Source organism: Bradyrhizobium sp. TM233 (genome assembly GCF_036247965.1).
GTDB classification, from domain to species: domain Bacteria; phylum Pseudomonadota; class Alphaproteobacteria; order Rhizobiales; family Xanthobacteraceae; genus Bradyrhizobium; species Bradyrhizobium ottawaense.
Window position 1 is genome coordinate 570399 of the sequence record NZ_BTIG01000001.1, and the last position, 230686, is coordinate 801084.

Consider the following 230686-nt stretch of genomic DNA (forward strand, 5'->3'; position numbering starts at 1 on the left):
TTCTTGCGGTCGAATTTCAGCGCCGGGTTGGTCTCGAAGAAATGATAGTGCGAGCCGACCTGGATCGGGCGGTCGCCGGTGTTGGCGACCGTCAGCGTCACCGTCTTACGGCCGGCATTGAGTTCGATCTCGCCGTCCTGGATGAAGAGTTCACCGGGGATCATGCTTCTCGCTCCTACCTGATCGGCTCATGGACGGTGACGAGCTTGGTGCCGTCCGGAAAAGTCGCCTCGACCTGGATGTCGTGGATCATCTCAGGGATTCCCGGCATCACCTGATCGCGGGTCAAAACCTGAGCGCCGGATTGCATCAGCTCGGCGACGGTGCGGCCGTCGCGCGCGCCTTCGAGGATGAAATCGGAGATGATCGCGATCGCCTCGGGATGGTTGAGCTTGACGCCGCGGTCCAGCCTGCGGCGGGCCACGATGGCCGCCATCGAGATCAGAAGCTTGTCCTTTTCGCGGGGAGACAGGTTCATGAAGAATCTCTTCCGTTCAACACGTCAATTCGGCCGGTCAGTTCAGCCAGAGTCGCGGCAGCGCCGCACCAGTGCGCGCCAGCACAGCCATCATGTCGGCGCGCAAGCGCGCCGCATCTTGGGCACAGAACCGCGCCATTGCAAAGCCATTCCACGCCGAGATTCCGACCTCGCCGGAGAATGAGTCCGAGGCTTCGCGGATGCGCTCGACCAGGGCCTCGTCGCCGGGCACGATCAGCGCCGTGCCGATCGCGGCACCGTCTTTGGCGACGGCGGATCGCCCAAGTTTTGCGCCGATATTGCCGTCGAGCCTGATGGTCTCGGCGAACACCAGCCTGCCACCACGCCGTAGCCGCCAGCGGTCGACAAACTCGCCCTGCTCCATCCGCTCGCCCATGGCCGTGCGGCCGAACACCACGATTTCGCAAAGCAAAAGCGAGGCCGCATCATCGAGCGCGATATCGAAGCGGCGATGGACCCGGGCGCGATCGAACAGGATCGTCTCCTGGGGCAGCCAGGACAGGTGCGCGCCTGCGGCGACGTTCAAGGAAATACTGAGCTGCGCTGCCGCCCCGGGCGCACGATAGACCTTCTCGGCCGCAGCCGTGGTCATCGTCAGGCGCGAGCTTTGGCCCGCCGCGATGTCGATCTCGAAACTGTCGCCGCCGGCGACGCCGCCTGCCGTGTTGACGAACACGCCGGAGAGCCCCTCGCCTTCCGGCGAGGGAAAGCGCACGCGCAGCGAGCCGGATTCATGCAGGACGCCGCGCCGTGTCACGCCGTCACGCGCATGGACGTCGAAGCGCACCGCGCCGCGGGCACGGTTCGCCTCGAAAACCCCTGACGTGACCGAAACGTCGCTGCGCATCCGCCTCCCCCAGCCGGTCGCGGCAGAACGGCTTACAGCGCCATCTGGCGGCTAATCTCGCTCGCGTCCAAATTGGCGCGATCGCAGGTGAATTTCACCGCGCCGCGATCCATCACGGCAAAACTGTCGCCGAGTTCGCAGGCAAAGTCGAGATATTGTTCGACCAGCACGATGGCGATGTTGCCGAGGTTGCGCAAATAGGAGATGGCGCGGCCGATGTCCTTGATGATCGAAGGCTGGATGCCCTCGGTCGGCTCGTCAAGGAGCAGCAATTTCGGCCGCATCACCAGCGCGCGACCGATCGCGAGTTGCTGCTGCTGGCCGCCGGAGAGATCGCCACCGCGCCGGCCGAGCATGGATTGCAGCACCGGAAACAGCGAGAACACGTCGTCCGGAATATGCTTGTCCTCGCGCTTGAGCGGGCCGAAGCCGGTCTTGAGGTTCTCCTCGACCGTCAGCAGCGGGAAGATCTCGCGGCCCTGCGGCACGAAGCCGATGCCCTTGCGCGCCCGCTCATAGGGCTTCAGGCCGGTGATGTCGCTGCCGTCGAGCACGATCGCGCCCGACGAAATCGGATATTGCCCGACCATGGCGCGCAAGAGCGAGGTCTTGCCGACGCCGTTGCGCCCGAGCACGCAGGTCACCTTGCCCGGCTCGGCCGAGATCGAGACGCCGCGCAGCGCCTGCGCCGCGCCGTAGAACAGATTGATATCCTTGACCTCAAGCATCGCTCAGCGTCCCAGATAGACTTCAATGACCCGCTCGTTGGACGAGACCTGGTCGATGGTTCCTTCGGCCAGCACGGTGCCTTCGTGCAGACAGGTGACCTTGACGCCGAGCTCGCGCACGAAGGTCATGTCGTGCTCGACCACCATCACCGTGTGCGTCTTGTTGATCTCTTTCAGCAGCTCGGCAGTCAGATGCGTCTCGACGTCGGTCATGCCTGCGACGGGCTCGTCGACGAGGAGCAGTTTTGGGTCCTGCGCCAGCAGCATGCCGATCTCCAGCCACTGCTTCTGGCCGTGACTGAGGCTGCCGGCAAGGCGGTTGCGGGCCTCGGTGAGACGGATCGTCTCCAGCACCTTGTCGATGCGCTCGGACTCCGCCCTGCTGCCACGCCAGAACAGCGTACCCTTGACGCTGTGGTCGACATTGAGCGCGAGCAGGAGATTGTCCTGCACGGTCTGGCTCTCGAACACGGTCGGTTTCTGGAACTTGCGACCGATGCCGAGCTCGGCGATGCGGGTCTCGTCGAGCCGCGTCAAATCGGTGACGCCGTCGAACAGAACCGTGCCCTCGTCGGGCTTGGTCTTGCCGGTGATGATATCCATCATCGTGGTCTTGCCGGCGCCGTTGGGGCCGATGATGGCGCGCATCTCACCGGGCTCGAGCGTCAGCGACAGATTGTTGATGGCATGGAAGCCGTCGAACGAGACGTGCACGCCGTCGAGATAAAGCATCGCGGAGGTTGCGCGGTTGTCCATGACGTTCATTTGCGCCTACTCCGCCATCTTGGGTTCGGTGACGCCGTCCTCGGCCGCAGCGCTCACGGTGGTCGCGGCGTTGCGTTTTTCCTTCGACTGGTCCCACCAGGCGTTGAAGGTGCCGACAATGCCCTTCGGCAGCAGCAGCGTCACCAGGATGAACAATGCGCCCAGCATGAACAGCCAGTACGGCGCCAGCACGCCCGAGGTGAAAAACGTCTTGGCGTAGTTGACGACGACGGCCCCGAGCGCGGCTCCGACCAGCGTGCCGCGGCCGCCGACCGCGACCCAGATCACCGCCTCGATCGAATTGCCGGGCGCGAATTCGCTGGGATTGATGATGCCGACCTGCGGCACGTAGAGCGCGCCGGCGACGCCGGCCATGCAGGCCGACACCGTGAACACGAACAGCTTGTAGGATTCGACGCGGTAGCCGAGGAAGCGCGTGCGCGACTCCGCGTCACGCACCGCGATCAGCACCTTGCCGAGCTTGGAGGAGACGATCGCACGGCAAATCAGGAAGCCTGCGATCAGTGCCAGACAGCTCAGCGCGAACAGCGCCGCGCGGGTGCCCTCCGCCTGCACGTTGAAGCCCAGGATGTCCTTGAAGTCGGTCAGGCCGTTATTGCCGCCGAAGCCGAAGTCGTTGCGGAAGAAGGCGAGCAGCAGCGCATAGGTCATCGCCTGCGTGATGATCGACAGATAGACGCCGGTGACGCGGGAGCGGAACGCGAGCCACCCGAAGCAGAAGGCCAGCAGGCCGGGCACGAGCAGCACCATCAGCGCCGCGAACCAGAACATGTCGAAGCCGTACCAGGTCCAGGGCAGCTTCGAATAGTTCAGGAACACCATGAAGTCGGGCAGGATCGGATTGCCGTAGACGCCGCGGGTGCCGATCTGCCGCATCAGATACATCCCCATCGCGTAGCCGCCGAGCGCGAAGAAGGCGCCGTGGCCGAGCGAGAGAATGCCGCAATAGCCCCAGATCAAATCGATCGAAAGCGCCAGGATCGCGTAGCAGACATATTTGCCCCAGAGTGCGACCAGATAGGTCGGCACCTGCAGGAACGAGCCCGCGGGCAGCAGCAAATTGGAGAGCGGGATGAGGATGCCGCAGGCCGCGACGACGGCAAGGAAGATCGTCGCGCTGCGGTCCAACGATCGCGTCAGCATGTGAGGGGTCATGCTTCCACCGCACGGCCCTTGAGCGCGAACAGGCCGCGCGGGCGCTTTTGAATGAACAGGATGATGAGGACGAGGATGGCGATCTTGCCGAGCACAGCGCCGGCCACCGGCTCCAGGAACTTATTGGCGATGCCGAGCGTGAAGGCGCCGACCAGCGTGCCCCAGAGATTGCCGACGCCGCCGAACACCACGACCATGAAGCTGTCGATGATGTAGCTCTGGCCGAGATTGGGGCTGACATTGTCGATCTGCGACAGTGCCACGCCGGCGATGCCGGCAATGCCCGAGCCGAGCCCGAAGGTCAGCGCGTCGACGCGCGAGGTGGCGATGCCCATCGAGGCCGCCATGCGGCGGTTCTGTGTCACCGCGCGCATCTCGAGGCCGAGCGCGGTGTAGCGCAGCATCGCGAGCAGGATCGCGAACACAGCGAGCGTGAAGACCAGGATCCAGAGCCGATTGTAGGTGATGGTGATCTGGCCGAGCTCGAAGGCGCCGCTCATCCAGGAGGGATTGCCGACCTCGCGGTTGGTCGGGCCGAACATGGTGCGCACCGCCTGCTGCAGCACCAGCGACAGGCCCCAGGTCGCGAGCAAGGTCTCCAGCGGACGCCCGTAAAGGAAACGGATGATGCTGCGCTCGATCAGCACGCCGATCGCGCCGGCGACGACAAAGGCCAGCGGCACGGCGATCAGCAGCGAATAGTCGAACAGGCCGGGATAGCGGGTGCGGATCACCTCCTGCACCACGAAGGTGGTGTAGGCCCCGATCATCACCATCTCGCCATGCGCCATGTTGATCACGCCCATCACACCGAAGGTGATGGCGAGCCCGATCGCGGCGAGCAGCAGCACCGAGCCGAGCGAGAGGCCGTACCAGGCATTCTGCACCATGGACCAGACCGCGAGCGAATTCTGGATCGAGCCGATCGCGCTCGCGGCGGCCTTGGTCACCGAGGCCGGCTGATCGCCCATGCCGGTGAACAGGGCCAGTGCCTCCTGATCGCCGCGCCCCTTGAGGGTGGCGACCGCCTCCAGCTTCTCGACCTCGGTGGCATCAGGCTTGAACAGCAGGATGGCCGCGCGGGCGTCGCCGAGCGCAGCCTTGACGGATCTGTTGGTTTCCTTGGCGAGCGCGCCGTCGACCGCCTCGAGCGCGGTCTCCTCATGCGACTTGAAGACGGATTGCGCCGCCTGGAGCCGCGTCCCGATGTCCGGCGACTGGAGCGTCAGGCTGCCGAGCGCGGCGTCGACGCTGCGGCGGAGGCGGTTGTTGAGGCGGACCGCGCTCGCGCTGTCGGGAACGCTGGCCACCGCCTGGCCTGTCGCGGCGTCGATCGACTTGCCGTCGGCGCCGGTGACGTAAACCTTCTTGCTGTCGAGGTCGACCATCAGGCGGCCGTCCTGAAGCGCACTGATGATGGGGAAAGCCAGCGGATTGCCGCTGCTTGCGACCACGCCGATCGCCTCGTCCGTATCGGAATAATCATCGTTGGCGAATTTGGCGACCGCATCCTCGAACGGACCGGCGAGGGCCGGCAGCGCGAACGCGATCAGGAACAACGAGAGCGCAAGCGAGCAGAGGCGCGCGGACAAATGGGCTGGCACTGTGAATGACCCCGGCAGAAATGAGTGGAGAAGGCGGCGGGATCGCCGCCTTCTCCGGGCGTGCAATGGCGTGTCAGATCCGGATCAGGAGCCCGAACCGAGGCACTTGTTGGTCTTGGTGTTGAAGTTGCCGCACTTCTTGCCGACCCAGTCGCCGACCAGGTCCTTGGAGCCGTCGAGCTCCTTCGACCAGGCATCGCCCGCGACGAGACCCGGGGTCTTCCAGACCACGTCGAACTGGCCGTTGCCCTTGATCTCGCCGATGAACACCGGCTTGGTGATGTGGTGGTTCGGCAGCATCTTCGACACGCCGCCGGTCAGGTTCTTGGCTTCGATGCCCGGGAGAGCGTCGATCACCTTGTCCGGATCGGTCGACTTCACCTTCTCGACCGCCTTGACCCACATGTCGAAGCCGATCACGTGCGCTTCCATCGGATCGTTGGTCACGCGCTTCGGATTCTTGGTGTAGGCCTGCCATGCCTTGATGAACTTCTCGTTCTCCGGCGACTTGATCGACTGGAAGTAGTTCCAGGCGGCAAGATGGCCGACCAGCGGCTTGGTGTCGATGCCGGCGAGCTCTTCTTCACCCACCGAGAACGCGACGACCGGAATGTCCTTCGCCTTGATGCCCTGGTTGCCGAGCTCCTTGTAGAAGGGAACGTTGGCGTCGCCGTTGATGGTCGAGACCACCGCGGTCTTCTTGCCGGCCGAGCCGAACTTCTTGATGTCGGCCACGATCGTCTGCCAGTCGGAGTGACCGAACGGCGTGTAGTTGATCATGATGTCTTCCTGGGCGACACCCTTCGACTTCAGATAGGCTTCCAGGATCTTGTTGGTGGTGCGCGGATAGACGTAGTCGGTGCCCGCAAGCACCCAGCGCTTCACCTTCTCGTCCTTCATCAGGTAATCGACGGCGGGGATCGCCTGCTGGTTCGGCGCCGCACCCGTGTAGAACACGTTGCGCTCGCTCTCCTCACCCTCGTACTGCACGGGGTAGAACAGGATGTTGTTCAGCTCCTTGAAGACGGGAAGCACGGACTTCCGCGACACCGAGGTCCAGCAGCCGAACACGACCGAGACCTTGTCCTTGGTGATCAGCTCGCGCGCCTTTTCGGCGAACAGCGGCCAGTTCGACGCGGGGTCGACGACGACGGCCTCGAGCTTCTTGCCGAGAACGCCGCCCTTCTTGTTCTGCTCGTCGATCAGGAAAAGGATGGTGTCCTTCAGCGTGGTTTCGCTGATGGCCATGGTGCCGGAAAGGGAGTGCAGCACGCCGACCTTGATGGTGTCGTCCGCGGCCTTCGCGCCAGTCAATGAAGCCAGACCCAGCACCAGTCCGGCGGTCGCGGCGAGCACGCCGCGGCGGCTAAATGACGCCGCTATATCGTGAGTGGATTTGCTAAACATGAGTGTCTCATCTCCCTGACGCAGACGTGAAAAACGCTGCGAAACGGCCCCACGGCCGCCTGCGATTAACGGATTCGCAAGAACCATGCCATGGACTGAGCACCCACCAACTAATTGGTTTTGCTGACAAAACCGCTCGAAATCAAAGTGTCCCGACCGGGAACCAGCTCAAATCTTGAGCAATCCAAATGTATGCCAAAGCGGCAGGCTGATTATTTTCTGAGCAAAATAGTCGTTCTGGCTAAATTTCCGGCATAACTATTTCTGCACCGCAATCGCCATTTCGGCAGAGCTTGCCTTGAAAGCGCCCCCTGAATGTTCCATATAAGCAGCCGAGACCTCTTGCGAATCAAGGGGTCGTTGCGAGCCGCGTGTTCTTAAGCCCTTACGGGCCTCTGGCTTGCCCCATATCTCCCAAGCCATCCGACACCCCAAACACGCAGGTGTCTTCTCGACACCCTTTTGCGTGCGCCGCGCTGAATGCGCCGGGCGCCCGCTTTTGACATGGAAAGAACCCCTCTTTTGACTTCGTTTCAGGACTTCGGCCTCGCCGAACCCATCGCGCGCGCTCTTCACGAAGAGAACTACGTCACCCCCACCCCCATCCAGGCCCAGACCATTCCCACGGCGCTGACCGGCCGCGACGTCGTCGGCATCGCCCAGACCGGCACCGGCAAGACCGCGTCCTTCGCGCTGCCGATCCTGCACCGCCTGCTCGAGCATCGTATCAAGCCGCAACCCAAGACCACCCGCGTCCTGGTGTTGTCGCCGACCCGCGAGCTGTCCGGCCAGATCCTCGACAGCTTCAACGCCTATGGCCGCCACATCCGCCTGTCCTCGACGCTCGCCATCGGCGGCGTTCCGATGGGCCGTCAGGTCCGCTCGCTGATGCAGGGCGTCGAAGTGCTGGTCGCCACCCCCGGCCGCCTGCTCGACCTCGTGCAGAGCAACGGGCTGAAACTGTCGAGCGTCGAGTTCCTCGTGCTCGATGAAGCCGACCGCATGCTCGACATGGGCTTCATCAACGACATCCGCAAAATCGTCGCCAAGCTGCCGATCAAGCGGCAGACGCTGTTCTTCTCGGCCACCATGCCGAAGGACATCGCCGAGCTGGCGAACGCGATGCTGCGGGATCCCGCCCGCGTCGCGGTGACCCCGGTCTCCTCGACCGCCGAGCGCATCAATCAACGCATCGTCCAGGTCGATTTCTCCGCCAAGCCCGCCTTCCTGAGCAAGCTTCTGAAGGACGAGCCGGTCAACCGCGCCCTGGTCTTCACCCGCACCAAGCACGGCGCGGACAAGGTGGTGAAGTCGCTCGAGAAGGCCGGCATCCCCGCCAGCGCCATTCACGGCAACAAGTCGCAGAACCATCGCGAACGGACGCTGGCCCAGTTCCGCTCGGGCGAGATCCGCACCCTGGTCGCCACCGACATCGCCGCTCGCGGCATCGACGTCGACGGCATCAGCCACGTCATCAATTTCGACCTGCCCAACGTGCCGGAAACCTACGTCCACCGCATCGGCCGCACCGCGCGCGCCGGCGCCGACGGCACCGCGATCTCGCTGGTCGCAGGCGGCGAGGAACTCGCCTATCTCCGCGACATCGAACGGCTGATCAAGGTGGCACTGCCGCGCGAGGATCTCCGCACCGACGCCGGCCGCCGCGACGCAGGTCCTCCCCCGCCGCAGCAGCGACAGGGCCGGGGCGGCCGCCCAGGCCAGCGTCCGCAGGGCGCTCGGCATGGTGAGGGACGCCACGGTGACGGACGCCGTAGCGACGAACGGCATGCCGACGGCCGCCATCATAGCGCCGGCAAGCAGGGCGATGGACGCCCCGGTGAAGGCCGACATGGCGGCGAAGCGCGACATGCCGACGGGCGGCCCGGCAATGGCCCGAAAGCCTCAAAGGGGTCTCGTCGTCCTCGCTCTGGCGGGAAGACGCATTCTTCTGCAGGCAGTCGTCCCGAACAGCGTTCCGCGCATGGCGCCGGGGCGCCTGATGGGATACAAGGCGTGGCCTTTTTGCGCCGTGAGAGTCGGCCGAATGGCCAACCGAACCGCAAACCCTATTCGCACTAGCCGTCCACGACCTGGAGAAATTCATGGCTAAGGAAGAGCTGATCCAGTTCGAAGGACTGGTCACCGAAATCCTCCCCGACGCACGCTACCGCGTGCAACTCGACGCCGGACACGAGATCGTCGCCTATACCGCCGGCAAGATGAAGAAGAACCGCATCAAGACGCTGGCGGGCGACCGCGTGACGGTGGAGATGTCGCCCTATGACCTCGAGAAGGGCCGGCTGATTTTCCGCCACAAGGACGAGCGTCCCAGCGGGATGGGTGGACCGCCTCGTCCGGGCCAGCGCGGCGGCCAGTTCCGCCGTCGCTAGGCGCCTGCCGGCGCCCGAGCGCGGAAGTAAGATTCCGGCCTTTATGTGGATCCGCCGCGGACGTCGCGGCGGATCAAAAAATCGTGCATGCCCGGATTGTTTTGGGGCCCCAATTCCGATAAAATGAATTTATCGATTTTCGGCCGGACGACATTAGCATCCACCGGTACAGCCGGTTCAGACACGCTGACGACCCTTCCAAAAATTCGATCTAACCGGCCTGCGCAAGCAGGCTCCAACATTGTGTTATCTGAGAAGGGACTATCCCCGTGAGCATGGGAACCGTGAAGTGGTTTAACGCGACCAAAGGCTTCGGCTTCATTCAGCCCGACGATGGCGGCCAGGACGTGTTCGTCCACATCAGCGCTGTGGAGCGTGCGGGCCTCGGCACGCTGCGTGAAGGCCAGAAGCTCTCCTACGAGATCGTGGCCGACCGCCGTTCCGGCAAGTCGGCAGCGGACAACCTCCGCTCCGAAGGCTGAGCCCGCCGGGCGCTTGGCCCGATCGGCTCGCGCAGCCAAAGAAAACAAGAAGGCCGTGCGCAACGCACGGCCTTTTTCATTCTAGCGCCTGCGCACGGATATCAGCACGTCGACGGTACGCCGTTGTAGGGAACGCAGGTGACCTGGCGCGGCCGCGTGTAGGACAGATCGCTCAAGGGGATGCTCGACTTCAACACATGGCCTACGGAAGGCGTGTACGTGTAATTCGCCTCGCTGAGTATGAGGTAGGTCGACGGAATCAAGAGCGTCGAGGGAATCATGGTGGTGACCTTGTCGCCGGCCTTGCGAGCCGAGGTCGCCAGCGTCGCTTGCGTCGCGCCGCTCGCAATGGTGCCGGCCTTGCTCCACTGGACCGTGGCAATGCTGTTGGCATCGATATAGATCTGGGAGACCGTGCCCTTCACCAGACTGGCGTTGTAGGGCATGATGACCGAGATGCTTGCCGTGAACGTATCCTTCATGTCGGCGTCGGCGAGCGTCGTCGACTGCGATGTCAAATCGGACAGAGCCCGCGCGATCAATGTGACTTTGCGATCGATCGCCACGGCCGACGAGAATTCGACGGTGCCGAAGAACATCACCAGCATCAGCGGGACGATGACCGCGAATTCGGTCGCCGCGAGCGCGCGCTTGTCGGCGACGAAGTCGCGCACGGAGCAGCGTGCATTCCGCCAGATATTTGCTATCGCCTGCATCGGTCCGCTCGGATCCATCTGTCTCAGAAGGGTTCGTTCTTGAAGGCCGTGGTCGCCACCATCAGCCGTTTGTTGCTGCACCCGATATTGTAACCGAGGCCGGTGACGATGAGCGGCCACTGATAGAACAGCCGCACCACGACGACCTGGCCGGAGGTCCCGGCACTGTACTGCATGCCGGTCGGGTTGAAATTGCAGGAATCGCCGTAGTTCGTCAGGCTTAGCGCCCCGAACGAGCTGGTGCTCACGACGTCGACGTAGAGCTTGCTGCAATCAAACAGTGCCGGGATCTGCGTGCACACATAGGCCTTGAACGTCGTCTGGTCGCACGCCATGACCACGTTGGGTGTGGTCTGACAGGCCGCCACCGAACCGCCCTGCGCTTGCGCCTGGCCGGTCAGAATCGCGCGCGCGGAATTTTGCGAGATGGTCTCGAGCACCTGGCTCGCGAAGAACATGAGCGCCGTTTCGATGATGGCGAACAGCAGCCCGAAGAACATCGGCGCGACCAGGGCGAACTCGACGGCCGCGGAACCGCGGCGGTTGCCGCAAAACCGGCCCAGCGCTTTCCGGAGTGTGAACCTCGTAGGTGCAGGCGATGGCATCACGTCAAATTCCCCAGCAACGGGCGATCAACTGTCCCGTTCAATAGCGGAAACTGATTGTTTAAGTGTTTCAGGCGATCCGCAGCCGGCGGACCGCGCCATTAAGAACGCGTTAACCAGCCCCGACCCAAGCCCAGGGAAAGCACGGCGCGCGCGCCGAGAGTTCTGCCTGATATCCGCAAAGCGGCGTGGCGGGATGCTGCCGGGGCAGCCCCGCCGATCGGTCCTGCTAGTTGGACTTGGCCGGACCACCGCCGCCGCCACCGCTGGCGCTGGCGCTCAGCGAGCCGGCCTGGCTCATCGTGTTGTTGAAGTAGGTGTCGCTGTCGCCGAGCGTCACGCGACGCTGGCAGAGCGGCACGCAGCTGTAGGACTCGCGCTCGATCCCGCGATAGACGGTGACGAGCCGGTCGCTCGGACCTTCGACCTGGATCTGGCGGTCGACCAGGATCTCGCCGGCCCGGTCGAGCGCGATGAAATTGGTCGCACCATAGCCCTTGCCGGTCACGACGATCATGCCGCCGGGCTGGAGCGTGACGTCGGCGATCAGGGGATTGCCGACCACGATGGTCGCCACCTTGCCGGGCAGCCGCACCAGCTTGGCCTGGTCGACATTGACGGCGATGGTGTCGGCGGTTGGGTCGGCAAGGCCGGCAGCCGGCGATGCCAGCACCGCGGCCGCAACCAGAAGACAGACGCGCGCACGACGGCGCAGCAGTTCTTTACGCATACTCTTACCCCCGGGACGTCACAAACCGGCAGAAGCGAACAGATAACAGCGGAGCCGGTGCCCGACCCCGCTAACCTGCCCTTAATTTGTGAACGTTCCGCAAACTCGCCGACTATTGTTTGAACAGACTGGCGTTTTACCGCCTTCGAGGCTAGCGGCGGAACGGATAGGCGAACTGACCCGCGATCTCCTTCGGCATGGTCGCTTCGTCCTTGCCGTAATCCTGCGGCAGTTCACCCTCGGGCATGCGGAAGGTGCCGAACAGAACATCCCAGATCGGGAACGTGCCGGCAAAATTGGTGTCGCCGCCCTGCTCGAGCGAGGTGTGGTGCCAGCGGTGGAACACCGGCGTCGCCAGCAAATATCTGAACGGCCCGAAGCTCCAGTTCAGGTTGGCGTGCACGAAGGCCGAATGGAAGGTCGTGAACGGGGCGAGCCAGACCATCGCGTTCGGGGAAATGCCGGCCATCAGCAGCACGACGTCGACGCCGATCGAGCCGAGCACGAGATTGACGGGATGGAAGCGGGCCGCCGAAATCCAGCTTATCTCCTCCGAGGAGTGATGGATCGCGTGGTACTTCCAGAACCCGCCGCCGTGGAACAGCCGGTGCAGCCAGTACAGCATGAAGTCGGACAGGACCAGGAACAGCACGGCCTGGACCCAGAGCGGCATTAACGACAGCGGACCGTGGCCGTTGTCGTAGAAGGCGATGAGTTCGTCTGCGTCGTGGATGTTGAAGACGAGGCTCGCGCCGACGATCAGAAGTCCGATCCGCATGGTGCGGGCGAACACCGGAACGAAGAACCAGTAGCAGATGTCGGTGACGATCTCGCGCTTGCGCCACCACGGCGCGCCGGCATTGCAGGCCCAGAAATGTTCGAGCACGGTGAAGACCGCCGCGAGCGCGAAGGTGATGGGGATCACCTTGACGATGGTCTCGCCGAGCATCAGGGCGACTTGCATGGGCAGGCTCGACATCGTCGCCTCTCTTGCGAATTCCAGTCTGTTACGCCTACGCCGCGAAATTTAAGGGAGCGTGAAGCCGGCGCCGCGCTGACGGTACTTCCGGGACCGGAATGAATTACGGGCGCCGCCTTAAGACGAAATTCACTCTGGGCCAAAGCATCGCGCCGCAAGCGGGTTTGCCCGATCGAATTAACTCTACCGAAAGAGCTCGGCTCTCATGGTCATCGCGTCAAAGACGGCGCCGAACGAGGCGATCCCACCCCAGATGGAGTTATGTTCATGAAGAACTTGATTGCACGTTTCGCGAAGGATGAATCCGGCGCCACCGCTATCGAATACGGTCTGATCGCCGCCGGCATCGCGCTGGCCATCATCACCGTCGTCAACAATCTCGGCACCACGCTGAACACCAAGTTCACCGCGATCTCGACCGGCCTCAAGTAAAGCCGGACGAACGACGGCAAAAGCCCCGGACCTCCGGGGCCTTTGTTTATCTGAAGACGGCGAGTTCCAGTGGCGTTGCGTAAGTACAGAACCGATGCCGCGATCGCGGCGAATGACACAGCGGCGGCACAAGCCGGCTCGCCGGTCTATTGGGTCTGCCTTGCGCTGCTGCTTGCGACGGCCGCGCTCGCCGTGCGCATTGCCAGCCTCTGGTGACGACGCGGTCTGCGGCTTCAGCCTCCCGCGCCCCTTGCTGCCGTTGTCGGTTTGTTTAGCACTGCCGGCTAGCATCGCCCGACGCCAGCTCCCGCGGCAAACCCAGGCCTCAAGACGCAGCCCATGATCCTCGACCTTGCGCGCCTTCTGCTCTTCCCGGCCTTGATGGCGTTCGCTGCCGCGAGCGATCTCTTCACGATGACGATCTCGAACCGCGTGTCGCTGGCGCTGGTCGCCGGCTTCTTCGCGCTTGCCTTCGCCGGTGGCATGGCACCTTACGAGATGCTCAGTCATGTCGGCGCCGGCGCGCTTCTCCTAGTCATCGCCTTCACCTGCTTTGCGTTGGGCTGGGTCGGCGGCGGCGACGCCAAGGTCGCGGCCTCCGTCGCGCTCTGGTTCGGCTTCGCTCAGCTGATGAACTTCCTGCTCTACGCTTCGCTGTTCGGCGGGGCGCTGACGCTGCTCCTGCTCCAGTTCCGGCAATGGCCGCTGCCCTACGGGCTGGCGGGTCAGGCCTGGCTCGCCCGGCTGCACGCCAAGGAGAGCGGCATCCCCTACGGCATCGCGCTCGCACTGAGTGCGCTGATGGTCTACCCGGAGACCGAATGGGTGAAGGCGATTGATCTCGCTCACCTCGCGCTGCGCTGAACGCATTGGGTCAACCCGGCGTTAAGGCGATTTAGATACGCCTCATTAACCATGCTTTGACGAATAGCTGGTCAACTGCCGATCAAGGCGGCGGCAGCGTCGCGGCGTTTTGTTTGGAAAGTGAAGCGTATGAATAGGGCACGCATTGTCGTCCTGACGGTCGCCATCTGCGCCGGCGGTGTCGCCGCGTACCTGGCGAGCGGCTCGGACAATTCTGCGCCGCCCCCGGCCCCGGTCGCGCAGCTTCCGACCGTCGACGTCCTCGTGGCCAAGAACGACATCGGCCTCGGCCAGACCGTGAAGCCGGAAGATTTGCAATGGCAGACCTGGCCGGCCGCGACAGCCAGCGCCACCTTCATCCGCCGCAACGAGCGTCCCGAGGGCGTGACCCAGGTGACCGGTTCGATCGCGCGCGCGCCTTTCATTCAGGGTGAGCCGATCCGCGACCAGAAGCTGGTCAAGGCCGAGGGCTCCGGATTCATGGCGGCCATCCTGCCCAGCGGCATGCGGGCCATCTCGACCGAAATCTCGCCGGAGACCGGCGCAGGCGGCTTCATCCTGCCCAATGATCGCGTCGACGTCCTCCTCACGCGCCGCCTCAAGAACCCGGACCAGGCCGCCGGGGGCCAGGACGTCGTCACATCCGAGATCATCCTGGTCAATGTGCGCGTCCTCGCCATCGACCAGGCTCCGAAGGAGAAGGACGGCCAGAACGCCGTGGTCGGCAAGACCGTGACGTTAGAACTCACTTCCGCACAGACCCAGGCGCTTTCCTCTGCCCGTCAGGCCGGAACGCTCTCGCTGGCGCTGCGCAGCATTGCCGACGTCAAGATGAGCGAGATCACGCTCGACGAATCCGCCCAGAAGCGCGACGGCATCTCGATCATTCGCTACGGCATTCCGAGCTCGACGGCGAAAGCACGATGAGGACAGGCGACATGAAATGCAGGGCAGACCTGGCGACGATGCGAACCTCCATGGTCCGCGCCCTGTCGTTTTCGGCCGCCTTCGCGCTGGCATTCAACCCGGTGCTGACCCCCGTGGTTGCCGCCGACTATCGCCCCGCCGCGCCGGTGGCTGCCGACGGTCAGATGAACGCCCGCTTCCTCTCGCTCGGTGTCGGCAAGTCCATCGTGATCGACCTGCCGCGCGACATCAAGGACGTGCTGGTCGCTGACCCCAAGATCGCCAATGCGGTGGTCCGCTCGGCGCAGCGCGCCTACATCATCGGCGCCGCGATCGGCCAGACCAACATCGTGTTCTTCGATTCTGCAGGCCAGCAGATCGCGGCCTATGACATCGCGGTCAAGCGCGACCTCAACGGTGTACGGGCCGCGCTGAAGCAGGTCCTGCCCAATTCAGACATCCAGATCGACGGGCTCGGCGACGGCATCGTCCTGACCGGCACCGCGGCGAACCCGATGGAGGCGCAGCAGGCCAACGATCTCGCCGCGCGCCTGGCCGGCGGCGCCGACAAGGTGGTGAACTCGATCGTGGTGCGCGGCCGCGACCAGGTCATGCTCAAGGTGACGGTGGCGGAAGTCCAGCGCACCATCGTCAAGCAGCTCGGCATCGACCTGAGCGCCAACCTCAACTATGGCACGTCGGTGGTGAGCTTCACCAACTCCAATCCGTTCACGGCTCTCGGCAAGAACCTCGTGGACGGCAACAACCTGACGACGAAGTTCGGCGGCGCGACGTCGGTGCAGGCCACCCTGCGCGCGATGGAAACCGCGGGCGTGATCCGCACGCTGGCCGAACCGAACCTGACCGCGATCTCCGGTGAATCGGCGACGTTCATCGCCGGCGGCGAATTCCCGGTCCCGGCAGGCTATGCGTGCGACCCCACCACGCATGTCTGTACCACCCAGATCAGCTTCAAGAAGTTCGGCATCTCGCTCAACTTTACCCCCGTGGTGCTGAGCGAAGGCAAGATCAGCCTGCGCGTGATGACCGAAGTCTCCGAGCTCTCGAACGAGAATGCGATCACCCTGTCGCAGGCCGTGACATCGACGTCGGTGAACTCGCTGACGGTGCCCTCGATCAGAACCCGCCGCGCCGAGACCTCGCTGGAAATTCCCTCCGGCGGCGCGATGGCGATGGCCGGCCTGATTCAGCAGCAGACCAAGCAGGCCATCAGCGGACTGCCGGGACTGATGCAGCTTCCGATCCTCGGCACGCTGTTCCGCAGCCGCGACTTCGTCAACAACGCGACCGAGCTGGTCGTGATCGTGACCCCCTATGTCGTTCGCGCGGTGGCGCCCAAGGACCTGTCGCGGCCGGATGACGGCTTCGCCCCGCCTGCGGATCCACAGGCCCAGCTGCTCGGCAACATCAACCGTATCTACGGCGTGCCCGGCCGGACCGAACCGGCCAAGAACTACCGCGGCACCTACGGCTTCATCACCGACTGAGGCGGAACGGGGACTTCACGATGATCACAAGACCACCCCAGCTTCGCAAACGCGCCATCCTGCTCGGTGGTGCGCTCGTCGCCATGGCGCTCGCGCTCGGCGGCTGCCAGCATGACCAGGCCGTCACGGCCTCCATTCCGGACGACTACAAGCAGCGCCATCCGATCGCGATCGAAGAGCAGAATCGTTCGATCGTCGTTTTCGTCGGCCATGCCCGCGGCGGATTGACCGCTGCCCAGCGCGCGGACGTGATGGGTGTCGCATCGGCATGGTTGCACGAAGGCACGGGCGCCATCCGTATCGACGTGCCGTCCGGCACGCCGAATGCGCGTCCGGTCGCGGACACGATGCGTGAAATCCAGGCAATGCTGGCGGGAGCAGGCGTTCCGCCGCGCGGCGTCAACGTTCGCCCCTACCAGCCGGACGACAAGCGGTTCCTGCCGCCGATCCGGCTGACTTATTCCAAGATCGCCGCGGTCGCCGGTCCCTGCGGCCTGTGGCCGGACGACATCGGCCCTTCGATGAAGAACAAGAGCTGGTTCGAGAACAAAGACTACTACAATTACGGCTGCGCCTATCAACGCAACCTCGCGGCGATGGTCGACAATCCGTCGGACCTCGAGCAGCCGCGGCCAGAAACTCCATCCTACACGCAGCGGCGCATCAACTCTCTCGAGAAGTACCGCAAGGGTCTCACGACGGCGACCGCCTATCCCGAGGCCGACAAGGCCAAACTCAGCGACACCGGCAAATGATCAGCTACGCTCGCCAGACACACGAAGAGCAGCAGGACGCAGTTCCTCCGCCGGTCGAGGAACATATTGCGCCCGCGCCGCGCGTCTCGGTCCAGGCCTTCTGCGAGACCGTGGAGACTGCTGCCGCGGTCCAGGCGGCCGGCGAAGACCGCCGTCTCGGCAAGGCCCACCTGAAGATCCAGATGGGCGGCATGGCCGCTGCAACCGAGGCCTACCGCTCGGCGCCGACGCCGAACGTCATCGTGCTCGAAAGCGACGGACGCAACGACCTGCTGGGCGGGCTCGACCAGCTCGCCACCGTCTGCGACGCCGGCACCCGCGTGGTCGTGATCGGCCGCATCAACGACGTCACACTCTATCGTGAGCTGGTGCGCCGCGGTGTCAGCGACTACGTGCTCGCGCCGGTCGGCGCGATCGACGTCGTGCGCTCGATCTGCAACCTGTTCTCCGCGCCGGAAGCCAAGGCGGTCGGCCGCATCATCGCCGTGGTCGGCGCCAAGGGCGGCGTCGGGGCCTCCACCATCTCCCACAACGTCGCCTGGGCGATCGCGCGCGACCTCGCAATGGACGCCGTCGTCGCCGATCTCGACCTCGCCTTCGGTACCGCAGGGCTCGACTACAACCAGGACCCGCCGCAGGGCATTGCCGACGCCGTGTTCTCGCCCGATCGCGTCGACACCGCCTTCATCGACCGTCTGCTGTCGAAATGCACCGACCATCTCAGCCTGCTGGCGGCGCCGGCGACGCTCGACCGGGTCTATGATTTCGGTACCGACGCCTTCGACGCCGTGTTCGACACGCTGCGCTCCACCATGCCCTGCATCGTGCTCGACATTCCGCACCAATGGTCGGGCTGGACCAAGCGCGCCCTGATCGGAGCGGACGACATCCTGATCGTGGCTGCGCCCGACCTCGCCAATTTGCGCAATGCCAAGAACCTGTTCGATCTGTTGAAGGCCGCGCGCCCCAACGACCGGCCACCGCTCTACTGCCTGAACCAGGTCGGCGTGCCGAAACGCCCCGAAATCGCCGCCGCGGAGTTCGCCAAGGCGATCGAGAGCCAGCCGATCGTCTCGATCCCGTTCGAGCCGCAGATTTTCGGCTCGGCTGCGAACAACGGCCAGATGATCGCGGAGATCTCCGGCAACCACAAGTCGATCGAGATGTTCCTCCAGATCGCCCAGCGCCTGACCGGCCGCAGCGAGACCAAGAAGCAAAAGTCGTCCCTGCTTTCACCCCTGATTGACAAGTTGCGGGGAAAATAAGCCGCCGCATGGAGTTGTTAAGTGTTCGGTAAGCGTAGCGGAACAGACACCGACCTTCGGGCGCCCAAGCCCGGCGCCGTGTCGCCCGAGCCTGCCCAGGCTCCGGCGCCGACGGTGTCGCGCGCCCCGCCTCCGCCGGCCATCGCCTCGCCGCCGCTCGCTCCAGCCAAGGCGCCGCCGCCTCCGGCCATGGAGAGCCGGCGGTCGGACAACTATTACGAGGTCAAGGCGACCATCTTCGGCGCGCTGATCGAGGCGATCGACCTCGCCCAGCTCGCCAAGCTCGATTCGGAGTCCGCGCGCGAGGAAATCCGCGACATCGTCAACGAGATCATCGCGATCAAGAACATCGTGATGTCGATCGCCGAGCAGGAGGAACTGCTCGACGACATCTGCAACGACGTTCTCGGCTACGGCCCGCTCGAGCCGCTGCTGTCGCGCGACGACATCGCCGACATCATGGTGAACGGCGCCAACACCGTCTACATCGAAGTCGCCGGCAAGATCCAGCGCACGGGAATTCGCTTCCGCGACAACCAGCAGCTCCTCAACATCTGCCAGCGCATCGTCAGCCAGGTCGGCCGGCGAGTCGACGAATCCTCGCCGATCTGCGACGCGCGCCTTGCCGACGGCTCCCGCGTCAACGCCATCGTGCCGCCGCTGTCGATCGACGGCCCCACGCTCACCATCCGCAAATTCAAGAAGGACAAGCTGACGCTCGATCAGCTGGTCAAGTTCGGCGCGATCTCGCCGGAGGGCGCTGAGATCCTCCAGATCATCGGCCGCGTCCGCTGCAACGTGCTGATCTCAGGCGGTACCGGCTCCGGTAAGACCACGCTGCTCAACTGCCTGACCAATTACATCGAGCATGACGAGCGCGTCATCACCTGCGAGGACGCCGCCGAGCTCCAGCTCCAGCAGCCTCACGTGGTGCGGCTGGAAACCCGACCGCCCAACATCGAGGGCGAGGGCCAGATCACCATGCGCGAGCTGGTGCGCAACTGCCTTCGTATGCGCCCCGAGCGCATCATCGTCGGCGAGGTTCGCGGACCCGAGGCGTTCGACCTGCTCCAGGCCATGAACACCGGCCATGACGGCTCGATGGGCACGCTGCACGCCAACAACCCGCGCGAAGCGCTGTCGCGCTGCGAATCCATGATCACGATGGGAGGCTTCTCGCTTCCCTCACGCACCATCCGCGAGATGATCTGCGCCTCGATCGACGTCATCGTCCAGGCCGCGCGCCTGCGCGACGGCTCGCGCCGCATCACCCACATCACCGAGGTGATGGGCATGGAAGGCGACACCATCATCACCCAGGACATCTTCCTCTACGACATGGTCGGCGAGGACGCCAACGGCAAGATCATCGGCCGGCACCGCTCGACCGGCATCGGCCGTCCGAAGTTCTGGGAACGCGCCCGCTATTACGGCGACGAGAAACGCCTTGCCGCTGCGCTGGACGCGGCGGAAGTCGCGCCGCAGACGTGAGCAGGTCAGCATGAACATGCAGGTCCTCGCCCTCGCATTCCTTGCCACCGCGGCGGTCGGCGGTATCGCCTGGGTCTTCCTCTATCCGCTGCTGTCCGGGGAACGAAAGGCCGAGAGCCGCCGCGCCTCGATCTCGCGCGCCGAGGCGCCCACGGTCCGCCAGGCCGAGAAGTCCCAGCGCTCGCGCCGCGAGCAGGTCGAGACCACGCTGAAGGATCTCGAGGCTCGACGCCTGCAGGAGAAGAGCGCTCCGCTCCCCGTCCGCCTGTCACAGGCGGGGCTCGATTGGACACCGCAGAAATTCTGGATCGTCTCCGCCGCCGTAGCGGGCGCGTTCTTCGCGGCCGCTCTGTTCGCCGGCGGCGGCCTGATCGGTGCTGCCGGCCTCGCCTTTGCCGGCGGTTTCGGCCTGCCGCGTTGGGCGCTGGGCTTCCTCAAGAAGCGTCGCGAGGCCAAGTTCCTGGCGGCGCTGCCCGATGCGGTCGACGTCATCGTCCGCGGCATCAAGGCGGGCCTGCCCTTGTTCGAGTCGATCAAGGTCGTCGCGGCCGATGCGCCCGATCCGCTGCGCGGCGAGTTTCTGGCAATCATCGAGACCCAGGCGATCGGCATGCCCCTCGGCGAGGCCTGCTCGCGGCTCTATGATCGCATGCCGTTGCCGGAGGCCAACTTCTTCGGCATCGTCATCTCGATCCAGCAGAAATCGGGCGGCAACCTCTCCGAAGCGCTCGGCAACCTCTCCAAGGTGCTGCGCGATCGCAAGAAGATGAGGGAAAAGATCCAGGCCATGTCGATGGAAGCCAAGGCCTCGGCCGGCATCATCGGCTCGCTGCCGCCGATCGTGATGTTCCTCGTCTACCTCACGACGCCACACTACATCTCGGTGCTGTGGACCCATCCCACCGGCCAGCTCATGCTGGTCGGCTGCGTCGTCTGGATGGCGGTCGGCATCATGGTGATGAAGAAGATGATCAACTTCGATTTCTGACGGTGCAGTATGGTCCAGTTTCTCGTTGCGAAACTACATGACGTCCACTTCATGACCATGATGCTGGCGGCCATTGCCGCCAGCGCCACCGTCTATACGCTGGTAATGCCCCTGTTCGCCGGCGAGGGCCTCTCCAAGCGCATGAAGGCGGTGGCGAGCGAGCGCGAGCGCATCCGGCAGCGCGAGCGCGAGCGCCTTCACAAGAACGAGAAGGTCACGCTGCGCCAGACACCGAAGCAGCTCGTCTCCAAGGTCGTCGAGGACTTCAACCTCACCAAATGGCTCGCGCAGGAGGCCGCGCGCGACAAACTGATCATGGCGGGTTACCGCGGTCAGGCGCCCTACATCACCTTCTTGTTTGCCCGCATGGTCGCGCCGCTGGTGCTCTTCGTCGGCTCGGTCGTCTACGTTTTCGTGATCGCGCATATGGAGCAGGCCATGCCGATCAAGATCGGCATCTGCATCGGCGCCGCCTATCTCGGCCTTCAGGCGCCGATGCTGTTCCTCAGGAACGCGATCTCCAAGCGCCAGCTCTCGATCAAGCGCGCCTTTCCCGATGCGCTCGACCTGCTCCTGATCTGCATCGAATCCGGCATGTCGGTCGAGATGGCGTTCCGGAAAGTCGCCACCGAGATCGTGGGACAGTCGATCGCGCTGTCGGAGGAGTTCACGCTGACCACCGCCGAATTATCCTATCTGCAGGATCGCAAGGTCGCCTACGAGAACCTGGCGCGGCGCACCGGGCTCGAAGGCGTCAAGTCGGTGTGTCTCGCGCTTCAGCAGGCGGAGCGTTACGGCACCCCGCTCGGACATTCCCTGCGCGTCATGGCGCAGGAAAATCGCGACATGCGCATGAACGAGGCCGAAAAGAAGGCTGCCGCCCTGCCGCCGAAGCTGACGGTGCCGATGATCCTGTTCTTCCTGCCCGTGCTGTTCGTCGTCATTCTCGGACCGACCGGCATCAAGATCTCCGAGATGCAATGACGCAAGACGCGGGCCGCATGCGGTTCGCGGACGGCTTTCAGGATGAGACGATAGAAGAGACGATCAGCTCCGATCAGTCGGGCTGACTGAGCGAGGCGACCGGCGTCCGCTTCGGTGCGCCGCGGGGAGCGTCGCTGCGGCTGAGCATCTCCTTGAGATAGGCGACATTGGCCGCGGCCTGATCCGGTGGCAGATCTGCCTTCACGATGGTCTCGGCTTCGGCGAAGCGGCCCTGCAGACCGACGACAAGGCCGAGATTCTGCCGCACCCGGATGCTCGCACGCGGCGAGGCGTAGGCCTGCCGCAGCGCCTCTTCGGCCTTCGGAAGGTCTCTCGACAACATGTAGGACAGGCCGAGATTGGAGAGCACGCCGGGATCACCCGGTGCGATCTTGAGCGCGCTCGCGTAGTAGGAACGCGCTTCCTCGTGACGGCCCATCTGGTCCAGCGCGGTGCCCTGCACCGAGAGCAGGCGCCAGTCCGGATTGTCAGGCGAATGCGCTTTCGAAAGCACATCGTAGGCCTGCTGGAAATTGCCGTTGTCGGCGAGGGCGCGGCCGTATTGGGCGAGCAGCGCCTTGTTGCCGGGATTGGCGATGGTCGCCTGCTCGAGCACGGCGGCGGCCTGGGCGCGCTGACCGTTGGCGCGCAACGCCTGACCGTAGGCGAGCGCGGCATCGGCGTCCTTGGGATTGGCGCGGTAGCGCTCGCCATAGACCTCGACGGCGCGCACCGGATCTGCGGGCGCGCGATCGGTGGGACCAGCCTCCGCCCGTGGCCCGACCGAACCCGTCACGTCGGAGAGTTTCGACATGGCCGTGCAGCCGCCGAGGCCCATGGCCACCGCCGCGACCAGCGAGGTGGACGCAAGAAGCCGGGCAAGACTGAACCGTAGACGCATGACGCTTTGACTCTCGAGCCGATTGATCGAGCCGAACGCGCCAGCAATAGACTGTTAACCCTAACGGCCCGTTAACACCGCTCCCGGGCCGCGCCGGTCACGGTGGCGTCTGCGGCGGCGCCTCGCCGCCGAGGCCCAGATCGAGGCCGAACGCCCTCACCTGCCGGTCCAGCTGCCGCAGCAAAGGTGTAGAGCGCAATTGCCAAATCCTGTTCGGCGTCGTCGACGGTTTGTCTCGCCCGATCAATATTCGATGGCAAGCCGCTTGCGGATTTCGTCGACGCGCCTGTCGAGCGCATCGAACCGCGCGTGGACGGAGCGGTCATGGAGATAGAAGACGTAGCCGCCGGCAAGGAACGCGAAGATCCAATGGTGGTGCTCGACATAGCCGAAAATCGCCTCGATGGCCTCGCCAATGAATGTGACCACGCTCCACACAAATTCCATTGCATTTCCTCCCGGCGCGCTTTGTCGTCGGTCGCCTGATCTCCAACTCTGGCGACCGTTGCCGGAACCTAGCATGGCCCCCTTGCCGCGAGTAGCGGCTCGCTGAACGGTGGCAGCAAAGCCGATTGCAGCGGCGGCGAAACTCTGCGAAGTCTCATCCGTTCGCATGACCCGTTTGATCTGACGATCCGGACCCGCCAATGCCTTCTGTCTTCGAGACGTCACCCGCCGCCATCCCGATCTCCTTCGTCACCAAATCGAGCTGGGACCAGGTCGCCGAGGCGCTGCCGCCGTCGCAGCGCGCGTTCGCCACGGCATGCGCCTTTGCCGCCAAGCCGGGCGCCTATCTGGCGCTGCCGGCGCCCGACGGCGCAATCGCACAGGTGCTGTTCGGCCTCGAGGACGAGGGTGCAAGATCGCGCGACCTGTTCCGGCCCGGCGCCCTGCCCGGCCTGCTGCCGCCGGGCATCTATCGCTTTGCCAATGCCCCCCACGATGCGCGGCTGGCGGCCCTCGCCTTTGCGATGGGGCGCTACCGCTTCGCGCGCTACCGCAAGGCGGACAGGCCCGACGTCCGGCTGGTGCCGCCTGATGGCATCGATACGGCCGAGATCGAGCGGATCGCCGATGCCGCGATGCTCGCGCGCGACCTCATCAACACGCCGTCCAACGACATGGGACCGGAAGAGCTCGCCGCAGCCGCGCAAGACCTCGCCGCGGAGTTCGGTGCAAGCTTCGCCTGCACCGTCGGCGAGGAGCTGGAGAAGAATTTCCCGCTGATCCACGCCGTCGGCATGGCCTCCAGCCGTGCGCCGCGGCTGATCGACATCGGTTGGGGCGATCCTGATCATCCCAAGGTGACGCTGGTCGGCAAGGGCGTCTGCTTCGACACCGGCGGGCTCGACCTGAAGCCGTCGAGCGGCATGCTGATCATGAAGAAGGACATGGGCGGCGCCGCCAACGTGCTGGCGCTGGCGCGCATGGTGATGGATGCGAAGCTGAAGGTGCGGCTGCGCGTGCTGATTCCGGCGGTGGAGAACGCGGTCGCCGGCAACGCGTTCCGCCCGCTCGACATCTTCACCTCGCGCAAGGGCATCACGGTGGAAATCGGCAATACGGATGCGGAGGGCCGGCTGGTGCTCGCCGACGCACTGGCACTGGCTGATGAGGAAAAGCCCGATCTGCTGATCGATCTGGGCACGCTGACCGGCGCCGCGCGTGTCGCGCTGGGACCGGATTTGCCGCCGTTTTACACCAATGATGAGACCCTTGCCGCTGATGTCGCGCGCTGCGCGGTGCAGGAGAACGATCCGTTGTGGCGCATGCCGCTGTGGCCGCCTTACGATTCCTGGCTGGACTCCAAGACGGCCACCATCACCAACGCACCATCAGGCGGCTTTGCCGGCTCGATCACTTGCGCGCTGTTCCTGCAACGCTTCGTCGAGCAGGCCAGAAGCTGGCTGCATGTCGACATCTACGGCTGGACGCCGTCCGCAAAGCCCGCGCGTCCCGAGGGCGGCGAGTGCCAGGCCGCGCGCGCCATCTACAAAGTGCTGGGCGAGCGCTATGCATGATCCAGAATACGATCCGAGGCTGACGCCGGCGCGGGGCGACCTCGCCGCGAAATATCTCGAAGGCAAGGTCGAGGCGGATCGCTTCGTCACCGGCGAGGAATTCGAGGTGGTTGATCCGGTCGCGCCGGTGCGGGAGCAACCATCGTCGGGCGCGATGCTGATGACGGAGGCGCTGCGCGGCGAACGCGTCACGGTCTACGACCGCAACGGCGAGGGCTGGGCGTGGGGCCAGCTCAATGGCGACGGCTATGTCGGTTGGCTGCCGGATGCGGCGCTGGTGAAACCCTCGGCCACGCCGACCCACGTGGTCAGCGCGCTGCGGACGTTCGCTTTCCCCGGTCCCTCGATCAAGCTGCCGCCGGCCGACACGCTCGTGATGGGATCCAGGCTCGCCGTAGCACGCGAGGACGGCAGCTTCGCCGTGACGCGCGACGGCCATTACCTGCCGAAGACGCATCTCGCCCCGCTAGATTACCGCGAGCCGGATTTCGTCGCAGTCGCCGACCGCTTCGTCGGCACGCCCTATCTCTGGGGCGGCAAGAGCAGTCTCGGCATCGATTGCTCCGGCCTCGTCCAGGTCTCGCTGACATCGGCGGGGATCGGCTGCCCGCGCGACAGCGACATGCAGCTGGCCGGTCTCGGCCGCGCCCTGGAGCCGCATCAGCGAAGCAGCTTGCTGCGCGGCGATCTGATCTTCTGGAAGGGCCACGTCGCCATCGTCCGCGATGGCAGCACCATGGTTCACGCCAACGCGCATCACATGGCGACCGTGGTCGAACCGATCGAGCCGGCGATCGCGCGGATCAGGCAGGCCGGCAGCGAGGTCGTCGCGATCAAGCGGTTATGACGGGGCTTACGTCGCCACCGAGCCGTTGCCCGCCGTCTCCAGCCGGAACGCTGCCGCGAACAGCGCGCGCGTGTAGTCGGTCTTCGGAGACTTGAACAGCTCGGCGGCCTGTCCCTCTTCGACCACCTTGCCGCCGCGCATCACGATCAGGTGGCTCGCAAGCGATGCGACGACGCGCAAATCGTGCGAGATGAACATGTAGGTGAGCTCGCGCTTGCGCTGGAGCTCGCGCAACAAATCGACCATCTGCGCCTGGAACAGCATGTCGAGCGCGCTGGTCGGCTCGTCCAGCACGACGAAATCCGGCTCCAGCACCACCGCCCGCGCGATGCTGATGCGCTGGCGCTGGCCGCCGGAGAATTCGTGGGGATAGCGGTAGCGGGTGTCGGGCTTCAGCCCGACGTCTTCCAGCGCCTTGACGACGCGCGCCTCGCGTTCTTCCCGTGACAGCTTCGGCTGATGCACGGAGAGACCTTCGGCGATGATGTCGGCGACCGACATGCGCGGCGAGAGCGAGCCGAACGGGTCCTGGAACACGATCTGCATGTCGCGCCGGAACGGCCGCATCTCCTTGAAGCGCAGGCCCTGGATGTCGTTCCCCAGGAACACGATGCGCCCGTTCGAGGAGATCAGCCGCAGCAGCGCCAGCCCCAGCGTGGTCTTGCCCGAGCCTGACTCGCCGACGACGCCGAGCGTCTCGCCCTTGCGCACGGCGATGCTGACGCCGTCGACGGCCTTGATGTGGCCGACCGTCTTGCGCATCAGGCCGCGCTTGATCGGAAACCAGACCTTCAGGTCGTCGGCGGACATCACCACCGGCGCATCCGGCTGCGGCGGCGCCGGATCGGGCTTCGGCTCGGCCGCGAGCAGGTCGCGCGTATAGGGATGCTTGGGGGTCCTGAAGACCTGCTCGACCGGCCCCTGCTCGACGATCTCGCCGCTCTTCATGACGCAGACGTGGTCGGCGATGCGGCGCACGATGCCGAGATCGTGGGTGATGAAGAGCAGGCTCATGCCGAGCCGCGAGCGGATCTCGGCAAGCAGCGCCAGGATCTGCGCCTGCACGGTGACGTCGAGCGCGGTGGTCGGCTCGTCCGCGATCAACAGGTCCGGCTCGTTGGCGAGCGCCATCGCGATCATCACGCGCTGGCGCTGACCGCCGGAGAGCTGATGCGGATAGCTGTTCAGCCGCGTCTCCGGCTCGGGGATGCCGACCTGCGTCAAAAGCTCCAGCGTTCGCCTGCGCGCCTCGGCATTGCTGGTCGGATTGTGCAGCTGGATGATCTCGCCGATCTGCGCCTCGATCGTGTGCAGCGGATTGAGCGAGGTCATCGGCTCCTGGAAGATGATGGAGATATCGCTGCCGCGAATCTCCCGCATCTGCTGCTCGGAGCGGTCGATCAGCTCCTGCCCCTTGAAGCGGATGCTGCCCGAGGGGTGCGAGGCGTTCGGATAGGGCAAGAGTTTGAGGATCGAGAGCGCGCTGACGGACTTGCCGGAGCCGGATTCGCCGACCAGCGCCAGGCATTCGCCGCGCTTGATCTGGAACGAGACCTTGTCGACCGCGAGCGTCGTGGCGCCGCCCTGGTGGAAGGCGACCGAAAGGTCGCGAACGGCAAGCAGGGGCTGGTTGATCGCATCCATCGGCTTACCTGAACGTCTTGCGCGGATCGAAGGCGTCGCGCACGGCTTCGCCGATGAAGATCAGGAGCGACAGCATACTCGCGACCGAGAAGAAGCCGGAGAAACCAAGCCAGGGGGCCTGCACATTGGCCTTGGCCTGCGACAGCAATTCGCCGAGCGACGGCGATCCCGGCGGCAGGCCGAAGCCCAGGAAATCGAGCGCCGTCAGCGTCATCACCGAACTCGACACGATGAAGGGCAGGAACGTCATAGTCGCGACCATCGCGTTCGGCAGCAGGTGGCGGAACATGATGACGGGGTTGGAGACGCCGAGCGCCCGCGCCGCCTGGATGTATTCGAAGTTGCGTCCGCGCAGGAACTCGGCCCGCACCAGACCGACCAGCGAGACCCAGGAGAACAGCAGGAGGATGCCGAGCAGCACGAAGAAGCCGGGCACGAGCACCGAGGACAGGATCAGGAGAAGATAGAGCGAGGGAATCGCCGTCCAGATCTCGATGAAGCGCTGGAAGATGAGATCGACCCGCCCGCCGAAATATCCCTGCACCGCTCCTGCTGCAATGCCGATAACGGACGAGACGATCGTGAGGCAAAGGCCGAACAGCACCGAGATGCGGAAACCGTAAATCAGCCGCGCGACCACGTCGCGCCCCTGATCGTCCGTCCCGAGCCAGTTGTATTCGAGGTCCCGGCAGCTCTTCAGCCCCTTCTTCTCCACCACCGGCTTGCATTGCGCTTCGGTCAGCATCCAGGTCGGCTTCGACGGCGCCGGCGTGGGCAGGTCGAGATTGTGGGTGTCGTAGGAGTAGCGGATCAGCGGCCAGACGATGGTGCCGTTCTTGTCCTTGATCAGCTTCTGCAAATAGGGATCGCGATAGTCGGCCGCGGTTTCGAAGTCGCCGCCGAAGGTGGTTTCCGAATAGGTCACGAAAGCGGGCCAATAGAGCCGGCCGTCGAACTTGATCAGGAAGGGCCGATCGTTGGCGATCAGCTCCGCGAACAGCGAGACCACGAACAGGATGATGAAGATCCAGAACGACCAGTAGCCGCGGCGGTTGGCCTTGAAGTTCTGCCACCGCCGCCTGTTGAGCGGCGAAGGCGCGAAGGGCTTGCGCGTGATCGGAACGACCTCACCCAGCGGGGACTGGGTCGTGGTCTCGATCGGCGTCGGCGCGGTAATCGTCATCAGACCTCCCGCGCCTCGAAATCGATCCGTGGGTCGATCCACATATAGGTCAGGTCGGAGACCAGATTGATCACGAGGCCGACCAGCGAAAAGATGTAGAGCGTGCCGAACACCACGGGATAGTCGCGATTGAGCACGCTCTCGAAGCTGAGCAGCCCGAGCCCGTCCAGCGAGAAGATGGTCTCGATCAGAAGCGAGCCCGAAAAGAAGGCGTGAATGAACGTCCCGGGGAAGCCCGCGATCACGATCAGCATCGCATTGCGGAAGACGTGGCCGTAAAGCACCCGGCCCTCGCTGCAACCCTTGGCGCGCGCGGTCATGACGTACTGCTTGCGGATCTCGTCCAGGAACGAGTTCTTCGTCAGGAACGTCATGGTGGTGAAGGCACCGAGCCCCATGGCGATCAGCGGCAGCGTCAGATGCCAGAAATAGTCGATGATCTTCCAGTACCAGGGAAATTGCGACCAGCCGTCGGAGGTCAGTCCGCGCAGCGGGAACCAGTTGAAGAAGGAGCCGCCGGCGAACAGGATGATGAGCAGGATCGCGAACAGGAAGCCGGGGATGGCATAGCCCAGCACGAGAATGGTCGATGTCCAGGTGTCGAAGCGCGTGCCGTCCTTCACCGCCTTGCGGATGCCGAGCGGGATCGAGATCAGATAGGTGATCAATGTCAGCCAGATGCCGAGCGAGATCGAGACCGGTAGCTTCTCCTTGATCAGTTGCAGAACGCTGACGTCGCGGAAATAGCTCTTGCCGAAATCGAAGCGGGCAAAGTTCCAAACCATCAGCGCGAAGCGTTCCGGCGCCGGCTTGTCGAATCCGAACTGGGCCTCGAGCTTCTTGATGAAGTCGGGATCAAGGCCCTGCGCGCCGCGATATTTCGAGTTGATGGCATCGCCGCCGGCGCCCAACTGTCCCGGCGCGCGCTGCGCAAAATCGCTGCCGCCCGAAATGCGCGAGGTGCCGCCGGTGTCGGCGCCCGAGAGCTGTGCGATCACGCGTTCGACCGGTCCGCCCGGCGCGAACTGCACCACGATGAAGGAGACGAAGAGAATTCCGAGCAGCGTCGGGATCATCAGCAGGATGCGGCGGGCGATATAGGCGCTCATGATTATTTCGCCTGCTCGAGCTTGGCCGCCTTGGCGCGGTCGGACCACCAGATGTCGGGAGCGCCGACGCCGTTGGCGTAGCGCGGCAGCTTTTGGGAATGGCTGAACTGATCCCAGTACGCGAGCCGGTGCGTCTTGTTATACCATTGCGGCACCCAATAGCGGCCGGCGCGGAACAAGCGGTCAAAGGCACGGCAGGCGATGGTCAATTCCTCGCGGCTCTCGGCTGCCATGATCTTCTCGATCATGGCGTCGATCGCCGGGCTGGCGACGCCCGCGAGATTGTAGGAGCCCTTGGTTGCCGCGACTTGCGACGAGAAGAACGCCCGCATGGCATCGCCGGGCGTTGCCGACATGCTGAAGCGCTGGATCGTCATGTCGAAGTCGAAATCCTCCACGCGTGCGCGATATTGCACGGCATCGACGAGGCGGAGGCTCGCCTCGATGCCGAGCGTGCCCAGATTCTTGATATACGGCGCGTGATGCGGCTGGAGCGAGGGCTCCTCCGCCAGGAATTCAATCTTGAACACCTCTCCGCTCGGCAGCATTCGCTTGCCATCCTTGATCGGAAAGCCGGCCTCGCTGAGCAGCTGCTGCGACTTGCGCAAGAGCGCGCGGTCCTGCCCCGATCCGTCGGACACCGGCGGCTCGAAGGGCGCAGCGAACACCTCGTCGGGAACCTGACCACGGAATCGCTCGAGCAGCTTCAGCTCTTCCGGCGACGGAGGTCCGTTGCTCGCCATGAGATCGGAGTTCTGGAACGGCGACACCGTACGGGCATAGGCGCCGTACATGATGGTCTTGTTGGTCCACTCGAAGTCGAAAGCGTCGATCAGGGCCTCGCGTACGCGGGGATCTCTGAATTTCTCGCGCCGGGTGTTGATGAACCAGCCCTGCGCGCCGGACGGCGTGTCGTCGGGCACGATCTCGAGCTTGACGCGGCCATCCTTCACGGCCGCGAAGTCGTATCGCGTCGCCCAGATGCGCGAGGTGAACTCTTCCCGGTAGAGATAGTTCTTGCCGGTAAATCCTTCGAAAGCGACGTCGCGGTCGCGATAGAACTCATAGCGCACGACATCGAAATTATAGGTACCGCGGCAGGGCGGCAGATCGGCAGCCCACCAGTCCTTCACCCGCTCATACTCGATGTAGCGATTGACCTCGAACCTGCCGACCTTGTACGGACCCGAGCCCAACGGAATATCCAGAGACGATTCTTCGAACGGGCGAGACGCGTAATACGCCTTCGAGAAGATCGGCAGGCTCGCGGCATAGAGCGGCACGTCGCGCGCCCGGCCCTTGGCAAAGGTAACGACGAGCGTTGCATCGTCGACCGCTTCCGCGCTGACCATGTCGCGCAATTGCACGATGATCAGCGGATGGCCCTTGGTCTTCAGCGCCGTCAGCGAAAACGCCGCATCATGCGCGGTGAGCTTGGTGCCGTCGTGGAATTTCGCCTCCGGCCGCATCGTGAAGCGGTAGACCAGCTTGTCCGGCGATATCTGCACGGATCTGGCGGCAAGCCCGTACATCGCATCAGGCTCGTCGTTCGCGCGCACCATCAGCGGCGCGAAGGTCATGTCCATGCCTTGCGCGCCGTCGCCCTTCAGGATGAAGGCGTTGAGCGAGTTGAAGGTCTGGTAGGATTGGTTGTAGGCGCGCACCGACGGAATGAGCGAGAACGTGCCGCCCTTCGGGGCATCGAGATTGACGTAGTCGAAATGGTGGAAGTCGGCGGGATATTTGAGATCGCCGAAGGCCGAGATGCCGTGCGCCTCAACCCCGGCTTCCGATGCATGCGCGCCACGCAGCAGCTGCGCATTCAGGGACGCACCGACGGCGCCGCCGACACCCAAGGCCAGCACGCGGCGGCGTGACATCTGCGTCATGCGGGGAATGTCCTTCACGACTTCTTTGCGATCCGCGCCGCCTTGTCTGCGTCGTACCACCAGATGAAGGGGAAGCCGGACTGACCGTATTTGGGCATTTCCGTCGGCCGGCCGAAGCGGTCCCAGCGCGCGGTGCGCACCTTCGTATAGGTCCACTGCGGCACGACGTAATGATTCCACAGCAGCACGCGGTCGAGCGCCTTGGTCGCGGCGACGAGATCGTCGCGATCCCTGGCGTAGATCACCCGCTCGATCAGCTTGTCGATTGCCGGATTCTTGATGCCGCCAATGTTGCGCGAGCCGGCGATGTCAGCCGTCTTGGACGACCAGAATTCGCGCTGCTCGTTGCCCGGCGACTGCGACTCGCCCCACGAGTTGGTGACGACATCGAAATCCCACTCGCGCGTCCTGTTCTCGTATTGGGTCGGATCGACCGTCCGCACGCTGACGGCGATGCCGAGCCGCTCCAGCGACGGCTTGTAGAACAGGGTGATCCGCTCGAAGCTCGGATCCGAGTTCAGCAGTTCCAGGGTGAACTGGGCGCCGGTTTTGACGTCGGTCAGCTTGCGGTCGCGCACCTCGTAGCCGGCCTCCTTGAACAGGCGCAGCGCCTCGCGCAAATTATCGCGCACGGCTTCCGGACTGCCGCCGACCGGATTGGTGTAGGCCGTGGTGAAGACTTCGGGCGGGACCTGGGTGCGAACGGTCTCGAGGATCTCGAGCTCCTTGCCCTGCGGCAAGCCGGTTGCCATGAGCTCGTCGATGCCGTCGAAATAGCTGCTGATGCGCTTGTACTGGCCGTAGAAGATCTGCTTGTTCATCTCCTCGAAGTCGAACGCATAGTTGAGCGCACGCCGCACGCGGGGGTCGCTGAACTTGGCGCGGCGCAGGTTCGGCACGAACGCTTGCATCACGCCCGAGCTGCGATTGGCGAACTCCTCGAGGATCACGCGCTTTTCGCTCACGGCCGGGAAGTCGTAGGCGGTCGCCCAGTTCTTCGCGCTGTTCTCGGTGCGCCAATCGACCTGGTCGGCCTTGAAGGCCTCGATCGCGACGGTGGCGTCGCGGAAATATTCGTAACGCAGCTCGTCGAAATTGTTGCGGCCGACATTGGAGGCGAGGTCGCGGCCCCAATAGTCCTTGACGCGCTCCAGCGCGATCGACCGTCCTGCAACGAATTCCTTGACCCTGTAGGGGCCGCAACCAAGCGGCACTTCGAGCGTGGTGGCGGAGACATCGCGCTTGCGGCCTTGCGCGTCGGTCCCCTCCCACCAATGCTTCGGCAGGACCGTGAGTTGCCCCACGATCTGCGGCAGCTCGCGGTTGCCCGGCGCGTCGAATACGAACTTCACCTCGCGCTCGCCGAGCTTCTCGGCCTTCACCACATGGCTGTAATAGGCCGAGTACATCGGGTGGTGCTTCTTGAAGGCATCGAGCGAGAAGATCACGTCATCTGCGGTGACAGGCTTGCCGTCGTGCCATTTGGCCTGCGACCGCAAGCGGTAGGTGACGAACGAAAAATCGTCCGGATGGCTGACGGCCTCGGCCAGCGCGCCGTATTCGGTCGAGACTTCGTCGAGCGAGGGCGTCGTGAGGGATTCGTAGATGAATGCCACGGCACCTGCGACCTGCCCCTTCACGCCCGACACGACGATGTTGAAATTGTCGAAGGTGCCGACCGCGATCTGGCGCGCAACGCCGCCTTTGGGCGCTTCCGGATTGACGTAGTCGAAGCGCTTGAAGTCGGCGGGGTACTTGACCTTTCCGAACAGCGACAACGCGTGGCGCCACGGTAGCTCATTCGCCGATTGCGCCTCGGCACTGCCGACGACGGAAAGGCCCGCTACGGAACCGAGGGCGGGGAGCGCTGCGGCCGCAGTGCCGGTGAGCAGGAGATCGCGTCGGGTAATGGCCAAATCAATAGTCCTGTCTTGAAGGAGGCTACTCCTTTAAGGTCCCAATATAGGCGAGGTTTCGACCGAATATGTTGCTTTTTCCTCATCTTGGAAGGCCGAACGGCCTGTCTGATGCGGCCAAACGCCCCGATAAACTCGCCGCGAGGCCCGGATAAGGAAACGGCCAGGCTTTTCAGCCTGGCCGCATATTCCAAGATCGGGTTCTTGAGGCCTTACTTCGACGCGGTCGGCAGCGGCTGAGGATGCTCCGACAGCGAGTTCAGATAGGCAATGACGTCGGCGCGCTCGGAATCCTTGGCGATACCGGCGAAGCCCATCGCGGTGCCCGGGATGAAGCCCTTCGGATTGGCGATGAACTTGTTGAGGTCGTCGAACGTCCAGGTACCGCCCTTGCCCTTCATGGCAGCGGAGAAATTGAAGCCGCCACGACCCTCGCCCCTCTTCTCGCCGACGACGCCATAGAGGTTCGGACCGACGCGATTCGGGCCACCCTTCTCGAACGTGTGGCAGGCGCCGCACTTCTTGGCGGCGGAGGCGCCCTTTTCGACGGAGGCGGTCTGGAGCAGCTTTTCGATCGGCTCGGAGGCCGCGGCGGCAGCGCCGCCTTCCTTGCCGTGGCCGGCATCTTCCTTCACGGCGATCTCGAAACCCGGCTTCTCCAGCGGCTTCGGCGTGAACAGCGCATTGGCGGTGAAGCTCGTCACCAGCAGAAGGAGACAGGTGCCGAGCACGGCACCGAGAATTTTATTGAGTTCGAAAGAGTCCATTTCCGGCCAGGCCCCACACCGCAAGAAGAATCGAGCGGCCGGGCGGCCGCCAGGACGAGCCTCGGGAGAATCAAGCGTTCCCTATCGTTTCCCCGAGTTTTGCCATTGAGATATCGGTTTGCCCGGGGTCTGGCAACCCGTATAAGCGACCCGGCTTTCGGCCCGTCCCCACCCCATTTCCCGGCGCGGAAAACGCCCCGTTTCCAGGCTCTTGACCCCAGACCTTTGAACCCGATGATCGATCCTCGCATCCTGGTGCTGATCCCGGCCCGCATGGCCGCCACCCGCCTGCCCGGCAAGCCGCTCGCCGATATCGCGGGATTGCCGATGATCGTGCACGTGCTGCGCCGCGCCGAGGCCGCCGGGATCGGCCGGGTCGCGGTCGCGACCGATACGCCCGAGATCGCTTCGGTCGTGACGGCCCATGGCGGCGAAGCCGTGATGACCAGCCCCACACACCCCTCCGGCTCCGACCGCATCCACGAGGCCATGCAGAAGCTCGATCCGGACGGCAAGGCCGAGATCGTGGTCAATCTGCAGGGGGATTTCCCGACGATCACGATCGACAACATCCGCGAGGTGCTGCCGCCGCTGCAGGACCCGGCCGTGGACATCGCGACACTGGCCTCGCAGATCCATACCGAGGAGGAGGACCTCGCCCCGAGCGTCGTGAAGGCGATCGGAACCTCGCTCGGCGGCAAGCGCATGCGTGCACTTTATTTCACCCGCGCGACCGCGCCGACCGGCGACGGACCGCGCTACCACCATATCGGCCTCTACGCCTATCGCCGCGCCGCGCTGGAGCGTTACGTTTCGCTGCCGCCCTCGCCGCTGGAATTGCAGGAGAAGCTCGAACAGCTCCGGGCGCTCGAGGCGGGAATGCGCATCGACTTCACCATCGTCGACACCGTCCCCCGCGGGGTCGACACGCCGGCGGACCTGGAAACCGCCCGCAGCATCCTTTCCAAATCCTGAGCCGCTGTTACAAGGCCGACCCAGGAGCACTTTTAAGACATGAGCAAGATGAAGATCGCATTCCAGGGCGAGCCCGGGGCCAATTCCCACATCGCCATCGTCGAAGCCTATCCCGACGCCGAGCCGATGCCCTGCGCCACCTTCGAGGACGCGCTGTCGGCGATCTCCTCCGGCGAGGCCGATCTCGGCATGATCCCGATCGAGAATTCGGTCGCCGGCCGCGTTGCCGACATCCATCACCTCTTGCCGGCCTCCGGCCTCTTCATCATCGGTGAATGGTTTCTCCCCGTTCGGCATCAGCTGATGGCGGTGAAGGGCACCAAGCTCGACGACATCAAGAGCGTCGAGAGCCATGTGCACGCGCTCGGCCAGTGCCGGCGCATCATCCGCAAGCTCGGCATCAAGCCGATCGTGCATGCCGACACTGCCGGCAGCGCTCGCGACATCTCCGAGCGCAACGACAAGACGGTGGCCGCGATCGCCTCGCGCCTCGCCGCAAAGATTTACGGCCTCGACATCCTCACCGAGGACATCGAGGACGAGGCGCACAACACCACGCGCTTCGTGGTGCTGGCGCGCGAGCCGAAATGGGCCGCCCAAGGCTCCGGCCCGCTGGTCACGACTTTTGTGTTCCGGGTGCGCAATTTGCCGGCCGCGCTCTACAAGGCGCTCGGCGGCTTTGCCACCAACGGCGTCAACATGACCAAGCTCGAGAGCTACATGGTCGACGGCAATTTCTTCGCCACGCAGTTCTACGCCGACGTCGACGGCCACCCCGATGACACCGGCCTCGCCTTCGCGATCGAGGAACTGAAATTCTTCTCGCGCGAATTCCGCATCGTCGGCGTGTATCCGGGGCATCCGTTCCGGGCCACTTTCAGTGAGTCGAAGCAGGATTAGTCTCGTGTCCCGGACGCGCGAAGCGCGAGCCGGGACCCAGAAAGTTGCGATCTCCGGGGGGCGCGATGGGCCCCGGCTCTGCAGCGCACCGCTGAAGGAGCGCTGCGCTGCGTCCGGGGCACGATAGTTCTTACGCGGTCGCTTTAAGCCCAAACGCCTCGGCAAGCAGCGAATACGACCTCTTCCGCGCCTCGTGATCGTACACCGCCGTGATCACCATCAGCTCGTCCGGCTTGCTCGCGTCGATCAGCGGCTGCAGCTTCTTCTGCACCGTCGCGGGGCTGCCGACGAACAGGCGTGAGCGGTTGCGGAGGATCGAGGTGCGCTCGGAGTCGGAATAAGGATAGGCCAGCGCCTCCTCGACGCTCGGCAGCGGCAGATATTGACCGCGATCACGCCGCAGCCGGTTGAGATCGAACGAGCTGGCGAGCTTTTCGGCTTCCTCATCGGTATCGGCGGTGACGACGGCAACCGCGAGGATCGCGTGCGGGCTCGCGCGCCAGGCCGAGGGCTGGAAGCGGTTGCGGTAATGCACCATCGCGTCGATCGCGTCATGGGACGCGAAGTGATGGGCGAAGGCGAAGCCCATGCCGACCTGTGCGGCCAATTCCGAGGAATAATCGCTGGAGCCGAGCAGCCAGATCGGCGGCAGTCTGGTGTCGTCGGGCATGGCGACGACGTTGTGGTAGGGGTGCCCCGCGGGAAATTCGCGGGTCTCCCACAGAATCAGCTCGTGCAGCCGCTCCAGGAAATCATCGCCCTCGCGGCGGTCGAGCCGGCTCCGGAGCGCATAGGCGGTGGCGCCGTCGGTGCCGGGCGCGCGGCCAAGGCCGAGGTCGATGCGGCCGGGAAACAGCGCCTCCAGCATCTTGAAGCGCTCGGCTACCACCAGCGGCGCATGATTGGGCAGCATCACCCCGCCGGAGCCGACGCGGAGATGCTTCGTCACCGCCGCGATCTGGCCGATCATGACGTCTGGCGCGGGACTCGCGACCGAGGCGAGGTTGTGATGCTCGGCGAGCCAGTAGCGGACATAGCCGAGCCCGTCGACATGGCGCGCCAGGTCGATGCTGTTGCGCAGCGCCGCGGCGGGCCTGGTGCCTGTGGTGACGACGGAGAGGTCGAGGACTGAGAGCGGGATCATGGCGCGCTAACCTAGTGGAGGACCGCGCGGCGACAATGGGGCAGCTGCGCAGATCTGGCGTGTGCAGGCCGCGAGCCCGTGCAGTCGACCGAAGCAAGGCGGTGGGCCAAAAGAAGTCCATACAGCACCTCCTTCATAGTGCCCACCCACTGCGCCCGCTTCTGCCGGCCCTCAACTTCTCGTCAATTCATTGAAATAACTAATCTATTTTTGAATCACCGGCATCCCACTCAAATCGATTGGCGCTCAATAATTCATCTATTGTTGACAGAAGTGGGCCATTTCCCATCTCTGATGGGCTGTCGATCGGACCGCCTTTGCCCTATCTTGGGCTCTCCCAAGCTGGACCTGACCGTCGGCCGCCAGGATCTGGCGACACATCTGGAGCGAGTGGTGCCATGACCGATCTGACGATTCCTGCCCGAGCCAACGGGCAAGACGGGCACATGAAGCGGCCTGCGATCTCCTTCGAGTTCTTTCCGCCCAAGACGGAAGATATGGAGCGCAATCTCTGGGAGACAATCAACCGGCTCGCCCCGCTCGACCCGAAATTCGTCTCGGTGACCTATGGCGCCGGCGGCTCGACCCGCGAGCGTACCCATTCGACCATTGCCCGCATCCTGAAAGAGACCGCGCTGCTGCCGGCGGCGCACCTGACCTGCGTCGGCGCCTCGCGCGGCGAGATCGACGAGATCGTCGATCGCTATCACGAGGTCGGCGTCCGCCACATCGTGGCCTTGCGCGGCGATCCCGCCGGCGGCATCGGCACGCCCTATGCCAGCCATCCCGACGGCTACCAGAGCTCGGCCGACCTCGTCGCCGGGATCAAGAAACGGCACGGCGATATCGAAGTGTCCGTGTCGGCCTATCCCGAGAAGCATCCCGAAGCGCGCGACTTCGATGATGATATCGACACGCTGCAGGCCAAGGTCGACGCCGGCGCGACCCGCGCTATCACCCAGGTGTTCTTCGACAACGACCTCTACTTCCGCTATCTCGACCGCGTCCGCGCCCGCGGCATCAACATCCCGATCGTCCCGGGCATCATGCCCATGCACAATTTCAAGCAGGCCCGCAATTTCGTCACCCGTGCCGGCACCACCGTCCCGGACTGGTTCGCCGCGAAATTCGAGGGCCTCGACGAGGACGCCGAGACCCGCAAGCTGGTGGCCGCCACCGTCGCGGCCGGCCAGGTGCAGAAGCTCGCCAAGCACGGCGTCGACACCTTCCACTTCTACACCATGAACCGCGCCGATCTCGTGTTCGCGATCAGCCATTTGCTCGGCATCCGCGCCAAGAGCGCCCAGAAAGCGGCCTGAGACAACATGACCGTACCTGTTTCCGCGAAACGTACTGCCCTGCTGAACGCCGCGCGCGAGCGCATTCTCGTGCTCGACGGCGCCATGGGCACGATGATCCAGAACCTCCAGTTCGACGAGGCCGCCTTCCGCGGCGAGCGCTTCAGGGATTTTCATCGTGACCTCCGCGGCAACAACGATCTGTTGATCCTGACCCAGCCGCAGGCGATCGAGGACATTCACGCGGCGTATTTGCGCGCCGGCGCCGACATCGTCGCCACCAACACCTTCTCGACCACCTCGATCGCGCAGGCCGATTACGACCTCACCGACATCGTCTACGAGATGGCGCGCGAAGGCGCCCGCCTCGCCGGCAACGCCGCACGCCGCGTCGAGGCCGAGGACGGCAAGCCGCGCTTCGTCGCCGGCGCCATCGGCCCGACCAACCGCACCGCCTCGATCTCGCCCGACGTCTCCAATCCCGGCTACCGCGCCGTCACCTTCGACGATCTGCGCAAGTCCTATGGCGAGCAGATCAACGGCATGCTCGACGGCGGCGTTGATCTGCTGCTGGTCGAGACCATCTTCGACACGCTGAACGCCAAGGCGGCGCTCTACGCCATCGCCGAGATCACCGAAGCGCGCGGCATCGACATGCCCGTGATGGTGTCGGGCACCATCACCGACAAGTCCGGCCGCCTGCTCTCGGGCCAGATGCCGGAGGCGTTCTGGAACTCGGTGCGGCACGCCAAGCCCGTGACCATCGGCTTCAACTGCGCGCTTGGCGCCGAAGATCTGCGCGCCCATATCGCCGATATCGGCCGCGTCGCCGACACGCTGGTCTGTGCTTACCCAAACGCCGGCCTGCCCAACGAATTCGGCCAGTATGACGAGACGCCGGAGTATATGGCGCGCCTGGTCGGCGAGTTCGCTGCGTCCGGCCTCGTCAACATCGTCGGCGGCTGCTGCGGCACCACGCCGGAGCATATCGCCGCGATCGCGGCTAGCGTCGCTCCGCACAAGCCGCGCATCGTGCCGGAGATCGAACCGCGCCTGCGGCTCTCCGGCCTCGAGCCCTTCATCCTGACCGACGCGATCCCGTTCGTGAACGTCGGCGAGCGCACCAACGTCACCGGCTCCGCCCGTTTCCGCAAGCTGATCACGGCCGGCGACTACACGGCGGCGCTGCAGGTCGCGCGCGACCAGGTCGAGAACGGCGCGCAGATCATCGACGTCAACATGGACGAGGGCCTGCTCGACTCCGAGGCCGCGATGGTGACGTTCCTCAATCTCGTCGCCGCCGAGCCCGATATCGCCCGCGTCCCCGTGATGGTGGACTCCTCCAAGTTCTCGGTGATCGAAGCCGGCCTGAAATGCGTGCAGGGCAAGCCGATCGTCAACTCGATCTCGATGAAGGAAGGCGAGGAGAAGTTCATCTTTGAGGCCAAGATCGCCCGCCGTCATGGCGCGGCTGTGGTCGTGATGGCGTTCGACGAGGTCGGCCAGGCCGACACGTTCGCGCGCAAGACCGAGATCTGCAAGCGCGCCTACGACATCCTGGTGAACAAGGTCGGCTTCCCGCCCGAGGACATCATCTTCGATCCGAACGTCTTCGCGATCGCGACCGGCATCGAGGAGCACAACAATTACGGCGTCGACTTCATCGAGGCGACGCGCTGGATCCGCCAGAACCTGCCGGGCGCCCACATCTCGGGCGGCGTCTCCAATTTGTCGTTCTCGTTCCGCGGCAACGAGCCGGTGCGCGAGGCGATGCACTCGGTGTTCCTGTATCATGCCATCAAGGCCGGCATGGACATGGGCATCGTCAATGCCGGACAGATGATCGTCTATGACGACATCGATGCCGAGCTGCGCCAAACTTGCGAGGACGTCGTGCTCAACCGCGACCCGGGCGCGTCTGAGCGTCTCTTGGCGCTGGCCGAGAAATTCCGCGGCAACAAGACCCAGACCAAGGAGGCCGATCTCGCCTGGCGCGAATGGCCGGTCGCGAAGCGGCTGTCGCATTCGCTGGTGCATGGGATCACCGAGTTCATCGAGCAGGACACCGAAGAGGCCCGCAAGGCGTCCTCGCGTCCGCTCGACGTGATCGAGGGCCCGCTGATGGCCGGCATGAACGTGGTCGGCGACCTCTTCGGCGACGGCAAGATGTTCCTGCCGCAGGTGGTGAAGTCCGCGCGCGTGATGAAGCAGGCGGTGGCCTGGCTGATGCCGTTCATGGAGGAAGAGAAGGCGCGCAACGCCGCGAACGGCATCGGCACGGAAGGCTCCTCCTCCGCGGGCAAGATCGTGCTCGCGACCGTGAAGGGCGACGTCCACGACATCGGCAAGAACATCGTCGGCATCGTGCTCCAGTGCAACAATTACGAGGTCATCGACCTCGGCGTGATGGTGCCCGCCGCCAAGATCGTCGAGACCGTGAAGGCGGAGAAGGCCGACATCGTCGGCCTCTCCGGCCTGATCACGCCCTCGCTCGACGAGATGGCGTTCTTCGCCGGCGAATTGCAGCGCGAGGGCCTCAAGCTGCCGCTCCTGATCGGCGGCGCCACCACGAGCCGCGTGCACACCGCAGTCAAGATCGACCCGAGCTATCGCGCCGGCCCCGTCGTGCATGTCAACGACGCCAGCCGCGCCGTCGGCGTTGCCTCCTCGCTGCTCTCGCCCGAGAAGCGCGAAGCCTATGCCGCCGAGGTGCGCGCCGAATATGCCAAAATTTCGGACGCGCATCTGCGCGCGCAGGCCGACAAGAAGCGCCTGAAGCTCGCGGCAGCGCGCGCTAATCGGGTGCCGGTCGATTTTGCCAAGAGCAAGCCGGTGAAGCCGACCTTCCTCGGCATCCGCAGCTTTGACGACTACGATCTCTCCGAGCTGGTCGATTGCATCGACTGGACCCCGTTCTTCCAGACCTGGGAACTTGCGGGGCGCTTCCCCGCCATCCTCGACGATTCCAAGGTCGGCGAGGTCGCGCGCTCGCTCTATGACGACGCGCGCAAAATGCTCGACACCATCGTCAAGGAAAAGTGGTTCCGGGCGCGCGCGACGATCGGCTTCTGGCCGGCGAACGCGGACGGCGACGATATCGCTGTTTATGCCGACGAGAGCCGGACCAAGAAGATCGCGACGCTGCACACGCTGCGCCAGCAGCTCGAGAAGCGCGAGGGCCGCTTCAACGCGGCGCTCGCCGACTTCGTCGCGCCCGCGGGCGTGCCCGACTATGTCGGCGGCTTCGTCGTCACGGCAGGCATCGGCGAGGATGCGGTCGCCGATCGCTTCAAGATGGCCAATGACGATTACTCCTCGATCCTGTGCAAGGCGCTGGCCGACCGTCTCGCCGAGGCCTTCGCCGAGCGCATGCATGCCCGCGTGCGCCGCGAGTTCTGGGCCTACGCGCCGGACGAGACGCTCTCCAACGACGAGCTGATCCTCGAGAAGTATCAGGGCATCCGCCCCGCGCCGGGCTATCCCGCGCAGCCCGACCACACCGAGAAGGCGACGCTGTTCGAGCTGCTCGATGCGGAAGCAACCTGCGGCGTGAAGCTGACCGAGAGCTTTGCGATGTGGCCGGGCTCCTCTGTGTCCGGGCTCTATTTCGCCAGCCCCGAAAGCTATTATTTCGGCGTCGGCAAGATCGAGCGCGACCAGGTCGAGGATTACGCCGCGCGCAAGGGCATGAGCGTCGCGGAAGCCGAGCGCTGGCTCGCGCCGGTGCTGAACTACATCCCGTCGCGCGAAGACAGCGACAAGGCCTTTGCGGCCACGCCGGCCAACGACGAGACCTCGAAAGACCTCGCTTCGCATCCGCCGGGCTGCACCTGCGCCGTGCACCTCGTTTGGCAGAAGAAGCGCGCGGGGGCGGGATAGGCGCGCGCGCTCTCTCCCCTTCATGGCGAAGGCCTCCGTGTCCCGGACGGCGCGGCATCGCGCAAGCGATGTGGCGCCGAGCCGGGACCCAGGAGCCGCACGGCACGCGGCAAGGTGGGCCCCGGCTCTGCAGCGCACCACCCCGGACGATGCTGCGCATCGCCGGTCCGCTGCGCTGCGTCCGGGGCGCGAGTCCTTTGTTCAATAGACACACCTTTGCATCCTCGCGGCGTTTCCGCCCGAGCTTTGCTCTCCGCTTCACGCCCTCATAGCGAAAGGGCGCAGGGAAGGCCGGGCGCCGGCTGGCACCCAAAATCCGTCGTGCGATGAGATGCACACGCAATGCACAACGGATCAACAGGTGAAGCCGAAACGTCCGGCCTTCCCTGCGCGATGTTTGACGGCGTATGGCGCGCTCTCCCCGGAGACGAGTTCCTGCTTGCCTCCGTCACCTCACGGATTGACGATGCGCTTCGTCCGGTCGGGCTCCGCGCACCTCCGCAAGGCTTGGCTGTAGCAACGACAGCCAGGACCACGCGATTTGGCCGTACGCATCAGCGCCGTTCGTCCGCACGCCGCGGGATCTCACGGGGTTCATCCCGCCCTGCTCCCGCCTTTCGTGCACGACGCTGCCGCGTCCACCGCTCCCCGATCCGCGGCTCGTTGCGACGTACGACCGCCCCTTTCGCCGGATCAGGATGGGCGACACATACGCCGAAACCGAATTTCGGTAAAGTGGAATATTTTCGCGACGGTGGGTTGACAGAAGGCGACACAGCCACGATGGCGTAGCCCGGATGGAGCGTCAGCGTAATCCGGGGCCGTGCAAGATGCCGGGCGAGCGGCCCCGGATTGCGCTGCGCTCCATCCGGGCTACGAAGATGGCCGATCGCGGCCTCACCCCTTAGGCGGGGCCAACGGCTGCACGATCTCCTGGAACGGCGCCAATGCCTCGCAGCGATCGGCATGTGCCGCGAGCGCCGGATAGCCCGACGCATCGAACAGCTGCGGATGCGCCTCGCGGGTGAAGCGGACGACGCAGGCAACCGCAATGTCGGCGTGGCCGATCCGATCGCCCAGCCAATACGGCGTCGTCACCTTGGCGCGCTCGGCCTCGAGCACGGCGAGCACGTCGCCAATCTGCGCCTGGCAACGCTCGACCCACAGCGCAAGCTGCTCCTTTCGCAGCACGCGCTCGTAGAGCAGGCTCACCGCCTTGTCGCCGAGACCGGAAGCGAGCGCGCAGATGCGCAAATGCCTGCGCCGCTCGGTGCCGCCGCGCGGCAGCATGGCCTTGTCCTCGCCGACGAGCTCGTCGAGATAGTCCAGGATCACCGTGCTCTCGATCAGCGCCTCGCCGTCATCGAGCACCAGCGTCGGCACGCGGCGCAGGGGATTGTACGGCGCGATCTTGTCGGCATCACCGAAGGTCGACCACGGCCGGTGCTCGAAAGGAAGGCCGTAAAGCTTTAGCGCAATCGCGACGCGGCGGACGAAGGGGGAATCATATTGGCCGATCAGGAACATGGTTTTTGCTCTTGTCAGTCGTGGGATACGGCAGGGCCGTCCAGTTCATCGCCAATGCGCGCAGATCGCAACAAATATCTTGGAAGGAGAGCATTGCGCTCCCCGCAACAAACGGGAATCAATGCGCGGCCACCAGCCGGGAGTTTGCCATGTTCTTGCGATCCTTCACTGTCCTCGCCCTGCTCGCGGCTGCGAGTAGCGCCCACGCACAAGATCGCCCGATCGGCTTCCTGACGCCGTCGAAGAACATCGTCTGCCAGTTCTACGCGGACAACGGCCAGGGCGTGCTCCGCTGCGACATCATGAACATGGAGAGCCGCCCGCGCCGCCCGGCCGATTGCGAGCTGGACTATGGCCATGCCTTCGAGATGAGTGCGAAAGGCGCTGCAGGACGCATCTGCGCCGGCGACACCGTGATGGACGCCTCGCTGCCGGTGCTCGCCTATGGCGAGGTATGGCAGCGCGCGGGGTTCACGTGCCGGTCGGAGCAGACGGGACTGACGTGCTTCAACGCCATGCAGCACGGGTTCTCGCTGGCGCGGGGGAACCAGGAGGTGTTTTGAGGAGCGAACACGGCCTCAATCGACACCAATCGAGCCTTCAATGCGCGCCCTGAGCTTCCTTGCTATTTGCAAGCGAAGACAGAATTTTGACAAACGATTCAATCTGCGGTCGGGTGACCGCGACACTAAGCTCCCCATGGACGAACCTGTTTCTCATATCTGCAAATTTTCGAAGTTCATCAGCCTCGTCGGGCGTAATGTGCCCTTCCGTCGCCAAGCCCTGAATTAGTCGACCCGGTGTTTGAGGTCGGCGGAATTCCTTTGCCATAAGAGTCCGTCCAATTGCCTCTAGCGTAGCCCAAGACGTGAGCATCGCCGGCTCAACAAACCCAGAATCAAGTAACTCTGAGATTTCCTTCAGGCGCGCCAAAATTGCCTCGCGGCTCTGAGGCACAAGCCCATCTTGCGTTTCGCTTGGGTTCACCCAAACAACGCGAAACTCCCAACGATCTTGCCCCTCAAAGCGCCTAGCCAAATCTTTGAGAACGTTTTCTGCACGACCACTTCTATGTTTAATCTCGATCACGAGATTCTTATCGTCGCGCAGCGCTATGACATCAGGAACGTATGCCCCCAAAAAGGGAGGCAACAATTGCTTACCAGGATTCACGAAGACGTCGTATCCCTCAGACTTCAAATCGGGGACCAAACGTTCCAGCACCACGCTTTCGCTTGCTTCTAGGCTCATCGCAAGTCCTCGAAGGGATCGTTCGACACACGTATATATAGAACCGGCTGTTGGCCGTTGATAGCCTCAATCAACAAATCGGTTGGATTGGAAAAACTAAATATACTACCTGGTTCAAATTTTTGAACAACGATCCGTTCCACCTGCCGATCGTCGACGAATACGTGACGGCACATTCCGTCAAGGATTAGTTTCACGATGTTGTCCACGTCTCCCTGCATCGGCTCCGGCGGAAAGTAGAAGATCGTCACGGCCATGCGTTCGAGCGAAGCAAAATGGGGGCTCGGAAGGGCGAGCGAACTGGCTTCTTTCACACGGCCTTTCCACTGATCCTTCGCGATCGGGTTTTGCGAGGAAAGCGAAACCGGCGTGCCGTTCAACAGAAACTCGATAGGAAAAACAATCTCCATCCCGAGCACCAGCAAACACCTGAGGATACATTACTCTATCGCAACCTCTGGCTGAAGCGCTACCCCTCCCCCTCATCGCTCGCCAGCACGCCCTTCACTGCCCTTGCCCAGCCCGCCAGCTTCCGCTCGCGCGTGGCCTGGCTCATGTTCGGCTTGAAGCGGTGCTCGAGGCGCCAATTGTCGGCGAACTTTGTGGGCTCGGGATAGACGCCGGCCTGGAGGCCGGCGAGGTAGGCGGCGCCCAGGGCCGTGGTCTCCTGGATCACGGGGCGGTCGACCGGTGCGTCCAGCAAATCAGCGAGGCGCTGCATGGTCCAGTCTGATGCTGTCATGCCGCCGTCGACGCGGAGCACGACGCTGGCGGTTTCCGAGCTTGGCCAGTCGGCGCGCATCGCGGCCCAGAGGTCAAAGGTCTGGTAGCAGACGCTTTCGAGTGCGGCATGGGCGAGCTCGGCGGGGCCGGTGTTGCGGGTGAGGCCGAACAGCGCGCCGCGCACGCGCGGATTCCAATAGGGCGCGCCCATGCCGACGAAGGCGGGGACCAGATAGACGCTCTGCATGGAGTCCGACTGATCGGCAAGCGGGCCGGTTTCGGCGGCGTGCTTGATGATGCCGAGGCCGTCGCGCAGCCATTGCACCGCTGAGCCGGCAACGAAGATCGAGCCTTCGAGCGCGTAGGTGCGCTTGCCATCGAGTTGGTAGGCGACAGTGGTGAGCAGCTTGTTCTTGGACACCACCGGCGTGGTGCCGGTGTTGAGCAGGGCAAAACAGCCGGTGCCGTAGGTCGACTTCATCATGCCGGGACGGAAACAGGCCTGGCCGATGGTGGCGGCCTGCTGGTCGCCGGCGATGCCTGAGATCGCAATCGCGCCGCCGAACAGATCGGGCGTGCTCTCGCCGAAGCGGGCCGAGGAGTCCTTCACCTCGGGCAGCATCGAGCGCGGCACGCCGATGATCTCGAGCAGCTCGTCGTCCCACTGTCCGGTGTGGATGTTGAACAGCAGCGTACGCGAGGCGTTGGTGGCGTCGGTGGCGTGCACCTTGCCGCCGGTGAGGCGCCAGAGCAGGTAGCAATCGACCGTGCCGAACATCAATTCGCCGCGCGCGGCGCGGGCGCGGGCGCCGGGGACGTGATCGAGGATCCAGGCGACCTTGGTGCCGGAGAAATAGGGATCGATGATCAGGCCGGTCTTCTGCGAGATCACGGGCTCGCGGCCATCGGCTTTCAGTTTCGCGCAGATGTCGGCGGTGCGGCGGTCCTGCCAGACGATCGCGCGGTGCACGGCCTGCCCGGTGGCGCGGTCCCACACCACGGTGGTCTCGCGCTGATTGGTGATGCCGATCGCCGCGATGTCCTTCGCGGTGATGCCGGCCTGCTCGATCGCCTCGCGGCAGACCATCACCGTCGAGGTCCAGATGTCCTCGGGCTCGTGCTCGACCCAGCCCGAGGCCGGAAAATGCTGCGGAAACTCCTGCTGCGCCTTCGCCGCGATGGAAATATCGCCGCGAAACACGATCGCGCGCGAGGAGGTGGTTCCCTGGTCGATGGCGAGGACGAAAGACATGGCGGCTTACCCTTGGCGTTGCCCTGGAGGGGGTCATTGTGTTGCGGCAAAGGGAGCGGATTGGAGACGGAAGGTCAAGGTTGGTCTCGTGCCCCGGACGCAGCGCAGCGCCTTGGCGGTGCGCTGCTGAGCCGGGGCCTACAGCCAAACGAACGGAGACATGGGTCCCGGCTCTGCGTCGCGTCATTTCATGCCGCGACGCGTCCGGGACACGAGACCGCCTACACCGCCGCCGTGGTCACGCCGCCGTCGATGACGATGGTCTGGCCGGTCATGAAGCTCGACGCGTCGGAGGCGAGGTAGGCCACCGCGCCGGCGATTTCATCGGGTTCGCCGATGCGGCGCAGCGGTGTGGTGGCGGTGCGGCGCTTGAGGTTGGCTTCGTCTTCCCACAGCGCGCGGGCGAAATCGGTCTTGACGAGGCCGGGCGCGATGCAGTTGACGCGGACGCCTTTCGGGCCCCATTCGCCGGCGAGCGAACGGCACAGCGCGAAATCGGCGGCCTTCGAGATGCCGTAGGCGCCGATCACGGTGGAGCCGCGCAGGCCGCCGATCGAGGAGATGATGACGACGGAGCCGCCTCCGCGTTCCGCCATTTGCGGGATCGCCAGCGCGGAGAGCCAGATGTTGCTCTTGACGTTCGAGCCCATGATCTTGTCGAAGGCTTCGTCCGTGATGTCGAGCAGCGGGCCGTAATACGGATTCACCGCGGCATTGCAGACGAGGATGTCGATCTTGCCGTAATGCTTCGTGGCGCCCGCGATCAGCGCCTCGACCTCTTCCTTGCGCGCGATGTTGCACGGAATGACGGTGGCATCGCCGCCGGAAGCGATGATGCCGTCGGCGACCTCCTTGCAGGCATCCGCCTTGCGCGAGGACACCACGACCTTGGCGCCGAGCTTGGCGAGCAGTTCCGCCGAGGAGCGGCCGATGCCGCGGCTGGAGCCGGTGACGACCGCGACCTTGCCGGTGAGATCGAACGGGGTGTTTTTCATTGTCGGCTCCTTCTTCCTGGTCATTCCGGGGCGCGCATAGCGCGAACCCGGAATCCATTTCACCGCGCGTATTGCCGCCCGATGGATCCCGGGTTCGCGCTACGCGCGCCCCGGGATGACAGCGAGGCTAGATCAACCCGCCACCATCCGCGACGCGGCGCTGGTGGTAGTCGGTGTCACCAAAACTGTTCTCGATCATGGTGAGGCGCTTGAAGTAGTGGCCGATCTTCGCCTCCATGGTCATGCCGATGCCGCCGTGCAGCTGGATCGCCTGCTGGCCGACGAATTTCAGCGACTTGCCGATCTGCACCTTGGCCGCGGCGATCGCGTTCGAACGCTCCTTCTCGTTCTCGAAATCGCTCGCCATGGTCGCGAACATTGACATCGACCGCGCCTGCTCGGCCGCGACGAACATGTCGGACGCCCGGTGCTGCAGCGACTGGAACGAGCCGATCGCGACGCCGAACTGCTTTCGCGTTTTGATGTACTCGACGGTGGTCTTGAGCGACTCGTCCATCAGGCCGACCGCCTCGGCGCAGAGCGCGACGCGGGCTTCATCGACGACACGCTCGATCAGCGCCAGCGAATCCTCGGGATTGCCGAGCACGGCATCGGGACCGATTTCGACACCGGTGAGCGTGATGTCGGCGGCGTGCAGGCCGTCCTGGGTCGGGTAGGACTTCTTGGTCACGCCCTTGGCATTCGCCGGCACCAGGAACACGCCGATCCCGGCCTTGTCACGACGCTCGCCCTTGGTGCGCGCGGTGACGATCAGGGTGTCGGCATTCTCGCCGTTCAGCACGACGAATTTCTCGCCGTCGATGACGTAAGCCTCGCCCTTCTTCTTCGCGGTGGTCGCGACGTCGAACAGATCGTAGCGCGAGTTCTTCTCGAGCTGGGCGAACGCCAGCGTCTTGCTGCCGTCGATGATGCCGGGCACGTGCGCGGCCTTCTGCGCGTCGGTGCCGGCATGGCGCAGGAAGCCGCCGCCGATCACGACCGTTGCCAGATACGGCTCGAGCACCAGCGCCTTGCCGAGCGCTTCCATCACGATCATGGTCTCGACGCCGCCGCCGCCGAAGCCGCCATCGGCCTCGCTGAAGGGCAGGCCGAGCAGGCCCTGCTCGGCGAGCTTGAGCCAGACCGCTTTGCTCCAGCCGCCCTTCTCCTTCATGTACTTCTTGCGGCTCTCGAAATCGTAGGAATCGGTCAGCAGGCCGTCGATGCTGTCCTTGAGAAGCCGCTGCTCCTCGTTCAGATCAAAATCCATGTCTTTGGTTCCTCGTACCCGAAATTATCTGGCTTCGTCATCCCGGGGCGCGCGCAGCGCGAGCCCGGGATCCATACTCCCGATCGTGGTTATGGATTCCGGGCTCGCGCGATGCGCGCCCCGGAATGACGCCTAGAGTCCCAGCACCGCCTTGGCGATGATGTTGCGCTGGATCTCGTTGGAGCCGCCGTAGATCGAGACCTTGCGGTTGTTGAAGTAGCTCGGCGCGATCTGGGCGGTCCAGTCCATGGCTTCGTTCGAGCCGTCGTCGCCGTGCACGTCGTAGGGCGCGGCGAACGGGCCGATCACTTCCATCAAGAGCTCGGTGGTGGTCTGCTGGATCTCGGAGCCCTTGATCTTCAGCACCGAGGAGGCCGGATTGGGCTTGCCCTTGCCGTGCTTGCCTTCGTCGGCGACGACCCGGAGCTGGGTGAGCTCCAGCGCCTTCAGCTCGATCTCGCACGCGGCGAGCTTCTCGCGGAACGCGGCGTCCTGGATGATCGGCTTCCCGCCGGATTCCACCTTGCCGGCGAGATCGCGGATGCGGCGCAGCCGCTCCTTGGAGACGCCGACGCGGGCGATGCCGGTGCGCTCATTGCCGAGCAGGAATTTGGCGTAGTCCCAGCCCTTGTTCTCCTCGCCGATCAGATTCTCGACGGGCACCTCGACGTCGTCGAAGAATACCTCGTTGACCTCGACGCCGCCGTCGATGGTCTGGATCGGGCGCACCGTGACGCCTTTCGACTTCATCGAGAACACGATGAAGGAGATGCCCATCTGCTTCTTGGCGTTGTTGTCGGTGCGGCAGAGGCAGAAGATCATGTCGGCGTGCTGGGCCAGCGTGGTCCAGGTCTTCTGGCCGTTGATGATCCACTTGTCGCCCTTGCGCTCAGCCTTGGTCTTGAGCGAGGCAAGGTCGGAGCCGGAGCCGGGCTCCGAAAAGCCCTGACACCACCAATCGTCGACATTGGCGATGCGCGGCAGATACTGCTTCTTCTGCTCCTCGTTGCCGAAGGTGTAGATGACCGGGCCGACCATGCTGACGCCGAAGGCGAGCGGCTGCGGCGCCGGATAGGACTGCAGCTCCTCGTTGAAGATGTAGTGCTGCACGCTGGTCCAGCCGGTGCCGCCATATTGCTTGGGCCAATGGCTGACGCCCCAGCCCTTCTTGTTGAGGATGCGCCACCAATTCACCATCTCGTCCTTGCCGAGGTGACGGCCCTCGACCATCTTGCGCCGCGTGTCCGGCGGCACGTTGTCGCGGAAGAACTGCCGCACTTCCTCGCGAAACGCCTGCTCTTCCTTCGTGAATGCGAGATCCATCGGATCCTCCTGTGAATTACTGCAAAATCTCGAACAAGCCGGCCGCGCCCATGCCGCCGCCGACGCACATGGTGACGACCGCATATTTGGCCTTGCGGCGGCGGCCCTCGATGAGGGCGTGGCCGGTGAGGCGCGCGCCCGACATGCCGTAGGGATGGCCGACTGCGATCGCGCCGCCGTCGACGTTGATCTTGTCGGGGTCGATGCCGAGCTTGTCACGGCAATACAGCACCTGCACCGCGAAGGCTTCGTTCAGCTCCCAGAGGCCGATGTCGTCGACGGTGAGGCCGTGGCGCTTGAGCAGGCGCGGCACGGCGAAGACCGGGCCGATGCCCATCTCGTCCGGCTCGCAGCCGGCCGAGACGAAGCCGCGGAAGATGCCGAGCGGCTTGAGGCCGCGCTTGGAAGCTTCCTTGTCGCTCATGATCACGCTGGCGCTGGCGCCGTCCGAGAGCTGGCTGGCATTGCCGGCGGTGATCGAGAAACCTTCGCCGCGCACGGCCTTGAGGCCGGCGAGGCCTTCCGCCGTGGTCTCGGGGCGCGGGCCCTCGTCCTGCGACAGCGTGATGTCTTTCATCGACACGGCGCCGGTCGCCTTGTCGGTGACGGCCATCTGCGTCGTGATCGGCGCGATCTCCTCCTTGAACTTGCCGCCCTGCTGCGCGGCAGCTGTGCGGCGCTGGCTCTCCAGCGAATATTCGTCCTGCTTCTCGCGCGAGATGCCGTAGCGCTTGGCGACGATCTCGGCGGTGTCGATCATGGGCATGTAGACCTCGCCCTTGATCTTGAGCAGCGCGGGGTCCTGGGCGTGGAAGCCGTTCATCTTGTCATTCTGCACGAGGCTGATCGACTCCCCGCCGCCGCCGACCGCGATCTCGACGCCGTCGAAGAGCACCGAACGCGCGGCGAGCGCGATCGCCTGCAGGCCGGAGGCGCATTGCCGGTCGATGGTGGTGCCGGCGACGGTGACGGGCAGGCCGGCGCGGAGCAGCGCCTTGCGCGCGATGTTGCCGCCGGTCGAACCCTGCTGCAGCGCCGCGCCCATCACGACGTCCTCGATCTCCTTCGGATCGACTTTTGCGCGCGCGACGGCTTCGCCGATGGCGTGACCGAGCAGCGTCGCGCCCTCGGTGGCGTTGAGCGCGCCGCGATAGGCTTTGCCGATCGGGGTGCGGGCGGTGGAAACGATGACGGCGTCGGTCAAGAACGACCTCCTGGTTGCGTGGATTGTGACGGTTTCTGCTGCTGGCGCAATTCGTGGCGCGACAATTTTCCGACCGGCGTGCGCGGCAGGTCGTCGACGAATTCGACCTCGGCCGGCAATTCATGCTTGCCGACCTTCCCGGCGAGCTGCGCGCGCAGCTCGTCGAGCGAGAACGGCTTTGCGTCGGGCTTCAGCTTGATGAAGGCCTTGGCGGCCTCGCCGCGGTACTGGTCGGGAATGCCGAGCACGATCACCTCGTGCACGCCAGCAATGGTGTAGATCGCCTGCTCGATCATCTGCGGATAGACGTTGAAGCCGCCGGAGATGATCATGTCCTTCTTGCGGTCGACCAGGAAGAAATAGCCGTCGGTATCGACATAGCCGATGTCGCCGGTGAGGAAGCGGCCGTCGACGAAGGCATCCGTGGATCCCTCCGGCTTGTTCCAGTACCCCTTGGTGACGTTCGGGCCCTTGATGCGGATCTCTCCGACTTCGCCCGGCGCAAGCACGCGCTTGGGATCGTCCAGCGCGACGACGTCGAGCTCGATGCCGGGCAGCATCAGGCCGATCGAGCCGGGCTTCTCCGGCCCGGTGGCTGGATGGCCGGTGCCGGGCGAGCAGGTCTCGGTCATGCCCCAGCCGCTGCGCAGCTTCTTGCCGACCTTGCGCTCGAAGAAATTGGCGATCTCCACCGGCAGCGGCGCGCCGCCGGAGCCGATGGTGGCGAGCGAGGAAAAGTCGCGCTTGTCGAGGTCGGGAAGTGCGGCGATCGCGATCCACATCGTCGGCACGCCCGGAAAATACGTCGCGCGCTTGACTTCGATGTCGCGCATCACGGCTTCGACGTCGAAGCGCTGATGCAGCGAGATCAGATTGCCACGGCTGAGCGAGGACAGCAGCACCACGGTCAGCGCGTAGATGTGGAACAGCGGCAGCACGCAGATCACGCGCTCGACGACATCGCCGCGCGTAGCGCGCGATGGCTTGCCCCAGACGTCGTAGATCGACACCGCCGAGGTGAGATTGCCGTGGGTCAGCATCGCACCCTTGGGCAGGCCGGTGGTGCCGCCGGTATATTGCAGCAACGCGACGTCGTCGGCCGTGACGACGGGCCACGCCGCCGGCGCGGTCGCGCCCTCGGTGAAGGCCTTGAAGGTGACGATGCGGGGATCATCCGGGATCGCCGCCTGCGGCGTGCCGATCTTGCCCCAATGATCGTCCTCGCAGACGACGAGGCGGTCGATCAGCCCCTTCTCCAAAAACTTCAGCGCGGTCGGCAGCAGCGCCGCAAGGTTCGAGGTGACGAGCAGGCGCGAGCCGGAGTCCGAGATCTTGTGCGTCAGCGCAATCTCGCCGTCGAGCGGGGAGAGATGCGCGAGACGGGCGCCGGCCTTCAGCGCGCCGAAGAAATTGACGGGATGATCCGGCGAGTTGCCCAGGAACAGCGCGACGGACGTGCCCTTGCCGCAGCCGGCACGCAGGAACGCCGCCGCCGCACGCTCGGCCTGAGCTGCGAGCTCGGTGTAGGTGATCGGGCGATCGCGAAATTCCAGCGCGGTGCGCGGGCCGTAATCGACGGCGGCTTTCGACAGCAGGTCGGGCAGCGAGCCCTGAGCGATGGGGTCGTCCCAACGCACGCCCTCGGGATAGAATTGTTCGCCGGGATGGGTCATGGGCGATCGATACTCTGCAAAACGGCAATCGCCGGGTCGTGTGAGGCGGGCACCGGCGGACGGGCTCCCTTCCCCCTTGTGGGGAAGGGTTGGGGAAGGGGGTAGCCACAAACACTGACCTCGCCCGGGGCCACCCCCCTCCCTGCCCCTCCCCCACAAGGGGGGAGGGAACGGAAAGAGCTTTGCCCGGAGCGCGACATTGCAGCAGCTACCAATCCGATCACGCCGCCTTCGACGCCGCCGCCAGCGAGGCGAACGTCTTGCCTTCGGCCGCGAGCTTCTTCAGCAGCGGCGCGGGCTCGAGGCTCGGATCGTTGGTCTCCTTGGCGTAGAAGGCGAGGCGATCGGCGATGTGCTTGAGGCCGACGCTGTCGGCCCAGAACATCGGGCCGCCGCGGTAGATCGGCCAGCCATAGCCATAGAGCCAGACCACGTCGATGTCGGAAGGACGCGCCGCGATGCCCTCTTCGAGGATCTTCGCGCCCTCGTTGATCATCGGATACATCATGCGCTCGAGGATCTCGTCGTCGCTGACGACGCGCTTCTTGCGGCCGAGACGGGCAAGCGTCTCGTCGATCAGCTTCTCGACCTCCGGATCGGGCAGCGCCGAGCGGCTGCCGGCTTCGTACTTGTAATAGCCCTTGCCGGTCTTCTGGCCGAAGCGGCCGGCCTCGCACAGCGCGTCCGCGATCTCCGACTTGATGCCGCGGTCCTTGCGCGAGCGCCAGCCGATGTCGAGGCCGGCGAGGTCGCCCATCGCGAACGGCCCCATCGGCATGCCGAACTTGGTGACGACCGCATCGACCTGCTGCGGCAACGCGCCTTCGAACAGCAGCTTCTCGGATTGCTTGCCGCGCTGGGCCAGCATGCGGTTGCCGACGAAACCGTCGCAGACGCCGACCACGGCCGGCACCTTGGCGATCTTGCGCGCAATGTTCACCGCGGTGACCAGCGCATCCGGCGCGGTCTTGTCGGCGCGCACGATCTCGCACAGCTTCATGACGTTGGCCGGCGAGAAGAAGTGCATGCCGAGCACGTCCTGCGGACGCTTGGTCGATTTCGCGATCTCGTCGATGTTGAGATACGAGGTGTTGGAGGCGAGCACGGCGCCGGGCTTGACGTACTGGTCGAGCTTGCCGAACACTTCCTTCTTCACCGCCATGGTCTCGAACACGGCTTCGATGACGAGGTCGGCATCGCCGACATTCTCGATGCCGACGACGCCGTTGATCAGCGCCATGCGCTTGGCGGGCGCATCCGCCGGGATGCCGCCGCGCGCGGCAGTGGCCTCCCAGTTCTTCTGCATGATGCCCATGCCGCGCTTGAGCTGCTCCTCGCCGGTCTCGATCAGGGTGACGGGAACGCCGGCATTGGCAAAGGACATCGCGATGCCGCCGCCCATGGTGCCGGCGCCGAGGATGGCGACGCGGTTGACGGGACGCGACTTGGTGCCGTCAGGAACGCCCGCAATCTTGGCAGCCTCGCGCTCGGCGAAGAACGCATAACGCTGCGCCTTCGACTGATCGCTGGCGACGAGCTTCAGAAAACCCTCGCGCTCCTTCTTCAGGCCTTCGTCGAAAGGTAGGTCAATGGCGTAGCCCACCGCGTCGGCGGCGGCGAACGGCGCTTCCAGCCCGCGCGACTTCTTGGTCATGGCGGCGACAGCATTGGTGAAGATCGAGCGGTCGGCCTTGGCGGCCGCGATCTTGGAATCGTCGTCGCGCAGGCGCCGCAGCGGGCGCTTCTCGGCCAGCAGCTTGCGCACGAAGGCCTCGCCGCCCGATGCCGGTCCCTCGATGATCTCCTCGATCAGGCCGTTCTTGAGCGCTTCCGCCGCACCGATGGGATCACCGCCGACGATCATCTTGACCGCGAGCTCAGGCCCAACCGCGCGCGGCAGGCGCTGGGTGCCGCCGGCGCCCGGCAGAAGACCGAGCTTCACCTCGGGCAGACCGAGCCTGGCTTCCTTGACGGCGACGCGGAAATGGCAGGCGAGCGCGACTTCGAGGCCGCCGCCGAGCGCGGTGCCGTGAATCGCTGCGACCACCGGCTTCGGCGAGTTCTCGATCTCGGACAGCACGTCGTTGAGGGCGGGCGCCTTCGGCGGCTTGCCGAATTCGGTGATGTCGGCGCCGGCAATGAAGGTGCGGCCGGCACAGGTCAGCACGATGCCCTTGATGGCGGGATCGGCAATTGCGGCCTTGATGCACTCCAGGATGCCGCCGCGGACTGCGGCACTCAGAGCATTGACCGGAGGGCTGTCGACCGTGACGATCCCGACCTCGTCATGACGCTCAAGCTTGACCACTTCGCTCACGGTGTTCCCTCCTTGGTGGGGATGTACTTTTGTTCGATTTCGCGGTGCGGAATTTAATTCCGCATCTTGACGGCAGGGTTATTTTGAAGCACGTGGCTTGTCAACGACTCCGCGCAAGAAGCAGATCAGGGATGAAGCGTACAGGAAAGAAGCCTGCGACCGATCGGAATTTCGTCGTCGCGCTCTCCCGCGGACTGGACGTATTGCGCGCATTCCACCCCAATGACGGCCTTCTCGGCAATCAGGAGATTGCGGCTCGCACCAACCTGCCGAAGCCGACCGTGTCGCGGCTGACCTACACCTTGACCAAGCTGGGCTATCTTGCGCCGGTTCCCCGCTTCGAGAAGTACCAGCTCACACCCGCCGCGATGTCGCTCGGCTACGCCGCGCTCGCCAATCTCGGCGTTCGGCATTTGTCCGAGCCGTTCCGCGAGGACGTGATGCGCGCGACCGGCGGCGCCGTCGCCGTCGGCGGCCGCGACCGTCACAGCATGATCTATTTCGGGCAGAGCCGCGGCAGCGAGACCGTCGGGGTTCAACTCGACGTCGGCTCTCGCGTGCCGATTGCAACCAGCGCGATGGGTCGCGCCTATTTCTGGGCGCTCGACGACGCGGACCGCGCAGAACTGTCGCGCCTGTTGCGCGAACATTACGGCAGCCGCTGGCCCAAGATGCGCGACGGGCTGGAACGCTCCGGCGAAACCGTCGCGAAATACGGTTTTGCGATCTCCGTCGGCGACTGGCACGACGACATCGGCGCCGCCGGCGTCGCGCTCAGGCTCAACGACGGAACCGGTCCCTACGCATTCAATTGCGGCGCGCCCGCATTCCGCTTCACGGAAGAGCGTTTGATCAACGACATTGGACCGCGTCTCGTAGCGATGGTAAGGAACATCGAAGCGGCGCTCGGGGGTCTGATGCCGCATTCCAAAAAAGACGTCAGCAAAAAGCTGAAATCAGGAGGGAAAGTTGCGCGTGTGGCCGAGGGATTCAGATAGCCTTTGTCATCACCGGGAGCGGTTCGCATCGCTCCCTCGCTCACCGAACGACGTGAGCGAGACGAGATGACGCAGGCACAGCTCGCGCAGGGGACATCCCCCCTGCTCGCGGTTCGCGACGTCAGCGTCGTGTTCGGCGGCATCATCGCGCTCAACGGCGTGTCCTTTGACATGCACAAGGGCCAGATCCTCGGCTTGATCGGCCCCAACGGCGCCGGCAAGACCACGCTCTTCAATTGCCTGTCCCGGCTGTACCAGCCGTCGTCCGGCGACATCCTGATGGAAGGCGCGAGCATTCTGACGCGGCCGCCGCACCGGATCGCCGAGATCGGCATCGGCCGCACCTTCCAGAACGTGGCGCTGTTTCCGAACCTCTCGGTGATGGACAACGTCCGCGTCGGCGCGCATTCGAAGACCTCGAGCGACATCATCAGCGACTCGCTCCGCCTGGCCTGGGTTCGCCGCAGCGAAGCCAGCGTCAACAAGAAGGTGCACGGGATCCTCGCCTATCTCGACCTCGAGGACGTCGCCCACACCGTCGTCTCCGGCCTGCCCTTCGGCACGCAGAAGCGCGTCGAGCTGGCGCGCGCACTCGCGGCCGATCCGAAGATCCTGCTGCTCGACGAGCCCGCTGGCGGCCTCAATCACGAGGAAGTCTACGTGCTCGGCGACCTCATTCGCCGCATTCGTGACGACCGGCACATGACCGTGCTGCTGGTCGAGCATCACATGGGCCTCGTGATGTCGATCGCCGACCATGTCGTTGCGCTGAATTTCGGCAAGAAGCTCGCGGAAGGCACGCCGGCCCAGGTGCAGGCGGACCCCGACGTCATCAAGGCCTATCTCGGGAGCAAGGACCAATGACGACATTGCTCAACGTCAAGGACCTGCGCGCCTATTACGGCCAGGTCCAGGCGCTCCATGGCCTGTCCTTCTCGCTCAACGAGGGCTCGCTCGTGACGCTGCTCGGGGCCAACGGCGCCGGCAAGACCACCACGCTGCGCGCGATCTGCAACATGGTGCGCTCCACCGGCGGTATCGAGTTCGACGGCAAGCCGCTGAACAACCGCTCTACCGAGAGCATCGTGCGGTTCGGCATCGCCCATGTACCGCAGGGCCGCGGCACCTTCACCACCATGACGGTGGAGGAGAATCTCCAGCTCGGCGCCATCACCCGCAAGGACAGCGCCGGCATCGTCTCCGACATCGAGCGCATGTATGCGCATTTCCCGGTGCTGAAGCAGCGGCACACCCAGCAGGCCGGCACGCTCTCCGGCGGCGAGCAGCAGATGCTCGCGGTCGCCCGCGCCCTGATGCTGCGGCCGCGGCTGATGCTGCTGGACGAGCCCTCCTTCGGCCTCGCACCGCTGGTGGTGCGCGACCTGTTCGGCATCCTCGGCAAGATCAACCGCGAGGACAAGGTGTCGATCCTGGTGGTCGAGCAGAACGCCCAGCTCGCGCTGGAGCTCGCCGACCAGGCCTATGTGATCGAGACCGGACGCATCGTGATGTCGGGCAATGCCAAGGACATCGCGAACAACGAAGAAATCCGCAAATCCTATCTGGGTTACTGAGGGAGCCGGGACAATGGAGCTGTTCACCAACCAGGTCCTGGCCGGCATTGCCACGGGCGCGATCTACGCCTGCATGGCGCTCGCCGTGGTCATGATCTACCAGGCCATCGACCATCTCAACTTCGCGCAGGGCGAGATGGCGATGTTCTCGACCTTCATCTCCTGGCAGTTGATGCAATGGGGCGTGCCCTATTGGGCTGCCTTCGTGATCACGCTGGCCTTCTCCTTCGTCGCCGGTATCGCGATCGAGCGGATCCTGTTCAAGCCGCTGGCAAAGGCGCCGGTGCTGACCAACGTCGCCGGCTTCATCGCGCTGTTCGCGATCATCAACTCCTCGGCCGGCTTGATCTGGGACTTCACCATCAAGCAGTACCCGACCCCGTTCGGCTCCGCCCCGTTCCTCGGGAGCCAGCTGATCTCGACCCACCAGGCCGGCATGATCGGCGTCACGGTGCTGCTGCTGATCGGGCTCTACTTCTTCTTCCAGTACACGCGGATCGGCCTCGCCATGCGGGCCGCCGCCTCGGTGCCTGAATCGGCCCGCCTGGTCGGCATCAACACCTCCTGGATGATCGCGCTCGGCTGGGGCATGGCAGCCGCGATCGGCTCGATCGCCGGCATGCTGATCGCTCCGGTCGTGTTCCTCGAGCCCAACATGATGGGCGGCGTGCTGATCTACGGCTTTGCCGCGGCGGTGCTCGGCGGACTGACCAGCCCGTTCGGCGCCGTGGTCGGCGGCTTCCTGGTCGGCATCTTCGAGAACCTCGCCGGCACCTACATCCCCGGCGTCGGCAACGAGCTGAAACTCCCGATCGCGCTCGCGCTGATCATCTCCGTCCTGGTCGTCAAACCCGCCGGCCTGTTCGGTCGGCACATCGTCAAGCGAGTTTGATCATGAGCGCTGCAGAAGAAGTCGTTGCAGAAGGCCACCAGGCGGTCGAGGCGGTTCCGAAGCGGGCCATGACGCTGGGTACCGGCACCTCGCTGGTGGTGCTCGCGGCGCTGCTCATCATGCCCCTCTTCGTCAAGAACTTCATCATCTTCCAGATGACGATGCTCCTGATCTACGGGCTCGCGGTGCTGGCGCTGAACATCCTGACCGGCGGCTCCGGCCAGTTCTCGCTCGGCCAGAGCGCTTTCTACGCCGTCGGCGCCTATACGACCGCGGTGCTGATGGAGCACTTCAACATCAACTACGCGCTGACCCTGCCGGTCGCCGGCGTGGTCTGCTTCGGCTTCGGCTTCCTGTTCGGGCAGCCGGCGCTGCGACTCTCCGGCGTCTATCTCGCGCTCGCGACCTTCGCCCTTGCGACCGCGATGCCCCAATTGCTCAAGTTGAACTTCCTCGAGCACTGGACCGGCGGCGTGCAGGGCCTCGTCGTCACCAAGCCGGACGCACCGTTCGGGCTGCCGATGTCGCAGGACATGTGGCTGTACTACTTCACGCTCGTGGTCGTGATCGCGATCTACATCTTCGCGGTGAACCTGCTGCGGTCCCGCTCGGGCCGCGCCTTCATGGCGATCCGCGACAACGAGATCGCGGCCTCCTCAATGGGTGTCAACGTCGCGCTGTACAAGACGCTGGCTTTCGGCGTCTCCGCCGGCATCACCGGCGTTGCGGGCTCGCTCGGCGCCATCGCCGTGCAGTTCGTGGCGCCCGACAGCTACACCATCACGCTGGCGATCTCGCTGTTCCTCGGCATGGTCGTCGGCGGCGTCGGCTGGCTGCCCGGCTCGTTCGTCGGTGCGGCCTTCATCATCTTCGTGCCGAACATGGCGGAGAGCATTTCCAAGGGCCTCTCCGGCGCCGTGTTCGGCGTGCTGCTGTTCCTCGTCATCTACCTCGTGCCGCACGGCGCAAGGCAGATCGCGATCCTGGGCCAGCAATTCGTCGGCAAGCTCAAAAAGAACTGAAGTCCCGTTAAATTAAGCAAGGAGACCGAATTGCATTTTGGAAGAACACTGCGAGCCGCCGCGCTGGTCACGGCAACGGCGGCCATCACTCTCACCTCCGGCGCAGCACTCGCCCAAAAGAAATACGACACCGGCGCGAGTGACACCGAGATCAAGGTCGGCAACATCATGCCGTACAGCGGTCCGGCATCGGCCTACGGCATCATCGGCAAGACCGAGGAAGCCTACTTCAAGATGATCAACGACAAGGGCGGCATCAACGGCCGCAAGATCAACTTCGTCACCTATGACGACGGCTATTCGCCGCCGAAGGCCGTCGAGCAGGTCCGCAAGCTGGTCGAGAGCGACGAGGTGCTGGCCGTGTTCAATCCGCTCGGCACGCCCTCGAACAGCGCGATCCAGAAGTACCTCAACGCCAAGAAGATCCCGCAGCTGTTCGTCGCCACCGGCGCCACCAAGTGGAACGATCCGAAGAACTTTCCCTGGACCATCGGCTGGCAGCCTTCCTACCAGAGCGAAGCCCAGATCTACGCGAAATGGCTGATGAAGGAGAAGCCCGACGCCAAGGTCGCGATCCTCTATCAGAACGACGATTTCGGCAAAGACTACCTCAAGGGCACCAAGGACGGTCTCGGCGCCAAGGGCGCGTCCATGATCATCATGGAAGAGAGCTATGAGGTGTCCGAGCCGTCGATCGACGGCCATATCGTCAAGATCAAGGCCGCCAATCCCGACGTGCTGCTGATCTATGCGACGCCCAAGTTCGCCGCCCAGACCATCAAGAAGACGGCCGAGCTCAGCTGGAAGCCGCTCCAGATCCTCACCAACGTCTCGATCTCGGTCGGCAGCGTGATGAAGCCTGCCGGCTTCGAGAATGCACAGGGCGTACTGTCGGCCGCTTATGCCAAGGACTCCACCGATCCGCAGTGGGCCAACGACCCCGGCATGAAGAGGTGGAACGAGTTCGTCGACAAGTACATGCCGGGCGCCGACAAGTCCGACACCAGCATGGTCTATGGCTACGGCGCGGCCTCCACGCTGGCCAAGGTCCTGGAGATGTGCGGTGACGATCTCACCCGCGCCAATCTCATGAAGCAGGCGGCTTCGCTGAAGGATTTTGCGCCGGATACGCTCCTGCCCGGCGTCAAGATCAACACCAGCGCCACCGACTTCGCCCCGATTGCGCAGCTGCAGATGCAGCGCTTCAAGGGTGAGAAGTGGGAACTGTTCGGCGAGATCATCAGCGGCGACGTCGCCTCCGAGTGACGTGCTGACGCAATAGTCCGGCCCTCAAGAGCCCCCGCGAACGATCGCGGGGGCTTTTTGTTGACGGCAGGCGCCAATCTTGTTCAATGCGGCGCCGATCCAACTCGGGGTAGGAGAACAATGTCCGCCGTTCGTTTTCAGGTTGCGGCCCTCTGGACCGCGCTCGCTTTGTGCACTGCGATGAGCAGCCCGGCACTGGCACAGAAGACGTACGACACCGGCGCATCCGATACCGAGATCAGAATAGGCAACATCATGCCCTATAGCGGCCCGGCCTCGGCCTACGCCGCGATCGGCAAGGCCGAGGAAGCCTACTTCCGCAAGGTCAATGCCGAGGGCGGCATCAACGGGCGCAAGATCAAGTTCATCTCCTATGACGACGCCTATTCGCCGCCGAAGACGGTGGAGCAGGCGCGCAAGCTGGTCGAGAGCGACGGGGTGCTGCTGATCTTCGGCTCGCTCGGCACCTCCACCAACGGCGCCATCCGCAAATACATGAACGAGAAGAAGGTGCCGCAATTGTTCGTGGCGAGCGGCGCCTCGAAGTGGAACGATCCCCGGCAATATCCCTGGACCATGGGCTGGCAGCCGAGCTACGCGAGCGAAGCGCGCATCTACGCCAAGTACATCATGAAGGAGAGGCCGGACGGAAAGATCGGCGTGCTCTACCAGAACGACGATTTCGGCAAGGACTATCTGAAGGGGCTGAAGGATGGCCTCGGGCCCAAGGCCTCGATGATCGTGCTGGAAGACAGCTACGACACGTCGGAGCCGGCGATCGACGAGCGCGTCGTGAAGCTGAAGGCCTCGGGCGCCGACGTGTTCATCAGCATCACCACGCCGAAATTCGCCGCGCAGGCGATCAAGAAGGCGGCGGAGATCAACTGGCATCCGGTCCACATCGTCTCCAACGTCTCGGCCTCCGTCGGCGGCGTGATCGAGCCGGCGGGCCAGGAGATCTCGCAAGGCCTGCTGTCGGCGAGCTACACCAAGGACGGCTCCGATCCGCAGTGGAATGCCGACGACGGCATGAAGAAATTCTATAACTTCCTCGCGCAATATGATCCCAAGGCCAACAAGCTCGATGCCGGCGTCGTGTTCGGCTATGCCGCCGCGCAGACCATGGTGAAGGTGCTGCAGATGTGCGGCGACGACCTCACCCGCGAGAACGTCATGAGGCAGGCAGCCTCCTTGAAGGATTTCGAGCCCGACACGCTGCTGCCCGGCATCAGGATCAACACCGCGCCGGACAATTTCGCCCCGATCGAGCAGCTGCAGATGATGCGCTTCAAGGGCCGGAAATGGGAGCCGTTCGGCGACATCATCTCGAGCGAGATGGGCCACTGAAGCGACGCAACCCAAAATCGCTCCCGGATTGGTTAAACAACTCAAGACAGCCGGACCTTCTCGCAGTCGCACACGAGAGCCGGCCGCCCCTGACTACTAAAGACGCAGCCCCTGCGACGCCATCGCGGGGGCTTTCTGTTGAAGGCATCAGCCAAATCGTATTGAATTGCGGCAGCGTCGCCAAGAAAACCGAGACAAGAAAAGGGGCGCACACACCAAGAAAATAGGGAGATAGGAATGCCCGCTGTCACCGGCAAACTTGCGGCCGCGTCACTGGCGCTTGCGCTCGTTGCGGCCTCGGCCTCCACCGCATTGGCCCAGAAGAAATACGATACCGGCGCGACCGATACCGAGATCAAGATCGGCAACATCATGCCCTACAGCGGACCGGCCTCCGCCTACGGCATCATCGGGCGGACCGAAGCCGCCTATTTCAAGAAGATCAACGAAGAGGGCGGCATCAACGGCCGCAAGATCAATTTCGTCTCCTACGACGACGCCTATTCGCCGCCGAAGACGGTTGAGCAGGCACGCAAGCTGGTCGAGAGCGACGAGGTTCTGCTGATCTTCAATTCACTCGGCACGCCGCCGAACTCGGCGATCCAGAAATACATGAACTCGAAGAAGGTGCCGCAGCTGTTCGTCGCGACCGGCGCCACCAAATGGAACGATCCGCAGAACTTCCCCTGGACCATGGGCTGGCAGCCCAATTACCAGAGCGAGACACAGATCTACGCGAAATACATCCTGAAGGAGATGCCGAATGCCAAGATCGGCGTGCTCTACCAGAACGACGATTACGGCAAGGACTACCTGAAGGGCCTGAAAGACGGGCTCGGCGCCAAGGCCGCGAGCATGATCGTGCTGGAGGAAAGCTACGAGACCTCCGAACCGACGATCGACAACCACATCGTGAAGCTGAAGGCGACCGGCGCCGACGTCTTCATCAACATCACCACGCCGAAGTTCGCGGCGCAGGCGATCAAGAAGATCTCCGAAATCGGCTGGAAGCCGACCCACTTCCTCAACAATGTCTCGGCCTCGGTCGGCAGCGTGATCAAGCCCGCCGGCTTCGAGAATTCGCAGGACATCATTTCGGCTGCCTACCTGAAGGACGTGTCGGATCCTCAGTGGAAGGACGACGCCGGCATGAAGGGTTTCCTGGAGTTCATGACGAAATACTTCCCTGAAGGTGACAAGCTCGACGGCGGCACCATCGTCGGTTACGGCGTAGCGCAGACGCTGGTGGAAGCGCTGAAGAAGTGCGGCGACAATCTCACGCGCGAGAACGTCATGAAGCAGGCGGCGAGCCTGAAGGACTTCCGCACCGAGGTGCTGCTGCCCGGCATCAAGATCAACACCGGCGCGAACGACTTCGCACCGATCAGCTCGCTTCAGCTCATGAAGTTCAAGGGCGAGAAGTGGGATCTGTTCGGCGACGTCATCAGCGCTGACGCCGGCGGCTAGCCTCCAGCCGGATCGCAATGTTCAAAAGGGCCCTCCGCGAGATCATCGCGGAGGGCTTTTTGCTACGCGGCGATTATGATCACGCGATTGCATATTCGAATGATGACACAGCCGGCTTACGCTTTGGCCGCCGATGCGCTAGGCAGGTGAACGGCGGCGTGTGTCGCCAGTTTGTTCCGTCTGCCGAAGGCCATCGTCATGACCGACCGACGTCCCCTGCTCCGCGCGCTCTACGACGCCGCCGTTGCCGCCGCCCATCCCAATGTGGTGCTGGCGCCGCATTTGGGGCCCGCGCCGAAAGGACGCGTGATCTGCCTCGCCGCCGGCAAGGGCGCGGGCGCCATGGCCGCGACGGCCGAGCGGCATTATCTCGACACGCTCAAGCTGGCGCCGGAGCGGCTCGTCGGCATCGCCACCACGCGTCACGGCTACGGCGTGCCGACGCGCCGCATCCGCGTGGTCGAGGCCGGCCATCCCGTGCCGGATGAGGCTGGCCTCAAGGGCGCGGCCGACACGCTCGCGCTCGCAGGCGAGGCCGGGCCGGATGATCTGCTGCTGGTGCTGCTCACCGGCGGCGGCTCGGCGAACTGGATCGCGCCCAGCGACGGCATCAGCTTCGCGCAGAAGCAGGCGGTCAACAAGGCGCTGCTGCGCTCGGGCGCGCCGATCGGCGAGATGAATGTCGTCAGGAAGCATCTGTCGCGGATCAAGGGCGGCCGGCTGGCGCGCGCCGGCAAGAACGCCGCCGGGATCGTGACGCTCGCGATCTCGGACGTGCCGCATGACGACGCTTCCGCGATCGCATCCGGCCCGACCGTGCCTGATCCGACCACGCTGGCCGATGCGCGCGCCATCGTCGCTAAATACAGGCTCGACATCGACGATGCCGTGCGCCGCGCGCTCGACGATCCCGCCAATGAAAGCTGCAAGCCCGGCGATGCCGCCTTCGCGCGCGCGCATTTCGAATTGATCGCGCGGCCCAAGCAGTCGCTCGACGCCGCGGTGAAGCTCGCGCGCGAGTCCGGCTACGAGACCATCGACCTCGGCGCCGACCTCGAGGGCGAGGCGCGCGAGGTCGCCGCCGCTCACGCCAGGCTGGCTCTGCAAGCGCGCGCGCAAGGCAAGCGCCTTGCGATCCTCTCCGGCGGCGAGCTCACGGTGACCGTGCGCGGCAATGGGCGCGGCGGGCCGAACCAGGAATACGCGCTGGCGCTGGCGTCGTTATTGAAGGACACGCCCGACATCTCGGCGCTGGCCGGCGACACCGACGGCGCCGATGGCGGCGCCGGCAACCCCACCGACCCCGCCGGGGCACTGATCGACGCGGCGACGTTCGCAAAGATGAAGGCGCAGGGACTTCAGCCGCAAGCGTACCTGGACAACAACGACGCCACTGCGTTCTTCGAGGCGACCGGCGACCTGCTGCTGCCCGGCCCGACACTGACCAACGTGAATGACATCAGGGTGATCCTCGTCGACTGACGCCGGACATCGATGGCCGTAGGCTCGGCGGGTGTTCTCGCGCCCGCATAGTTAATGGTGTCTTGAGCCCGGCGCCGCCATTTCCGTGATCGCCGCCCCGCCCTTAACTTCGCATTCGCCGCAGTTTCAGGAATGTGCCTCGGAGCCCGGCAAATCGTTGGGTTCATGCATCACCGCCTGCTCTAATCCGCGTTGGTCCGGGGACAACGCGCATGGCGGATAGAGATCAGGAGGTCGCAGGCACTGACCCGCTCGCGCTCGGCGAGCTGCTGACCTGCGCCGCCAATAATCTGTGGCTCGGGATCATCCTCTTCGGCAGCGACCGCAAGGTCATCTTCTGCAATCCGCGCTACAGGGAGATGTACGCGCTCGCGCCCGAGCAGGTGGGCCCGGGCACGCCGATCAAGGACCTGATCGTGCATCGGCTCAAACTGGGCCTGAACATCCGCGGCGAAGCCGGCGCCTATGTCCGCGCCCGGACGGAGGGCGCGGTCGCCAGCGAGCAGAACGTCCAGCAATTCGCCGACGGAAGGATCATCGCCTACACCATCCATCCCCTGCCCGGCGGCGGCGGCATGGCGACCCATGAGGACATTACCGAGCGCGAGGAGCTCAGTGCGCAGCTGCAGGAGCGCAATCTCCAGTTCGACATCGCGATCAACAACATGTCGCACGGGCTCTGCTTCTTCGACGCCAACCATCGGCTGCTGGTCTGCAATTCGCACTATGTCGACATGTACGGCCTGCCGCCCAGCCGCGTTCGTCCGGGCACGCCGCTCCAGGAGATCCTGGACCTGCGCTTCGAGGTCGGGAGCGTGCCGGCGATGACGCGGGAGGAATACGCCACATGGCGGACGAGCGTCGCAACCTCGGCCGAAGCCACCGACAGCATCGTCGAGATGCGCAACGGGCGCACCTTCAAGATCAGGCATCGGCCGATGCCCGACCTCGGCTGGGTCGCGACCCACGAAGACATCACCGAGCAACGCAAGGCGGAATTGCAGATCGCGCATATGGCGCATCACGACGCGCTGACGGACCTCGCCAATCGCGTCCTGTTCGGCCAGCGCCTCAAGCAGGTGCTCGAACAGGGCGGGATGTTCGCGGTCCACCACATCGACCTCGACAAGTTCAAGGCGGTCAACGACACGCTGGGCCATCAGGCCGGCGACACCCTGCTGCAGGATGTCGCCCGCCGCCTCAGCCAGCTGGTGCGAGGCAGCGACACCGTCGCGCGCATGGGCGGCGATGAATTCGTGATCCTCCAGACGCCGATTTCCGACCGGAACGAGGCGGACCTGCTGGCGCGTGATGTCGTGAGCAAGCTGAGCGCACCGTTCGGGCTCGACGGACACCAGGCGGTTGCGAGCGCGAGCATCGGGATCGCCATTGCGCCGGGCGACGGGTCGACGCCCGAGCAACTCCTGCACAATGCCGACCTCGCCTTGTATCGCGCCAAGAGCGACGGCCGCGGCGTGCACCGCTTCTTCGAACCGGCCATGGACGCAGAGGCGCAGGGCCGCCGTGCGCTGGAGCAGGATTTGCGCGAGGGCCTTGCGGCAGGCGAGTTCGAGCTGCACTACCAGCCGATCGTCAAGACCTGCGGCCGCGTGATCTGCGGGTTCGAAGCCCTGATCCGCTGGCGACATCCACGGCGCGGACTGGTCGCGCCGAGCAGCTTCATCCCGCTTGCCGAAGAGATCGGCCTGATCGTGCCGATCGGAGAATGGGTGATCCGGCAGGCCTGCGCCACTGCGAGCCGGTGGCCGGGTCATCTGCACGTCGCCGTCAACATCTCGGCGGTGCAGTTCCGTCAGCCGGGCCTGACCGATGTGATCGTGGGCGCGCTGGCGGCCTCCGGGCTCGACCCGCGGCGGCTCGAGATCGAGATCACGGAAAGCGTTCTGCTGCAGGACCGGAACGCGACGCTGGCGACGCTGCACCAGCTCCGCGCGCTCGGCATCAGGATCGCCATGGACGATTTCGGCACCGGCTATTCGTCACTGACCTATCTGCAGTGCTTCCCCTTCGACAAGATCAAGATCGACCGGTCGTTCGTCAGCGGCGTCGGAAACGATGCAGGGTCTCTCAGCATCGTGCGGGCGGTGGCGGCGCTGGCGCGCGGGATGGGCATGACGACCACGGCCGAGGGCGTCGAAACCGACGAACAGCGGGAACGGATCGCGGCGGAGGGCTGCACGGAAATGCAGGGCTATCTGTTCAGCCGCCCCCTGCCCGCTGCAGAGATCGAACGCCGTTTCCTAGGCGCGGACGCGCCGGCCCTGCCGGACCGGTTCGCCGCGGCGTAACCGGCGCCTGCCTGATTCCCTAGAACTCGTTCGCGACCTTCGCGAGCATCGCGATGAGGGCTTCGCGGTTGGCCTGCCCGAGCAGCTCGTTCAGCCGGGCCTCGTGCTTGGTGGCGACGAGCTTCTTGGCGCGGGCCAGCACCGCCTTGCCCTTGTCGGTCAGCACCAGGATGTGCGAGCGGCGGTCGTTGGTGGAGCGGATCCGCGCGCATAGGTCGCGGCTCTCGAGATTGTCGAGCATGGCCACGAAGTTCGGCCTGAGGATGCCGAGGGTGGAGGCGATCTCGGTCTGGTTACGGCCCGGGTTCTTCTCGACCAGCAGCAGCACGGAAAACTGCGCCGGCGTGAGCTGGAGCGAGGCCATGCAGCGCAGGAAGTTCTCGAACACCTTGAGCTGCGCCCGCTTCAGCACGTAGCCGAGCTGCTCCGAGAGCTCGCCGAGCTGGAGCGCTTCGCCAGCCCCCTGACTCTGCACCTCGGCCGCGTCCTTGCGGCCCTTGGCCGTGTCGGCAGGCTTTTCGGAGGACTTTTCAGCGGCTTTGGAAACGGTCATCGCCTCGTGCTCGTATTCCCGCTAAATTCGGGAGGGATCGTTCCCGCCCTTGAAGTTATATTTGATAATTGTTATGGACCATATCAAATATCGCATGCGTTTTTCAATGGCTGTGAGCGGACCGTCCACCACAATCGCGGGGACCGGTCCGTAATCTTTAGGGGGAGCGTCCGGTCTTGAATACCACCATCATGCTGTTCCTGGTGCAGGACGGCATCACCAATGGCGCGATCTATGCGCTGCTCGGCCTGGCGCTCGTGCTGGTGTTCGCCGTCACCCGCGTCATCCTCATTCCCCAGGGCGAATTCGTCACCTACGGCGCGCTGACCTATGCGTCGCTCGCCGCGGGCCAGATGCCGGGCACGGCCAAGCTCGCGCTCGCGCTGGGCGTCGGCGCCTTCGCCTTCGACCTGTTCGTCGCACGCAAGGCGCTGCACGGGCGCCTGGTCGTCCGCAGCGGCCTCACCAATATCGTGCTGCCGGCCATCGTGCTGGCGCTGACGGTTTACTTCGCCGCCCAGAAGCCGCCGGTCGCGGTCTCAATCGCGCTGTCGCTGGTGATCGTGGCGATGATCGGCCTCTATCTCTACCGCGTCGCATTCCAGCCGCTGGCACACACTTCCGTGCTGGTGCTGCTGATCGCATCCGTGGGCGTCCACCTGGCGCTGCAGGGACTGGGCCTGCTGTTCTTCGGCGCCGAAGGCCAGCGCGGACCTGCCGTGCTGTCCGGCTCCTTCACCGCCGGCGCACTGCGCTTCACCGGCCAGAGCCTCACCGTCTACGGCATCACCATCGCCTTCATCGTTGGGCTCTGGCTGTTCTTCGGCCTGACACTCTACGGCAAGGCGCTGCGCGCGACCGCCGTGAACCGGCTCGGGGCGCGCCTCGCCGGCATCCGCACCACGCTGTCGGGGCAGATCGCCTTTCTGCTGGCATCCGTCATCGGCGCGTTGTCGGGCATCATGATCGTGCCGATCACGACGCTCTACTATGACAGCGGCTTCCTGATCGGCCTGAAGGGCTTCGTCGCCGCGATCATCGGTGGCCTCGTCAGCTATCCCCTCACCGCCGCCGCGGCGCTGGTCGTCGGCCTCGTCGAGGCGTTCTCGTCCTTCTATGCCTCCAACTACAAGGAGGTGATCGTTTTCATGCTGCTGATCCCCGTGCTGCTGCTGCGCTCGCTCGCCGCGCCCGCCGTCGAAGAAGAGAAGGACTGAGGCTGAAATGCAGAGCCGCCTTCCCATCATCGTCTTCGCAGCCGTCATGGCCGCGATCCCGTTTGTCCCCGGCATGCCTCCGTTCTGGATCGTGCTGCTCGACAATATCGGCCTCGCGGCCCTCGTCGCGATGGGCCTCGTGCTGCTGACCGGCGTCGGCGGCCTGACCTCGTTCGGACAGGCAGCCTTCGTCGGCTTCGGCGCCTACACCACCGCGGTGCTGTCGACGGCCTACGGCCTGTCGCCCTGGCTGACGCTGCCGCTGTCGCTATTGGTCAGCGGATCGCTGGCGGTGCTGCTCGGGCTGATCACCGTCCGCCTCTCCGGCCATTATCTGCCGCTCGGCACGCTCGCCTGGGGGCTCGGGCTGTTCTATCTCTTCAGCAAGCTGGAGTTTCTCGGTCGTAACGACGGCATCTCGGCGATCCCGCCGCTGTCGATCGGCACATTCAAGATGCTCTCGCCCGGCTCGATCTATTACGCGATCTGGGTCGCCGTGATCCTCTCGGCGCTGCTGACGATGAACCTCTTGGATTCCCGCACCGGCCGCGCCATCCGTGCGCTGCGCCGCGGCCATGTCGCAGCCGAGGCGTTCGGCGTGCACACGCCGCGTGCCAAATTGCTGGTGTTCATCCATGCCGCGGTGCTCGCCGGCCTCTCGGGTTGGCTCTACGCGCATCTCCAGCGCGCGGTGAACCCGACGCCGTTCGGCGCACAAGCCGGCATCGAATATCTCTTCATCGCGGTGGTCGGCGGCGCCGGCTATGTCTGGGGCGGGGTCCTGGGCGCGGCGATCGTCGTGGTCCTGAAAGAGGTGCTGCAGAGCTATTTGCCGCTGATCCTGCCCGGCTCCGGACAGGTCGAGACCATCGTGTTCGGCATCATGCTGGTGGCGCTGTTGCAACTTGCGCCCGGCGGCCTGTGGCCGTGGCTGATGTCGTTCCTGCCGGAGCGGACCAGCGGCAAGAAGCCGGACACCTCGCTGAAGCTGGAGCAGCGTCCGCGCGCGCCCGGCGAGTCCGACATCCTGCTCCAGGTCGACAAGGCGCGAAAGCAGTTCGGCGGCGTGGTCGCCGTCAACAACGTCTCCTTCGACGTCCAGGCACGCGAGATCGTCGCGCTGATCGGCCCAAACGGCGCCGGCAAGAGCACGACCTTCAACCTGATCACCGGCGTGCTGTCGGCCACGTCAGGCTCGGTCTCGGTGCTCGGCAAGAAGGTCGACAAGGCGCCGCCGCAGGAGATCGTCAAGCTCGGCATCAGCAGGACCTTCCAGCACGTGAAGCTGGTCCCTGACATGACCGTGCTGGAGAACGTCGCGATCGGCGCGCATCTGCGCGGCCATTCCGGGCCGATCGCGTCGATGCTGCGGCTCGACCGCGCCGACGAGGCCAAACTGCTCGCGGAGGCCGCCCGCCAGATCGAGCGCGTCGGCCTTGCCGACCAGATGCATCAGCTCGCAGGCAGCCTCTCGCTCGGCCAGCAGCGCATCGTCGAGATCGCCCGCGCGCTCTGCGTCGATCCGATGCTGCTGCTGCTCGACGAGCCGGCCGCCGGCCTGCGCCACATGGAGAAGCAGCAGCTCGCCAAGCTGCTGCGGGACTTGCGCGACGGCGGCATGAGCGTCCTCCTGGTCGAGCACGACATGGGCTTCGTGATGAACCTCGCCGACCGCATCGTGGTGCTCGATTTCGGCACCAAGATCGCCGAAGGCACCCCCGCCACGATCAAGACCAATCCCGAAGTGATCAAGGCCTATCTCGGAGTGGCGGCATGAGCGCGCTGTTGTCGGTCACCGACGCCCATGTCGCCTATGGCAAGGTCGAGGCGGTGCGCTCGGTCTCGCTCGAGGTCGGCGCGAATGAGATCGTCACCATCGTCGGCGCCAATGGCGCCGGCAAGACCACGCTGCTCTCCGCCATCATGGGCATCCTGCCGCTGAAAGGCCGGGTCACTTTTGCCGGCCAGGATCTCGCCCGGCTCGACATCGAGGACCGCGTCGCGATGGGGCTCGGCCTCGTCCCGGAGCACCGCGAATTGTTCGTGACCATGAATGTCGAGGACAATCTCGAGCTCGGCGCCTTCCGCATCGAGCGGAGCAAGGCGAAGGCCTCGATGGAGCGGGTCTACACGCTGTTTCCGCGGCTGAAGGAGCGGCGCAAGCAGTTCGCCGGCACGCTCTCCGGCGGCGAGCAGCAGATGCTCGCGATGGGCCGTGCGTTGATGGGCGAGCCGAAACTGCTGATGCTGGACGAGCCGAGCCTCGGCCTTGCCCCGATCATCGTCGCCGACATCTTCCGCATCGTCACCGAGCTTCGCGCCAGCGGCGTCTCCGTGCTGCTGGTCGAGCAGAACGCGCAGGCCGCGCTGAAGATCGCGGACCAGGCCTATGTGATGGAACTCGGCGAGTTCGTGCTCTCCGGCAAGGCGAGCGATATCGCCGCGAACGAGCGCGTCGCGGCGAGCTATCTCGGCTTCCAGCATGAAGGCACGAGTGCGATTTAGGTCTGAGACCTTCCCGCGAATTCATCCGTCATCGTCCGCCTTGTGCGCGCTTGCGCACTGGTGCGGACGATCCAGTATCCCAGAGGCGGCTGTGCTCGAACCGAGATGCCTCGGCGTACTGGATGCCCCGCCTTCGCGGGGCATGACACCAGTGGGGTACGGGGAGAGGCGAAGAGGGCCGCTCACCCCACCGCCTTCTCCCCCTTCAATGCCGCCACCTCCGCCTCCAGTTCCGCAATCCGCGCATCCCTCGCCGCCAGCGCTGCCGCGACATCGCCCGCATCGAACTTCTGCGGAATGTGCTGCGGGCAGTTTGTGTCCCAGGCCGCGATCTTGAACAGGATCACCTGCTCCGGCCGCGCGCGGTAGCCCTTCGGCATCAGCGACGTCGTCAGCGCTTCGTCGTCCTCGACGACGCGCGCCTCGCCCCAGATCTTCACCCGGCGGCGATGGGCGTAGTCCATCACGAAGATATAGGCCTTGGGATTCTCCGAGAGGTTGCCCTGGGTGATGAACTGCTGGTTGCCGGCATAGTCGGCAAAGGCGAGCGTCTGCTTGTCGAGGATCTTGAGGAAGCCCTTCGGGCCGCCGCGGTGCTGGATGTAAGGCTGGCCGTCCGCCGATGCGGTGGCGAAGTAAAAGCTGTTGGCCTCCGTCAGGAACGCCTCGAGGTTTTCATCGACCTCGGTGCGCCAGCCGCGCTGCTCAACGCGGCCATAGGCCTCGCGCGACCCCTTGCGCGCCTGGATCGCCTTCACCGCGGGGGTGAAGGCGACGTCGCTGGCATAGGTGTGGGCTGCTGTCGTCATCGGAACGTCTCCTAATTCCGGCGCATCGCTGCGTCTTCGCCCGCTAAAATGGACCTTTCGCCGGTCAAAACAATCTACCCGCTTGACACTTCATCGTTGCGATATAAGCAATAATGAGATGGACCGCCTCGAAGCCATGCACGTCTTCGTCACCGTTGCCGATCTGCGCGGCTTTGCGCCGGCGGCGCGCAAGCTGCACCTGTCGCCCTCGGCGGTAACGCGGCTGATCGCGGCGCTCGAGGAGCATCTCGGCGCCCGGCTGCTGCAGCGGACCACCCGGCAGGTGAGATTGACCGACGTCGGCACGCGCTATCTGGAGCGCGCGCGGCGCATCCTCGCCGATGTCGAGGAGGCCGACGGCTCGGCGCGGGAGGAGCGCCACCGGCCGAGCGGACGGTTGGTGGTATCGGCGCCGGTCGGCTTCGGCCGGCTGCATGTCGGGCCGGTCATGACCGACTATCTCAAGCGCTATCCCGAGGTCGGCGGGGAATTGCGCTTGTCCGACCATCTCGTCAATCTCGTGGAGGACGCCGTCGATGTCGCGGTGCGGATCGGTCATCTCGCCGATTCCTCGCTGGTGGCGCGCCAGGTCGGCGAGATGCGGCGGATCGTGGTGGCGACGCCGGGCTACCTGAAACGCCACGGCGAGCCGAGGACGCCGGAGGCGTTGCTCGAACACCAGACCATTCAGTTCGGGCCCTTCGCCAGCTGGCACTTCGTGCAGGACGGCCGCGACATCGAGGTCACGCCATCGCCCCGCTTCATCAGCAACAGCGCCGACGCCGCCCTGCAATACGCCGAGGCCGGCGGCGGGGTGACGCGCGTGCTGGCCTATCAAGCCGCCGAGGGGCTGAAGCGCGGACGGCTGAAAATCGTGCTGGCGACATACGAGCAGCCGGCGCTGCCGATCCACATCGTCTACCCGACCTCGCGGCTGCTCTCGGCCAAGGTGCGCGCGTTCGTCGATCTCGTGGTGGAGACGGCGGAGTGGAGGTTTGGGTAGGCGTGCCCCGGACGCATCGCAGCACGCAGTGATGCGATTGAGCCGGGGCCCAGAAGGCGGCGCGATATCATGTCGAGACATGGGTCCCGGCTCTGCGCAGCAGCGTTGCACGCTGCAGCGCGTCCGGGACACGGAGAGATCACCCCTTCTTCGGCACCACGCGGAACGTGCCGCTCGCCCTTGCGATCACGGCGTCGTCGGCCTTGATCAGGCACTGCGCGAAACAGATCGTCTTGCCGGTCTTGATCACGTCGCTCTCGATCGAACACCACTGGCCGATCTCGGCGGAGCCGACGAAATCGACCGAGAGCGAGACCGTCACGAACGACGTGGTCCAGTTCGTCACCAGCGCGCAGCTATAGCCCATGGCGTTGTCGGCGAGCGCCGTGATGAGGCCGCCGTGGATCAGGCCGCGGCCGTTGGTATGGGGTCTTGCCAGCCGCAGGCCGATGATGACGGCTTTGTCGGTGTTCTTCGAGTAAAGCGGCTCCCAGGGCTCGGTGAGAGGGCTCTTGCGGAACAGCGGCTCGAAGCCGGCGGGGATGTCGGTGGAGGTCATGGCGGTCTCGCGTGTGTGTGGCTGCCGCCATTGAACGCGATGTGGATGACGGTTTCACCGCCTACAAAGTTTTAAACGGCATTTGCGCGGGTGTTTGAAATGGGCGGTGTCGTTATCGCAAGCAAAGGCCGTAGGGTGGGTTAGCCGAAGGCGTAACCCACCACCGTCTGTATCCGCGGAAGCAGAAGAGGTGGGTTACGCCAAGCGATTGCGCTTCGCGCAATCGCAGGGCTAACCCACCCTACGGCACCAACTTCACCGCCCTAGAACGGCAGCCCCACGTAATTCTCCGACAGCGACGTCATCGCCGCCTGCGACTGCGTGACGTAGTCGAGCTCGGCGAGCTGGATGCGGGCGCCGATGCTGCCGGTGTCGGGGAATTTGTGCAGCATCGAGGTCATCCACCAGGAGAAGCGCACCGCCTTCCAGACCCGCGCCAGCGCCGTGGTGGAATAGGCGTCGAGGCCGGCGCTGGATTTCTCGTCGTAGAATTCGCGTAAGCCGTTCGACAGATAATGGGCATCGCTGGCAGCCAGGTTCAAGCCCTTGGCGCCGGTCGGCGGCACGATGTGGGCGGCGTCGCCGCACAGGAACAGCTTGCCGAAGCGCATCGGCTCGGCGACGAAGCTGCGCAGGGGCGCAATGCTCTTCTCGATCGACGGGCCCGTGACGAGGCTGTCGGCCGCCTCCTGGTCGAGCCGGCGCTTCAATTCGTCCCAGAAGCGGTCGTCCGGCCATTGGTCGACATGGTCGTCGAGCGAACACTGCACATAGTAGCGGCTGCGCCTGGTCGAGCGCATGGTGCAAAGCGCAAAGCCGCGGGCGTGGTTGGAGTAGATCAGCTCATCGCTGACCGGCGGCGTATCCGACAAAATGCCGAGCCAGCCGAACGGATAGATCCGCTCGAACTCCTCGATCGCGCCGGCCGGGACGCTGGCTCGGCTGACGCCGTGGAAACCGTCGCAGCCGGCGATGAAATCGCAGTCGATCTCGTGGGTGACGCCGTCCTTGACCCAGGTCACGCGCGGGTGACTGCCGTCGAAATCATGCGGCTGCACGTCCCTGGCCTCGTAGACCGAGACGAGACCGGCCGCTTTACGCGCGTTCATCAGGTCGAGCGTGACCTCGGTCTGGCCGTAGATCATGACCGTCTTGCCGGTCGCCGCCTTCATGTCGATGCGGTGACGGCGGCCGGAAAAGGCGAGCTCGATGCCTTCATGCACAAGGCCTTCGGCATGTGCCCGCGCACCGGCGCCGATCTGGTCGAGCAGCGCGACGGTTCCCTCCTCCAGCAGACCGGCGCGGATGCGGCCGAGCACGTAATCCGGGCTCTGGCGCTCCAGAATGACATTGTCGATGCCGTAGGCGTGCAGCAGTTGCCCAAGCAACAATCCGGCCGGTCCGGCCCCGATGATTGCGACCTTTGTCCGCAATACTTGCTCCTTCCGATCCTGTAGGCTTTCCTCGCGGCTCGCTTGTCGCATTGCTCCGCGCACGATAATTATATCATATAACGGTTGGGCAAAAGGGGAGGGCCGTCGCCGGGCAGCGACAAATCCATGCAGCATGGCTGACGCAGACGGCGCGGCGAAGTGCGCGCCAGTTCCGGCTTGAACGCGTCCGCCATTTAGATAACATGTTAATTAACGAGTCCGGGCCAACGAAGCCCGCCGTCGACAACAGGGAGAGACGTGTGATGAGGAAAGCCTGTCTGGCTTTGCTGCTGGCCGCAAGCGTGACGCCCGCTTTCGCGCAGGACAAGACCTTCGATTTGAAGATCTCGCACTGGGTGCCGGCTTCGCATCCGCTGCAGAAATCGCTGGAGGACTGGGCCGCCGCGGTCGAGAAGGATTCCGGCGGCACCATCAAGGGCAAGGTGTTTCCGGCCCAGCAGCTCGGCAAGGCGTTCGACCATTACGACATGGCGCGCGACGGCATCGCCGACGTCACCTATGTCAATCCCGGCTACCAGCCCGGCCGCTTCCCGATCGTCGGCGCCGGCGAGCTGCCGTTCCTGATCTCGGACGCCAAGGGCGGCTCGATGGGGCTGGACGCCTGGTATCGCAAATATGCCGAGAAGGAGATGAAGGACGTCAAATACTGTCTCGCCTTCGTCCACTCGCCCTCCTCCTTCCATTCCAAGAGCAAGAAGATCGTGCTGCCTGAGGACGTCAAGGGCTTGAAGATCCGCCCGGCGCACGCCACCATGGCGAACTTCGTGACCTCGCTCGGCGGCACCAACGTGCAGTCCTCGGCGCCCGAGGTGCGCGACATCATCGAGCGCGGCGTCGCCGACGGTGTCACCTTCCCCTGGGGCTCCCTCGTGCTGTTCGGCATCGACAAGGTGACCAAATACGACATGGAGGCGCCGCTCTACACCACGACCTTCGTGTTCGTGATCAACAAGGACAAGTACAACGCGATGTCCGACAAGCAGAAGGCCGCGATCGACAAGAACTGCTCGGTCGAGATGGCGGGCGTGGTCGGCGAGCACTGGGGCAAGTTCGAGGATGCCGGCATCGACAAGGTGAAGGCGGAATCCGGCCACGAGGTCTACAAGCTGACACCCGAACAGACCGCCGCCTGGAAGAAGGCGTCCGAGCCGCTGGTGAAGACCTGGAGTGACGGCGCCAAGAAGGCCGGAGCCGATCCGGACGCCGCGCTGACGGAGCTGAAGGCTTCGCTGAAGAAGTACAACGCGCTGGCGGAGTAACGGCGGGCTGCGGCACACTCGCGGCACCTCTCCCGCTTGCGGGAGAGGTCGGCGCATCCGGGCGATGCGAAGCATCGTCCCGCGCGCCGGGTGAGGGCTCCCTCCTCTTGGGGGGTTCTCGATCGTGGAAGCACCCTCTCCCCACCCCTCCCCCGCAAGCGGGGGAGGGAGCGCAGCTCCATCGCGGGCACACCTCGAACTCGTCGGAAGGACCCTTTTCCCCATGAAGCGCTCCTGGATGGACCGCGTCATCGACACGATCGAATGGATCGCGGCCGGCTTCGTCGGCATCGTCGCGCTCGACATCTTCCTGTCGGTGCTCTTGCGCAACACGCTGAATTATTCGATCCCCGATTCGTTCGACATCGGCCGCATGCTGCTCGGCATCCTCATCTTCTGGGGCATCGCCGCGACCTCCTATCGCGGCACCCATATCACGGTGGACCTGGTCTGGGGCAATGTCGGGCCGCGCCATCAGCGCTGGATCGACGTGTTCGCGACCCTGGTGCTGCTGTTCGTCGTGACCGTGCAGACCTGGACGCTGTTCGACAAGGTGCGCGGCACCTACAACGACAATGTCCTGACCTTCGACATGCACATGCCGACCTGGCCGTTCTTCGCGATCGCCTGGGTCGGCGACGTCTGCGCCGTGCTGCTGATCGCGATCCGCACCTACCGCCTGATCTTCCATCCCGAAGACATGCACGATCCCAAATTGAAGGCGATGGAGTAATCATGAGCACCGATGCCGTCGCCGTTCTCGGCTTCGTTTCCCTGTTTGTCCTGATGCTGCTGCGCGTGCCCGTCGGCATGGCCATGGGCCTCGTCGGCGTGTCCGGCTTCGCTTATCTCGTCAACGGCACGGCCGCGCTGAAGCTGGTCGGCCAGACCTCGATGCGCACGGTGACCGACTACACCTTCGGCGTCATCCCGATGTTCCTGCTGATGGGCTCGTTCGTGTCCAATTCCGGCATGAGCCGCGAGCTGTTCCGCGCCGCCAACGGTTTCGTCGGCCATTTGCGCGGCGGGCTCGGCATCGCCACCGTCGGCGCCTGCGGCGGCTTTGCCGCGATCTGCGGCTCGTCGGTCGCGACCGCCGCGACCTTCTCCGCCGTCGCCTACCCGGAGATGCGCCGCTTCGGCTATCCGCAATCGTTCGCCACCGGCGTGATCGCGGCCGGCGGCACGCTGGGCGCGATGCTGCCGCCCTCGACCGTGCTCGCGGTCTACGGCATCATCACCGAGCAGGACATCGGAAAGCTCTTCATCGCCGGCATCATCCCGGGCCTGCTCGCGATGAGCATGTACATGATCACGATCTTCCTGATCGGTTATTTCCGGCCCGACTTCCTGCCCAAGGGCAAGGTGACGCCGTGGCGCGAACGCTTTGCCGGGCTGAAGGAGATCTGGGCGCCGGTGCTGCTGTTCGTGTTCGTGATCGGCGGCCTCTACGGCCTGCCCTATTTGCCGCGCTTCACACCGACGGAAGCCGGCGGCGTCGGCGCCGCCGGCGCGTTCATCATCGGCGTGCTGACGGGCCGGCTCGACCGCGAGAAGATCCTGGCCTCGCTGCTCCAGGCGACGCGCACCGCGGCTGCCGTCTTCACCGTGCTGATCGGCGCGCTGATCTTCGGCTATTTCCTGACGGTGACGCAGACGCCGCAGAAGGTGACCGAATTCCTCACCGGCCTCGGTCTCGGCAGCTACGGCGTGCTGGCGCTGATCATGGTGATGTATCTCGTGCTCGGCTGCCTGATGGACGCCATGGCGATGATCATCCTCACCGTGCCGATCATCTTCCCCGTGATCACGCATCTCGGCTTCGACCCGATCTGGTTCGGCGTCATCATCGTCATGACCGTCGAGCTCGGCCTGATCCACCCGCCTGTGGGAATGAACGTCTTCGTCATCAAGAGCGTGGTGAAGGACGTGTCCTTCTCCACGATCTTCAAGGGCGTGATTCCGTTCGTGGTCACCGACCTGATCCGCCTCGTGATCCTGATCGCCTTCCCGCTGCTGGCGACCTGGCTGCCGACGCGGATGATGGCGAATTGACAGGGTGAAGCGATGACGACACCGACGCTCGAGACGAAATACGCTTTCACCATCACCGCGCGCATCGGCGAGGTCGTCACCGCCGGCGAGACCGGCATCGGCGTTCGCCGCATCATCCCGATCATCGGCGGCGAGGTGAAAGGCGCGATCAATGGCAAGGTGCTGCCGTTCGGCGCCGACTTCCAGACCATCCGCCCCAACGAGCTGATCGACCTGGAGGCGAAGTACGCCTTCGAGACCGACGACGGCGCCATTGTCTATGTCGAGAACAAGGGCATGCGATTCGGGCCAGTCGAACTGCTGCAGAAGCTCAAGCGCGGCGAGCCAGTCGATCCCAAGCTGATCTATTTCCGCACCGTGCCGCGGTTCGAGACCGGGCACGAGAACTATCGCTGGCTGATGCAGCACATCTTCGTCGGCTCAGCCGCGCGCCATGCGGATCGCGTCGTGATCGACGTGCATCAGGTGATGTGAAGGGCGGCGACCTCTCAACGCTCCCCGCTCGTCGTCCCGGCGAAAGCCGGGACCCATACCGCGTGATCTGTCGATTCCGGCGGTCGGGGTTCCAAACGACCAATCTTCGCCAAATTCCCCTCCGGGAGTATGGGTCCCGGCGCCACGTGCGCAATTGCGCACCAGGCCGGGACGAACCGAATGTGAGGATCGCCGCCCGGCTCTATATTGACTCCCGCCAAATTCGTTATACAACATAACTATTCTTATAAGGACGCAAATGACACAGGGAAACGCCGAGACCGCTGACGCGGGCGCCTCCGGGCTATTGAGGATCGAGAGGGCGGACCGGGTTCTGACCGTGGGTCTGAACCGGCCGGCCAAGCGCAATGCGCTCAACGACGGCATCATCCTGGAAATCGGCGAGTGTTTTGCGTCCCTGCCCGAGGATATCGGCGCGGTCGTCATCCACGGCATCGGCGACCATTTCTCCAGCGGCCTCGACCTCTCCGAGCTGACCGAGCATGACGCGACCGGCGGCCTGCTCCATTCCCAGATGTGGCACCGGGTGTTCGACCGCATCCAGTACAGCCGCGTCCCCGTGATCGCGGCGCTGAAGGGCGCCGTGATCGGCGGCGGGCTGGAGCTTGCGTGCTCGGCGCATATCCGCGTCGCCGAGCCCTCGACCTATTTCGCGCTGCCGGAGGGACAGCGCGGCATCTTCGTCGGCGGCGGCGGCTCGGTGCGGCTGCCGCGATTGATCGGCGTCGCCCGGATGATGGACATGATGCTGACGGGCCGCGTCTATAGCGCGACCGAAGGCGCCTCCTACGGCTTTGCGCAATATGTCACCGAGGCCGGCAACGGGCTCGGCAAGGCGATGGAGCTCGCGACCAAGGTCGCCTCCAACGCGCCGCTGACGAATTTCGCCGTGCTCCAGGCGCTGCCGATGATCGCGGAGGCCAATCCTCAAACGGGTCTCTTGATGGAATCGCTGATGGCGACCGTCGCCCAGAGCGACAAGGAGGCAAAGCGCCGGATCCGTGAGTTCCTCGAACACAAGACCGCAAAGGTAAAGCCCAAGTCATGAGCGCGCAGCCGTCCTCTTCCAGCATGGAGCGCGGCGCGAGCACTTTCCCGCTGCGGCCCATCTCGTTCGGCGACCCCGTCGTCGACATCGAACGCCGCGACGACGGCACGATCTACCTGCGGCCGAAGCAGCCGCTCGGCGATTATCCGGTTCGCCTCACCGACCGCCTGCATCACTGGGCCAACACCACGCCGGACCGCGTCTTCATGGCAGAGCGCGAAGGCGGCCGCGGCTGGCGCAAGATCACTTACGCCGAGCTGCTGGTCGCGAGCCGTCACATCGCATCCAGCCTGATCGCGCGCGGCCTGTCGGCGGAGCGGCCGGTCGTCATCCTCTCCGGCAACTCGATCGACCACGCATTGCTCGCCTTCGGCGCGTTCTATGCCGGCATTCCGTTCTGCCCGGTGTCGCCGGCCTATTCGCTGGTGTCGAAGGATTACGGCAAGCTGTCCTATCTGATGAAGCTGCTGACGCCCGGCCTGGTCTTCGCCGAGGATGCCGACAAGTTCGCCGATGCGCTCGCCGCCAACGTCTCGCTCGGCACCGAGATCGCCGCGTCCTACGGCCACGTGCCGGGCCGCGACGTCACCCTGCTCGCCGACCTCATGGCGACGCCGATCCGCAGCGATCTCGACGAGGTCCACGGTAGGATCGGCCCCGACACGATCGCAAAATTCCTGCTGACCTCGGGCTCGACCGGCAATCCCAAGGCCGTCATCAACACCCAGCGCATGATCTGCGCCAACCAGGTGATGCTGCGCGAGACGCTCGCCTTCCTCAAGGACGAGCCGCCCGTCATCATCGACTGGCTGCCCTGGAATCACACTTTTGGCGGCAACCACAATATCGGGCTGACGCTCTACAATGGCGGCTCGATGTATCTGGACGCCGGCAAGCCGATGCCCGGCGGCATCGAGGAGACCGTGCGCAATCTCCAGGAGATTTCGCCGACAGTCTATTTCAACGTGCCGAAGGGCTATGAATCGCTGCTGCCCTATTTGCGCGATGACCAGGGCCTGCGCGCAAAGTTCTTCGACCACCTGCACGCGATGTTCTTCTCGGGCGCCGCGCTGTCGCCCTTCATCTGGGACAGCCTCGACGAGCTCGCGGTGAAGGAAAAGGGCTACCGCGTGCCGATGCTGACCGGCCTGGGAGCGACCGAGACCGCGCCGTTCTTCATGTCGGTCAATCCGCGCACCAGCCGCTCCGGCCATGTCGGATTGCCGGTATCAGGCAATGACGCCAAGCTGGTGCCGAACAACGGCAAGCTGGAAGTGCGCGCCAAGGGGCCGAACGTCATGCCCGGCTACTGGCGTCAGCCCGACATCAGCGCGAAATCCTTCGACGAGGAAGGATTTTACAAGATGGGTGATGCGCTCAAGCCCGCCGATCCCGATGATCTCAACGCAGGCTTCGATTTCGACGGCCGTGTCGGTGAGGACTTCAAGCTCGCCAGCGGCACCTGGGTCAGCGTCGGCCCGCTGCGCGCGCGCCTCACTGCGGCCTGCGCACCGCTGGTGCGTGACGTCGTCATCGCCGGCATCAACCGTGACGAGGTCTCCGCGCTGGTCGTGCTCGACCTCGACGGCTGCCGGCTGATCAACCCGACGCTGCCGACCGACGATCTCGTCGTCGCGACCCGCGACCGGCTGGTGCGCGAGGCTTTTCGCGAACGCCTGACCCGTTTCCTCAGCCAAGCCACCGGATCCTCGACCCGGATCACGCGCGCGATCCTGATGGACGCGCCGCTCTCGATCGACAAGGGCGAGGTCACCGACAAGGGCTCGATCAACCAGCGCGCGGTGCTCGAGCATCGCACCGAATTGATCGAGGAGCTCTACGCTGCCAATCCGTCGGACCGTGTGATATCGGTCGGCTAACCCGGACATAAGCTACAGGAGAACGCCATGTTGTTGAAAGATCAGGCAGTCATCGTCACCGGCGGCGCATCGGGACTGGGCGCGGCCACTGCGCGAAAACTGGCGGCACAGGGCGCCAAGGTCGCGGTCTGCGATCTCAATACCAAGCTGGCGGAAACCGTCGCCGCCGAGATCAAGGGTGTGGCAATCACCTGCGACGTATCCGATGCCGCCTCGGCCGAAGCCGCGGTCGCACAGGCTGCGAAAGCCCACGGCCCGGCCCGCGTGCTGGTCAATTGCGCCGGCATCGGCGTTGCCAAGCGCGTGGTCGGCCGCGACGGCCCGATGGCTCTTGCCGATTTCGACAAGGTGATCAAGGTCAATCTGATCGGCACCTTCAACATGCTGCGCCTGGCCGCCACCGAGATGTCCAAGCTGGAGCCGCAGGCGACCGGCGAGCGTGGCGTCATCATCAACACGGCGTCCGTTGCTGCCTATGACGGCCAGATCGGGCAATCCGCCTATTCGGCTTCCAAGGGCGGCATCGTCGGCATGACGCTGCCGATCGCGCGCGAACTGGCACAATTCGGCGTTCGCGTGCTGACCATCGCGCCCGGCCTGTTCCTGACCCCGCTGCTCGCGAACCTGCCGCAGGAAGCCCAGGACTCGCTGGCCGCCGCCATCCCCTTCCCGCGCCGGCTCGGCCACGCCGACGAGTTCGCCGCGCTCGCGCTGCACATGGTCGAGAATTCCTACCTGAACGGCGAAGTGGTGCGCCTCGACGGCTCGCTGCGCATGGCGCCGAAATAGGGCGCGCGACACATGTTCGTGAACCGGCGCGACGTACAGATCCAGTGGGGTGATTGCGACCCCGCCAACATCGTCTACTACCCGCGCTATTTCGCGATGTTCGACGATTCGACGTCGACCCTGTTCGAGGTCGCCGGGTTCTCCAAGCAGGACCTGGTCCGCAAATACGGCCTGGTGGGCATCCCCATGGTCGACACGCGGTCCAAGTTCTACATCCCCTCGACCTATGGCGACTGGATCACCATCGAAACGAAGATCGAGAGCATCAAGCGATCGAGCTTCGAGGTGAAGCACAACGTCTACAAGGGTGAGGCGCTGGCGATCGAGGGTTTTGAGACCCGCGTGCTGGTCGGTCGCGATCCCGTTAACCCCGACAAGCTGAAATCGGCACCGTTCCCGGCGGAAATGGTAGCCAAATTCACGGGGAGTTAAGTCCGGAGCTAAATCGCCGCATCACCAAAAGAGGGGGCTGAATTACCCCCCGATTTCTGCTTTCAAAGAAAACACGTAAGGGAGGAAACAATGAAACGCTTTTACCTGACCGCCGCCATCACCGTGGCGGCGCTTGCCCTGCCGGCGCTGCCCGCATTGGCCCAGACCAGCGAAATCACCATCGGCATCACCACCACCACCACCGGCCCGGGCGCGGCCCTCGGCATTCCCGAGCGCAACGCACTGGAATTCGTGCCGAAAGAGATCGGCGGCGTGCCGCTGAAGGTGATCGTGCTCGACGACGGCGGCGATCCCACCACCGCGACCACCAACGCCCGCCGCTTCGTGACCGAATCCAAGGCCGACATCATCATGGGCTCGGCGCTGACGCCGCCGACGATCGCGGTCTCCAACGTCGCCAACGAAGCCGGCATTCCCCATTTCGGCCTGGCACCGTTTCCGATCACGCCCGAGCGCATGAAGTGGTCGGTGGCGATGCCCCAGCCGATCCCGATCGTGGGCAAGGTGCTGTACGAGCACATGAAGGCGAAGGGCGTGAAGACGCTCGGCTATATCGGCTATTCCGACTCCTATGGCGACCTCTGGTTCAACGATTTGAAGGCCCAGGCGGTGCCGATGGGCATGACCATCGCCGACGAGGAGCGCTTCGCCCGTCCCGATACCTCGGTGACCGGACAGGTTCTGAAGCTGGTTGCCGCCAATCCCGACGCGATCCTGGTCGGCGCGTCCGGCACCGCGGCCGCGCTGCCGCAGACCGAGCTGCGCGAGCGCGGCTATCAGGGCCTGATCTACCAGACCCATGGCGCCGCCAGCATGGATTTCATCCGCATCGCCGGCAAGGCAGCGGAGGGCGTGCTGATGGCCTCCGGTCCCGTCATGGATCCCGAGGACCAGCCGGACAGCGCGCTGACCAAGAAGCCGGGTCTGGCGCTCAACTCGGCCTATGAAGCCAAATACGGCCCGAACAGCCGCAGCCAGTTCGCCGGCCATTCCTACGACGCGTTCGAGATCCTCAAGCGCATCATTCCCGCGGCACTGAAAACCGCAAAACCCGGCACGCCGGAATTCCGCGAAGCGATCCGCCAGGCGCTGCTGTCGGAGAAGGAGCTGGCGGCGAGCCAGGGCGTCTACAACTTCACCGAAAAGGACCGCTACGGCCTCGACGACCGCTCGCGCATCCTGCTGACGGTGAAGAACGGCAAGTACATGCTGGTGAAGTAAGCGCGGCGACAGTCTTGAGACGACGAGAGCCGGCCCGATGGGCCGGCTCTTTTGTTTTGGCTTTGAGATTAGCGAGCGCAAACTCGAATCGAGTTTGGCCAGCTACGGCGCTCTCTCCGTTCCCTCCCCCCTTGCGGGGGAGGGGCAGGGAGAGGGGTGCCACACGGGGATTCTTTCCGTCGCACACTCGCCCTCGATGCACCGTCAACAACCGGCACCATTTGCTGGGCTACCCCTCTCCCTAGCCCTCCCCCGCAAGGGGGGAGGGAACGCACCTTTGTCGGAGCGACAGCCGGGTCTCATCCCATCAAGTTTCAAGCCGCCTGCCGCAGCGGGGTCCAGGCGAATTCCGGGTAGTAATTGTCCATCATGCGATCGACATAGGCGGTGAGGTTCGGAAAGCCCTCGGCGCGCTCGCGCAGGGCCGATTCGAAGAACGGCGAGAGAATGCCGGCGAGCATACCGAAGGCGGTGGCGTCGACGCCGCAGGGCCTGTTGCCCATCAGATAGGACTTGTCGCCGAGCTGCACCGAGAGCGCAAACAGCGAGCGCACCGCGAGCTCGACATCGTCATCGGGGCCATGGCGGCCGAGGCCCGAGAGCAGATAGTTCTCGGCGACGCGGAATTGCGCATCCTCGCGCAGTTTCTCGCGGTTGTGCTCCGGTGCGCCGTCGAAGAAATGCGCAGGCCCCTTGGCGAAATTGACCGGATCGACCCAGCGCGCACCGACCAGCCCCCAATAGACATGGTGCTCGATCATCCGTTCGAACGCCCAGGCCTGCGCGCGGTCGGTCAGCGACAGCCCGGCATCGAAATCAAAGCCGTAGCGGCGCTCGATATGGGCGCGGATGAAGGTGGAATCGGCCACCGCCTCTCCGCCGTCGTCGATGAAGGGCAGCTGCCCCTTCGGCGAGGCCGGCGGCATCGCCCGCTCCTTCCGGTAGGGCAATCCCGCCATCTTGAGCTGCACCTCCGTCTTGGTGACGAAGGGGCTGATTTCCGGCAGGCCGAAACCGGTGCCAAATCCGTAGAGCGTGATCATGAAAGCTTCTCCTGAACCACCGAAAGAGTTGACGGAACCTAGTGCCGGGCTGCTGCCACCATGGTGGCAGCAGCCGTGATATCTTCTGCGAAACGGGCCCCCCGCCAGGCACGGCCCATCACGTAGCGGACCAGCGCGTCCGCAGCCTGGATCAGCGAGCGTGCCACCACGCTCGCAAGGGCAAACCGGAGGTCGACGGCCATGAGATCAAGCGAAACGAGGCGACCGAACGCCGATGCGGACCACGCCTGTGCCCGCAACATCGGAACGGCCGGGCCGAAATGGGTTGGAGTGATCATGGACAAATCCTCTTCAGTCGATGTGTTGTCCCGGTATAGAACCCCCCTGCTGCCAACATCCTGTCAGCAGCCGCGCGCCGCCGTCTGAAAAGATCACCGACAAGGGACCAGCATGAGACGTGCCGACCGGCTGTTTCAAATCATCCAGGTGCTGAGGCGCACGCGTAAGCCGCTGACGGCGGACGCCATCGCGGCCGAGCTCGAGACCTCGAAGCGAACGATCTATCGCGACATCGCCACGCTGATCGGCCAGCGCGTGCCGATCCGCGGTGAAGCCGGCATGGGCTACATCCTGGAAAAGGGATTTGATCTCCCGCCCTTGATGCTCACGCCCGACGAGATCGAGGCGGCGGTGCTGGGCGCACAATGGGTCGCCGGCCATGCCGATTCGGCACTGGCACGCGCGGCCGAGGATCTGATGGCCAAGATCGCCGACACCGTGCCTGAGCGCCTGCGTCCCTTCGTGCTGGAGCCGGCGAGCCGGGCACGGCCGAGCTGGAACAGGGAGCCGGACCGCCTGGACATGGTCCGCACGCGCACCCAGATCCACGAAGGCAAGAAGATCATGCTGCGCTATCGCGACGAGCAGGGCCGCGCCAGCGAGCGCATGATCTGGCCGATCTCGGTCGGCTATCTCGAAGCCGTGCGGCTGCTGGCGGCCTGGTGCGAGCTGCGCGGCGACTTCCGCAGCTTCCGCACCGATCGCGTGGTCGATGCCAACTATCTCGACGAGAGATATCCGGAGCGGCGCGACGTGCTGCGCGCGAAATGGCGGCAGAGCCTGGTCTGGGGCCCGCCGAAGGACACCTGAGGGATACGTGACGAGGATGGAAGAGAACTCCCCCATCGATCCGTCGAGCTGTTGCCAGAGTTGCGGCGCCTGCTGCGGCTATTCGGCCAACTGGCCGCGCTTCTCGATCGAGAGCGACGAAGAGCTTGCCGCGATTCCGGAGGCGCTGGTCAACGACCGTCAATCCGGCATGCGTTGCGAGGGCGATCGCTGCTCGGCCTTGCAGGGGGAGATCGGAAAAGCGACCGCATGCGGCATCTATGCGGTGCGGCCGGAGGTGTGCCGCACCTGCATGCCGGGCGATGCCGAATGCGCGATGGCGCGGCGGAAGTTCGGGTTACCCGTGATCGCCAGCGTTTAGGCGGGAACGGCTTCGCTGATTTCGTCGTCGATCTCGTCGTCCAGCGGTGCGAGCACCGACAGCGGCTTGGTCGACAGCGTGATCGGCTTGCGACCGCCCGACAGCGACGGCGAGGATTTCGCCGTGCCCGCGCGCGACAGCGCGTAGAGCGTCGAGCCGACTCGGCCGCCGTTCTCGATCAGGTCACGCTCCTTGCAGCTCCCTGCGATCGCGACCGCCAGCGAGTGCAGATGGCTGCGGCGATAGCAGAACAGCGCCAACCTGGCGCGCGCGTCAGGGGAAACACTCTCAACCAGCCTCGGCAGGCCACTCTCGCTGGCGCGATACATCTCGCCGAGGAGCTCGTCGCGAACCGGGCAGAAATCGCTCTCAAAAGTGTCGCGGCTTGAAAACATTGCAGTTCTCCCTCGTGTGGGAAGATGCAGCGCAATTCTCTAATGAAAGGTTAACCACGCTGCCCGGTAGTCATCCGGGGTGCTTGCGCGCTCGTCGCGAATCGGAGGCGCCGGCGGGCAACTTCTCTGGCCATCCTTCGAGGCGCCCGCCTTTGGCGGGTCCTCAGGATGAGGCTTTGGTTTGCGGCGAAATGCCAGACCCTCATGGTGAGGAGTGCCGCCTTACGGCGCGTCTCGAACCATGCAGGCCGAGCAGCCAGCCGTGGCTACCCTCAGTTCGCCGCCATGAAGATGGAGAGGCCGAAGCCGGTGAGATGATGCAGCGCCTGGTCGACGCCGATCAGAGTCCAGAACCAGGGATGCGCGAGGTCGACGCCGAAATTGGCCGAGACCAGCCCCTTGGCGCGGTCGATCGTGATGTGGATCACGAAGTCGATGAAGGCCACGAACCAGAATTTCGGCGCCACGATCAGGATCAGCGGCAGCGCAACCGCAAGGTGAATCAGGCAATGCACCAGAAGCGGCAGGGCCCAGCCGTGCTTCTGGTCCTTGCCATGCGCCATCCAGGCGGTCTGAAGGACGAAATCGGCGATGATGTGCTTGAAGGTGAGCAGCAACATCCAGCCAATGAGCGCTTCGACCGGAACCGCCGATGACATGGGTGGAAACGACAAAGCCGACGCCCTCGTTGAGGTGACAAGAAAAACTGGAGCGTTCAGCGCAACTTCTTCTTGGACCGGTCAAATCGCCGGGACCTCTGATTTATGACACCTCCCGCGGCGGAATGCAGCCGGGGGGAACCGGAAAATCGCCAACTGTGGCTAACCGGTGATAGGATGACCTTTCGCCGCGGTCGCGTGGAGTAAGGTTACCCTCGGCTCGAAATTTGCATTCCGGTCCCGGCGCGCTATCATTGCCGGCACAGAATATCGTTCTTTTTTCAGACGTTTAGGAATTGCAGGGCGCCCGCCGCGATCACGTCCGCGAGCCGTCCGTCACCCGAGAATAAGGCCAGAGTGCTGCCATGAGTACTGATATGAGTACTGAAGGCCCCACCGCATCCCCGATTGAGCCGCCGCCGCGGCGCCCCAAGGTGATCAAGACCAATCAGCAGCAGGTCTTCCTCTACGTCGTGCTGACCCTGCTGCTGTCGCTCGCCACCGTCTGGGGTGGCCGCGCCATGCTGCACAATTCGGAGACGCTGATCTTTGCCGTCGGCGCTCCCAACAGCGACGAGGCGTTGTTCGCCGCCAAGCTCGCCACCCTGCTGAAGAGCAACGCCTCGCGCTTCCGGATCAAGATCGTCAACAACGCGGACAACGCGAAGGCGGTCGCGCAATTCGACCGCAAGCAGGCGGACCTTGCCGTGCTGCGCACCGACGCCAGGGTGCCGCTGCGGGCGCGCACGCTCGCGATCCTCGAGCACGATCTCGTGCTTCTGCTCGGTCCCGGCAACAAGAAGATCAAGTCGATCGCCGAGCTGAAGAAAAAGAAGGTCGCGGTCGTCGCCGAGAACGAATCCTCCCTCGCCTTCGTCCGCAACATCCTCGACATCCCCGACGGTCCGGACGCCGCGAAGATCCAGATGGCGCCGCAGGGCACGACGCTCGACAAGCTGTTTGGGCCGTCAAACGGCTTTGGCGCAGTGATCGCCATCGTTCATGCCTCCAGGGCGGTACGCGACAAGGCCTATGAGCAGGTCGCCAAGCGCGGCGGCTTCACGCTCAACGCGATCGACGAGGCCAAGGCGCTGGCGCGCAAACTCCCGGGCATTTCCAGCGAGACGCTGACGGCAGGCACGCTGTCGACCTCGCCGCAAATTCCCGACGATGACCTCGACACGATCGGGCTCGAATGGCTGCTGGTCGCGCAATCCAGGATGTCGGCATCCGCGGCGGGCGAGCTGGCACGCACCATCTACGAGAACAAATCCGCGCTCGGGCTCGACAACGGCTTTGCCAGCAGAATTGAGCCGGCCTCGACCGAGAAGGACGCCTTCGTGATGGCGCACCAGGGGGCGGCCGACTACATCAACGACGACACCAAATCGTTCATGGATAAGTACAGCGACCTGATGTATCTGGGCGCCGCCGCGCTCAGCGTCATCGGCTCGATCTTCGCGGCGATCTACGCCAAGATCACCCGCATCGCGCCGGAGAAGGCCAGCGAGCTCTCCACGGCGATCCTCGACATCGGCGAGCGGATCGAGCACGCCCACTCTCTGGACCAGCTCGAATGTCTCCAGGACGAGCTGGAGGGCATCCTGCGCGGCGCCGTCATCGGCCTCAGGGACGGTACGATCAGTACCGACGGGCTCGACACCTTCAAGCTCGGCTACGAATTCGTCCGCGACGAGATCGGCATGCGCCGCGACTATCTGAAACGCCATGCCGGCGAAACCGAGAAGACGGTGCAGGGCGGCGGCCCTGCCCAGCACGACGACACCAACGTCGTGGTGGTGAAGACCGCCCAGAGTGCCTGAGCGAGCGCCGGTTGGGCCGGCACCACTCTCGTGTCCCAGACAAGCTGCAACGCCAAAAGGCGTTGCAGCGCAGAGCCGGGACCCGGGAGATGAGCATGCGCTGCTGAATGGGCCCCGGCTCTGCAGCGCATCACTACGTGTTGCGCTGCGTCCGGGACACGAGAGTGAGGTCGTGACGTCGTCTCAAAGAGGAGACGCGCGCGACCGCCGCCGAAATGCATAGGCAACAGGCCCTGCCGCAAGGCTGGGATCCGCGACAGTCCCTCCCGCCCGATCAATGACGGTCGGCCGTCTGGAACTGCCGCGATCTGCAACCGTTGGTTCGCAACTACAACCGGAGACCGCAGCATGCGTGCACTCCTCATCATCCTCCTACTGGGAATGCTGGCGGCGGCCGGCTACTTCGCCTATTCCGCAATGGCGGTCGAAGGTGAGCCGATCCCGACGGAAGGCTATGTGGCGCTGGCACTGGGCGCGGGGTTTTCCATCATTGTCGGCGTCGGGCTGATGGTGCTGCTGTTCTTCAGCAGCCGCCGCGGCTACGATGAGCCGCCGCATTTCAGGTAGCCTCCCCGCCGGCAACGGCCGTGCCGATCCGCGGACTCGGTGCAGCGGCGCCGTTGACGCTGCCTGCTGCCGTCGCCCGTCGTTGACGGCCTCCGTTCGGGCAGGCACCTTGGCGCCGACCGATCTCAAGACCGAGCCACCTTCTCGCATGTCCAAGCCGCTGATTACCGCTTTGGCCCAGTTTGCGGCCGCCACGGCCGGCCGCAACATGACCAAGGTGGCCTATGTCGCGGTGACCGCCGGCGTGCTCAGCATGGTCCTGCTGACCGACAAGCGGGCCCACGAGGCGCACAATTGGGTCAGCGGCCTGCTCTGGACCTGTCTCGCCTATTTCGTGTTCGAATGGCTGGTCCGGCTGCGCCACATGGCGCGGCAGGGGCGGCTGTCGCTCTACATGTCCTCCTCCGCCGGGCTGGTCGATGCGATCGGGGCGCTGGCCGTGCCGGTCGCGCTTCTCCTTGGCGCCGAGCCGAAGACGGCCTGGCTGCTCAGCGTGCTCTGGGTGCTGAAGGTGGTGCCGGGCATCCCCGGCCTGAGGCAGCTTCGCCGCGTGCTGGTGCTGGAATCGGGCCCGCTGCTCAGCGTGCTCGTGATCTTTCTGATGGTGGTCTTCCTCGCCTCCGTCGCCGAATATTTCCTGGAGCGGGACGTGCAGCCGCAGACCTTCGGCAGCGTGCCTGCGGCGCTGTGGTGGGCCGTCGTCACACTCACGACCACCGGCTACGGCGACGTCGTGCCGGTCACCCCGCTCGGCCGCATCGTGGCGGCCGCGGTGATGATCTCCGGCCTCGGCGTGTTCGGCCTCTGGACCGGTATTCTGGCGACCGGATTTGCCGCCGAGACGCGGCGCGACAATTTCCTCAAGACCTGGGAGTCCGTCAGCAAGGTGCCGTTCTTCGCGGCCCTCGGGCCCTCTGCGATTGCCGACGTCACCCACATGCTGCGGACCATGGAGCTGCCGGCGCGCACCCTGGTCATCCGCAAGGGGGCGCAGGGCGACTGCATGTATTTCATCGCCGCCGGCGAGGTCGAGGTCGACCTGCCCGGCAAGAAGGTGCAGCTCGGCGAAGGCGCCTTCTTCGGCGAGATGGCGCTGCTCGGCAACAACATGCGCGGGGCCAATGTCTCGACCACGAAAGTGTCGCGGCTTCTGGTGCTCGACCTCGTCGACTTCCGCGTGCTGATGGCACGGCATCCCGATCTCGCCGAGACCATCGACGCCGAGGCGAAACGGCGCGCGCTCGAAAACAGATAAAGGAGACAAGAATGTCGGACATCACCGACGCAGCCACCGGCCCCGTGCTCGACCGCGACGGCGCCCGCGCCACCATCCGCCTCAACCGGCCGAAGCACCTCAACCGGCTCCAGGCCGAGGACCTCGACGAACTCGTCAGACTGTTCGACCTGGTCGAGGCAAATCCCGAGATCCGCGTGCTGGTGCTGACCGGCACCGGACGCGCCTTCTCCGCCGGCTACGACCTCAACTCGGTTGCCGAGCGCGCCGTCAGCGCCAGCGAGCAGCAGAGCGCGGGCTCTGCGTTCGAGGTGGTCGTCAACCGGCTGGAGGATCTCGGCGTGCCGACGATCTGCCGGCTCAACGGCGGCGTCTATGGCGGCTCGACCGACCTCGCGCTCGCCTGCGATTTCCGCATCGGCGTCGACACCGCCGAGATGTTCATGCCGGCGGCGCGGCTCGGGCTGCATTATTACAGGAGCGGCATCAAACGCTACGTCACCCGGCTCGGCGTCGACAATGCGAAAAAACTGTTCCTGACGGCGCAGAAGATCAGTGCGCCGGAGATGCTGCGCATCGGCTACCTCACCGCCATGGTGGCGGTGGAATTTCTGGACGAGGAGGTCGACCAGCTCGCCAACATCCTCGCCGGCAACGCGCCGCAGGCGATGCGCGGCATGAAGCGAGCGATCAACGAATTCGCCCGCGGCGAGCTCGATGACCACGCCGCCGACCAGCGCCACCGCGACAGCATGCGCGGCGACGAGATCAAGGAAGGCATCAAGGCGTTCGCGGAGAAGCGAGCGCCGCGGTTTTGATCACCCCCGCTTCGACCGCATCGCGCGCACCTGCGTGAGCTTGGGATCGCGCACGAACGCCTGGTAACGCTTGCTTTCGACGGCGTAGATCGCGATCCGTCCCTCGCCATCGGCATGAACGCCCCAGCCGAAGCGCTTGCCGAGGCTTGACGCCCTCATGCACGCCTGCCCCCGGGAGAAGAACGCTTCACGCGCCGCATGCTTCTCCGCCTTCGTCGCCTTCGCATCGAGCTCGCGTCCCGGCGCAGACGTCGCGAAGATCACGTCATCGGAGGTGTATTTGTAGGGCGACTTCGCGATCATAGCATATTGCAGGCACGCGACCGTCGGCTTTCCCGCGCGCAGCGGCGGCTGCTCCCCAACCCGCGCGGGACAGTCTTCGGCAACCCGGATGAAGGTATGGAAGCAGTTGGTCGTGTGCATCGGCTTCGTCATCTGCAGCCCCGGATCATTCAACCACCAATAGCCGCGGCATGCTGCGCCGCCATCTCGTCATCCGCGGCATTGATGCGCTGGAACGCAGGCCGCGAGGTCATGCGCTCGGCATAGCGAACGAACACGTCTTTCTTTGGCACGATGCCGAACATCATAGTCCAGCTGAACGCCACGCCCCACAGCACATCGGCGGCCGTCATGCGCTCGCCGAGCAGATACGGCCCCTTCGACAGCTGGGCTTCGAGCGCGCCGAGCATGGTGTCGTAGTCGGCATAGGGCGACTGCGTGATCGGCGCCGGCTCGCGCTGCATGAACTTGTCGATCAGCGCCGGCTCGAAGGACGAGCCGTAATAGGCGATCCAGCGCAGGTAAGGTCCGCGCAGCGGATCGTTCAGCGCGGGCGTCAGACCGGCCTGCGGGAAGAGATCGGCAAGATAGATAGTGATCGCGACCTGCTCGGTCACCAGGGCACCGCCGTGGCTGATCGCCGGGACCTTGCCGAGCGGATTGATGGCGAGATAAGCGGGCTGGCGCTGCTCGCCGGCCTTCATGTTGAGGACATGGAGATCATAGGGCGCGCCCAGCTCCTCCAGCAGCACCCGCGTGCCGGTGGCGCGGCTTTGCGGCGAGTAATACAGCGTGATGCGGTTCGGATCGGTCATGGCAGGTCTCCATCTGGCCAGCGGGCGGTGGCGCAGCTTGTAGCGGGTCATACCTGACATCCTGTGTCAGGTATGGTTTAAGCAATCATGCGCGCGAGTCGAATGTTGTCGATCCTCACCACCCTCCAGGCCAGGGGGCAGGTCACCGCGCCGGAGCTCGCGGAGGCCTGCGAGGTCTCGGTGCGCACGATCTATCGCGACATTGACGCACTCGCGGCGTCCGGCGTTCCCGTTTACGCCGACCGCGGCGCGGAGGGCGGCTATCGGCTGCTCGACGGCTATCGCGTGCGGCTGAACGGCCTGTCGCCGAGCGAGGCCGAGACGCTGTTCCTGGCGGGCTTGCCGGGCCCGGCGGCGGCGCTCGGGCTGGACGCAGCAATGATCGCCGCGCAGAACAAGCTGATGGCGGCGCTGCCCGTCCATCTGCGCCAGGATGCCAGCCGGATGCAGGAGCGCTTTCATCTGGACGCGCCGGGCTGGTTCGGCGAGGCCGAGGAGCCGAAGCATCTGCGCATGATTGCCGGCGCGGTGCTGCGCGGGACGCTGATCAAGATCCGCTACCAGAGCTGGCGCGCGGAGAAGCAGCGTCGCCTCGCGCCGCTCGGCCTCGTGCTGAAGGGCGGGAGCTGGTATTTCGCCGGCCAGGTCGACGCCAGCGTGCGCACCTATCGCGTCGCGCGCGTGCTCGACTGCACAGCGCTCGACGACGGCTTCGATCGTCCCGCCGATTTCGATCTCGCCGCCTATTGGCAGGCCGCGACGCTGCGCCTCGAAGCCGAGATGCATCCCAATGTCGCGATCGTCCGGTTGTCGCCGTTCGGCGTCAAGCTGCTCGACGCGCTGAGCCAGCCCTACGTCAAGGCGCGCACGCAGGTTGAGGAGACCGCTGATGCGGATGGCTGGCGCATTGCCCGCGTGCCTGTCGGCAAGACATCCTGGCACGCCGCGGCCGAATTGTTGCGGCTCGGCCCCGAGGCCGAGGTGCTGGAGCCCGCCGACCTCCGCGACAAGATGGCGGAGCTGACGCAGGCGATGGCCGCGCGCTATCGCGCGGCGCGGAAAACATGAGGCCGGCATATTTCGCCGCGGCCCACGAAACATTCCTGAAACACGATTCTCCTCATCCCCCGTGAACGCGTTCGCGTCTCGGCCCGACCGAGATGCAGGGACACAACAACGGCCTTAGCGCCACACTGGAGAATGAAGATGTTTCGTAAGCTTGCTCTCGGTCTGATCGCCGCCGGTTCGCTCGGCGTTGCCGCTCTCGCGCCCACCGCCGCCTCGGCTGGCGGCTTCTATCCGCATCATCACTGGGGTCACGGTTGGGGCTACGGCGGCGGCATCTACCTCAACACCGGCGTCAGCAATTGCTACCAGGAGCGCCTCGTTCGGACCCGTCACGGCATGCGCGTGCGCGTCGTGAATGTCTGCGCCTACGGGATCTACTGATATCTCGCGCCCTCGACAAAGCCCCGATCGCTCTGCGATCGGGGCTTTGCATTGACTAGCCCGCCTGCCGCTGCCGGCGAAACCAGGCCCAGGTTTCGCGCGTCGTATGGATGTAGCCACGGCCGCGATAAACGATCTCGCCGTCGACGATCTCGTTCAGCTTCGGCAGCGCGTGAAACGGGATGGAGGGATAGGCGTGGTGCTCGACGTGGTAGGGCATGTTCCACGCAAACCATTTGACCACCGCAGCGGTATAGGTGGTGCGGGTGTTCTGAAAAGCGCTGCGGGTGCGCTCGCAGCCGGTATGCTCGGCATAGAGATAGGGCCGCAGGAACAACTGCCCGACGGCAAGCGGGACGAGCCAGACCCAAAGCAGCAGCGCTGACGAAAACCACAGCGAGAGCGCGAGCAGCAGGGCATAGACCGCGACATAGACACGCGCCTCTCTGACGATGACGGCGCGCTTGTTTTCGGGGATCCAGGCCACGGTGACCTTTCCGGTGATGGCATGGCCAAGCATCAGCCGAAGACGGCCGGCGACCTGGAGCAGGCCGCTATAGGCGATCGCGAGCTGCGTGTCGGATGTCGGCTTCACGCCGACGATCAGCTCGGGATCCTTGTCCGGATCCTGGGTGTAGCGGTGGTGGTCCCAGTGAAACAGGCAGTAATATTCGTAAGGCAATCCGATCAGGAAGGCCGAGAGATAACCGACGACGAGATTGAGGCTGCGGCTCCTGAACGCGGTCTTGTGCGCGGTCTCGTGCACCGCCATGAACAGGAAGGCGACGATATAGCCCTGCACCGCCATCAGCGGCAGCGCCCAGAGCACGCCCCAAATCGACGAGATCTTCCAGATCAGCGCGCCCACCAGCACGATCACGCCATAATGGCCAAGGCTCTGCGCTGCGCCTCTGAGATTGGAGCGGACCGACAATTCGCGCAGCATGGCCGGCGTCAACGGCTTCAGGCGGTGGCCGGACTCTGAAACAGTTGCGTCAGTCATGATCGGATGCCTGTGTCACTTGCCGAGAAGGGCTGCGATCTCGGCCTTGATGAAGGCCTGGTCGCGCGGATTGCCGACGGGGTTGCCGGCGCGATGGCCGTGCAGCGACGGGATCGGATGCAGCATCGCAGATTTCGCGTTCACCAGCCGGCCGAGCTCGTCCTCGTTGTCGCGGACATCGAAATAACGGTCGGTCGCGCCGGGCATCAGCAGCATGTGGGCCTTGATCGCCGCCAGCGCGCGATCGAAATCGCCTGCGAAGGTCGCGCAGCGGCTGATGTCGCCGTTCTGCCAGATGCCGATCTGCGCCAGGAGATCACTGGCGTCGCGCCGGGCAAAGGTCGCGTCCCAGACGCGGACGAGATAATCCTCCAGCGAGGTGAAGCCGGCCTCGCGCCAGAGCTCTTCGTGATAGAAGCCGTGCGACATCGCCCAGCCGGCATAGACGCGCCCCATGGCGCGATAGCCGGCGACGGGCTTGTCGGCGAAGCGGCCGTCGCGGAAGGCAGGATCGGCGGTCAGCGCGGCCCTCACGCTCTCCAGGAAGACGTGGTTGTAGGGTGCGCAGCGAGCGCTGCCGCAGACTACGGCTGCACGCTCGACCATGTCAGGGTGCAGCGCCGCCCAGTGATAGGCCTGCATGCCGCCCATCGACCAGCCATAGACGAGGGCCAGCCTCGAAACGCCGAAACGTTCGGTGAGAAGGCGATGCTGGACCGCGATCGCATCGTGATAGGTCACCTCGGGAAACGGCGCTGCGGTATTCGACGGCGAGGACGACAGGCCGTTGCCGAACAGGTTCGGGATGACGATGAAGTAGCGCGTGGGGTCGAGCACGCCGTCCGGGCCGATCAGCCACTCGGTGTCAAAATGCTGCGCGCTGAACGAGGTCGGATAGAGGACGACGTTGTCCTTGGCCGGGCTCAGCGTGCCATAGGTCTTGTAGGCGAGCTTCAGCGAAGGGAATACGGTCCCGGACTGGAGGGTGACGTCGCCGGCCTCGAAGATCTCGTAGTGCGCCGTCATGAACCGAACTCCCGCTCGCAGCCACAGACTACGCCGCGGACGCGGAGATGCATCGATCATGCCGGGCCCCGCGGACGCGCCGTTGCGCCACAGCAATTAACTGTACTTTTAGTACAGTTATTTGACGCCGGCAAGATAAATCAGATCAGCTCGCCGGCTCAGGCGATGGCGGCGACGTATCGCTCCACCGACGCCGCGAAGGCGGCCTTGGCGCCGCTAGCAATGTTGCGGCCCCACCAGGCGCCATAGATGCGATCGAACGCGAGCGGCTCGACGGCGGCCGCGATCCGCCGTACCGCGGCTGCGTTGAGCGGCATATAGTTGGGATAGGAGTACATGAAGCTGACGAAGCGGCGGTCCATCGTCACCTGGGCGATGTCGCCGGTGAGCAGCGCGCCCTTGCCGTCCGCACTGCGCGCCGAGTGCAGCATGGTGGCGCCGGCGAAATGACCGCCGGTGCGGAGCAGCAGCACATCGTTGGAGATGCGGTGGCTTTCACCGGTCCAGTGCACGATCGAAGGATGCGGCCGCGTGACGAAGGCGCGATCGTCGGCATGCAGATAGACCGGCACGCCGCCAAAGGTATCGCTCCAGTCGGCGGCGGCGCCGTAGTAGTGCGGATGCGAGATCGCGATCGCCTTCAGTCCGCCGAGCGCTGCGACGTATTGGATGGCGTCGTCGGTTGCGAGCGGGATGCAATCCCACATCACGCAGCCGTCGCCCTGAGGCACCAGCAGCGCGCGCTGCCCGATGGCGAAGCTCGGCTCCAGGCTGATCCCGGTGAGGCCAAGATCGTCGCGTCCCACCAGTCGGTGCCCCTGCATGAGCTGCTCGCGCGTGAGAAACGTCTGCCCTTTCCAGTTCACGAACTGCCGCTCGTCCTCGCAGATCACGCAGGAGGCGGGTGGATTTCCGCCGTTCGGAAATTGCGCGCCGCAGGTTTCGCAGGTCCAGAAAGGCATGACCAGAGCTCCGTGAGAAGATCGCAGGATGACATCGCGAGCGAGCTTTCAGCAAGGTCGATGAGCGGGGTGACTGGAACCAACGTGACGAGCGCCCGTTACGTTCAGATCAACGCCAGAACGGTTGGCCAAAGGGATCGCGACGCACGAACAGCATGCTTGGGTATCGATGACATCGCGGCTTCCCTCCTCGTCCCGTATCTGGCCTCTATTTGCGCTCAACTTCTTCATGGCCGACATGCAGTCGGGCATCGGGCCGTTCGTCGGGGTCTTCCTCCAGGAGCGCGGCTGGGCAACCGGGCTGATCGGCACCGCAATGACGATCGGCAATGTCGCGGGCATGCTGGTCACGACGCCGATCGGCGGCTTCATCGATTCCAGCCGCAACAAGCGGCTATGGGTCGTCATTCCCGGCATCTGTGTGGTTCTCGCCTCCGCGATCATCCTGATCTCGCAAGACTTCTGGGCGGTGACGTTCTCGCAAGTCGCGCAATCGCTGGCGAGCGCCGCCATCGTGCCGGCGGTCACCGGCATCACGCTCGGCATCGCCAAGCAGAAGGGCTTCAATGCACTCAACGGCCGCAACCAGGCCTTCAACCACGCCGGCAACATGGTGGGCGCGGCATTGTCTGGCTATCTCGGCTACAGATTCGGCTATGTCGCCGTGTTCGTGCTGGCGGCCGTGTTCGGCGCCATCGCGATCGCCTGCGTGCTGATGATCCCCGCCAAGGCGATCGACGATCTCGCCTCACGCGGCAGCAAGGAGGACGACTCCAAGGCTCCGCCGGATGCGATGACGATGCTGCTCAAGCACAAGGCGCTGCTCGTGCTGGCACTCGCGCTCGCGCTGTTCCACCTCGGCAATGCCGCCATCGTACCGCTCTACGGACTTGCGGCGGTGGCCGAGGGACAGGCCAACGGCCCCAGCTTCGTCGCGACCACCGTGGTGATCGCGCAAGGCGTCATGGTCGTGACGTCGCTGATCGCGATGAAGGCGGCGAGCAAGCGCAATTACTGGCCGGTGATCCTGGTGTCCTTCATGTTCCTGCCCATCCGCGGCGTGCTCGCCTTCTTCGTCACGGGATGGTGGGGCGTCGTGCCGATGCAGGTTCTCGACGGCATCGGCACCGGACTGCAGACGGTTGCCGTCCCCGGTATGGTGGCGCGCTCGCTCAACGGCACCGGCCGCATCAATCTCGGCCAGGGCGCCGTGATCACGGTGCAGGGCATCGGCGCCAGCCTCAGTCCCGCGCTCGGAGGCTGGATCGCGCAATGGATCGGCTACGGGCCGACTTTCCTGCTGCTCGGTGGCTTCGGGCTCGCATCGATGGCGCTGTGGCTGACATTCGGCACGGCTGTGAAGAAATACTGAGGTCCACCACCCCCAGCGCCACGGGGCGAATTGCCGTTGCAATCCGCACACACGGGGACTGCGGCACCTGGTCGCGGTCTCTGCGCGCCGTTGCGAGTGGCTTATCGCGCAATCCGGCGCTTTTGCCATTGCGGCGCACCAGCCTGACGATACAACCTGCCGTAAACCGCCAACAAGCCTGCCCTTCCCGATCGATGATCCAGCCTCAACTCTCATTCGACGGCGACCCGAATGGCCCGGCCTATGAAAGATGGCGCGAGCAGTTTTGCCGTCAGGTGGCCAACGTCGATTTCGTGCCGGTCGGAGAAGGGCGCGTCCATCGAACCATTGCGCCGGCGATTCTTCCCCGTATCAGGCTCTCGGCCTCGTTCGGCTCGCCGATGTCTTTCGTATCGTTGGGGACGAACGACGAATTGGTGATTACGATGTCGCCCAATTCGGCGCTCAGCGGGGCCATGGGAAAACGCCCGCTGGAGATCGCCGCGGGCGACGTCACGATCGGCGATCCCTCGATCAGGGGCGCCCACATCACTCAGACAGGGTTTGGCAATTTCCAGACTGCGCTGCTGCCGCGCAAGGCGCTGCTGCGGGCGTGCCCGAATGCCGAGGACCTGATTGCACGCTCGATCCCCGGCGCCAATCCGGTCACGTCGATGTTCCTGCGCTATTATGATCTCGCACATGAGTATGCCGACAAGCTCGGTCCCGCGGAGTTGGACGCGGTCTCGCAGCACCTGTTCGACCTTTCGGTGCTGATGATCGGAGCGCGCGGCGATGTCGCCGAACAAGCCCGGATGCGCGGCCTGGCGGCAGCGCGTCTCGAAACCCTCAAGTCCGACATCCTGGCGCAGCTCGACAGCCCTGCGCTGTCGCTCACCCTCCTTTCAGCCGCGCACCGGGTCAGCCCGCGCACGATCCAGCTGCTGTTCGAGCAGGCGGGCATCACCTATAGCGGCTTCGTGCTGGAGCAGCGCCTGCTGCGTGCCGAACGCCTGCTTCGAAATCCGAGCCTGCGCACGCGCAAGATCATCGAGATCGCGCATCTCGCCGGTTTCCACGACGTCTCCTACTTCCATCGCGCGTTTCGCCGCCGCTTCGGACAAACGCCGGACGATGTCAGGAAGCTGGCCGGCGACGCCGGCTAGCGAAACTCGACCACGACGCAGCCAAAAGCCGCCCGGCCTTACGCGCCAAAATTCTTCTGGATCGCCTTGTCGAGCGTCTCGCCGCCGACGAAGCGCTGACGCAGCTCGCGCTTGAGCAGCTTGCCGCTCGGGTTCTTCGGCAAGGCATCCACGAAGATGACGCGCTTGGGCACCTTGAAATGCGCCATCTGACCGGCGCAGTGCTTGATGACGGATTCTTCGTCGAGCTTCTCGCCGCTCTTGACCACGACGATGGCGGTGACCGCCTCGATCCAGCGCGGATCGGGCAGGCCGACCACGGCGACCTCGGAAACCCCCGGGATACGGTAGACCATCTCCTCGACCTCGCGGCTGGCGACGTTCTCGCCACCGGTCTTGATCATGTCCTTGACGCGGTCGACCACGGTGATGTGGCCCTCTTCGTCGACGGTGGCGAGATCGCCGGAGTGAAACCAGCCGCCGTTGAATGCCGCCGCGGTCTTCACGGGATCGTTGTAATAGCCGGACAATAGATGCGGCGAGCGGTGCACGATCTCGCCGACCTCGCCCACCTTCACGTCTTCCATCGCCGTGTTGACGACGCGCGTCTCGACATTGAGCACCGGCTTGCCGGCCGAGCCTGCCTTGCGCAGCTGGTCCTCCGGCCGCAGCACGGTCGCGAGCGGCGCGATCTCGGTCTGGCCGTAGAAATTCCAGAATTTTACGGCGGGCAGGCGGCGCTGCAGCTCGAGCAGAACTTCCACCGGCATGATCGAGGCGCCGTAATAGCCCTTCTGCAGGGTCGACAGGTCGGTCTTGTCGAAAGACGGCGAGCGCAGCATCGCGATCCAGATCGTCGGCGGCGCGAAGAACGAAGTGATCTTGTGCGCCTGGATCAGCGCCAGGATGTTGTCGGCGGTCGGCTTGCCAGTGATCACCCCGGAGGCGCCGAGATACACTTGCGGCCCCAGAAAGACGTCGAGCTGGGCGCAGTGATAGAGCGGCAGCGCGTGCAGGAACTTGTCGTCCACGCTCATTCCGCCATCGATGATGCAGCTGACATACTGCCACATCACCGCTTCATGGGTCAGCATCGCACCCTTGGGCAGGGATTCCGTGCCGCTGGTGTAGACGATCTGCGCGAGATCGCGGCTGTCGACCGAGGCTTCCAGGAACGAACCGTCGGCATCGAGCAGATCGTCGAAGGTGGTCAGGCCCGCGGGCGCCGACGCGGGATCCTCGCCCGGCAGCCAGATCATCTTCTCGACCGCACACTCTTTCGCGCTTGCGGCCTGAGCCGGCTCGACGAAATCGGGGCCGGCCGCAAGCAGCTTCGCGCCGGAACTCTTCAGGATGAAATTGATCTCGTCCGGATTGAGCATGAAATTGATCGGCACCAAAACCGCGCCGATCCGCGCCACCGCGAAGCGAAGCGCGGCAAAGGCGTGCGAATTGCGGGAGAGCACCGCGACGCGATCGCCCTTCCTCACGCCGAGACCGAGCAGGCCGCGGCCGAGCCGGTTGCAGATCGCATCCATCTCGGCAAAGGTCCAGCTCACACCACCGCAGCTCACCGCAAGCTTGTTCGGCCCACGGCCCGCCGAGCGGCGCAGGAGATCGCCGATGGAATGCTCGCGTGCTTTCGAGATGGTGGCTGCGGTGTCGCCGGTCATGTGTCCCTCCGTGTGATGTCTTGATTTGTTGAATTTCTTGCTTGAAATCTTGCGTCTTGTTTTGCGCTACCGGCGCCGGGCCGCCTGCGCGTGCTCCATGTACATGTGCTCGACCGAGCGATCGAGCGAGGCGATCTTCTCGAAGCCACGGCGCCAGTCCTGCAAATGCCGGCGCGTCCAGAGCACGCCGGCTTCGCGGTCGCGGCGGCGGATCGCCTCGATGAGATGGCGGTGCGCCGCGACGAGACGCGGGCCGCCTTCGGCGACGCCGGTCACGATCATCTCGGTGGTTGGATAGAACAGCTGCGCCGCGGGCTCGCGCGCGAGCTGGAGCACGCGGTTTTGCGAGGCCTTGGCGACCAGCACGTGGAATTCGGCATCGCATTCGGCCAGCATGGCGGGACTGCCAATAGCGGCCTCGCTGCGCGCGAGATTGCCGGCGAGCTCGGCGAGATTCTCCTCGCTCGCGCGCTCCACCGCGCCCTCGATGCTCGCCACCTCCAGCGTCATCGAGGCCTCATAGAGCTCGCGGAACGTCACCTCGTGCAGCACCAGCGCGCGGCTGAGACGGCTTGCGAGCTTGCTGTAGCGCGGCAGGCAGGCGTGCAGGCGGCGCGAGGAATCGCGCCGGATCAGCCCGCCCTCCTCCAGCACACGGATGCCCTCGCGGATGGTCGAGCGATTGACGCCGAACTGGCGGACCAGATCGTGCTCGGTGCCGATGGGATCGCCGGGCTTGATGCGGCCATTGACGATCTCGCGCTCGATGGCGTCGGCGACCTTCTGATAGGCCGGCGCGACATCGATCGGTCGGAACAGCGGCGCGACAGGCAAATCGGCCTCCAATGGTGATTGTCGGACAAAGTATAAGCGTCGCCGCGGAATGCGTCAAACGGCGCCATTCCTGCGACAGAGGCAACAAATTGACTCTGCCGGAACCGGGTTCTAACTTTGTCGGACAAAGGGACAGAATAGTCCCGCTCAAGAGGAAACGTATCCATGAGATCTATCGCAGCACTCGTGTCTGCGGCCGGCTTGCTGTCGGCTGCTCTGATCACCCCCGCCTCGGCCCAGCAGGCGCCGCTCAAGATCGGCGTGCTCTCCGACTTCTCCTCCGTCTATTCCGACATTGGCGGCATGGGGAATGTCGAGGCGACCAAAATGGCGATCGAGGATTTCGGCGGGCAGATGTTCGGCAAGCCGATCGACATGGTCTCGGCCGACGTCCTCAACAAGCCCGATGTCGCCTCCACGATCGCCCGCAAATGGTGGGAGACCGAGGGCGTCGACATGATCATCGACCTGCCGACCTCGGCGACCGCGCTTGCGGTAATGGAGCTGTCGAAGCAGTACGAGAAGATCATGATCGTGACGGATGCGGCCAGTTCCGACATCACCGGAAAATCCTGCTCGCCCTACACCGCGCACTGGACCTACGACACCTACGCCAACGCCCACACCGTCGGCAGCGCCATCGTCAAGAACGGCGGCGACACCTGGTTCTTCCTCACCGCCGACTACGTGTTCGGCCATTCGGTCGAGCGCGACACCGGCGATGTCGTGAAGGCCGCGGGCGGCAAGGTGCTCGGCAGCGTCAAGCATCCGCTCAATACGGCCGACTTCTCCTCGTTCCTGCTTCAGGCCCAGGCTTCCAAGGCCAAGATCATCGGCCTCGCCAACGGCGGCGGCGACACCATCAACGCGATCAAGCAGGCCGGCGAGTTCGGCATCGTCGCCGGCGGCCAGAACCTGGCCGCGATCGTGATGTTCATCTCCGACGTGCACAGCCTGGGCTTGAAGCTCGCGCAAGGCCTGATCATCACCGAGGCCTATTACTGGGATCTCAACGACAAGACCCGCGCCTTCGGCAAGCGCTTCCTCGAGCGCGTCAAGCGCATGCCGACGATGAACCAGGCCGCCACCTACAGCGCGACGCTGCATTACCTCAAGGCCGTGCAGGCCGCCGGCACCAGGGACACCAAGACGGTGATGGCGAAGATGCGCGAGCTGCCGGTGAAGGACGCCTTCACCGACAACGGCGTGCTGCGCGCGGACGGCCGCATGGTGCACAGCATGTACCTGTTCCAGGTGAAGAAGCCGGAGGAATCCAAGGGGCCGTGGGATTACTACAAGCTGCTCGCCGAGGTGCCTGCCGACCAGGCATTTCGGCCCCTGAAGGATGGCGGCTGCCCGCTGGTGAAATAAGGCGCGCCCCGCAATCCGTTCAGCAAGCCTCGCTCGTCCGCTTGACCCATCGCGGCGGACGAGCGACGACGCGGAGCCCAAAATAGCGGCAGGTACGCCTCGCGCCGCCGTCTGATCTGCATCAAGTTGCGATGCAAAATTCACTGCAATGTTGAGGCTGCCTTTCCGCACCATCAGCGGCCGGGCGTTCGTGTCTCAACAGTGGGCGCCGCCTCACGGCGTTTTGATCAAAATGAACTTCACTCCGGGTCGCGTCATCGCCGCGATCGCCGTCCTCGTTGCTGGCGGCGGCTATTACTATTGGCAGCACCGCGATACCAACACGCTGCCGGCAGGCTTCGCCCGCGGCAACGGCCGCATCGAGGCAGTCGAGATCGACATCGCGACCAAGACGCCGGGCCGGATTCGCGAGATCCTGGTCAACGAAGGCGACTTCGTGCGCGCGGGCCAGATTCTGGCGCGCATGGACACCGAGCAATTGCAGGCGCAGCGCCGCCAGGCCGAAGCACAGCTGCAGCGCGCGTCCATCAACGTCGAGACCGCCAAGAGCCTCGTGAACCAGCGCGAGGCCGAGCGCAAGGCCGCCGAGGCCGTAGTCGACCAGCGCATCGCCCAGCTCGACAGCACGAGCCGCAAGCTCGATCGCTCCGAACAATTGATCAGAACCAGTGCGGTATCGCAGCAGGTGCTGGACGACGACCGCTCCGCCAACGCCACGGCCAAGGCGGCGCTCGCCGCGTCCCACGCTCAGGTCGCGGCATCCGAGGCCGCGATCAGCTCCTCACGCGCCATGGTGATCGACGCCGGTGCTTCGGTCGACGCCGCGAAGGCCGCGATCGAAAGCATCAATGCCGACCTCAATGACAGCGTGCTGAAGGCGCCGCGCGATGGCCGCGTGCAGTATCGCGTGTCGCAGCCCGGTGAGGTGCTCGCCGCCGGCGGCCGCGTCCTCAACATGGTCGATCTCGGCGACGTCTACATGACGTTCTTCCTGCCGACGGCGGATGCCGGCCGCGTCGCAATGGGCGCCGAGGTTCGCCTCGTGCTCGACGCCATCCCGCAATATGTGATTCCCGCCAAGGCCACCTTCGTCGCCGACGTCGCGCAATTCACGCCCAAGACCGTCGAGACCGAGGAGGAGCGTCAGAAGCTGATGTTCCGCATCAAGGCACATATCGCACCCGAGCTGCTGCGCCAGCACATCGAGCACGTGAAGACCGGCCTGCCAGGCATGGCCTATGTGCAGCTCGATCCGGCCGCACAATGGCCCGACAATCTCAAGATCAAGCTGACGCGATGAGCGCGGCTGCCACAGCCGATGCATCGGCTGCCGCCGGCAGCGTGGTGCATCTGGAAGGCGTGGGCCTGAGCTATGGCAAGGCCCGGGCTCTCGATGCCATCACGCTCGACCTGCCGTCCGGCTGCATGGTCGGACTGATCGGCCCCGACGGCGTCGGCAAATCGAGCCTGCTGTCGCTGATCGCCGGAGCCCGCGCGATCCAGGACGGACGCATCCACGTGCTCGGCGGCGATATGGCAAGCTCGCGCCATCGCCGCAACGTGTGCCCCGACATCGCCTATATGCCGCAGGGGCTCGGCAAGAATCTGTATCCGACACTGTCGGTGTTCGAGAACATCGACTTCTTCGGCCGTCTGTTCGGACACGACAAGGCCGAGCGACACAGGCGGATCGCCGGCCTGCTGCGCGACACCGGGCTCACACCCTTCGCCGACCGGCCAGCGGCAAAACTCTCCGGCGGCATGAAGCAGAAGGTCGGCCTGTGCTGCGCCCTGATCCACGATCCCGAACTCCTGATCCTGGACGAGCCGACCACCGGCGTTGATCCGCTGTCGCGCCGCCAGTTCTGGGAATTGATCACCTCGATCCGCGACAGCCGGCCCGGCATGAGCGTGATCGTCTCGACCGCCTACATGGAAGAGGCCGCGCAGTTCGACTTCCTGATCGCGATGAATGCCGGCCGCGTGCTGGCGACCGGAACGCCTGCCGAGCTCAAGCAGCAGACCGGGACGGATACGCTCGATGACGCGTTCATTCGTCTCTTGCCCGAAGCGGATCGCAGCAACTATGCCAATGTCGTCATCCCGCCGCGCGCCGAGGACCATGACGAGATCGCGATCGAGGCCGACCACCTGACCCGACGGTTCAACGGCTTCGTGGCCGTCGACGACGTCAGCTTCCGCATCAGGAAGGGTGAGATCTTCGGCTTCCTCGGCTCCAACGGGTGCGGCAAGACCACGACCATGAAGATGCTCACGGGCCTCCTGCCGGTGAGCGAAGGCACCGCGCGGCTGTTCGGCAAGACCATCGATGCCGGCGACATGTCGGTACGGCGGCGCATCGGCTACATGTCGCAGGGCTTCTCGCTCTATTCGGAGCTCACGGTCGCGCAAAATCTCGATCTGCACGCGCGGCTGTTCGAGCTGCCGGCGGAGACCATCGCTCCGCGCATCAGCGAGATGATCAGCCGGTTCGACCTCGCCGACGTTACCGAGGCCCTGCCCGATGCGCTGCCGCTCGGGCTGCGGCAGCGATTGTCGCTGGCGGTCGCCATGATCCATGCGCCCGACATCCTCATCCTCGACGAGCCGACCTCCGGCGTGGATCCGGTCGCCCGCGACCGCTTCTGGCAGATCCTCGCCGAGCTCTCCCGCAAGGACAACGTCACCATCTTCGTCTCGACCCATTTCATGAACGAGGCCGAGCGCTGCGACCGGATCTCGCTGATGCATGCGGGCAAGGTGCTGACGTCGGACACTCCCGCGGCGATCGTGGCCGCGCGCGGCACCGCGACGCTGGAGCAGGCTTTCATCGCCTGCCTGGAAGAGGCGATCGCGGATACGCCAGAGCCGGCGGGCCAGCCTGCGATCGCATCGCCCCTCCCGGCCGCGACAGCGGAGCCGCCACGCAAGCGCGGCGCGACGTTCAATCCGACCCGCATGCTCGCCTATTCCCGGCGCGAGGCACTCGAACTGCGGCGCGATCCGATCCGCGCCACGCTCGCAATCCTCGGCAGCGTGCTGCTGCTGTTCGTGCTCGGCTACGGCATCAGCATGGACGTCGAGAACCTGACTTTCGCCGTGCTCGACCGCGACGACAGCGCCATCAGCCGCGACTACAGCCTCCAGATCGCGGGCTCGCGCTACTTTACCGAAAAATCCCCCATCACCGACTACGCCGATCTCGACCGTCGCATGCGCGCCGGCGAGATCGGGCTCGCCATCGAGCTGCCGCCGGGCTTCGGCCGCGACGTCAGCCGCGGCCGCCATGTCGAGATCGGCGCCTGGGTCGACGGCGCCAATCCGACGCGGGCCGAAACGCTGCGCTCCTACGCCCAGGCGATCCACGCCACCTGGCTCGCGCAAAAGGGCCGCGAGCTCTATGGCGAGGCGGCGATCGCCGGCTCCTATCAGCTTCAGCTGCGCTACCGCTATAATCCCGATGTCATCAGCGTCGTCGCGATGGCGCCGGGCATCATTCCGCTGCTGCTGATCATGATTCCGGCCGTGCTCGCCGCGCTCGCGGTCGTGCGCGAGAAGGAGCTCGGCTCGATCGTCAATTTCTACGTGACGCCGGTGACGCGGCTGGAATTCCTGCTCGGCACGCAGCTGCCCTATGTCGTGCTGGCGTTCGGAAACTTCCTTCTTCTCGTCGGCTTTGCCCTCGTCGTCTTCCGTGTCCCCTTCACCGGGAGCTTTCCGACCTACGCGCTCGCCGCGCTGCTCTATGTCACGGCGACGACCGGCATGGGGCTGGTGATCTCGGCCTTCATGAACAGCCAGATCGCGGCCCTGTTCGGCACCGTTCTGGTCACGCTGATTCCGGCCATCCAGTATTCCGGGCTGATCGATCCGGTCTCCTCGCTGCAGGGACTTGGTGCCCTGGTCGGGCGGCTCTATCCCACCACCTATTTCGTCACGATCTCGCGCGGCACCTTCTCCAAGGGCCTGGCGTTCGACACCCTCCACAACGATCTGCTGGCGCTCGCGATCATGGTCCCCGTCCTGGTGATTGCCGGCGCGATGCTGCTGAAGAAACAGGCCCGCTGACCATGCGCTTCGACAATTTGTTTCAGCTCGGCATCAAGGAATTGCGCGGCCTGGTGCGCGACCCCATGCTGCTCGTGCTCATCGTCTATTCCTTCACGCTGGCGGTCTATGCCGGCGCAAAGGCGCTGCCGGAAACGCTGAATCGCGCCGCGATCGCGGTCGTCGACGAGGACCATTCGCCGATCTCGACCCGCATCGAGATGGCATTCACGGCGCCCTATTTCTCCGAGCCGCGCCTGATCTCGCAATACGACATGGACCGGCGGATGGACGCCGGCCTCGATACCTTCGCGCTCGACATCCCGCCTGACTTCCAGCGCGACCTGCTGGCGCGCAAATCGCCCACGATCCAGCTCAACGTCGATGCGACCCGCATCTCGCAGGCGTTCAACGGCGGTGGCTATATCGAGCAGATCGTCAGCGCGGAAGTCGCGGAATTCCTGGCGCACACGCGCAATGCCCAGACCGCGCCGATCGAGCTGGCGCTGCGGGCGCGATTCAATCCGGAGCTGAAGAAATCCTGGTTCGGCGCCATCGACCACGTGATCACCTCGATCACGATGCTCTCGATCATCCTGACCGGCGCGGCGCTGATCCGCGAGCGCGAGCACGGCACCATCGAGCATCTGCTGGTGATGCCGGTCACGCCATTGGAGATCATGGTGAGCAAGGTCTGGTCGATGGGAGCCGTGGTGCTGGTCGCCTCCGCGCTGTCGATCGCCTTCGTCGTCAAGGGCTGGCTGGAGGTGACGATCGACGGCTCGCTGGCGCTGTTCCTCGTCGGCGCCGCGCTGCAGCTGTTTGCTACCACCAGCATGGGCATCTTTCTCGCCACCGTCGCCGGATCGATGCCGCAGTTCGGGCTGCTGCTGATCATGATCCTGCTGCCGCTGCAGACCCTGTCGGGCAGCATGACGCCGCGGGAGAGCATGCCGCAATTCGTCCAGGACATCATGCTGGCGGCGCCCAACACGCATTTCGTGATGCTCGCGCAGGCGATCCTGTTCCGCGGCGCGGGCCTGGAGGCCGTGTGGCCGCAGCTGGTCGCGCTCGCCGTGATCGGCGGCGTCTTCTTCGTGATCGCACTGCGGCGCTTCCGCGCGTTCCTGGCTTAGCCCGCGGCTCAGAGCTTGTGGCCTTTCTGGCGCAGCGCCTCGAGCAGGCGCTGCTTCAGTTCGTCGGCGGCCTTCTGGCTGACGTCCTGGCCGATCTGCGCGCTCGCCTGCGCCAGCGCGTCCGACTTCTCCAGGAACTTCTTCCCGGCCGACTGGGCGTAGAAGGCGTCGATCTGGCGCAGCTCGTCCACCGTGAAGCTTTGGGCATAGAACGCCGCGATCTGCTCGACCATGGACGCGACGAACGGAGCATAGATCTCGGAGCCGGGTGCCGTCACCGCATCGTAGTCGCGCTCGATCTCCGGCCTGTCCTGCGCGACCACCGGCCGGAGCTTGAGCAGGAGCTGCGGCAGCAATGCGCGGTACTGATCGGCGATCTTCAAGGTGACGACGAGCTTGCGCGCCGCGCTCATCGCCTCCGGCGACGGCGCCTGTGCCGACGCACCGCAGACGAGAAACAGGAGAGCGCCGGCGATCGTCAGCAAACGTTTGGACATTGGGCTCTCCAGGACATGCGGACGATGCTTCAGCGGCTCGCGGGGGCCGCGCCGGCGGTCGCGGCCTGCGCGCTCTCGACGATCTCCGGCTCCTCGACCTCGGTCACCTTCACGAACAGGCTCGGCACGCGCTCGGCGCGGTCGAGCAGCCAGGCCGCGCCGACCATGATGACGATGCCGACGATGGAGACGGCGAGCTGTTCCCAGACGCCCTTGGTGTATTGCGTCAGGATCCAGTGCGCCGAGAACGACAGGAACACGCCGAGGCAGAAGATCGGCAGCGAATGCTGGCCGCAGAGGATCACGGGCCGCAGCCAGGCCCCATGCAGCACCCGCCATTTGCGCGAGATGAAGTGGGTCACCCAGATCGCCAGCGCCAGGAAATGCGTGAAGCGCAGCATGTCGAGGTCGGTCTTGTCGATCGGGTAGATCGCCTTGATCATCCATTTCGGGATCAGCGCCTCGAGCGCGGGGACGTGCCAGGTCATCACGATCAGCAGCGCGAACACCAGCCAGGCCGCGGCCAGACCCATCGCCGCTTTCGACCACACCCATCCGGCGATCTTGTCGATCTGCCCGACGCCGCACCAGGCCGCGAACACGAACATCAGCTGCCAGCAGAACGGGTTGAAGTACCAGGTCGTGCCGGGCGGATAGGAAGCGATGTTCCAGTTGAACCAGCGCGACAGCACGTAGAGCACGACGGAGGCCGCGAGCGTCAGGTTCGGCCGGCGCACCAGGCACCAGACGATGAAGGGCGATGCGAGCACCAGCGTGATGTAGAGCGGCAGCACGTCGAGATTGACCGGCTTGTATTTCAGCAGGATCGCCTGCCCGATCAGCTCGTCCGGATGCGACAGGAAGTTGAACACGTTGAACTCGTGCTGGTACATCGGATTGTCGAAGCGGCGCGCGGTGCGGGCGATCTGCGCCGTGAACAGCAGAAACAGCATGATGTGCGCGACATACAACTCGGCCGCACGCCGCCACAGCCGCTTCATCGCGGCGAGAAACCAGCCGCCGGCGACGATCGGGCCGTAGATCCAGCCGACCAGATAGCCGGAGATGAAGACGAAGAACTCGGCGGCGTCGCTGAAGCCGTAATTGCGCAGCGTCAGCCAGGCCACGACGTCGTGCGGGATGTGGTCGAGGAAGATCATCCACAGGCCGATACCGCGGAAGAGATCGAGCCTGAGGTCGCGCTCGACCGGCGCCAACAAAGCTGACTGGTCCCGTGTGATCATGGCCCCGCCTCGTCCGATGGGCGTCGCGCCATGGCGGCGCCGGCAGAATGCGATGCTAAAAAATAAAGATCAAAAGTCACCTGGCCCTGCGGCTAGGAGCCGACGGTAGCCGACCTTGGCGTCGGCGCAAGGGCTTCGTCACCGCGGTTTGCGAGGCGCCTCTCGCAGCCGCCTGGCGACGGGCCCGATCAAAAATCTCGAAAACAACCCCATGCACAGTAGCTAACCCTTTGTGCTGCCTGTGAGATTTATTCGGCATTTTGGGCCGACGGTTCGATCCCGCGGCGGCACGATGCAGCCTCGGCCAGACGCGGCGTCAGATGAGCTCGCTGCCCTGGGCCAGCACCTCGGTCAGCATCGCCTCGGCCTTGCGCTGGAGCGGCAGCGCCCCGCTTTCGGAGGCGATCGCGATGGCCGCGCGCAAGGACGCGAGGATAGCCGCCCTGCTCTCCGCACTGGAGGCCGGCGTCACGACGGCCTCGCCGAACAGGGCCTCGGCCTCGAGGCCCGAAAACCCCTGCTGGCGGGCGGTGTTGCGCGCCTCGCGCAGCATGTTCTGCGCAGCCCTGACATCGCCGAGACGCCAGGTCGCGAGCGCAAGATAAATTGAGCTGCGCAGCACCGCCGAGGTATAGCCGACCGCCTTGGCCTCCTCGCGCGCCTCGGTCAGCATGCCGCGCGCCCGGTCGAACAGACCCTGCTCCAGATAGGCCGTGCCGAGGTGGCAGGCGAGTACCGGCACGAACAGCCGGATACCGTGCTTCTGCGCCAGGACGAAGCCCTCTTCGAGAATGGCGGCGGCCGCCGCCGGGTCGCCCCGGCCGAGCATCAGCCAGCCGCCGCTATAGGCGGCAGCTGAAAGATCATAGGGGCGATTGGTCTCCGCCGCGATCGCCGCCGCCTCACGCTGAAGCCGGTCCGCGATATCCAGCTCGCCGATGACCGTGTGAGTGAAGCTCTTCATCATGCAGCAGAGCAGCAGCAGATTTCTTGGCGTCGTCCCGATCGGGGCGCTGGCATCCGGACCGGCCAGCTGAGCGTGGGCCAGCGCCAACGTCCGTTCGGCTTCGCGGTAGCGGCCGGCGAGGAAATAGGCCTGTCCGAGACCGTATCTTGCGAGATTGAGCCATCCCTGATTGCCCCACTCCTCCGCAAGGCGGACCACCTCTTCGGAAGCCACGACCGCTTCGACCGGCGCTCCATAGAAGTTCTGCGCGCCGGCTCTGACCGTCATGGCGGCGACCCTGCGCCCGATGTCATCGATCGCGCCGGCCCGCCGCTCGGCCTCTTTTCCGAGGTCGAGCCACTCGGCGACCTGACCGGACGCGATGAAGGCCGCGCGTGCTTCCATCCGCAGGTCGATCGCATCGGCCTCCCGCAAAGGCGTTATCGGGGTCTTGTCGAGGGAGCCCATCGCGACTTCGAAATAGCTGGCCGCGTCCGAAAAGGCCGATCGGCTCAGGCATTTTCGTCCTGCGCTCTTGCCGTGAACGAATGCCTTGTACCAATCCTTGGCGCGCACGGCGTGATAGCACAGCGCATCAGGCGCATCCGTGGACGATGCGTTGCTTTCGAGCGTCACAAGAATGCGCGCATGGATGTCTTCGCGCACCTTGTCGACCATCGAGTCGTAGGTCACCTGCCGAACCATCTCGTGCCGAAACTCGAGCGCATCGTCCAGTTCCCTGTCGATCCTCGCCAGCAGCTCGGCGCGGTCGAGCGCCGCGAGGCAATCCTGGAGGGCATTCTCGGACAGCTCGACGAGCTTGCGCAGCATGGCGACGCTCGATCGCGGGCCAAGCGCAGCCGCGATCTGCAGAACGGACCGCTCCTGCCGCGACACGCGATCGAGGCGCGCTGCAATCACGCCCTGGATGCTCGAGGGAATGCCGAGCTCTTCGATCGGACGCATCAGCGCGAGATCACCCCACTGGCCGTGAAGCGTGCCGCTGTCCCGCAGCCCGCGGCAGACCTCCTCGATGAAGAGAGGAACATTGGCCGTGTGCGAGATGATCCGGTTCTTCAGGTCGTCGTTTGCCGCGGAGGGACCGAGCATGTCGGCCAGCATGGCCAACCCCGAATCATCGTCGAGCGGCCGCATCGCAACCACCTCGGCGTGGCAGCGCGCGATCCATACCGGCATGCCGTTGGGCCTCGACGTGAGGAGCACGAGAAGACCGGGCGCCTGAAGCGAAGCGATCGTAGCCATGACCGAATCGCTGGCACGGTCGATCCAGTGCAGATCTTCGAGCAGGAGGATCGTTCGCTGACGGTCGGCGATGCCCCCGACAATGGCGCAGCTTGCATCGGAGATGGCACGCCCCCGGGCGTGGGGCTCCAGCTGATTCCACTGCGGATTCGATATCGGCAGATCGAGCACCGCGTCGAGGGCGCACTGCTGAATCTCCGCCAGCTCCTCCCGGGGATCTGACGGACTGTCAGGGTCCTTTGCGGCCACCTCCAGAGCCGAGAGCAAAAGACGCTTGAGCGTGCTGAACGGAGCTCCCTGGAGGTTCGGGCTGCACTCGGCGTCGATCAGGCGCCAGCCATGGGACCTGAGCTCCTGGACAAACTCGTGCGCGAGCCGCGATTTGCCGATTCCAGCATCGCCGAGCAGCAGAACCGTCTGCCGGCTGGTTCTGGCGCCCTCGACGGCGCGGGCCAGCAACGCCCGCTCGGTCGTGCGGTCGACAAACCGGGAGACGCTGCGCGCCCGCCGCACCCGCCAGCTCGACAGGTCGCTCGCACCCACGATCCGGTAGACCGGCACTGATTGGTTGAAGCCTCGCAGCGGCCTGCCGCCCAGAAACTCGAATCGGACATGCCCTTCGGCAAGCTGTTGGCAGGCTTCCGACACGTAGATCTGATTCGCCTCGGCCGCCGACTCCAGCCGGGCAGCCAGATGCTGGGCGGCACCACCGATCTCGTAGACCTTGGAAAATTCGCTGGCGATCATGTAGGCGACGACATGGCCGGAGTGGAGACCGACCCGAACCTGAAGCCCGGGATCGCCCAGGCCGGCGACGCGCCGGACCAGCTCGATCGCGGCATGGCAGGCCAGCGGCGCGTGATTGTCGTCCGCGATCGGTGCGCCGAACACCGCCGAAAGCCCGTCGCCCAATTCCTTGCTGACGATGCCCCCGAATTGACGCACCGCGCCTCGCATGGCGACCAGGGCCGGCTCCAGGCGCGAGACCGCCTCCTCGGGATCGAGATCGGCAACGAGCCCGGTCGAGTCGACGACGTCGGCGCGGAGTATAGTCACGAACCGGCGTTCGCTGTCCGGCTCGGAGCGCCGCACGGCCACCCCGCACTTGGAGCACCAACTGTCGCCTGGGTCGATCGCCGACTGACACGCGGCACAATGCATTTCCGTGCCTTCAAAAGTCGCAGCGCCGTTTTTTCACAGACCGGCGCTCGCGAAGAGCCTGACGCAAGATTACCTATCGGAGGAATCATGGCAATCGAACTTGCAAAGAAGCATGGCTGCATCACCGACCAGTAGCTCTCTGGACGAAGCACATTTTCGAATGATAGCGTTTGCGCGCGCGAACATGGGGCCGCGCGTTCTGGGGGCGCCGAGGGCTTCGTTCTGACCAACGAGCTTTGCTGGGCTGCACGTCACCCTGATTGGTTGGATCATATCGAAGGACAAGGCGATGGGTGGAAAAACATACAACGGCAAGCCGTTCAAAGACTTGATGAACAGCAATTACTACCCTCTGGCGAACATGAAGAGGAGCGTGGAAAAGCTCAAAGCGTCGGACGACATCGATCTGCCGACCCTGGAATACGGCCAATACCACCTGATTCTGACGCCGGCCTCGAAGTGGCCGCAGGGAAGCGCCAAATACTGGCACAAGGAGAAGGGCCGGGCTCGTCTCGACCTCAGCACCCAGCCGAACACGGTCCCGCTCTCCAGGGACGAGCCCGGCGTCATCCCGCTGACGCGATGCGACCTGCTCGATGCCTGCGTCCGGAAGTGCTTCAACTCCGAGCCGCCGATCCCGATGAAAACCAATATCATCGTTCATGCGCCGAGCGATGCCTTCGCCCACCGGCACGAGATCCGGTTGGAGTGGGAATACAAGAAGGGCTCGGACAGGCCGACGCTGCTCCATCTGACGATGGTCTGTCCGCACCGGGACTGATTGGAAACGTTCTGCGCTGTTGAGAACATCGTCGTCGCCCGCGCGCTGAAGACGCGCGGGCGTTTTCGGTTAGCGTTGACCGCTGGCCGGTTGAACAGCTCCTTGCCTGTCCGACCTTCTCATCACCGATGCGCGATGACGAGATCAGGGCTTTCCTTGGAAAGGCCGGGACCAGTGACGGGTCACATCCCCATGCAACGTTCCCACTTCTGCCGTTGGTCGGGCGTGACCTGCCCAGCGTCGTTCTGCGCCTGGGTAAAGCCCGCCTTCCGCTGACAGGCGCCGCTCTTGCCCATTCCGGAATTTTCTCCCGCCGGAGCCGCGTCCCGACAGGCCCTATAGGGATTCGCCTTCTCGGCCGGGACGGCATAGGCGCGCCATTGGGCGTAGGTGAAGCCGTATTTCTTCATGCATGCCAGCGCGTGCGGCGTGCTGTTCGAGGGTTCGGCCAGAGCCGGACTCGAGGCGAGCATCGCCAGAGTCAAAGCAGTCAGTACCGTCTTCTTCACGTAGCTTCTCCGAGGACAGGGATTGCGTGGGTCTGCGGCGACTCCAGCGATCCGTCTTGCAGAATATTGGAATAAAAAACGCCGAGCTCATGCGGATGCGTGCCTGCCCGAGACAGACGCGCGTCGCACGCGTTGATTAGTCGGTGCCCTTGTAGCCTGATTGCTTCCGGCACTTGTCGCGGACGGCCAAAGCCTCCTTGCGGGGAATGTTGAGGCGGACCGAGCCGTCCGGATTGCGAACGGCACCGTGCGCGACCATGCAGTCACGCGTGGCTTGAAGGGCGTCCTTGGCCGAAGCTGAAACGGTGAAAATGGCAGTAAGCGCGAGAACCGATATGGCGAGAGACTTCACAATGATTGGTCCTTTTTGCAGTTATGACATTCGGGTACGTCGAGCTGCGCTCTCCCTGACTGCGGACGGATGGCCCTTCGAGGGATTGGACTTCGAGAAATCATTGGAGGCAGCAGTGCCCAGCGTCTTCACACAAGGACTTGTGCGGCGCCGAAGCGCGGGCAGCGCGGCCAAAGCAAATGAGAGTATTGTCCCCCGTCCCCTTCAGGGCTGTCGTCAGGGCGAGGGCACGCAACCCCAGCAGCCCGTCGCAATTACAGGTTTAGCCTCGAGGTTCCACAATTGCAACCCGCCGCCATCGATGCCTGCGACGACAGCCAATGCTGCACAGCGTGAGAATTTCCCCGAGTGCCGTTGTGCGAGAGCTCGGTATACGCACGTCCCTGATGCGCAGATTTCCGCGAACGGCTTGGCAAAACAACACGGCCGTCCTCGCCGTGGCGGCGGCCATCAATTGAAACGGCAGGTGCGGAGCCAGCCTTCGCCGGCCTTGACGATCCCTCGGAAAGGCACAGAACGCGCCTGCAGCTGCACGTCTTCCCGCCACGGCGTGAGGCCCGTCACCGACCAGCCCCAAAACAAAAATGGCCCGCGCGATGCGGGCCATTTTCGTATCGGATCCGGTAAAATCCGAATTTGGTTGCGGGGATAGGATTTGAACCTATGACCTTCAGGTTATGAGCCTGACGAGCTACCGGGCTGCTCCACCCCGCGTTAAACACTTGCTTTGCCTTCAGTTGGATCCCGGGGACGGTCGGTTGAGGCCGGCGCTGTTCGCGTGGCTTTTCTCGTCCGTCCCAAAGGCTTCCTTGGAAGGCAACCCCGGGCAAAGCCCTCGGGTGCGGGGCGTATGTACCAACCCGAGCTGCCTTTGGAAAGGGCCGCGGGAACGTTTTTTTCGACTTTATGACAGCGGAAGCGACCGATTTCGGCTGCGTTCCGCGCGCTCTTGCCAGAAGTTCCACAAAGGGCCAGCTTGCGGCAACAAGATTAAGGCTGACACGCGCCCTTGAGGGAGGAACGCCCGTGGACAAATCCCTGACGAGCGCCCCGGTCGGAGCGCTGGAGGAGGCCTTCCACGCCATGGTCGCGCGGTCGCGGGACGAGCCGCCGGCCGGCCTTGCCGAGCGGCTCGACCGGCTGGCGCGGCTGCGCGCGGTGGTCGCCGACAACGAGGAGCGCTTCCGGCAGGCGATCTCGGCCGATTTCGGCCACCGCTCCGCGGTCGAGACCACCATCGCCGAGACCATGCTGCTGTTCTCCGAGATCCGGCATGCCACAAAACATCTCAAGAGCTGGATGGCGCCGCAGCGCGTCGCCACCGCGCTGCAATTCCTGCCCGCGCGCAACCGGCTGCTGCCGCAGCCGCTCGGCGTGGTCGGCATCATCGCGCCCTGGAATTATCCGCTCCAGCTCACGCTCGCGCCCGCGATCGGCGCGCTCGCCGCCGGCAACCGTGTCCTGATCAAGCCGAGCGAGCTCACGCCGCATTTCGCAGGCCTGCTGAAGGAGACCATCGGGCAGAGGTTCGATGCGACCGAGCTGCACGTCACCGGTATCGAGGGCGAGATCGCGCAAGGCTTTGCGCGCCTGCCGTTCGATCACCTCGTGTTCACCGGCTCGACCCGGGTCGGGCGGCTGGTCGCGGAGGCCGCGGGGCGTAACCTGACGCCGGTTACCCTCGAGCTCGGCGGCAAGTCGCCTGCGATCATCGACGCCTCGGCCGACCTCGATGAAGCGGCCGAGCGCATCGCCTACGGCAAGCTGCTCAATGCCGGGCAGACCTGCATCGCACCGGACTATGTGCTGGTGCCGGAGCGCTCGTTGCAGGCCTTCGCCGAGAAGGTCCGCGCCCAGATGCGGCGGATGTTCGGCACCGATCCTTCAAACAAGGACTATACGTCGATCATCTCGGACCGGCATTACGCCCGGCTCGAAAGCCTCGTCGCGGATGCGGCGCAGCGCGGCGCAAAGATCCTGCAGCCGGCGAAGGCGGACGATCCGAACTGGAAGGCGCACCGGAAATTCCCGCCGACGCTGATCGTCGGGGCGACCGAAGCGATGGCGGCGATGCAGGAGGAGATTTTTGGCCCCGTGCTCCCCGTTCTCGGCTATCGCGATCCCACTGAGGCCATCGCCTTCATCAACCATCGCGACCGGCCGCTGGCGCTGTACTGGTTCGGCAAGGACGGTGCCGCGCGCGACGAGGTGCTGGCGCGCACCATCTCCGGCGGCGTCACGATCAACGACTGCCTGTTTCACTTCACACAAATCAACCAGCCGATGGGCGGCGTCGGCGCATCCGGCACCGGCGCCTATCACGGCGAATGGGGCTTTCGCACGTTCAGCAAGCTGAAGCCGGTGTTCTATCGCTCCAAGTTCAACCGCCTCGCCGACCTCTATCCGCCCTATGGCGGCAAGATCGCGCGGCTGGAGAAGTTGATGCGGTTCATGTCGTAGTTGCTCGTCATTCCGGGGCGACGCGAAGCGTCGAGCCCGGAATCCATATCCACCAGTCGGGGTTATGGATTCCGGGCTCGCGCCAAGGGGCGCGCCCCGGAATGACGAAGGAAATGGGGGAAACATCAGTGACTGACACGTTCGATTTCGTCGTCGTGGGCGCGGGCTCCGGCGGCTGCGCGGTTGCAGGAAGGCTGTCGGAGGATGCGGCGACATCTGTTGCGCTGCTCGATGCGGGCGGACGGAACGACAATTGGCGCATCACCACGCCGTTCGGGCTTGCTCTGCCCTACCAAACCGCCAACTGGGGCTTCGATACCGTGCCGCAGAAGGGATTGAACGGCCGCATCGGCTATCAGCCGCGCGGCAAGGGTCTTGGCGGCTCCTCGGCGATCAACGCCATGGTCTACATCCGCGGCCACAAATGGGACTACGACCACTGGGCTTCGCTCGGCAATGCCGGCTGGTCGTATGCGGACGTGCTGCCGTATTTCAAGGCTTCCGAGAACAATTCCGATTTCGACGGCGAGTATCACGGCAAGGGCGGCCCGCTGCATGTCAACCGGCTGCGCTCGGACAATCCGATCCATGATGTCTTCCATCAGGCCGCACGCGAGGCGCAGTTCCGCATTCGCGAGGACTTCAATGGCGAGGATCACGAAGGGCTCGGCAGCTATCAGGTGACGCAGCACAATGGCGAACGCTGGAGCGCGGCGCGCGCCTATCTGCATCCCCACATCGACAAGCGCGCCAATCTGCGCGTCGAGACGGGGGCACACGCCACGAAAATCCTGTTCGAAGGCGGGCGCGCAGTCGGCATCGAATATGTCCAGGGCAAGCAGACGAAGCAGCTGCGCGCGCGCCGCGAGGTGATCCTTGCCGGCGGCGCCTTCCAGTCACCGCAATTGCTGATGTTGTCGGGCATCGGCGATGCAGATGCGCTCGGCAAGCACGGCATTGGCGTCGTGCATCATCTGCCCGGCGTCGGGCGCAATCTGCAGGACCACCCGGATTTCGTGTTCGTCTACGCCTCCGACTACCCGCACTTCGTTCACGCCTCGCTCGGCCGGCTGCCGTCCCTGCTCCGCGCCATCCAGCGCTATCGCCGCGAACGACGCGGCCTGATGACCACCAATTTCGCCGAATGCGGCGGCTTCCTGAAAACGCAGGCACATCTCGACGTGCCCGACATTCAGCTTCACTTCATCATCGCGATGCTCGACGACCACGGCCGCAAGAAGCACAAGGAGGCAGGCTTCTCATGTCACGTCTGCCTGCTGCGGCCGAAGAGCCGCGGCAGCGTCTGGCTGAAGAGCGCCGATCCGCTTGCGGCACCCATGATCGATCCGAACTTTCTCGGCGAGGAAGAGGATCTCGAGACGATGGTCGCGGGCTTCAAGACCACGCGGCGGCTGATGGAGACGCCCGCGATGCGCGCGCTGCAGAAGAAGGACATGTTCACGTCCGACGTGCGAACCGACGACGACATCCGCAACATTCTGCGTAGTCGCGTCGACACGGTCTATCACCCCGTCGGCACCTGCAAGATGGGGACGGATGCGCTTGCCGTGGTCGATCCGGCACTGAAGGTGCGCGGCGTCGAGGCCTTGCGCGTCGTCGACGCCTCGATCATGCCGACGCTGATCGGCGGCAACACCAACGCGCCGACCATCATGATCGGGGAGAAGGCGGCGGATATGATCAGGGCGGAGATGCGGGCGAGTTAGGCGACGCTATCTCCACGTCGTCGTCCCGGCGAACGCCGGGACCCATAGCCACAGGAAATGGTTTGGCGAAGATTGGTCGTTGCGCGGTATTGTCTCCTGCGCTCATCGATAGATCACGCGGTATGGGTCTCGGCGTTCGCCGGGACGACGCCTGAGATATTTTCTTTACCGACCTCGAATAAGCATGAATATTGGACACAACCCCCAGCCCCTGGAGCCAAGAAAAATACAGACGATTTTAGCGATCTGAAACCGAAATGATCGGTCCGGCGTTCATTCGTTCCATCGAGGCTGGGTTTTGCTCATGAACAATTTCGATCTCGCCGTCTATGCCGCGCTCGCCATCGCGATCGGCTTCGGCTTCAGGACCGGCCTGCTCCGCAGCGCCATGACCATCCTCGCCTATCTCCTCGCTGCGCCGATCGCGGTTGCGCTGATGCCGCTGATCGCGCCGCAAATCGCCGGCAACCCGAATGCGCCATTGCTGCAGAACTGGATCTGGCTGTTCGGCATCTTCGTGGTGGTCGGAATGCTGTTCGGCTATATCGGCCGCCTGGCGCTGAACGACACGATCCGCAACGCCGGCATCGGCGACCGGCTCGGCGGCGCCGCGCTCGGCGCCGTCAGGGTCGGTCTCGTCGCCACCACCCTGGTCCTGGTGTTCGACCAGATCGTGCCGGCCAACAAGCAGCCGCCGTTTCTCGCCGGCTCGCATCTGCGGCCGTTGTTCTCGACGGCGGGCCAGATGGGCTTCAAGTCGCTGCCGCCTGAAGCGGCCTCCGCGATCGACCGCCTCAAGCAGGAGCGGCGCATCTGATCTGGCGCATTTGCATCGCTAGCAGCGAGGCGCATGCATTTTGATGCGAGCCCATGCCTTACCAGCAGCGCCGATGTTGGCTAAGGTGACCGCCATCCAAACCTGCCTGACATTACGGGAGTGAAACAGTGGATCTTGGGATCAAAGGTCGCCGCGCCATCGTCTGCGCATCCAGCAAGGGCCTCGGCCGCGCCTGCGCCATCTCGCTGGCTGACGCCGGCGTTGACGTCACGCTGACCGCGCGCGGCGCGGAAGCTCTGAAGAAGACGGCGGACGAGATCCGGAAAGCCTATCCGAGCGTGAAGGTCACCGAGATCGTCGGCGACATCACGACGCCGGCCGGCCGCGAAGCCGTACTGAAGGCCTGCCCCGAGCCCGACATCCTGATCAACAACGCCGGCGGCCCGCCGCCCGGCGATTTCCGCAACTGGACCCGCGACGACTGGATCAAGGCGATCGACGCCAACATGCTGACGCCGATCGAGCTGATCAAGGCGACCGTGGACGGCATGATGGCGCGCAAGTTCGGCCGCATCGTCAACATCACCTCGGCCGCGGTGAAGGCGCCGATCGACATCCTCGGCCTCTCCAACGGCGCGCGCGCCGGTCTCACCGGCTTCATCGCCGGCCTGTCGCGCAAGACGGTGATCAACAACGTCACCATCAACGGCCTGCTGCCGGGTCCGTTCGAGACCGACCGGCTGACCGGCACCGCAAAGGCCGAGGCCGACAAGCGCGGCGTCTCGGCCGAACAGATCCTGACCGAGCGCGCCAAGCTCAATCCCGCCGGCCGCTTCGGCCAGCCCGACGAGTTCGGCTATGCCTGCGCCTTCCTGTGCGGCGCCAAGGCCGGCTTCATCACCGGGCAGAATATCCTGCTCGATGGCGGCGCGTTCCCGGGGACGCTCTGACGTCCCTTCGCTCTCTCCCCGTCCTGCGGGGAGAGAGCGCTTTGCAGGATCACCGCTGCTTCGTCGGCTCGTCTTCGTCCTGCTGACTCGGAGCGGACGAATCGGCCGTCGTGCGCTCGTCGGTCCAGTCGATGCCGAATTCGTCGAGCCCGCCTGCGAGCAGATCGCCCAGCATCGGCTCGCCGAGCAGGTAATGCACGGTTTCGCGGCGCGGGCTGCGATATTCTGTCCGCGCCTCCACCGCGCGGGCGCGCAAATCGTCCCAGTCATCGATGGTGCCGTCGCCGCGACCGAGCCAGGTCAGTGCGACGAGATCAAGCTGCTCGTCCTCGTTCAAGGCGATCATGAAGCTGCCGAGCTCTTGGACGACAGGATCGGAGCCGTCATCCTCGAGGACGTCGACCGCATCGTCATCGGTCGGGTTCGAGCCGGAATCCGGATCGGAATCCCCCTCCTTGACGTCGAATTCACGCGCCTTCTCGATGATGAAGGCGACCTTCTCCGCGGATATTGCAAGCTCTGGCATAGCTCCTCCTCCGGTTCCCGCGATAACGCCGCACAGCGTCAGATGATCCATTGCGCTCGATGACGGAAACGGCGCATCTTTCGACATCAAGGCAAAAACATGGGAAGGCGGCGGATGCAGTGGAAGGTCGGCCAGGTCAAAATCACCAAGATTGTGGAGCTGGAGACGGTCGGCTCGACCCGCTTCATCCTGCCGCTCGCGAGCAACGCAGAGATCCAGAAGCTGCCCTGGCTGATCCCGCATTTCGCCACCGAAGAGGGCCGGCTGAAAATGTCGATCCATTCGCTGGTGGTGGAGACGCCGTCGCGCCGCATCGTTATCGACACCGGCCTCGGCAACGACAAACAGGGCCGCAATGTTCCGACCTGGAACAACCGCACCACGCCGTTCCTGGCGACGATGATGGCAGCGGGCTTTGCGCCCGACAGCATCGACACGGTGCTGTGCACGCATCTTCATGTCGATCATGTCGGCTGGAACACGAAGCTGGTCGACGGCCAATGGGTGCCGACCTTTGCCAAGGCACGCTATGTCTTCGGCAAGACCGAATACGAGCATTGGCGGGAACATTCGACCGAGCCGGACAAGCGGGCCGTGTTCGAGGATTCCGTGCAGCCGATCGTCGACGCCGGCCGGGCCGATCTGATCCCGAGCGATCACCAGCTGTGCGAGGAGATCAGCATGATCCCGACCCCCGGCCACAGTCCCGGCCATATGAGCATTCTCATCCGATCGGACGGCGAACAGGGCCTGCTCACGGGTGACGTCGCCCATCACCCCTGCCAGATGGCACATCTCGACTGGTCCTCGACCGCGGATTCCGACCAGAGCCAATCCGCAAAGACACGGCGCGAATTGTTCGGCCGCTTTGCCGACACGCCGACGCTGGTGATCGGCGGCCATTTCTCGGCCGGGCATATCAGGCGGGATGGAGAGGCGTTCAGGTTTGTGGCGCTGGCCTAGGTCTCGTGCCCCGGATGCTGCGCAGCACGAAGTGATGCGCTGCTAAGCCGGGGCCCATCTATCTGGGTCCCGGCTCTGCGTCGCGTCATTTCATGCCGCGCCGCGTCCGGGACACGAGAGCGCCGTCCGCCCATCGAATCCAGAGGGCTGCAATGCACTGCTTTTCGGCGGTTGAATTTCCCCTCGCCCTGTTCCATGAAGCTGTTTAACCGATCGGTCCATTCCCAGGGAGAAACGAGAATGAAGCTTGTTCGTTATGGCGAGAAGGGTGCGGAAAAGCCCGGCCTGATCGACAAATCCGGCCAGTTGCGCGACCTGTCGGCGCATCTGAAGGACCTCACCGGCGAAGCCTATTCGCCCGAGAGCCTGAAGAAGCTGGCAGGCCTCGACCCCGCCTCGCTCCCCGCGGTCTCCGGCAAGCCGCGGTTCGGCGCGCCCGTCACCGGCATCTCGAAATTCGTCGCGATCGGCCTCAACTACTCCGACCATGCCAAGGAGACCGGCGCCGATATCCCGAGCGAGCCGATCATCTTCATGAAGGCCAACACGTCGCTGTCAGGCCCGAACGATGCGGTCGAAAAGCCGCGCGGCTCGACCAAGCTCGACTGGGAGGTCGAGATCGCCGCGATCATCGGCACCCGTGCGAAATATGTCTCGGAAGCCGACGCGCTGAACTACGTCGCCGGCTATTGCGTCTGCAACGACGTCTCCGAGCGCGCCTTCCAGATCGAGCGCCTGGGACAGTGGACCAAGGGCAAGTCGCACGACACGTTCGGCCCGCTCGGACCGTGGCTTGCAACCAAGGACGAGATCAAGGACGTGCAGAACCTGTCGATGTGGCTGGACGTCAACGGCCAGCGCCGCCAGACCGGCTCGACCAAGACCATGATCTTCTCCATGGCCAAGTGCATCTCCTATGTCTCGCAGTTCATGACGCTGCTGCCCGGCGACGTCATCACGACAGGCACCCCGCCCGGCGTCGGCCTTGGCATGAAGCCGCCGACCTTCCTCAATGTCGGCGACGTCGTCAGCCTCGGCATCGAGGGCCTCGGCGAGCAGCGCCAGGAGATCGTGGCGGCGTAAGCCGCAGGCGCATCACGCTCCATCGTCGTGCCCGGGCAGAAGCGCGTCTTCGCGCAAGATGTCCCGGGCATCCACGTCTCACAGTCTGACCGCGTGGAAACGCGTGGATGGCCGGGTCAAGCCCGGCCATGACTCAGGAGACACCGTTCGCACAAGATCGATTGCAGGGATGGTCCCCATGAAACTCACCTTCTCCCCCGCCTCGCCCTTCGCCCGCAAGGTGCGCATCGCCGCGATCGAGCTCGGGCTGATCGACAAGATCGAGCTCGTGCCCGCAAGCGTCGCGCCGGGCACGGCCAACGAGGACTATTCGAAGATCACGCCGCTGAAGAAGCTGCCGGTGCTGATCACCAATGACGGCGACGTCATTTTGGATTCCTACGTCATCGTCGAATATCTCAACGAGATCGCCGGCGGCAGCCTGATCCCCGATTACGGCACCCGGCGCTGGAAGGCCAAGACCAATCATTCCCTGATCAACGGCATGCTCGATTCCATGCTGCTGTGCCGCTACGAGAAGATGGTGCGGCCGCAGGGCCTGCAATGGCAGGCCTGGTCGGACGACCATTGGAACAGGGCGTGGACCGGCATGGCGCGGTTCGAGAACATGCCTGAGGTGCTGAACGGCCCGTTCGACATCTCGCAGATCGGCCTCGTCTGCGTGCTCGGCTATGCCGACTTCCGCTTCGCCGATTGCGGCTGGCGCAAGGCCTATCCGAAGCTGGACGCCTTCCATCAGAAGATGCTGGAGCGCCCCTCCGTGAAGATCTCGGTGCCGCCGGCCAGCTAAAGCGGGATGATCGTCATCGCGCTTTAGCTTGATTGTCGGAGCATGATCCTGTCGGAAAACCGCTGCACACTTTTCCGGATCATGCTGTACAACCGGAGTTCTCATGAGCCTGAAGTTCTCGGTCGGCGATCTCACCATCCATCGAATCATCGAGCAGGAGACCTCGTTCATCCCGGCGCTGGAGATGCTGCCGGGACTGACGCCGGACGTGCTGGCCGAGAACCGGGCATGGATGCGGCAAGCCAAGGCGCTGGACGAGCAGGATGTGTTGCTCCTGTGCTTCCAGTCCTATGTGGTGAAGACGCCGCATCACACCATCCTGGTCGACAGCTGCATCGGCAACGACAAGCCGCGGCCGCGACCGAAATGGAACATGAAGACCGACGATACTTATCTGCGCGCGCTCAACGCCGCCGGATTTGCGGTCGAGGACATCGACTTCGTGATGTGCACGCATCTGCACGTCGATCACGTCGGCTGGAACACGCGGCTGGAGAACGGCCGCTGGGTGCCGACCTTCCCCAAGGCGCGCTACGTCTTCGCGAGGCAGGAATTCGACCACTGGACCGAGCAGAACGCGAAGGCGCAGGTCGCCCCCTTCGCCGACAGCGTGCTGCCGGTGGTTGAGGCCGGACGCCACGAGCTCGTCGGCAACGATCATGAGATCGGCGATCACGTCCGCATCCTGCCGACGCCGGGCCATACGCCGGGGCATATCGCCGTCACGATGGGCCGCGGCAAGGACGATGCCGTGTTCTCCGGCGATCTCATGCACTCGCCGCTGCAGACGCTCTATCCGGAGCTGTCGATCAAGTTCGACGTCGATCCAGCCGCGGCAGCGAAAACGCGGCGCAGCTTCCTGGAGCGCTATTGCGACACCGACACGCTGTGCTGCACCGCGCATTTCCCGTCGCCCTCGGTGGGGAAGATCCGGCGCAAGGGCAATGCGTTTGTTTGCGCGGCGGTGTGACCAAGACACCGCACCCGTAGGGTGGGCAAAGCGAAGCGTGCCCACGATGCCTGGCTGTTGCGGGAGATTGGTGGGCACGGCGCGCGATGCGCGCCTTTGCCCGCCCTACGATTCCACCCGAGTGGAGAGACACGATGACCGCACTCCCTGACATCCCCCTGCCCGCCGGAATCCGCTCGCGTTATGTCGACGGCATCAACGGCTTGCGCATGCATGTGCTGGAGGCTGGCTTCGAGACCACGGGGCGGCCATGCCTCCTCTTGCTGCACGGCTTTCCCGAGCTCGCCTTCTCCTGGCGCAAAATCATGCCGACGCTGGCCGCGGCCGGCTATCACGTGATCGCGCCGGACCAGCGTGGCTATGGCCGCACGACGGGATGGACTGCGGATTACGACGGCGACCTTGCGCCGTTCTCGCTCCCCAATCTCGTGCGCGACGCGCTCGCCCTGGTGTCGGCGTTCGGCTACAGGCAAGTCGATCTGGCCGGGCATGATTTCGGCAGCCCGGTCGCGGCCTGGTGCGCGCTGATCCGGCCCGACGTGTTTCGTTCGGTGACGTTGATGAGCGCGCCGTTCGGCGGGCCGCCGGCGCTGCCGTTTGGCACGGTCGATGCTCCGGCAAAGCCTGCGGTGGAGGACCCCGTGCATCGCGAGCTCGCCGCGCTGCCGCGGCCGCGCAAACATTATCAATGGTACTATGCGACACGCCCGGCCAATGCCGACATGCAGCACGCGCCGCAGGGCGTGCATGATTTCCTGCGCGCCTATTATCATCACAAGAGCGCGGACTGGACCGACAACAAGCCTTATCCGTTGGCGTCGTGGTCGGCGGACGAGCTCGCAAAGCTGCCAACCTATTACGTGATGGATCTGAACGAGACCATGGCGGAGACCGTCGCCAAGGAGATGCCTTCGCGCGCCGCGATTGCCGCCAATCAATGGCTGCCGGATCGCGAGCTTGCCTATTACGCCGCCGAATATGGCCGCACCGGATTCCAGGGCGGGCTGCAATGGTACCGCTACGGCACGACCGGCGCCCTCAACAGCGAGATGCAGCTGTTTGCGGGACGCAGCATCGACGTGCCCTCCTGCTTCATCTCGGGCAAGCAGGATTGGGGCACCTATCAGCGCCCCGGCGTGTTCGAAGCGATGCAGGGACGCGGCTGCACGAAGATGCTCGGCTGCCATCTGGTCGATGGCGCCGGCCATTGGGTGCAGCAGGAGCAGCCGGCCGAGGTCAGCCGATTGGTGTTGGACTTCCTGGCCACGGTCCACGCGGCCTGATTTGACCCGGGAACCACGGCGTCCTATATAATTTAGAATAGTTCTAAACTCCATTCAGGGCCGTCGTGAAGAATTTTGCCGATCTAACCGAGCGCGAGGTGCTTGCGGTCGCGATCTCCTCCGAGGAGGAGGACAGCCGCATCTACATGACCTTCGCTGAGGACCTCCGCGAGCGTTACCCGGACACGGCGAAGATCTTCGAGGAGATGGCCGAGGAAGAACGCGGCCACCGGCACATGTTGCTGGAATTATACGAGCAGCGCTTCGGCAAGCATCTGCCGCCGATCCGGCGCGAGGACGTCAAGGGATTCCTGCGCCGCCGCCCGGTCTGGCTGACCAAGAACCTGTCGCTCGACGCCATCCGCAGGGAAGTCGAGACCATGGAGATGCAGGCGGAGCGCTTCTACGTGAAGGCCGCCGAACAGGCCCAGGACGTCGGCGTGCGCCGGCTGCTCGGCGATCTCGCCGAAGCCGAGAAAGGTCACGAGGAGACTGCCGCAAAGCTGACGGGCGAGATCCTGAATTCCGATGTCCGCGCCGAGGAGGACCGCACCAACCGCCGCATGTTCGTGCTGCAATATGTGCAGCCGGGCCTTGCCGGCCTGATGGACGGCTCGGTCTCGACGCTGGCGCCGCTGTTTGCCGCGGCCTTCGCGACCCACCAGAACTGGCAGACGTTCCTCGTCGGTCTTGCCGCCTCGATCGGCGCGGGCATCAGCATGGGCTTTGCGGAAGCGCTGTCCGACGACGGTTCGCTGACCGGGCGCGGCTCGCCATGGCTGCGCGGTCTCACCTGCGGGGCGATGACGACGCTCGGCGGCCTCGGCCACACCTTGCCCTATCTCGTGCCCGACGGCTGGGCCAATGCGTTCTGGATCGCGACCGCGATCGCCGGCGTCGTCGTGTTCTTCGAGTTGTGGGCGATCGCCTTCATTCGCGCGCGCTATATGGACACGCCGTTCCTCCAGGCGGTGTTCCAGATCGTGCTCGGCGGCGCGATCGTGCTCGCGGTAGGGATATTGATCGGGGCGGCCTAAATTAAGCCTCACCCTCGCTGTCATGCCCCGGCTTGACCGGGGCATCCAGTACGCCGCGGCCCATCGGCTCAATCACAACTTTCTCTGGAATACTGGATCGCCCGGTCAAGCCGGGCGATGACAGCGAATTCCTGATTTCGTCCATTCTGTGCCGCCGGCGCATCAATCGCGATCAAACAGCCGTTGCAGCCTTCGGGCAAACTGCGCATCATCCTCCGACAACAAGAGCAGGAGAAGCGCCGTGGCCAGATCGGAATGGAGTTTCAAGAGCGCGGTCGAACTGTCGGCCGCACTGACCGCCAAGAAGGTCTCCGCGGTCGAGCTTACACAGGATGCCATCGACCGCGTCGAGCGTCACGACGGCAAGATCAACGCGATCTGCGTGCGGGATTTTGACCGCGCCCGCAGTGCGGCACGCGAGGCGGATGTGGCACTGGCGCGCGGCGAAAGAAAACCGCTGCTCGGAATTCCGGTGACGGTGAAAGAATCCTTCAACATCGCGGGCCTGCCCACAACCTGGGGCTGGACGCCGCAGAAGGATTTCAAGCCGACGGAGGACGCGCTGTCGATCTCCCGGGTGAAGAACGCCGGCGGCGTCATTCTCGGCAAGACCAACGTTCCCGTCGGCCTGGGGGACTGGCAGAGCTACAACGACATCTACGGCACGACGAACAATCCATACGATCTCGGCCGCACGCCCGGCGGCTCATCGGGCGGCTCGTCGGCAGCGCTTGCGGCCGGCTACGGACCGCTCTCGCTCGGATCCGACATCGGCGGCTCGCTGCGCGTGCCGGCATTCCATTGCGGCGTCTATGCGCACAAGCCGACCTACAATCTCTGTCCGACGCGCGGCCATACGCCGCCGCCATTTCCGGCGATTCCGATGGAACGCGATATGGCGGTGATCGGCCCGATGGCCCGGAGTGCAGCCGATCTGACGCTGCTGCTGGACGTGATGGCCGGTCCCGATCCACTCGACCTCGGCATCGGATACAAGCTGGCGCTGCCGGACGCACGCCACGACAGGCTGAAGGATTTCCGCCTGCTCGTGGTCGACAGCCATCCGTTGCTGCCTGCGAATTCCGACATTCGCGGCGCGATCGAGACGCTGGCCGGGCGATTGACGAGCGCCGGCGCGAGCGTCGCGCGCGAAAGCCCGCTGTTTCCGGACTTCAAGGAAGCCTCGCGCCTCTACATGCGCATGTTGATGGGCTTTCTCGGCGCGTTCTTTCCGCCGGATATTCTCGCCGGCGCACGTGCCGGCGCGGCGCAGCTCTCACCCGACGACAAGAGCCTCGCGGCCGAGCGGCTGCGCGGCATGACCTCCAGCCATCAGGCCTGGGTGTTCGACGAAGGCGCGCGCGCCGGGCTGCGCGCGCAGTGGCGGCACTTGTTCAGGACATTCGATGCGGTGATCTGCCCGATCATGCCGACCCCCGCCTATCCGCATGATCATTCGCCAGAGCAGGAGAAGCGCCGGATCAATATCGACGGCAAGGACCATGTCTATCCGGACCAGCTTGCCTGGCCCGGCATCGCCACGCTGACGGGCTTGCCGGCCACCGCCGTTCCGCTCGGTCTGTCGAAGGATGGCCTGCCGGTCGGCGTCCAGATCATCGGCCCTTTCCTCGAAGACCGCACGCCGCTCAGGCTCGCCGAGCTGATCGAGCGTGAGTTCGGCGGGTTCACACCGCCGAAGATGTTCGACGATTAGTGTTCACCGTCATTGCGAGGAGCCCTTGCGACGAAGCAATCCAGACTGCCACCGAGGAGACATTCCTGGATTGCTTACTGCCTATAAATCAATCGCTAACCAAACAATCTTTTCCCGAGCAATGGGCAAACCGCTGATCTGACATTTATCCAGCTGGCAATCGTTCGCCCGTAGACATTGCAAGTCGCGGGAGCCCCCTCAGAGAGGATGTCGCGAAGACGCGTTGCGAAGCCCGGAGTACTTTTGAGCCTGGCGAAGGCTACCGCTCAAATCCAGCAAGAGTGATGGCGTGATAAAAGACACAATCGAGATAGGCGTGCTCCACGACCCCTATCATCGCGTCAATCGAGACGAGACGCTGCCCGAGAGATGGCGCACTCCGATTGCCGTAGCGGTGGGGTGCGGGCTCATTGGCCTTGTGCTCCGTTACCTCGCGCGGGAACACGCGACCGCCGACGCCGCAGAGTACATCACCTGGTATACCTTCGCGCGAGATCACGGCATTGCCGGGCTGGCCAAGGCTTTCACCAACTACACGCCGTTCTACAGCTACCTCCTGCTGACCGCCGCCCGATTTGATTGGCTGGGCCAGCCACTCTCCCTCGTGAAGACGATCTCGGCAATATTCGAGTTCGGCTGCGCGATCGTTGTGGCCCGGATGGTCTGGCGCGTTACAGGCGTGCCGTTGCGCGCGTCCCTGGCCTTCTGCGCGGTGTGGCTTGCGCCGACGGTGCTCTTCAACGGCGCAATGTGGGGACAGGCCGATTCGATCTGGACCTTCTTCGCGCTGATCTCCGTGGCGATGTTCATGCGGGACCGAAACGGCGTCTTGCCATTCGCAGTGGCCTGCTCGGTGAAGGCCCAGGGCGTCTTCCTGGGGCCGTTCGTGCTGGGCATGATCCTGCGCCGCAAGATCCACGTGGCATGGCTTGCCGCTATTCCGGGAGCCTATGCGGTCCTCGCCATTCCGGTCCTCATCGCCGGCAGATCCCTGGTCTCCGTGCTCGGGGTCTATCTCGACCAGGCTCACACCTTTCATCACCTCACGATGAATGCAGCGAACCTCTGGGTGTTCGCTGGGGGAACCCCGTACGCGGTCGGGGTCGCCGCCGGCCTCGTGCTCGCGGCGGCGAGCGGGCTTGCGCTATCGATCTTCATCGCACAATCCAGGCGAACGGGGCCGGAGTTCATTCTGCTCGTTGCGTGTGTATCGCTCATTCTCATGCCGTACTTGCTCCCGAAGATGCACGAGCGCTATTTCTATGCGTTCGAACTTGCGTCCATCGCCCTGGCCTGCCTCAATCTGCGCTATCTGCCGTTCGCGGTGATCGCCCAGGTCGATGGCGTGTTATCCTACCTCGCATTCGAGAGCGGGATCGTCATGGGTCTGCTGCCGGCGGCGCTCTGCAACACCCTTCTCGTGTTCTACCTCGTGCTCGATCTCCGCCATGGCGAACGAGGATTCCGCTTTTCGAGGTTTGCCTGGCTTGGCTTCTCCGCGTCGACGGCGGGACTGTTCTCATATTTGCTGTTCGCGGGTGCGGGCTTCAACGCATCCCTCGCGTATATGCTCGTCGCGGGTCTTGCCACGGCCATGACGCTGCTGCTCGTAAGGGAGACGCGTTGCGTCTCGGCCGATGGTCCGGACGCATCGCGTTGACTTGAGTGTGCTAGCTGTCGAATACGATCACGCTGCGCAGCGTCTTACCGGCTTTCATGTTGGCAAAACCCTCGTTGATCTCGGACAGCTTCAGTTTCGCCGAGATCCAGTCCTCCAGATGCAGTCGTCCCCGCAGGTAGAAGTCGACCAGGCGCGGCATGTCGACGCGAAAATGGTTCGAGCCCATCGAGGAGCCCTGGATCCGGCGCTCGCGCAGGAAATCAAAACCGTGCAGCTCGATCTTCTGGCCGAACGGAATCATGCCGACGATGGTGGCGGTGCCGCCGGAGGCGAGCATGCCGAAGGCCTGCTCGGCGGTCTCCTTGCGGCCCAGCACCTCGAAGGAATGATGCACGCCGCCATTGGTGAGATCGCGCACCTGCTTCACGACGTCGCCGTCGGCGGGGTTGATGATGTCGGTCGCACCCAGCTTGGTGGCGAGCTGGAGTTTTGCCGGATTGGTGTCGATCGCGATGATGCGGCCGGCGCCTGCGATCTGCGCGCCGTTGATGGCGGCCATGCCGACGCCGCCGCAGCCGATCACCGCCACGGTCTCGCCGGCCGTCACCTTCGCCGTATTCACCACCGCACCATAGCCGGTGATGACGCCGCAGCCGATCAGCGCGGCGAGATCGAGCGGCATCTCTTTCCGGATTTTGACGATGGCGTTCTCGTGCACCAGCATCTGTTCTGCAAAGGACGACAGATTGAGGAACTGGTGCAGCTTCTCAGGCTTCGACCACTGCATCCGGTTCGAGGCGCCCGGCAGCAGCTTCACGGTAGTGTCGGTGCAGAGCACCGTGCGGCCCGTGGTGCAGTTGTCGCAGGTGCCGCAGAACACCGACAGGCACGTGACGACGTGGTCACCCGGCTTGACGTAAGTGACATCGGAGCCGACCTGCTCGACCACGCCGGCTGACTCGTGCCCGAGCACCGCGGGCAGCGGATGCGGGTAGAGCCCTTCCATGAAATGCAGGTCGGAGTGACAGAGCCCGGCGACCGTGGTGCGGATCAGGACTTCGCGCGGGCCCGGCTTCGGCAGGCTGACGTCCTCGATGACGAGCGGCTGGTTGACTTCATAGAGCACGGCGGCCTTCATCGAGCACTCCCTGTCGCGTTTCTTGGTTTGATCGTGGCGTGCAGCCTACGCTGCCAGAACCAGTTCGCCAACCACGCTCATGCCGGCTGAGCTGTCGCCGAGCAGCAGCGCGGCGATCCTGGCCTGCGTGGCATTTTCCGTGAGCCGGAACGGATCGCTCGGTGACACCCGATGGTCGATTACCAGCCGCGACAACAACAGCCGGCGCGCATCGCCGCGCATCTCGTGGATACGGTGCGCTTCCCAGGCGAGCGCGACCGCGCTGGCGACATGATAGAGCAGGCTGGTGGCGCGGCGCGCATCGGCCTCGTTCTCGGATGTCGCCGCAACCTCGCGCGCAAAGCCGACGGCACGATCGACGAAGCCGCGCAGATTGTCGCGCCAGGCCTGCGGCACGGAAGCGCTGTCGTCGAGCCGCGCATGCAGATCGGCCGCGAGCGCGGATTCCGCGCCATGGCGGCCGACTGCGCGCCTGAGCGCATCGATCGCGACGATATTGCCGGTGCCTTCCCAGACCGAACCGAGATGCGCATCGCGCAGCAGGCGCGGCGTCGCGAATTCCTCGATGTAGCCGATGCCGCCGCGCATCTCGAGCGCATCGCCGCAGACTTTTCGCGCATCGCGGGTGGCGCGGAATTTCAGGGTCGGCGTCAGGATCCGCAACAATGCCGCCGCATCCTGGCTGCCGGCCTCGGCGCGGTCGAGCGCGTCCGCAGTCAGGAAGCTCATCGACAGCGCCTGCTCGACCGGCAGCATGATCTTCAGCATCTGGCGCCGGCCGAGCGGCAGGTCGATGATGCGCTGGCCGAACACGACGCGGTTTGTCGCGACCGTCATCGCATCATGATAGGCGCGGCGCATCAGCGCGGTGGATTTGACGCCGTTGGAGAGCCGCGACGAATTCACCATCTCGGCCATCTGCACGAAGCCGCGGTCGAGCTTACCAACGGCATAGGCGATCGCGCCTTCGAGCTTGATCTCGCCCGAGGCCATCGAGCGCGTGCCGAGCTTGTCCTTCAGACGGACGATCCGGTAGTGGTTCTGCGCGCCGTCGTCGAGGAAGCGCGGCATCAAGAACAGGCCGACGCCGCGCGTGCCGGGGCCGGCGCCTTCGGGACGCGCCAGCAGCATCACGACCTCAGCGTCGGCATTCGAGCAGAACCATTTTTCGCCGGTGAGGCGCCAATGGTCGCCCTCCTGCACCGCGCGCGTGGTCAGCGTGCCGACGTCGGAGCCGCCCTCCTTCTCGGTCATGAACTGGCCGCCTTGCGTCAGCTTGCTCATGTCGGTCTGGGTCAGGCCGTCGAGATATTTCGCCTTCAGCGCCTCGCTGCCGAAATTCGCCAGCAGCTTTGCGCAACCGTCGGTGACGTTGATCGGGCAGCCCATGCCGAATTCGGTCTGGTTGAAAAGGAACGTGAAGGCGTGCTTGGCGACGACAGGATATTTGTCCGGCCAGCCCATGATGCCCTTGCGGATCGAGAGCGCATGGATGCCGAACTCGCCGAACGCTGCGTTCTCCAGTTCGCGATAGGCCGGGTGATATTCGATCGACTGCGCGTCGCGGCCGAACTTGTCGCGCTGGTGCAGCACCGGCGTATGACGGTCGGCGAGCCGCGCGCAGTCGTCGAGGCGGCCTCCGGCGAGTTCGCCGAGGCGATCGAGATGCGGCTCGATGTGACGAAACAGATTTTCCGGCAGATGGATACGCAGCAGGTCGGTCAGAGCGGGATCGGCGCGGTAGAAATTCATGCCTGTGGTGTCAGGCGCCAGCAGGCCGGACTGCTCGGCCGCGACATTCCTTGGCTGCGCTGGGGCCGGCTTATGCATGATCGTCCTCTTCGTTTCCGCCTTGCGGACATTCCGCGCCACTTTAGCGCTTGCCGCTTGGGATGATGTCGATCATGCTCCAGTCGCGGAGTGCGATAAAGCCGCAAATCGTCAGGGCGGCATGATCGCCGTGAAGGAGCAATTCGCTCTGCGGAATTGTGATCGCGCCGGCTGGTTGTTCACGCAGCCCATGCATAGATCAGGGGCTCCCTGCTTCCGAGAGACCACACCATGGAACATCCGAAATACAAGATCGCCCTTATCGTCGGCGCCGGCGAAGGCCTGAGCGCTTCGCTGGCGCGCTTGTTCGCTGCGCAAGGCATTCGCGTCGCGCTCGCCGCGCGCAAGATCGAGAAGCTGGGCGCGCTCTGTAGCGAGACCGGCGCCAAGGCCTATGCCTGCAACGCGACCGAACCCGACGAGGTCGAGCGGTTGTTTGGCCTGGTCGAGCGCGAGATCGGCACGCCCGACCTCGTCGTCTACAACGCCAGCGGCCGCACCCGCGGCCCGTTCGTCGACCTCGTCCCGGCCGACGTCGCGCAAGCCATCGCGGTCAGCGCCTATGGCGGCTTCCTGGTGGCGCAGCAGGCGGCCAAGCGCATGCTGCCGAACAAGCACGGCGCGATCCTGTTCACCGGCGCCTCCGCCAGCGTCAAGGGCTACGCGCAGTCGGCTTCCTTCGCGATGGGCAAGTTCGCGCTGCGCGGCCTCGCGCAGAGCCTGGCGCGCGAATTGTCGCCGCAAGGCATCCATGTCGCGCATTTCGTGATCGACGGCGGCATCCGCAGCGCGGCGCGGACGGAAGCCGAAGACAAGCCGGATTCGATGCTCGATCCCGACGCGATCGCCCAGAGCTATTGGAACGTGTTGCAACAGCCGCGCAGCGCCTGGAGCTGGGAGCTCGAGCTGCGGCCCTGGGTCGAGAAGTTCTAGGGCGAGGTGCCGTAGGGTAGGTCAGCCGAAGGCGTAACCCACCTCTTTATTCACCGCGTGTCTGAAAAGAGGTGGGTTACGCTGAGCGGTCTGCGCTAGGCGCAGTCCGCTCAGCTAACCCACCTACGAGAGCTAAACAAGAACAGGGAGGATCAATGACCACGGAAACCACCATCGACACCGGCACCGACGAACTCCTCTGCGTCATCCGCGACCGTGTCGCTGTCATCACGCTGAACCGACCGGACGCGCGCAATTCGCTGTCGGACGCGCTGACCCCGGCGCTACGCACGATGATCCGCAACTGCGGCGAGAACCCCGGCGTCGGCGCGCTGCTGATCACCGGCGCGGGCGAAGCGTTCTGCGCCGGCGGCAACGTCAAGGGCATGGGCACGCATCGCGACAAGGCAAAGCTCGAGATGCCGCTAGAAGATCGCATCGCCGATCTGCAGGAGCGGCAACGGCTGCTCACCGGCGCGCTGGTGTCGGTGCGCAAGCCGACCATCGCTGCGCTCCCCGGCCCCGCGGTCGGCGCCGGACTCGCCATCGCCATGGCCTGCGACATCCGCATCGCCGCGCAATCGGCCTTCGTCGCCACCGGCTATGCCCGCATCGCGCTGAGCGGTGATTACGGCATCGCCTGGCTGCTCACCCGTCTCGTCGGCACCGCGCGGGCGCGCGAGCTGATGTTCACCGGCGACCGGGTCGACGCCGTGCGGGCCGAAGCGATCGGCCTCGTCAACCGCGTCGTGCCCGATGACAAGCTGCAAGCCGAAGCCTTCGCGCTGGCCAAATCGCTCGCCGAAGGCCCGAGGCTGGCACTGCGCTACATGAAGGACAATCTCGACGAGGCCGTGCTGTTCGACTTCGAAACCGCGCGCGACCACGAGGCCGAACGGCTGGTGCGCCTCACCACGACCGCCGATCACAAGGAAGCGGTGCAGGCGTTCATCGAGAAGCGGAAAGCGGGATTCACGGGGAAGTAGGCTACGGAGCACAAAAAAAAGCGCCCGGCCCTGGTTCACCCAGAGCCGGGCTTGCAGTGGTGTCAAACCGAGGCTGAGGGGCTTTCGGCCTGACGGGAAAGCGCGGCGAGGCGCCAGCTTGCGCAGGGAATGTCTTTCGGCGCGACCGCGATCTCCTTGTCGAAGCGCACCAGCTTCCAGTCGTCAGGATGATTGACGAAGGCGAAACCGGATTTGCGCGCGAGCGAGACCATGGTCTCGTTGGAGCGCAGCGTGTCGCCGAACATGTGCTCGGCGCCGAGCGCAGCCGCGCGGCATTCGAGATTCTTCATCAACGCGGTGGCGATGCCGTGGCCCTGCCAGCGATCATGGACCGACAGGCCGAATTCGAGCGTCGCGGTTTCGGCGTGCAGCGCATAGCGCGCTTCGGCGACGATGGTCTCGAAGCCGTCGATCATCATGGTCGCGACCACGGTGAAACGTTCGCGCTCGCCGATCTGAAGGAAGTCGTGCAGCAGTCCGTTCGGCAGCTCGCTGATGGCGCCGAAGAAGCGGTTGTAGCGGGAGCGGGTCGAGAGCGAGCGGAAATAGTGCTGCAGCTCGTCGGTGTCGCGCGGCTCGACGAAACGGACGTTGAGCGCCGTGCCATCGCGGGTGTGCAGCGTGTCCGAATATTGCTTGAGGTCTTCGAGGCGGAGAGTGCTCATGATACGAGCCCTTCACAAAAGGGACCGCCGGCGCCCCCACAGTCAGGCGGCGCCGGCCTGGCGGCCAATCAGGCCCGCCAGAAGGGTTTGTCAGCCTCGTAGGCAATGTCGGTCCAGGACAGTCCGACGTCCTGAAGATCACGCGCGGTCCATTGGGTGAGCTCGCGCCTGTTGCGATAGCGCTCGTGCCAGACATGAAGGGTCTCGCCGATCTGCTGGATCAAGCCGGGCGCATGATGATTTGTCATCGAATTGTGGGTCAAGGTAGACATTTTAAGCTCCTGGAGCTAACCTGACGGCTAATATCGGCTTCCTGGTGCACTGCGACAAACGACAATTTGTACCTTTTCGCATGAAATAACGTCATGTATCCTGCTGCCAAATGACTGCCAGATTGCCGTCCCTGAACGGATTGCGGGCGTTCGAAGCCGCCGCGCGCCATCTCAGCTTCACGCTGGCGGCAAGCGAGCTGAACGTGACGCAGACCGCGATCAGCCATCAGATCCGCAGGCTCGAGGAGGAGCTCGGCATCCGCCTGTTCATCCGGCAGAACCGCGCGCTGGCGCTGACGCCGGAAGCGCGCGACTACCTGCCCGGCGTCCGCGCCGCCTTCAACGACCTCCGGCTTGCGACCGACCGGCTGCTGCGCAAGGACGACGACAAGGTGTTGACAGTCTCGACGCTGGCCTCGCTCGCCGCGAAATGGCTGCTGCCGCGCCTCGCCGATTTCCAGGAGCAGCATCCCGGCATCGATGTCCGCATCACCACCTCGACCAGCCTGGTCGATTTCCAGCGCGACAATGTCGATGCCGCGATCCGCTATGGCCGCGGCCAATGGCCGGGCCTGCGCGCCGACTGGCTGATGGCGGATGAGCTGTTTCCGGTGTGCAGTCCGTCGCTGCTGCGCGGCGACAAGCCGCTGCGCCGGCCCGAAGATCTGGGAAACCATCCGTTGCTGCACACCTCGAACGCCAACAGCGACGATTGGCGGCTATGGCTGACCGCGGCGGGCCTGCCGGCCGACATCGCAAGGCACCCCGGCATCACCTTCGACATGATCTTCATGACCATCCAGGCCGCGATCGACGGCATTGGCGTGGCGATGGGACGGACCTCCTACGTCCAGGACGACATCGCCAAGGGCCGCCTCGTGGTCCCCTTCAAGATCGCGCTGCCGGCCGACGCCGGCTTCTACCTGGTCGCCCCCGAGGGCCGCCGCGAAGCGCCGAAGCTGACCGCATTCCGCCAATGGATGCTCGCTGCGACGCAAAATAAAGCCTGAAAAATCATCAGCTTCCGCGGCAAAATCGATTGACTCGCAGCGCCCTGCGCGGGAAGGGATGAGACAGATTGTCACAGCATCAATCTGTCGCCTTGCCGTGAATGATTCCCGGTCCGGCCACGTCTCGAAGGGGAGCAACGCCATGGTTGGACCAGCAACAAATCCGCCTGAACTCAAATCGCGCATCGGCGCCATCCTGCGCGCCACGTCGGGCAATTTTCTCGAACAGTTCGACTTCTTCCTGTTCGGCTTCTATGCGGCCGCGATCGGCAAGGCGTTCTTCCCCTCCTCCAACGAGACCGCATCGCTGCTCAACACCTTCGGCGTGTTCTGGCTCGGCGCCTTGATGCGGCCGGTCGGCGCGATCGTGCTCGGCGCCTACATCGACCGCATCGGCCGCCGCCAGGGCCTGATCGTCACGCTCGCCATCATGGCCTTCGGCACCGTCGTCATCGCGTTCTGCCCGAGCTACGCGACCATCGGCATCGCCGCGCCCATCATCGTGCTGATCGGACGTTTGCTGCAGGGCTTCTCCGCCGGCGTCGAGCTCGGCGGCGTGTCGGTCTATCTCTCGGAGATCTCCACGCCGGGCAATCGCGGCTTCTACACCTCGTTCCAGTCATCGAGCCAGCAGGTCGCGATCTTCGTGGCCTCGATCCTCGGCTACATCCTCTCGGAGGTGATGCCGGCCGACACCGTCGCCGCCTGGGGCTGGCGCATTCCCTTCTTCGTCGGCTGCCTGATCATTCCCCTGATCTTCTTCCTGCGGCGGACGCTGGAGGAGACGCCGGCCTTCCTCGCCATGAAGAAGCATCCGACGGCCAGCGAGGTGTTCGCCTCCGCCCTCGCCAACTGGCGCATCGTCATCCTCGGCATGATGATCGCGATCCTGACCACGACCACGTTCTACTTCGTCACCGTCTACACGCCGACCTTCGGCAAGACCGTGCTGAAGCTGTCGACGCAGGAAGCGCTGCTGGTGACGCTGCTCGTCGCCGTGACCAACTTCTTCTGGAACCCGGTCGGCGGCGCATTGTCCGACCGCATCGGCCGCAAGCCTGTGCTGCTCACCATCGCCGGCCTGTCACTGGTGACGGCCTACCCTGCGCTGCACTGGCTGGTGGCGGCGCCGACCTTCGGCAAGCTGCTCGCGGTCGAGATGATGTTCTCGTTCTATTTCGGCGTCTACAGCGGCACCATGCTCGGCGCGCTGGTCGAGATCGTGCCGGCGCATGTGCGCACCACCTGCTTCTCGCTCGCCTTCGCGCTCGCCGCCGCCCTGTTCGGCACCTTCACGCCGTTCGCCTCGACCTTGCTGATCGAGCATACCGGCGACAATGCCTCGCCCGGCTTCTGGCTGATGCTCGCTGCACTGCTCGGAATCATCGCAGCCTCGACGGTGTATCGCGGCGGCGGCAAGGCCGTGCCGACTTATGATGCGGTGCCGGAGCCGGTTGCGGGGCATTGATGGCCGCTTCAATCGTCGCCGTCTCTTACCCTCCCCCTCCAGGGGAGGGTAAGAGCGGGACTTACAGCTCCACCACCACGTAATCGCTCTCGACGCTCACCGGAATCGTCTCGGCGACATACGGGCCCTTCACGACGCTCGCACCCGGCTCGACATGGGCGGGATAGGCCTTCACGCGGAAGCGGCGGGGATCGCAATAGGACTGGCCGGTGCGGATGTCGAACTCCCAGCCGTGCCAGGGGCAGCGGATGATCTCCCCGAGCCTGGTGTATTCGATCTCGCCGGGCTCCTTTGACTGCGCAAGACCGATCAGCGGGCCCTCGCACAGCGCCGCGCCCTGATGCGGGCAGCGGTTCATCAGGCCGAAATATTCGCCCTTGATGTTGAAGACCGCGATCGGCCGCCCGTCGATCTCCAGAAATTTTCGCGTCCCCGGCGGCAGTTCATCGACCGGCGCGATCACATGCCGCGCCATCAACCAATCCCGTACAGGGTGCGCGCATTGCCGAGATAGAACGCCTCGCGATTGGCCTCGCTGACACCCGCCGGCAGCACGCGCGACGGCTCGTCGTAATCCCAATGCGGATAGTCGGTCGCGAACAGCAAGCGGTCCCAGCCGATCCAGTTGATGACGTCGAACAGATCCTCGCGGCTTTCGGGGTCCTCCATCGGCTGCGTCGTCCACCACACCTGCTCGCGGATATATTCCGACGGCGGCCGCTTCACATGCGGCACTTCGCTCCGGAGTCGCTGCCAAACCTTGTCGAGCCGCCACGCCAGCGACGGCGCCCAGCCGAAGCCGGCCTCGATCATCACCATCTTCAGTTTCGGGAAGCGCTCGAACACGCCTTCCAAAACCAGGCTCGCCAGCGCCGATTGCTGGCATTGCGAGTGACCGACCATCTCCTCGATGTAATAGGACGGCCAGCCCGACGGCGTGATCGGATTGCCGCCGAAGCCGAAGGCGTGGACGCCGACGGGAAGGCCGGCTTCCTCCGCGGCCTGGTAGATCGGCCAGTAACGGCGCTGGCCGAGCGGCTCGACATTGCGGCTGAGCAGCAGCACCTGCACGAAATTCTTGTCGCCGGCGCGCTCGCGGATTTCAGCGGCGGCCGACAGCCCGTCCTCATTGCCGACGACGATGGACGCCTTCAGCCGCTTGTCCTTGCTGGTCCATTTGTCGATCTGCCAGTCGTTGATCGCCGAACACAAGGCGGCCGAGAGCTCGTGATTGCGGATGCCCTGCCCAGTGCCCAGCGGATTGAGCACGCCGAGCTGCACGTTGTTGGGATCGAGCAATTGCTTCTGCATGAAGGACAGCGAGGAGCCCTGCGGGCCGCCCTCGGGCGGATAGGCATCGCGGCGCGAAGCATTGGGCTGGGCCTTCGGATAGGGCGGGCCTTCCATCATGCCCTGATAGGCATGGACGCCGTAGACTTCGAGATGATGCTGCCAGCGTTTGGCGAGATAGGGATAAAGCTCGGTGCGGGTGGCGCGTGCCGGATGGATGTCGCAGTCCGCGATCGCGGTTTTGACGGTCAGTGGGGAAGCGGCTTCTTGGCTCTCGCGGAATTGGATATTCATCGCCTTGCCTCCTTTGGCAGCGGGCTCATTTCAGGCGGGGATAGGTCGCATGTGGATTTTCGATCATGATCTTGCGCACGAGATCGGGGGTGAGACCTTCGGGCAGCGCATCCTGGCCCTCGAACTGCCAGTGCGGATAGTCCGTGGAGAATAGGACCAATTCGTCGGACTGCATATGATCAAACAGGCGAATTAATGTCGCCTCATCCGGCGGCGCATCAAATGGCTGTAAGGAGAAGCGGATGTTGCTGCGCACAATATCCAGCGGCGCGCGGTCGACCCAAGGCGTCTCCATCCGCACTCCGCGCCAGAACTTGTGCAGGCGCCAGAGAAAGGGGGAAATCCAGGAGACGCCGGATTCCAGCATCACCATTTTCAGGCGCGGATATTTGGCGAACACGCCCTCGACGATCAGGCTCGTGAGCTGGGTCTGGAACGCCTGAGCCTGCCCGACATAATCCTCGATGTGGTAGGAACCCCATCCCACGGCGGTCGGCGGATTGTGATAGGCGGAACCCGCGTGGATGCCCACGGGTAGTTCCAGCCGTTCCGCGACTTCATAGATCGGCCACAGCGCGCGCTTGCCGAGCGGCGTGTCGCCCATCACCAGCATCAGCACCTGGACGAAACGCTTGTCCTGCGCGCAGCGCTCGATTTCGGCCACGGCCTTCTCGATGCTTTGCGTCGGGATCACGATCGAGCCGCGCAGCCGCTTGTCGCGATCGAGCCACTCCTTTACCAACCAGTCGTTCAGCGCGCGGCAGAATGCGGTCTGCAAATCTTCCGAAAACACCATCTGCACGCCGTAGAGCGGATTGCAGATGGCATGATCGAGTTGGAAAGCATCGAGCACATGGCGCTGCATGCCCTCCAGGCTTTCGCCGGGTTTGCCGCTGTCGGGGCGCCAGTCGGGCCGCGCCGTGATCGGCGAATTCTGCGGATAGGATTGCGAGACGAGGTCGACCATGCCGCGCGTCGTCACCTGATCGCGCCAATAGTCGCTCAGGTACGGCAGCAGGCTGGTCAGATGCGGCACGGCCGGATGCACATCGCAATCCACCCCGCCGGCGATCAGGGACGCCATGACGTCTCCCTTCTCACGTTTCCTCGCAAGTCTCTTCTTATACCCGCCATTCAAGCAGGACTGCCCGTCGCCCGCAACTCAGCCAAGCGTCCTGTCATATGCTAGGAAGGCTCAGCTCGGTTGCGAAGGGACAAGGGGTTAGGGATGAAAGAGCTCGTCGGCATTGCGGAACAGGTCGCAGCGAAGCTGATCGCGCGCAAACAGACCATCGCCGTGGCAGAATCCTCAACCGGCGGCCTGGTCTCGGCCAGCCTGCTCGCGGTGCCCGGCGCGTCCGCCTATTTCCTTGGCGGCGCGGTGGTCTACACCCGCGACGCCAGGCGCGTGCTGATGGATATTTCGGACGAAGGAATGAAAGACTTTCGCTCCTCGTCGGAGCCCTACGCGCAACTGCTGGCCGAGCAGATGCGAACGCGCTTCAACAGCGACTGGGGCCTGTCCGAGACCGGAGCAGCCGGCCCAACCGGCAACCGCTACGGCGACGCCGCCGGCCATAGCTGCATGGCGGTTGCGGGGCCTGTGTCAGAGGTGATGACGCTGGAGACCGGCAACAACGACCGGTTCGGCAACATGCAAATGTTTGCTGCGACGGCGCTGAAGCTGTTGTTGAGGAAGCTGGAGGGGTGAGAGTTCTGACGGTGGCAGCGGTCCCGCTTTCGATACCGTCATCCTGAGGTGCGAGACACGCGGCGCAACGCGCCACGTGACGAGCCTCGAAGGATGAACGGCCGAGATGCAGCCGGGCCGTCGCCCTTCGAGGCTCCCCTTGCTTCGCAAGGGGAGCACCTCAGGATGACGGTGAGAGATTTGTACTCGCCGCGCCGTTCAACGTCACCGCCCCAGATGCCGCATGAAGATCCGCACCACATAGCCCTGCACGCGCGGCGCCTCATCGTAAACGTCCGACGCGATCCGCTCGATGGTCTCACGCAACGACAGGAACTGCGCCTGCCGCGCGATGCTTTCGGTGCCCTGCATGCCCGCGAGTTCGTCCATCGCGGCGTCGCTGATCTGGCACTGCACGACCTCGTCGCCACTCAGCATGGTGAAGCGAAAGGCCAGCCGTTGGAGATCATGGCCAACGATCCTGTCGCGCGTCAGCGGCATCCAATTGTCCCGTTCGCGCCCCCGAACGGGACAATGCTGAAAATCTGACGGCTTGTCACTATCCGCGCCGCAGGACGTGGCGGTCATCCGACGCCCGTCAGTCGCGCGGCTCGACGAACCGGCTGCTCTCCAGCTTCAGTAGACGAGCGCCATGCCGGTCGGCCTGTCGAGCGCCTCGGCCAGCGACCGATACTCCTCACAGCTGGTACCGCAGATGGAGGCAATCCGGCTCAAATGATAGAGCGCCTGCTCGCGATTGCCCCGCTCGAGCTGCCACAGCCCGTAATATTGCCACGTCAGCACGTGGTTCGGATCTGCCTTCAAGGCGCGCTCATACCAGACCTGCGATTGCTCGTAGTCGCCGAGCTTGCGATAGGAGTAGCCGATGAGGTTGGCGACGTTCGGATGATCGTCATGGCCGAGCGACTTCAATTGCGCGATCGCGGCCGCATAGTCGTTGCGCTCGTAGATCGTGTCATAGGCCACGCGGTAGCCGGCCGCGAATGCGGGATCGCCGATGCTGGACTGATTGTTCAGCTTCTTACCCTTCTGGGTTGCCTTGGTTCCGGGGCGTTTCGGATAGGTCGGCTGCGGCTTCTGATCCGAATAGGCGCCGGCGTACGGATCCGTGGAGCTGGCGCCGCCCCCGCCTCCTCCACCCCCGCCTCCGCCCGCGGCAAATGCCGGCGAGCTCGACAGGGCTGCCGCGAATGTACCCAACGTGACGAGCTTGATCATCGTCGTGATCATGTCTGTCTCCTGTACTGTTTCAAGCGGCCCCGGACCAATTGTTAACCCTGCCTTGGCAACGATATTCCGGGGCGCTGCGCTTTACGGAGACGTCAGCGTTCGTACGGCAGTTCCGGTGTCCTTTACTGGAAGGCCACCTCGGCAAAGCTGCGGAGCTTTCGCGAATGCAGGCGCTCCGATTCCTGCTGCTTGAGCCGTTCCAGCGCTTTCAGGCCGATCTCGAGATGCTGGCCGACGCGGCGGCGGTAGAATTCGCTGGCCATGCCCGCGAGCTTGATCTCGCCGTGCAGCGGCTTGTCGGAGACGCACAGCAGCGTGCCGTAGGGCACGCGGAAGCGATAGCCGTTGGCGGCGATCGCGGCCGATTCCATGTCGAGCGCGACTGCGCGCGACTGCGACATACGCCGGATCACCTCAGGCCCGGAGATCTCCCAATTGCGGTTGTCGACGCTCGCGACGGTTCCGGTGCGCATCAGGCGCTTCAGCTCGAAACCTTCGAGCCCCGTGACGTCCTCGACCGCCTCCTCGAGCGCGACCTGCATCTCGGCCAGCGCAGGGATCGGCACCCACAGCGGCAGCTCGCGGTCGAGCACGTGGTCTTCGCGCACATAGCCGTGCGCGAGCACGTAATCGCCGAGGCGCTGCGTGTTGCGCAAGCCCGCGCAATGGCCGAGCATCAGCCAGGCATGCGGGCGCAGCACCGCGACATGGTCGGTGACGTTGCGTGCGTTGGAGGGACCGGTACCGATGTTGATCAGCGTGATGCCGCGATAGCCTGATGCGACCAGGTGGAAGGCCGGCATCTGCGGCATGCGCGCCGGCGCAACGCCGCTGATCGCGCCGCCGCTGCGCGTGATGACGTTGCCCGGCGCGACGAAGGCTTCAAGGCCAGCCTCACTCGACTGGAGCCGCTGCTGACAGAGCTGCGCGAAGGCGTCGACATAGAACTGGTAGTTGGTGAAAATGACAAAATTCTGGAAATGCTCGGGGTCGGTGCCGGTGTAGTGATAGAGCCGGCGCAGCGAGTAATCGACGCGGGCGGCGCGGAACAGCGACAGCGGCTCGGGCGCGCCCGGCTGAAGCTCGAAGGTGCCGTCGGCAATCGAATCGTCCATGGTGGCGAGATCGGGCACGTCGAACGCGTCGCGCAGCGATCGCGCGACAGAGGAGTTCTCGCTCGTCGTGATCGCAGCTTCGATGTTGATGTCGCGGCGATAGGCGAAGTGGATCGGGATCGGCTCGGCGGACTCACCGATCTCGACGGGGACGCCGTGATTCTGGATCAAGAGGCCGATCTGCTCGATAAGGTAGCTCCGGAACAGATCCGGACGCGTCACGCTGGTCTCATGCACGCCGGGCCCGGCGACAAAGCCGTAGGCGAGACGCGAATCCAGCCGCGCATGCGTCGCGGTGGTGACGCGGACGAAGGGATAATAGGCCCGCACCCGCGTCGTGATCGCTTCGCCGCCGACATAGGCCTCGAACCGGTCGCGCAGGAACTTGGTGTTGCGCTCGTAGATCTCTTCGAGGCGGGCAACGGCGAGGGAAGCGTCGGAGAAGGATTCGGTGGCGATGGAGGGTGGGGATTGCATGGTTCGACCGCCGGGTTGATGGGCTTGAGTCGAACTATAGCAAAGAAGGCGGTGCCGTAGGGTGGGCAAAGCGGAGCGTGCCCACCAATATGCTCGTCGTGTGAAAGATGGTGGGCACGGCGCGTCGCGCCTTTGCCCACCCTCCGAGATCATGACGCGCTTTCGCCCGTCACTTCTCCCGGAACGCCCGCATCAGCTGGTCGTGCAGCGGCTTCATCAGATAGGACAGCATGGTGCGGTCGCCGGTCTGGACGAAGGCTTCCACGGGCATGCCGGGGATCATCTTGACGTCGCCGAGACGGGCGATCTCTGCGGCCGGCATCGAGACGCGGATGGTGTAGTAGCTCTGGCCGGTGCGCTGATCGGTGGTGACGTCGGGCGAGACGCGGCTGACGAGGCCGTTGAGCTCCGGCGTGGTGCGCTGATTGAAGGCAGAGAGGCGCAGCAGCGTCTTCTGGCCGATCTGCAGCTTGTCGATGTCGACCGGATTGACCTTGGCCTCGACCTGGAGATCGTCGGCCTGCGGCACGATCAGCATGAGAGCGTCGCCGGCGGTGATGACGCCGCCGACCGTGTGCACCGTGGATTGCAGCACCATGCCGTCCTGCGGCGCGCGGATGTCGATACGGCGAAGCTGGTCTTCGGCGGCGACCTTGCGCTCGATCAGCTCGCCGATCTTGTCGTTGGTCTCGCGCAGATCCTTGGAGACCTCGCTCACCACGTCCTTGTCGACCTGGATGATCTGGAGCTCCGTCTCGGTGATCTTGCCCTTGGCCTGGGCGCGCGAAGCGATGTATTGCGCGCGTTCGCCGTTGAGACGGGCCGAGTCGCGTTCGAGCTGGGTCAGCCGCGAGATCTGCACCAGACGCTTGTCGTAGAGCTCGCGCACGCCGGTGAGCTCGTTCTGCACCAGCGCGATCTCCTGATCCTTGGCCTTCTCCTGAGCGCTGAGGCCCGAGATCTCCTCGTTGAGCTGCGTGATGCGCTCGCGAAGCTGGGCCTTCTGTCCGGTCCGGCCGTTGACGCGGACGTCGAACAGCTTGGTTTCGGCGGAGAGCAGCAGCTTGACGTCGGGATCGCTGGCGCGCTCGAGCAGGGCTTGCGGAAATTCGAGCCTGTCGACCCCGCGCTGCTCGGCCTGCAGGCGCGCCGCACGCGCCTGCGCGGCGTCGAGATTCTTGGTCACGATGGCGAGGTTGGCCTTGGTGACGGTGTCGTCGAGCCGCACCACGATGTCGCCGGCCTTGACCAGGTCGCCGTCGCGGGCGCGCACCTCGCCGACCACGCCGCCGGTCGGATGCTGCACCTTCTTGACGTTGGATTCGACCACGATCTGGCCCGGCGCGATCAGCGCGCCCGAGATCAGCACGGTCGAGGCCCAGCCGCCGAGACCGACGACCAGGACCAGCACGATCACGAGGCCGAGGATCAAGTGAAACTTGATGGATTCGCGTACGGTCTTGTTCGCGGCAGGCTTCGGGCCGCCGATGGCCATCGTGCTCATGGCTTGGCCACTCCGCCTTCGCTGACGATCTTGATCGGGGCCGGCGGGGTCACGCGCGGCTGCAGAACCTGGGCAAGCACCTGCTCCTTGGGGCCGAACGCCTGCATGCGGCCGTCGCGCAGCACCAGGACCTGGTCGACCGCCTCGACGCCGATCGGGCGGTGCGCCACCACGACGACGATCGCGCCGCGCTCGCGGGCGGAGCGGATGGCGCGGGTCAGCGCCTCGTCGCCTTCGGTGTCGAGATTGGAGTTTGGCTCGTCGAGCACGATCAGGAAGGGGTTGCCATAGAGTGCGCGCGCCAGCGCCACACGCTGCGCCTGGCCTGCGGAAAGCGCTGTGCCCTGCTCGCCGACCTGGGTGTTGTAGCCCTCGCGCATCTTGATGATCATCTCGTGCACGCCGGCTTCTTTCGCAGCCGCGATGATGCCTTCGGAGGTCGCCTCGGGATCGAACCGGCTGATGTTTTGGGCAATGGTGCCGCCGAACAATTCGACGTCCTGCGGCAGATAGCCGATGTGCCGGCCAAGCATGTCGGACGACCATTGGTCGAGCGCCGCGCCGTCGAGACGCACCTTGCCGCGCACCGGCTGCCAGACCCCGACCAGCGCGCGGATCAGCGACGACTTGCCGGAACCGCTCGGGCCGATCACGCCGAGGCCGTTGCCCGCGGCGAGCGCGAAGGTGATGTCCTGCACGATGAGGCGCTGGTCGCCCGGGGGCACCATGGCGACGCCTTCGACCGAGAGCCGGCTCGTGGGCGCCTGCAACTGGGTCGGCATCGCCTGCGCGGGCATCTGCTCCAGGAGGCGCGTGAGGCGGTGCCAGCTCTGGCGTGCCGCGACGAAGGATTTCCAGTGCGCAATGGCGAGATCGACCGGCGCGAGCGCGCGGGCAGAGAGGATCGAGCCGGCGATGATGATGCCGGCGGTCGCCTCCTGGTGGATGACGAGATAGGCGCCGACCGCGAGCACGGCCGATTGCAGCATCATGCGCAGCACCTTTGCGATCGCACCGAGACCGCCGGCGACGTCGCTCGCACGCTGATTGCCGACAAGATATTTTTCGTTGGTCTCGCTCCAGCGCTGGTTCATCCGGCCGGCCATGCCCATCGCCACCATGACTTCGGCGTTGCGGCGGCTGGCCTGGGCGAGATCGTTGCGCTGGGCGGCAAGTCCCATCGCCTCGCGCGCCGGCTGGCGGGACATGAACTCGGTGACCAGCGTCAGCCCGACCAGGACGATGGCACCGATCAGCGCGGTGACGCCAATCATGACGTGGAAGGCGAAGCAGATGGCGAGATAGAGCGGCAGCCAGGGCAGGTCGAAGAACGCGCTCGGGCCCATGCCGCCGAGGAAGGAGCGGACGTTGTCGAGATCACGCAGCGGCTGGAGGCCTTCGTTGCGGCTGCCGACCAGGAGCGGCAGGCGCACGATGGTGTCGAACACGCGCTTGTTGAGGGCTTCATCGAGCGCGGTGCCGATCCGCCCCAGGATCCGGTTGCGGATCATGTCGAGCACGCCCTGCGCCATGTAGAGGAAGCTGGCAAGGATGATCAGGCCGACCAGGGTCGGGACGCTGCGGCTCGGCAGCACCCGGTCGTAGACCTCCAGCATGAAGATCGACCCGGTCAGATAGAGCAGGTTGATCATGCAGCTCATGAAGCCGACGCCGACGAACGCCGTGCGACAAGCGCGCAAGGCGTCACCGAGCTCTGAACGGCGGACGCCAGGACCGGCTGCCATCAGTCTGATCTCTTTCAGGTGGGGGCCAAGGCCCCTGATTTCACGGGCAATTCAGGGTACTCGCCCCGGATTAACATCATGTTCGCCCTGCGTCCAACGCAGCCGGGCTCATCCAAAACCCTGATGGGTCACATCTACCCCTGATGGCCCCGCACGCAAGTCCGGTATTTCACAGTCTTTGCGGCTTTTTGGTGCAGTGGCCGCCGCCCCTCCCCGGTCCTGGAGAGGCGGCTAGTTCCGATCGATCGAACCGGGCGGCTGCTAGAACCGGCCGCCACCCCGCACCAGCCGCACCACCAGCAGCAGGATGACCGCGCCGATGGCGGAATAGACGATCTCGGACACCAGCCCGGTGCCGATGCGAATGCCGAGCTTCGGAAACAGGAAGCTCGCCACCAGCGCGCCGGCGATGCCGACCACGATGTCGCCGATGATCCCGAACCCCGTTCCGCGCACCACCTTGCCGGCGAGCCAGCCGGCCACCAGGCCGACGAACAGGATGACGAGCAGGCCTTCGTTGGAAATGTGCATAAGTCTGGTCCCTCTCCATGAACGGCCGCATGGAACGGGAACCGGGATGAATGGGGTCTGAATGCTAGTCGCTTCAGCCGGCTCCGACAAAAAGTCGAAAACAACCCCATGCAAAGTAGAACGGCTTTGGCCTGCAGTCCCCGGTGAACTGTGACAACTCGGTGTTGCCGTGGAGGAATTTCAAAGGAAGGAGCGAGCGGCGGCAGCGCCGTTCGAATATTATGACAGCGCCGCCGTCTGCTCCGCCAGCACACATCGCGCCGCCCGGCCCGGCCCGACCGCCACATTGGCAGGCAATTGCTCCAGGCAACGCAGCTGCGCCACGGCGCAGCGCGGGGCGAAGGAGCAATTGTGGGGTTTTTCGGCCAGCGAGGGCGGTGTGCCGGGGATGGTTTCGAGGCGGGCGCCACGCTTGGCGCCGTGAATAGTCGAGGCGAGCAGGCCCTTGGCGTAGGGATGCACCGGGCTGCGGACGATGTCGCGAAGCGTGCCCTGCTCCACGATCTGGCCGGCATACATCACCGCGACACGGTCGCAGATCTCGATGGCGACGCCGATGTCATGGGTGACGAAGATGACGGACATGCCGAACTCGCGCTGCAGCTCGCGCAGCAGCAGCAGGATCTGGATCTGCACGGTGGCATCGAGCGCGGTGGTCGGCTCGTCCGCCAGCAGGATTTTTGGCCGGCAAGCCAGCGCCAGCGCGATCATGGCGCGCTGGCGCATGCCGCCGGACATCTCGTGCGGATAGGCGTCGAGCCGGCGTTTTGCGGAGGGAATGCGCACGACCTCGAGCATTTCGAGTGCGCGTGCCCTGCCCTCTGCGTAGCTCTTGCCTTCATGGCGCACGACGCTCTCGGCGATCTGCGCGCCGATGGTATAGACCGGATCCAGCGCCAATGCCGGCTCCTGGAAGATCATCGACACGGTCTGGCCGCGGAAGGACGACAGCTCCTCGTCGTTCATGGCGAGCACGTCGCGGCCCATGACGTTGACGGTGCCCGAAATCTGCGTGCGCTTCTTCGGCAGCAGCCGCATCAGCGCACGCAGGGTCACGCTCTTGCCCGAACCGGACTCGCCGAGCAGGCCCAGCACCTCACTGTTGCCCAGCGAAAGACTGAGATCGTTCACGGCATAGACCGTGCGCTCCCCAGTGAAGCGGATGTTGAGGCCTGAAATCTCGACGAGCTTTGTCATGACGGCAGTTTCGGCAGTCGATCGTGATAATCGGTGACGCGCTGGAACGCGGCGCCGATGGTGAGCAGGGTCGCCTCGTCGAAGGAGCGGCCGATCAGCTGCATGCCGACCGGCAGGCCGCTTTTCGTGAAGCCCGAGGGCACGGTGAGCGACGGCAGGCCGAGGAAGTTCACCGGGCGGGTGAACAGCGTCAGCCGCTGCACCATGGCCGGCGCGTTCGGCCCGCCGCCGACATCGCTCTCCTCGATCGTCGGCGCCGGCACCGGCGAGGCCGGCGCGATCACGGCATCGACGCCCGATGTCGCCGCGTTGTGCGCGGCTAGCGCCGGGCCGCGCCAGCGCATCGCCTCGAGATAGGTGATGGCGGGAACGGCGAGACCGTTCTGCAGCCGCATCAAGACCTGCGGGCCATAGTCCTGCGGACGCTCGATCATCCAGCGCTTGTGGAAGGCGGCAGCTTCGGCGGCGAGCACGAGCTGGCTCGCCGAGGACAATTGCCGCTGGTCCGGCAGCTCGACCGTGACGATGTCGGCGCCCTCGCGCTTGAGCACGGCGATGGTCTCGTCCAGCACGCGCGCGACCTCGCTGTCGAGATCGTCCACGTAGAAAGATGCGGGCACGCCGATCTTCAGGCCCTTCAGCGAGCCCTTGGTGGCGCCGACATAGTCCGACAGCGGCTCGTGGCTGCAGGTCGAATCCGCAGGGTCCGCCCCAGCCATCAGCGCCAACAGCAGCGCGCAATCTTCGGCAGTGCGGGCAAGCGGGCCGACGGTGTCGAGCGACTGCGACAGCGGCATTGCACCGGCGCGGCTGACCCGGCTCCAGGTGGTCTTGAGGCCCGTGACGCCGCAGAAATGCGCGGGCATCCGGATGGAGCCGCCGGTGTCCGAGCCCAGCGCCCCATAGGTCAGCCGCGCCGCGACCGCCGAGCCGGAGCCCGACGAGGAGCCGCCGGTGATGTGGGCGATGTTCCAGGGATTGCGCACCGGGCCGTAATGGGCGTTGTGCCCGGTCGGGCCATAGGCGAATTCGGCCAGATGCAGCGTGCCGAGCCTGATCTGGCCGGCGTCCTTGAGCCGCTGCAACGCCGTGGAGGTCACGGTCGGCACGAAATCGCGACGGATCAGCGAACCGCAGGTCGCGACGTGGCCTGCGTCGTAATACATGTCCTTGTGCGCGAGCGGCACGCCGTGCAGCGGACCACGGACATTGCCCTTGGCCAGCTCGGCATCAGCGACCTCGGCCGCCTTCAGTGCAGCCTCCGCCTCGACCGACATGAAGGCGTTGAGATGCGGCTGCCACTGCGCGATGCGGTGCAGCAGCGCGCGCGTCACCTCATGCGAGGACACCTGCTTCATCGCGATCGCGCGCGCGATCTCGGTGAGCGTCATCAATGCAGGCTCAGTGCTCATTTCGACACCTTCTGCGTCTGCACGGTCGGATAGAGCGCGGGCTCGAGGTCGAACGGCAGCGTGCCGGCGATGGCCGCGAAGCCTTCGAAGGCAGGTCCGATGGAATTGGAGATGCGCGTCGCGATCTCGTCATCGACGGGGACGCCGGCAACTAGCGCGATCGGCTTGATCTCTTTCGGTGTCGGTCTCGTCATGCGGTCTTCTCCCTGGGCGCGCGGCTGTGGCCTGAACCCGGTATCGCCATGTAGCACGCGGCCTCGTGGCCCATATTATCCAGCGCAGTGAGCTTTGGTGTCGCATTTGCGCAGAGCGGCTCCGCAAACGGGCAACGGGTGTGGAAGCGGCAGCCCGGGGGCGGATCGATCGGATTGGGCGGATCGCCTGTGATCGGCGGCTGCTCGGTACGCCTGTCGGGGTCGGACGACGGCATCGCCGCCAGGAGTGCGCGCGTATAGGGATGCGCAGGGTTATCCCAGACCTGGTCGACCGGGCCGAGCTCGACGACCTCGCCGAGATACATCACCAGCACGCGGTCCGAGATGTAACGGACGACGTTGAGGTCATGGCTGATGAAGAGATAGGTCAGCCCGAACTCGCGCTTGAGGTCGGCGAGCAGGTTGAGCACCTGCGCCTCGACGGATTTGTCGAGCGCGGAGACGGCTTCATCCAAAATCACCAGCCGCGGAGACAGAGCCAGCGCGCGCGCGATGTTGACGCGCTGGCGCTGGCCGCCCGAGATCTCGTGCGGATAGCGGTTGGCGAAGTTTTCGGGGCGTAAGCCGACCTTGCCGAGCAGCTCGCGCGCCAGGGTGCGCGCCGCGCCATCGGCCATGCCGTGCACCTTCGGGCCAAAGGCGATCGATTCCTCGATCGTCAGGCGCGGATTGAGCGAGGCATAGGAGTCCTGGAACACCATCTGCATGCCGCGGCGTAGCTCGCGCAGCGACAGCGCCTGGCCGACCGTCATGCCGTCATAGATGATGTCGCCGGTATCGCGCGGCATCAGGTGCATCAGCAGGCGCGCGGTGGTGGACTTGCCGCAGCCGGACTCGCCGACGATGCCGACGGTCTCGCCCTTGGCGACGGCAAAGGAGACGTTGTCGACGGCGCGCACGGTGCGCTTCGCGGCAAACAGCCCGCCGCGAACAGGGAAATGTTTGGTGAGGCCGTTGACCTGAAGCAACGGCTGCGCGACGCCGCCGACGTCCTCGACCGGCTCGAGCATTTCGACGGATGTGTTGCTCTCGCTCATGGCTAGTTCCTGATGTCCATGGCGCTGCGCAGGCCGTCCGAAAGCAGGTTGAAGCAGATCGAGACCGCGAAGATCATCGCGCCCGGCAACGCTGCGACCCAGGGATTGACGTAGATCGCGGTGCGCAAGGTGTTGAGCATCAGCCCCCATTCCGGCTCCGGCGGCTTGGTGCCGAGGCCGAGGAAGGAGAGACCGGCAGCCAGGATCATCGAGACCGAAATCAGGCTCGTCGCATAGACGAAGATCGCGCCGAGTACATTGCCGAGGATGTGCACGCGCATGATGGTGAAGGGCCCCGCGCCGGAGGCGCGCGCGGCCTCAACGAAGTCCATGTTGCGCACGCCGGTGGTGACGCTTTCGGCGACGCGGGTGATCTGCGGCACGAACACGACCGTCAACGACACGATAGAGTTGAGGATGCCGGCGCCCAGCGCGCCGGAGATCGCGATCGCCAGCAGCACGGAGGGAAAGGCGTAGAATACGTCGATCGTGCGCATGATCGCGGTGTTGAGCTTGCCGCCGACATAGCCGGCGACGAGGCCAAGCGAAGTCCCGATGCAGAAGGCGAGGATCACGGGCAGAATGCCGATGACCAGCGACAGCCGCCCGCCATAGATCAGCCGCGCCAGCATGTCGCGGCCGAGCTCGTCGGTGCCGAGCGGGTAGCCAACGGTGCCGATGTGGCGCAGGCGGCGGATCATGGAGCCCTTGTAGGGATCCTCAAGGCCGAGCCACGGCGCAAGGATCGCGGACAGGAAGATCAGCAACAGCACCAGCGCGCAGGCCATGCTGACCTTGTCGCGCCGGATGCGGCGGCCGACGGTCGCCCAATAGCCGCGCGCCTTGGTGGCGGGTGCGGCCTGCAGCGCGGCATCGGCGGTGGCGGCGGACAACGGAAGCTCGCTCATCGCCGCAATTTCCATCGTCGTCCCGGCGAAAGCCGGGACCCATAGCCACGAAATGTAATTTGGCGAAGACTCGTAGTGGCCGTCTCGTCCCACAACCGCTTACCGGGGTTATGGGCCCCGGCCTTCGCCGGGACAACACTGAGTGTGTGGCACCTCATCCCGTTAGCCCCGCTTGATGCGCGGGTCGATTGCGGCTTGCGCGATGTCGACCATGAGATTGAGGAACACGAAGAACAGCGCCAGGATCAGGATCGTGCCCTGCAGCAGCGGCAAGTCGCGCTGGAAGATCGCCGAGTTGAGCAGGAAGCCCGAGCCCGGCCAGGAGAATACGGTCTCGATCAGGATCGAGCCGCCGAGCATATAACCGAGTTGAAGCCCCATCACCGCGAGCGCAGTGGGCGCGGCGTTCTTGACGACGTGGCGGAACACGCCGCGCTCATGCAGGCCTTTTGCGCGCAATGCCTCGACAAAATCCTGGCTGAGGATGTCGCCGGTCAGCGCACGCACCGTGCGGGTGACGATGCCCATCGGAATCACCGATGTCGTGATCGCGGGCAGCACGAGGTATTGCAGGTGCGCCCAGTCCCAGGCCCAGGTGGCGGAGCCGCCGGGCCCGGCGCCGACCGCGGGCAGCCAGTTCAGCTGCACCGAGAAGATGATGACGAGCACCATGCCGAGCCAGTAATGCGGCACCGACACGCCCGCGATGGCAAAGGACGTCGCGAGCTTGTCGATCCAGGTCTCGCGGAAATAGCCGGCGATCAGGCCGAGCAGGATGCCCATGGTGAAGCCGATGATCGCGGCGGCAATCGCCAGCGTGACGGTGTTGCTGACCGCGCGCATGACCTCGGCGAGCACGGGGCGCCCCGTCGCAATGGAATTGCCGAGATCGCCGTGCAGCGCGCGCAGCAGCCACAGGCCGAACTGCACCGGTAGCGGGCGATCAAAACCGTAGGCGGTACGGAGCTGCGCGGCGAGTTCCTGCGAGGCATCGGCCGGCAGCACCGCGACCAGCGGATCGCCCGGCGTGATATGCACGAGCAGGAAACACACCAGCGCGACGCTGATGACGATCGGGACGACGTAGACGATGCGTCTGGCGATATAGGCGAGCACTGAATTACCTGACTTGGGAGCGCACGATTGGGTGCGCGGGCTTCAGTAAGGGACGCACGATGCGAGGGTTCCCTCCCCCCTTGCGGGGGAGGGTTAGGGAGAGGGGTAGCCACGCAGGGATCGCCCGTGTGGACCCCCTTCCCCAACCCCTCCCCGCAAGGGGGAGGGGAGCCCTACCAGCGTGCTCTCCTCACTACTTCATCGACACCAGCGAGAAGTCGATGAACCAGCTCTTCGGCTGCACCACGCCGGTCACCTTCGGGCTCATCGCGCGGGGGCCGACGTCGTGGGCGACATAGAGGAAGGCGGCATCGTCAACCGAGGCCGCGTGCAGCTCGGCGAGTGCGGCGTCACGCGCGGCGGGATCGAAGGTCTGGCGCGCTTTCTTCACCAGCTCGTCGAACTTGGGATTGTTGATGAAACCCCAATTGTTCGAGACCGGCGGCGCCATGCCCGATTGCAGGAAGCGCACCAGCGCGAAGAACGGATCCATCGCCGCATAGGTCACGTTGGTCGCGTGCGAACCGTTCGCCGACGGATCCTTGGCGCCGCGGCGCCAGTTGGTGAACAGCGTATTCCATTCGATGACGTCGAGCTGCACATCGAAATAGCATTCGGCAAGGGCCTGCTGGAGATACTCGTTCATCGGCAAGGGCTGCATCTGGCCCGAGCCGGAGGCGGAGGTCTGGGTCTTCACCGTCAGCTTCTTGTTGGGGCCGAAGCCGGCCTCCTGCATCAGCTTTTGCGCAGCTGCCTTGTCGTACTTGATCTCGAAGCTCGGCTTGCCGCGCCAGGGGTGGCCGGGCTCGAAAGTGCCGGTCGCCGGCACCATCAGGCCCGCGAGCAGGCCGTCCTTGAGGCCCTCGCGATCGACGCAGAGGTTCGCGGCCTTGCGCACGCGGATGTCGTTCCAGGGCGAACCCTCGACGCGCGAGAACTGCCAGGGCCAGACATGCGGCTGCTCGTTGGCGTAGAGCTTGAAGCCACGCTGCTTCAGCTCGGGCAGTGCGTCCGGCGCCGGCGCCTCGACCCAATCGACCTGCCCGGAGAGCAGCGCCGCGGTGCGCGCGTTGGCTTCCGGCATCGGCAACAGCACCATCTTGTCGACCTTGGGCACGCGCGCCTTGTCCCAATAGCTCGCGTTCTTGACGAGCTCGAGCCGCTCGCGCGGCGTGAAGCTCGCCATCTTCCACGGGCCAGTGCCCGCGGCATCCTTGGCGAACGCAGTCCAGGCGGCCTGCGACTTGGCCTTGGCGTCGGCGCCTTCCGCCTTGTCGTAGAAGTGCTGCCACTTCGCCGGGCTCGCCATGAAGAGGTTAGTGAGATTGATCGGCAGGAAGCTGTCGGGCTCCTTGGTCGTGAGCTCGACCGTCATGTCGTCGATCTTCCTCGCGGAGGCCAGCGTCGGCATGCGCGAGGCCGTGACGCCGACCTGGCTGGCGTCGAACTGCGGCGCATCCTGCTTCAGCACCTTCTCGACGTTCCACACCACCGCATCCGCGTTGAACGGGGAGCCATCATGGAAGGTGACGCCGGGGCGCAGCTTGAACACCCACTTGGTCTTGTCGGCATCGTCGACCTTCCACTCGGTGGCAAGGCCGGGAATGACGACGCTCGCCTTCTCGGCCGAGGACAGGTCCCAGCCGGTGAGCGCGTCATACATGGTGAGGCCGGTGAAGCGGTTGCCTTCAAAGCCCTGATCGGGCTGGCCCAATGTGCGCGGAATATCGGCAGCGGTCATGCCGATGCGCAGCACGGTGTCGGCGCTGACCTGACGCGGCCATGCAGCCGCCGTCGCTAGAGCGAGCACTGCGATCAATGCCGCGCGCGTGTTCTTCTTAGTAAGCATCGCCTCAATCCTTTTCCGGCTTCGATGACTATTTTTGATGCAATCGTATGCAATGGCTATGCCAAAGAGAAACTTATTCTGCGATTTGGCCCTGCGACGACAAGTCCTTGTAGGTCGCAGGCGGGTCCACGCGCCGCGCTGCCTATTCTGGCATCAAGATTGCAAGTTCGGTCTCGAAATCCCCTGGGAGCTCTGGGCCATGCGTTTTCGTCTATCGATTTGTCTCGCCGTGCTTGCACTGGCGTTGTCCGCAATCCCGGCGCGCGCCGAAACCGTGGTGCGCTACGGCATCTCGATGGCGGACATTCCGCTCACCACCGGTCAGCCCGATCGCGGCGCCGGCGCCTATCAGTTCACGGCCTACACGATCTACGATCCCCTGGTGGCCTGGGAAATGGACGTCGCCGACCGGCCCGGCAAGCTGGTGCCGGGGCTCGCGACCGAGTGGAAGGTGGATGACGCCGACAAGACCAAATGGCGCTTCGCGCTTCGTAAAGGGGTGAAGTTTCACGACGGCAGCGAGTTCAACGCCGACGCGGTGATCTGGAATCTCGACAAGGTGCTCAACGACAAGGCGCCGCAGTTCGACAAGCGGCAGAGCGCGCAGGTGAAGACCCGCCTGCCTTCGGTCGCCAGCTACGCCAAGATCGACGAGTTCACCGTGGAGATCACCACCAAGACGGTCGACTCGTTCTTTCCCTATCAGATGCTGTGGTTCCTGGTCTCCAGCCCCACGCAATACGAGAAGCTCGGCAAGGATTGGGACAAATTCGCGAGCCAGCCCTCCGGCACCGGCCCGTTCAAGCTGACGAAGTTGGTGCCGCGCGAGCTTGCAGAACTCAGCAAGAATCCGGACTACTGGAACAAGAAGCGCATTCCGAAGGCCGACAAGATCGTGCTGGTGCCGATGCCGGAAGCGCTGACCCGCACCAATGCGCTGCTGGCAGGGCAAGTCGACCTGATCGAGACGCCGGCGCCGGATGCCGTGCCGCAGCTGAAAGCCGCCGGCATGAAGCTCGTCGACAACGTCACACCGCATGTCTGGAATTATCATCTCAGCGTGCTGCCGGGCTCGCCCTGGACCGACATCCGCCTGCGCAAAGCGCTGAACCTCGCGATCGACCGCGACGCCGTGGTCGGGCTGATGAATGGCCTTGCCAAGCCTGCCAAGGGCCAGGTCGATCCGTCCAGCCCGTGGTTCGGCAAGCCCGGCTTCGAGCTGAAATATGATCCGGCCGCAGCGAAGAAGCTGGTCGAGGAGGCCGGCTACTCCAAGGCGAAGCCGTTGAAGGCCACTTTCATCATCGCACAGGGCGGCACCGGCCAGATGCTGTCGCTGCCGATGAACGAATTCCTGCAGCAGAGTTTTAAGGAGATCGGCATCGACATCGACTTCAAAGTGGTCGAGCTCGAGACATTGTATACGCATTGGCGCAAGGGCGCGGCCGACGAGATCAACGCCGGCATCACCGCCAACAACATCGCCTATGTCACTTCGGACCCGCTCTACGCCATCGTTCGCTTCTTCCATTCGGGCCAGATCGCGCCGGTCGGCGTCAACTGGGGCGGCTACAAGAACCCGAAGGTGGATACGCTGATCGACGAGGCCAAGCAGACGTTCGATAGCGCCAAACAGGACGAGCTGCTGGCACAGGCGCACGCGCTGATCGTGGACGATGCCACGCTGGTCTGGGTCGTCCACGACACCAACCCGCACGCGCTGTCGCCGAAGATCAAGCAGTTCGTGCAGGCGCAGCACTGGTTTCAGGATTTGACGACGATCGGGATGGAGTGAGGCGGCGACAGCGGTGTCGTAGGGTGGGCAAAGCGAAGCGTGCTTACCACCTCGGCATTGCGGAGTAAGATCGTGGGCACGGCGCTAACGCGCCTTTGCCTAGCCTACGAGAGTTGATGGACGTCGCTGGCGTTTGAGCCAAGCTGCCGTATCAACCACCACTGTCGTCCCGGGCAAGCGCCAGCGCAGACCCGGGATCCATAACCACAGGGAGTCGTTTGACGAAGACTCGTGGTTGCCAATCTCGCGCGGCAACCACTCCCTGGGGTTATGGGTCCCCGCATTCGCGGAGACGACAGCGAGTTTGAGGCGCTGGCAACGCAAACAACGCCTCCCCACTACTTCGTCAGCAGCGCATACGCCCCGCTCCAACCCTCCGGCGGCGGGTTGAGCTGGAAATCCCTGATCCTCGCCTCATAGAGCCTGAACAGCTTTTCCAGCGTGTCGGCGTCTTCGCTGCGGCGGCCGCGTTCGATCGCATCGAGTGCGCCCTGCCAGTCGCGGCTGCGGTAGCAGCCGAGCATCTCGATGGTGATGTTGCGCAGGCGCTGGAAAGCGCCCGACTGCATCACGTCCTCGCGCCCGGCGATGGCGTAGATCACTTCCGGCTCGGTCTTGCCCTTGACCATGATGAAGTCGAGCTCGAGGATCGCGAACTTGTCCTTGGCGGCAAGCGCGGTCCTGGATCCCACGATGATCGGGAAGCCGTATTCCTTCGACTGGCCTTCCAGGCGCGAAGCCAAATTCACGCTGTCGCCGAGCACCGAATAATTCTTCTTCAGGTCCGAGCCCATGTTGCCGACCACGCCGATGCCGGTGTTGAGGCCGATGCCGACATTGAGCGGAATGTAGACATGACCGCCGTCGGCGGCTTCCTGCTCGCGCTCCTTGTTGACCGCGTCGATCTGCTCCAGCATCTGGATCGCGGCCTCGCAGGCGTTGAGCTGGTGCTCGGCATCGTCGAGCGGCGCATTCCAGAACGCCATGATGGCGTCGCCCATGTATTTGTCGATGTAGCCCTTCCGCTCGATGATCACGTCGGTGAGCGGCGTCAGGAAGCGGTTCATCAGCGCAATCAGGCCTTGCGGGTCGTGCTTGTAGCTCTCCGAGATCGTGGTGAAGCCGCGCACGTCCGAGAACATGATCGTCATCTCGCGCTCTTCGCCGCCAAGCACCAGCTTTTCCGGCGACTGCGCCAGCTGCTCGACCAGAACCGGGGACATGTATTGCGCGAACTGCCCGCGGATCTGCACGCGCTGGCGCTGCTCACGCACGAAGCTCGCGAAGATCAGCGTCAGATAGACCGCCGTGGTCGAGAGCAGCGGATAGGTGAAATCGATCAGGTAACGGTACTGCGCGTAGAAGAACCAGGACACGCCGACCAGGATGGCCGCGAAGGTCGCACCCGCGAGCACGAGGCGCACAGGGCCGAGGTTCGGCGTGAAGATGATCACGAGCAGGCCGATGACGAGCGCAGCCAGCAACTCGACGCCGAGCGCATAGTTCGGCTGCGAAATCACCGCGCCGCTCAGCACGCTCTCCAGCACCTGGGCGTGGATCTCGACCCCCGGCATGGCCCGCGAGACCGGCGTGGTCTTGATGTCGTTCAATCCGCCCGCGGAGGTGCCAACCAGCACCAACTTGCCCGCGATCCTGGAGGGCGGCAGACTGTTGTCGAGCACGTCGACTGCGGAAACGTAGATCGAAGGATCGCGGCGGGCATAGTGCACCCAGAGCTGACCGTTCTTGTCGGTCGGAACTTCCACGCCCTTGAGGCGGATCGACCTGATACCAGCCTTGTCCGTGCGGACCAGCAAGGTCGGCGTTCCCGTGACGACGCGCAGGATCTCGAGGCTGAGCGAAGGCATGATGTTGCCCTGGGCGCGCATGATCATCGGCACGCGGCGGATCAATCCGTCACGCTCGGTCCGGATCGAGAACAGCCCGCGACCGGCCGCGATCTTCTCGATGATCGGCACGTTGCGGAGCAGGCCGGGGAATTCGAACAGGAAGCGCTCGGCGCCCTCCTCCCCGAGCGTGGCCACGCCCGTGAACGGAAGTGATTTGTCGAGTTCGGACAAGACCTCCGGAAGCCCGGTCTCGCCCAGCACGACGCGCGAGCGCTTGATCGCGTCGGCGAGGACCTGGTCGTTGCTCGGCAGCTCGCGCAGCTTGGCGCGGGTGGCGTCGTCCAGATAACGCATCTGGCTCGCGACCAGATCCGGGTTGAGCCGGTCGGGCTCCGAGAACACCACGTCGAAGCCGATCGCCACCGCGCCGCTATTGGTGAGGTTCTGGATCAGGTCGGCGATGCGCGTGCGCGGCCACGGCCATTGTCCGAGCCTGGCGAGGCTCTTGTCGTCGATGTCGACGATGACGACCGGCCGCGATGCCTTGTGGCGCGGGTCGATCAGCTGGAACATGTCGAAGGTGCGCAGCCGCAATTCCTGGATCGGCAGCGGATCCCACAGGCGCGCGCCGGCGAATATGACCAGCAGCGCAAGGCACATCAGCCGCGCAAAGCCCAGCTTCCGTGCAAACCACCGCCGCAGGATCTTGAGACGTTTCATGCTGGTGGAATATCACGCATTGACGATCAATGGCAGCGCCGATCGCAGATGCCGACGATCGACGCGCCCAAGCGTCAGGAATGAACGATGAAGTCGCTGGCGTGGAGATTGCCGACGACTGTGTTCTTCAGGAGAATCTTGTCGTTGCTGTCGAGCGTAAGCAAGGTATCGACGCCCTGCTGCGCCGCGTGCTGCGAAACCTGCGTCCAAGACGTGATGCTGGTGAACTGCCGCAGGTCGATCTTGTCGAGGCCGGTCTCGAAGTCATTCACGGTGTGCTGAACCGCGGTCTGCGACGACGTCGGCGCGAACACGAACTGGTCCTTGGCGCCGCCGCCAATCAGCGTGTCGCTCGAATCCGTCGCGAAGATGACGTCCTTGCCGTCGGCGCCTGCCAGAATGATATCCTGGCTGCTCGCTCCCGCGACGAAGATGAAGTTGACCGTGTCGGAGTGGCCGGCCGAATCGGCGACGGTCAGGGTGACCTGGTCGGTCACGGGCGGCTGCGGGTAGTCATCGGCGCTGGCGCCTGTCGGATCGTAGACGACGCCAGTACCGCCGCTCGCGAGGCCCGCGTTGATTGCGTCGAGTGAACCCGTCATCGGAGCGAAATAGACGCTGCTGACGTCCGGATGCGCAGTCGACAGCGTGACGGTGAACGTATCCGCAGCTGCGCCTGCATCGGTATCGACGACGACGAGATCAGTGATGATGTCGTTGCTGTTCTCGATGATGTGCTCGACCTGGAAGCTCCCGGTGTCGATGACCGGGCCGCCGGCCTCGTTCGCGCCCGTCACGTCGATCGTGAGCGTGGCCGTGCCGGTTGCACCGTGCACATCCGTGGTCTGGACCGTGAAGATATCCGCGTAGGACCCGTCGGTCAGCGCGTTGATCGCGGCGGCGTTCGGAACGTAGCTGTAGCTGCCATCGGGATTGACCGTCAGCGTCCCGTAGAGTCCGCCAGCTGTCGTCGCCGCGTGGTGATCCGCATTGATGACGGCATAGGTCAGCGTCGCCGTCTCGCCGGTGTCGACATCGTTGCCCGCCAACGTCCCGGTCAGATCGCAGAAAGTGTCGGCAGCAGGCGTGTCCGAGAGCGGACCGATGTGGAGATCTGCGAGCGTCGGCGCGTCGTTGCTGCCGGCGATGTTGACGGTGACGACTGCACCGGTGCCCGCGCCGACACCATCGGCCGGAACGATCGTGTATTGCAGCGACAGCGTTTGGCCGGCGGCGAGGAAATCGAACGCCTGCCCGTGCGAATTGAAGTTCCAGGTGAACTGCGTATGAGTCGCGGTGCCGTCGAGGATGTCGCCCGAGGGAACAGTGAGATCCGCCAGAAGGTCGGCATTCGACAGCCCGCCGACGCTGTCCGTTTGCAGCACGCCGTTGAGATAGGCCCGCACCTGGCTGACCGACACCGTGACGTGATCGGTCGCATCGACGTCGGAGACCACCAGCACGCCGCGAGTGTCCAGCCCCTCATTGGTTTCCTTGAGGTCGGCAAGGTCGATGTCGAGGCTTTGGGCGGGGTTGACCGAATTGGCGACCGTGTTGCCGCTGCCGCCGCCCAGCTGATAGTACGCGGCCAGATCCGTCTCGTGGCCGCTGAGCGCGGTGAAATCGATCGACTGGATCTGAACCTGGGTCAGCGCGTCGGTCCAGACGCTGACGTCGGCGATCGAGCCGAAGAAGCCTTCCGAGCCAAAGCCCGCTGCACCCGGCTCGCTCGCGCCGCCGATCATCATGTAAGAGTGCGACGGATTGGACGGGCTGCCGTCGATCGGGTTGACCGACCATGCCTGCGAATATTCGAGATGGCCGTCGAGATAGAGCGAGAAGGTGCCGTTCTCGCGGGTCAGCGCGATGTTGTGCCACTGTGACGCGGCGATTGCCACGCCGGTATCGGCGATCTGGACGCCGCCCGCGAGGATCTGCAGCTCCATCGTGCCGTTGGCATTGACCGTGCCGAGCAGGCCAAAGCCCGTCGTCGAGGTGTTGCCGTTGTAGAACAGGATCTGGCCGTGACCAGCCTCGGCGCCGCCGTTCCAGTTCACCCGGCCGTCCAGCGTCACGTCATCAGTGGCGACCGTCGGCGCGGCGCCGACCGCGATGGTGTGGCCGTCGAAGCCCATGTCGTCCGACGTGGCGTAGGAGACGGTCGGCGCATCGTTGGTGCCGGTGATGGTGACGGTGACGTCCTGGCTGATCTTGCCGCCATGCTGGTCGTCGAACGTCACGGTGTAGACCTGGGTGATCGTCTGCCCTTCCGCGAGCGACTGCAGCACGGGATCGTTGTTGTCGAGCGTGAAGTGCCAGCCCAACGTCGCACCGTTGTTACCGTCAGTGCTGGATTCGGACACCGCATCGATCGTGAAGGTGCCGATATGCGAGCCGGTCCCGAAGCCCGGCAGGTTCGAGCTGACCGACGAAGATTTGAACGACCACGCCGCCGTGTGGGTGTCGGTCAGGTCCAAATCCTGGATCGCCAGGGTGCCGTCGGCTGTGAGCGAGGCGCTCTCATCCTCGGTCACCGCGCCCGTCGCTGCGGCGGCATCGCTCGTGATCGTCGGTGCATCATTGACGCCCGTGATCGTGACGGTGACGTCCTCGCTGACGGTACCGCCATGATGATCGTCGAACGTAACGGTATAGACCTGCGTGATGGTCTGGCCCTGCGCCAGCGACTGCAGCATTGCATTGCTGTTGTCGAGGCTGAAGTGCCAACCCAGCGTCGCGCCATTGCTCGTGTCGGAGTTGTACTCGAGCACCGACTGATCGATCGTGAACGTACCGACGTGCGTGCTGTCGGCATCGAAGCCCGGCAGAGCCGAGCTGATGGACGACGACTTGAACACCGCCTGCGCCGCATGGGTGTCGATCAGGTCGAGATCCTGGATAGCCAGCGTACCGCCGATCGACAGCGTCAGGTCCGCGTCCTCGACGACATGACCTGTCGCCGCCGCGGCACCGCTGGTGACTGTCGGCGCGTCGTTCTTGCCGGTGATGACGACTGTGACGTCCCGGGTGACCGTCCCACCGTGATGGTCGTCGATCCTGACAGTATAGACCTGCGTGATGGTCTGCCCTTCAGCCAGCGACTGGAGCACCGGGTCGTTGTCGTCGAGCGTGAAGGTCCAGCCCACTGACCCGCGGGAGCTGGCGCCCGGGCTTTCATTCACTGAGCCGAGGCTGAACGTGCCGACATGCGAGGTGCCGTCGCTGAAGCCCGGCAGATGCGCGCTCGAACTCGTCGACTTCAGCGAGAAACTCGCGCTGTGCGTATCCGTAAGATCAGGATCGTTGAAGGCGATGATCCCGTTGGCGGCGAGCGTGGCCGCCGTGTCCTCGGTCACCGCACCGGTCGGGATGGTGTCGTCCTCGACGATCGTCGGCACGTCGTTGGTGCCCTCGACATTGACGTCCGCACCGTTGATCGACACCGTGATCGGGGTGCTGACGACGCCGCCGTGTCCGTCGTCGACCTGCACCACATAGTTGAGGGTCAGTTTCTCGCCTTTGGCGAGGAAATCGAAAAGATGGTCGGGAACGCTGTAGGTCCAGGTGGCCGAGCCGTTGTTGCCGTTCCCCGCGCCCTGTACCACGGTCAGCGGCACCTCGACGGCGGCGATCGCCGCGAGTTGCTGCGGCGTCAGCGTCGACGTGATATCGTTACCTTCGGCATCGAGATATTTGAACGGCTGCGTGGACGAGAGCGCGGCATTCACGATCGGCCGGTCCGTCAGGTCGACGTCGGTGAAGGTGACGGTGCCTGTGATGGTATCCAGAGCCTCGTTGCCGGTCCCGACCTTCTCGATGACGGTTCCACCCGACGTCGCGACGGTGGGCTTGTCGTTCGTGCCCGTGACCGTAATGGTGATCGGGATGAGCTTCGACTCTGGGCTGACTGAGAAATTGGTGTCGACGCGGACCATGTAGGTCAGCGTCAGCGTTTCGCCGGCGGCGAGGAAGTCGAAGACTTTGTCCGGGATCGTGTAAGTCCAGACCGCCGAGCCGTTGTTTTCGTTGGCAGCGTCGGGGGCGACGTTGATCTGGATCTGCGTCGCCGCGATGTCCTGCTTCTGGAGCGCCGAGAGCGAGCCGGTGACATCGTACTGGCCGGCGTCCTTGTAGACGTAGTTCGGCGCTTCGGCGAGGCTGACGCTCACCGTCGGTCGGTCGCCGAGGTTCTGATCGACGAATCTGATCAGGCCGGAAATCGTATCGGAATGCGTGTCGCCGGTCGCGTCAGCACGCTCGGTCAGCGCGAACGCCGTCTTCACGTTGCCGCCGGCGTCGAAGCTCTGCACAATCGGCTGGCCGGGGATACGCACGATGGGCGGCGCGGACGTGCTGGGCGCCTCCGATCCCTGCGGATTGAGATTGACGAATGTCGCGGTCGCGACGGCGCCGCCCCCCGACTTGAACACCACCTCCAGACCCATCGGCGTGAGCGTGTCGGTGAAGTTCGTGGTCAGCTTGGTGTTGGTGTTGTTGTCGGTGAACTTCAGCGTGAACACGTCCGTGATCAGCTTCTGCACGTCCGGCGACATCAGCGCATTGGAGATCGAGACGTTGCCGCCGCTGATCTGGATCATCTGGCCGGCCTGGTTGACCGTCGCGATCGGCAGCAGCGTGACCTTGTCGAACAGGATATAGGAGCCCGTCGTGCCGTTCGGCTCGACCAGCACCTGGAAGCTCGCCTGCGGCTGCGGATCGCCGCCACCGGCGGGAACGACGAAGTTGATCTGGGTCAGCACGGCGGTGCCGCGGATGCCCATGGTGGCAACCGGCGTATCGATCTTCATGTCGCCGTGCTTGGCGGTCTCGCCGGCGACGAAGGTGATGGTGCCGGCAACCAGGCTGAGCAGCGAGGAATTGCTCGACCCGTTGGGGTCGTAGACCATCTCGTTCAGCACCATCCGCGCATTCGAGGACAGGCCGAATACGGTGCCGTCGATGAAGGTGATGCCGAGCGTGGAATCCGCGCCGGTCGAGACCACGTCACCCTTCTCGACGTTGTCGCCGTTGTTCAGGATGACCGAGACGCCGTTGCGGATCGCGGTCGCGCTGCCCACGAGCTTGGTGACATGGCCGATGACCTGGGCTGCGGCCGCGCCGCCGGGGGCGGCTTGAGCGACCTGGACATGGCCCGTAAGCGCGTTGACGATTTCGCCGGTGAGATGGGCGCCGTCGGGCGAGGCGAGCGCGGCGCGCTTGTCGCCCCTGAAATAATCGTGAACGACGAACTCGTGCCCCTCGTGGGACAGCACGAGATCAAGACCCGCGCGCTTGAACTCGGCGTTGAAGATCAGGTTGGGGTCGGGAACAACGAACGCGCCCTCGGGCACGTGGCCATGCGCCTTCGCCGTGAAGGAATCGACATGAGCGCCGCCGGCGGGCGAGCGGGAACCCTGGCCGTCCAAGGAAATCGCGGCGTCAAATTGGCCAGCGTAGTTCAACCGGGCACCGTAAAAAGGGTTAAAATCTAAGTAAGTATCGACCGCCTAAGCTTGCATAGCATTAGCAAGTCCTTAGCGATACCATCTATTGCTTGTGTGATTTCGCATCACTTGGCCGCAGGAGGCCCCACGGCTTGGCGCCGCTACAGAGAAGCGAAAGTAATCTTTCAAATATTCGGAAGTCGAATTCGGCCTGTTTCCACGCATTTCCAGTCATCCAAAGTAATCTGCCGCATAGGGACGGAACAGATACTTGCGCCATCTTTCCTTCGCGAGGTCCCGCGGCATCCTGCGGCAAATACGGAGTTAAATCTGTGACCTAACTAACAGAACCCCATGAAATAGGGGGGCGTTAGCCATAGGACCCAGATTCGGCACTCCCCACAACCTGTGTCTGCAATTGGTTCCATTTCGCGGCAGCCGGACACCTCCTAGCCGGCGAATCGTAAAATTTTACGCAATTTGGGCAGGTCCATTTCAGGCTGTTCCCCGGTTTTGGAACCCCAGCCGGGCGCGTTAAGCAGAACAAAACGGCCCGTCTCGCACTATCTCCGCGAAAGCAACAAAGCCCGGCACGTTCAGGTCGAGGGGGATCTGGCGAAGCTTGGGAAGGGGATGTCAGATGGAGACCGCTGCTCGCTCGCGCGCCTGGCGCGCAATCCTTGTCCTGTGCGGATTGGTCCTGCTCGGATCAGCCGCTGAGCTTCGCGCCGGCACGCTGCTGTCGCCGGGCGCAGGTCTTCTCGTGCGCAAATCCGCCGAGCCGTTCGGCGTGTTCGCCTTCGCCATCTCCGCCGGCAGCCTGCAACAGAAATGGCTCGCGCTGAAGGACAAGCTCGACGGCGACATGGTGCAGCTCGCGTTATGCGACGGTGACCGGGACAATTGCGCTTCGCCCGCGGCCCTGAAGCTGCTCGCCATCGTCGACCAGGCCCGCGCCCGCGACGGCCGCGCACGGCTCGGCGAGACCAACCGCGCCATCAACCTTGCCATCCGGGCCGCCAATGACGGCATCGACGACGTCTGGAGCTCGCCGCTAGCGACCTTCGCGCGCGGCGCCGGCGACTGCGAGGACTATGCCATCGCCAAGCTGGCCGCGCTGCGGCTGGCGGGCGTGGCGCCTGAGGACCTCCGCATCCTCGTGGTGCGCGACGTCAGGGCCGGCGAGGAGCACGCGGTTGTCGCCGCGCGTCTCGACGGCCACTGGCTGATGCTCGACAACCGCCGCATGGCAATGGTCGAGGACGACGCTGCGCGGAGCTACCAGCCGCTGTTCGCGCTCCATCAGTCGGCCGTGATGAAATATGTCGACGAACCGATGCAGGTCTCGATGGCGGCCGCCGAGGCACACTGATCTATCTTGTAGCCCGGATGGAGCGCAGCGCAATCCGGGATTCCCACCACTAAAGCCGGTCCCGGATTGCGCTGCGCTCCATCCGGGCTACGAACCTCCGTTCACCAAAAGCCCATTCCACCACGCGATCCGGGCGGCTAGCATGGCCACGGCTTTGCGGGGGCGACTGGAATGCGGTTCATCGTGCTGACTGTGATTGCGCTGCTGCCGCTCGCCTCACCCGCGTCAGCGCAGTCCGACCGCTCCATCGCCGATCAGCTGCCGCTGTTCGCCAAGAACAACTGCCAGCAGATTCGCGACCCCGGCAATCAATTGTTCTGCGGCGATGCCACGCTTGCCGCCGCCGCCGAGAAGCTGAACATCGCGATCGAGGCGCGGCTCGCCCGCCTGCCCGATCGCCTGCCTGCGATCGAAGAGAACGCGATCTGGATCCGCCAGCGCAATCTCGGCTGCGGCATCGTCGGCCAGACCGCGATCCGTCCCGACGATTTCGAGCGGGTGAGGGCGTGCCTGCTCAAGGTGACCGAGGAGCGCGCCGCGATCGTGCGCGATCCGGATTTCGACTGTCTGGCGGCCAACACCGCGGCGGGCGCGGTGATCTGTGCGGACCCGTCGCTGGCGCTCGCCGAAACGGAGCTCAATGGCCAGGTGCTCGGCCTGATCGGCAGACTGGACCCGACCGCGGCGCGCTTTGCCTTCGCCGAATATGGCAGGTGGACACGAGAGCGCGATCGCAAATGCAATCTGGTCGGCAAGGAGAACGTGCCGCTCCAGGAGCTCGAATCCGCAGAGGATTGCCTCGCCGACCATTTGAAGCACAAAGCCGACGACATCCGAGCGGCGAAGGGCGATCCCAAGAAGGTGTTCGGCCGGCAGGTCGCGGCCCGCATCCCCGACACCGACGCGGTCGACTTCTGCGCGGCGCGGATCCATGCGGCCAATTCGTGCGGCAGCTTCCTCCGCATCAACCGCGTCTACGCGCTCGACAGCCAGGTGACCGAGCAGGAGGCGCAGGTCACCGGCGAAATCGAGATGGCGGTGCTGGCGCCCTTCACCATGTGCAGCAAGGTCGCATCCAGCTGCACCGGCACCTGCTGGGACGCCAGGACGGGTCGTCCGCAGCCCAGCGCCGCCAACAAGGAGCGTTCGGCAGAAGCCTTCAACGTGACGCGTCGCCTGAGGATCCAGCGCACTTTTGCGTTCGTCAAAGCCGCCGACGGCTGGCGCTGCAGGGAGGACGAACTGGCCCCGGTGAATTCGGGGACGGCGAGCGGGGGATCGTAGGTGCTTCTCCCTGCTCCCCTTGTGGGAGAAGGTGGCGCGCGCGAGCGCGACGGATGAGGGGTTCTTTCACACGCTAGACTATTCGTGAGGATAGAGACCCCTCACCCGGCTCGACGCTACGCGGCGAGCCACCCTCTCCCACAAGGGGAGAGGGTGCACTGAACTCGCCGCGAGAGAGTCCGCATCAAAACATCAGATTGTCCTTCACCAGGACCCAACGGCCGTTCTTCACCTGCTGCACCTGGGTGACCGTGGTGGCGAGATGGTTGGTCTTCGAGAACACGGTCGGCGGCGAATTGAAGATATCCTGGAACTTGTCGCCGGACTCCAGCGCGTCGAGCATCTTCTGGCCAGTGAGATCCTTGCCAGCCTTGTTGGCATAATGCGCGAACGTCATCACCGCATTGTAGCCGATGATCGCCTGAGTGTTGGCGTCGGCGTTGAACATCTTCTTGTAATTGACGAGCCAGTCCTTCACCTTTCCCTTCGCGGTGTCTTCGTAGGGAATTTCGAAGTTCGAAGCGGCATACAAGCCTTCCACCACTTCCTTGCCGAGCGCCGGCACTTCGAGCACGTTGACGGGCGTGGCACCGAGGAAGGTGACCTCCCAGCCGAGCTTCCTGGCCTCGGTCATGGTGCCGATAGGCTCACGGAGAACCGCGCCGAGCACGACGAGGTCGCAGCCGTCGGACTTCATCTTGGCGACCTGCGCCGAGAAGTCGGAGGCGCCGCGCTTGTAGCTCGTGATCGAGGCCGGCTGCACCTTCATGGCGGCGAGCTGCTGGTTAAAACCATCGAGCACGTTTTTTCCGTACTCGTCATCCTGATGCATGATGCACGGCTTCTTGAAATTCTTTGCCTCAATCATGTATTTGAGCGCTGCGCGCGTGCTCTCGACATAGGGCAGGAGGTTGTTGAACTTCAGCCGCTCCTGCGGCTTGGCCGCATCGAACTTGAAGGTGAACTCGGCCGCCGTCAGCGGGAAGAGCTGAAGCACGCCGGCGTCGAGCAGGATATCCTGCGCAGCGAGCACGGTCGGCGATCCCATTGGTCCCACCATCGCGAAAATCTTGTCGCGCTCGATCAGCTTTTGCGAAGCCAGCACGGCTTTCTTCGGATCGTAGCCGCTATCCTCGACGACAAGCTTGATCTTGCGACCCTGGACGCCGCCCGCCGCGTTGATCTCCTCGACCGCCATCTTCATGCCGTTGGAGACCGGCACGCCCCAGCCCTTGATCGGCCCCGACAGGTCCTGATGCGTGCCGATGACGATCTCGGATGCCGAGATGCCCTCATTGGTGACCTTGGTTTGAGCGGTGGCCGGCAGACAGGTCAGCGCAAGGGCGCTCACCGCCAGGCCCAGCGCCTTCAGCGATTTCGACATTGCAGTCTCCTCCTTCAGTGGCCCGTGTTGAGCGAAGGATCGGGCCTCTCAAGCCTTCGCCGTTTTCTCAAATCCATCTCTCTTGAGCATGATCCTCCGGATCATGCTCACGCCACCGCGCGCTCGCGATACATCGCCTCGATCTCGGCGGCGTAGCGCTTGTTCACGAAGCCGCGCTTCAGCTTCATGGTCGGCGTCAGCTCCTCATCCTCCGGCGTGAGCTGGCGTTCGATCAGGTAGAACTTCTTGATGGTCTCGACGCGGGCAAAATTGCCGTTGACCTGCTCGATCTCGCGCCCGATCAGGTCCTGGATCTCCGTCGCCCGGCACAGGCTCGCGTAGTTGGTGAAGGGAATGTCGTGGTCCTGGGCGAACTTCTCGACGTTCTCCTGGTCGATCATCACGAGGCAGGTCAGATACGGACGCTTGTCGCCGATCACGACCGCATCGGAGATGTAGGGCGAGAACTTGAGCTGGTTCTCGATCTCGGACGGCGTGACGTTCTTGCCGCCGGAGGTGATGATGATGTCCTTCATCCGGTCGGTGATCCGGACGAAGCCCTCGTTGTCGATGGTGCCGACGTCGCCGGTGTGCAGCCAGCCGCGGGAATCGATGGTCTCGGCGGTCTTCTCCGGCTGGTTGAGATAGCCCATGAACAGGAAGTCGCCCTTGATCAGGATCTCGCCGTCGGGCGACAGCGCGACTTCGCCCCAGGATACGGCGGTGCCGACCGAGCCGAGCTTGATCCGCGTCGCCGGCATCATGGTGGCGACGCCGCAATTCTCAGTCTGGCCGTAGAGCTCGTGCATGTCGATGCCGAGCGCGAGATACCAGCGGATCAGCTCCGGCGCGATTGGCGCTGCGCCGGTGAAGGCGACGCGGCAGCGATCGAGCCCGATCATGCGGCGGATGTTGCGGAATGCGAGCCGGTAGGCGATCCGGCTTGCGAGGTGCAACGACAGCGGCGGCGGCTTGCCCTCGATCCGGTAATCGACCATGCGATAGCCGATGCCGATAGCGCGGCGATAGACCCATTGCTGGAGCGGGGTCGCATCCTTCAGCGCGATGGTGATGGCGGAATAGAATTTCTCCCAGATGCGGGGGACCGCGAGGAAGATGGTCGGCTGCACCTCGCGCAAATTGTCCGGCACCGTCTCCGGGCTCTCGGCGAAATTCATCACCGAGCCAAGCGCGACCGAGATGTAGTAGCCGCCGATGCGCTCGGCGACGTGGCACAGCGGCAGGAAGATCAGCCTGTCCTCGTCCTCTTGCGCCGGGATGAAGTCATTGGCGTGACGCATCTGGTGCGTGACGCTGCGGTTGGCGTGCATCGCGCCCTTGGGCGGACCGGTGGTGCCGGACGTATAGACCAGGATGGCGAGATCGCCGGCGCTGCGGCTATCGATCATCTCCTGCCACAGCGCCTCGCGGCCGACCATGTGATTGCGGCCGAGCGCGCGAAACTCGTCGAGCGACATCACCATGTCGTCGGAGAAGCCGCTGAGGCCCTCCATGTCGAACACGATGATCTTCTGCAGGCTCGCGCAGCGCGCGCGGCAGGCGAGGATCTTGTCGAGCTGCTCCTCGTCCTCGGCGAAGATCACCTTCGTCCGGGAATCGTTGACGAGATATTCGACCTGGGACGACGCATCGGTCGGGTAGATGCCCGAAGCGACGCCGCCGGCGCACAGGATGCCCATGTCGGCATGGACCCATTCCGGCACGGCGTTGGCGATGATGGAGGCGACATCGCCGGGCATGAAGCCGGTCGCATGAAGCGCGTAGGCGATCTCTTTCGATATCGCCAGCCATTCGCGCCAGCTTGTCGGCTGCCAGATGCCGAATTTCTTCTCGCGGATGGCCGGCCGATCGCCCCGCGTCTCCGCAGCGCACAAGAAGCTCTTCGCGATCGTATCAGCGACCGTCAGCACCGCCGGTCGGGCCATGCACGTCTCCTCCTTGTCGCCTGCCTCCGCTGCCTGCCTTGCCGGCGGTCTATGTCATACGGATGGGCTCGTCCATTTAACGCCAAGTCTGCCCCTAACGCCACGTCTTCTTCTTTTTCCAGCGCCGCTCGCCTCGCGCGCCCGCTTCCTTGGCGCCAAGGTAGAACTCCTGAATGTCCTGGGAATGCATCAAGCGGTCGCAGGTGTCGTTCATCACGATGCGGCCGATCTCCAGCACGTAGCCGTAATGCGCCGTCTCCAGCGCCACCTTGGCGTTCTGCTCGACCAGCAGGATCGACATGCCCTGCTCCTCGTTGACGCGGCGGATGATGGTGAAGATCTCCTTCACCAGCAGCGGCGACAGGCCGAGCGAGGGTTCGTCGAGCAGCAGCAGCGTCGGACGGTTCATCAGGGCGCGTCCGATCGCGAGCATCTGCTGCTCGCCGCCGGAGAGCTGGCCGGCTGGCTGGTTGATGCGCTCCTTCAGCCGCGGAAAGTAACCATAGACGCGTTCGAGATCCTCCGCGACGCCGTCACGGTCCTTGCGCGGATAGGCCCCCATCATCAGGTTCTCGCGCACCGAGAGGAACGGGAACACTTCGCGCCCCTCCGGCACGTGGCTGAGGCCCAGCCGCACGATCCGGTCGGCCTCCATGCGCTGGATCGGCTTTCCCAGGAATTCGATCGAGCCCTTCTGTGGGTCGAGAATGCCGGAGATGGTCTTCAGCACCGTGGTCTTGCCGGCGCCATTGGCCCCCAGCAGGGTGACGATGCGGCCGCGCGGCACCTCCAGCGAGATGCCGCGGATCGCCATGATCGGCCCGTAATAGCTCTCGATGTTGGAGAGTTTTAAGATGATCTCGGGCGTGACAGCGGCATCCATGCGTCAGGCTCCCAGATACGCGGCGACGACGTCGGGGTGCTGCTGCACTTCAGCGGGCGAACCCATCGCCAGCACCCTTCCATAATTCAGCGCGATGACGCGATCGGAGACGCGGTTGACCAGCGACATGTCGTGCTCGACCATCAGCACGGTGATGCCGAGCTCGCTCCTCATGTCGCGGATCCAGAACGACATGTCGTCGGTCTCCTCGACATTGAGGCCGGACGACGGCTCGTCGAGCAGGATCAGCTTCGGCTCCGAGCACAGCGCGCGCGCGAGCTCGATCACCTTGCGCACGCCATAAGGCAGGCCGGAGATCAGCTTGTCGCGATAGGGCTCGAGATCGAGGAACTCGATGACCTGCTCGACCCGGCGGCGATGCACTTTCTCGTTGGCGCGCACGCTGGGCAGGAACAGCAGCTCCTGCCAGAGCTGCGTGGTCGAATGGCGGTGACGGCCGACCAGGAGATTGGAGAGGACGGTCGCGTTCTCGAACAGCTCGATGTTCTGGAAGGTGCGCGCGATGCCGAGCTTGGCGATGTCGTAGGGCGGCTCTTCCGTGATGTCCTGGTCCTCGAAGAAGATGCGGCCCGAGGTCGGCCGGTAGATCCGCGAGATCAGGTTGAAGATCGAGCTCTTGCCGGCACCGTTCGGCCCGATGATCGAGAGGATCTCGCCATTCTCGACCGCGAACGAGACCGCGTCGACGGCCTTGAGGCCCCCGAAATGCAGCGACAAATTCTCGGCGCGGAAATAGCTCATCGGTTCCGCTCCGACTTCACGTAGATCTTCTGCCGCTTGAAGGTCGCGCGCTTGTAGAGCGGGAACAGCTGGAAGAACAGCTTGATCTTGAGCCAGCGGCCGTAGAGCCCGAGTGGCTCGAACAGCACGAACAGCACGATGATGATGCCGTAGATCGCGCCCTTGAGGCCGTTGAGCGAGGCGAAGGCCGCGACCTTGGACTGGATGCTGGCCGCAGTCGCCGTGCCCGCCCCAAACGTTGCGGCGATACCGGCGATCATGCCGGGCATGTCGTCCTTCAGGTACGTCAGGAATGGATCGATCATCACGATGAAGATCGCCCCCAGTACCGCGCCGTGCAGGCTGAAGGTGCCGCCGATCAGGATCACGATGATGAACTCGATCGAGAGCTGGAGCGTGAACATCTCCGGCGAGATGAAGGAGAGCTTGTGCGCGAACAGCACGCCGGCGAAGCCGGTGATCGCCGCCGAGATCGCAAACGACTTCACCTTGTAGAGCGCGACGTTGACGCCCATGCTGCGCGCCGCCGTCTCAGAGTCGCGGATCGCGACGAAGGCACGTCCCGTCGGCGAGCGCAGCAGATTGAGCGTGCCGACGATGGTCAGCACCAGCACGGCGAGGCAGAGGAAATAGAAGGTCGGGCTGTCGCGCGGGACGGTGACGCCGAAGAGCGACAGTGTCTTGACCCGCATGCCCTCGTTGCCGTTCGTGACGCTTTCCCAGCGCGCCAGGATCTCCTCGACGATCAGGGCAAAGGAGATGGTGGCGATGACGAGGTAGATGCCGGTCAGGCGCAGGGCGGGAAAGCCGACCATCGCGCCGATGATTCCGGTCAGACCTCCGGCGGCGAGGAAATAGATCGGGAACGGCACGTTGTATTTCTGCAAGTAAGCCGCCGTGTAGGCCCCGATGGCGAGGAATGCGGCGTGGCCGAGCGAGGCCTGGCCGGTAAAGCCGGTCAGGATCAGCAGCGCGACGCCGACGATCGCATAGATGCAGACGAAGACGAGCTGGCTCATCAGATAGCTGGAGAGCACATAGGGCGCGATCAACAGCAGCGCGAGCAGGATGCCGTAGGAGACCAGATAGCCCGAATGCGGGAACAGCTTGATGTCGTCCTCATAGTCGGTCTTGAACAGGAAGCGCATGCGTTCAGACCTTCTTGCGGACGTGGTGGCCGAACAGACCTTCCGGCTTCAACAGCAGCACGGCGAGCAGCACGAGGTACGGCGCGACATCCTTCCAGCCTTCGGGCAGGTAGAAGCCGGCCATGCTCTCGATCACGCCGATCAGGACGCCGCCGACCACGGCGCCCGGGATCGAACCGAAGCCGCCGAGGACCGCGGCGGGAAACGCCTTCAGGCCGAGCACGAGGCCGACATTGGAATGGATGAAGGTGATCGGCGCCAGCAGCACGCCGGCGCAGGTTGCGACCGCCGCGCTGATCGCCCAGACGATCGACACCACGCGCTTGACCGGGATGCCCATGTAGTAGGCCGCGAGCATGTTCTCGGAACTGGCGCGCATCGCCGTGCCGAGCGTGGTCTTGTTGAAGAAGAGATAGAGCAGCGTGCACAGGATCATCGTCGCCGCGATCACCGAGAGCTTGTCGTAGGCGAGCACCAGCGAGCCGATGCGGAGCACGCCCTGGCTGAACGGGGTCTCGATCTTCAGATCATCGGTGCCCCAGATCATGCCGGCGACCGAGCGCAGGAAATAGCCGAGGCCGATGGTGGCCATGATGATGGAGAATTGCGGATAGCCGAGGATCGGCCGCACCACCACCCGTTCCGCCAGCATGCCGAACAGCGCCATCGCGGCCACCGCACCGGCAAAGCCGATCCAGTAGTTCAGGCCCATCATGCCGATGAAGGTGAAGGCGAAGAAGCCGCCGAGCATCATCAGATCGCCCTGGGCGAAATTGACGACCTCGGTGGCCTTGTAGACGAGCACGAACCCGAGCGCGATCAGGCCGTAGACGCAGCCGAGCGCAACACCGCTGACCAGCTGCTGAACGAAATCCAGCATCGCCGCGCATCCTCCCGATGCAACCGGCGGCTCTTCCCGACCGCCTTGCCGCATCTTGTGTCCAGTCGCTACGCAGTCGTTTCGCTGCGTTAGCGCCATTTGTCCGGAACCAATTCAGCCTGAACCGCTCCTTACTGTCAACAAACGGTGACTTGCCATTAGTCGAAACCGGATGGCGGAATTTGTGGGCCGTAGATTCACGGTGCCGAAATATCTTGGGATCATGGTCGCGCGCGATGCAAAACCGGATAGTGTGGCCGTCATGAAGCGGGACAAGTCGGCGCTGGAAGTCCTGAGGTTAACGAAGCGTTTTGACCGTCTGGCGGTCGACAGCCTCGATCTCACCATCCATGCCGGCGAATTCTATGCGCTGGTCGGCCCCAACGGCGCCGGCAAGACCACCACTTTGCGCATGGTTGCGGGCCTGCTGCGCCCCGATGCCGGCGCGGTCTCGATCTTCGGCATCGATGCGCTCGAAAATCCCGTCGCCGCCAAGCAGGTGATGGCGTGGGTCTCCGACGAGCCCATGATCTACGACAAGCTGACCCCGCTCGAATATCTCGAATTCGTCGCCGGCCTCTGGGGCATCGCGCCGTCGGTCTCGGAGCCGGTCGCGCAGGACCTGCTCGGCTCGCTCGGCCTGGAGCCGCACCGACACGAGCGCTGCGAGGGCTTTTCCAAGGGCATGCGCCAGAAGGTCGCGCTCGCCGGCGCGCTGGTGCACGATCCCCGCCTCATCATTCTCGACGAGCCGCTGACCGGGCTGGACGCCGTTTCCGCACGCCACGTGAAGGGCCTGCTCAGCGAGCGTGTCCGCGCCGGCTGCACCGTCATCATGACCACGCATATTCTCGAAGTCGCCGAGCGCATGGCCGACCGCATCGGCGTGATCGCGGCGGGTCGCCTGGTGGCCGAAGGCACGCTGACCGAGCTGCGCCAGCAGAACGGCCATGCCGATACCAGCCTGGAGGATCTCTTCATCGCGCTGGTGACGCTTCCGGAAGCCGCATGAGCTCGGCAACCGCGCTCTCCTGGTTTGCACGCCACGAGCTCCGGCTCGCCTGGCGCGAATGGTTCGCCATGATGACCGGCGGACGACGCAAGCGGGCGCGCGCCGCAATCATCGGTCTACTCTGCTTCGCCGCGCTGCTGCATCTGCCGGCCTGGGCGGTGATCGGCCGTTTCGCCGATCTGCAGCTGCCGCTCGACAAATCCTCGCTGATCGTGATCTCGGCGACGATCTTTCTCGCCTGGACCTTGATGTTGTCGCAGGCGATCGAATCGGTGACGCGGGTGTTCTACGCCCGCGCCGATCTCGACCTGATCATGTCCTCGCCGGCGACGCTGGCCAATCTGTTCTCGGTCCGCATCGCCGCGATCGCGATGACCGTCACCGTGATCGCGCTGCTGTTCTCGACGCCGTTCATCGATGTGCTCGTGATCGGCGGCGGCGCGCGCTGGCTCAGCGCATTCGGGGTGGTCGTCGCCATGGGCCTGTCGGCCGCGGCGGTGGCGATCGCCGTCACCATCCTGTTGTTTCGCCTGATCGGCCCGGCGCGGACGCGCCTGATTGCCCAGATCCTCGCCGCGATCATCGGCGCCGGCTTCGTGATCGCGCTCCAGGTCGCCGCGATCGTGTCCTACGGCACGCTGTCGCGCTTCACCATCCTGACCTCAGGCAGCGTGGCCGCCCATGCCCCCGATGTCGACAGCATCTGGTGGTGGCCGGCACGGGCGGCGATGGGCGACAGCGAAGCGCTGCTGCCGCTCCTGGCGCTCGCTTTGGTGCTGCTCGGAAGCGTCATGGCGATCTTCTCGCACCGCTTTGCCGACACGGCGATCGATGCCGCGGCTTACGGCAGCTCCGGCAGCGAGCGCGCGAAGGCGCGTCCGTTCCGCGGCGGGTCGCGGCAGCAGGCGCTGCGGCGCAAGGAATTCTCGCTGCTCTGGCGCGATCCCTGGCTGATCTCGCAGACCCTGATGCAGCTGCTCTATCTGGTGCCGCCGGCGCTGCTGCTCTGGCGCAGTTTCGCCGACAGCTCCGCGGCGCTGACGCTGATCACGCCTGTGATCGTGATGGCGGCCGGACAGCTTGCCGGCGGGCTGGCCTGGCTGACGATCTCGGGCGAGGACGCCCCCGACCTGGTCGCGACTGCGCCGCTGACGCCATCCGCCGTCGTCCGCGCCAAGATCGAGGTGGTACTGATCGCGATCGCCGTCATCTTCTGCCCGCTGATCGGCGCGCTGGCCTTCGCCGCACCGATCCAGGCTGCAGTCAGTGCCGGCGCGATCATCCTCAGCGCAGCCTCCGCGACCGCGATCCAGCTCTGGTTTCGGGTGCAGGCCCGGCGCAGCCAATTCCGGCGCCGCCAGACCTCGTCGCGGCTTGCGACCTTCGCCGAAGCGTTTTCCTCGATCGGCTGGGCCGCGACCGCGGCACTGCTGCTTGCACTCCCCATCGCCGGCCTCACCAGCGGTCTGATCACCGCGAGCCTCGTTGCGATCACCTGGAAGTTCAGCCCAAGGCGGGACTGAAGGCGGGACTGATAGCCGGAGTGAGAGGTGCGACACTGACGCGCTGTTGATCGCAGCCCATTGGCCCCGCGCCGCAATGCACGCTAGACTTTCCCTGACATCATCGGGGACGGACTTATGCGGCGACTTGTTTCGACGGCCCTGGCGCTGTTCGGCGCATTCCTGCCCCCTGCCCTCGCCCAGCAGCCACAGCGCAGCGAATGCCTGGCGATGGCCCAGTCTGCGCCGCGGGCCATGCCGGTCGCGTTCCGGCAGGCCGCCAGCTCCGCCGAGGTCGAGATCACCTATGCCGGCCATTCCACCTATTTCATCGACACGCCCGGCGGCTTGCGCATCGCGACCGATTATAGCGGCGCCTATCAGGTCGGACGGCTGCCCGACGTCGTCACCATGAACCGGGCCCACAGCACGCATTACTCTTTATTTCCCGACAAGCGCATTCCTCACGTGCTGCATGGCTGGGGTGAGGACGGCAAGCCGGCCATCGTGTCGGAGCGCATCAGTGACGCCTTCATTCGCAACGTCACCACCGACATCCGCCGCTATTTCGGCGACGACGCCGGCACCGACATGATCCGCGACGGCAACTCGATCTTCATCTTCGAGGTCGCCGGCCTCTGCATCGGCCATCTCGGCCACCTCCATCACAAGCTCGACGACAGCCATTTCGCCCAGATCGGGCGGCTCGATATCGTGATGGTGCCGATCGACGGCACCTACACCATGTCGCTGGACGGCGTCTCCGAGATCACCAGGCGGCTGCGCGCTTCGGTGGTGCTGCCGATGCACCGCTTCGCCACCCCGCTCGACGATTTCATGCGCCGGATCGGCCAGCAGTTCGAGATCGACCGCCGCACCGAGCGTTCCTTCCGGATGTCGCGGGACGCGCTGCCGTCGAAGCCGACGGTGATCATCCTCGACGGGGTCTGACGCGCAATTTTCTCCAAGCCGGCCGTCGGCCGGTCATGCTGATCTGCCTGCAACAGGAGATCGACATGACCGATTTTGGCAGACTTTTGCACGCGGACGGACCGAATCCCGAGCATGCAGCGGCGCTCCAGCTCTATGGCCGCTTCGTCGGGGACTGGGATGCCGAGATCACCGCCCATGGGTCCGATGGCGCGAAACACACCGCGCCCGGCGAGATCCATTTTGGCTGGGTGCTCGAGGGACGCGCGGTCCAGGACGTCTGGATCATCCCGCGCCCCGCTGGCAGCCCGGCCTTTCCGATTGCGGGCAATTGGTACGGCACGACGCTGCGCGTCTACGATCCGACCATCGATGCGTGGCGGATTTCCTGGTTCGATCCCGGCCGTAGCGTCTTCCGCCAGCAGATCGGCCGGCCGCGCGGACGGGACATCGTGCAGGAAGGCACGACGGAGGCCGGCGAACTGACGCGCTGGAGCTTTACGGAAATTACCGCCGATTCCTTCCACTGGCTCGGCGAGGTCAAACCGGCCGATGCAACCGATTGGCGGCTCGTAGTCGATGTGAAGGCGAAGCGGCGGAAGGGCTAGAGATCTGATGGCTGTCGGTTGAAGCCGTGGGCCCCAGGCTCGCTGCAACCTCTCCCGCTTGCGGGGGAGGTCGGCGCGTAGCGCCGGGTGGGGGGCTCTCTCCACATCGGGAGTGTCCCATTGCGGAGACACCCCCACCCCAGCCCTCCCCCGCAAGCGGGAGAGGGAGCGCACCTCTTCCGCCGCTGCCATGGCGCTCTGAGCAATGCGCGCTGCTGTGCGTGCGTGTGAGATGTTAGGCTCCTCCCTCAAAAGACGACAGGGAGCGAACACCGATGGCTGCAAGCAGTGTGCCCGCCAATACGAGCGGGCTGTTCGTCGAGCCGCGCGAGGACTGGCTCGCGCTGCATCAAGAGGAGATCATCGATCCCTTGCGGCCGATCGTCGATCCCCATCACCATCTCTGGAGTCGCGGGCACCGCTATCTGATCGAGGAAATGGCGGCCGACATCGCGACAGGCCACAACGTCATCGCGACCGTCTATGTCGATTGCCGCTCGATGTATCGCGCGCATGGGCCGGAAGCGTTCCGGCCCGTCGGCGAAGTCGAGTTCGCCAACGGCGTCGCCGCGATGAGCGCGAGTGGCGCTTACGGCAAGGCGGCGATCTGTGCCGGCATCGTCAGCCACGCTAATCTGCTGCTGGGCGAGGCGGCCAAGCCGGTGCTGGAAGCGGAGATCGCGGCCGGCAATGGCCGCTTCCGCGGCATCCGGCATTCCTCGGCCTGGGACGAAGACCCCGTCGTCGCCGGAATGTATGCGAACCGGCCGAAGGGACTGTTGCAGGATCCAGCTTTCCGCAAAGGCTTTGCCTGCCTGGCCCCACTGAACCTCAGCTTCGATGCCTGGCTGTTCCATCCGCAGATCGGCGAGCTGACCGAATTGGCGCGCGCCTTCCCCGATACCCGGATCGTGCTCGACCATTGCGGCGGCCCGGCCGGAATCGGCCGCTTTGCGGGACGCCGCGAAGAGGTGTTTGCGCAATGGCGCGCCTCGATCCGCGAGATCGCGACATGCGAGAACGTGGTGGTGAAGCTCGGCGGCCTCGCCATGTGCCTGCTCGGCTACGACTTCCATTTGCGCGAGAGCCCGCCGTCATCCGAGGAACTCGCCGCGGCCTGGCGCCCTTACGTCGAAACCTGCATCGAGGCGTTCGGACCCAAGCGCGCGATGTTCGAGAGCAACTTCCCGCCGGACAAGGGCCAGTGCAGCTACCAGGTGATCTTCAACGCCTTCAAGCGCATCGCCTCACCCCTGAGCGAGGCCGAGAAGACCGCGCTGTTCTCGCAGACCGCCACCGACGTCTACCGGCTCGAGCTGCCGTCATGACGAGAAGAGGGGCCGGGATGATCCCGACCCCTCTTCCGTCGTGGCCGCTGGGAAGCGTTCTTGAATTGAGACTAGCCGGCACCCATCAGGGAGGCCGGACGGCGCTCTCCGGTGGAGGCGAAGATCTTCTTCAGCTTGTTGACGACGCGGATCAGGAAGCCGATCATCACGGGATTGGTCTTGCGGCAGAAGGCGATCTTCTTGACGTGGCCTTCGACATGCCACTTGGCGTGCGCGCCGTCGCGGAAGAAGATCACGTCGCCGGGGCCGTAGCGCTTGGGCGGCATGCCGTCGCTTTCGAGCACGATCGATCCTTCCATGATCATGATCGTCTCGTCGATATCGTAGTACCAGTTGAAGCGGCCTTCGGTGCACTGCCAGATGATGGTCGAGGCGGTGCCGTCGGCACTGGTGGACAGGATGTGCGAGCGCGACACGGGATTGCCCTCGATGATCCAGGACGGCTCGATCGGCCGCAGCTCGAGCTCGACATTGCAACTACCGATTTCAATCAATGCGCGCGACATCTTCTTCCCCGGGGGATATAATAAAGTATTGCCGGGTCTCGGCCCGGATTGTTTCGAAAGATGCCGGGAACGCTAGTCATCGGTTTTTAATTCTTTCTTACGCAGGCCCCGACAATCAGCCGGAAGTTGCAGGCCCGAAGCGGTTAACGCCGCAATTTCCCTGCAAATTCGAGCACATGAACCGATCTTTTCCGGGGTGCGACAAAGTGCGCGGAAGCATAAAACGGAGCCACGCTGATGCCCCTCACGCCCGAGGTTCTGACAGCCAATCCTGAGACCGTCGCCTGGTTGGTCAGCCTCGATGTCTCCTTCACGCCGGACGAAGAGCCCTGGTTCACCATCGACGGCATCGAAAACCCACGGCAGATCGGCAGTGACGGCTCCGGCGGCGCGTTCGTGCTGCTGCCGCCGCAGAATGTGCTTTACGTCTCATCGGAGGGCCGCGCAGGAATTATCGCCGACACGTTCGAGGCGTTCGTCCAGCTCGTCATCGCCCGCCCCTATTGGCTCGACATCCTCAAATTTTCCGGCGGCGGCGACCTCGCGGAGATGCGGCGTGCGGCGGAGGCGCTGGAGGCGACGCTCGACGACGAGGACGACATCAACGAGGCTCGCGAGGAGATCCTCAAGAGCCTCGACCTGGGCGAGGCGGACGATCCCGTCGGCGCGCTCTACGAGGCGATCGCTGCTTCCGACGCCATCGTGCGCGCCACCGACGGCAGCCCGTTCACGACACTGTTCAACCGCTTCAGCATCGACAACAATCCGATGCTGCGCAACGCGGCGGCGTGAGGCGGTACGGGACGGCCTGAGCGAGCGCCTCGTCCTTCGAGACGACCGCTCCGCTGTCTCCTCAGGATGAGGCTCATCGACAGCGGTGCGCTGGAGCGACTGCGGCGCACTCAATCCTCGGCCTGAGGAGCCCCGCCCAAGCGGGCGGCTCGAAGGATAGCCGCGCGGGGAGAGGTGACGCGCGCTACTTCGCCCACTCGCCCTTGCGGAATACCGGTACCTTGCTGCCATCGGGCAAGATGCCGTCGATATCGGTCTCGGCCGAGCCAATCATCCAGTCGATATGGATCAGGCTCTGGTTGCCGCCTTGCGCGGCGATCTGCTGCGGGGTGAGCTGCGCGCCGTTGACGAAGCACTTCGAATAGCACTGGCCGAGCGCGATGTGGGATGCTGCGTTCTCGTCGAACAGCGTGTTGTAGAACAACAGCCCGCTCTGCGAGATCGGCGAGGAATGCGGCACCAGCGCCACTTCGCCGAGGCGCCGGGCGCCCTCGTCGGTGTCGAGCACCTTGTTCAGCACCTCCGCGCCGCGCGAGGCCTTTGCGTCGACGATCTTGCCGTCCTCGAAGCGCACCGCGATGTTGTCGATCAGCGTGCCCTGATAGGACAGCGGCTTCGAGCTCACGACATGGCCGTAGACGCGGCGGCAATGCGGCGTGGTGAAGACCTCTTCGGTCGGGATGTTGGCGTTGCAGCTGATGCCGTTCTTGGAGAGCGAGGCTCCGCCTTCCCATTCGTGGCCGTCGGCAAGTCCGATGGTGAGGTCCACACCCGGTCCGTTGTACTGGAGCGCGCGGAAGCGCTGGCCGTTGAGCCAGTTGGTACGCTCGCGCAGCACCGCATTGTGGCTCGCCCAATTGTCCATCGCGTCCTCGCGGTCGACGCGGGACGCCGCGAAGATCGCATCCGCGAGCTTGCCGACCGCGACGTCCTCGGGATCATCAGGGAACACCAGCCTGGCCCAGGACAGGCTCGGATAGGCGATGATGTTCCAGTTGGTGTCGAAATTGACGATCTTTTCCAGGGCGGGCTGATAGGCCATCGAGTTCGCCTTGCTGGCGCGCGCCACCTTGGAAGGATCCTCGCCCGACAGCAGCATCGGATTGTCGCCGACGATGGCGAGCCGCGCGGTGTTGTCGGAGAACGCCTTGGCCATGCCCTCGTAGAGCCAGCCGGCGGCACGATCGAAACTGCTGTCGTGGCCGTGGCGGTAGCGCGCCAGCGTCATCTCCTCGTCCGACAGGATCGGTGTCACGATGCCGGCGCCGGCCTTGTAGGCATGCACGGCGATCCGCCGCACCAGCGGCAGCGCGATCGCGGGCGCCGTCAGAAGAAGATCCTGTCCCGGCCGCAAGCCCAGGCCCACCTTCACCGCCACCTCGGCCAGCCGGTCGAGCTTCACGGGATCGATGGGAGTGGTGGAATTGCGGTGATCAGTCATGCGGGGCCCTCTGCCGAAAGTCTGTCGTTCAATCTAAGTCTAGCATCGCGGGACGCAAGTGCGCGAGCACCTTGCGACTTGGGGAAGATACGCAGTTTCACGCATCTTGGTTTTCAACGCGTTGCCGATTTCAGCACCCGGTCAACCATGGCGGGCGCGAGCCCAAGGTAATTTTTCGGTGAGGTGAGCGCCTCGATTGTGGCGCGATCGATGCGGCTCGCTATCCGGGAGTCCGCCGACAGCGCATCGGCCAGGCTCATGCCCTTCTCGTTGGCCTGACGGCAGGCGTCATAGACCACGTCATGGGCCTCCTGCCGGCCGAGCTGCGGCGCGAGCCCCATCATGACCGCTTCGGCCACGATCAGGCCGCGGCTGATCGCGAGATTGTCGTTCATCTTCGCCTCGTCCACGATGAGGCCTGCGAGTGCAAACTTCGCCTGATGCAGCGCGCCGGCGGTCAGCACGAAGCTTTCGGGGATCGCCATCCATTCGGCGTGCCAGGGGCCCGTGGCGCGCTCGAAATCCTGCACCATGGCATCGAGCATCAGGCCGGCGTGCTGGCGCACCGCCTTGGACGCCGCCAGCATCAGCTCCGACGAGATCGGGTTGCGCTTCTGCGGCATGGTGGAGGAGGCGCCGCGGCCCTTGACGAAGGGCTCGTAGACCTCGGCGAACTCGGTCGAGGCCATGATCATGATGTCGAGCGCGATCTTGCCGAGCGAGCCGGTGACGAGCGCAAGGAAGTTCACGCCTTCCGCAAATCCGTCGCGCGCGACGTGCCAGGTCGAGGCGGGAACGCCGAGCTTGAGCTCAGCGCAGAGCGCTTCCTGCACGGCAAAGCCCTTGTCGCCGAGCGAGGCCAGCGTGCCGGCGGCGCCGGCGAACTGACCGACCAGCACGCGCGGCTTCAATTGCGCCAGGCGCTCGGCGTGGCGGTCGAACATAGCGAGCCAGATCGCGGTCTTGTAGCCGAAGGTCACCGGCAGCGCCTGCTGGAGATGGGTGCGGCCGGCCATCGGCGTATCGCGATATCGCTTCGAGAGATCGGCGAGGATGCGGCGGAGTTCGGCGATGTCGCGTTCGACGATCCCGAGCGCGGCGCGCAGTTGCAGCACCACGGCAGTGTCCATGATGTCCTGCGTGGTCGCGCCCCAATGCACGTAGCGGCCGGCCTCGCCGCACTGCTTCACCATCTGATGCACCAGAGGCAGGATCGGATAACCGACGATGTCGGTCTCCTGCCTGAGCAGATCGAAATCGAAAGCGGCGACGTCGGTCCGCGCCGCGATCTGATCGGCGGCCTCCTGCGGGATCACGCCGCATTTCGCCTCAGCCTTCGCCAGCGCCACCTCGACCTCGGCGTAGCGAGCCACCAGCGCGACGTCGGAGAACACCTCCCGCATCTCGGGCGTACCGAAGGCGTCGCGGAACAACATGGAATCGAGCACGGTGGTGGAGGCAGCAAAGGCGGGCATGGGCGTTTCTTCGTGGTTGGTGTTTGTGTGGGCGATAGCTTACGCAGGGCACGCGGTTCGGCAAAGGGAGATTCGCAGTTCGTCGCGTCTCCCGCGCGGCGAGGTTAGGCACACGTCCCCCCGTTACTCCGTCATCCTGAGGTGCGAGGCGTGCGATGCGGAGCAGCGCACGAGGAGCCTCGAAGGATGGACGGCCCGGCTGCATCGTGGCCGTACACCCTTCGAGGCTCCCCACGCGGCGCCTTGCGCCGCGTGCCTCGCACCTCAGGATGACGGATCGATTGCGGACGGAGATATCCGGTCGACACGTCGTCCACGGCAACCTGCCCCAATCGCACGGCATGGCTGCCATCACGCGATCGCGATGAACCAAGCGGCCCCTTCGGTAGACTCACAGTTTTCGACCCAAATTTCATTTTGTTTTTTTACTAGCCCCAATTCGTAGTGAGGCCTGAGTTTCAACGTGCAGTTTCTGTTCCGGGACCACCTTCTCGATACCGACCGGCGCGAGCTGAGCCGCGAGCAGGTTCCCGTTGCCGTGGAGCCGCAGGTCTTCGATCTCGTCGTCCACCTCATGCAGAACCGCGACCGGGTGGTCAGCAAGGACGAGCTGATCGACAAGATCTGGCATGGGCGCAGCGTCTCCGAATCCACCTTGACCAGCCGGATCAACGCGGCGCGCAAGGCGGTCGGCGACAGTGGCGCGAGCCAGGCGCTGATCCGCACCATCGCCCGCAAGGGCTTTCGCTTCGTCGGCGATGTCGAGGCCAAAGGTAGCACGATGGGTGGCGCAATCGCGCCGGAGCCCGGTTACGCCGCACGGGTGCAGCGCGCCGCACTCGCGCTTCCCGAGCGGCCGGCGATCGCCGTGCTGCCCTTCACCAATATGAGCGGCGCGGCCGAGCAGGATTATTTCTCCGACGGCATCAGCGAGGACATCATCACCGCGCTGTCGAAGCTGCGCTGGTTCTTCGTCATCGCGCGCAACTCCTCCTTCGTCTACAAAGGCCGCGCCGTGCACATCCGCGAGGTCGCGCAGGAGCTCGGGGTGCGCTACGTGGTCGAAGGCAGCGTGCGGCGGAGCGGCGAGCGCCTGCGCATCTCCGCCCAGCTCAACGACGTCTCGACCGGGAGCCATCTCTGGGCCGAGCGCTACGACCGTGAGCTCGCCGACATCTTCGCCGTGCAGGACGAGATCACCGAGGCGATCGTCGCTGCGATCGAGCCGCAGCTCTATGCCGCCGAGAGTTTTCGCGCCCAGCAGAAGCCGCCCGGGAGCCTGGATGCCTGGGACCTCGTGATGCGCGCCTTGTCGCATCACTGGCGCAGCACGCGCGAGGACAATGCCGCCGCGCAAGGGCTGCTCGAAAAGGCCGTCGCGATCGATCCCGCCTATGGCAAGGCGCTGGGCCTGCTCGCGACCAGCCATATCTTCGGCGCGCATATGGGCTGGGCCGACATGGCCGCGACAGTGCCGATCGCCGAACGCGCGGCGCTCGCTGCGGTGGAGGCGGATCGCGAGGATGCCTGGGCCCATCACGGCCTCGCCTACACCTATCTGTTCCGCCGCCGCTTCGACGACGCGCTGGCGGAGTTCGAGCTGGCGCTGACGCTCAATCCGAACTTCGCGATGGCGCACGCCTTTTACGGCGTGACGCTATGCTACGCCGGACGATGGCAGGAGGGCGATGCCGCCGCACGTCGCGCGCTGCGGCTGAGCCCGCGCGATCCGCTCGCGGCGATCTATTGCGGGGTTGCGGCCTATGCCCGGTTCGTCGGCCGTGACTATGACGGAGCCGTGCAGATGGCGCGGGAATCGATGCGGCAGCGCGGCGATTTCGTCGGCGCGCACCGTGTCTTGACGGCGGCGGCCGGAATGTCAGGAGATCCGGCGCTGGCAGCTTCCGCCCTGGAAGGTCTGCGCCGAGCCCAACCCGAGGTCTCGCTCGCCTGGATCACGCGCGAACTGCCGATGTTGCGGGACGAGGATCGTGCGCATTATCTCGAAGGATTGCGGCGCGCGGGAATGACGTGACGGCGGCGCGCCTTCTCCATTGCAGGCGGCATCGCAGGCTGAGCTAGTCGTCGTCGGATCCGAACAGCCTGATCTGCGGGAAGCCGCCGCGCGGCCGGCTGGCGTAATCATGCGCATCGGAATCTTCCCGGATGTTGCGCGCGACGTCGTCCCAATCGGTGCGGTCGCGCAGGCCGCGCTGCTCGCGGGTGTCGTAGTGGCGGCGCTCGGCCCAGCGCTCGCGGCGCTCCATCCGGCGCCGCTCTGACGCAGCGCGCTTCACGTCGGACTCCCTCGCCTTGGCATAGGCGTTATCGGGTGAAGAGGCCGGGTCGGCCGATGCCTGCTGCTCGGCAGGTCTTGCGGCCCTCGAGGACGATGCGATTGCTGGCCTCGACTGTTCCTTGAACTGTTCCTTGGACTGTTCCTTGGGTGGCTCAACCGCGGCCGCTTGTGAAGGCGGCGGTGCGGGCGGTTCGGCAATCGCCTGAGTGGGCTGCGTGTCGGGCTTTGCGGCTTCCGGCTTCGCTTCGGCTTGCGCGGGCGCGGCGATCATTGCGCCGAAGGCTTTCGAGCCGGCGAGATAATTGACGCGTTCCGACGGCGCGCTCGTCTGTGCCGGCGCACCAGCGGATTCGGCGCGCTGAGCCATCTTGCTGGTGTCCGGGCCCTGTTTGGACGCGACCGGATTCATGATGTTGCCGGCAACGATGCCGCCGCCAACACCGATGGCAATGGCCGCGACGATAGTTCCGGCACCGATGAAATAGGCTGTCGAGGCGCGCATTGATCCACTCCCTCTTTGGGGCGAGCAACGCACGTCGATTGCCAGATGTTCCTGATGCAGGAGCGGTTCCCGGAGGAACCCCGCGCGTCAGATCTGCTGCGCGACTTTTTCTAGCCCGATGAGGCGGGCGAGCTTGCGCACTTCTTCCTTCTGATCGTCACGCAGTTGGAACAGCAGCGGCATGGCGGCCGACTTCAACTGCTGGACCTCGTCGCAATTCGGATCGATCTGCGCGCTCGGTGGCGCGTTCGGATTGGAGAGCTTGTTGGCCGAGATCTTGCGAACAACGTTGCGCAGCGCAGTCTCGACCGAAGGCCAGTAATATTCCTGCGACGAGGACAGCTTCAGGCGATCCCGGATGCCGGAGATCTGTGCGTCGGACAGCAGGGTATAATGTTTCTGCGGCTGCGGCTTGGCCACAACCTTCGGCTTGGCCGGAACTTCGACGGCGGGAACCTCCGCCGCGGCGGGCGCTTCGGACAGGCTCGACGCCTTGGGCATCGGGAAATCGGATGGCGTGGCGGCGGCGAAGGCCTGGCGCAACGGCTCGGCCAGCACGGGTGCCTGCGAAAGCCTGTCGGCCGGCACCTGGACCGGCTCGATCGCGGCCGAAGCCAGCGCCAGGGTCGGAACCAGACGGTCGGCCTTGGCGGCGCGGTTGGTGGCGAGCGGCTTGGCCGGAGGCGTCTGCGCGATCATCTCTTCGCTGACGCTGGGCACGCTGTCCCGGCCAAGAATGGCGGTGGTGGCGGCGCCAAGGACGAGGAAACAGGTCAGCACAACGATGGTGATGGCTTTGGACAAACGTCTCTCCGCGCCCAACTTCAAGTCCACGTGATCACTGCCCGGAAACTGGGCGATAATTAAGGCCTAACCGTGCCATCGCGGCGGCAATCGCGCGGACTGCGGCGACATCGCCTGGAAAACTCAAGGAAATCAGGCAGCTGCCGAAAGGTCGTAGGCGTCCTGGATGTCGGCGACGATCTCCGAGGCCTCCCACACCGCGCGCGGCTCGACCGATTGCAGCGTCACCGTCCAGTTGCCGCCCCGGCGGGTGCGGGGGACGCTGACGATGTCGAACCGGACGTTGCGGCACAGCGGGTGGCGCGCCAGGGCATGAGCGACGCGGACGCGGATTTCGTCCAGCGAAGCCGCTGTCTTGCTGTTGAGAAAATCGAAGTCCATCGCCTGTCCCTCTCGGCCCTGATTGGCAGGCCGTGAGGGGGATTCTTGGCCGGCGTTGGTTAATCTGCCGTTAAATAAGGGGGGCGGAGGAGCCCGGGATTAACCGTGATCCACACCGTCGTGGCCGGGCTCGACGGGCTGCGCCTACGGCCCGCCCGCCGCACGATATTCGGCGAGCGTCCGCGCAACCAGCTCGTCAACCGCCGGCACGTCCGTCACCCCCGAGGTCGAGTGCCCGCCGCTCCAGATGTCGCGCCAGCGCTTTGGCCGACTCTCGCGCGCGGCAACGTCGATATCCTCGGCGATGTCGATCGCGCCCCGTGCCGGGAGATCGTCGGGATCGAGGCCGGCGGCCACGATCGACGGCCTCAGCATGCTGGTCTGCAAACCCGTGAACGCCGTGGTGAGCAGAATGTCGTCGGCGCAGCTCTCGACCAGCATCCGCTTGTAGCGTTCGTCCGCCATGCTCTCGCGCGTCGCGATGAACTTCGTGCCCATATAGGCCAGATCGCAGCCGAGCACTTTTGCCGCGTGCAGCGCACGGCCATCGCTGATGCCGCCGGCGAGCACGATGATGCCGTCGTAGAACGCGCGCACCGCGCGAACGAAGGCAAACGGGTTGAGCCAGCCGGTCTGCCCGCCCGCGCCCGCCGTGAGCAGCACGAGCCCGTCGACACCTGCTTCCGCCGCCCGTTCGGCGTGGCGGATCGAAGCGACGTCCGCCAGCACCAGCGCGCCTGCGTCATGCAGCGGCTCCAAGACCGGCGCGGGCGAGCCGACCGAGGTGATGACGATCTCCGGCTTGTGTTGCAGCAGTACGGCGAGATCCTGCGCGAGCCGCGCATTGGAGCGATGCACGATCAGGTTCGGACAGAGCGGCGCGGCCTTGCGGCCGGTTTGGTCTTCGTGCTGCCGCAGCCGCGTCGCAATCGCGGTGAGCCATTCATCCAGCTGCTCCGTGCTGCGGCAATTCGCGGTGGGGAAGCTTCCGATCACCCCATGGCTGCAGGCCGCGACCATGAGCTCGACGCCCGACACCAGGAACATCGGCGCCGCGATCAGCGGCAGGCCGAGACGATCGCCGAAACGTTGCAGTCGATCCGACCTCACGCAAATCTCCTCGTCACTCTCGCCTCGCCGTGCGGGCTTTGTCGTTTTCTCCCGCAGTCTCTGTGCTAGCGTCACCGGCAACATTGGCACGCCAGAAGCCGATGACAAAGCAACGAGGAAACATATGTCCGATCCGCTCCACGCATCGTCCCCGACTTGCGCGCAGACGCTACGGGCGCTGTCGCGCTATCCCGGCCGCACCGCTTTCGCGTGGCCCGAGGGATCGCTGAGCTATCAGGGCACGATCGACCTGATCGGACGCATCCAGGGCGTGTTCATGCGGCTTGGACTGCAGGCGGGCGCGCGCGTCGCCTTCCTCACCGCGAACCGCGCCGACAGCTGGTGCGCCGGCGTCGCCGCTCAATTGTCGCGGCTCTGCATCACCTGGCTGCATCCGCTGGGATCGCTGGAGGACCAGCTGTTCCAGCTCGAGGATTCCGAGGCCGAGATGCTGGTGGTCGATGCGGCCGCCTTCCGCGACCGCGGCGGCGAGCTCTCCGCGAGGGCGACCCGGCTGAAGGCGGTCTTCACCATGGGGCCGGCCGGTTACGGTGTCGATCTGCTCGCGGCGATCGAGAGCGCGGGACACGCCAGCGCGCAGTGTCTCGCCGGTCTCGACGATCTCTCCACACTGAACTACACCGGCGGCACCACCGGCAAATCCAAAGGCGCGCTGCGCTATCACCGCGAGAATGCCGGAGCCGCCGCTGCGATCCTCGCCGATTTCGAGATCCCCGACGCGGCACGCTATCTTACGGTCGCCCCGATCAGTCATGTCGCCGGCACGAAGGTGCTGCCGACCCTGATGCGTGGCGGCACCGTGCACATGCTGAGGGGATTCGACCCCGAGGCCGTGCTGGCCACGATCGCGCGCGAGCGCATCAACTTCACGCTGTTCGTGCCGACCATGATCTACGTGCTGCTCGATCATCCCGCGCTTGATAAGACCGACCTGTCCTCGCTCGAGCTCGTGCTCTACGGGGCGTCGGCGATGTCGCCGAGCCGGCTGGTCGAGGGTATCGAGCGCATCGGTCCGGTGTTCTCGCAGCTCTACGGGCAGACCGAATGCTATCCGGTCTCGGTGCTGCGCAAGGCCGATCACGATCTTAAGGCACCCGAGCTGTTTTTGTCCTGCGGCTTCCCGATCGCAGCCTGCGAGGTCAAGATCCTCGACGACAATGACCAGGAGGTGAAGACCGGCGAGGCCGGAGAGATCTGCGTGCGCGCGCCGCACGTGATGGCGGAATACTGGAAGCGGCCCGACATCACCGCCGAGACGCTGAAGAACGGCTGGGTCCACACCGGCGACATCGCGCGCAAGGACGAGCGCGGCTACATGTTCATCCTCGACCGCAAGAAGGACATGATCGTGTCCGGCGGCTTCAACATCTTCCCGCGCGAGGTCGAGGACGTGCTGTCGCAGCACGCCGATGTCGCCATGGTCGCGGTCGTCGGCATCCCCGACGAGAAATGGGGCGAGGCCGTCACCGCCATCGTCGTGCCGCGCGAGGGCGCAAGGCCCGATCCGGACGAACTGATCAACCTCGTGAAGACGCGAAAAGGCTCGGCGCATGCGCCGAAGCAAATCCAGTTCGTGAAGCAGCTGCCGATGACCGGTGTCGGCAAGGTGGACAAGAAGGTGCTCCGTGCGGGCTTCTGGAGCGGGCGGGACCGGATGGTGGGGTAAAACCCCCGGAATTTTACGGTGATCGTTGTGGCCCCGGCACCACAGCGCGCCACGGAGTGCGCGCCGACGATGCCCGCCCGATTGCCCGCGAATCAGGGAATCACCTAGACCGCTGATGGGGCTGGGAAGCGGAGTAAGACATGAGAGTCGCTTCCCTGGAAAGTGCAGTCGCCGCGGTTACGTTGATCACGGCTATCATCGTGGTGCTGTGGGAGATCAAGATCTTCTACGGTCTGTGAACTGGCAGGATGTCGAGCATCCCTTCCGCGGCGGCGGAAGTCTGCCGTTCATTCGGAAGGAGCCATCGCGGCCCCGCCGTCACGCTTACCGCTTCTCGATCACCAGGCTCTGCACGGCGCGGCCGAAATAGCCTTGCCGGTCCGCAAGCCGCGACATCGCGAGCCCCGCGCCGTCGGGTCCGATCCAGGAGTCGCCGTCGAGCAGGATCCACTCGCCGACGGGCTGGCGCGCAAAGCTCACGGTGAGGTCGGCGTTGATGTAGGTCCAGGCGCGAAAATCGAGCGTCGAGGCGGTGCCGTTGGAAAAATCGGCGGCGACCACGGCGCGCATGGCCTGCGAGATCGCTTCGCCCTCGATCAGGGGATGGTCGACACGAAACCAGATTGCGCCGGCGCCGGCCTGGCCGAAGCGGCCGCGCGCGGCGCGCATCGAGACCGAACGCACGAACGGGCTGGTGGCGGCGTGACCGTCCTCGACCAGCGAGTCCTCCGGCGAGGGCAGCGTCACCGGCAGCGCCTTGACGTCGTCGGGCAACGACAGCGCCTGGCGCCTGATCTTGAGCACGGTTGCGCCGACGACCTGCACACCGTCGGCCAGCAGCTTGATCTCGCAGAGCTGGATCTTGCGGCCCTCGCGCAAGACGTCGGTCACGATCGTGAGCGGCGCCACCGGAACAGGCCGCATCAGATCGATGGTGACGCGCGCGATGTCCATCGCGACAGGCGTCGGAATGCGCTCGGCCGCCCATGTCACCAGCGAAGCCGGCGCCGAGCCGTGCTGCATGCGCCGGTCCCAGGGGCCAGCGGCATCCGGACTGGTGACGACGCTGTTGCCGTCGACGCGGTAGATGGGGGGCATGTTTTCAATCAGTCTTGGTTGACGTTCCCCGGACGCTGCGCAGCGCGTAGCGGGGCGCTGCTGATCCGGGGTCCGTGCCTTGCGGCGATGGGCCCCGGCTCTGCGGAGCAATGCTACGCATTGCACCGCGTCCGGGACACGAGAAACTACAACGGCGGATCGATCGCTTCGTCGTATTCCTTCTTGAAGCGCGCGATCAATTCGGCGGCGGGCAGGATGCCGTCGACGCTGCCGATGCCCTGGCCCGAGCCCCAGATTTCCTTCCAGGCCTTCGGCTTGGCGCGCTCGCCGGAAGCGTCGGTGCCGAAATTCATCTTGGAGGGATCGGAGGTCGGCAGGTTTTCCGGATCCATGCCGGCGGCGAGGATCGAGGGTTTCAGATAATTGCCGTGCACGCCGGTGAAGAGGTTGGAATAGACGATGTCGTCGGCGGTCGATCCCGCGATCATCTCCTTGTACTTCTCCACCGCGTTGGCTTCCTTGGTCGCGATGAAGGCCGAGCCGATATAGGCGAAGTCGGCCCCTAAGATGCGCGCGGCGCGGATCGCCTTGCCGTTGCCGATGGCGCCCGACAGCGCGATCGGGCCGTCGAACCATTTTCGCGTCTCGGCGACGAAAGCCAGCGGCGAAATGGTGCCGGCATGGCCGCCGGCGCCGGCCGCGACCAGGATCAGGCCATCGGCGCCCTTCTCGATCGCCTTGTGGGCGAATTTCTGGTTGATCACGTCGTGGAAGACGATGCCGCCCCAGCCGTGCACGGCCTGGTTCAGCTCCTCGCGCGCGCCGAGCGAGGAGATGATCATCGGCACCTTGTACTTGGCGCAGAGCTGCATGTCGTGGTCGAGCCGGTTGTTCGACTTGTGCACGATCTGGTTGACCGCGAACGGCGCCGACGGCTTGTCGGGATGGGCGCGGTCATAGGCCGCGAGCTCCTCGGTGATCCGCGCCAGCCATTCGTCGAGCAGCTCCGGCGGCCGCGCGTTCAGCGACGGAAACGAGCCGACCACACCTGCCTTGCACTGCGCGATCACGAGATCGGGCACCGAGATGATGAAGAGCGGCGAGCCGATCACGGGGATCGACAGGCGTCCTTTGAACAAGGCAGGCATGGACATTGCGGGACGATCCTCTGTTGGCAGGTCAATGGAAGGTTGACCGCCATACCAACAAGGCAATCTTTCCACTGTCAAGTATTGCGTTTTGTCGCCGTGGCGGATGCCGCGACACTATTCCAAGGTGCGGAATTCTCTCCTCGCCATTCCGGGGCGACGCGTCAGCGTCGAACCCGGAATCCATCGGGCATCAATGCGCGCAGCGAAATGGATTCCGGCTCGCGCTACGCGCGCCCCGGAATGACAGCGACGCCTACCCGATCAAATCCGGATTGATCAGCCGCTCGAACGAGAACATCTCGTCCCACTTCTCCTGCGTCAGCAGCTTGCGCTCGACCACGACGATCTGGTGCAGCGACTTGCCGCTCTTGTAGCCCTCGCGCGCGATCTCGGCGCATTGCTTGTAGCCGAGCAGCGGCTTCAGCACCGTGACGATGCCGAGCGAGTTGAGCACCATGTTGCGGGTGTGCTCCTCGTTGGCGGTGATGCCGACGACGCAATTCTCGCGCAGGCTGTTGACCGCGCGCTCCATGGTGCGGATAGAGAAGAACAGCGCGAACGAGATCACCGGCTCCATCACGTTGAGCTGGAGCTGGCCCGCTGACGCGGCCAGCGTCACCGTGGTGTCGAGGCCGATGACGAGGAAGCTGGTCTGGTTGACGACCTCGGGGATCACAGGATTGACCTTGCCGGGCATGATCGAAGAGCCCGGCTGCAGCTGCGGCAGGTTGATCTCGTTGAAGCCGGCGCGCGGGCCGGAAGCGAGCAGGCGGATGTCGTTGCAGATCTTGGTCAGCTTGCTCGCGGTGCGCTTGAGCACGCCCGAGAGCTGCACATAGGCGCCGGTGTCGGAGGTCGCCTCGACGAGGTCGCCGGCGAGAATGAAGTCGACGCCGGTCAGCGCGCTCAAATGCCGGACGGCGAGCTTGGGATAACCGTGCGCCGCGGTGACGGAGGTTCCGATCGCAGTGGCGCCGAGATTGATCTCGCGCAGCAGCGCCCGTGCCTCGGAGATGCGATCGACCTCCTCGCCCATGGTGGTACCCCATCCCCGGAATTCGGCGCCGAGCGACATCGGCACGGCATCCTGGAGATGCGTGCGGCCCATCTTCAGGACACGGTCGAACTCGCGCCCCTTGGTGAAGAAGGCTTCCTGGAGCTGGCGCAGCGCGGTCATATAGCTCTCGAGCCGCAGGATCAGCGCCAGCCGAAACGCGGTCGGATAGGTGTCGTTGGTCGACTGGCCGTAATTGACGTGATCGTTGGGACTGACGTGCTGATAGTCGCCCTTGCCGAAGCCGAGCGATTCCAGTGCGAGGTTCGCGATCACCTCGTTGGCGTTCATGTTGGTGGAGGTGCCGGCGCCGCCCTGGATGAAGTCGGTGACGAACTGGTCCATCATGTCGCCGGCGATGACGCGGTCGCAGCCGAGGATGATCGCGTCCGCGACCTTGGCGTCGATCGCGCCGAGATCGCGATTGGCCATGGCGGCGGCCTTCTTGACGTACCCGAGCGCCTTCACGAAGTAAGGCTCCTGGTTCATCGGAATGCCGGTGATGTGGAAGTTCTCCTTACCCCGGATGGTCTGGACGCCGTAATAGATGTCGTCGGCGATCTCACGCTGTCCGAGGAAGTCCTGCTCCGTACGGCTCATGGGCGCTCCTTGCTGCTCGCGCGACGTCCTTCAGTTCTGGCACAGCGCGCTGGTCACGAAAGTATCGGTGCGGCAGTCGTCCGGCTTGCGGGCCCTGCCGGGAATCAGGACCTTGGCCGAGCATTTTTCCGCGGAGTCGGCACTCAGGCTCTTGCCGTCCTTGTAACCCTTGCTCTGGCAGAGCTGGTCGGCGGCCTGCTTGCAATCGGGCGCGCCGTTGGACGAGGCCGGACAGGCTACCCGGCCCGACACCATGGTCGAGGGCTTGGCCAGCCGCGACAGGTCGTTCATGGTTTCACTGGGGCTTTTGATCGGCGGCAGGATCGAGGGCAGCTTGTCGAACAGCTTGCCCATTTCATTGATCAGCCCGGGATTTTCCGCTGCCGCCGGCGGCGCCGATGGAGCGGGCGTCGACGGCTGAGGCGCGGCCTGCGGCCCCTGCTCCTGCAGGCCAAGCGCCGGCGGAGCGGATTGCGGCCATCCGGTCCCGGCGGCACCGAGCAGGACCAGCAGCACTGCTGATATCAGCGTCCCGAGCCGCAAGGCTGGATTGCCGGATCGAACCATCATGACGGCGACCGTAGCCGAACCCGGCCCGGCGGCAAAGCGCTGTGGATCTAGATCAGCTTGATCGCCACCACGAAGCCGAGCACCAGCACGACGGCACCGATCGCCACGACGAGTCCGAGATGCTTTTCGATCCGGACCCGGATCCAGTCGCCATAGCGGTTGAGCAGGATGGCGACGATGAAGAAGCGCCCGCCGCGCGCAACGATCGAGCACAGGATGAACAGGACGACGTTGTAGCCGGCAAAGCCCGAGGTGATCGTCACGAGCTTGTAGGGGATCGGCGTCAGCCCCTTGAGCAGGATGATCACCGCGCCCCATTCCGCATAGGAGGCGCGAAAGGCGTCGACCTTGTCGCCGAGGCCATAGACCTGGATCAGCCAATGACCGACCGAGTCAAACAGCAGTGCGCCGATGGCATAGCCCAACAGGCCGCCGAGCACCGAGGTGATGGTACAGACCATCGCATAGACCCAGGCGCGCTGCGGGCGCGCCAGGGACATCGGGATCAGCATCACATCCGGAGGGACCGGAAAGAAGGAGCTTTCGGCGAAAGACACGACGCCCATGATCCAGAGCGCGTAGGGCTTGTGGGCGGCGTCGATGCACCAGTCGTAGATACGTTTCAGCATGGCGCCGCGATGAAGCACCATGGGACGGATTTGTCCATCGCGAGTTTGTGACGTTCTAGTGGCGCTTGCGCGCGGTACGGCCCTCGAGCGCGACAATAGGCCGCCTGGCGGCCACGCGCGGTGACGCGACCTTAGGCAGTTTCATCGACGATTTCGGCAGCTTCTCGGCGATGCCGAGCATGTCTTCCCGCCGCGTCATCTCGCGCCAGACGTCCTCGGGGCGGACGCCCGCAGAGGCCCAGAGCACGGTGAGATTGTACAGAAGGTCGGCGCTTTCCCGGATCACGGCATCGGTGTCGCCATTGACGGCATCGATCACGACCTCGATGGCCTCTTCGGCGAGCTTTTTTGCCATTTTCGAGGGCCCGCGCTGAAACAGCCGGGCCGTACGCGATGTTGCCGGATCAAGATCCCTGGCCGCGAGCACAGCCAGATATAGCCGCTCAAGCGAATCACTCATGGTATTCAAAACTACTCTAAACAAATGGCGGGCGTGTTAACGCCCGACAATAAAAGCAGAAAACAGGCCGGCGCGGCAAGCGCGACGGCCTGTCATGGTCAACTCCAGCTGCCAGAGCTAGTAGCAGTTCTGGTAATATCCTTGGCCACACAGCTCCGACGGAGCCGTGCCGCCATAGCGCTGATACTGGTAGTTCGGGCCCGGGCCGTAATAGGGGCCGTAGGCCGGGCCGCTGTAATAGGCGGGGCCGCCGTAATAGCCATAGCCCGGACCGTAGTCATAGGCGTAGGAGTCACGGGTCGCGGCGATGGCAAGACCGGTGCCGATTGCCGCGAAAGCCGCAGCTGCGGCCGCACCGCCTCCACCGCCGTGCCAATGGCGACCGCCAGCGTATGAAGCGGTCGGAGCAGCCGCGGTCAACGCCAGCACCGCGGCAGTGGCAAGAACGGCCTTGCGGCCGGCAAACTTCGAAAGGCTGTCAAACATCTCCTGGACCCTCCTTGGGACCTCGAATGGTGCCTGCAGACAGGCTCATGTCTGTCAAACACCCGCATCCCATGTTGGGTTCCCCAACCCCAACACAAGCTGAACGGGGTTGCGTGATCGTGACGCAACCGCCGCTCATCCGCCGTTCATATTGGCGCGGACACACTGACCGCAGCCGGCGCCGCAAGCGTCACGAAACCATAACAATGCGGAACCGGCGCAACTGATGTCAGGATTCAACACGACCGCCCTCCGTTGCCTGCTGGCTCTCTCGATCTCGCTTGCAACGCTCGTTGCACGCGATGTCAGTGCGGCCGAGACCGCTGCGCCGTCCGTTGCGATCCATTTCACCTTCGACCGCCCGCTCGACGCGAGCATGGCGCCGTTCTTCCTTGCGGCGAAGGACGGCAGGTTCAGCGCCGAACGTCTCAACCTGTCCTTCAACAGCGCAGCCGGATCGCCGGAGGCGCTCGCACGCGTCGCCAAGGGCGACAGCGAGCTTGCGCTGGTCGACATCAACGAGCTGATCCGCCTTCGCGACAAGGAGGACTCAACGCCGGTCAAGGCCGTGTTCGTGCTGTTCAACCGCGCGCCCTACGCGATCGTCGCGCGCCGGAGCCGCGGCATCCATGTCTTGCCCGATCTCGACGGCAAGACCGTCGGCGTTGCCGACGGCGACCTGTCGATGCGGCTGTGGCCGGCGCTGGCGCAGCAGAACGGCATCAAGGCATCGCGCGTCAAATTCCACAAGATTGGCGCTGCGGTCCGCGAGCCGATCCTGTCCGCGGGACAGGTCGATGCCGTCGCGGGCTTCAACTATCTCTCCGCGGTGAACCTGCGCGATCGCGGTGTGCCCGGAGCCGATCTCGTCGTGCTGCGTTATGCCGACTATGGCTGCGAGGCCTATGGCTTCGCCGTGGTGGTCAATCCCGCCTTCGCGGCAGCAAAGCCCGACGCCGTGAAGGGCTTCGTCCGCGCCTTGATCGCCGGCATCAATGCGACCATCAAGGAGCCGGCGCGCGCGGCGGACGAGGCCGCGAGCCGCATCGACGACGGCGACCGCGACCTGGAGCTGGAGCGCCTGCGCACCGTTCTCGTCGACAACATCCTGACCGACGAGGTCAAGCGCAACGGCCTCGGCGGCGTCGAGCCGGCGCGCCTGGAGCGCTCGATCGAGCAGATCGCGCAGGATTTCAAATTCCGCAAGCGGCCCACGGCGGGCGACATCTTCGACGACCGGTTCCTGCCGCCGGTGGCGGCGCGGCTGATCAACTGAGAAAAACTGACTTCTTCCGCTATATCTCCCGCGCGATCCCTGCTTAAAATGCGGGCTCCGTTATCCGCTCGAGTTCCTCGCCGCATGCCCATCCTCCGTCTCTACACACGTGTTCTCGAACTGCTCGGCAGGGAGGCGCGGCTGGGCTGGCTGCTGGCGTTTGCCAATCTCCTGCTCGCCGCCTCGCAATTCGCCGAGCCCGTCCTGTTCGGCCGCATCGTCGACGTACTCTCGGGCAAGTCGGTCGCCGGGTCGAACTCGGCCTGGCCGTTCCTCATCGCCTGGGTCGCGTTCGGGCTCTTCACCATCATGTGCAGCGCGCTCGTAGCCTTGCAGGCCGACCGGCTCTCGCACCGCCAGCGCCAGGCGGTGCTGACCGACTATTTCGAGCACATCCTGCAATTGCCGCTGACTTTCCATTCCGGCACCCATTCGGGCCGGCTGATGAAGGTGATGCTCAACGGCACCGACGCCTTGTGGCGGCTGTGGCTCGGTTTCTTCCGCGAGCACTTTGCCGCGATCCTCTCGGTCGTGGTGCTGCTGCCGTTGTCGCTCTACCTGAACTGGCGGCTCGCGATCCTGCTGTTCCTGCTCTGCATCGTCTTCACCGCGCTGACGACCTTCGTGGTGCGCAAGACCTTCGGCATGCAGATGGCGGTCGAGGAGCAATATAGCGAGCTGTCCGCGCGTGCCTCCGATGCGCTCGGCAATGTCGCGCTGGTGCAGAGCTTCGTGCGCGTCGAATCCGAGGTGAAGGGACTGCGCTCCGTCGCCGACGAGTTGCTGGCCGCGCAAATGCCGGTGCTGTCGTGGTGGGCGCTGGTCACCGTCATCACGCGCGCCTCCACCACCATCACCGTGCTCGCGATCTTCACGCTCGGCATCGCGCTCCACGACCAGGGGCTGACCTCGGTCGGCGAGATCGTGATGTTCGTGAGCTTTGCGACGCTGCTGATCCAGAAGCTCGAGCAGGTGGTGAGCTTCATCAACAACGTGTTCATGGAGGCGCCCCGCCTGCGCGAGTTCTTCAATGTGCTCGACGCCGTGCCCGCGGTGCACGACCGGCCCGACGCAATCGACGCCGGCAGGCTGTCCGGCCTCGTCGAGTTCAACGACGTCACCTTCTCCTATGACGGCAAGCGGCCGGCGATCGAGGACCTCACCTTCACCGCGCTGCCCGGCCAGACCATCGCGCTGGTCGGCCCGACCGGCGCCGGCAAATCCACCGCGATCGCGCTCCTGCACCGCGCCTTCGACCCGCAATCCGGCTTGATCAAGATCGACGGCATGGACGTGCGCGGCGTCACGCTGACCTCGCTGCGCCGGAATATCGGCGTCGTGTTCCAGGAGGCGCTGCTGTTCAACCGCTCGATCGAGGAGAATCTGCGCGTCGGCAAGCCGGACGCGACCGAGGCCGAGTTGCGCAAGGCGGCCGAGCGTGCGCAGGCGCTCGATTTCATCGAGCGCAGCGGCGGCTTCGAGACCAATGCCGGCGAGCGCGGCCGCATGCTGTCCGGCGGCGAGCGGCAGCGGCTGTCGATCGCCCGCGCGCTGTTGAAGGATCCCCCGATCCTGATCCTGGACGAGGCCACCTCCGCGCTCGACGCCGTCACCGAGGCCAAGGTGAATGCCGCTCTCGACGAAGTGATGAAGGGCCGCACCACCTTCGTGATCGCGCACCGGCTCTCCACCATCCGCAACGCCACGCGGATCCTGGTGTTCGAGAACGGGCGGGTGATCGAAAGCGGAACTTTCGACGAACTCGTGGCCAAGAGCGGCCATTTCGCCGAGCTCGCCAGGGCCCAATTCATGGTTCACGAGACCACGCGGGCCAGTGTGACAGCCGCTGAGGCTGCTGCGACTGCTGCCAAATCCCCCTAGCAAGTCCCCACAGGATCGTCGAAATTCGGCCTATTTCATTGCGGAATACCCCGCTCATGCCCCTGTTCTCGACGCACCAGCCGGTATAGGTTTGCGACGCCGCGAGCGGCGGCGCTGGATTTCAGAACCGACAATCAGATCACGAGCACCGCCCGTATCAGGCGGGTCTCCAAGGACCGGAATCGGATAGTGCACGCCCTACGCCCGCTGCTTCGCAAATCCCTGTTCAACCTGTTCGCTGCGACGCTCGCATGTGCCGCGCTGCTTGCGCCGCGCGCGGCCAGCGCCGAAGCGCTGCTGCTGATCGAGGCCGACAGCGGTAAGGTGTTGCAGGCCGATAACGCGACCATTCCCTGGTATCCGGCCTCCGTCACCAAGATCATGACCGCCTATGTGACGCTGAGGGCAGTCAAGGACGGCAGGCTGACGCTCGACACGCTGCTCACGGTATCCCCGACGGCAGCCTCGCAATCGCCCTCCAAGATGGGGTTCCGTCCGGGAACGCAGCTTACCGTCGACAACGCGCTGAAGATGATGATGGTCAAGTCGGCGAACGACATGGCCGTGGTGCTCGCCGAAGGCGTCGGCGGTTCGATCGACGGCTTCTCCGCGATGATGAACGATACCGCGAAGAAGCTCGGCATGACGCAGACCAGCTACGTCAATCCGAACGGCCTGCCCGCCGACGGCCAGATCACGTCCGCGCGCGACCTCGGCATCCTCGCACGCTCGTTCCTGCGCGACCTGCCGGAATACGAATACTTCGTGCACATCCCGGCGATCCGCTTCGGCAAGCGCACCACCGGCAATTTCAACAAGCTGATCGGCCGCTATCCCGGCGCCGACGGTTTCAAGACCGGCTTCATCTGCGCCTCCGGCTACAACCTCGTCGCCTCGGCCACGCGCAACGGCCGCCGGCTGATCGCGGTGGTGCTCGGCGCCAATTCCGGCACCGCGCGCGCGGTGAAGGCGGCGCAGCTGCTGGAGCGCGGCTTCAGCCAGGACAATCTGACGTGGCTGCGCCCCTCGCTCGGCACGGTCGATAACCTCGTGCCGGTCGACGCCTCGCCGCCGAACCTGCGCGACGAGATGTGCGGCGGCCATCGCAAGCGGCCGGCCAGCGACGACGACGATGCGCTGATTGCGGCCAATGGCGGCACCAGCGGATCGGCCTCGGCCACCGGCGGCGAAGCCCAGGTGACCTTCTTCACCGCCGGCCTCCAGCCGCCCCTGATGAAGGCCTCCGAGCTGATGGCCTCGGCTCCCGCGGCGGCCGAGCCCGTGCTGGTCTATACCGGCCCGACCCGCACCGGCACCGCCCTGATCGCGGCGGTCGCGGCCGATGCCGACCAGCAGGCCGCCTCAAAGCCGCGTGGCAAGAAGTCGCGCGTGGCCAAGAAGCCCGACGCGGCCGACAAGCCGAAAGACGCGGGCAAGGACGGCGCCAAGGACACCAAGACGGCGGCTGCGAAGCCTGTTGCCAAGCCGGCTGAGGCCAAGAACAACGATAAGAACGCCGGCAAGAGCGACGCCAAGACTGCAGCGAAGCCGGCAGCGCCCAAGCATGCTGCCGCCAAGCACGACGCGGCGGCAAAACCCGCCGAGAAGCCCGCGGCCAGCAGCGATCCGAAGCCCGCCAAGCCCAAGGCCGCGACCAAGCCCGCCGCCAAGCCGGCCAACAACAGTTAACGGCGCGCCGAGCCGGGGCTCCCGCGCTTCGCACCTGCGGCAGCGCGGTTTCTCGACGATTCCAGTAGCTACTCCCTGACCTATGTCTTAAGCCTCGACGACTTGCCACCCGTTCCGGCAGGCTCGATACTGGCAGCAATGAGGCAAGCCCGAGACACAGCGGGCTCTGGTAGATGAGGGGAGTTTTCCATGGAGCGCATCTGGCTCAAGCAATATCCGCCCGGCGTGCCCGCCGATATCGAGCCGACCCAATACGCATCGCTGGTCGATCTTCTTGAAGAGAGCTTCACCAAGTTCGCCGACCGCAAGGCGTTCATCTGCATGGACAAGTCCATCAGCTATCGCGACCTCGACCAGATGTCGGTCGCGCTCGCCGCCTATTTGCAGGGCCGCGGGCTGCAACGCGGCGCCCGCATCGCCATCATGATGCCGAACGTGCTGCAATATCCGATCGCGACCGCCGCCGCGCTGCGCGCCGGCTTCGCGGTGGTCAACGTCAATCCGCTCTACACCCCGCGCGAGCTCGAGCACCAGCTCAAGGATTCCGGCGCCGAAGCCATCATCGTGCTGGAGAATTTCGCCCACACCGTCGAGCAGGTGATCGCCAGGACGCAGGTGAAGCACGTCATCGTCGCCAGCATGGGCGACCTGCTCGGCTTCAAGGGCGTGATCGTCAATCTCGTCGTCCGCCGCGTCAAGAAGATGGTACCGGCGTGGTCGCTGCCCGGCTCGGTCTCTTTCAACGATGCGCTGTCGGCCGGCCGCGGCATGACGTTCAACAAGCCAAAACTCTCGCCGGGCGACGTCGCCTTCCTGCAATATACCGGCGGCACCACCGGCGTCTCCAAGGGCGCCACCCTGCTCCACCGCAACATCGTCGCCAACGTCCTGCAGAACGACGCCTGGCTCCAGCCGGCGCTCGCCGCGCCGCCGCATGTCGACCAGCTCATGATCGTCTGCGCGCTGCCGCTCTATCACATCTTCGCGCTGACGGCCTGCTACCTGCTCGCGGTGCGCGCCGGCGGCTGCAATCTCCTGATCCCCAACCCGCGCGACATCGCTGGCTTCGTCAAGGAGCTGGCAAAATACCAGGTCAACAGCTTCCCGGCCGTGAACACGCTCTACAACGGCCTGATGCACCATCCTGATTTCAAGAAGCTCGACTTCTCAAAGCTGAAGATCTCCAACGGCGGCGGCATGGCGGTGCAGCGCCCCGTGGCCGATCAATGGAAGGCGATCACCGGCTGCTTCATCGCCGAGGGTTACGGCCTGTCGGAGACTTCGCCGACGCTGACCTGCAATCCGGCAACGGCAACCGAGTTCACGGGGACGATCGGCATTCCCGTGCCGTCGACCTACATCTCGATCCGCGACGACGACGGCAACGAGGTGCCGCTCGGCCAGGCCGGCGAGATCTGCGCCAAGGGCCCGCAAGTGATGTCGGGCTACTGGAACAGGCCAGAGGAGACCGCCAAGGTGATGACCGCGGACGGCTATTTCCGCACCGGCGACATCGGCATCATGGACGAGAAGGGCTACACCAAGATCGTCGACCGCAAGAAGGACATGATCCTGGTCTCGGGCTTCAACGTCTATCCGAACGAGATCGAGGAAGTGATCGCGAGCCATCCGGGCGTGCTCGAATGCGCCGTGATCGGCATCCCCGATTCCAAGTCGGGCGAGGCGGTGAAGGCTTTCGTGGTGAAGAAGGATCAAGACCTCACCGCCGACGCCGTGATCAAATTCTGTCACGAGCAGCTCACCGGCTACAAGGTGCCCAAGCACATCGAATTCCGGAGCGACCTGCCCAAGACCAATGTCGGCAAGATCCTGCGACGCGAGCTGCGCGACGAGAAGAAGGCTCAGGCGGCGTAAGCGCGTCGCCGGGTCATGACCGCGGTCGGCGATATCACGCCATCGGGCATTCTCGCCTTCTGGCGCGAGGCCGGCCGCGAGCGCTGGTACGAGCGCAGCGACGCTTTCGACGCGGAAGTCAGGCGCCGCTTTCTTGCTTTGTGGCAGAAGGCGATCGCCGGAGAGCTGGCATCATGGGAAGGCAGCGACGACGGCGCACTCGCGCTGGTCATCGTGCTCGACCAATTCCCCCGCAACATGTTCCGCGGCACGCCCCAGGCCTTTGCCAGCGATGCGCTGGCGCGCGACGTCGCCCGCCGGGCGATCGATCGCGGTGTCGATGCCAGGGTCGATCCGGTCCTGCTCGAATTCCTTTATTTGCCCTTCATGCATTCCGAGCACCTGCCCGACCAGCTGCATTGCGTCGCGCTGTTTCAGAACACCGAGAATGCCGAAAACCTGAAATACGCCCGGGAGCACGCCGACATCATCCAGCGGTTCGGCCGGTTTCCCCACCGCAACCGCCTGCTCGGCCGCGACAGCACCGCGGAAGAGCAGGCCTTCCTCGACAAGGGCGGCTTCGCCGGTTGATGACATCACGGTGAAGGGGCCCCACCCTCACCGCTTCGCCCGCCGGCAATATTGTGCAGGCCCGCCGCACGGTCTAATAAGCGGGATCGATATTCAGGGAGACCGACAATGGCGATCCAGACTGGCGACAAGCTGCCCGAGGCGAAATTCCGCGTGATGACGGCGGAAGGCCCGCAGGTGAAGACCACCGACGATATCTTCAAGGGCAAGAAGGTGGCGCTGTTCGCGGTGCCCGGCGCCTACACCGGCACCTGCCACAAGATGCATCTGCCGAGCATCTTCCTCAACGCCTATGCCTTGAAGGACAAGGGCGTCGACAGCATCGCCATCGTGTCCGTCAACGACGCCTTCGTCATGAACGCCTGGAAGCGCGACACCGACCAGCGCGACGAGGCCATCTTCCTCGCCGACGGCAACGCCGATTTCACCAAGGCGATCGGCATGGAGCTGGACGCCTCCGCCAACGGCCTCGGCATCCGCTCCAAGCGCTATTCGATGCTGGTCGAGGACGGCGTGGTGAAGAAGCTGAACCTCGAAGCGATGCCCGGCAAGGTCGAGGTCTCCGGCGGCGATACGCTGCTCGGGCAGCTGTAAGCTTCTCTTAGCGACAAGAGATACTGTCATGCCCCGGCTTGACCGGGGCATCCAGTACGCCGAGGCGTCTCGGCTCAATCACAACCGTCTCTGGAATACTGGATCGCCCGATCAAGCCGGGCGATGACAGTTGAAGGTGGAGCGCGGGCCGCGGCGGAAGTGCAATCGGGTGGGCAAAGGCGCGCTAGCGCCGTGCCCACGATCTGTCCTTGATTGAGAAGAAGCCGTGGGCACGCTTCCGCCTTCGCTCTTCGAGCTACGGCGGACAAGTCGCTTTGCCTACCCTACGAAACCGGGCGACGCCGATAGCGCGTCGCCTACTCCGCCAGCCGCTGCTGCAGCCTTGCCTTCACGATCCCGTCGCGCGCCAGCTGATCGGCACGCTCGTTCTCGGGGTGGCCGGCATGGCCCTTGACCCAGTGCCAGCGGACCTCGTGCTGCTTCAGCGCGGCATCGAGCCGCTGCCATAGCTCGACGTTCTTCACCGGCTTCTTGTCGGCGGTGCGCCAGCCATTGCGCTTCCAGCCATGAATCCAGCCGGTGATGCCCTGCCGGACATACTGGCTGTCGGTGTAGAGATCGACCGTGCACGGCTTCTTCAGCGCTTCGAGCGCCGAGATCGCCGCCATCAGCTCCATCTGGTTGTTGGTGGTGTGGCGCTCGCCGCCGTTCAGCTCTTTTTCCTTGTCGCCGAACTTCAGGATCGCGCCCCAGCCGCCCGGCCCGGGATTTCCCGAGCAGGCGCCATCGGTATAGATCGTGACATTGGGAAGCTCGCTCACGCGACCAATCCTGACGGCATCAGCCCGTAATCGCGTACGCTCGTCACGCTCTGGTGGAAGCGCAGCTTGCGGACATATTCCTGCGGATCCTTCGGCTTGACCAGCGCGCCTTCGGGCACGTTGAGCCAGTCGACCAGCCGCGTCAGCAGGAAGCGGATCGCAGCACCCCGCGCCAGCAGCGGCAGCGCCGCCTCCTCGGCCTCACTCAGCTTGCGCACGCGGCCATAGGCATTGAGGAAGGCGCGCGCCTTGGTGACGTTGAAGGAATGATCCGGCTCGAAGCACCACGCGTTGAGGCAGATCGCGACGTCATAGGCCAGCATGTCGTTGCAGGCGAAGGTGAAGTCGATGATTCCCGAGAGCTGGTCGCCGAGGAAGAAGACGTTGTCGTTGAAGAGATCGGCGTGGATCACGCCCTCCGGCAGATTGCCCGGCCAGATCCCGCTCGAGAGATAGTCGAGCTCGGCCGCCAGGAACGCGCGCAGGCCCGGCTGCACCTCGTCGGCACGGTTTGACGCCGCATCGAACAGCGGCCGCCAGCCCGCGACCGACAGCGCATTGGCGCGCTTGATCGCAAAATTCGCGCCGGCCAGATGCATCTTCGCCAGCGCCGCACCGACGCCGGCGCAATGAGCCACGTTCGGCTTGCGCGGCCACATGCCTTCGAGAAAGGTGATGATCGCCGCGGGACGCCCCGACAGCTCGCGCAACGCCTCGCCGTCTCTTCCCTTCACCGGCAGTGGGCAGTTGATGCCGTGCTCGGCCAGATGCGTCATCAGGGCGAGGAAGAACGGCAGGTCGTTCTTCGCCACACGCTTCTCGTAGAGCGTGAGGATGAACGAGCCCTCGGTCGTATGCAGCAGGAAGTTGGTGTTCTCGACGCCCTCGGCGATGCCCTTGTAGGAGAGCAATTCGCCGAGATCGTATTGCTTCAGGAAATCCGCAAGCTCGTCGGCGGCAACGTCGGTGTAGACCGCCATAAAAGTCTACTCGGCGGCGGCTTCAGGGCGCACCTGACGCGGCAGCGGGAAGAACTCGTTCTCCTCCGCGGCCGAGACCGTCTCCACATGCAGCGTGAAGCGCTCGGCGAAGGCGTCCATGATCTCCTCGACGATCACTTCCGGCGCGGAGGCGCCCGCGGTGATGCCGAGGCTCGAAATGTTGCCGAACTTGTCCCAGTCGAGGTCGGTGGCGCGCTGCGCCAGCACCGCGATCCGGCAGCCCTCGCGCTCGGCGACCTCGCGCAGGCGCTGCGAGTTCGACGAATTGGGGGCACCGACGACGATGAGCGCGTCGACCACCGGCGCCACCTTCTTCACCGCGAGCTGGCGGTTGGTGGTGGCGTAGCAGATGTCTTCCTTGTGCGGCCCGTTGATGTTCGGGAAGCGCTCCTTCAGCAGCGCCACGATCTCCGCGGTGTCGTCGATCGACAGCGTGGTCTGGGTCACGAAGGCGAGGTTGTTGGGGTCCTGCGGACTGATCGTCTTGGCGTCCTCGGCGGTCTCGATCAGGGTCACGGCACCGGTCGGAAGCTGGCCGAGCGTGCCGACCACCTCGGGGTGATGGGAGTGGCCGATCAGGAAGATCTCGCGGCCACGCTTGAAGTGGATCGCCGCCTCGCGGTGCACCTTGGTCACCAGCGGGCAGGTCGCATCCAGCGAGAACAGATTGCGGGACTGGGCGTCGGCCGGAACCGATTTCGGCACGCCGTGGGCCGAGAACACCACCGGCGCGCTGGTGTTTTCCGGGATTTCGGCGAGCTCCTCGACGAAGATGGCGCCCTTCTTTTTCAACCCGTCGACGACATATTTGTTGTGCACAATCTCATGGCGAACATAGACGGGGGCGCCGTACTTATCGAGCGCCCGTTCCACGGTGTCGATCGCCCGGACCACCCCGGCGCAGAAGCCACGGGGAGAACAAAGCACGATCTTGAGGTCTGGTTTGGCTGACATTGAGCGATCTCGGGACCGAATCACCTCGCCAAATGGGCGGGAAGCGGTCGATGGATGGAATAGGGCTTGGGTACGGGCTTACAGGGAATTGGGCCCCCTTTCGGGCGCTGTCAAGGCACTATCTATAGCAGAACCATTGCGTGGCTACCCCCTCCGGGCTTATATAGCGCGAATTCCCAGTCATCGCTGATGACCACCGGTTTCGCCTCCAGAGGGGTGGGCGAAGCACAAAGGAGATTTGCCATGAGCAACGCACCTCTGATGCCCAAGGCGACCGCCGTCTGGCTGCTCGACAACACCGCGCTGACCTTCGACCAGGTCGCCGATTTCACCAAGATGCACCCCCTCGAGGTGCGCGCGATCGCCGACGGCGACGCTGCCCAGGGCATCAAGGGCATGGATCCCCTCTCCAACGGCCAGCTGACCCGCGAGGAGATCGAGAAGGGCGAGAGGAATCCGGATTATCGGCTCCGCCTCCAGGAGAGCAAGGTGGTGCTGCCGCCCCAGCCCAAGCGCAAGGGCCCGCGCTACACCCCGGTCTCGCGCCGCCACGAACGTCCGAGCGCCATCCTCTGGCTGCTGCGCAACCATGCCGAGCTCAAGGATGCCCAGATCATGCGCCTGGTCGGCACCACCAAGAGCACCATCGCGAGCGTGCGGGACCGGACCCACTGGAACACCTCCCAGCTGACCCCGATCGACCCCGTCACCCTCGGCCTCTGCTCGCAGATCGAGCTCGATTTCGAGGTGGCGCGCGCGGCCAAGGAGAAGCCGATCGACGCCGCCTATGGCGGCGCCACGCTGCTGCCGGCCTCCGAGACCACCAAGAAGGACGAGTTCGAGCCGGCCGAGCGATCGAGCGACGACCTCAACCTCGACGCCGTGTTCGCCAAGCTGAAGACGCTCGGCGGCAAGAAACAGGAAGACGAGGAGCAGTAGTCCTCTCTCTCTTCCGTTCGCTTCAAACGCAAAAAGCGCGGCAGGAAAACCTGCCGCGCTTTTGTTTTGTCCCCCTCTCCCGGTGGTCGTCCCCGCGAACGCGGGGACCCATAGCCCCAGGGAGAGGTTTGGCGAAGACTCGTCGTTCGGTACTGCTATCGCTTTCTATCGATAGCTTCCGCGGTATGGGTCCCGGCGTTCGCCGGGACGACAGCGGAATTCGTTGCTCTATGCGAGCGCTCCTCAGAACTTGTACGTCACGCCGGCGCCGACCAGCCACGGATCGATATGCGCGGTGCCGGTGACCGGCAGGCCGGAGACGGTCGCGCTGTAATCCGGACGCAGCCAGAGCTTCTTGACGTCGACGTTGAGACCCCAGTGCCGGTCGATCATGTAGTCGAAGCCGAACTGCACGGCGCCGCCCCAGGCGTTGCTGACATGCAGGTTGGTGGTGGTGGCGACGATCGCGGGCGGACCGACGATTGCGGCAGGCGAATTGGCCGCGGAATTGTTGAAGAACACGGTGTAGTTCACGCCGGCGCCGACATACGGCTTGAACGCGCCGAACTGGTCGAAGTGATATTGCAGCGTCAGCGTCGGCGGCAGCAGCGTGGTCTTGCCGATCGGCAGGTTCGCGAGCGAGCCGGTGCCGCTGATCGAGTGCCGGGTCACGCCGAGGATCAGTTCGGCCGCGATGTTCTTGGTGAAGAAGTAGCTGATGTCGAGCTCGGGGACGACCTGGTCGCTGATCGAAAGGCCGGAATTCGGCGAGGACAGCGAGGGCACGCCCGCGACATTGACGGTCGAGCCGCCGGCATCCGGCAACACGCCGAGCACGCGCAGGCGCACCATCCACGGATTGAACGCCTCCACCGGCGGCGGCGCCTTCTTGTAAACCGGCAAATCGGCAGCCTGCACCGATGCAAACGTGCCCGCGAGCATCGCGCCAACCGTCGCAAGCCGCGCCAGGTTTCTCGTCGTTCTCTGCATTTCAATCCCCTTCAGCCTTCTCTCGCGCGTCGTTGCGCGACATGAGCGTCAGAGCAGAAAGGGGGTGCCGAGGGATTTGACTTCGATCAATTCAGGCAAAGGCCGCCACGATTTGGCCGCAGCGTTGCAGATCTGTCACGGGAACAGCGAATGCGGGGTGCGCGGCGCGGCAGGATAATGCCGCACCTCACCTCAGGGTCGCTCGGGATGGTTCAGCATGTATTCGCCGAGGTCGCGCTGACGGCGATCAGCACGGGCGGTGGCGGCGTTGCGCTGAACGTCGCGATCCTTGCGGCAGGCCACGTATTCCGGCGAGCCTTGCGCATTGCCCCGGCTCAGGCAGACCGCGTCGTCATCGTCACCGCCCACCGCCACCGGCGTCTGGTAGCGCGCGGAGCAGGCGGAAAGAGCGATGGCGAGCAGCACAGCTGCAAGCAGGCGCGGCGCGGCGGCGAATGGCATACGAGGTCCCCTATTAGCCGGCCCTGTTTAGCGCGGAATGAGGAGATTGTAAGTCGGCAACACCGTCATACCGGGGCGATGCGAAGCATCGAACCCGGAATGACAGACCAGATTCGCCTCACACCCGCCCCTTCAGCGCCTCCCCGATCTCGTCGAGCGCCTTGGGATCCTCGATCGTCGCCGGCATGGTCCAGGACTCGCCGTCGGCGATCTTCTTGATGGTGCCGCGCAGGATCTTGCCGGAGCGCGTCTTGGGCAGGCGGCCGACGGTGATTGCGAGCTTGAAGGCGGCGACCGGGCCGAGCTTGTCGCGCACCAGCGCGATGATCTCCTTCTCGATCTCGGCGGGCGCACGCTTCACGCCGGCCTTGAGCACCAGGAAGCCGCAGGGCACCTCGCCCTTGATCGCGTCCTTGACGCCGAGCACGGCACATTCGGCGACATCGGGATGCGAAGCCAGGATCTCCTCCATGCCGCCGGTGGAGAGCCGATGGCCGGCGACGTTGATGATGTCGTCGGTGCGGCCCATGACGAAGACATAGCCGTCCTCGTCCTTGTAGCCGGCATCCGAGGTTTTGTAATAGCCGGGGAATTCGCTGAGATAAGCCTCCTTGAAGCGCGCATCCTGATTCCACAGCGTCGGCAGGCAGCCCGGCGGCATCGGCAGCTTGATGACGATCGAGCCCATGGTATTGGGCGCCACCGGTTTCGCCGCTTCGTCGACCACGTCGACCTGGTAGCCCGGCATCGGCACCGTCGGCGAGCCGTGCTTCACCGGCAGCATGCCGAGCCCGACCGGGTTGCCGGCGATGCACCAGCCGGTCTCGGTCTGCCACCAATGGTCGATCACCGGCACCTTCAGCTGCTGCTCCGCCCATTCGACCGTCGGCGGATCGGCACGCTCGCCGGCGAGGAACAGGGTGCGGAATTTCGACAGGTCGTATTGCCGGATGAACTTTCCTTCCGGATCGTCCTTCCGGATCGCGCGGAACGCGGTCGGCGCCGTGAAGAACGCGACCGCCTTGTGCTCGGCGATCACGCGCCAGAACGCGCCGGCATCGGGGGTGCCGACCGGCTTACCCTCATACATGATCGTCGTCGCGCCGTGCAGCAGCGGCCCGTAGACGATGTAGCTGTGGCCGACCACCCAGCCGATGTCGGAGCCACACCACCACACCTCGCCCGGCTTGACGCCATAGAGGTTGAACATCGACCATTTCACCGCGACGAGATGGCCGCCATTGTCGCGCACGACGCCCTTCGGGATGCCCGTGGTGCCCGAGGTGTAGAGGATGTAGAGCGGATCGGTCGCGGCAACAGCCGCGCAGGGCGCCTTCTTGCCGTCGTTCAGCGCCTTGCGGCGCAGGCTCGCCCAATCGTAGTCGCGGCCCGGGGCCAGGTCGCAAGTGAGCTGCGGACGTTGCAGCACGATGCAGGCCTTCGGCTTGCTGCCGGCCAGCTTGATCGCCTCGTCGAGCAGCGGCTTGTACTGCACGATGCGGCCGGGCTCGATGCCGCAGCTTGCGGAGAGAATGAGTTTCGGCTGCGCGTCGTCGATGCGGGTGGCGAGCTCCTTCGCTGCAAAGCCGCCGAACACCACGGAGTGCACCGCGCCGATCCGCGCGCAGGCGAGCATCGCGACCACGGCCTCCGGCACCATCGGCATATAGAGGATGACGCGGTCGCCCTTGGCGACGCCGAAATCCTGCATGATGGCGCCAAGCGCCTGCACCTCGTTCAGCAGTTCGGCATAGGTGAGCTTGGTGACGCTGCCCGCGAGCGGCGAATCGTGGATCAGCGCGACCTGGTCGGCGCGCCCGCCTTCGACATGGCGGTCGAGCGCGTTGTAGCAGGTATTGACGACGCCGCCGGCGAACCAGCGGCCGTAGGTCCCTTGCGAGGGGTCGAAGATGGTCTTCGGCGGCTCGATCCAGTCGATCTCTTTCGCGGCCTCGGCCCAGAAGCCTTCGGGATCGGCCAGCGAGCGCGCATGGACCTCGTGATAACTGCTCTTGCCCTGGATGTTCATTCCCGCGCTCCCGTTACCTTTATTGGCCTGACCTCGAACCTTGCGGCAGGACGGTCGCCCCGCCATGACCCGGATCAAGTGTCGGCCTTGTTTGAGAGGTATTTTCCCGGGAACGGGCCGCGGTTCAAGCTGAAAAGGATGGGCCTTTTGGTGGAGAGGCAAAGAGTTCGCGCGGCATCGGCGCTGCGCTCCCTCTCCCGCTCTTGTCCGCCGAAGCCTTGGCGAAGGCGGATGCGGGGCCGCGACGAGCTTCGCTCGCGCTGAGAGGGTTGGGGTGGGGGGGTGGTGCCTCCGCGTCGGGACCGCCCGAGGCTTTAGCAGGCGGTCTCCAAGAGGAAAAAGCCCTCACCCGCCGCGCTCTTCGATCGCGGCGACCTCTCCCGCAAGCGGGAGAGGTGACCGAGCCAGCCGCGCGACTTCGGCTTCTCCAACGCTCCTCAGCTCTCCGTCGCGTTCAGCTTCTGCAACCGCTCCTGCATGACCTTCTTCAGATCATAGCCCGGCCGGCCGAAGCTGGCGTTACGGAGGCTAAGGAAATCGCGCTGGGTCTTGCGCAGCTCGCCGGCCGAGCGCTTGCCCGCCGACTTCAGCACGCGCTCGTAGGTCTCGGCGATCTGGCGGTCGAGGACGCCCAGCTCCGGATCGGCGCAGATCACCTTCTCGACCTCGCGCTTCGCTGTCGCGCAGGCGAAGGACGGACCATTGCCGGAAGCCGCATTCAGCGCCCGGGGCGGCTCATCGCCGAATTTCGCGATCTCGGCGATCATGATGCGACGGCCGGCAGTTGCATTCTCGTTGCCGGGATCGAGCTTGAGCGCCGTCTCGTAGTCGGCCAGCGCCTTCTTGCGCTCGCCCATCTTCTTGTAGAGCACGGCGCGGTTGTTGTAGGTCTGCGCGAAATTCGGATCGAGCTTCAGCGCAGCCTCGTAGTCACCAAGCGCCGCTCCGAACTCCCCTTTGAACTGGTAGGAATCGCCGCGGTTGGTGAAGAAGTTCGGCCGGGGCGCGAGGCGCAGCGCCTGGTCGTAATCGGCGATCGCCTTGTCGTACTCTTTCATGGCAGCATAGGTGAGCCCGCGGTTGTCAAAGTATTCGGGCACCTTCGGATCGAGCCTGATCGCCTCGCCGTCGTCGGCCACCGCCTTATCGAGCTGGCCGAGCTTCTTGTATGCGGCGCCGCGGTTGGTGTAGGTGCGGGGACGGTTTGGATCGAGCCGCAGCGCCTCGCTGAGATCCTTGATCGCCTTCTCGTTGTCGCCGCCGAGATAGTAGTTCACGCCGCGGTCGGACCATGCCTGTGCATCATCCGGCTTCAGCTTGATCGCATGGTCGTAATCAGAGAGCGCACGATCAAGCCTGCGCTGGGTGGTGTACACGACACCGCGCAACTCGTAAGCCTCCGCATCCTGCGGATCGAGCTCGATCGCCTTGCTGAGGTCGGCCGCCGCGCGGTTGAGATCGCCGCCGGCCTCGCGCAAGAGGTCGCCGCGCAGGCGCCAGGCCTTCGCATTCTTGCCGTCGATTGCAATGGCGCGGTCGATGTCCCGCAGGGCTTGCGTGAGGCCGCCCGAAGTCCGCGCATTGGCGTCGGCGCGAACCAGCAGCGCCGCGGCGCGGTCGGACGCGGGACTTGCGCCCTGGTCGATGATGACGGTGCAGGCCGGGATCAGCTCCGCAGGAGCAGCCTTGCTGCCCGTCACGCAATCGGTGCCCGCCGAGGCGGGGGCGGCCAGGACGAGGCTCACCGCCGCCCCGAGAAGAAAGGCGCGAAGCGAGGTTTTGGCAAGCGAAGGCGCTTGCGCGGAAGAATGCGTGCCGCACATGGCAGAGGGCTCCGTGACGTCAGGTTTTCACCATTGTCGCGGCAGAAGGAGGATGGGTTCAATTCGCCACTGTCGACGAACTCTCGTGACGCAACGGGCCTAATATCCGTCTACCCCGTTGAGTCGTTGCAGTCGCTCCTGCATCGCCTTCTTCAGATCATACCCCGCCCGGCCGTAACCGGCATTGCGGCGCGCGATGAACTCATCCTGCTCGCGCTGGAGGTTCTTCGCTTCCGCCGGATTGCGCGCCTCCCGGATCACCCGGGCATTCGATGCAAAGAGCTCGCGATCGAGATCGGCGAGCTCGCGGTTGCCGCAGATCGCCTTCTCCACCGCCCGGGCCGCACGCCTGCAGTTGAAGCTCGGCTTGCCGGCGACCGCCATCTGCGCGCCGATCCGCTCGATCTCGCGCGCCATCGCCTTGTGATTGGCCTTGGCCTTCTCGTGGTTCGGATCGATCTTCAGGGCCGCGCCGAAATCCTGCACCGCCTTGGGCTTGTCGCCCTTCCTCAGCCAGAGCTCGCCGCGCGCGTTCCAGATGTCGGCGAGCGCAGGGTCGAGCGAAAGAGCGCGGCTGTCGTCGGCGATGGCGCGGTCGACCTGGTCGTGGCGCGCATAGAACGCGGCGCGCGCGATCAGCGCCTTGATCAGATCCGCCTTCGCCGTCTTCTCATTGTCGATCACGCCGGCGCAGGCCGTGGCCACCTTGTCCATGTCATCGGCCGCGGTCGCCGCGAGGCATGAGGCGACATCGACCTGGATCACCGCAGCCGGCTCGCCGCCGGTCGCAGCCTGGGCGGCACCGAGCGACAGCGCGCAAAACAATACGGCACCTGACAGTTGAATGAGTTTTTGAAAACACATGCTCGTTGCAGTTGGAAGGCTTGCTTCGGACTTGTCTTACGTCTTGCCTTTAGATCTTGCCTCGGGGCCGTACTATCCATCATACGGCCGGATTGGTGCTAGCTTGTGGCGCCGCTCAGACCGGCTTCGGGGATCATCGTGTCGACATTCGAATGGATCATCGCGCTTCTGCTCGGCGCCGTTGCCTTATCGGCGCTGGCGCGGCGGATCAAGGTCCCCTACCCGACCTTTCTGGCCATCGGCGGCGCGCTGATCGCCTTCGTGCCGTCCAGCCCGTCCTGGGCGCTGGAGCCGGACCTGGCCTTGGCGCTTTTTGTCGCACCGGTGCTGCTCGATGCCGCCTTCGACACCTCGCTGCGCGATCTGCGCAACAATTGGGTTCCGGTCTCGACCCTGGTCGTCGCCGCGGTCGGCCTGACCACGGCCGGCGTCGCCTTTGTCGCGCACCGGCTGATGCCCGACATGCCGTGGGCCGCCGCGGTCGCGCTCGGTGCCATCGTGGCGCCGCCGGATGCGGCCGCTGCGGTCGCGATCCTGAGCCAGGTCAAGCTGCCGCACCGCATGGTGAAAGTCCTGGAGGGCGAAAGCCTGCTCAACGACGCGAGCGCGCTCCTGATCTACCGCATCGCGGTCGGGGCCGTCGCCACCGAGCATCTGTCATGGAGCCAGGTCGCGCCGACGATGGCGCTCGCGCTGGTCGGCAGCGTCGTCGCCGGCCTGCTCGCGGGCTACATCATCCCGCTGCTCCTGGAACGGGTCAAGGAAGCACCGAGCGCGATCATCGTGCAGTTCGCCACCACCTTCATGGTCTGGATCGCCGCGGAGCATCTCGGCCTCTCCGGCATTCTCACCATCGTCGTCTACGCCATCACCATGGCGCGTACGGCAGGGGCGCGTATGCCGGCACGGCTGCGGGTGCCGTCCTATGCAGTGTGGGAAACGATGGTGTTCGTGCTCAACGTGCTCGCCTTCATGCTGATCGGCATGCAGATGCGGCCGATCTGGACGCGGCTGGATGCGGACGTGCGCTGGGAATATTGCGTGGCCGCTGGCTGGATCCTGCTGACGGTGATCCTGGTGCGCCTCGCCTGGGTGACGTTCTATCGCACGACCTTGCGCGTGCTGGTCGCGCAGGGGATCTACCATCCGAAGGATCCCAGGGCCGTCGCATCGCCCAAGGGCGGCCTCATCATCTCCTGGTGCGGCATGCGCGGCCTCGTCACGCTCGCCACCGCTTTTGCCTTGCCGGAAACCTTTCCCTATCGCGACTTCATCGTCTTCATCGCCTTTGCGGTGGTGCTGGGATCGCTGGTGATCCAGGGCCTGACGTTGCGGCCGCTGATCCTGGCGTTCGGCCTCAAGGACGACGATCCCGTCGGCACCGAGGTCGCGCGCGCCCGCGCCGTCGCCTATCGTGCCGCGCTCGATGCGATCGAGAGCGATCCGTCCGAGGAGGCCGAGATCCTGCGGCTGGAATATCGCGCCATCCTGATGCAAGCCGGGACCGATCCCAACGGCGGCATCGCCAGTGGCGAGCTGCCCGCCGATCCCCTGCGCCGCCGCGCCATCGCGGCCGCGCGCAAATCGATCTTCGAGCTCCGCGCCACCGAGGTGATCGGCGACGATGCCTTCCACCGGCTCGAAGAGGAGCTCGATCGCGCAGAATTGAGCGCGGGGGGATGAGTTAGCGCAGCCACAAACTCGGTGTCGTCCCGGACAAGCGCGCCCCAAGCGCGCGCAGATCCGGGACCCATAACCACAGGACGTCGTCGTGACACGAGGTTGGCAACTCCAAATCTTCGCCAAACACAATCCTGTGGTTATGGGTCCCGGGCTCGCGCTACGCGCGCCCCCGGGACGACGACGGTTTGAACCAAACCCCACCTCCCCAGACTCATTCCTGATGACGACCCTGACCGACGACCGTCGTGTACGCGCGCGAGATGCGTCGCCTGCACGATATTTTTATCTCCACATGGCCCTGGCCTGCGCGGCCACAGCTTTTCTCGGTTTCGCGCCGACCTATTGGGTGCCGCTCGCCCACGGTGCGTTGTCCGCAAGCCCCGTGATTCACTTTCACGGACTCTTGTTCTTCACCTGGTCTGTCTATTTCGTGCTTCAGACCTGGCTCGCGGCCTCGGGCCGCGTGGTCAATCATCGCTCGCTCGGCATCGCCGGCGTCTCGCTCGCAACCGCGATGACGATCTTCGGCTTCCTCGCCTCCGTGCACGTGATGCAGCACTCCGCCGCGCTCGGGCAGCGCGAGGCCGGCATCGGCTTCTCGATCGTGCCGATGAGCGGGATCGCGTTCTTCGCCGTGGTGTTCGTGCTCGCGATCATGAACACTCGCAGAGCAGAGATTCACAAGCGCCTGATGCTGCTGGCCGCGATCTCGATCCTCGATGCCGCGATCGCGCGCTGGTTCCTGACCTTCCTGGCGCCTCCCGGGCCACCCGGCCCGCCGCCGGTGCCGGTGACGATCGCGCCCGCCGTCGTCGCATCGCTCCTGCTCGTCGTCGCCATGGTGCGCGACTGGCGCACCGAAGGCCGTGTGCATCCGGTCTACATCTATGGCACGCTCGCGCTGCTGGCGGTAAAGGTCTTGAACTGGCCGATCAGCGAGACGGCCGCGTGGCATTCATTCGCTGGCGGGATATTGGCGCTGGCGCAGTGAGTAGCCAAACACTCCGCTGTCGTCCCGGGGCGCGCGAAGCGCGAACCCGGGACCCATAACCACAGGGAGTAGTTACCTTGCTGAGCTGGTCACCGCGAGTCTTCGCCAAATCCTGTGGTTATGGGTCCCGGATCTGCGCTGCGCTTGTCCGGGACGACAGTGAAGCGTGAGGCGGCGCCTACGCCCCAGCCTTGCACGTGATCCCGCCGTCGACCACAAGCTCGATCCCCGTCACATATTTCGACTCGTCGGACGCCAGAAACAGCGCGGCGTTGGCGACGTCGAAGGCATCGCCCATGTGGCCCATCGGCACCTGCGCATCGCGCGCGCGCCACATCGCCTCGACATCGCCCTTGGCGTAGCTGCTCGCAAGACCTGCGGAGTGCTCGACCATCGGCGTCTTCATCAGGCCGGGCAGGATCGCGTTGACGCGGACATGGTGGCGCGCGAACTCGATCGCGGTGGTGCGCGTCATCTGGTTCATCGCCGCCTTCGAGGTGCCGTAGGTGACGTAGGAGATGCCCATGTGGCGGATCGAGGCGATCGAGGAGATGTTGATGATCGAGCCGCCGCCCTGCTTCACCATGACGGGAATGACGTGCTTCATGGCGAAATAGGCGCTCTTGAGATTGACGCTGAAGACGCGGTCCCAGCTCTCCTCGGTCACCTCGACCACGCTGCCCATCTCGGCGATGCCGACATTGTTGTCGAGCACGTCGATGCGGCCATAGGCCTGCAGGCACGCCGCCACCATCGCCTCGACCTCGCTCGCACGGGACACGTCGGCGGTGAACGCGGTCGCCTTGCCGCCCTCGCCGGTGATGATCTTCGCGGTCTCTTCGGCCGCAGCGCCATTGCGGTCGACGCAAAACACCTGCGCGCCCTCGCGCGCGAAGGTCACCGCGGTCGCCTTGCCGTTGCCCCAGCCCGGTCCGATCGAGCCGGCCCCCACCACCATCGCAACCTTGCCCTTGAGCCGATCCATCATGTGTCTCCTTTGTTGTTGTTCTTGTAGCCTGGATGAGCGCAGCGATATCCAGGCTACGGATCGTTGCAGATCTTCATCGTGGTGACGTTAGCACCAATGGGATGCCCGACAATCTCCGACAGCGTCCGGCAGCTTCCATCATGGCACAGCCGCCATTCGCCGGCCGCGCCCGAATTGCCGAGCACGACCTCCTGCATGGCTGCGCGCTTCGGCTGCCACTGAAACCAGCCGTCGACCAGCCGCGCCTCGGGCGGCGGCTCCATGCCGGGGCCGGTGCCCTTGACGCGGGCCTGCACCAGTTCGAGACCGGCGGGGGTGACGCGCCAATCCTCCTGCCAGTCGACTTTCGCGATCGAATGCGTCCAGACCAGCGTGAACGCCGACAGCGCCAGCGCCTTCACGCCGAAAGCCGTTGCGAAGCAGAGGCTCACACCGCCTCGACCGTTACAGGCGGGCGCTGCCGCCATTGCCACAGCGCGAGCGCCGCAGCGAGCACGAAGCCCGCGATGTCGCTGAACGGGAATTCGCCGAGCAGGCAGAACGCGGCGCCGAGCGCGACCAGGCGCTCGATCAGCGTCAGCCGGGTGAACAGGAAGCCGATCGCGACCATGCCGAACAGGCCGATCGCCACCAAAGCCTTGACGGTCGCGAGCGCGACCGCACCATAGAAGCCGAGTTTTGCCGCCATGGGGTCGCCGGCTTGCAGCATCAAGGCCGGGGAATAGACGAAGATGAAGGGGATGACGTAGCCGGCCAGTGCGATGCGCATCGCCTCCCAGCCGATCTTGTCCGGGTTCTCCTTGGCGATCGGCGCCGCCGCGAGCGCAGCGAGCGCCACCGGCGGCGAGAGGTCGGCCATGATGCCGTAGTAGAACGCGAACATGTGGCTCGCGATCAAGGGCACGCCGAGCTTGGCCAGCGCAGGTGCCGCGAGCGCGGCGGTGATGATGTAGGTCGGGATGGTCGGGATGCCGGTGCCGAGCAGGATCGACAGCAGCATGGTCATGATCAGCGCCAGGAACAGGCTCTTCTCGCCGAGCCCGATCACCCAGCCGCCGAAGATGGTGCCGACCCCGGTCTGCGACATCATGCCGATGATGACGCCGACGATGGCGCAGGCCATGCCGACGGTGATGGCGGATTTGGCGCTCTCGGCCAGCGCGTCGCGGCAGGCCCGCAGCGCCGCAAGGCCGCCGCGCACGAAGGCGGTGATCACGATCAGCCCGACCACGACGCTGGCGACCGGCACGATCTTGAGGCCGTCACGCGACAGCGCGGCGACGAGGAGCGCAAGGCCGATCCAGAAGATGGTGCGGATCACGTTCGAGGAGGCGCCCGTGGTGATGGCGGTGCCGAGGATCAGCGCTACCGTCAGCGCGAGGCCCATGCTGCCGGCATAGAGCGGCGTAAAGCCCTCGAACAGCATGTAGACGAGGGCCGCAAGCGGCAGCACGAGGTACCAGCGCGTCACCAGCGCCCTCCAGGCGCTCGGGATTTCCGAGCGCTTCATGCCGACGAGCCCATGCTTGCCGGCTTCCAGATGCACCATCCAGAACGCGGACGCGAAATAGAGGATCGCGGGAATGGCCGCCGCCTTGACGATCTCGGAATATTGCACGCCGAGCGTCTCGGCCATGATGAAGGCGACCGCGCCCATGACCGGCGGCATGATCTGCCCGCCCATCGAAGCCGTGGCCTCGACGCCGGCGGCGAAGGCGCGGCGATAGCCGAACCTGATCATCAAGGGAATCGTGAACTGGCCGACGGTCACGACATTGGCGACGCCAGAGCCGGAGATCGTGCCCATCATGCCCGAGGCGAACACCGCAACTTTCGCAGGTCCGCCGCGCGTGCGGCCGAACAGGCCGAGCGAAACGTCGGTGAAGAGCTGGATCATGCCGGCGCGCTCCAGGAACGAACCGAACAGGATGAACAGGAAGATATAGGTCGCCGACACGTAGATCGGCACGCCGTAGAAGCCCTCGGTGCCGAACGACAGATGCGTGACGATCTGGTCGAAATCGTAGCCGCGATGGTTGAGCGGCGACGGCAGGTACTGACCGAAGAACCAGTAGACGAGGCAGGCGCCGCACATCAGCGGCAGCGCCGCGCCCATCAGGCGCCGCGTGCCCTCGAAGATCAGCACCGCCAGCACCGTGCCGACCACGAGATCAAGCCGCGTCGGGTCGCCGTCGCGCGCGATCAAATCGGCGTAGAAGATCCACTGGTAGAGCCCGCACAGGAATCCGGCGCCGCCGATCACCCAGCCGAGCGCACGGCCGGCATTGCTCTTCGCCGTGAAGTTGGCGATCAGGCCGAAGGTGAGGAGAACGAGGAAGCCGACATGGACGCCGCGCACCACCTGGCTCGGCAGATAGTTGAAGGCGGCGACATAGAGCTGGAAGGTGGCGAAGGCGATGCCGATCCAATAGGCGAGCGCGCCCCACCAGCCCGGGCCGAAGCCTTCCGGAAAACCGTGCTCGAAATTGTCGAACTCGACCTTGACCTTGTCGGGCGCAGCTGCGGCGCCCTCTGCCTTTTCCAGCATCTTATTCGTCCTCAGCCTGTCCATGCCGCGATAGCATTGGCACAGGACCCAAAAAACGTCATGCCCGGGCTTATCCCGGGCATGTGCGAACAATCTCTCCACCGTCATTCCGGGGCGATGCGGAGCATCGAACCCGCAATCTCGAGATTCCGGGTTCGGCTCTGGCGAGCCGCCCCGGAACGACACCGGGTGGAATTACTTGATCAGCCCTTTTTCCTTGTAATAGCGGATCGCGCCGGGGTGCAGCGGAACCGGGCTGCCTGTCGCGGCGGTCTCGAGCTTGATCTCCTTGCCGGCCGCATGCGCATTCTGCAATTCCGGCAGCGAGTCGTAGATCAGCTTGGTCATCTGATAGGCAAGATCGTCCGACACCGCGGAGCTCGTGACGAGATAGTTGATCACGGCCGCAGTCGGCACGTCCTTGTCCTGGCCGGTATAGGTGTTGGCCGGAATGATCGCGGAGACGAAGGGCGGGCCGATCTTGTCGACGGTCTCCTTCGGCACCGACACCACCGTGATCGGGCTCGAGGTCGAAAGGTCCTTCAGCGAGGCGACGCCGAGACCGGCCGATTGCAGCGTGGCCGCAAGCTGGCGGTTCTTCATGAGGTCGACGGATTCGGCGAACGGCAGATATTCGACCTTGCCGAGATCCTTGTAGGTCATGCCCGCGGCGCCGAGGATCGCGCGCGAATTGAGCTCGGTCCCCGACTTGGGCGCGCCGACCGAGAGGCTCTTGCCCTTAAGGTCGGCCAGCGTCTTGATGCCGGACTCGGTGGTGGCGACGATCTGGATGTAGTTCGGATAGATCGCGCCGATGGTCCTGAGCTTGTCGAGCTTGGACTTGAAGCCCGCTTCCTCCTCGCCGTCCCAGGCGGCCTTGAGCGAGTCGCCGAGCGTGAACGCCAGCTCGCCGCGGCCCTGCTGCAGCAGGATCAAATTCTCGACCGACGCCTTGGTGGCCTGCACCTGCGTCTTCACGTTCGGAATCTTGTCGCCGTAGATCTTCCCGATCGCGACGCCGAGCGGATAATAGACCCCGGAGGTGCCGCCGGTCAGCACGTTGATGAAGGATTGCGCCTGCGCGCAAGGTGCCGACGCCGCCAGAGCAAGAGCCGCGGCCGCGCCGAAGATAGTCCGTTTCATGGTTGTTGTACTCCCCAAACCGGCGGCGAAATTGGCCGGATGAGGGATGCGGGTCAACCCATCCAAAAGATAAAGCTGGGCTGCGGTAAACGGCCGGTCAGGCTCGATTTTTGGGAACCTGCGGCTGCGGCGACGTGGCGCAGCGAAGAACGAGCGACCTCACATGAGGATCGAACGCTGGTGCCGCTGGCTCGGTCGCCTCTCCCGCTTGCGGGAGAGGTCGCGCCGAAGGCGCGGGTGAGGGTTCTCTCCTCTAGGGAATTGTCCCATTGCGGAGACACCCTCTCCCCAACCCTCCCCCGCAGGCGGGGGAGGGAGCGCACCACCTACGAGGCGATCGAGCTCCCCCTCACTGGAACGTCATGTCCAGGCACTTGGAGATGTCGGAACCGAGGCCGGACGAGATGATGATGCAGCCGCGCACCTTCTGCGCGCCGACATCGGCGGCCCACACCGAATAGCCGCCGGGGCCGAAGAACGAATTGGTGTTCGGCGGCTCGGTCTCGGTCGCGTCGAAATCATACTTGCCGTCGGTCTCGAAGATGCGCGGCTTCTTGATGCAGCCGCCGTCGGTCTGGACGTTGATGACTTCCTTGTTGTCGCGCGTCAGCGCCAGCGAGACCTGGCAGCGGAAATATTCCGAGGTCTTGGTGTTGAAGAGGTAGGTGTAGGACTTGCAGGTCGCCGTGTTCAGCTTGCCGGGGGCCAGGCCGCGGCTGCACGAAATCCTCTGGTTGTGGCTGAGCTGGTAATCATCGGCCCGGGCGGCCGGCGCCAGCGCCGTCAACGACAATGCAGCAGCCCAGCAAAGTTTAATCACATGGCGCATCCGAATCATCCCCACCCCTAATTTTGTCGAGTTGCGTTCTAGACGGAAAGCGGAACATAGTCGCGAGGGGACGAAGGGAAAATCACAAACTGCTGGGCCAGACGTGATGCGCTGCGGCGCTTTCGCAAATTGACCCGGATATACCGTTCGTGATTTGTTCAAGCCCAGTGCCCCAACGACGGGGAGGATGGGATCATGGCATTTTCAATGAAGACATTTGCAGTTGTTTCGGTTGCACTCATAACGCTCGGCGCATTCGCCGGGTCCGCTTTCGCGCAAGCCCCGGCAACGCCGTGGGAGCTCAAGCCCGACACCGGCTACGCCTATGACAAGGAAGGCAAGACCTTTTCCTACAAGATGGGCACCAGCAACGCCGGCGAGCTCCTGAAGGGCGCCAAGAAGGTCCCGAGAGGCACGCTGTTCTTCATCGGCCACAACGGCCAGCTCTACATGCGCAGCGGCCCCTATCTGGAAGGCGACGGCAAGTTCAAGTTCGGGCCGGATCAGTAAGCGCGGCGATGGGCGACAGAGCCGCCACACACTCGGTGTCATCACCCGCGAAAGCGGGTGATCCAGTATTCCAGAGGCCATTGTGATTGAATCGAGAGGCCGCAGCGTACTGGATGCCCCGGTCAAGCCGGGGCATGACAGCGGAGGATGTGGCAGGGCTAAGAGCTAAAACGCCCCCGCCAATTCCCTTGCACCGGGTTTGCCGCTGTTCGAATCCATCCGATCGTCCGTCACCGCCAGCAGCTTGGCGACCGTGTTGTGGCGGATCGCGACCGGGTTGCGCTCGTAGCCGCCGCGCTGGAAGAAGTTCGAGGTCGGCACCTGCTCGCGCATCGCCTGCGGCATCGTCACCATGTCGAGCCCGGTGCCGTCGCCGGTGAGGTTCATCATCTCGAGCTCGGCCGCGGTCAGCGGACGGGTGTAGCCCTTGGCGCGGGCGAACAGCACCGAGGTCAGGAGCTTGTGGGTCTGCAGCATCGGACCGACATCAATGTCGAGCACCATCGCATGCATGGCCCAGCCCTGCGCGGTGTTGCCGATCTTCTCGTGCTCCGACCAGGTGTCGGGCACCGACTTCGCATGGGCCACCATTTTCTTCAGCACGACGAGCTTGTGCTCGAGCGACTGGCGCGCCGGTCCTGATGTCCGCGCCACCTTCTCGGAGAGCGCGCGAATGAGTTCGTGGCCCTGCTCGGCCAGCAGCTCGACGCTGTTGGTGGTCAGGAGCTGGTTGTAGCCCATCGCGGTCGAGATCGCGCGCTTGCCGCCATGCTCGATTCCCGCCTGAACGTCGTGGCTGCCGGTGCCCCCGGTCTCGAACGAATAGACCCGCACGGCCTGCTCGCGCGTCAGCCCGGAGGCGAGCGCGTAGCGCGCATAGGCGCGCTTGAACTCGACCTCGCTCGCCGGGCGCTGCGGCGTGAACTGGTAGAGCTCCTGGGCCGCGCGCAGGAAATCGGCGACCACCGGGATCGGCTTTTTGGCGGGACGGTCCGGCGTTTCCTCCGGCTCCGGATTCACCGGCTTCTTCGGCCCGTTATAGAGCGGCGGATGCTCCAGCACGTAATCATCGAGCGTCACTTGCTGCCCGCTGCGCCGCTTGGCGTTGCGGCCTTTCCGCTTCTCGGAGATCTGGCTCCAATAGGCGCCGGCCTCGGCGTCGAAGGCCGCGCGCGCCGCCTGATATTCCGCAAGCTTGCGGCGATATTCGAGCACGGCCGGCGAGGCGCCACCCTGCGCGAAGAATTGCGACAGCAGCTGCGCGTTGGCATCGCGAACGGCGGGCGGCAGCGCGTCGGCCTCGCCGCCACGCGCGGCGGGCGCGAGCAGGACGAGCGCAAGTGGAACCAGCGCGAAGCTATTGCGAATCGAATGATGCATGCTGCCCTCTTAGCAGGCATCCGGTAACCGTCACGTTAACGCGCCGTTTACCTCTTTTTTCGTCTCTTGCGTCACTTCCAGGCGAACACCGGCTGTTCCAGCTCCGCCACGCGGGTGTGCCGGCCCGCCAGCACCTCGCGGAACTGGTAGATCAGCGCCGCCGTCGGCGCGTGGATCAGGCTTTCCTGGTGATGGAAGCGAATGACGCGGCGCGCGCTTTCGGGGATGGCGACGAAGTCGAAGGCGTCGTCGCGCTCGATGGTGTCGAGCGCAATGCGATGGACCGAAGCCACCTCATCCGGGTTCGGCCTGATCGCGGCACTGTCGGCGGCCCAGACCACGACGGGCGTGATCAGATAGCCGGACCGGGTCGGATAGTCGTCGAGCGTGCCGAGCACCTGCGCGCCGGTGAGGCGGAGGCCAAGCTCCTCGTCGAGCTCGCGCAGCGCCGCCTCGACCGGCGTCTCGCCGGCGTCGCAGCGGCCGCCCGGCAGCGCCCATTGGCCGCGATGGGCGCGCAGATGTGATGCGCGCAGCGTGAGCAGGAATGCGGTGTCATCGTCCTCGCTCGCCGTCAGCGCAACCGCCACCGCGGCACGCTTCAGCGTCGTCGGCGCTTCACCCGCCGGCAGCCGCATGAAGGCCGCGCAGGCATTCGCGATATTCCGCCGTGTGGCATCGTCGAACGGTCTCATGATGCTTGACTACACCACGTCCGGCCCCGATGGAACGAGAACGCAAGGCCCGCACAGGAACGGACGACGAGATGACCAACAAGGCCGCCGCAAGGCTCAAATCAGACGGCTGGACCATCCTTCAGACCACGGGCTTCCTGCACCTGATCGGCCCCCTGTGGGAGCGCAAGGTCGACGGCCATTATGAATTCGCGCTCGCGACCGAGGACAAGCACCACAACCGCCGCGGCATGGTCCAGGGCGGCGTGATGATGACCTTCGCCGACCGCACCTGCGGCATGACCGCCCGCTACACATCCGGCAAGGAGTTCATGGCGACGGTGCAGCTCGACACCCATTTCGTCGAGGCCGGCCAGATCGGCGACATCCTGATCTCCCGTCCGCGCGTGGTGCGCTCGACGCGCAGCCTGATCTTCATGAGCACGGAGGTGACAGTGGATGGCCGCTGCATCGTGATGGCGAATGGCGTGTTCAAGATTCTGAAGGGGCCGGGATAGGCGCGCGGTCAGGCCGCCACCTAAAGCCGACCACACCCACAGCTGTCATTCCCCGCGGAGGCGGGGAATCCAGTACACCGCAGCTTCTCGATCGATCACAGCCGTCTCGGCGTACTAGATCGCCCGATCAAGTCGGGCGATGACATCGAGTATGGGGCATCAGCGCTCCACAACCTCGTCATTGCGAGGAGCTCTTGCGACGAAGCAATCCAGAATCCTTCCGCGGATGCAGTTCTGGATTGCTTCGCTGCGCTCGCAATGACGGCTATGGCTGGCTATGCTGCCCTCCACCAATATCGAGGATCTACCCATGCAATACCGCCAGCTCGGCCGCAGCGGC

The 230686-nt window shown here is 64.7% G+C and carries 208 protein-coding genes and 1 tRNA gene (2 of these 209 only partly in view); 98 read left to right on the forward strand and 111 right to left on the reverse strand.

What is annotated here, in order from left to right:
* The 8 genes from AABA86_RS02725 to urtA all read right to left on the reverse strand — a co-directional run.
* Positions 1-164: the 5' portion of an urease subunit beta gene (locus AABA86_RS02725; protein WP_212245524.1), read on the reverse strand. The gene continues 142 nt to the left of window position 1, outside the view; the window shows 164 of its 306 coding nt (coding positions 1-164); it begins with the start codon at positions 162-164; the stop codon falls past the left edge of the window.
* Positions 165-175: 11 nt separating this feature from the next.
* Positions 176-478, reverse strand: coding sequence for an urease subunit gamma (locus tag AABA86_RS02730; protein ID WP_007605424.1), 303 nt, complete (start codon positions 476-478; stop codon positions 176-178).
* Positions 479-515: 37 nt separating this feature from the next.
* Entirely contained in the window at positions 516-1346 is an 831-nt protein-coding gene (locus AABA86_RS02735; RefSeq protein WP_338305657.1) for an urease accessory protein UreD, read from the reverse strand.
* A gap of 32 nt (positions 1347-1378) precedes the next feature.
* Entirely contained in the window at positions 1379-2074 is a 696-nt protein-coding gene (gene urtE / locus AABA86_RS02740; RefSeq protein WP_018318770.1) for an urea ABC transporter ATP-binding subunit UrtE, read from the reverse strand.
* A gap of 3 nt (positions 2075-2077) precedes the next feature.
* A complete protein-coding gene (gene urtD, locus AABA86_RS02745; protein WP_212245528.1) occupies positions 2078-2839 on the reverse strand; it encodes an urea ABC transporter ATP-binding protein UrtD in 762 nt (253 codons plus the stop codon).
* A 6-nt stretch (positions 2840-2845) separates the two neighbouring features.
* The gene (urtC, locus tag AABA86_RS02750; protein WP_028142090.1) at positions 2846-4015 is read right to left on the reverse strand and encodes an urea ABC transporter permease subunit UrtC; all 1170 of its coding nucleotides are present in this window, start codon (positions 4013-4015) and stop codon (positions 2846-2848) included.
* On the reverse strand, positions 4012-5619 hold the full coding sequence (urtB, locus tag AABA86_RS02755) for an urea ABC transporter permease subunit UrtB (RefSeq protein WP_212245530.1): 1608 nt from the start codon (positions 5617-5619) through the stop codon (positions 4012-4014). The genes urtC and urtB overlap by 4 nt, the downstream gene beginning before the upstream one ends.
* A gap of 84 nt (positions 5620-5703) precedes the next feature.
* Positions 5704-7026, reverse strand: a complete 1323-nt coding sequence (gene urtA, locus AABA86_RS02760; protein ID WP_026202068.1) for an urea ABC transporter substrate-binding protein — start codon at positions 7024-7026, stop codon at positions 5704-5706.
* A 480-nt stretch (positions 7027-7506) separates the two neighbouring features.
* On the opposite strand from urtA, the gene AABA86_RS02765 reads away from it, so the two are divergent.
* From AABA86_RS02765 to AABA86_RS02775, 3 genes are all read left to right on the forward strand, one after another.
* Positions 7507-9105 carry a DEAD/DEAH box helicase gene (locus AABA86_RS02765; protein WP_212245544.1) on the forward strand — a complete coding sequence of 533 codons (1599 nt, stop codon included), beginning with the start codon at positions 7507-7509 and terminating at the stop codon, positions 9103-9105.
* 23 nt (positions 9106-9128) lie between these two features.
* Positions 9129-9416 carry a translation initiation factor IF-1 gene (infA, locus tag AABA86_RS02770; protein ID WP_007599789.1) on the forward strand — a complete coding sequence of 96 codons (288 nt, stop codon included), beginning with the start codon at positions 9129-9131 and terminating at the stop codon, positions 9414-9416.
* Between the two features lie 269 nt (positions 9417-9685).
* Positions 9686-9898, forward strand: coding sequence for a cold-shock protein (locus tag AABA86_RS02775; RefSeq protein WP_028142093.1), 213 nt, complete (start codon positions 9686-9688; stop codon positions 9896-9898).
* A gap of 101 nt (positions 9899-9999) precedes the next feature.
* On the opposite strand, the gene AABA86_RS02780 is transcribed toward AABA86_RS02775, so the two are convergent.
* From AABA86_RS02780 to AABA86_RS02795, 4 genes are all read right to left on the reverse strand, one after another.
* Positions 10000-10614, reverse strand: coding sequence for a TadE/TadG family type IV pilus assembly protein (locus AABA86_RS02780; RefSeq protein WP_338305658.1), 615 nt, complete (start codon positions 10612-10614; stop codon positions 10000-10002).
* Positions 10615-10637: 23 nt separating this feature from the next.
* Positions 10638-11219, reverse strand: a complete 582-nt coding sequence (locus AABA86_RS02785; protein WP_038950038.1) for a TadE/TadG family type IV pilus assembly protein — start codon at positions 11217-11219, stop codon at positions 10638-10640.
* A 229-nt stretch (positions 11220-11448) separates the two neighbouring features.
* Positions 11449-11949 (reverse strand): pilus assembly protein N-terminal domain-containing protein, encoded by a 501-nt coding sequence (locus tag AABA86_RS02790; RefSeq protein WP_091955944.1) that lies wholly within the window; start codon positions 11947-11949, stop codon positions 11449-11451.
* Between the two features lie 151 nt (positions 11950-12100).
* The gene (locus AABA86_RS02795) at positions 12101-12928 is read right to left on the reverse strand and encodes a sterol desaturase family protein (protein ID WP_212245548.1); all 828 of its coding nucleotides are present in this window, start codon (positions 12926-12928) and stop codon (positions 12101-12103) included.
* A 267-nt stretch (positions 12929-13195) separates the two neighbouring features.
* On the opposite strand from AABA86_RS02795, the gene AABA86_RS02800 reads away from it, so the two are divergent.
* The 10 genes from AABA86_RS02800 (at position 13196) to AABA86_RS02845 (ending at position 22121) form a co-directional block, all read left to right on the forward strand.
* Positions 13196-13360 (forward strand): Flp family type IVb pilin, encoded by a 165-nt coding sequence (locus AABA86_RS02800; protein ID WP_094977073.1) that lies wholly within the window; start codon positions 13196-13198, stop codon positions 13358-13360.
* Positions 13361-13435: 75 nt separating this feature from the next.
* On the forward strand, positions 13436-13576 hold the full coding sequence (locus AABA86_RS02805; RefSeq protein ID WP_212246237.1) for a hypothetical protein: 141 nt from the start codon (positions 13436-13438) through the stop codon (positions 13574-13576).
* 123 nt (positions 13577-13699) lie between these two features.
* Positions 13700-14224, forward strand: coding sequence for an A24 family peptidase (locus tag AABA86_RS02810; RefSeq protein WP_212245550.1), 525 nt, complete (start codon positions 13700-13702; stop codon positions 14222-14224).
* 129 nt (positions 14225-14353) lie between these two features.
* Entirely contained in the window at positions 14354-15151 is a 798-nt protein-coding gene (gene cpaB, locus AABA86_RS02815) for a Flp pilus assembly protein CpaB (protein ID WP_212245551.1), read from the forward strand.
* 11 nt (positions 15152-15162) lie between these two features.
* Positions 15163-16638: a type II and III secretion system protein family protein gene (locus AABA86_RS02820; protein WP_212245553.1), complete on the forward strand. Its 1476-nt coding sequence runs from the start codon at positions 15163-15165 to the stop codon at positions 16636-16638.
* 20 nt (positions 16639-16658) lie between these two features.
* Positions 16659-17393 carry a CpaD family pilus assembly protein gene (locus AABA86_RS02825; protein WP_338305660.1) on the forward strand — a complete coding sequence of 245 codons (735 nt, stop codon included), beginning with the start codon at positions 16659-16661 and terminating at the stop codon, positions 17391-17393.
* Complete coding sequence (locus AABA86_RS02830) at positions 17390-18658, forward strand: AAA family ATPase (RefSeq protein ID WP_212245557.1); 1269 nt, start codon at positions 17390-17392, stop codon at positions 18656-18658. Before AABA86_RS02825 ends, AABA86_RS02830 begins: the two co-directional genes overlap by 4 nt.
* Positions 18659-18679: 21 nt before the next feature.
* On the forward strand, positions 18680-20149 hold the full coding sequence (locus AABA86_RS02835; protein ID WP_212245559.1) for a CpaF family protein: 1470 nt from the start codon (positions 18680-18682) through the stop codon (positions 20147-20149).
* 10 nt (positions 20150-20159) lie between these two features.
* Positions 20160-21137, forward strand: a complete 978-nt coding sequence (locus AABA86_RS02840; protein WP_212245561.1) for a type II secretion system F family protein — start codon at positions 20160-20162, stop codon at positions 21135-21137.
* A 9-nt stretch (positions 21138-21146) separates the two neighbouring features.
* On the forward strand, positions 21147-22121 hold the full coding sequence (locus AABA86_RS02845) for a type II secretion system F family protein (RefSeq protein WP_212245563.1): 975 nt from the start codon (positions 21147-21149) through the stop codon (positions 22119-22121).
* Between the two features lie 73 nt (positions 22122-22194).
* Here AABA86_RS02845 and AABA86_RS02850 read toward each other — a convergent pair whose 3' ends face one another.
* Together AABA86_RS02850 and AABA86_RS02855 are read right to left on the reverse strand one after the other, a co-directional pair.
* Entirely contained in the window at positions 22195-23022 is an 828-nt protein-coding gene (locus tag AABA86_RS02850; protein WP_212245565.1) for a tetratricopeptide repeat protein, read from the reverse strand.
* A gap of 243 nt (positions 23023-23265) precedes the next feature.
* Positions 23266-23469 (reverse strand): hypothetical protein, encoded by a 204-nt coding sequence (locus AABA86_RS02855; protein WP_018318792.1) that lies wholly within the window; start codon positions 23467-23469, stop codon positions 23266-23268.
* A gap of 200 nt (positions 23470-23669) precedes the next feature.
* On the opposite strand from AABA86_RS02855, the gene AABA86_RS02860 reads away from it, so the two are divergent.
* The gene (locus tag AABA86_RS02860; protein ID WP_212245567.1) at positions 23670-25043 is read left to right on the forward strand and encodes a leucyl aminopeptidase family protein; all 1374 of its coding nucleotides are present in this window, start codon (positions 23670-23672) and stop codon (positions 25041-25043) included.
* Positions 25036-25890, forward strand: a complete 855-nt coding sequence (locus AABA86_RS02865; RefSeq protein ID WP_338305661.1) for a C40 family peptidase — start codon at positions 25036-25038, stop codon at positions 25888-25890. Before AABA86_RS02860 ends, AABA86_RS02865 begins: the two co-directional genes overlap by 8 nt.
* A 6-nt stretch (positions 25891-25896) precedes the next feature.
* Here AABA86_RS02865 and AABA86_RS02870 read toward each other — a convergent pair whose 3' ends face one another.
* The 6 genes from AABA86_RS02870 to AABA86_RS02895 form a co-directional block, all read right to left on the reverse strand.
* Positions 25897-27534 (reverse strand): ABC transporter ATP-binding protein, encoded by a 1638-nt coding sequence (locus AABA86_RS02870; protein WP_338305662.1) that lies wholly within the window; start codon positions 27532-27534, stop codon positions 25897-25899.
* A gap of 4 nt (positions 27535-27538) precedes the next feature.
* The gene (locus AABA86_RS02875; RefSeq protein ID WP_028142112.1) at positions 27539-28717 is read right to left on the reverse strand and encodes an ABC transporter permease; all 1179 of its coding nucleotides are present in this window, start codon (positions 28715-28717) and stop codon (positions 27539-27541) included.
* Entirely contained in the window at positions 28717-29826 is a 1110-nt protein-coding gene (locus tag AABA86_RS02880; RefSeq protein WP_212245573.1) for a microcin C ABC transporter permease YejB, read from the reverse strand. Before AABA86_RS02880 ends, AABA86_RS02875 begins: the two co-directional genes overlap by 1 nt.
* A 2-nt stretch (positions 29827-29828) precedes the next feature.
* Complete coding sequence (locus AABA86_RS02885; protein ID WP_338305663.1) at positions 29829-31715, reverse strand: extracellular solute-binding protein; 1887 nt, start codon at positions 31713-31715, stop codon at positions 29829-29831.
* Between the two features lie 14 nt (positions 31716-31729).
* The gene (locus AABA86_RS02890; RefSeq protein WP_338305664.1) at positions 31730-33631 is read right to left on the reverse strand and encodes an extracellular solute-binding protein; all 1902 of its coding nucleotides are present in this window, start codon (positions 33629-33631) and stop codon (positions 31730-31732) included.
* Positions 33632-33843: 212 nt separating this feature from the next.
* Positions 33844-34398 carry a c-type cytochrome gene (locus AABA86_RS02895; protein ID WP_028142116.1) on the reverse strand — a complete coding sequence of 185 codons (555 nt, stop codon included), beginning with the start codon at positions 34396-34398 and terminating at the stop codon, positions 33844-33846.
* Positions 34399-34632: 234 nt separating this feature from the next.
* Between AABA86_RS02895 and AABA86_RS02900 the strand changes: the two genes are divergently transcribed.
* Together AABA86_RS02900 and AABA86_RS02905 are read left to right on the forward strand one after the other, a co-directional pair.
* A complete protein-coding gene (locus tag AABA86_RS02900) occupies positions 34633-35373 on the forward strand; it encodes a 3-deoxy-manno-octulosonate cytidylyltransferase (RefSeq protein WP_028142117.1) in 741 nt (246 codons plus the stop codon).
* Positions 35374-35412: 39 nt separating this feature from the next.
* Positions 35413-36273 (forward strand): prephenate dehydratase, encoded by an 861-nt coding sequence (locus tag AABA86_RS02905; protein ID WP_212245583.1) that lies wholly within the window; start codon positions 35413-35415, stop codon positions 36271-36273.
* Between the two features lie 130 nt (positions 36274-36403).
* Here AABA86_RS02905 and AABA86_RS02910 read toward each other — a convergent pair whose 3' ends face one another.
* A complete protein-coding gene (locus tag AABA86_RS02910; RefSeq protein WP_338305665.1) occupies positions 36404-37417 on the reverse strand; it encodes an LLM class flavin-dependent oxidoreductase in 1014 nt (337 codons plus the stop codon).
* A 398-nt stretch (positions 37418-37815) separates the two neighbouring features.
* On the opposite strand from AABA86_RS02910, the gene metF reads away from it, so the two are divergent.
* Both metF and metH read left to right on the forward strand, forming a co-directional pair.
* Positions 37816-38736: a methylenetetrahydrofolate reductase [NAD(P)H] gene (gene metF, locus AABA86_RS02915; RefSeq protein ID WP_338305666.1), complete on the forward strand. Its 921-nt coding sequence runs from the start codon at positions 37816-37818 to the stop codon at positions 38734-38736.
* A 6-nt stretch (positions 38737-38742) separates the two neighbouring features.
* Positions 38743-42594 carry a methionine synthase gene (metH, locus tag AABA86_RS02920; protein WP_338305667.1) on the forward strand — a complete coding sequence of 1284 codons (3852 nt, stop codon included), beginning with the start codon at positions 38743-38745 and terminating at the stop codon, positions 42592-42594.
* Between the two features lie 897 nt (positions 42595-43491).
* On the opposite strand, the gene AABA86_RS02925 is transcribed toward metH, so the two are convergent.
* Positions 43492-44121, reverse strand: coding sequence for a glutathione S-transferase family protein (locus AABA86_RS02925; protein ID WP_338305668.1), 630 nt, complete (start codon positions 44119-44121; stop codon positions 43492-43494).
* A 149-nt stretch (positions 44122-44270) separates the two neighbouring features.
* Between AABA86_RS02925 and AABA86_RS02930 the strand changes: the two genes are divergently transcribed.
* On the forward strand, positions 44271-44684 hold the full coding sequence (locus AABA86_RS02930) for a DUF6636 domain-containing protein (RefSeq protein ID WP_338305669.1): 414 nt from the start codon (positions 44271-44273) through the stop codon (positions 44682-44684).
* A gap of 37 nt (positions 44685-44721) precedes the next feature.
* On the opposite strand, the gene AABA86_RS02935 is transcribed toward AABA86_RS02930, so the two are convergent.
* From AABA86_RS02935 to AABA86_RS02975, 9 genes are all read right to left on the reverse strand, one after another.
* Entirely contained in the window at positions 44722-45372 is a 651-nt protein-coding gene (locus AABA86_RS02935) for a HepT-like ribonuclease domain-containing protein (RefSeq protein ID WP_212245601.1), read from the reverse strand.
* Complete coding sequence (locus AABA86_RS02940) at positions 45369-45782, reverse strand: RusA family crossover junction endodeoxyribonuclease (protein ID WP_212245603.1); 414 nt, start codon at positions 45780-45782, stop codon at positions 45369-45371. The genes AABA86_RS02935 and AABA86_RS02940 overlap by 4 nt, the downstream gene beginning before the upstream one ends.
* Positions 45783-45841: 59 nt before the next feature.
* Positions 45842-47347, reverse strand: a complete 1506-nt coding sequence (glpK, locus tag AABA86_RS02945; RefSeq protein WP_092254339.1) for a glycerol kinase GlpK — start codon at positions 47345-47347, stop codon at positions 45842-45844.
* 221 nt (positions 47348-47568) lie between these two features.
* Positions 47569-48342: an SDR family NAD(P)-dependent oxidoreductase gene (locus AABA86_RS02950; RefSeq protein WP_338305670.1), complete on the reverse strand. Its 774-nt coding sequence runs from the start codon at positions 48340-48342 to the stop codon at positions 47569-47571.
* Positions 48343-48469: 127 nt separating this feature from the next.
* Positions 48470-49612 carry a pimeloyl-CoA dehydrogenase small subunit gene (gene pimD / locus AABA86_RS02955; protein WP_338305671.1) on the reverse strand — a complete coding sequence of 381 codons (1143 nt, stop codon included), beginning with the start codon at positions 49610-49612 and terminating at the stop codon, positions 48470-48472.
* Positions 49613-49744: 132 nt separating this feature from the next.
* A complete protein-coding gene (pimC, locus tag AABA86_RS02960; RefSeq protein WP_212245608.1) occupies positions 49745-50935 on the reverse strand; it encodes a pimeloyl-CoA dehydrogenase large subunit in 1191 nt (396 codons plus the stop codon).
* Between the two features lie 16 nt (positions 50936-50951).
* Complete coding sequence (locus AABA86_RS02965) at positions 50952-52139, reverse strand: acetyl-CoA C-acyltransferase (protein WP_212245610.1); 1188 nt, start codon at positions 52137-52139, stop codon at positions 50952-50954.
* Complete coding sequence (gene pimA / locus AABA86_RS02970; RefSeq protein WP_212245612.1) at positions 52136-53812, reverse strand: dicarboxylate--CoA ligase PimA; 1677 nt, start codon at positions 53810-53812, stop codon at positions 52136-52138. Before pimA ends, AABA86_RS02965 begins: the two co-directional genes overlap by 4 nt.
* Positions 53813-54032: 220 nt before the next feature.
* Positions 54033-56129, reverse strand: coding sequence for a 3-hydroxyacyl-CoA dehydrogenase NAD-binding domain-containing protein (locus tag AABA86_RS02975; RefSeq protein ID WP_091955910.1), 2097 nt, complete (start codon positions 56127-56129; stop codon positions 54033-54035).
* 131 nt (positions 56130-56260) lie between these two features.
* Here AABA86_RS02975 and AABA86_RS02980 point away from each other — a divergent pair, with 131 nt between their 5' ends.
* The 10 genes from AABA86_RS02980 to AABA86_RS03025 all read left to right on the forward strand — a co-directional run bounded on the left by AABA86_RS02980 (position 56261) and on the right by AABA86_RS03025 (position 68486).
* Positions 56261-57127: an IclR family transcriptional regulator gene (locus tag AABA86_RS02980; protein ID WP_212245614.1), complete on the forward strand. Its 867-nt coding sequence runs from the start codon at positions 56261-56263 to the stop codon at positions 57125-57127.
* Positions 57128-57193: 66 nt separating this feature from the next.
* Positions 57194-57991: an ABC transporter ATP-binding protein gene (locus AABA86_RS02985; RefSeq protein ID WP_338305673.1), complete on the forward strand. Its 798-nt coding sequence runs from the start codon at positions 57194-57196 to the stop codon at positions 57989-57991.
* A complete protein-coding gene (locus AABA86_RS02990; protein WP_018318824.1) occupies positions 57988-58701 on the forward strand; it encodes an ABC transporter ATP-binding protein in 714 nt (237 codons plus the stop codon). Before AABA86_RS02985 ends, AABA86_RS02990 begins: the two co-directional genes overlap by 4 nt.
* 13 nt (positions 58702-58714) lie before the next feature.
* On the forward strand, positions 58715-59593 hold the full coding sequence (locus AABA86_RS02995) for a branched-chain amino acid ABC transporter permease (RefSeq protein WP_212245619.1): 879 nt from the start codon (positions 58715-58717) through the stop codon (positions 59591-59593).
* A gap of 2 nt (positions 59594-59595) precedes the next feature.
* Complete coding sequence (locus tag AABA86_RS03000) at positions 59596-60615, forward strand: branched-chain amino acid ABC transporter permease (protein ID WP_212245621.1); 1020 nt, start codon at positions 59596-59598, stop codon at positions 60613-60615.
* Positions 60616-60645: 30 nt separating this feature from the next.
* Positions 60646-61881 carry an ABC transporter substrate-binding protein gene (locus AABA86_RS03005; RefSeq protein WP_212245623.1) on the forward strand — a complete coding sequence of 412 codons (1236 nt, stop codon included), beginning with the start codon at positions 60646-60648 and terminating at the stop codon, positions 61879-61881.
* Positions 61882-62001: 120 nt separating this feature from the next.
* Positions 62002-63228: an ABC transporter substrate-binding protein gene (locus tag AABA86_RS03010; protein ID WP_338305674.1), complete on the forward strand. Its 1227-nt coding sequence runs from the start codon at positions 62002-62004 to the stop codon at positions 63226-63228.
* Positions 63229-63465: 237 nt separating this feature from the next.
* Positions 63466-64695: an ABC transporter substrate-binding protein gene (locus AABA86_RS03015; protein ID WP_338305676.1), complete on the forward strand. Its 1230-nt coding sequence runs from the start codon at positions 63466-63468 to the stop codon at positions 64693-64695.
* Between the two features lie 198 nt (positions 64696-64893).
* A complete protein-coding gene (locus AABA86_RS03020; protein WP_338305677.1) occupies positions 64894-66177 on the forward strand; it encodes a glycerate kinase type-2 family protein in 1284 nt (427 codons plus the stop codon).
* Between the two features lie 212 nt (positions 66178-66389).
* Complete coding sequence (locus AABA86_RS03025) at positions 66390-68486, forward strand: putative bifunctional diguanylate cyclase/phosphodiesterase (RefSeq protein WP_338305678.1); 2097 nt, start codon at positions 66390-66392, stop codon at positions 68484-68486.
* A gap of 19 nt (positions 68487-68505) precedes the next feature.
* On the opposite strand, the gene AABA86_RS03030 is transcribed toward AABA86_RS03025, so the two are convergent.
* Positions 68506-69039 (reverse strand): MarR family winged helix-turn-helix transcriptional regulator, encoded by a 534-nt coding sequence (locus AABA86_RS03030; RefSeq protein ID WP_212245630.1) that lies wholly within the window; start codon positions 69037-69039, stop codon positions 68506-68508.
* Positions 69040-69215: 176 nt separating this feature from the next.
* Between AABA86_RS03030 and AABA86_RS03035 the strand changes: the two genes are divergently transcribed.
* Genes AABA86_RS03035 through AABA86_RS03045 form a run of 3 tightly spaced genes read left to right on the forward strand, consistent with a single transcriptional unit; the run spans position 69216 to position 72761 of the window.
* Positions 69216-70256: a branched-chain amino acid ABC transporter permease gene (locus tag AABA86_RS03035; protein WP_338305679.1), complete on the forward strand. Its 1041-nt coding sequence runs from the start codon at positions 69216-69218 to the stop codon at positions 70254-70256.
* 7 nt (positions 70257-70263) lie between these two features.
* The gene (locus AABA86_RS03040; protein ID WP_212245632.1) at positions 70264-72033 is read left to right on the forward strand and encodes a branched-chain amino acid ABC transporter ATP-binding protein/permease; all 1770 of its coding nucleotides are present in this window, start codon (positions 70264-70266) and stop codon (positions 72031-72033) included.
* Positions 72030-72761 (forward strand): ABC transporter ATP-binding protein, encoded by a 732-nt coding sequence (locus AABA86_RS03045; RefSeq protein WP_212245633.1) that lies wholly within the window; start codon positions 72030-72032, stop codon positions 72759-72761. The genes AABA86_RS03040 and AABA86_RS03045 overlap by 4 nt, the downstream gene beginning before the upstream one ends.
* Before the next feature lie 182 nt (positions 72762-72943).
* Here the strand turns inward: AABA86_RS03045 and AABA86_RS03050 are convergent, their stop codons facing one another.
* Positions 72944-73570 (reverse strand): pyridoxamine 5'-phosphate oxidase family protein, encoded by a 627-nt coding sequence (locus tag AABA86_RS03050; protein WP_338305681.1) that lies wholly within the window; start codon positions 73568-73570, stop codon positions 72944-72946.
* Between the two features lie 118 nt (positions 73571-73688).
* Between AABA86_RS03050 and AABA86_RS03055 the strand changes: the two genes are divergently transcribed.
* Complete coding sequence (locus AABA86_RS03055) at positions 73689-74573, forward strand: LysR family transcriptional regulator (protein WP_338305682.1); 885 nt, start codon at positions 73689-73691, stop codon at positions 74571-74573.
* Positions 74574-74712: 139 nt separating this feature from the next.
* On the opposite strand, the gene AABA86_RS03060 is transcribed toward AABA86_RS03055, so the two are convergent.
* Positions 74713-75132 carry a PaaI family thioesterase gene (locus AABA86_RS03060; RefSeq protein WP_212245641.1) on the reverse strand — a complete coding sequence of 140 codons (420 nt, stop codon included), beginning with the start codon at positions 75130-75132 and terminating at the stop codon, positions 74713-74715.
* A 263-nt stretch (positions 75133-75395) separates the two neighbouring features.
* A complete protein-coding gene (gene pobA, locus AABA86_RS03065; protein ID WP_338305683.1) occupies positions 75396-76565 on the reverse strand; it encodes a 4-hydroxybenzoate 3-monooxygenase in 1170 nt (389 codons plus the stop codon).
* A gap of 263 nt (positions 76566-76828) precedes the next feature.
* Between pobA and AABA86_RS03070 the strand changes: the two genes are divergently transcribed.
* The 9 genes from AABA86_RS03070 to AABA86_RS03110 all read left to right on the forward strand — a co-directional run bounded on the left by AABA86_RS03070 (position 76829) and on the right by AABA86_RS03110 (position 85786).
* Positions 76829-77845, forward strand: a complete 1017-nt coding sequence (locus tag AABA86_RS03070) for a TRAP transporter substrate-binding protein (RefSeq protein ID WP_338305684.1) — start codon at positions 76829-76831, stop codon at positions 77843-77845.
* Between the two features lie 223 nt (positions 77846-78068).
* Positions 78069-78578, forward strand: a complete 510-nt coding sequence (locus AABA86_RS03075) for a TRAP transporter small permease (RefSeq protein ID WP_338305685.1) — start codon at positions 78069-78071, stop codon at positions 78576-78578.
* A gap of 2 nt (positions 78579-78580) precedes the next feature.
* Entirely contained in the window at positions 78581-79900 is a 1320-nt protein-coding gene (locus AABA86_RS03080) for a TRAP transporter large permease (RefSeq protein WP_338305686.1), read from the forward strand.
* A gap of 12 nt (positions 79901-79912) precedes the next feature.
* Positions 79913-80374 carry a DUF3237 domain-containing protein gene (locus tag AABA86_RS03085; protein WP_338305687.1) on the forward strand — a complete coding sequence of 154 codons (462 nt, stop codon included), beginning with the start codon at positions 79913-79915 and terminating at the stop codon, positions 80372-80374.
* Positions 80375-80633: 259 nt separating this feature from the next.
* Entirely contained in the window at positions 80634-81443 is an 810-nt protein-coding gene (locus AABA86_RS03090; protein ID WP_028142148.1) for a crotonase/enoyl-CoA hydratase family protein, read from the forward strand.
* A complete protein-coding gene (locus tag AABA86_RS03095; RefSeq protein WP_338305688.1) occupies positions 81440-83323 on the forward strand; it encodes a feruloyl-CoA synthase in 1884 nt (627 codons plus the stop codon). Before AABA86_RS03090 ends, AABA86_RS03095 begins: the two co-directional genes overlap by 4 nt.
* Before the next feature lie 27 nt (positions 83324-83350).
* Entirely contained in the window at positions 83351-84112 is a 762-nt protein-coding gene (locus tag AABA86_RS03100; RefSeq protein ID WP_338305689.1) for an SDR family NAD(P)-dependent oxidoreductase, read from the forward strand.
* Between the two features lie 12 nt (positions 84113-84124).
* Positions 84125-84544 carry an acyl-CoA thioesterase gene (locus AABA86_RS03105; protein WP_212245691.1) on the forward strand — a complete coding sequence of 140 codons (420 nt, stop codon included), beginning with the start codon at positions 84125-84127 and terminating at the stop codon, positions 84542-84544.
* 90 nt (positions 84545-84634) lie between these two features.
* Positions 84635-85786 carry an ABC transporter substrate-binding protein gene (locus AABA86_RS03110; RefSeq protein WP_338305690.1) on the forward strand — a complete coding sequence of 384 codons (1152 nt, stop codon included), beginning with the start codon at positions 84635-84637 and terminating at the stop codon, positions 85784-85786.
* Positions 85787-86100: 314 nt separating this feature from the next.
* On the opposite strand, the gene AABA86_RS03115 is transcribed toward AABA86_RS03110, so the two are convergent.
* Together AABA86_RS03115 and AABA86_RS03120 are read right to left on the reverse strand one after the other, a co-directional pair.
* A complete protein-coding gene (locus AABA86_RS03115; protein WP_212245695.1) occupies positions 86101-86829 on the reverse strand; it encodes a glutathione S-transferase family protein in 729 nt (242 codons plus the stop codon).
* 38 nt (positions 86830-86867) lie between these two features.
* On the reverse strand, positions 86868-87128 hold the full coding sequence (locus AABA86_RS03120; RefSeq protein WP_338305691.1) for a hypothetical protein: 261 nt from the start codon (positions 87126-87128) through the stop codon (positions 86868-86870).
* A gap of 112 nt (positions 87129-87240) precedes the next feature.
* Between AABA86_RS03120 and AABA86_RS03125 the strand changes: the two genes are divergently transcribed.
* Together AABA86_RS03125 and AABA86_RS03130 are read left to right on the forward strand one after the other, a co-directional pair.
* Positions 87241-87939 (forward strand): helix-turn-helix transcriptional regulator, encoded by a 699-nt coding sequence (locus AABA86_RS03125; protein WP_094892883.1) that lies wholly within the window; start codon positions 87241-87243, stop codon positions 87937-87939.
* A 16-nt stretch (positions 87940-87955) separates the two neighbouring features.
* A complete protein-coding gene (locus AABA86_RS03130) occupies positions 87956-88279 on the forward strand; it encodes a YkgJ family cysteine cluster protein (protein ID WP_212245697.1) in 324 nt (107 codons plus the stop codon).
* Here AABA86_RS03130 and AABA86_RS03135 read toward each other — a convergent pair.
* Together AABA86_RS03135 and AABA86_RS03140 are read right to left on the reverse strand one after the other, a co-directional pair.
* Positions 88276-88674 carry a hypothetical protein gene (locus tag AABA86_RS03135; RefSeq protein WP_212245699.1) on the reverse strand — a complete coding sequence of 133 codons (399 nt, stop codon included), beginning with the start codon at positions 88672-88674 and terminating at the stop codon, positions 88276-88278. The genes AABA86_RS03130 and AABA86_RS03135 overlap by 4 nt on opposite strands.
* A 272-nt stretch (positions 88675-88946) precedes the next feature.
* Positions 88947-89294, reverse strand: a complete 348-nt coding sequence (locus tag AABA86_RS03140; RefSeq protein ID WP_049801962.1) for a DUF3307 domain-containing protein — start codon at positions 89292-89294, stop codon at positions 88947-88949.
* 416 nt (positions 89295-89710) lie between these two features.
* Between AABA86_RS03140 and AABA86_RS03145 the strand changes: the two genes are divergently transcribed.
* From AABA86_RS03145 to AABA86_RS03160, 4 genes are all read left to right on the forward strand, one after another.
* The gene (locus AABA86_RS03145) at positions 89711-91156 is read left to right on the forward strand and encodes a TAXI family TRAP transporter solute-binding subunit (protein ID WP_338305693.1); all 1446 of its coding nucleotides are present in this window, start codon (positions 89711-89713) and stop codon (positions 91154-91156) included.
* A gap of 348 nt (positions 91157-91504) precedes the next feature.
* Positions 91505-91723, forward strand: coding sequence for a hypothetical protein (locus tag AABA86_RS03150; protein WP_338305695.1), 219 nt, complete (start codon positions 91505-91507; stop codon positions 91721-91723).
* A gap of 148 nt (positions 91724-91871) precedes the next feature.
* Positions 91872-92978, forward strand: a complete 1107-nt coding sequence (locus tag AABA86_RS03155) for a cyclic nucleotide-gated ion channel (RefSeq protein WP_212245705.1) — start codon at positions 91872-91874, stop codon at positions 92976-92978.
* A gap of 11 nt (positions 92979-92989) precedes the next feature.
* Positions 92990-93775: an enoyl-CoA hydratase/isomerase family protein gene (locus AABA86_RS03160; RefSeq protein ID WP_338305696.1), complete on the forward strand. Its 786-nt coding sequence runs from the start codon at positions 92990-92992 to the stop codon at positions 93773-93775.
* Here AABA86_RS03160 and AABA86_RS03165 read toward each other — a convergent pair whose 3' ends face one another.
* Positions 93776-94210 (reverse strand): DUF6157 family protein, encoded by a 435-nt coding sequence (locus tag AABA86_RS03165; protein WP_212245708.1) that lies wholly within the window; start codon positions 94208-94210, stop codon positions 93776-93778.
* A gap of 17 nt (positions 94211-94227) precedes the next feature.
* The gene (locus AABA86_RS03170; RefSeq protein WP_338305697.1) at positions 94228-94872 is read right to left on the reverse strand and encodes a glutathione S-transferase family protein; all 645 of its coding nucleotides are present in this window, start codon (positions 94870-94872) and stop codon (positions 94228-94230) included.
* An 87-nt stretch (positions 94873-94959) separates the two neighbouring features.
* Here AABA86_RS03170 and AABA86_RS03175 point away from each other — a divergent pair, with 87 nt between their 5' ends.
* On the forward strand, positions 94960-95940 hold the full coding sequence (locus tag AABA86_RS03175; RefSeq protein ID WP_338305698.1) for a helix-turn-helix transcriptional regulator: 981 nt from the start codon (positions 94960-94962) through the stop codon (positions 95938-95940).
* Between the two features lie 138 nt (positions 95941-96078).
* A complete protein-coding gene (locus tag AABA86_RS03180) occupies positions 96079-96321 on the forward strand; it encodes a hypothetical protein (protein ID WP_338305699.1) in 243 nt (80 codons plus the stop codon).
* A gap of 55 nt (positions 96322-96376) precedes the next feature.
* Here the strand turns inward: AABA86_RS03180 and AABA86_RS03185 are convergent, their stop codons facing one another.
* From AABA86_RS03185 to AABA86_RS03195, 3 genes are all read right to left on the reverse strand, one after another.
* Positions 96377-97324, reverse strand: a complete 948-nt coding sequence (locus tag AABA86_RS03185; protein WP_338305700.1) for a fatty acid desaturase — start codon at positions 97322-97324, stop codon at positions 96377-96379.
* Positions 97325-97339: 15 nt separating this feature from the next.
* Positions 97340-98350, reverse strand: coding sequence for an alpha/beta fold hydrolase (locus AABA86_RS03190; protein ID WP_338305701.1), 1011 nt, complete (start codon positions 98348-98350; stop codon positions 97340-97342).
* Between the two features lie 158 nt (positions 98351-98508).
* Positions 98509-99312 carry an MBL fold metallo-hydrolase gene (locus tag AABA86_RS03195; protein ID WP_338305702.1) on the reverse strand — a complete coding sequence of 268 codons (804 nt, stop codon included), beginning with the start codon at positions 99310-99312 and terminating at the stop codon, positions 98509-98511.
* Between the two features lie 169 nt (positions 99313-99481).
* Between AABA86_RS03195 and AABA86_RS03200 the strand changes: the two genes are divergently transcribed.
* Entirely contained in the window at positions 99482-100684 is a 1203-nt protein-coding gene (locus AABA86_RS03200) for an MFS transporter (RefSeq protein ID WP_338305703.1), read from the forward strand.
* Positions 100648-101829, forward strand: coding sequence for an AraC family transcriptional regulator (locus AABA86_RS03205; protein WP_338305704.1), 1182 nt, complete (start codon positions 100648-100650; stop codon positions 101827-101829). Before AABA86_RS03200 ends, AABA86_RS03205 begins: the two co-directional genes overlap by 37 nt.
* A 38-nt stretch (positions 101830-101867) precedes the next feature.
* On the opposite strand, the gene AABA86_RS03210 is transcribed toward AABA86_RS03205, so the two are convergent.
* Both AABA86_RS03210 and AABA86_RS03215 read right to left on the reverse strand, forming a co-directional pair.
* A complete protein-coding gene (locus AABA86_RS03210) occupies positions 101868-103481 on the reverse strand; it encodes an acyl-CoA synthetase (protein ID WP_338305705.1) in 1614 nt (537 codons plus the stop codon).
* Between the two features lie 66 nt (positions 103482-103547).
* Positions 103548-104315 carry a FadR/GntR family transcriptional regulator gene (locus tag AABA86_RS03215; protein ID WP_212245727.1) on the reverse strand — a complete coding sequence of 256 codons (768 nt, stop codon included), beginning with the start codon at positions 104313-104315 and terminating at the stop codon, positions 103548-103550.
* A gap of 165 nt (positions 104316-104480) precedes the next feature.
* On the opposite strand from AABA86_RS03215, the gene AABA86_RS03220 reads away from it, so the two are divergent.
* The 4 genes from AABA86_RS03220 (at position 104481) to AABA86_RS03235 (ending at position 110869) form a co-directional block, all read left to right on the forward strand.
* Complete coding sequence (locus AABA86_RS03220) at positions 104481-105686, forward strand: ABC transporter substrate-binding protein (RefSeq protein ID WP_212245729.1); 1206 nt, start codon at positions 104481-104483, stop codon at positions 105684-105686.
* Between the two features lie 232 nt (positions 105687-105918).
* Positions 105919-106986, forward strand: coding sequence for an HlyD family secretion protein (locus AABA86_RS03225; protein WP_338305706.1), 1068 nt, complete (start codon positions 105919-105921; stop codon positions 106984-106986).
* A complete protein-coding gene (rbbA, locus tag AABA86_RS03230) occupies positions 106983-109754 on the forward strand; it encodes a ribosome-associated ATPase/putative transporter RbbA (protein WP_338305707.1) in 2772 nt (923 codons plus the stop codon). The genes AABA86_RS03225 and rbbA overlap by 4 nt, the downstream gene beginning before the upstream one ends.
* 2 nt (positions 109755-109756) lie before the next feature.
* Positions 109757-110869 (forward strand): ABC transporter permease, encoded by a 1113-nt coding sequence (locus tag AABA86_RS03235; protein WP_212245742.1) that lies wholly within the window; start codon positions 109757-109759, stop codon positions 110867-110869.
* A gap of 8 nt (positions 110870-110877) precedes the next feature.
* Here AABA86_RS03235 and AABA86_RS03240 read toward each other — a convergent pair whose 3' ends face one another.
* The 3 genes from AABA86_RS03240 to AABA86_RS03250 form a co-directional block, all read right to left on the reverse strand.
* Positions 110878-111366, reverse strand: a complete 489-nt coding sequence (locus AABA86_RS03240; RefSeq protein WP_212245744.1) for a DUF2059 domain-containing protein — start codon at positions 111364-111366, stop codon at positions 110878-110880.
* Between the two features lie 29 nt (positions 111367-111395).
* Entirely contained in the window at positions 111396-112610 is a 1215-nt protein-coding gene (locus AABA86_RS03245) for an OpgC domain-containing protein (RefSeq protein ID WP_212245746.1), read from the reverse strand.
* A gap of 316 nt (positions 112611-112926) precedes the next feature.
* Positions 112927-115980 carry an ATP-binding protein gene (locus tag AABA86_RS03250; protein WP_338305708.1) on the reverse strand — a complete coding sequence of 1018 codons (3054 nt, stop codon included), beginning with the start codon at positions 115978-115980 and terminating at the stop codon, positions 112927-112929.
* A gap of 289 nt (positions 115981-116269) precedes the next feature.
* Between AABA86_RS03250 and AABA86_RS03255 the strand changes: the two genes are divergently transcribed.
* Positions 116270-116761 (forward strand): hypothetical protein, encoded by a 492-nt coding sequence (locus tag AABA86_RS03255; protein ID WP_212245750.1) that lies wholly within the window; start codon positions 116270-116272, stop codon positions 116759-116761.
* Positions 116762-116943: 182 nt separating this feature from the next.
* Here AABA86_RS03255 and AABA86_RS03260 read toward each other — a convergent pair whose 3' ends face one another.
* The 3 genes from AABA86_RS03260 to AABA86_RS03270 all read right to left on the reverse strand — a co-directional run bounded on the left by AABA86_RS03260 (position 116944) and on the right by AABA86_RS03270 (position 118336).
* Positions 116944-117270 carry a hypothetical protein gene (locus AABA86_RS03260; protein ID WP_212245752.1) on the reverse strand — a complete coding sequence of 109 codons (327 nt, stop codon included), beginning with the start codon at positions 117268-117270 and terminating at the stop codon, positions 116944-116946.
* A gap of 136 nt (positions 117271-117406) precedes the next feature.
* Positions 117407-117622 (reverse strand): hypothetical protein, encoded by a 216-nt coding sequence (locus AABA86_RS03265; RefSeq protein ID WP_143278659.1) that lies wholly within the window; start codon positions 117620-117622, stop codon positions 117407-117409.
* Between the two features lie 637 nt (positions 117623-118259).
* Positions 118260-118336: transfer RNA gene (locus AABA86_RS03270), tRNA-Met, on the reverse strand.
* A 369-nt stretch (positions 118337-118705) separates the two neighbouring features.
* Between AABA86_RS03270 and AABA86_RS03275 the strand changes: the two genes are divergently transcribed.
* The 4 genes from AABA86_RS03275 (at position 118706) to AABA86_RS03290 (ending at position 123537) form a co-directional block, all read left to right on the forward strand.
* On the forward strand, positions 118706-120082 hold the full coding sequence (locus tag AABA86_RS03275) for a coniferyl aldehyde dehydrogenase (RefSeq protein WP_445083448.1): 1377 nt from the start codon (positions 118706-118708) through the stop codon (positions 120080-120082).
* A 128-nt stretch (positions 120083-120210) separates the two neighbouring features.
* Positions 120211-121809: a GMC family oxidoreductase gene (locus AABA86_RS03280; RefSeq protein ID WP_338305711.1), complete on the forward strand. Its 1599-nt coding sequence runs from the start codon at positions 120211-120213 to the stop codon at positions 121807-121809.
* A 304-nt stretch (positions 121810-122113) separates the two neighbouring features.
* Positions 122114-122626, forward strand: coding sequence for a CvpA family protein (locus tag AABA86_RS03285; RefSeq protein WP_212245761.1), 513 nt, complete (start codon positions 122114-122116; stop codon positions 122624-122626).
* A gap of 128 nt (positions 122627-122754) precedes the next feature.
* Positions 122755-123537, forward strand: a complete 783-nt coding sequence (locus tag AABA86_RS03290; protein WP_212245763.1) for an SDR family oxidoreductase — start codon at positions 122755-122757, stop codon at positions 123535-123537.
* A gap of 49 nt (positions 123538-123586) precedes the next feature.
* Here AABA86_RS03290 and AABA86_RS03295 read toward each other — a convergent pair whose 3' ends face one another.
* Positions 123587-124063 carry a DUF3775 domain-containing protein gene (locus tag AABA86_RS03295; RefSeq protein WP_028140632.1) on the reverse strand — a complete coding sequence of 159 codons (477 nt, stop codon included), beginning with the start codon at positions 124061-124063 and terminating at the stop codon, positions 123587-123589.
* 114 nt (positions 124064-124177) lie between these two features.
* On the opposite strand from AABA86_RS03295, the gene AABA86_RS03300 reads away from it, so the two are divergent.
* The 8 genes from AABA86_RS03300 (at position 124178) to AABA86_RS03335 (ending at position 133563) form a co-directional block, all read left to right on the forward strand.
* Positions 124178-125026 carry an MBL fold metallo-hydrolase gene (locus AABA86_RS03300; protein WP_338305712.1) on the forward strand — a complete coding sequence of 283 codons (849 nt, stop codon included), beginning with the start codon at positions 124178-124180 and terminating at the stop codon, positions 125024-125026.
* Positions 125027-125266: 240 nt separating this feature from the next.
* Positions 125267-126109, forward strand: coding sequence for a fumarylacetoacetate hydrolase family protein (locus AABA86_RS03305; protein ID WP_212245773.1), 843 nt, complete (start codon positions 125267-125269; stop codon positions 126107-126109).
* Positions 126110-126287: 178 nt separating this feature from the next.
* Entirely contained in the window at positions 126288-126899 is a 612-nt protein-coding gene (locus AABA86_RS03310) for a glutathione S-transferase family protein (RefSeq protein ID WP_338305713.1), read from the forward strand.
* Between the two features lie 103 nt (positions 126900-127002).
* Complete coding sequence (locus AABA86_RS03315; RefSeq protein WP_338305714.1) at positions 127003-127869, forward strand: MBL fold metallo-hydrolase; 867 nt, start codon at positions 127003-127005, stop codon at positions 127867-127869.
* Between the two features lie 134 nt (positions 127870-128003).
* Entirely contained in the window at positions 128004-129152 is a 1149-nt protein-coding gene (locus AABA86_RS03320; RefSeq protein ID WP_338305715.1) for an alpha/beta hydrolase, read from the forward strand.
* A 65-nt stretch (positions 129153-129217) separates the two neighbouring features.
* Complete coding sequence (gene mbfA / locus AABA86_RS03325; protein ID WP_338305716.1) at positions 129218-130189, forward strand: iron exporter MbfA; 972 nt, start codon at positions 129218-129220, stop codon at positions 130187-130189.
* Between the two features lie 241 nt (positions 130190-130430).
* Positions 130431-131903: an amidase gene (locus tag AABA86_RS03330; RefSeq protein WP_338305717.1), complete on the forward strand. Its 1473-nt coding sequence runs from the start codon at positions 130431-130433 to the stop codon at positions 131901-131903.
* 316 nt (positions 131904-132219) lie between these two features.
* Positions 132220-133563, forward strand: a complete 1344-nt coding sequence (locus AABA86_RS03335) for a hypothetical protein (RefSeq protein WP_338305718.1) — start codon at positions 132220-132222, stop codon at positions 133561-133563.
* A gap of 10 nt (positions 133564-133573) precedes the next feature.
* Here the strand turns inward: AABA86_RS03335 and AABA86_RS03340 are convergent, their stop codons facing one another.
* The 3 genes from AABA86_RS03340 to AABA86_RS03350 are packed head-to-tail and all read right to left on the reverse strand — an operon-like array spanning position 133574 to position 136688.
* The gene (locus AABA86_RS03340; protein ID WP_028140641.1) at positions 133574-134662 is read right to left on the reverse strand and encodes a Zn-dependent alcohol dehydrogenase; all 1089 of its coding nucleotides are present in this window, start codon (positions 134660-134662) and stop codon (positions 133574-133576) included.
* 45 nt (positions 134663-134707) lie between these two features.
* Entirely contained in the window at positions 134708-136492 is a 1785-nt protein-coding gene (locus AABA86_RS03345) for an acyl-CoA dehydrogenase family protein (protein WP_212245782.1), read from the reverse strand.
* A 43-nt stretch (positions 136493-136535) separates the two neighbouring features.
* A complete protein-coding gene (locus AABA86_RS03350) occupies positions 136536-136688 on the reverse strand; it encodes a hypothetical protein (RefSeq protein WP_212245784.1) in 153 nt (50 codons plus the stop codon).
* Between the two features lie 35 nt (positions 136689-136723).
* Here AABA86_RS03350 and AABA86_RS03355 point away from each other — a divergent pair, with 35 nt between their 5' ends.
* Positions 136724-137425 (forward strand): SDR family oxidoreductase, encoded by a 702-nt coding sequence (locus AABA86_RS03355; RefSeq protein WP_338305719.1) that lies wholly within the window; start codon positions 136724-136726, stop codon positions 137423-137425.
* Between the two features lie 155 nt (positions 137426-137580).
* Positions 137581-138411 (forward strand): enoyl-CoA hydratase, encoded by an 831-nt coding sequence (locus AABA86_RS03360; protein ID WP_338305721.1) that lies wholly within the window; start codon positions 137581-137583, stop codon positions 138409-138411.
* Between the two features lie 62 nt (positions 138412-138473).
* Here AABA86_RS03360 and AABA86_RS03365 read toward each other — a convergent pair whose 3' ends face one another.
* Both AABA86_RS03365 and AABA86_RS03370 read right to left on the reverse strand, forming a co-directional pair.
* Complete coding sequence (locus AABA86_RS03365) at positions 138474-139097, reverse strand: GNAT family N-acetyltransferase (RefSeq protein ID WP_338305722.1); 624 nt, start codon at positions 139095-139097, stop codon at positions 138474-138476.
* Between the two features lie 68 nt (positions 139098-139165).
* A complete protein-coding gene (locus tag AABA86_RS03370; protein WP_028140646.1) occupies positions 139166-139369 on the reverse strand; it encodes a DUF1127 domain-containing protein in 204 nt (67 codons plus the stop codon).
* A gap of 110 nt (positions 139370-139479) precedes the next feature.
* Between AABA86_RS03370 and AABA86_RS03375 the strand changes: the two genes are divergently transcribed.
* Together AABA86_RS03375 and AABA86_RS03380 are read left to right on the forward strand one after the other, a co-directional pair.
* Positions 139480-140379 carry a transcriptional regulator GcvA gene (locus tag AABA86_RS03375; RefSeq protein ID WP_338305724.1) on the forward strand — a complete coding sequence of 300 codons (900 nt, stop codon included), beginning with the start codon at positions 139480-139482 and terminating at the stop codon, positions 140377-140379.
* Positions 140380-140521: 142 nt separating this feature from the next.
* Positions 140522-141847, forward strand: a complete 1326-nt coding sequence (locus AABA86_RS03380) for an MFS transporter (protein WP_338305725.1) — start codon at positions 140522-140524, stop codon at positions 141845-141847.
* A gap of 61 nt (positions 141848-141908) precedes the next feature.
* Here the strand turns inward: AABA86_RS03380 and AABA86_RS03385 are convergent, their stop codons facing one another.
* The 3 genes from AABA86_RS03385 to AABA86_RS03395 are packed head-to-tail and all read right to left on the reverse strand — an operon-like array spanning position 141909 to position 144515.
* Complete coding sequence (locus AABA86_RS03385; protein WP_212245795.1) at positions 141909-142322, reverse strand: Rieske (2Fe-2S) protein; 414 nt, start codon at positions 142320-142322, stop codon at positions 141909-141911.
* A complete protein-coding gene (locus AABA86_RS03390) occupies positions 142322-143431 on the reverse strand; it encodes an amidohydrolase family protein (RefSeq protein WP_212245797.1) in 1110 nt (369 codons plus the stop codon). The genes AABA86_RS03385 and AABA86_RS03390 overlap by 1 nt, the downstream gene beginning before the upstream one ends.
* Positions 143432-143456: 25 nt before the next feature.
* A complete protein-coding gene (locus tag AABA86_RS03395; RefSeq protein ID WP_338305727.1) occupies positions 143457-144515 on the reverse strand; it encodes an amidohydrolase family protein in 1059 nt (352 codons plus the stop codon).
* Positions 144516-144659: 144 nt separating this feature from the next.
* Between AABA86_RS03395 and AABA86_RS03400 the strand changes: the two genes are divergently transcribed.
* A complete protein-coding gene (locus AABA86_RS03400; protein WP_338305728.1) occupies positions 144660-145142 on the forward strand; it encodes a CinA family protein in 483 nt (160 codons plus the stop codon).
* A gap of 204 nt (positions 145143-145346) precedes the next feature.
* Here AABA86_RS03400 and AABA86_RS03405 read toward each other — a convergent pair whose 3' ends face one another.
* The 13 genes from AABA86_RS03405 to AABA86_RS03465 form a co-directional block, all read right to left on the reverse strand.
* Positions 145347-145622, reverse strand: a complete 276-nt coding sequence (locus tag AABA86_RS03405; protein WP_338305729.1) for a DUF1488 family protein — start codon at positions 145620-145622, stop codon at positions 145347-145349.
* Between the two features lie 135 nt (positions 145623-145757).
* Complete coding sequence (locus tag AABA86_RS03410; protein ID WP_338305730.1) at positions 145758-146372, reverse strand: tetratricopeptide repeat protein; 615 nt, start codon at positions 146370-146372, stop codon at positions 145758-145760.
* Positions 146373-146494: 122 nt separating this feature from the next.
* A complete protein-coding gene (locus tag AABA86_RS03415) occupies positions 146495-147964 on the reverse strand; it encodes an AMP nucleosidase (protein ID WP_338305731.1) in 1470 nt (489 codons plus the stop codon).
* A 169-nt stretch (positions 147965-148133) separates the two neighbouring features.
* On the reverse strand, positions 148134-149468 hold the full coding sequence (locus AABA86_RS03420) for an HlyD family type I secretion periplasmic adaptor subunit (RefSeq protein WP_212245811.1): 1335 nt from the start codon (positions 149466-149468) through the stop codon (positions 148134-148136).
* A complete protein-coding gene (locus AABA86_RS03425; protein WP_338305732.1) occupies positions 149465-151213 on the reverse strand; it encodes a type I secretion system permease/ATPase in 1749 nt (582 codons plus the stop codon). Before AABA86_RS03425 ends, AABA86_RS03420 begins: the two co-directional genes overlap by 4 nt.
* A gap of 261 nt (positions 151214-151474) precedes the next feature.
* Positions 151475-151744 (reverse strand): GlsB/YeaQ/YmgE family stress response membrane protein, encoded by a 270-nt coding sequence (locus tag AABA86_RS03430; RefSeq protein WP_212245815.1) that lies wholly within the window; start codon positions 151742-151744, stop codon positions 151475-151477.
* Positions 151745-151963: 219 nt separating this feature from the next.
* A complete protein-coding gene (locus tag AABA86_RS03435) occupies positions 151964-152941 on the reverse strand; it encodes an ABC transporter ATP-binding protein (RefSeq protein WP_338305733.1) in 978 nt (325 codons plus the stop codon).
* The gene (locus tag AABA86_RS03440; RefSeq protein ID WP_338305734.1) at positions 152938-154353 is read right to left on the reverse strand and encodes an amidase; all 1416 of its coding nucleotides are present in this window, start codon (positions 154351-154353) and stop codon (positions 152938-152940) included. The genes AABA86_RS03435 and AABA86_RS03440 overlap by 4 nt, the downstream gene beginning before the upstream one ends.
* Complete coding sequence (locus AABA86_RS03445) at positions 154350-154547, reverse strand: hypothetical protein (protein ID WP_038948830.1); 198 nt, start codon at positions 154545-154547, stop codon at positions 154350-154352. Before AABA86_RS03445 ends, AABA86_RS03440 begins: the two co-directional genes overlap by 4 nt.
* Entirely contained in the window at positions 154544-155605 is a 1062-nt protein-coding gene (locus AABA86_RS03450) for an ABC transporter ATP-binding protein (protein ID WP_338305735.1), read from the reverse strand. Before AABA86_RS03450 ends, AABA86_RS03445 begins: the two co-directional genes overlap by 4 nt.
* A 2-nt stretch (positions 155606-155607) precedes the next feature.
* The gene (locus tag AABA86_RS03455; RefSeq protein WP_095426896.1) at positions 155608-156513 is read right to left on the reverse strand and encodes an ABC transporter permease; all 906 of its coding nucleotides are present in this window, start codon (positions 156511-156513) and stop codon (positions 155608-155610) included.
* A gap of 162 nt (positions 156514-156675) precedes the next feature.
* Positions 156676-157629 carry an ABC transporter permease gene (locus AABA86_RS03460; protein WP_338305737.1) on the reverse strand — a complete coding sequence of 318 codons (954 nt, stop codon included), beginning with the start codon at positions 157627-157629 and terminating at the stop codon, positions 156676-156678.
* A 193-nt stretch (positions 157630-157822) separates the two neighbouring features.
* On the reverse strand, positions 157823-159478 hold the full coding sequence (locus AABA86_RS03465; RefSeq protein WP_212245824.1) for an ABC transporter substrate-binding protein: 1656 nt from the start codon (positions 159476-159478) through the stop codon (positions 157823-157825).
* Between the two features lie 199 nt (positions 159479-159677).
* On the opposite strand from AABA86_RS03465, the gene AABA86_RS03470 reads away from it, so the two are divergent.
* Positions 159678-161273 carry an ABC transporter substrate-binding protein gene (locus AABA86_RS03470; protein ID WP_338305738.1) on the forward strand — a complete coding sequence of 532 codons (1596 nt, stop codon included), beginning with the start codon at positions 159678-159680 and terminating at the stop codon, positions 161271-161273.
* A gap of 338 nt (positions 161274-161611) precedes the next feature.
* On the opposite strand, the gene AABA86_RS03475 is transcribed toward AABA86_RS03470, so the two are convergent.
* Both AABA86_RS03475 and AABA86_RS03480 read right to left on the reverse strand, forming a co-directional pair.
* Positions 161612-163843 (reverse strand): CHASE2 domain-containing protein, encoded by a 2232-nt coding sequence (locus tag AABA86_RS03475; protein WP_338305739.1) that lies wholly within the window; start codon positions 163841-163843, stop codon positions 161612-161614.
* 74 nt (positions 163844-163917) lie between these two features.
* A complete protein-coding gene (locus AABA86_RS03480; protein ID WP_338305740.1) occupies positions 163918-169269 on the reverse strand; it encodes a VCBS domain-containing protein in 5352 nt (1783 codons plus the stop codon).
* 658 nt (positions 169270-169927) lie between these two features.
* On the opposite strand from AABA86_RS03480, the gene AABA86_RS03485 reads away from it, so the two are divergent.
* Positions 169928-170659, forward strand: coding sequence for a transglutaminase-like cysteine peptidase (locus tag AABA86_RS03485; protein ID WP_338305741.1), 732 nt, complete (start codon positions 169928-169930; stop codon positions 170657-170659).
* A 171-nt stretch (positions 170660-170830) separates the two neighbouring features.
* Positions 170831-171943 carry a lysozyme inhibitor LprI family protein gene (locus tag AABA86_RS03490; RefSeq protein WP_338305742.1) on the forward strand — a complete coding sequence of 371 codons (1113 nt, stop codon included), beginning with the start codon at positions 170831-170833 and terminating at the stop codon, positions 171941-171943.
* 184 nt (positions 171944-172127) lie between these two features.
* Here the strand turns inward: AABA86_RS03490 and AABA86_RS03495 are convergent, their stop codons facing one another.
* The 6 genes from AABA86_RS03495 to AABA86_RS03520 form a co-directional block, all read right to left on the reverse strand.
* Positions 172128-173327, reverse strand: a complete 1200-nt coding sequence (locus AABA86_RS03495) for an ABC transporter substrate-binding protein (RefSeq protein WP_212245856.1) — start codon at positions 173325-173327, stop codon at positions 172128-172130.
* A 107-nt stretch (positions 173328-173434) separates the two neighbouring features.
* Positions 173435-175273: an AMP-dependent synthetase/ligase gene (locus AABA86_RS03500; protein WP_338305744.1), complete on the reverse strand. Its 1839-nt coding sequence runs from the start codon at positions 175271-175273 to the stop codon at positions 173435-173437.
* A gap of 94 nt (positions 175274-175367) precedes the next feature.
* A complete protein-coding gene (locus AABA86_RS03505) occupies positions 175368-176156 on the reverse strand; it encodes an ABC transporter ATP-binding protein (RefSeq protein WP_091955832.1) in 789 nt (262 codons plus the stop codon).
* A gap of 3 nt (positions 176157-176159) precedes the next feature.
* On the reverse strand, positions 176160-176918 hold the full coding sequence (locus AABA86_RS03510) for an ABC transporter ATP-binding protein (RefSeq protein ID WP_212245860.1): 759 nt from the start codon (positions 176916-176918) through the stop codon (positions 176160-176162).
* Positions 176915-178066, reverse strand: a complete 1152-nt coding sequence (locus AABA86_RS03515) for a branched-chain amino acid ABC transporter permease (RefSeq protein WP_212245862.1) — start codon at positions 178064-178066, stop codon at positions 176915-176917. Before AABA86_RS03515 ends, AABA86_RS03510 begins: the two co-directional genes overlap by 4 nt.
* Before the next feature lie 4 nt (positions 178067-178070).
* Complete coding sequence (locus AABA86_RS03520) at positions 178071-178946, reverse strand: branched-chain amino acid ABC transporter permease (RefSeq protein WP_018321344.1); 876 nt, start codon at positions 178944-178946, stop codon at positions 178071-178073.
* Positions 178947-179208: 262 nt separating this feature from the next.
* On the opposite strand from AABA86_RS03520, the gene AABA86_RS03525 reads away from it, so the two are divergent.
* From AABA86_RS03525 to AABA86_RS03545, 5 genes are all read left to right on the forward strand, one after another.
* A complete protein-coding gene (locus AABA86_RS03525) occupies positions 179209-179958 on the forward strand; it encodes an ABC transporter ATP-binding protein (protein ID WP_212246220.1) in 750 nt (249 codons plus the stop codon).
* Positions 179955-181481 (forward strand): permease, encoded by a 1527-nt coding sequence (locus AABA86_RS03530; RefSeq protein WP_338305745.1) that lies wholly within the window; start codon positions 179955-179957, stop codon positions 181479-181481. The genes AABA86_RS03525 and AABA86_RS03530 overlap by 4 nt, the downstream gene beginning before the upstream one ends.
* A 117-nt stretch (positions 181482-181598) precedes the next feature.
* Positions 181599-182411, forward strand: coding sequence for an MBL fold metallo-hydrolase (locus tag AABA86_RS03535; protein ID WP_212245870.1), 813 nt, complete (start codon positions 181599-181601; stop codon positions 182409-182411).
* A gap of 65 nt (positions 182412-182476) precedes the next feature.
* The gene (locus AABA86_RS03540) at positions 182477-182998 is read left to right on the forward strand and encodes a hypothetical protein (RefSeq protein WP_338305746.1); all 522 of its coding nucleotides are present in this window, start codon (positions 182477-182479) and stop codon (positions 182996-182998) included.
* A 275-nt stretch (positions 182999-183273) separates the two neighbouring features.
* Complete coding sequence (locus AABA86_RS03545) at positions 183274-184326, forward strand: amidohydrolase family protein (RefSeq protein WP_338305747.1); 1053 nt, start codon at positions 183274-183276, stop codon at positions 184324-184326.
* A 71-nt stretch (positions 184327-184397) separates the two neighbouring features.
* Here the strand turns inward: AABA86_RS03545 and AABA86_RS03550 are convergent, their stop codons facing one another.
* The gene (locus AABA86_RS03550; protein ID WP_028140678.1) at positions 184398-184853 is read right to left on the reverse strand and encodes a cupin domain-containing protein; all 456 of its coding nucleotides are present in this window, start codon (positions 184851-184853) and stop codon (positions 184398-184400) included.
* Between the two features lie 237 nt (positions 184854-185090).
* Between AABA86_RS03550 and AABA86_RS03555 the strand changes: the two genes are divergently transcribed.
* The gene (locus AABA86_RS03555) at positions 185091-185645 is read left to right on the forward strand and encodes a hypothetical protein (protein ID WP_212245875.1); all 555 of its coding nucleotides are present in this window, start codon (positions 185091-185093) and stop codon (positions 185643-185645) included.
* Between the two features lie 184 nt (positions 185646-185829).
* Here the strand turns inward: AABA86_RS03555 and AABA86_RS03560 are convergent, their stop codons facing one another.
* Together AABA86_RS03560 and pcaB are read right to left on the reverse strand one after the other, a co-directional pair.
* Entirely contained in the window at positions 185830-187086 is a 1257-nt protein-coding gene (locus AABA86_RS03560) for an aminopeptidase (protein WP_338305748.1), read from the reverse strand.
* Between the two features lie 113 nt (positions 187087-187199).
* On the reverse strand, positions 187200-188561 hold the full coding sequence (gene pcaB, locus AABA86_RS03565) for a 3-carboxy-cis,cis-muconate cycloisomerase (RefSeq protein ID WP_338305749.1): 1362 nt from the start codon (positions 188559-188561) through the stop codon (positions 187200-187202).
* Between the two features lie 463 nt (positions 188562-189024).
* Here pcaB and AABA86_RS03570 point away from each other — a divergent pair, with 463 nt between their 5' ends.
* Entirely contained in the window at positions 189025-190596 is a 1572-nt protein-coding gene (locus AABA86_RS03570; RefSeq protein ID WP_212245881.1) for a winged helix-turn-helix domain-containing tetratricopeptide repeat protein, read from the forward strand.
* A gap of 43 nt (positions 190597-190639) precedes the next feature.
* Here AABA86_RS03570 and AABA86_RS03575 read toward each other — a convergent pair whose 3' ends face one another.
* The 4 genes from AABA86_RS03575 to AABA86_RS03590 form a co-directional block, all read right to left on the reverse strand.
* Complete coding sequence (locus tag AABA86_RS03575; RefSeq protein ID WP_338305750.1) at positions 190640-191362, reverse strand: hypothetical protein; 723 nt, start codon at positions 191360-191362, stop codon at positions 190640-190642.
* Positions 191363-191449: 87 nt separating this feature from the next.
* Positions 191450-192166, reverse strand: coding sequence for a hypothetical protein (locus AABA86_RS03580; RefSeq protein WP_212245885.1), 717 nt, complete (start codon positions 192164-192166; stop codon positions 191450-191452).
* Between the two features lie 132 nt (positions 192167-192298).
* Positions 192299-192547, reverse strand: coding sequence for a hypothetical protein (locus AABA86_RS03585; RefSeq protein WP_028140683.1), 249 nt, complete (start codon positions 192545-192547; stop codon positions 192299-192301).
* A gap of 144 nt (positions 192548-192691) precedes the next feature.
* Positions 192692-193657: an NAD(P)H-dependent flavin oxidoreductase gene (locus tag AABA86_RS03590; protein WP_338305751.1), complete on the reverse strand. Its 966-nt coding sequence runs from the start codon at positions 193655-193657 to the stop codon at positions 192692-192694.
* Between the two features lie 124 nt (positions 193658-193781).
* On the opposite strand from AABA86_RS03590, the gene AABA86_RS03595 reads away from it, so the two are divergent.
* Complete coding sequence (locus tag AABA86_RS03595; RefSeq protein ID WP_212245889.1) at positions 193782-195344, forward strand: AMP-binding protein; 1563 nt, start codon at positions 193782-193784, stop codon at positions 195342-195344.
* A gap of 324 nt (positions 195345-195668) precedes the next feature.
* Here the strand turns inward: AABA86_RS03595 and AABA86_RS03600 are convergent, their stop codons facing one another.
* The 7 genes from AABA86_RS03600 to AABA86_RS03630 form a co-directional block, all read right to left on the reverse strand.
* Positions 195669-196442, reverse strand: coding sequence for a thioesterase family protein (locus AABA86_RS03600; protein ID WP_338305752.1), 774 nt, complete (start codon positions 196440-196442; stop codon positions 195669-195671).
* A gap of 146 nt (positions 196443-196588) precedes the next feature.
* Positions 196589-197557 (reverse strand): NAD(P)H-dependent flavin oxidoreductase, encoded by a 969-nt coding sequence (locus AABA86_RS03605; protein ID WP_008133678.1) that lies wholly within the window; start codon positions 197555-197557, stop codon positions 196589-196591.
* A 250-nt stretch (positions 197558-197807) separates the two neighbouring features.
* On the reverse strand, positions 197808-199208 hold the full coding sequence (locus AABA86_RS03610; RefSeq protein WP_338305753.1) for an aspartate ammonia-lyase: 1401 nt from the start codon (positions 199206-199208) through the stop codon (positions 197808-197810).
* A gap of 30 nt (positions 199209-199238) precedes the next feature.
* On the reverse strand, positions 199239-199778 hold the full coding sequence (locus AABA86_RS03615) for a hypothetical protein (protein WP_338305754.1): 540 nt from the start codon (positions 199776-199778) through the stop codon (positions 199239-199241).
* Positions 199779-199825: 47 nt separating this feature from the next.
* Positions 199826-200428, reverse strand: a complete 603-nt coding sequence (locus tag AABA86_RS03620) for a YqaA family protein (RefSeq protein ID WP_212245897.1) — start codon at positions 200426-200428, stop codon at positions 199826-199828.
* 34 nt (positions 200429-200462) lie between these two features.
* Positions 200463-200867, reverse strand: a complete 405-nt coding sequence (gene hisE, locus AABA86_RS03625; protein ID WP_063200315.1) for a phosphoribosyl-ATP diphosphatase — start codon at positions 200865-200867, stop codon at positions 200463-200465.
* Positions 200868-200984: 117 nt separating this feature from the next.
* Positions 200985-201353 (reverse strand): hypothetical protein, encoded by a 369-nt coding sequence (locus AABA86_RS03630; protein ID WP_338305755.1) that lies wholly within the window; start codon positions 201351-201353, stop codon positions 200985-200987.
* Between the two features lie 226 nt (positions 201354-201579).
* Here AABA86_RS03630 and AABA86_RS03635 point away from each other — a divergent pair, with 226 nt between their 5' ends.
* The 6 genes from AABA86_RS03635 (at position 201580) to AABA86_RS03660 (ending at position 209238) form a co-directional block, all read left to right on the forward strand.
* Positions 201580-202629, forward strand: a complete 1050-nt coding sequence (locus AABA86_RS03635) for an ABC transporter substrate-binding protein (protein WP_338305756.1) — start codon at positions 201580-201582, stop codon at positions 202627-202629.
* An 84-nt stretch (positions 202630-202713) separates the two neighbouring features.
* A complete protein-coding gene (locus AABA86_RS03640) occupies positions 202714-204510 on the forward strand; it encodes a glucan ABC transporter ATP-binding protein/ permease (RefSeq protein ID WP_338305758.1) in 1797 nt (598 codons plus the stop codon).
* Between the two features lie 189 nt (positions 204511-204699).
* Complete coding sequence (locus AABA86_RS03645) at positions 204700-206199, forward strand: D-alanyl-D-alanine carboxypeptidase family protein (protein WP_338305759.1); 1500 nt, start codon at positions 204700-204702, stop codon at positions 206197-206199.
* Positions 206200-206388: 189 nt separating this feature from the next.
* Positions 206389-208074, forward strand: a complete 1686-nt coding sequence (locus AABA86_RS03650) for a long-chain fatty acid--CoA ligase (protein WP_212245921.1) — start codon at positions 206389-206391, stop codon at positions 208072-208074.
* Between the two features lie 15 nt (positions 208075-208089).
* Positions 208090-208644, forward strand: a complete 555-nt coding sequence (locus AABA86_RS03655) for a DUF924 family protein (protein WP_212245923.1) — start codon at positions 208090-208092, stop codon at positions 208642-208644.
* A 108-nt stretch (positions 208645-208752) separates the two neighbouring features.
* Positions 208753-209238 (forward strand): peroxiredoxin, encoded by a 486-nt coding sequence (locus tag AABA86_RS03660; protein ID WP_018321314.1) that lies wholly within the window; start codon positions 208753-208755, stop codon positions 209236-209238.
* 317 nt (positions 209239-209555) lie between these two features.
* Here AABA86_RS03660 and rnhA read toward each other — a convergent pair whose 3' ends face one another.
* Genes rnhA through ispH form a run of 3 tightly spaced genes read right to left on the reverse strand, consistent with a single transcriptional unit; the run spans position 209556 to position 211975 of the window.
* Complete coding sequence (gene rnhA, locus AABA86_RS03665; protein ID WP_038948865.1) at positions 209556-210020, reverse strand: ribonuclease HI; 465 nt, start codon at positions 210018-210020, stop codon at positions 209556-209558.
* On the reverse strand, positions 210017-211000 hold the full coding sequence (locus tag AABA86_RS03670; RefSeq protein WP_338305760.1) for a homoserine kinase: 984 nt from the start codon (positions 210998-211000) through the stop codon (positions 210017-210019). The genes rnhA and AABA86_RS03670 overlap by 4 nt, the downstream gene beginning before the upstream one ends.
* Positions 211001-211006: 6 nt before the next feature.
* A complete protein-coding gene (gene ispH, locus AABA86_RS03675) occupies positions 211007-211975 on the reverse strand; it encodes a 4-hydroxy-3-methylbut-2-enyl diphosphate reductase (protein WP_212245933.1) in 969 nt (322 codons plus the stop codon).
* A gap of 243 nt (positions 211976-212218) precedes the next feature.
* Between ispH and AABA86_RS03680 the strand changes: the two genes are divergently transcribed.
* A complete protein-coding gene (locus AABA86_RS03680) occupies positions 212219-212914 on the forward strand; it encodes a DUF1013 domain-containing protein (protein ID WP_212245935.1) in 696 nt (231 codons plus the stop codon).
* A gap of 243 nt (positions 212915-213157) precedes the next feature.
* Here the strand turns inward: AABA86_RS03680 and AABA86_RS03685 are convergent, their stop codons facing one another.
* From AABA86_RS03685 to AABA86_RS03705, 5 genes are all read right to left on the reverse strand, one after another.
* Positions 213158-213904, reverse strand: a complete 747-nt coding sequence (locus AABA86_RS03685) for an OmpW/AlkL family protein (RefSeq protein WP_338305762.1) — start codon at positions 213902-213904, stop codon at positions 213158-213160.
* A 192-nt stretch (positions 213905-214096) separates the two neighbouring features.
* Positions 214097-214366, reverse strand: a complete 270-nt coding sequence (locus tag AABA86_RS03690) for a hypothetical protein (RefSeq protein ID WP_038948868.1) — start codon at positions 214364-214366, stop codon at positions 214097-214099.
* A gap of 118 nt (positions 214367-214484) precedes the next feature.
* Positions 214485-216395, reverse strand: coding sequence for a propionyl-CoA synthetase (locus tag AABA86_RS03695; protein ID WP_212245948.1), 1911 nt, complete (start codon positions 216393-216395; stop codon positions 214485-214487).
* A gap of 437 nt (positions 216396-216832) precedes the next feature.
* Positions 216833-218218: a tetratricopeptide repeat protein gene (locus tag AABA86_RS03700; protein ID WP_338305763.1), complete on the reverse strand. Its 1386-nt coding sequence runs from the start codon at positions 218216-218218 to the stop codon at positions 216833-216835.
* 99 nt (positions 218219-218317) lie between these two features.
* On the reverse strand, positions 218318-219082 hold the full coding sequence (locus tag AABA86_RS03705; RefSeq protein WP_338305764.1) for a tetratricopeptide repeat protein: 765 nt from the start codon (positions 219080-219082) through the stop codon (positions 218318-218320).
* Positions 219083-219220: 138 nt separating this feature from the next.
* Here AABA86_RS03705 and AABA86_RS03710 point away from each other — a divergent pair, with 138 nt between their 5' ends.
* Together AABA86_RS03710 and AABA86_RS03715 are read left to right on the forward strand one after the other, a co-directional pair.
* Positions 219221-220765 (forward strand): cation:proton antiporter, encoded by a 1545-nt coding sequence (locus tag AABA86_RS03710; protein ID WP_433960965.1) that lies wholly within the window; start codon positions 219221-219223, stop codon positions 220763-220765.
* 220 nt (positions 220766-220985) lie between these two features.
* Positions 220986-221756, forward strand: a complete 771-nt coding sequence (locus AABA86_RS03715) for a hypothetical protein (RefSeq protein ID WP_338305765.1) — start codon at positions 220986-220988, stop codon at positions 221754-221756.
* A 178-nt stretch (positions 221757-221934) separates the two neighbouring features.
* Here the strand turns inward: AABA86_RS03715 and AABA86_RS03720 are convergent, their stop codons facing one another.
* The 5 genes from AABA86_RS03720 to AABA86_RS03740 all read right to left on the reverse strand — a co-directional run bounded on the left by AABA86_RS03720 (position 221935) and on the right by AABA86_RS03740 (position 227264).
* A complete protein-coding gene (locus tag AABA86_RS03720) occupies positions 221935-222741 on the reverse strand; it encodes an SDR family NAD(P)-dependent oxidoreductase (RefSeq protein ID WP_212245953.1) in 807 nt (268 codons plus the stop codon).
* Positions 222742-222797: 56 nt separating this feature from the next.
* Positions 222798-223211, reverse strand: coding sequence for a DUF1850 domain-containing protein (locus AABA86_RS03725; protein ID WP_212245954.1), 414 nt, complete (start codon positions 223209-223211; stop codon positions 222798-222800).
* Positions 223172-225292, reverse strand: a complete 2121-nt coding sequence (locus AABA86_RS03730; RefSeq protein ID WP_212245955.1) for a TRAP transporter permease — start codon at positions 225290-225292, stop codon at positions 223172-223174. The genes AABA86_RS03725 and AABA86_RS03730 overlap by 40 nt, the downstream gene beginning before the upstream one ends.
* 195 nt (positions 225293-225487) lie before the next feature.
* Positions 225488-226435 carry a TAXI family TRAP transporter solute-binding subunit gene (locus AABA86_RS03735; protein WP_338305766.1) on the reverse strand — a complete coding sequence of 316 codons (948 nt, stop codon included), beginning with the start codon at positions 226433-226435 and terminating at the stop codon, positions 225488-225490.
* 349 nt (positions 226436-226784) lie between these two features.
* Positions 226785-227264 carry a hypothetical protein gene (locus AABA86_RS03740; protein WP_338305767.1) on the reverse strand — a complete coding sequence of 160 codons (480 nt, stop codon included), beginning with the start codon at positions 227262-227264 and terminating at the stop codon, positions 226785-226787.
* A 195-nt stretch (positions 227265-227459) separates the two neighbouring features.
* Between AABA86_RS03740 and AABA86_RS03745 the strand changes: the two genes are divergently transcribed.
* The gene (locus AABA86_RS03745) at positions 227460-227774 is read left to right on the forward strand and encodes a hypothetical protein (RefSeq protein ID WP_212245958.1); all 315 of its coding nucleotides are present in this window, start codon (positions 227460-227462) and stop codon (positions 227772-227774) included.
* A gap of 165 nt (positions 227775-227939) precedes the next feature.
* Here AABA86_RS03745 and AABA86_RS03750 read toward each other — a convergent pair whose 3' ends face one another.
* Positions 227940-229154: a hypothetical protein gene (locus AABA86_RS03750; protein WP_338305768.1), complete on the reverse strand. Its 1215-nt coding sequence runs from the start codon at positions 229152-229154 to the stop codon at positions 227940-227942.
* Between the two features lie 71 nt (positions 229155-229225).
* Entirely contained in the window at positions 229226-229849 is a 624-nt protein-coding gene (locus AABA86_RS03755) for an NUDIX hydrolase (RefSeq protein ID WP_338305770.1), read from the reverse strand.
* A 71-nt stretch (positions 229850-229920) separates the two neighbouring features.
* Here AABA86_RS03755 and AABA86_RS03760 point away from each other — a divergent pair, with 71 nt between their 5' ends.
* Positions 229921-230346 carry a PaaI family thioesterase gene (locus AABA86_RS03760; RefSeq protein WP_212245961.1) on the forward strand — a complete coding sequence of 142 codons (426 nt, stop codon included), beginning with the start codon at positions 229921-229923 and terminating at the stop codon, positions 230344-230346.
* Between the two features lie 310 nt (positions 230347-230656).
* Positions 230657-230686 carry the 5' portion of an aldo/keto reductase gene (locus AABA86_RS03765; RefSeq protein ID WP_338305771.1) on the forward strand. Its footprint extends 993 nt past the window's final position, so only the first 30 of its 1023 coding nucleotides appear in the window; its start codon is at positions 230657-230659; its stop codon lies beyond the right edge, outside the window.

Bases quoted from the DNA above. Each gene is read 5' to 3' on its own strand.
- AABA86_RS03085 (WP_338305687.1), top strand. From the start codon at position 79,913: ATGACGACACCGACGCTCGAGACGAAATACGCTTTCACCATCACCGCG.
- AABA86_RS02855 (WP_018318792.1), bottom strand. From the start codon at position 23,469: ATGGAATTTGTGTGGAGCGTGGTCACATTCATTGGCGAGGCCATCGAG.
- AABA86_RS02885 (WP_338305663.1), bottom strand. From the start codon at position 31,715: ATGACGCAGATGTCACGCCGCCGCGTGCTGGCCTTGGGTGTCGGCGGC.
- AABA86_RS02900 (WP_028142117.1), top strand. From the start codon at position 34,633: ATGATCGATCCTCGCATCCTGGTGCTGATCCCGGCCCGCATGGCCGCC.
- AABA86_RS02880 (WP_212245573.1), bottom strand. From the start codon at position 29,826: ATGAGCGCCTATATCGCCCGCCGCATCCTGCTGATGATCCCGACGCTG.
- AABA86_RS03250 (WP_338305708.1), bottom strand. From the start codon at position 115,980: ATGCATTGTGCCGCGTGTCAGTCGGCGATCGACCCAGGCGACAGTTGG.
- AABA86_RS03640 (WP_338305758.1), top strand. From the start codon at position 202,714: ATGCCCATCCTCCGTCTCTACACACGTGTTCTCGAACTGCTCGGCAGG.
- AABA86_RS02840 (WP_212245561.1), top strand. From the start codon at position 20,160: ATGAACATGCAGGTCCTCGCCCTCGCATTCCTTGCCACCGCGGCGGTC.
- AABA86_RS03635 (WP_338305756.1), top strand. From the start codon at position 201,580: ATGTCAGGATTCAACACGACCGCCCTCCGTTGCCTGCTGGCTCTCTCG.
- AABA86_RS03020 (WP_338305677.1), top strand. From the start codon at position 64,894: ATGACCGACCGACGTCCCCTGCTCCGCGCGCTCTACGACGCCGCCGTT.
- AABA86_RS03530 (WP_338305745.1), top strand. From the start codon at position 179,955: ATGAGCTCGGCAACCGCGCTCTCCTGGTTTGCACGCCACGAGCTCCGG.
- pimA (WP_212245612.1), bottom strand. From the start codon at position 53,812: ATGACCCATCCCGGCGAACAATTCTATCCCGAGGGCGTGCGTTGGGAC.
- AABA86_RS02790 (WP_091955944.1), bottom strand. From the start codon at position 11,949: ATGCGTAAAGAACTGCTGCGCCGTCGTGCGCGCGTCTGTCTTCTGGTT.
- AABA86_RS03365 (WP_338305722.1), bottom strand. From the start codon at position 139,097: ATGAGCACTCTCCGCCTCGAAGACCTCAAGCAATATTCGGACACGCTG.
- AABA86_RS02950 (WP_338305670.1), bottom strand. From the start codon at position 48,342: ATGAAAAACACCCCGTTCGATCTCACCGGCAAGGTCGCGGTCGTCACC.
- infA (WP_007599789.1), top strand. From the start codon at position 9,129: ATGGCTAAGGAAGAGCTGATCCAGTTCGAAGGACTGGTCACCGAAATC.
- AABA86_RS03070 (WP_338305684.1), top strand. From the start codon at position 76,829: ATGAGGAAAGCCTGTCTGGCTTTGCTGCTGGCCGCAAGCGTGACGCCC.
- AABA86_RS02870 (WP_338305662.1), bottom strand. From the start codon at position 27,534: ATGGATGCGATCAACCAGCCCCTGCTTGCCGTTCGCGACCTTTCGGTC.
- AABA86_RS03360 (WP_338305721.1), top strand. From the start codon at position 137,581: ATGACCACGGAAACCACCATCGACACCGGCACCGACGAACTCCTCTGC.
- AABA86_RS03750 (WP_338305768.1), bottom strand. From the start codon at position 229,154: ATGCATCATTCGATTCGCAATAGCTTCGCGCTGGTTCCACTTGCGCTC.
- AABA86_RS02985 (WP_338305673.1), top strand. From the start codon at position 57,194: ATGACGCAGGCACAGCTCGCGCAGGGGACATCCCCCCTGCTCGCGGTT.
- AABA86_RS02940 (WP_212245603.1), bottom strand. From the start codon at position 45,782: ATGGAGATTGTTTTTCCTATCGAGTTTCTGTTGAACGGCACGCCGGTT.
- AABA86_RS03555 (WP_212245875.1), top strand. From the start codon at position 185,091: ATGCCCCTCACGCCCGAGGTTCTGACAGCCAATCCTGAGACCGTCGCC.
- AABA86_RS02845 (WP_212245563.1), top strand. From the start codon at position 21,147: ATGGTCCAGTTTCTCGTTGCGAAACTACATGACGTCCACTTCATGACC.
- AABA86_RS03465 (WP_212245824.1), bottom strand. From the start codon at position 159,478: ATGCTTACTAAGAAGAACACGCGCGCGGCATTGATCGCAGTGCTCGCT.
- AABA86_RS03210 (WP_338305705.1), bottom strand. From the start codon at position 103,481: ATGACCGGCGACACCGCAGCCACCATCTCGAAAGCACGCGAGCATTCC.
- AABA86_RS03690 (WP_038948868.1), bottom strand. From the start codon at position 214,366: ATGCCATTCGCCGCCGCGCCGCGCCTGCTTGCAGCTGTGCTGCTCGCC.
- AABA86_RS03395 (WP_338305727.1), bottom strand. From the start codon at position 144,515: ATGGCGTCCCTGATCGCCGGCGGGGTGGATTGCGATGTGCATCCGGCC.
- AABA86_RS03235 (WP_212245742.1), top strand. From the start codon at position 109,757: ATGCGCTTCGACAATTTGTTTCAGCTCGGCATCAAGGAATTGCGCGGC.
- AABA86_RS03040 (WP_212245632.1), top strand. From the start codon at position 70,264: ATGCAGAGCCGCCTTCCCATCATCGTCTTCGCAGCCGTCATGGCCGCG.
- AABA86_RS03110 (WP_338305690.1), top strand. From the start codon at position 84,635: ATGAAACGCTTTTACCTGACCGCCGCCATCACCGTGGCGGCGCTTGCC.
- AABA86_RS03500 (WP_338305744.1), bottom strand. From the start codon at position 175,273: ATGGCCCGACCGGCGGTGCTGACGGTCGCTGATACGATCGCGAAGAGC.
- AABA86_RS03090 (WP_028142148.1), top strand. From the start codon at position 80,634: ATGACACAGGGAAACGCCGAGACCGCTGACGCGGGCGCCTCCGGGCTA.
- AABA86_RS03160 (WP_338305696.1), top strand. From the start codon at position 92,990: ATGTCGGACATCACCGACGCAGCCACCGGCCCCGTGCTCGACCGCGAC.
- AABA86_RS03550 (WP_028140678.1), bottom strand. From the start codon at position 184,853: ATGTCGCGCGCATTGATTGAAATCGGTAGTTGCAATGTCGAGCTCGAG.
- AABA86_RS02825 (WP_338305660.1), top strand. From the start codon at position 16,659: ATGATCACAAGACCACCCCAGCTTCGCAAACGCGCCATCCTGCTCGGT.
- AABA86_RS02980 (WP_212245614.1), top strand. From the start codon at position 56,261: ATGAAGCGTACAGGAAAGAAGCCTGCGACCGATCGGAATTTCGTCGTC.
- AABA86_RS03170 (WP_338305697.1), bottom strand. From the start codon at position 94,872: ATGACCGATCCGAACCGCATCACGCTGTATTACTCGCCGCAAAGCCGC.
- AABA86_RS03560 (WP_338305748.1), bottom strand. From the start codon at position 187,086: ATGACTGATCACCGCAATTCCACCACTCCCATCGATCCCGTGAAGCTC.
- AABA86_RS02910 (WP_338305665.1), bottom strand. From the start codon at position 37,417: ATGATCCCGCTCTCAGTCCTCGACCTCTCCGTCGTCACCACAGGCACC.
- AABA86_RS03080 (WP_338305686.1), top strand. From the start codon at position 78,581: ATGAGCACCGATGCCGTCGCCGTTCTCGGCTTCGTTTCCCTGTTTGTC.
- AABA86_RS02820 (WP_212245553.1), top strand. From the start codon at position 15,163: ATGAAATGCAGGGCAGACCTGGCGACGATGCGAACCTCCATGGTCCGC.
- AABA86_RS03075 (WP_338305685.1), top strand. From the start codon at position 78,069: ATGAAGCGCTCCTGGATGGACCGCGTCATCGACACGATCGAATGGATC.
- AABA86_RS03120 (WP_338305691.1), bottom strand. From the start codon at position 87,128: ATGATCACTCCAACCCATTTCGGCCCGGCCGTTCCGATGTTGCGGGCA.
- AABA86_RS03345 (WP_212245782.1), bottom strand. From the start codon at position 136,492: ATGCATAAGCCGGCCCCAGCGCAGCCAAGGAATGTCGCGGCCGAGCAG.
- AABA86_RS03370 (WP_028140646.1), bottom strand. From the start codon at position 139,369: ATGTCTACCTTGACCCACAATTCGATGACAAATCATCATGCGCCCGGC.
- AABA86_RS03740 (WP_338305767.1), bottom strand. From the start codon at position 227,264: ATGCGCCATGTGATTAAACTTTGCTGGGCTGCTGCATTGTCGTTGACG.
- AABA86_RS02865 (WP_338305661.1), top strand. From the start codon at position 25,036: ATGCATGATCCAGAATACGATCCGAGGCTGACGCCGGCGCGGGGCGAC.
- AABA86_RS03495 (WP_212245856.1), bottom strand. From the start codon at position 173,327: ATGTCGAAATCGCTGAAGGCGCTGGGCCTGGCGGTGAGCGCCCTTGCG.
- AABA86_RS03195 (WP_338305702.1), bottom strand. From the start codon at position 99,312: ATGCCTTTCTGGACCTGCGAAACCTGCGGCGCGCAATTTCCGAACGGC.
- urtD (WP_212245528.1), bottom strand. From the start codon at position 2,839: ATGAACGTCATGGACAACCGCGCAACCTCCGCGATGCTTTATCTCGAC.
- AABA86_RS03380 (WP_338305725.1), top strand. From the start codon at position 140,522: ATGGTTGGACCAGCAACAAATCCGCCTGAACTCAAATCGCGCATCGGC.
- AABA86_RS03655 (WP_212245923.1), top strand. From the start codon at position 208,090: ATGACCGCGGTCGGCGATATCACGCCATCGGGCATTCTCGCCTTCTGG.
- AABA86_RS03200 (WP_338305703.1), top strand. From the start codon at position 99,482: ATGACATCGCGGCTTCCCTCCTCGTCCCGTATCTGGCCTCTATTTGCG.
- AABA86_RS03185 (WP_338305700.1), bottom strand. From the start codon at position 97,324: ATGACTGACGCAACTGTTTCAGAGTCCGGCCACCGCCTGAAGCCGTTG.
- AABA86_RS03705 (WP_338305764.1), bottom strand. From the start codon at position 219,082: ATGTGTTTTCAAAAACTCATTCAACTGTCAGGTGCCGTATTGTTTTGC.
- AABA86_RS03505 (WP_091955832.1), bottom strand. From the start codon at position 176,156: ATGGATGCCGCTGTCACGCCCGAGATCATCTTAAAACTCTCCAACATC.
- AABA86_RS03615 (WP_338305754.1), bottom strand. From the start codon at position 199,778: ATGATGGTTCGATCCGGCAATCCAGCCTTGCGGCTCGGGACGCTGATA.
- AABA86_RS03605 (WP_008133678.1), bottom strand. From the start codon at position 197,557: ATGTCCATGCCTGCCTTGTTCAAAGGACGCCTGTCGATCCCCGTGATC.
- AABA86_RS03305 (WP_212245773.1), top strand. From the start codon at position 125,267: ATGAAGCTTGTTCGTTATGGCGAGAAGGGTGCGGAAAAGCCCGGCCTG.
- AABA86_RS03695 (WP_212245948.1), bottom strand. From the start codon at position 216,395: ATGAACATCCAGGGCAAGAGCAGTTATCACGAGGTCCATGCGCGCTCG.
- AABA86_RS03620 (WP_212245897.1), bottom strand. From the start codon at position 200,428: ATGGTGCTTCATCGCGGCGCCATGCTGAAACGTATCTACGACTGGTGC.
- AABA86_RS03520 (WP_018321344.1), bottom strand. From the start codon at position 178,946: ATGCTGGATTTCGTTCAGCAGCTGGTCAGCGGTGTTGCGCTCGGCTGC.
- AABA86_RS03100 (WP_338305689.1), top strand. From the start codon at position 83,351: ATGTTGTTGAAAGATCAGGCAGTCATCGTCACCGGCGGCGCATCGGGA.
- AABA86_RS02930 (WP_338305669.1), top strand. From the start codon at position 44,271: ATGTTCTTGCGATCCTTCACTGTCCTCGCCCTGCTCGCGGCTGCGAGT.
- AABA86_RS03340 (WP_028140641.1), bottom strand. From the start codon at position 134,662: ATGAAGGCCGCCGTGCTCTATGAAGTCAACCAGCCGCTCGTCATCGAG.
- AABA86_RS02875 (WP_028142112.1), bottom strand. From the start codon at position 28,717: ATGACGATTACCGCGCCGACGCCGATCGAGACCACGACCCAGTCCCCG.
- AABA86_RS03055 (WP_338305682.1), top strand. From the start codon at position 73,689: ATGGACCGCCTCGAAGCCATGCACGTCTTCGTCACCGTTGCCGATCTG.
- AABA86_RS03400 (WP_338305728.1), top strand. From the start codon at position 144,660: ATGAAAGAGCTCGTCGGCATTGCGGAACAGGTCGCAGCGAAGCTGATC.
- pimD (WP_338305671.1), bottom strand. From the start codon at position 49,612: ATGGATTTTGATCTGAACGAGGAGCAGCGGCTTCTCAAGGACAGCATC.
- AABA86_RS02810 (WP_212245550.1), top strand. From the start codon at position 13,700: ATGATCCTCGACCTTGCGCGCCTTCTGCTCTTCCCGGCCTTGATGGCG.
- AABA86_RS03140 (WP_049801962.1), bottom strand. From the start codon at position 89,294: ATGTTGCTGCTCACCTTCAAGCACATCATCGCCGATTTCGTCCTTCAG.
- AABA86_RS03420 (WP_212245811.1), bottom strand. From the start codon at position 149,468: ATGAGCACGATGGCCATCGGCGGCCCGAAGCCTGCCGCGAACAAGACC.
- AABA86_RS03030 (WP_212245630.1), bottom strand. From the start codon at position 69,039: ATGACCGTTTCCAAAGCCGCTGAAAAGTCCTCCGAAAAGCCTGCCGAC.
- AABA86_RS03525 (WP_212246220.1), top strand. From the start codon at position 179,209: ATGAAGCGGGACAAGTCGGCGCTGGAAGTCCTGAGGTTAACGAAGCGT.
- AABA86_RS03320 (WP_338305715.1), top strand. From the start codon at position 128,004: ATGACCGCACTCCCTGACATCCCCCTGCCCGCCGGAATCCGCTCGCGT.
- AABA86_RS03425 (WP_338305732.1), bottom strand. From the start codon at position 151,213: ATGGCAGCCGGTCCTGGCGTCCGCCGTTCAGAGCTCGGTGACGCCTTG.
- AABA86_RS03315 (WP_338305714.1), top strand. From the start codon at position 127,003: ATGAGCCTGAAGTTCTCGGTCGGCGATCTCACCATCCATCGAATCATC.
- AABA86_RS02935 (WP_212245601.1), bottom strand. From the start codon at position 45,372: ATGAGCCTAGAAGCAAGCGAAAGCGTGGTGCTGGAACGTTTGGTCCCC.
- AABA86_RS02785 (WP_038950038.1), bottom strand. From the start codon at position 11,219: ATGCCATCGCCTGCACCTACGAGGTTCACACTCCGGAAAGCGCTGGGC.
- urtC (WP_028142090.1), bottom strand. From the start codon at position 4,015: ATGACCCCTCACATGCTGACGCGATCGTTGGACCGCAGCGCGACGATC.
- AABA86_RS03485 (WP_338305741.1), top strand. From the start codon at position 169,928: ATGGAGACCGCTGCTCGCTCGCGCGCCTGGCGCGCAATCCTTGTCCTG.
- AABA86_RS03225 (WP_338305706.1), top strand. From the start codon at position 105,919: ATGAACTTCACTCCGGGTCGCGTCATCGCCGCGATCGCCGTCCTCGTT.
- AABA86_RS03050 (WP_338305681.1), bottom strand. From the start codon at position 73,570: ATGACGACAGCAGCCCACACCTATGCCAGCGACGTCGCCTTCACCCCC.
- AABA86_RS03575 (WP_338305750.1), bottom strand. From the start codon at position 191,362: ATGCGCGCCTCGACAGCCTATTTCATCGGTGCCGGAACTATCGTCGCG.
- AABA86_RS02905 (WP_212245583.1), top strand. From the start codon at position 35,413: ATGAGCAAGATGAAGATCGCATTCCAGGGCGAGCCCGGGGCCAATTCC.
- AABA86_RS03105 (WP_212245691.1), top strand. From the start codon at position 84,125: ATGTTCGTGAACCGGCGCGACGTACAGATCCAGTGGGGTGATTGCGAC.
- AABA86_RS02765 (WP_212245544.1), top strand. From the start codon at position 7,507: ATGCGCCGGGCGCCCGCTTTTGACATGGAAAGAACCCCTCTTTTGACT.
- AABA86_RS02860 (WP_212245567.1), top strand. From the start codon at position 23,670: ATGCCTTCTGTCTTCGAGACGTCACCCGCCGCCATCCCGATCTCCTTC.
- AABA86_RS03650 (WP_212245921.1), top strand. From the start codon at position 206,389: ATGGAGCGCATCTGGCTCAAGCAATATCCGCCCGGCGTGCCCGCCGAT.
- AABA86_RS03025 (WP_338305678.1), top strand. From the start codon at position 66,390: ATGGCGGATAGAGATCAGGAGGTCGCAGGCACTGACCCGCTCGCGCTC.
- AABA86_RS03000 (WP_212245621.1), top strand. From the start codon at position 59,596: ATGAGCGCTGCAGAAGAAGTCGTTGCAGAAGGCCACCAGGCGGTCGAG.
- AABA86_RS03595 (WP_212245889.1), top strand. From the start codon at position 193,782: ATGTCCGATCCGCTCCACGCATCGTCCCCGACTTGCGCGCAGACGCTA.
- AABA86_RS03540 (WP_338305746.1), top strand. From the start codon at position 182,477: ATGACCGATTTTGGCAGACTTTTGCACGCGGACGGACCGAATCCCGAG.
- AABA86_RS03405 (WP_338305729.1), bottom strand. From the start codon at position 145,622: ATGCCGCTGACGCGCGACAGGATCGTTGGCCATGATCTCCAACGGCTG.
- AABA86_RS03760 (WP_212245961.1), top strand. From the start codon at position 229,921: ATGACCAACAAGGCCGCCGCAAGGCTCAAATCAGACGGCTGGACCATC.
- AABA86_RS03375 (WP_338305724.1), top strand. From the start codon at position 139,480: ATGACTGCCAGATTGCCGTCCCTGAACGGATTGCGGGCGTTCGAAGCC.
- AABA86_RS03295 (WP_028140632.1), bottom strand. From the start codon at position 124,063: ATGCCAGAGCTTGCAATATCCGCGGAGAAGGTCGCCTTCATCATCGAG.
- AABA86_RS03545 (WP_338305747.1), top strand. From the start codon at position 183,274: ATGGCTGCAAGCAGTGTGCCCGCCAATACGAGCGGGCTGTTCGTCGAG.
- AABA86_RS03255 (WP_212245750.1), top strand. From the start codon at position 116,270: ATGGGTGGAAAAACATACAACGGCAAGCCGTTCAAAGACTTGATGAAC.
- AABA86_RS03355 (WP_338305719.1), top strand. From the start codon at position 136,724: ATGGAACATCCGAAATACAAGATCGCCCTTATCGTCGGCGCCGGCGAA.
- AABA86_RS03490 (WP_338305742.1), top strand. From the start codon at position 170,831: ATGCGGTTCATCGTGCTGACTGTGATTGCGCTGCTGCCGCTCGCCTCA.
- AABA86_RS03175 (WP_338305698.1), top strand. From the start codon at position 94,960: ATGCGCGCGAGTCGAATGTTGTCGATCCTCACCACCCTCCAGGCCAGG.
- AABA86_RS03515 (WP_212245862.1), bottom strand. From the start codon at position 178,066: ATGCGCTTCCTGTTCAAGACCGACTATGAGGACGACATCAAGCTGTTC.
- AABA86_RS03715 (WP_338305765.1), top strand. From the start codon at position 220,986: ATGACGACCCTGACCGACGACCGTCGTGTACGCGCGCGAGATGCGTCG.
- glpK (WP_092254339.1), bottom strand. From the start codon at position 47,347: ATGTCTTTCGTCCTCGCCATCGACCAGGGAACCACCTCCTCGCGCGCG.
- AABA86_RS03680 (WP_212245935.1), top strand. From the start codon at position 212,219: ATGAGCAACGCACCTCTGATGCCCAAGGCGACCGCCGTCTGGCTGCTC.
- AABA86_RS03350 (WP_212245784.1), bottom strand. From the start codon at position 136,688: ATGCATGGGCTGCGTGAACAACCAGCCGGCGCGATCACAATTCCGCAG.
- hisE (WP_063200315.1), bottom strand. From the start codon at position 200,867: ATGAGTGATTCGCTTGAGCGGCTATATCTGGCTGTGCTCGCGGCCAGG.
- ispH (WP_212245933.1), bottom strand. From the start codon at position 211,975: ATGTCAGCCAAACCAGACCTCAAGATCGTGCTTTGTTCTCCCCGTGGC.
- AABA86_RS03475 (WP_338305739.1), bottom strand. From the start codon at position 163,843: ATGAAACGTCTCAAGATCCTGCGGCGGTGGTTTGCACGGAAGCTGGGC.
- AABA86_RS03435 (WP_338305733.1), bottom strand. From the start codon at position 152,941: ATGACAAAGCTCGTCGAGATTTCAGGCCTCAACATCCGCTTCACTGGG.
- AABA86_RS03510 (WP_212245860.1), bottom strand. From the start codon at position 176,918: ATGAGCTATTTCCGCGCCGAGAATTTGTCGCTGCATTTCGGGGGCCTC.
- AABA86_RS03190 (WP_338305701.1), bottom strand. From the start codon at position 98,350: ATGACGGCGCACTACGAGATCTTCGAGGCCGGCGACGTCACCCTCCAG.
- AABA86_RS03095 (WP_338305688.1), top strand. From the start codon at position 81,440: ATGAGCGCGCAGCCGTCCTCTTCCAGCATGGAGCGCGGCGCGAGCACT.
- AABA86_RS03275 (WP_445083448.1), top strand. From the start codon at position 118,706: ATGGTCGCGCGGTCGCGGGACGAGCCGCCGGCCGGCCTTGCCGAGCGG.
- AABA86_RS03470 (WP_338305738.1), top strand. From the start codon at position 159,678: ATGCGTTTTCGTCTATCGATTTGTCTCGCCGTGCTTGCACTGGCGTTG.
- AABA86_RS03310 (WP_338305713.1), top strand. From the start codon at position 126,288: ATGAAACTCACCTTCTCCCCCGCCTCGCCCTTCGCCCGCAAGGTGCGC.
- AABA86_RS03450 (WP_338305735.1), bottom strand. From the start codon at position 155,605: ATGAGCGAGAGCAACACATCCGTCGAAATGCTCGAGCCGGTCGAGGAC.
- AABA86_RS03300 (WP_338305712.1), top strand. From the start codon at position 124,178: ATGCAGTGGAAGGTCGGCCAGGTCAAAATCACCAAGATTGTGGAGCTG.
- AABA86_RS03220 (WP_212245729.1), top strand. From the start codon at position 104,481: ATGAGATCTATCGCAGCACTCGTGTCTGCGGCCGGCTTGCTGTCGGCT.
- AABA86_RS03010 (WP_338305674.1), top strand. From the start codon at position 62,002: ATGTCCGCCGTTCGTTTTCAGGTTGCGGCCCTCTGGACCGCGCTCGCT.
- AABA86_RS03600 (WP_338305752.1), bottom strand. From the start codon at position 196,442: ATGCCCCCCATCTACCGCGTCGACGGCAACAGCGTCGTCACCAGTCCG.
- AABA86_RS03165 (WP_212245708.1), bottom strand. From the start codon at position 94,210: ATGACGAAGCCGATGCACACGACCAACTGCTTCCATACCTTCATCCGG.
- AABA86_RS03685 (WP_338305762.1), bottom strand. From the start codon at position 213,904: ATGCAGAGAACGACGAGAAACCTGGCGCGGCTTGCGACGGTTGGCGCG.
- AABA86_RS03115 (WP_212245695.1), bottom strand. From the start codon at position 86,829: ATGATCACGCTCTACGGATTTGGCACCGGTTTCGGCCTGCCGGAAATC.
- AABA86_RS03735 (WP_338305766.1), bottom strand. From the start codon at position 226,435: ATGAAACGGACTATCTTCGGCGCGGCCGCGGCTCTTGCTCTGGCGGCG.
- AABA86_RS03440 (WP_338305734.1), bottom strand. From the start codon at position 154,353: ATGAGCACTGAGCCTGCATTGATGACGCTCACCGAGATCGCGCGCGCG.
- metF (WP_338305666.1), top strand. From the start codon at position 37,816: ATGACCGATCTGACGATTCCTGCCCGAGCCAACGGGCAAGACGGGCAC.
- AABA86_RS03060 (WP_212245641.1), bottom strand. From the start codon at position 75,132: ATGACCTCCACCGACATCCCCGCCGGCTTCGAGCCGCTGTTCCGCAAG.
- AABA86_RS03135 (WP_212245699.1), bottom strand. From the start codon at position 88,674: ATGTTTTCAAGCCGCGACACTTTTGAGAGCGATTTCTGCCCGGTTCGC.
- AABA86_RS03285 (WP_212245761.1), top strand. From the start codon at position 122,114: ATGAACAATTTCGATCTCGCCGTCTATGCCGCGCTCGCCATCGCGATC.
- AABA86_RS03670 (WP_338305760.1), bottom strand. From the start codon at position 211,000: ATGGCGGTCTACACCGACGTTGCCGCCGACGAGCTTGCGGATTTCCTG.
- AABA86_RS03430 (WP_212245815.1), bottom strand. From the start codon at position 151,744: ATGCACATTTCCAACGAAGGCCTGCTCGTCATCCTGTTCGTCGGCCTG.
- AABA86_RS03150 (WP_338305695.1), top strand. From the start codon at position 91,505: ATGCGTGCACTCCTCATCATCCTCCTACTGGGAATGCTGGCGGCGGCC.
- cpaB (WP_212245551.1), top strand. From the start codon at position 14,354: ATGAATAGGGCACGCATTGTCGTCCTGACGGTCGCCATCTGCGCCGGC.
- AABA86_RS03125 (WP_094892883.1), top strand. From the start codon at position 87,241: ATGAGACGTGCCGACCGGCTGTTTCAAATCATCCAGGTGCTGAGGCGC.
- AABA86_RS03730 (WP_212245955.1), bottom strand. From the start codon at position 225,292: ATGCTGGAAAAGGCAGAGGGCGCCGCAGCTGCGCCCGACAAGGTCAAG.
- AABA86_RS03455 (WP_095426896.1), bottom strand. From the start codon at position 156,513: ATGAGCGAGCTTCCGTTGTCCGCCGCCACCGCCGATGCCGCGCTGCAG.
- AABA86_RS02735 (WP_338305657.1), bottom strand. From the start codon at position 1,346: ATGCGCAGCGACGTTTCGGTCACGTCAGGGGTTTTCGAGGCGAACCGT.
- AABA86_RS02925 (WP_338305668.1), bottom strand. From the start codon at position 44,121: ATGTTCCTGATCGGCCAATATGATTCCCCCTTCGTCCGCCGCGTCGCG.
- AABA86_RS02795 (WP_212245548.1), bottom strand. From the start codon at position 12,928: ATGTCGAGCCTGCCCATGCAAGTCGCCCTGATGCTCGGCGAGACCATC.
- AABA86_RS03390 (WP_212245797.1), bottom strand. From the start codon at position 143,431: ATGAATATCCAATTCCGCGAGAGCCAAGAAGCCGCTTCCCCACTGACC.
- AABA86_RS03755 (WP_338305770.1), bottom strand. From the start codon at position 229,849: ATGAGACCGTTCGACGATGCCACACGGCGGAATATCGCGAATGCCTGC.
- pimC (WP_212245608.1), bottom strand. From the start codon at position 50,935: ATGGATCTCGCATTCACGAAGGAAGAGCAGGCGTTTCGCGAGGAAGTG.
- AABA86_RS02850 (WP_212245565.1), bottom strand. From the start codon at position 23,022: ATGCGTCTACGGTTCAGTCTTGCCCGGCTTCTTGCGTCCACCTCGCTG.
- urtA (WP_026202068.1), bottom strand. From the start codon at position 7,026: ATGTTTAGCAAATCCACTCACGATATAGCGGCGTCATTTAGCCGCCGC.
- AABA86_RS02780 (WP_338305658.1), bottom strand. From the start codon at position 10,614: ATGCAGGCGATAGCAAATATCTGGCGGAATGCACGCTGCTCCGTGCGC.
- AABA86_RS03240 (WP_212245744.1), bottom strand. From the start codon at position 111,366: ATGTCCAAACGTTTGCTGACGATCGCCGGCGCTCTCCTGTTTCTCGTC.
- urtE (WP_018318770.1), bottom strand. From the start codon at position 2,074: ATGCTTGAGGTCAAGGATATCAATCTGTTCTACGGCGCGGCGCAGGCG.
- AABA86_RS03745 (WP_212245958.1), top strand. From the start codon at position 227,460: ATGGCATTTTCAATGAAGACATTTGCAGTTGTTTCGGTTGCACTCATA.
- AABA86_RS02730 (WP_007605424.1), bottom strand. From the start codon at position 478: ATGAACCTGTCTCCCCGCGAAAAGGACAAGCTTCTGATCTCGATGGCG.
- AABA86_RS02995 (WP_212245619.1), top strand. From the start codon at position 58,715: ATGGAGCTGTTCACCAACCAGGTCCTGGCCGGCATTGCCACGGGCGCG.
- AABA86_RS02895 (WP_028142116.1), bottom strand. From the start codon at position 34,398: ATGGACTCTTTCGAACTCAATAAAATTCTCGGTGCCGTGCTCGGCACC.
- AABA86_RS03145 (WP_338305693.1), top strand. From the start codon at position 89,711: ATGAGTACTGAAGGCCCCACCGCATCCCCGATTGAGCCGCCGCCGCGG.
- AABA86_RS03155 (WP_212245705.1), top strand. From the start codon at position 91,872: ATGTCCAAGCCGCTGATTACCGCTTTGGCCCAGTTTGCGGCCGCCACG.
- AABA86_RS03720 (WP_212245953.1), bottom strand. From the start codon at position 222,741: ATGGATCGGCTCAAGGGCAAGGTTGCGATGGTGGTGGGGGCCGGCTCG.
- rbbA (WP_338305707.1), top strand. From the start codon at position 106,983: ATGAGCGCGGCTGCCACAGCCGATGCATCGGCTGCCGCCGGCAGCGTG.
- AABA86_RS03045 (WP_212245633.1), top strand. From the start codon at position 72,030: ATGAGCGCGCTGTTGTCGGTCACCGACGCCCATGTCGCCTATGGCAAG.
- AABA86_RS03415 (WP_338305731.1), bottom strand. From the start codon at position 147,964: ATGCAATCCCCACCCTCCATCGCCACCGAATCCTTCTCCGACGCTTCC.
- AABA86_RS03585 (WP_028140683.1), bottom strand. From the start codon at position 192,547: ATGGACTTCGATTTTCTCAACAGCAAGACAGCGGCTTCGCTGGACGAA.
- AABA86_RS03245 (WP_212245746.1), bottom strand. From the start codon at position 112,610: ATGATCACACGGGACCAGTCAGCTTTGTTGGCGCCGGTCGAGCGCGAC.
- AABA86_RS03445 (WP_038948830.1), bottom strand. From the start codon at position 154,547: ATGACGAGACCGACACCGAAAGAGATCAAGCCGATCGCGCTAGTTGCC.
- AABA86_RS03385 (WP_212245795.1), bottom strand. From the start codon at position 142,322: ATGGCGCGGCATGTGATCGCGCCGGTCGATGAACTGCCGCCGGGGACG.
- AABA86_RS02800 (WP_094977073.1), top strand. From the start codon at position 13,196: ATGAAGAACTTGATTGCACGTTTCGCGAAGGATGAATCCGGCGCCACC.
- AABA86_RS02990 (WP_018318824.1), top strand. From the start codon at position 57,988: ATGACGACATTGCTCAACGTCAAGGACCTGCGCGCCTATTACGGCCAG.
- AABA86_RS03610 (WP_338305753.1), bottom strand. From the start codon at position 199,208: ATGAGCCGTACGGAGCAGGACTTCCTCGGACAGCGTGAGATCGCCGAC.
- AABA86_RS03015 (WP_338305676.1), top strand. From the start codon at position 63,466: ATGCCCGCTGTCACCGGCAAACTTGCGGCCGCGTCACTGGCGCTTGCG.
- pcaB (WP_338305749.1), bottom strand. From the start codon at position 188,561: ATGCCCGCCTTTGCTGCCTCCACCACCGTGCTCGATTCCATGTTGTTC.
- AABA86_RS03725 (WP_212245954.1), bottom strand. From the start codon at position 223,211: ATGGCGGCAGCGCCCGCCTGTAACGGTCGAGGCGGTGTGAGCCTCTGC.
- metH (WP_338305667.1), top strand. From the start codon at position 38,743: ATGACCGTACCTGTTTCCGCGAAACGTACTGCCCTGCTGAACGCCGCG.
- AABA86_RS03630 (WP_338305755.1), bottom strand. From the start codon at position 201,353: ATGTTTGACAGCCTTTCGAAGTTTGCCGGCCGCAAGGCCGTTCTTGCC.
- AABA86_RS02830 (WP_212245557.1), top strand. From the start codon at position 17,390: ATGATCAGCTACGCTCGCCAGACACACGAAGAGCAGCAGGACGCAGTT.
- AABA86_RS03700 (WP_338305763.1), bottom strand. From the start codon at position 218,218: ATGTGCGGCACGCATTCTTCCGCGCAAGCGCCTTCGCTTGCCAAAACC.
- AABA86_RS03130 (WP_212245697.1), top strand. From the start codon at position 87,956: ATGGAAGAGAACTCCCCCATCGATCCGTCGAGCTGTTGCCAGAGTTGC.
- AABA86_RS03410 (WP_338305730.1), bottom strand. From the start codon at position 146,372: ATGATCACGACGATGATCAAGCTCGTCACGTTGGGTACATTCGCGGCA.
- AABA86_RS03180 (WP_338305699.1), top strand. From the start codon at position 96,079: ATGTTTCGTAAGCTTGCTCTCGGTCTGATCGCCGCCGGTTCGCTCGGC.
- AABA86_RS03535 (WP_212245870.1), top strand. From the start codon at position 181,599: ATGCGGCGACTTGTTTCGACGGCCCTGGCGCTGTTCGGCGCATTCCTG.
- AABA86_RS03660 (WP_018321314.1), top strand. From the start codon at position 208,753: ATGGCGATCCAGACTGGCGACAAGCTGCCCGAGGCGAAATTCCGCGTG.